This is a genomic window from Cytobacillus gottheilii, assembly GCF_018582665.1.
Lineage (GTDB): Bacteria > Bacillota > Bacilli > Bacillales > Cytobacillaceae > Cytobacillus > Cytobacillus gottheilii.
The window spans coordinates 3,316,076-3,546,761 of record NZ_CP071709.1; the positions used below are offsets into that span (position 1 = coordinate 3,316,076).

A 230,686-nucleotide genomic window follows, 5' to 3' on the forward strand; every position below is an offset into this window, starting at 1 on the left:
GGAAAAAGAACTGGCAGCATGTCCTCCAGCTTTCTTAAAGCATTCGCACGGTGGCTGATTTCACTCTTTTCATCCGGCTCAAGCTCTGCCATGGCTTTTCCTTTTTCAGTGCAGAAAAAGATTGGATCATAGCCAAATCCAAAGCTTCCACGTTTTTCCGTTAAAATGGAACCTTCACATGTACCCGCTACTGTCTCTGTTTCTTTTCCTGGAACTGCAACGGCTAAAGCGCAGTAAAAACGGCTCGTTCTCTCAGCTTGGGGAACATCCTTTAACTCCTCTAGGACCTTATCCATGTTGGCATCGTCGTTTTTTGCTTCTCCAGCATAGCGTGCAGAATAGATTCCAGGTCTGCCATCTAATGCATCGATCATAAGTCCTGAATCGTCGGCAATGACAATTTTATTAAGAGCTTTTGATACTGCCTCTGCTTTTAAAATCGCATTTTCCTCAAATGTACTTCCCGTTTCCTCAATATCCTCAAATTCAGGATAATCCAGTAAGGTTTTCACTTCATAGCCAAGCGGCAAAAACATGCGTTTGAATTCTTTGGCTTTTCCTGCATTTTTGGTTGCGATGATTACTTCTTGCATGCTTGCTTCTCTCCCTCTATGTTTATTTCTTATTTCTTAATCTTCCCTGTTATCTCTTCCCCTAAAGCTTCTTTTTGCAGTTCAAATAGCTCAGAGATACCGTCCTGTCCTGCTTTTAACATTTCCTGGAGCTGATTATATGAAAATGTTGATTCTTCTCCTGTTCCTTGAAGCTCAACAAATTCCCCATTCCCCGTCATAACAATATTCATATCCACTTTTGCGCTAGAGTCCTCAATATAATTCAAATCAACAACAGCCTGATCATTTGTTAAAATACCAACACTTGTGGCAGCCAGAAAGTCATGGATAGGAAATTTTGACAGTTTCTTTTGGCTGTGTAGCTTGTTAATCGCCTGCGTCATGGCAACAAAGGCACCTGTGATTGATGCGGTTCTTGTCCCGCCGTCCGCCTGGATGACATCACAATCCAGCCAGATTGTTCTTTCGCCAAGCGCATCTAAATCGATAACCGCTCTTAAAGCCCGTCCGATTAAGCGCTGAATTTCCATAGTTCGGCCGGAAACTTTGCCTTTAGAAGATTCTCGAATATTGCGCTGATCAGTTGCGCGCGGAAGCATGGAATATTCTGCTGTAATCCAGCCTTTTCCTTGTCCTCGTAAAAACGGAGGCACTCGTTCATCAATACTTGCCGTACAGATTACTTTTGTATCGCCAACAGTAATAAGCACAGAGCCTTCAGGATGCTTCAAATAGTTTGTATCAATATGTATAGGCCGCAATTGCAGCGGTTGTCGTCCATCATTTCGCAATGGTACATTTCCCCCTCAAGTCATTTTCACTACTAGTATGAATCCAATAAAAAGAGGCGGCAATATTTGCCTACCTCTTTTATTGTTACTATATAGTATATCAAAAACTCATTTTTAAAAACTACCTGTGTTCACTTTTTCTGGACGTGTTACAGGCTCCGTAATGATTTCGCCGTTTTCATTTGAGAAACCAGCTTCGCCATTCACCGTAATGGCGACACTTTCAACACCATTTTGTTCTGTTAAGGACAGTACCAATGCATTCATTAAATGCTGGGAGATCATTTTCTCTTCATCATCGAAGGTACTGTAAATGGCTTCATTAAAGTTTAATGTCACTGTCCCATTTTCTACTTTCGGTTCATCCAGCAGCTGTACATCATTGTTCATGTCCATTAACAGATTAGAACCATAGTTTGGCCCATCTGCAAGCTCATTTACGACTGCAACTACATTATCATTTGTTTCATTGCTGATCCGTTTTGTAACAGGAACATAGTAATAATTATCCTCTGCTCCTCCGAGGTAATAAACAGTCACTGGCTTCGTATTTGTAATATCAATAACATCACTTGCATCCAGATTAATGCCGCTCGCTCTTGTAAGCGACTCGCCAATTGGTGTTCCATTAACAGGCATTTCTGTCATCTCATTGCCGTTTAGCGTCAGCTTCACTTCATCAATCGTATCAAATTGAGTAAGTGTCCATGTTATGGAATCGAGGATTCTCATTTCATCCTCTGGCTGATAGTTATTAAACTCCTTCGAAAAATCAACAGTTGCTACTCCATCTTTTACATTCACAGACAATTTTGTATCTGCAGGCAATACAGCTTTAAAATCATTTGGAAGCAGATCAGTCACTGGACCATTTTCAACTAAATATTCCAGTGCCTGTGTTGCAACTGAATTGGTTTCAGGCAGCTGCAATGTTTGCGGAACAACATAGCCATTTTTATCAACCAGGTATAGTTCAGTCTGAAGGGAACTGACTTCTTCCACTTCTTCACCTGCACCTGCTGTTTCTTCTGTAATGACTTCTCCATCCTCTGTGTATGTTACAGATTGTGGCGGATCGATCTGTTCCTTCTCATCGCCGCCAAATAATCCGCACCCAGTTAATAATGCGGATGACACAACCACAGCTGATACTATTGTCCATTTTTTATTTATTGACATGAAATTTCCCTCCTAAGACAGTTTGTACTACATGTATACGAGCCTATTTGTAATTTAGACCGTCTTTGGAGAGAAAATCTTGAATTGTTTTATGACAATTTTGGACAAACAGAAGCTTTTAAGCTAATTCATGTTTTGTCAGAACAGCTTTAATGGTAAAATAATCTGCCAGTTCACCAAGCTCTTCTTTAATCGGCTTCAGCTTTTCATGACCGACTTTTGAGGCAGCAACTAATACCTCGTTTTCTAGTTCTTCATCAAAAAGCATGTCCCAGTCAATGGGCTTGCCTTCCTTTATAGCTTTGAAAATATGATTCTGAATAGTCATCGATGAAAAGTTGCGTTCTTTGGCAATCTCTTTTATAGACATATTGTCCATATACATATTGTATGAAAGAATATGACTCGCAACATCAGTATCTCCACTGCTTTTGACAGAGCTTGAAGAACTGGATGGTACAGCAGCAGGAGCTGGTGTAATTTCGGGATTATCTTGTAAAAAGCTTTGAATCTCACCTAAGAAAGTTTCACCGTATTTTTCATATTTGGCTTGTCCGACACCTTTAACCTGCAGCATTTCAGCCTTATCTCGAGGAAAATATGTGCACATTTCCCTTAAAGCCGTATCTGCAAACACAACATAAGGAGGTATTTTTTCACGATCTGCAATCTCTTTCCTTAACGCCCGCAGTCTTGTAAATAACTCTTCATTTTCAGCACCTTCCACACGTTCTGGAGCCAATGCAATTTTCATATGAATGCTCGTTTCTCCTTTTAAAGCAGGAAGTGCTTGTGCTGATAGTTTCACGACGGGATATTTACCGTCTGTCAGCTGCAGATAGCCTCCTGCAAGCAGGAAATTAATGATGTCTGTAATTTCTTTTTCCTTGCGGTTTTTTAATAAACCATAGGTTGATAGATTCTGAAAACCTAATTCTTTTATTCTTTTATTAGAGGATCCTTTTAACACTTGTGCTGTTAACGTCACTCCAAATCGTTCTTCCATTCTCTTAACACATGAAAAGATCATGAGAGCTTCGCTGGTAATGTCGACACTTTCCCGCTGATCCTTACAATTGCTGCATTTTCCGCAATTCTCTGCAGATGTATCGCCAAAATATTCAACAATATACGATTGCAGACATTTTTCTGTATGACAATAATGAGTCATTTGCTTTAATTTAAAATATTCCTGTTCCTTCATCGTGTAATCAAGGTTCGATTCTTCAATGAGGAATTTCTGAAGCTGAATATCCTGCGGTGCAAACAGCAGGATACATTCACTTTCTTCGCCATCACGTCCGGCTCTCCCTGCTTCCTGATAATACGCTTCAATATTGCGGGGCATATTATAGTGAATAACATAGCGGACATTCGATTTATCAATACCCATTCCAAAAGCATTCGTTGCAACCATCAGTTCCACTTCATCATATACAAAACGATTTTGCTCGTTCTTTCTTTCCTGTTCAGAAAGTCCTGCATGATATTTTGCCGTTTTAACATTCTTGCCATTTAAAAATGTATACAGCTGATCCGCTTCTTTTCGGCTTGATGTATAAATGATCCCTGATTGATTCTTATGCTTGAGGACATAGCTTTCAATATAATCCCGTTTATTGACGCCTTTCATAATATGAAAAGACAAGTTGTCACGCGAAAAGCCTGTAATAATCGTATTTTCGTCGCGAATATCAAGCAGACGGCAGATATCCTGCTCCACTTCCTTTGTCGCTGTCGCTGTCAATGCCATAATGACCGGACTGGAAGAAAGCTGTTCAATATTCTGAATGATCGACCGGTAGCTTGGCCGGAAATCATGTCCCCATTGCGAAATACAATGGGCTTCATCAAAAACAATCATAGAGATATCAATTGAATTCAGCAGTCCGATAAATGAAGGCGATTCAAAACGTTCAGGAGCTGCATAAAGAAGCTTGTAATCTCCATTTCGCAGGGAATAAACCGTATCTTCATATTCATTTCTGGATAAGGAACTGTTAATAAAAGCAGCGGGGATTCCAGCAGCAGTCAGTGCATCAACCTGATCCTTCATTAAGGAGATAAGCGGGGAAATGACGATTGTGGTTCCCGTCTTTACTAAGGCAGGAATTTGAAAGCAGATGGACTTTCCTCCTCCAGTCGGAAGTATGCCTAATGTGTGTTCATTGTTTAAAACACGCTTGATCAGCTCTTCCTGGCCAGCCCGGAAAGTGGAGTAGCCAAAGTATTGCTGCAGATGCTGATATGCTTCAGTTAACAAACAAATCATCCTTTCTTTTCATTTCAACTTTTTAGACCTATTTAGAAAAAAACAACCTCTATAAATGAGTGGATCATGATAGAGGTGTTTTCTGTTCATTATGATAGATGTACTTTCTCAACAATTGGCTTCTCAATTTCCAGCCATTTAGATGAGATCTTGGAGAAAATTGCCGGTGACCCTGTTGTAAAGAAATGATAAATTGGCTTCTGCTCACCTTCAATTAATTGGCCAAGATGATGCAGAATCGTACTCGCTTCTCTGGCTGTTTCTTCCCCCGAACTAATTACTTTAACTGACTTTCCCATATACTCTTTTACCAATTGCTCCAGCAATGGATAATGGGTGCAGCCTAAAACAAGCGTATCAAGCTGATAATCTTTTAACGGGGCCAATGTTTCCGCTACAATTTTTCTCGGTATTTCACCTTCGTATTCTCCACTTTCAACCAGCGGTACAAACTTGGGACATGCTAAGCCAAATACCTCCGATTTACTGGAGATTTTTTTAATGGCCTTTTCATATGCCTTGCTTTTAATCGTTCCCTCGGTTCCAATAATACCAATTCGATGGTTATTGGTGACTTTCATAGCTGTTCTGGCTCCGGGAGCAATGACGCCGAGCACAGGGATTGACAATTCTGCCCGGATTTCTTCTAATGCGACTGCTGTAGCCGTATTGCAGGCAATGATCAGCATTTTCATATTTTTCTCAAGCAGAAATCGGGTCATTTGCCATGTGAACTCTTTAACTTCAGCACCTGTTCGCGGACCATATGGACAGCGTGCTGTGTCCCCAAGGTAGATAATATTCTCGTTTGGCAGCTGTCGCATAATTTCCTTTGCCACGGTCAATCCGCCAACTCCCGAATCAATAACCCCTATCGGTCTATTCCTCAAAACTTACCGCCTCATTCTTTCGCCATATCTTGGTGTAATCGATTTAGATTTTTGCTTAACTGCATCACTTCTTCATCCGAATAATGGTTAAGCAGATCCAATAAATAAGCTTGTCGCTTCCTAATCACTTCTTCAATAATTCTTTCGCCTTCCTCGAGAAGATGAATACGAACAACTCTGCGATCATTAGGATCTTTTACTCTTTTCACAAGTTCGCTCTTCTCCATACGATCAACCAGATCCGTTGTTGTACTGAACGCTAAGAACATTTTATTAGAAAGCTCGCCAATTGTCATATCTCCATCCTCAAGCAGCCATTGCAGAGCAATAAACTGTGGAGGGGTAATGGTATAATTACTTAAGATTTCCCGGCCTTTTTGCTTCACAATACCAGCTATATAACGCAAATCTTTTTCTATATTCGCAACTACGTCGTTTACGCCGTTTCCTTTTAAATCCTCAAGCTCCATTCCATACACTCCTATGTAGTTTTAACAGACCCATATTTCGCCCCATTAGATTAATTTTCGCTTTTTTTTAGAGAAAATTCAAGAACGAATACCTATATGGAAGAAAATAATTGTATTTCGCAGTGCATTTCGAAGCTGTTTTATAATGGGATCATGCAGATTAAGGGATGAGGACATCTCTATGTATCTGAAAAACTGTCCATAAACATCATAACCGGCAATCCGATGACGAATTGCCGGTCTTGATTAAAGTTCTAGCTCTCCCATTCGAAGGAGCTCTACAACAGCTTGTGAACGCCCCTTTACACCAAGCTTTTGCATGGCATTCGAAATATGATTCCGAACCGTCTTTTCGCTTATAAATAATTCACCAGCGATTTCACGCGTAGTTTTATCTTGGACTAACAGTTCGAATACTTCTCTTTCGCGTTTAGTGAGTAATGGCTTGTGAGTATATTCATTCTCCTTCAAGTATTGTAACCCTCCTTGCCTTTCGCCAGCTATGAATCGCGGGGTGGGTATATATTTAGTCACCATATCATATGTACATATCAGATATGAAGTGACTACAAATAACCATCAAAGAAGGTTTATTTTTAGGGAACTTTTCTTTCAATAAACCACTGTATCTATTTGATCTATTCACCCGCGGCAATGACCTATTACTTGGTAGCTTTTCGCCTTTTTTATGATATGTATATGGAGGGAGAATGGTACCAAGGATTGTATAACTGTATAGTCAAAAACTGTATCACCCTATAAAGACGGTTAAAATTAATTTGAGTAATTACAACAATAAACCGTGTGATTTTCACGTAAAACTTTGATAATTAATCCCCTGGAAATATTCATCTTTTTTTACTTTTTTATACTTTTATAAATCCAACAAATATCTAATTAATTTATACGCTGAAACAATATGTATCAATAAATACCTAGGAAACCCTATTTTTACACGTTATAAGATTTTCCAGTTTATCATTATTTTCTAATTTAAACTTCTTTTCACATTAACAACAAGATCTGGTGTTTCGGTTACTTCTCTTTAGATAAGTTCCTGCTTTATTTTTCCTAATTTTACTTATCAAATTTCCGCCTCAGATTTGATACTCATTGTATCAATAACTGCTTTTTGATACTTTTTTTTATAATAACTTTATTTAGATACTTATTGTATCTATAATAAAGTTATAAACGGTAGATGGAGTAATTTTCTAAGCTTGGAAATAGACTTAGGGAATTGCTTGGTAACAGATCACAAGAATACGTTTCTAATAAAATTGGTATCTCAAGATCGAGATTATCTCATTGAAACTAGCAGAAGTGAACCGATTCAGAAACCTTAAAAAACTTGATGATTTTTATCATATCTCAACTGACTATCTGCTTTACACTTCTGATACATCTTCAAGACCTCTTGCTTCCCAGAATGATAGTCTTGTATTAAAGGTGCTAATAATCAGAAGATATTAAGATAATGTTATCCCTTGAAGACATCCAAATTTTAAAAGAGTTGAAAAAGCATACATTTTTATTTAATGAAATTAAGGTCAACACTGAAAATTAAAGAACTTATTAAGCTTTTGAGAGTAAAAAAATTATGGTTAGATAACATTGACAAAGGTCCTGGCTATGGATTTGGAAATATAGAAGATTAGATAGCACGATCACATATAGATCGTGCATGCTTTTAACCTACATATGGTAACAATGTACTACTTTTCTATATATAGGAGGAAAGAGAGGTGATTTGGCATGCACCTAACTTCTTTAAGCACATCATCAATTAGATGATTGGGAACTCCGTGCCGATAAAGTTCTTTCACAATTTGAATGACTGTTTCCAGGTGAGATTGACATATATGAAATCAAGATATAAATGGTGTAAAAATAATACCATTATGTCCAAAAATTTATTGAGGTTGATACCGGCTACAAAACTATTAATCACTTAAATGCATTCTAAATCCATAAAAGCAGGACCGGCGAGGGAGTATTGAGAGGTTTTAAACTGGAGCTTTAGCTTTAAAGGATGAGAGCACTTTAAGGTTATATATAGAAACACTATCTCACAATAATCTAAGGGGAAAAGGGGAAAGAATAATGACAGCAATTGCTATTATCGGTTTTTTTGTATTTTTATTTTCGCTAGCTTATGCAATTTTTCATTTTATCCGGAGAATCAAAGATCGAAACAAGGTTTTTTCAAAAAAACTGTTTTTACCTTCGTTCATAGGCGGATTCCTTATGCTAATAATCGGAGGATCCTATATAGACACTGGTTTGCAAGATCAGTTAACCGAAGCATTACAAGCTAATGAAATGTTATCTTCAGAGAACAAGGAATTAAAAGCTGAAATGAAAGTTCTTCAAGTAAGCGTTGAAGATCTAACTGCTGCTAAAGAAGATTTGGATAAGGAATTAAATGAAGTATCCACTAAAGTTGAAGCAGCGGAAAAAGCTGAACAACAACTTAATGAGCAAAAAGATGCTTTTGATACAGAAAAAGCTGATCTTACAAAACAAATTACAGACCTTCAGGAGAAAAATAAGTCATTAGACAGCGAAGTAAGCAGCCTTAAGGGACAGCTAGCGTCTAGAAATACGTCAACTTCTACAGCTAGCAACAACTCTTCTGCCAGTACCTCGAGTCAATCGACTTCGACTGCTGCAGCGACTGTAATAAATGAAAGCTTTGCAAACTGCACTGAATTAAGAAAAGTTTATCCGAACGGTGTTTCCTCTGATCATTCTGCTTATCAGTCTAAGATGGACAGAGATAAGGATAATTGGGCTTGTGAAAGGTAAAAACTCTTTAACACTTATCTTTCAATAAAAATAGTTATATGAATAAATTTTACTAACAAACTTATTAACCATTTAATTCATGACATATGTCTAATTAAAAATCTCAAAATATATATTATACGAGTAAGGTACCTTAAAGCAGTGGAAAAAACGTTATTCCTTTCTTCTGAGTTTCTAGCGTAAATTATGATTATTATAAAAAAATGCCTGTCACAGTATTTTGACAGGCTTATGTATACTTACTATTTAACATTCATCTACAGGCTCACGCTTCATTCCAGCAAGCATCTCCCGCATTTCCTCTGTCCATGGAACACCTTTTCCGGTTTTTTTCGAAATTTGCACCATCGTTCCTCTTCCGGTCAGAACGGTGTCTTCCTTATTATTTTTACCCATATAGTGAATATCCACCGAGGATCCACCGATTGCTGCAGCTTTTACATAGATTTTCAGCTGTTCATCAAAAAATACCTGTTGCACAAAATCGCATTGCAGATCAGCAACAACAGGAATACATTCTTCTTCTGGCTCCAGCCAATTCTGCATGAAGCCGAGACTTTTAAAAAATTCAATTCTTGCTGATTCAAAATAAACAAAAGGAACCGTATTATTCAAATGACCAAACATATCCGTTTCATTAAATCTTACTTTTGTTTCATAGAAGAAAGAAAATTCCTTTTCCCATTGGCTAATATCTTTTATGTAAGTTTTGTTCCTCATCTTAATCCCCCTTTTAAAATGAATAACTATTCACTTTTCTATTTTAACATAATTTCACAGTTCTTCGTTAGTAAAAACTTTTTGGATCCTTCCTTCTGTTCTGGGTGAGACAGGACTATACTCCTCTAGGTACTCCGCTAATATTTCATAATCCAGAAATGGCGTTTCAATGATGTTCTCGTTCACTTTCTTTCTCTTAAAAATGGCATACCCTTCTCCTCCGTCTGCAAGATACGAATTAACTGCGACCGTATAAACCTTTGAAGGATTTAATAATTCATAATGATTTCCATCATTCACCCTAATAGATAGAACTCTTTTTCCTGCAGGCAATTGGGGATTAAATGCAAACCGAATGCCTGACACTTGTAAAAACTGTCCTGTGTTCCCGTCTAGTTGCGAGACACTGTGCTCGAGGATATCTCTTAATTCTGATCCTGTTATATCCACAATAGATAAGGTATTTGAAAAAGGCAGTGCAGCCATTACATCTCTCATAACAACATTTCCCTCTGGTATAGAGGTTCTTATACCGCCGCTGTTTTGAAGAGCGATCTGTGTTGGAACAACCTCATTTGCTTTTTTTAACATAGAGTCTGCAATTAGATTGCCTAAATTCGTTTCTTCTCTGCGCACATCTTCCCTTGCTCCGTTTAATGGTATGAGAGAATAGCCAACTGTTTCTTGAAGAAGGTCAACAAGCTCTTGGTCTGCTTCACTTAACTGTTTTTTAGCCCACGTATCTTCCTTAAATATGAAATTCCCTTTTGAATCCTTCGCTTGTACGTCTAAAAGTCTGCCATTCCATTTCTTGATCAATCCTTTTTCAGTAAATGAAACAGAAAGCTCACCAACATAAGCAGCATTTTCGCCCGTCTGCACAATCAATACAGGATCCTTTCCGTTATATATGACAGTTGGCTCCTCAAGCTTGGTATGCGAATGTCCGCCAACGATCATGTCTATCCCCTTAACCATTGAAGCAAGTTTTTGGTCTTCCTCAAAGCCTAAGTGAGAAAGAGCAATGATTTTATTGACCCCTAAGTGCTCTAATTGAGCTGCCATTTTTTGGGCCATTGTCAGTGCATCTTCAAAAATCAAATCTTGGTTTGGCTGGGAAATAAGAGGTGTTTCCTCTGTTGTTAGTCCGAAGATTCCAACTAACTCATCATCCACCTTTTTAATAATCGCTGGATGAATTTTTCCTGGTTGAGGATTTGCTGTTATCTTACGGACGAATAGTGGTTCAAGCAGCTGATCAGCGCTAAAATCAATATTGCTGCTCACAAATGGAAAGTTGGCTCTTTTAATAAAATCAGCCAATGCCGCTGATTTCAAGTCAAATTCGTGATTGCCAAATGTCATTGCATCATATTTTAATTTGTTCATAAAAGGGATGGAGGCAAGCCCTTTGAATTGAGAGAAATATAAAGTACCAATAAAAACATCACCGGCATTTAGTAGCAGAGTATTTTTGTTTTGAGCTCGAATACTGTTGATTACCGTAAAAAGACGAGGCATTTGTTCAAGATGGGAGTGTGTGTCATTGGTATGAATAATGGTGAAAGATACTTCCTTAGTTTTTGCTGATGTATTTGCGAGAGGCAGCGTGCAGATTACAAGTGTGATTAAGAACAGCATCATTATTTTCTTTCTCATCTCGTTAAAACTCCTTAGGTTGTAGTCGCATCTAAAGGATATAGTTCCCGAGTTGATGATTTATATAGGAGGGGGAGTGGGGAGTTCGTTTTTTGGTTACTCATTGGGTTGCAGGAATAATGATATTTAATGCTTGGCTGCTGAGATTTCTTGGGTGCGGTGGTTTGATCGCTTTAGATACCCTTTTTTCGGGGTTAGGGGGATGTGATTTTGGGTTTTGTGACACCTTTTACCTTTTTCTGGATTAAACAGGTGTGTTTATTAGCTTTACTTGACATCATTTACCTTTATCTGGATTATATAGGTGTATTTATTAGGCTTTCTTGACACCTTTTACCTTTTTCTGGATTTTACGGGTGTGTTTATTGGATTTCCGCGACACCTTTTACCTTTTTCTGGACTATACAGGTGTGTTTATTAGGTTTTCGTGACACCATTTACCTTTTTATGGACTTTACGGGTGTGTTTATTGGATTTCCGCGACACCTTTTGCCATTTTCTGGACTATACAGGTGTGTTTATTAGGTTTTCACGACACCTTTTTCCTTTTTCTGGACTTTACGGGGCTGTTTATCAGTTTTCCGCGACACCTTTTACCTTTTTCTGGACTTTACGGGTGTGTTTATCAGTTTTCCGCGACACCTTTTACCTTTTTCTGGATTTTACAGGTGTGTTTATCAGCTTTTCACGACACCTTTTACCTTTTTCTGGATTTTACAGGTGTGTTTATCAGCTTTTCACGACACCTTTTACCTTTTTCTGGACTTTACGGGTGTGTTTATCAGATTTTCACGACACCTTTTACCTTTTTCTGGACTTTACGGGGCTGTTTATCAGTTTTCCGCGACACCTTTTACCTTTTTCTGGACTATAAAGGTGTGTTTATTAGGTTTCCGCGACACCTTTTACCTTTTTCTGGACTTTACGGGTGTGTTTATTGGATTTCCGCGACACCATTTTCCTTTTTCTGGACTTTACGGGTGTGTTTATCAGGTTTCCGCGACACCATTTTCCTTTTTCTGGACTTTACGGGTGTGTTTATCAGGTTTTCGCGACACCTTTTACCTTTTTCTGGAGTACACAGGTACATTTATCAACTTTCGCAACACCCCTTACCCTTTTCTAATTTACAAAACTGTCCCCCCTACCCCTCCATCTCAAAATGCCTCTATAAAAAACCAAAAACCCTCCCCGTATTAAACGGGAAGGGCAAATTGCAGAATCAAACCGTGTCACTGCCGAAGAAGCTCTTGAATGATTGGAATGTAGTATCACGATTTAAGGCTGCGATTGATGTTGTTAAAGGAATACCTTTTGGACAAGATTGAACACAGTTTTGGGAGTTACCGCAGTTAGCAAGTCCGCCATCGCCCATGATTTGCTCCAGGCGTTCTGCTTTGTTCATTTCTCCAGTTGGATGTGCATTGAATAAACGCACTTGTGATAATGGTGCTGGTCCAATGAAATCAGATTTGCTGTTTACATTTGGACATGCTTCTAAGCATACACCGCAAGTCATACATTTTGATAGCTCGTATGCCCATTGGCGCTTTTTCTCAGGCATACGCGGCCCTGGGCCAAGATCGTAAGTTCCATCAATTGGAATCCATGCTTTTACCTTTTTCAATGAATCGAACATTCTGCTGCGGTCAACCTGAAGGTCACGCACTACAGGGAAAGTACGCATTGGCTCTAAGCGAATCGGCTGTTCCAGCTGATCAACTAGGGCTGTACAAGATTGACGCGGCTTGCCGTTAATAACCATTGAACAGGCTCCGCAAACTTCTTCCAGACAGTTCATATCCCAGTTAATCGGGGTAGTACTCTCACCTTTGGAGTTAACTGGGTTACGGCGGATTTCCATCAGCGCGGAAATGACATTCATATTTGGACGATATTCCAGCTTAAATTCTTCCTGATATGGGGTGGCATCAGGCGAATCCTGACGGCTGACAATAAACGTAACTGTTTTAGCTTGTGTCTCTTGCATGCTTATTTGCCACCTTTCTTCTTCGTATAATCGCGTTTACGCGGAGTGATTAGACCTGTGTCTACTTCTTCATAATGGAAAGCTGGTGCACTTGTTGCATCAACAAATTTAGCCATTGTTGTTTTTAAGAATTCCTCATCATTACGGTCTGGGAAGTCTGGCTTATAGTGCGCTCCGCGGCTTTCATTACGGTTATAAGCTCCAATGGTAATAACACGTGCAAGCTGAAGCATGTTTTGAAGCTGGCGGGTAAACATCGCTCCCTGGTTGCTCCATTTTGCTGTGTCATTAATATTTATATTTTGATAGCGCTCTAAAAGCTCTACAATTTTTTCATCTGTTTTCAGTAAGCGGTCATTATGACGTACAACCGTTACGTTATCAGTCATCCATTCTCCAAGCTCTTTATGAAGAACATATGCATTTTCAGTGCCATCCATAGACATAATGCTGTTCCATTTTTCTTCTTCCTGCTGAACAAAACGGTCAAACACAGTTGAAGAAATATCTTCTGCAGTCTTTTCTAAACCATTAATATAATCAAGTGCTTTTGGACCGGCAACCATACCGCCGTAAATAGCAGAAAGTAAGGAGTTTGCGCCAAGACGGTTCGCACCGTGCTGTGAATAATCACACTCACCAGCAGCAAACAAGCCAGGGATATTGGTCATCTGGTCATAATCAACCCATAATCCGCCCATTGAGTAGTGAACAGCAGGGAAAATCTTCATTGGCACTTTACGAGGATCATCACCCATGAATTTTTCATAGATTTCGATAATGCCGCCAAGCTTAATATCAAGTTCTTTTGGATCTTTGTGTGAAAGATCCAAGTAAACCATGTTCTCACCATTGATTCCTAATTTTTGATTTACACAGACATCAAAAATTTCACGCGTTGCGATATCACGAGGAACAAGGTTTCCATATGCTGGATATTTCTCCTCAAGGAAATACCAAGGCTTTCCGTCTTTATATGTCCAAACTCGGCCGCCTTCACCGCGGGCAGATTCACTCATTAGTCGCAGCTTGTCATCACCAGGGATGGCAGTTGGGTGAATTTGAATAAATTCTCCGTTTGCATAGTATGCGCCCTGCTGATATACGATTGATGCAGCTGAACCTGTATTGATAACTGAGTTTGTAGACTTTCCAAAGATAATCCCTGGTCCGCCTGTAGCCATGATAACTGCATCGCCGGCAAAAGATTTAATTTCCATTGTTGTTAAGTTTTGAGCAACAACGCCTCGGCATATCCCATCATCGTCAATAATAGAGCCTAAGAATTCCCAGCCCTCATATTTTGTAACTAATCCGGAAACCTCATGACGGCGGACTTGCTCATCAAGTGCATATAATAATTGCTGACCAGTTGTTGCCCCGGCAAATGCTGTACGGTGATGCTGTGTTCCCCCAAAGCGGCGGAAGTCAAGCAATCCTTCTGGTGTACGGTTAAACATAACACCCATGCGGTCTAGTAAATGAATAATTCCTGGTGCTGCTTCTGTCATAGCTTTCACCGGCGGCTGGTTTGCTAAGAAATCTCCGCCGTATACTGTATCATCGAAATGCTCCCAAGGTGAGTCTCCTTCACCTTTTGTATTAACAGCTCCGTTAATGCCGCCCTGGGCACAAACAGAGTGAGAACGTTTTACTGGAACTAATGAAAATAATTCAACTGGATGTCCTTTTTCGGCAACCTTGATTGTGGCCATTAAGCCTGCCAAACCGCCGCCAACTACGATAACCTTTCCTTTACCCATGTGACTCACTCCCTTATTGCTTCTTTATATCAACAGGTTGCATAATTTTATACGAATGCGAAAATCGCGCGAATACCAACAATTGAAAGTGCAATGAAAATACCTAGTGTTGCATAAGTAGAGATTAATTGAGATCTTGGAGTTACTGTAATTCCCCAGCTCACAAAGAAGCTCCATAAACCGTTAGCAAAGTGGAAAATAGCAGAGATAACACCGACGATATAAAATGCTATCATCCAAGGATTCTCAAAAATATTCTCCATCATCTGATAGTTTACTTCTGCACCAAATGCAGCTGCGATACGTGTTTCCCATACATGCCATACAACAAAGATCAGTGTAATAACACCGGTTACCCTTTGAAGCATAAACATCCAGTTACGGAAAAAGCTGTACTTAACAGTATTGTTCTTTGCTGTAAAAGCGATATAAAGCCCATAGATTGCATGAAATAAAAGAGGCAAAAATATGATAAACAACTCTAGGAAAATCCTAAATGGTAAACTTTCCATAAAATGTGCCGCATCATTAAATGCTTCTTCACCTTTAGTTGCAAAATGATTCACAACCAAGTGCTGTACTAAAAACAATCCAACCGGAATAACACCAAGCAATGAATGCAATCTGCGATAAAAAAACTCTCGATTCCCCGCCATAAAATATCCCCCCTGTTTTGTAACGTGATGCTCAGGATCTATTCATATCCTAACATCAGTAAAAAATGAAAATTTATATCTTACAATTATGTGACAAGTCCATTTTACTCTCAACAGAAAAGAGCGTCAAGAAAACGGATACACAAATTGTTCAATATTAATAAAATTTTATAAATATATTGAAATTGAAAAAACACGTTCACACTTGAATTATCATTCATTTTTTTCAAAAGATGAAATATATTAAAATAGCATTATTTTCCCTTATCAAATATATGCTTTTTTCATGTATCTTTGACTAAAAGGGTTCTAAATTGTATATAATAGTCTCATAGAAAGAGGGGAGATTATTGACTGATCAAACACCAGAGCAAAAACCGTTAACCGTTCATGATGAAACTGTGCCAGCATTTGGGTATGAATTAATTCGTGAAGTGCTGCTTAAGGATTTACTGGGCAAAGAAGCTCCCGGTATTTTATATTGGGCAGGAAAAAGATTGGCACGAAAATACCCATTGGCTTCGATAGATGAAATGATTTCTTTTTTCTCCAGCGCAGGCTGGGGCAATCTAATGCTCTTGAACGAATCAAAAAATGAGATGGACTTAGAATTATCAAGCGCAATCATTAGCGCTCGCTGTAAAAACGATGAAGATTGTGCCTTTCAGCTTGAAGCGGGTTTTATTGCTGAACAGATCGAACAGCAAAAAGGGTACATATGTGAAGCGTTCGAACATCCTAAGAAAAGAAAAGGAAAAGTTCTTTTTACTGTTAAGTGGGATAAAAAGGATACAATCTAAGTTTTCTATAATTTGCGATACAATACTGAATTATGAGGAAAAGAAGAAGCTCTCGAATAAAAGAAGCTTCTTCTTTTTTAGTGTTATTCTTATGCTTTCACTGAATTGGCAGATAGCTGAAATGCATCATGAAGCACTTCAACGGCAGGAAGCATTTTCACTTGTTCTACGACTGCTGAAACTTTAATCTCAGATGTGCTGACCATTTTGACTAAAATTTCGTTCTGCGCAAGCACATCAAACATTTCTGCTGCTACCCCTGGATTTGAGATCATGCCTGAACCTACGATTGAAACTTTTGCTAAGCCAGATTCCCATTCGATTCGATCATATAGAAGCTGATCACGATTTCTCTCAAGCACCTTAACAGTCTCTGTTAAATCTTCATTTTTAATGGAGAAAGACAGCGAAGAAGTTTCGCCTTCCGTCATACTCTGAATAATGATATCCACATTGATATGATCATTGGCTAGTGCTGAGAAAATGGTAGATAATCCGCCAAGGCTGCTTGGAAGCCCTATGACAGATACTCTTGTGATTTCATCTTCAAACGCAACTCCGCGTACAACTAAATTTTGCTCCATTTTAACTTCCTCCTCAATCGTTGTTCCTTGTTCTTTTTCCATGCTAGATCTTACTTCTAAAGAAACTCCGTAGTTTTTCGCGAATTCAACCGCTCTTGGGTGCAGAACTCCGGCTCCTAAATTGGCAAGTTCCAGCATTTCATCATAAGAAACGGATAGAAGCTTGCGGGCATTCTTTATGTAACGGGGATCTGTTGTAAATACCCCAGTCACGTCTGTATAAATATCACATTTATCAGCTTTTAGCGCTGCTGCAAGTGCAACGGCTGTTGTATCAGAACCGCCCCTTCCCAGAGTAGTGATTTCTCCCTCTGAGGTAGCGCCTTGAAAGCCGGCCACAATCACAATTTTGCCTTGCTGAATTTCCTTTTCAATTTTATCACTATCAATATTTAAGATTCTTGCATTTCCATGAATTTCCTCTGTTTCAACACCTGCTTGCCAGCCTGTCATTGAAACGGCCGGATGACCTTTAGAAATTAAAGCCATGCTTAACAGCGAGATCGTCACTTGTTCCCCTGTTGTTAAGAGCATATCCATTTCTCTTTTACTGGGGGAGGACGTAATTTCTTTTGCCATGCCAACAAGCTGATCTGTTGTCTTTCCCATCGCTGAGACCACAACGACAACATCGTTACCCCTATTTTTTTCTTCAATGACCCGGTTTGCAGCATTTTGAATTTTATCGACGCTGCCGACCGAAGTTCCCCCAAACTTTTGCACAATTAAACCCATTTGAATACCCTTCCTTCCGACTATGATGATTTCCCTTTGCCATTTTGTTTTGTCTCAATAAGAAGAATGATTTTTGTATCTTTCTCTTTTTTGCAGTTTTGTATGAAAAATCGCTAGTTAATCGATTCCCGATTTCTTCTGTAAACATGCAGACAAAACAAAAAAGCAATGAGAATTATCTCATTGCTGTGTAGTCAAACGTATACAAAAAATACGTGCACACAGTGAGATAGCTCTCCAAGACTACTGTCTTGACAATCCGGCATTTATTCAATGCAAGACCAGCATGGCGAGTGATGAGTCTCCCCCTGCTTCGGCAAACATTCCCTTTCACAGCAAATCGTCGGAGCTCATTCTCCTCAAAGCTGTTACTGATGAAGCTTGCACCTCTACCTTCACTTTACGCTAAGAAAAGCGAAGCGCCTTGCTAAGCCCCGATAAGCATAAACCGAGCTGGCTAGAAGATTGTCTTTAACCCTCTGGACAGATCGGCTTAGACCCAAGATGGGCTAAGCATTGCAGCTAGTCACTGTTCTAAGTCTATAAATTTATACTTTCAGAAAGTATAAAAAAGTGAGTGAATATGAAAGTTGGTCCAAGTATAGCATATTGTCTATATGATGACAACGCTATTCACTTAGTTTCTTTACGAGTTCTTCTGCTACATTAGCAGGAATTCCTAATTGGCGGAAGTCATCTGCAGAAGCTTCCTTCATTTTTTTAACTGAACCAAAGGTCTTTAACAGTTGCTTTTTGCGCTTTTCACCGATCCCAGCAATGTCATCGAGCATAGATTGGAATGTACCTTTTCCTCTTAACTGGCGATGGAACGTGATGGCAAAGCGATGGACCTCATCCTGAATTCGCTGCAGCAAATAAAATTCCTGGCTATTGCGTGCAAGCGCAACGATTTCCAGCGGATTCCCAAATAACAGCTGCGACGTTCGGTGTTTTTCATCTTTTACGAGTCCTGCCAGCGGCAAATCAAGACCCAGCTCATTTTCAAGAACATCTCTGACCGCTTCAACATGACCCTTTCCTCCATCAATAATAAGCAGATCCGGTAGAGGCAGCTCTTCTTTTAACACTCGAGTATACCTTCTGCGAACCGCCTCACGCATGGATTCATAATCATCCGGGCCTTGAACGGTTTTAATTTTATATTTACGGTACTCCCGTTTCGCCGGTTTTCCGTCAATAAAAACGATCATTGCAGATACTGGATCTGCACCTTGAATGTTTGAGTTGTCAAATGCTTCAATCCGATGCGGCGTATAAATTCCAAGCTGTTCGCCCAAACTCTCCACTGCCTTAATCGTCCGGTCTTCATCCCGCTCAATGAGAGAAAACTTTTCCTGCAGCGCGATTTTGGCATTTTTATAAGCTAATGAAACCAAATCTTTCTTTTGTCCCCGCTGCGGATTTAATACTTTTACACCAAGAAGCTTTTCTGCCATCTCGCCATTAACAGAAGATGGTGCTAAAATTTCCTTCGGCTTAAAATGATTTGCTTTCATGTAAAATTGACCGAGAAACGTAAGGATTTCTTCCTCAGGCTCGTTATGAATGGGAAACATGGAGACATCCCTTTCAATCAGCTTGCCTTGGCGGATAAAAAAGACTTGTACACACATCCAGCCTTTATCAACAGCATAACCAAAGACATCACGATCAGTGAAGTCAGTCGTTGTCATTTTTTGCTTTTCCATCGTTGCATCAATATGAGCGATTTTGTCTCTATACTCTTTTGCACGCTCAAAATCAAGGTCTTCAGCCGCAGCCGCCATTTTTTCTGTAAGTTCTTTCTTTATATCTTTATAACCGCCATTTAAAAAACGGGTAATTTCCTCTGTCATTGTCCGATATTGCTGCTGATCCACTTCCTTCACACATGGAGCCAGGCATTGTCCTAAATGATAATACAGGCATACGCGGTCAGGTAAGGTAGCACATTTCCGAAGCGGATAAATGCGATCGAGCAGCTTTTTTGTTTCGTTTGCAGCATGAACATTTGGATATGGACCAAAATATTTGCCTTTGTCTTTTTTCACTTTTCTCGTCGTAATAAGACGCGGATGTCTTTCAGCAGTTAATTTAATAAATGGGTAGGTTTTATCATCCTTCAGCATGACATTGTATTTAGGATCATGCTTTTTTATTAGATTGAGCTCAAGAATCAGCGCTTCCATATCGGAGGAAGTGACAATATATTCAAAGTCCTCAATTTCGTTAACAAGGCGCAGCGTTTTTCCATCATGTGAGCCAGTAAAATAAGACCGGACTCTGTTTTTTAATACTTTCGCTTTGCCCACATAAATAATAGTGCCTTGCCTGTCCTTCATTAAGTAGCACCCTGGCTGTGCAGGCAAAATCATTAATTTATTTTTAATGATGTCATTCATCGTCAAACACATCCTCGAAAAGGAAGTAAAAACCCCGGCCTTCAGGAAGAAGCCGGGGATCAACTGTCATTACACTCATTATCTGCTTTCTGCATCAATAATTATAGTAAAAGGCACTCTTCATCATTGCAGCAGGGCAGATCAGATTGAAGAAGCTGATTTTTTAAAACGTACAAATCCAAATATGCTAATTATGCATGCTTGGAAAGAAGCTCAGATAATGCTTCTTTTGGCTGGAAGCCAACTACTTTATCTACTACTTCACCGTCTTTAAGAACGATTAATGTAGGAATACTCATAACGCCGAATTTACCAGCAGTTTCTTGGTTTTCATCTACATCAATTTTAACGATCTTTACTTTATCGCCCATTTCTCCGTCAAGCTCTTCAAGAACTGGAGCAATCATTTTACAAGGTCCGCACCATGGAGCCCAGAAATCTGCAAGTACTAAACCTGAACCTGTTTCTTCAGTAAAGTTTTGATCTGTTGCATGTGTAATAGCCATTTATATGCCTCCTAATCAATTCAACTAATTCATAACATATCGAGAGTATACCATTTAACACCATATGAAGCGAACAATTTGCTCGTTCGTACTATACCCTCAAATTCATGGGAATATTCATGATTGCTGTTTCACAGACATGGTTCTTTTTTTGAGATGTTATTTTGTAATCTCTTTGCATCTCCATAAAACAAAGCTGGAATTCCCGCACGCTCCGTTCCAATTGCAAAGCAACATGAGAGCAGGATCCACATTTTAATAAAAAGAAACAGACAGCTGCTGCTCTTCCTTCAATAGCAGTTGATTCCGTCTGTTTCAATGATTGTTACGCGTTTACTAAGATCTTCTTAAATTCTTCTGTCAGCATCGGCACCACTTCAAAAAGATCGCCTACAATGCCATAATCTGCAACTTTAAAAATATTTGCTTCTGGATCTTTATTAATAGCAACGATTACTTTAGAGTTTGACATTCCTGCTAAATGCTGAATCGCACCTGAAATTCCGCAGGCAATATACAAGTCTGGTGTTACAACTTTTCCTGTCTGGCCAATTTGCAGTGAATAATCACAATACTCTGCATCACAAGCTCCGCGTGATGCACCAATGGCACCGTTTAGGACCTGTGCCAGCTCTTTTAGCGGCTCAAATCCATCTTCGCTTTTCACTCCGCGGCCGCCTGCAATAACCACTTTTGCTTCTGAAAGATCTACACCTTCACTTGCCTTGCGGACAACCTCTTTAATTATGGAGCGAAGATCTTTTATATCAACAGATAAAGCTGATGTTTCTCCTGATCTTGTTTCATCCTTCTCAAGAGGAGCGATATTGTTTGGTCTAATCGTTGCGAAGATAAGACCGTCTGTTACGATTTTCTTTTCAAAGGCTTTCCCTGAATAAATCGGCCGTGTAAAGACAATATTTCCGCCTGCTTCTTCGATCTGCGTAACATCAGAGATTAATCCGGATTGAAGCTTTGCTGCGATCTTAGGTGCAAGGTCTTTTCCTAATGCAGTATGCCCCAGGATAATACCTTCTGGACTTTCAGCATCCACAGCTGCCATTAATGCTTGTGAAAAGCCATCTGAAGTATATTGCTTTAGCAGTTCATGTTCAACCGTTAGTACGCGGTCTGCACCAAAGTGAATTAATTCACCCGATAAAGCGCTTACAGAATCACCGATTAATAATCCGACCACTTCGCCGCCTTCTGCAGCCTGCTTTGCTGCGGCGATTGCTTCAAATGTGACATTACGCAAAGATTGATCTCTTACTTCACCTAATACCAAAACTTTTCTGCTCATTATGTTAACCTCCTGCGTTTTATTTTACGTTTTATTAAACGACTTTTGCTTCGTTATGAAGAAGTTGTACAAGCTCCTTTACTTGATCCTGCAGTTCACCTTCAAGAATTCTTCCGGCTTCTTTTTTAGGAGGCAGATACACTTCAATTGTTTTTGTTTTCGGCTCTACGTCATCCTCGTCAAGATCTAAATCATCCAGCTCCAGTTCATCCAGGGGTTTTTTCTTCGCTTTCATAATCCCTGGCAGCGAAGGGTAACGAGGTTCATTCAAGCCTTGTTGAGCTGTAACCAATAAAGGAAGAGATGTTTCAATCACTTCGGAATCTCCTTCAACATCTCGGACAACGCTTACATTTGTACCATCAATTTCAAGTTTCGTTATGGTTGTAATATAGGGGATATCCAAGAGGTCAGCCACTCTCGGTCCAACCTGGCCAGATCCGCCGTCAATTGCCACATTTCCTGCCAGGATTAAATCTGCTTCCTTGTCTTTTAAATATTCGGCCAAGATTTTTGAGGTAGTAAACTGATCTCCTTCTTCAAGATCGTCTTCCGTGTTGATTAATACCGCTTTATCGGCTCCCATCGCCAGTGCAGTACGAAGCTGCTTTTCACCTTCCTCACTTCCAACTGAAAGAACCGTTACTTCTCCGCCATGTGCATCGCGAACTTGAATGGCTTCCTCCACTGCATACTCATCATAAGGATTGATAATAAACTCTGCGCCATCTTCATTTATTTTTCCGGAAGAAATCGTGATTTTTTCCTCAGTATCAAACGTTCTTTTTAATAAAACATAGATGTTCATAATGTCCCTCCTAAATTATTAAATCATTTCTTCACTTCTAAAGATTCGGAAAATTTATGTTAAATGAAACTGAAGGCTTTTGAGCATCCGCTCACCTTCAGTTAATCATTTACTACTCGCTGCATTATTTGCCTGTAAAGTTGGGCTCACGCTTTTCAATAAAAGCTGAGATGCCCTCTTTGCCATCATTTGATGCAAACACTTCGCCAAAAAGCTCAGCTTCTTTTTTAACACCTTCATAAAACTGATCTGATTTTGTGTAATTTAATAGCTCAATCGTTGCCTTAATGGAAAGCGGGCTCTTCTTTGCGATTTTTTTGGCTAAATTATAGGCATTTTCTAACAGTTCAGCTTCTGGATAGGCATGGTTTGCCAGTCCGTACTTAACGGCTTCAAGCCCCGTAATCGGATCGCTTGTAAAAAGCATTTCAGCAGCTCTGGCTCTGCCGACAAGGTGCGGAAGTCTTTGCGTGCCTGCAAATCCGGGTATTAACCCCAGCTGTAACTCCGGCAGTCCCAGCTTGGCATTGTCTGAAACAAGTCGGAAGTGACAGCCCATTGCCAGCTCAAGCCCTCCGCCTAATGCTGCACCATGAATGGCTGCAATTAATGGTTTCGGGAACCTCTCCATTTTTTCAAACAGATCCTGACCATATTGGCCAAGCTTTTCAAACTCGCTTCCGCTAGTGATTGAAGTAAACTCTTTTATATCCGCTCCAGCAGAGAAAAATCTTCCTTCTCCGTGAATCAATACAACACGAATATCATCTGCTTTTTCAATTTCATCCAGTACTGATGAGAATTCTTTTAAAACGTGTGATGATAGTGCATTTGCTGGTGCTCTGTCGATTGTAATAGTCGCAACATGATCTTGATGATTCCACTTTAAGTATTCCATTGGTTTATTCACCTCTCTACTTATTAGATGGTCAATCCGCCTTGCATCCGCTGATCAGCAGCTGATGTACAGATGGCGCCAAAGAGGGAAGATCATACTTCTGATCATTCATCACCCAGGTTGTCACCACTTCATCCATCGTCCCAAATATCATTTGCCGCGCAAGTCTTGTTTCGAGATTTCCAGAAAACTCACCGTTTTCTTTTCCTTCAACAAGAATTTTATCAACAAGAGATAAATAACCCTTCAACACCTCATTGATCTTAAGGCGAAGCTCCTTATTAGACTGTCTTAGCTCTAACTGTGTTACGATAGCAAGATGCCGATCTTGAGAAAGCATTGTAAAATGGGATTCGACCATGACTAATAACTTCTCTACAGCCCGTTCTTTTCCTGCAATCTGCTCTTCAATTCTTTCAATAAAATGGCCCATCTTATCTTGAAAGAGAGAGATTAAAATATCTTCTTTATTCTTAAAATATAAGTATATCGTTCCATCAGCAACACCAGCCTGCTTTGCAATTTTGGAAACCTGTGCCTGGTGGTAGCCATTCTCAGCAATAACAACGACTGCTGCATCGATGATTTGCCGATATTTTGGTTTATCTTTTTTCAATCCGTTTCCCTCCCTTCAAGACACATCTTACATCTTATCTCGTGATCTCTTTTCATTCTATAAACACAACTCTGCAGTGCTTCGTATGAGCTGTTAAATCTAATAATGAACACAAAGAAAGATTTAATGAATGAATCATCATTCATAATTTAATAATAGTAATAGAAGGTTATATTGTCAAGAAAATAACCACTTTTTTCTTTTATCCTATTATGACATTTACAATTATGAATGGACAAGCCTTAATATTCAAAAAAGAAGAGCCGAATATTCCGGTCCTTTTAAATGAAAGCTGGAATGTTTCATTTTTTCATTATTTTACCGTCTAGGCTTGCTTTTCTTCATCTTCGGTAAATTTCTTCTTCTCTTCATCAATTAATGCTCTGCGCAGGATTTTCCCTACTGCTGTTTTAGGCAATTCTTCTCTAAACTCGTATACCCTTGGCACTTTAAAAGCTGCCAAATGCTTACGGACAAATACATTCAAGTCTTCTTCGCTTACTTCGTTCCCATCTTTTAAAACGATATAGGCTTTAACGGTTTCACCTCGATAAGGGTCTGGTATACCTGCTACAACTGCTTCCTGAACGGCTGGATGCTCGTATAGGATTTCTTCTATTTCACGGGGATAAATATTAAAGCCCCCAGCAATAATCATATCCTTTTTACGATCCACTACATAAAAATATCCATCTTCGTCCATATAGCCAAGATCTCCTGTTAAAAGCCAGCCATCTCTTAAAGTCTGCTCCGTATCGTCTGGACGGTTCCAATAGCCTTTCATTACTTGTGGACCTTTAACAGCTATTTCCCCTATCTCACCTGGAGGCAGCTTTTCGCCATTCTCCATTGAAAAAATGACAGCATCTGTATTAGGCCAAGGCACACCAATACTTCCTTTTATTCTCGGCATATCCCATAAAAAATTAGCATGTGTAACAGGTGATGATTCAGTCAGGCCGTAGCCTTCAACTAGTTTTCCGCCTGTAATTTGTTCAAATTTCTGCTGAACCTCTACCGGAAGTGCAGCGGAGCCGCTAATACAGGAATCAATGGATGAAAGATCATATTTTTCAATATCAGGGTGGTTTAATAGCCCAATATAAATCGTTGGGGCACCTGGGAACAGAGTAGGTTTTTGCTTTTGAATGGTTTTTAATGTATCCCCTGCATCAAACTTAGGCATTAACACCATTTTATTGCCTTCTAAAACGGAAAGCAGCAGGACAGTCGTCATTCCATAAACATGGAAGAAAGGCAAAATGCCAAGAACAGTTTCTTTCCCTCTTTCACACTTATACAGCCAAGCTCGGCACATTGCCGTATTCGCCACTAAATTTCTATGTGTCAGCATAACTCCTTTAGGAAAGCCGGTCGTTCCGCCTGTATATTGCAAAAGAGCCAAGTCATTCTCAAAGTCAATCTCCTGCTCACTTACAGGAATAGAAGGCAGCTTTAGTATTTCTGTCCATAGATGATGATTTCCTTCATGCTTGACATTGACCACAATTCCGTATTGTTTCTTCTGTATAAAGGGATAAATAAGATTTTTTGGAAATGGAAGTGCATCTTTGATAGCGGTTACAATTATATGCTGAAGATCTGTCTGCTGTTTCACTTTCGACACACGCGGAAATAAAATGTCCATTGTAATGATTGCTTTTGCCCCTGAATCCTTCAGCTGATACGCTAACTCCCTTTCCATGTAAAGCGGATTTGTCGGAACAACGATCCCGCCAGCCAATAGGATTCCATAATAGCTGATCACAGATTGTGGAGTATTCGGCAGCATAACCGCTACCCGATCGTCTTTTTCAATCCCAATCGATTGCAGATAGCCGGCCAGTTTAAGTGCAGCTTCATAAATGTATGAGTAAGTGAATTCCTTACCCATAAAATGAACAGCCGTTTTTTCAGGAAATTCTGCAGCTGTATTTTTCAAAAAATCCTGGACAGGCTGATTTTCATAGATGAGTTCTTTAGGAATTTCTTCAGGATACAGGTTAAGCCATGGTTTATACTCAGTCATACGCGATCCCCTTTCTTTAAGTATTTTGAACATTCTAATTGTTCTCACCTCATTATAATATACTGCTTTAAACAAAACAATTAGAATAAACGGTGTAGTTTATAAGCAGGAGATGTTAACAGCCATCTTATAGATATAAGCCTATTGGATAACAAAAAAGAACTGCCCTTAACACGGGCAATTCTTTTTTGTTATCACCATTAGGCAATGAAAAGAATATATACAAGTCCAACTAGCACAAAAAGGGCGCTAACCACGATTAATACTTTTGCAAGCTTCTCCATTTTCCCCTTCTCCCTCTATCCGATACTTGCTCCAATGACAAATGACAGACCAATAGAGATGACCATTGAAATAAAGCCAACTGCTTTGTTGTTATTCTTAATCTCATCATCTACATTAAATCTTGGTGTTAAAAACTCAAAGATAAAATATGCGACAAGCAATAGGAAAAATCCAAATACTCCCCATATAATCATCGTAAAAAGCGTATCGTTATGCATAATGGAGTGTCTAAACACATTGGCAATACCAAATATCTTCCCGCCCGTGGCCATTGCTACGGAGATATTGCCGTTTTTTATTTCTTCCCAGTTTCTGTACTTTGTCACAAGTTCGAATACAGCTAAAAAGACAATCATACAAAGGACGACAACACTATAGTAGGCAGCGGTTTGGATAAACTCATTTTCCCAAAAACCTTCCATATTTCACTTCCCCCTCTTACTTAAATTCCACGACGGTTACACCAGTACCGCCTTCTCCCGCTTCTCCAAAGCGGATTTTTTTAACAGAACGATGATTGCGTAAATATTCCTGTACCCCCTGCCGCAGTGCACCAGTTCCTTTTCCATGAATGATTGATACACGCGGATAGTTGGCAAGAAGAGCATCGTCGATATATTTTTCGACTCTCATAAGGGCATTCTCAAATCGTTCTCCGCGCAGATCAAGCTCCAGGCTGACATGGTAATCCTTGCCTTTAACAGTAGCAAGCGGTTTTGTTTCAGTCTTTTTAGGACTTTTAATAAATTCTAAGTCTTTTTCTTCCACTTTCATCTTCAGGATTCCGATTTGAACATGCCATTCATTATCACCTGATTTTTCAAGCAGCTGTCCTTTTTGGCCAAACGTTAACACCTTCACTTCATCACCTGGTGTTAACTTTCGTTTGCCATCGGCATTTCGTTCCGGACTTTGTTTCTTTTTCAGTGCCGGAGCTGCCTCTGAAAGACGCTTCTTCGCTTCAATCAATTCATGCTCCTTCACTTCTGCTTGTTTTTCTATTTGCATTTTCCGCAGATCATGGATAATTTGCTCTGCTTCCTGCTTTGCTTTTTCAACAATCTCATTTGCTTTTATTGCAGACTTTTCATAAAGAGTTTCTTTTTTAGTATAATATTCAGCCATCTGCTTTTGAAGATCCTTATGCAGAAGATCTGCATTTTTGAGCAATTCATTGGCCTCTTCACGATCTGTTTCTGCTTGTTTACGGCTTTCCTCCAAGGATGCAATCATATTTTCGACTTGGTTACTGTCTGCACTAATATACGACTTTGCCACATTTATAACGTCTTCTTTTAAGCCTAGCCGTTTGGAAATTTCAAATGCATTGCTTCGGCCAGGAACACCAATAAGCAGTTTATAGGTCGGACTTAATGTTTCTATATCAAATTCGACACTGGCATTAATGACACCTTCCCGATTATAGCCATATGCCTTTAATTCAGGATAATGAGTTGTCGCTATGACACGGGTTCCGCGTTTATTCACTTCGTCTAAGATGGAAATCGCTAATGCTGCACCTTCCTGCGGATCTGTGCCAGCACCTAATTCATCGAATAAAACAAGGCTGTTGTATTGAGCCTTTTCAAGAATGTCGACAATATTAACCATATGAGATGAAAATGTACTTAAACTCTGCTCAATGGACTGCTCGTCCCCAATATCTGCATAAACAGCATCAAAAACAGCAATCTCTGATCCATCTAGAGCCGGGATTTGCAGACCTGCCTGGGCCATTAATGTACATAATCCAACTGTTTTAAGTGTTACCGTTTTACCGCCCGTATTTGGTCCAGTAATGACAATAGAGGTATATGTATCACCGATGGCAATATCATTCGCGACTACCTCGTCTATTGGGATGAGCGGATGCCGTGCTTTAAAGAGAGAAATTCTTCCCTCATCGTTTACTTTTGGCTTAGAGCCTTTAATCTTTTTAGCATATCTGGCTTTTGCAAACATGAAATCAATTTGGGCAAGCACATCCACAATCGTTTCCAGCTCTTCTTTGAATTCACTTGTGTATGCTGAAAGGGCAATTAAGATTTTTTCAATTTCCTGCTGTTCTTTTACTTTAATACTTTGCAATTCATTATTTAATTGCACAACAGATTGAGGTTCAATAAATAATGTCTGGCCGGATGAACTCTGATCATGAATAATCCCGCCGTAGTTGCCTCTATATTCTTGTTTAACAGGAATAACAAAGCGGTCATTTCTGATCGTAATGATCGCATCAGACAGCATCTTTTGCGCATTAGAAGACCTGATCATACTTTCAAGTCTTTCCCTCACACGCGCTTCTCTTGTGCGAAGCTGGACGCGAAGCGATCTCAGTGTTTCACTCGCACTGTCCAGCACCTCACCATTTTCATCAATTGCATTGCGGATAGAGGTTTCCAAATCCGCTAATACAATGATCTCTTCGGAATATGCCATTAAGATGGGAATGTCGTTTTCTTCTTCTGAAAACTCTTGAATAAACCTTTTCATTTGCCTGCTGGCATGTACGGTCGATGCCACCTGCATTAGCTCATGGGGGCTAAGCATCCCGCCGATTATAGCTCGCTTGGCATGAGGCTTTATATCAAAAATTCCCCCTAAAGGAATATTGCCTTTAATTCTTAACACGGTAGCAGCTTCATCTGTTTCTTCCTGCAGACGGACAACCGTCTCATAGTCGGTGGATGGCTGAATTCTCTCTGCTTTTCTTCTGCCGACCTCAGATGATACGTAATCAAGCAGCTGATCCTTAACTTTATTAAATTCCAAAACCTTTAAAGCGCGTTCTTGCATAATTCCCCCTCCTTCGAGGATGTGATTTATAGAAAAGCGAAAGTGGCTCGTTCACCCCCGACAAGCATAATGCAAGCCAGACGGAAGGTTGTTCTGATTGTTCTGAATGGCTTGACTTATGACCTCGAGGGGCTAGCCACTGGACCTAGACAATTCGAAAAGCAGAAGTGGCTTGACGCAGGGATCTCCCCGCCTTTCTATGATTCAAAATATATTAATCGTTCGTTTTTAAGTAATCCAATAAATCCTGCGTTTCCATTGCATTTAAAACGGATGCTGTCTGAACCCATCCTTTTTTCGCTGCAGATACACCAATTTCCATATGAGCTAACGTATCGATTTTATGGGCATCTGTATTAATGACGATTTTAACTCCCGCTTCCTGCGCCTTTTGTATATGCTCCGCAGCAAGGTCAAGTCTGTTAGGGTTGGCATTCAATTCAAGTGCAGTATTCGTTTCTTTAGCTAATTGAATTAATAAATCTATATCTACTTCATAGCCTTCCCGTTTTCCAATCAGTCTGCCTGTTGGATGGGCAATAATGTCTACATGAGCATTTTGCAGTGCATTTTTTAGCCTGTCCATTATTTTTTCCTTCGGCTGTGAGAAGGATGAGTGAATGGAAGCAATGACAATATCCATGTCAGCAAGCAGTTCATCATCATAATCAAGTGTGCCGTCCGGCAAGATATCCATTTCAACTCCTGCTAAAATGGTGATATCATCATATTTTTCATTAAGTCTTTTTATTTCTTCTCTTTGCTGGCGCAACCGTTCTGGTGTCAGACCGTTAGCTACCTTCAGATAATGCGAATGATCCGTAATGGCCATATATTGATAGCCGCGCTTTCGGCATGCCTCAATCATTTCTTCTATTGTAAACGCTCCATCGCTCCACGTCGAATGCATATGAAGATCGCCCTTAATATCTTCCAGTGAAATTAACTTCGTTTCTTGTGTAAACAAGTCAACCTCCTTGCCATCTTCTCGAATTTCCGGCGGAAAATGCGGCAAGTTAAAATGTGCATAAAACTCTTTTTCTGATGAGAATGTTTTTACTTCTCCAGTTTCAACGTTTTCTACTCCATATTCACTGATCTTTTCTCCGCGTTCCTTAGCAAGCTGCCTCATTCTTACATTATGATCCTTAGAGCCAGTGAAGTGATGCAGGGTAGTCGCAAATTCACTGGGTGCAACAATCCGAAAATCACAGGAAACATCATATTGATGCTCAAAAACAACTGAAACCTTTGTATCACCCGCTGCGATTACTTCTTTAATGGATGGAAGACCAAGAAGCTGCTCTTTTACGGCTGTCCGATCATCTGCAGAAATAATAAAATCAAGGTCTTTAACGGTTTCGCGCATTCTTCTGAGACTGCCGGCTCTGGAGAACCTTAATACTTCCGGGATATTCCCCAGCGCATCCTCTATTGCTTCTGCTACAGGAAGCATATAAGCAAGCGGCAGCCGATCCGGCTGTGTACCGGCATTTAATAAAGCGGCCAGAATCTTTTCCTCTGTCTTCGCTCCAAATCCAGCAAGTCCCTGCACACGATTTTCCTTGCATGCCTGCTCTAATTCTTGTGCATCTGTAATTCCAAGCTCTTTATGGAGCTTTGCAATTTTTTTACCGCCCAAACCTTGAATATGCAGCAAAGGAATCAATCCAGGCGGCACCTGTTCCTTCAGCTCAGTTAACACTGAGGATGTTCCTTCCTGTACATATTCTTCTATAACAGCTGCAGTGCCTTTGCCTATGCCAGAAAGACTCGTATAATCTGTCATTTCAGACAAACTTAAGTCACTGTTTTCCAAAGCAATAGCAGCCTTTCGAAAAGCCCCTGTCTTAAAGGGATTATCCCCTTTTAATTCCATATATACTGCAATAGTTTCCAGTAATTTTATAACGTCTTTTTTGTTGATGATCATTTTACACACCTGCCCATTTAGATCCTATTTATTTAGTATTTCCTATTATTCAGGAGAGTACATCCTTAGTGATTATAACATTTCATCCTTAATCAAAAAGAAAACTTCTCCGCAAAGAGAAGTTAGGCTGCCATATATTCGATCCACATATCCTTAATTGTCTCTGATAATACAGGTGAATGATTGACAATTAAATCCACCATAAATGAATCATTAAAATATGTTTGCATTCCCGCAATTGGTACTAATGCGGCTATGTATAATATAATAAACATGATAAGATAAACTTCTATAAAACCAAGAATGCCGCCTGCCCAAATATTAAGCTGTTTAATAATTGGCAAGCTTGCAACAAAATCAAGCATGCTTCCAATAATCTGCAATAGTACTTTTACAGCGAAAAATATGATGGCAAATGCGATCGCACGATAGTAAGCATCTTCTAAATTATCATTAGCAAAAAACATTTGCATGGTTGAATCACTGCCGAAGTTGGGATAAGGCACCCATAGGGTCAGTTTTTCCGAAAGAGGCTCGTAATACATTCTCGCTACAATAAAAGCGATAATGAAGCCTGTTAAATGAATCAGCTGCAGGATAAAGCCACGCTTTAATCCTACTAAAAAACCAAATAACAATATAACTATTATAAAAAGATCAAGCATGATGCTTTTCAGTCCTTTACTCTTTTTAATTCATCCTCAAGCCGCTCTTTTAATTTCAGATAATCATTAACAGCATTAACAGCTGTGAGGACAGCTAATTTATTCGTATCGAGTGAAGGATTCTTAGAGCTTATCTCACGCATTTTATCATCAACGATTGATGCAACAAGCCGGATGTGACTGGAGTTTTCAGTGCCGACAATTACATATTGCTGCCCATATATATCTACACTAGTGCGATTTTTTTCCGTATTTGACAACCTTTGAACCCCCATTCAAAAGAATCCTAATCAATATCATAACACGAAGGTCTAATTTGTGGGAAGTCAAAGCATGCCAAAAATAGCACAGATACTGTAAATTCAGAGATTTTTAGAAGGAGATTAAAATATGAGTCATGTTGTACTGCTAAAGAGTTTACCTGAGATTAAAGAAATGCAGGCTCACTATGAGCCATTCTCGACCGGAAAAATCCCTCCAGGGGGCGTATTTGCTGCTAAAGCAAACAATTGCTCGATCACAGCCTACAAATCTGGAAAGGTTCTTTTTCAAGGAGCCGGCGCAGAATCAGAATCTGCCAGGTGGGGCGGGGATATCGCTAAACCAAAGGCAAAAAAGGAAAGTAAACCTGCTGCTGCAAACCTGCCAGAAAATATCAGCAGTCTTTCCTGTATAGGATCCGATGAAGTCGGGACAGGAGACTTTTTTGGACCAATAACCGTCGTCGCCGCTTATGTAAGTCAAGCTAACCTTCCATTGCTGAAGGAGCTTGGCGTTCGTGATTCTAAAAATTTAAATGACGAGAAAATCATCAGCATTGCCAAACAAATTAAAGAAGTAATACCGTACAGTCTCTTAACCTTACATAATGATAAATACAATAAACTGCAGATGTCAGGGATGTCGCAGGGAAAAATTAAGGCTCTTCTTCATAACCAAGCCATTGGCCATCTGCTAGAGAAAATTGCTCCAGAGCAGCCCGAAGTGATTTTAATTGACCAATTTGCGCAAAAGGATGTTTATTACCAATATTTAAAAAGCCAGCCAAAGGTGCACCGCGATCGGGTCTATTTCAGTACAAAAGCTGAAAGTGTTCATCTTGCTGTTGCAGCAGCATCGATTCTTGCCCGCTATGCATTTGTAAAGCAATTTGACAAGTTGGCAAAAGAAGCTGGATTCCCTTTAACCAAAGGAGCTGGCGGCAAAGTGGATGAAGCAGGTGCGCGCTTAATTCATGAAAAAGGAATAGATGCACTTCCTCAATTTGTGAAGCTGCATTTTGCCAATACTGAAAAGTCCAAGAAACTTTATAGGAAGAAATATATGTAATAGACTTATGTTACCCAAGAATGCCAATCAAGCATTCTTGGGTTTTTATTTTTAGAGCAGCTGATATAAATCCTAAATATCCATTTCCCATTGTTTCTTTTCCGTTTCTTTCATTTGCTTCTCCGTTTCTGGCGGATAGGCATTTCGAACCTTATGATGATCAGAAGGAATCAGATCGACCATTACCTCAATCATTTCTTTAGGATCGTACTGATTTTCTAAGCCTTTTTCCTTTTCCTTCATATCTTCACCACTTGTAAAGTGAACTTCGTCATCAAACCATTTCCACTTTTCTTCTGCTGCCCTGTCATTAAATCCAGTGTTGTATGGTCCTGGATTAATCGTTGCCACTTTTACGCCGTGTGGATCAAGCTCCTGTTTAAGAGTTAAAGCCAAGGCCTCAATGGCATGTTTAGTAGAAGCATAAGGACCGCCGTATGCCGTTTTCATAACGCCTGCCATCGAACTTAAGAAGAAAATCTTTCCGCTCCCTTTTTCAACAAGTTTTCTCGCTGCATATTGAACAGATTCAAGTGTCGAAAATACGTTCACTTCAAAGATGGCTTTAAAGCGCTCCATCGGAATTTCGCTCAGCGGTCCGCCTTCATTAATAGCAGCATTTGCTACGAAAATATCAAAATCATATTCATCTATTTGTACTAAATCGATTGGATTGGTAATGTCTATCTTAAGTACTTCCAGATTTGAAAGCCCTAGTTCTTCAGCTTCTCTGAGTACACTCGTTTTCTGTGAAGTCGTTTCTGTTGCTGCAATGACTTTATGGCCTTTCTTAGCCAGCCCAATTGCAGTGCCTCTTCCCAGTCCTGAGCCTGCACCCGTAATCATAATGGTCTTTTTCATCATCACATCTCCTTTATAGCCTGTATATATTCAAATGTTCCCACTCTTTTCTCTCATAAACCTTATGAAAACCTGCGGAGACGTACACTTATTGTAAAAATTGAACAGAAATAGTGTGTATCGTATAATTCTATTAACAAAAACAATTCAGGAGGATCATATGAAGCACTTAATTCGCGGAGAAAAAGTTAAACTATCTGATTTCACAACCGACACGATCGTTGAGATCGAAGTCATCATAAACGCTCATGCAGAAATTGACATCACCTGTTTTGGACTAAATGAAAATAAGAAACTAGCAGATGACCGGTATATGATTTTTTATAATCAAACAGCTTCCCCCTCAAAAGAGATTCAGCTGCTGAATCATAAAAGCGGGATGGGCCATTTCAGCATTGATTTATCAAAACTTCCAGCATCGATCCAGAACCTTGTATTCACTGCGACCATTGATGGCAATGAAGCAATGGGAACAATACAGAGCGGCACACTGCAGATCAAAGCAGGAGGACAAGCTATTTTAGAATACTCATTTAGCGGACAGGATTTTCAGAATGAAAAAGCAATCATTATGACTGAAATCTATCATAAAGGGGTATGGAGAGCATCTTCTGTTGGAAGAGGTTTTGATGGAGGCTTAGCAGCATTATTAAGGGACTTCGGCGGAGAAGTGGAAGAGGAGCAGGAACAGCAGCAGTCAGCACCACCTGTGCAACAGCAGCCGGCACCAGAAACCGCTCAATCTCAATCGAAAAAAATCATGCTCGAAAAGAAGATGGCAGAACAAGCTCCTAAGCTATTAGATTTATCCAAAAAGGCGAAGGTGTCTTTAGAGAAAGCTGGCTTGCATGACCACCAGGCAAAGGTAGCTTTATGCCTCGATATATCCGGATCCATGCATAGTCTGTATCGTTCCGGAAAAATACAGGAATTTGCCGAGAGGATTCTTGCATTAGGAACACGTTTTGATGATGATGGCACGATTGATATTTTCTTATTCGGAGCAAATGCACACGATGCAGGAGAATTGTCTGTTGATAATTTCAATGGCTTTGTTAACAATCTTATAAAAAAATATCCTCTTGAAGGCGGAACCTATTACGGAAAAGCTATGAAGACCATTCGGGAGCATTACTTTGGCTCTGCCTCTAAAAGGAACTCTCCATATGCAAGCAATGTTCCTGTTTATGTAATGTTTGTAACAGATGGAGCGACATTTGATGAAAGTGCAACAATCAGCCATATTCAAAATGCTTCCTATGAACCTTTGTTCTGGCAATTCATGGCTATTGGGAAATCGAATAAAGGGACGAAAAAACGCGGATTCTTCACAAGTATGTTTCAATCAGATTTTACCTTCCTGGAAAAGCTCGATGACTTAAAAGGAAGATATTTAGATAACGCAGATTTTTTCAGTATTGAAGACCCCGGGCACATCTCTGACAGCGAATTATATGACCTGCTTATGCAGGAATATCCGCAATGGGTAAAAGAAGCGAAACAAAAAGGATTACTTGCACAAGCACAGTATCAATTATAATACGATCGTTGTTTCAGCAAATCCTTTTCAGTGAATAAGAAGCATCCTGATCAGAAGAAGGCGAAAACGAGAACGAACATTGCAAAAATGCTTGGAATATGGTGGACCAGGCATTTTTGCATTCTTTTTGAAAATTAAGCGGACGAATTCCGTTTATTTTAAGAAATTCTAATATTTCATGCATAATAAGCGGAGGTTTTCCGCTTAAAGCAAAAAAATCATTGAATTTAGCTATAATTTGAGAAGATAACTGGAATCTTTCCGCTTAAATCTCCTCTATAAGCACCCTCTAGGCATATTAACCGGAATTTCTCCGTCTATGGCTCATACTAAGCCTTCCCAAGATGATGCTATACTACCTCATCTGAAAATACCTCTTCCGTTCCTTCTCCGGTAAAAATACGATAGATGGATTTGTAAGTCTAGTATCAGGAAAGCCCAATGTTGTTCCCATTCCGTTTACATGGCAGAACGTGTTTAAATCTTTGACAGTTAATGCTTCTGTCGGACAAGCCTCCACACAAGCAGCCTGCAGCCCTTGATCGATACGGTCATTGCACATTTGGCATTTCGTGACTTTATGCGTAATAGGGTCAAATTGTGGAGCTTGATACGGACATGCCTCCATACATAGACCACATCCGCTGCAGCGCTCAGCGTGAATTTCTACGATGCCATCCATTCTCTTTGTAAATGCATTCTCTGGACACACTCTGAAGCATTCCGGACTGCTGCAATGATTACATGATAATGATAAAAAGCTGCCATCCACTTGTCTTGTTACTTTCCGCCACCGCACAGTTCCAGCAGTTTGATTCTCATTTCTGCAAGCAACTTCACAGGTTTTACAGCCAATGCATAAATCAATATCAAAGACAAAACCAAGCTGTTTAACCATTCCTGCTCACCTTTTTCTTTCGGATGTTCACTTTACTGTCGTAAAAGTGTGTACTCGTTTCCTGACATTGGTCGCTTTCTTGATGAACAATGATCCAATTAATAGGTTTTTTACCTGCCTGTTTAACAAGTACAATGTTTTTCGCTAAATAGGGGTTGACCTTTACCTTAGCATCTACCCAGCCATTTTCATTAAAAATTTCGATGCTGTCTTCTGGCATTAATTTATTTTCTTCAGCTGCAATGGCAGAGATTTCAGCAATAGTATCCTCACTATTTTCATCTGTCCCAGTCAGCCATGACAGGTGCTCGTATTGCGAATGTATTGTTAAAAGCGATTGCGGAGTGATCAGCTGGTACGGAAATAATAAGCTGTCTTTCTGAACTTTTACATTTTCTAAATAACCACTTACATCCGGAATATTAAAGCTAAACTTTTCCTTAGCGGGAATTTTCTCCGGCTTTTTTAAATGCGGTCCACTCAGCAAATCTGTATAATCTTGGATACCATAAAGCTCTTGAATTTCCGGCGACAGCTCTTTTTGAATCCAGTCTAATGCCTCCAGCTCAGATGGAAAAGTTGAGAATCCTGGCGATCGTTCATTCAGCTTGTTTGTAAGTTCTCTTGTAATTTGCAGATCGCTTTTTGATTCAAAGTAACCTGCTAAGGATTGTTCATTAATAGAGATCCAATGATGCCAATAGCTCACAATTAAGTCCATCTCTTCAAAATGGGTAGCTGCAGGGAGGACAATATCAGAGATCTCGGCTGTTTTGGTCATATATAAATCAACCGTTACGATTAATTCAAGCTGCTGTATCAGCTTCATCCATGACTGAAGATTATTATCCTGGGAGAAGGGATTTCGTGACGCAATCCATAAAAACTTTAATGGCGGGTCCGAAAGCTCTAAGGCATTTTTTGCAAATGAATTTATATCTATTGCTCTAGATGCCTGGGCTTCGGAATGTTTTTGTTCCGGGAATTTCAAAAGGTGTAATGGAAACTGCTCCAAGTCATCGTGTGCATAGAAGAGCTTTCCTTTCTTTTTTTGAAGGAAACCTGTCATCGCAGCAAGAGCACTTATAGCTTGAACGTTTTCACCGCCTATGTTTGTTCTTTGCATACCAAATCCAATCCATGTAACACTCGATGCTGCATGTATATATAATTCAGCAAGTTCCTCAATTGCCGATATAGGAGCATTGGTAAGTTCACTCACTTTGTCTGCACTTGGAACCTTTTCCATGATCCTTTTAAACTGAATAAAATTGTTTGTGCAATCCTGAGCATAGTTTTCATCAAAAAATGAAGAATCTGCTATACGTTTAGCAGCATATAAAGCAAGTAGCCCATCAGTTCCTGGCTTAATTTGAATATAAAGATCTGCTTTTGCTGCAGTTTCTGTAAATACTGGGTCAATGACAGCTACCTTTGCACCCGCTCTTCTTGCCTGGAATATATACTTCATTTGCGGAATATTTGTGACAGCGGGATTCGCTCCCCAGATCACGATTAAATCTGCAGCTGCCATATCTTCAGGGCTGCTTTGTTCGAATTGCTTGAACCTTTCCTTAAGCGCATCATTTCCAGTTGTCAGACAGAGGTTTCCTTTTGGTTTTGTATGCGGCCCTATACTATTAAACATAGCTTCAGCTGCATAATGCATCAGCCCAATATTGCCTGAAAACTTATTATAGCCGCTTGCTAAATTCGATCCATAGCGCTCATTCAATTCAATGATCTTGTCAGCAATTATAGTATATGCCTGCTCCCACGATATTCTTTTCCAGTTTCCAGAGCTCCGCGGTGACTGCATAATCGGATATTTTAGCCGATTAGGATGAGTTACATACTGTGTAAAAGCATATCCTTTTGCACATAGGTTTCCTTTCGTATAGCCATGCTGATCATCTCCAGCCACCTTTACAAGCTTCCCATTATTCACATAAGAAAGCATGCTGCAGGAGGCATAGCAATTACGCGGGCAAGCATTTCGGAAGATTTTCATGCTGTACACCTCAATCTTTAGATTTTTCCAAGCTGCTTAATTTTTAAGGCGGCGATAATATTTAGCCTTATATTCATATCATCCAGCTTTTCACCAAGTATTTCTTCGATCTTTTTAAAACGGTACCTTAACGTATTGCGGTGCACATACATTCCTTCAGCTGTTTTTGTCAGATCAAATTGATTGGCAGCAAATATACTTAAAGAGCTCATTAAATCACTTTCATGCTCCAGATCATATTTTTCCAGCTCTCCCAGTGTATGTTCATAGTACTCTTTTAAATCATGTAAATCGTGATTATATAAGATTCTCTCCAGACCAAGGCTGCTAAAAAACGGAACGGAAATATTCAATAGCAATCCCAGTTCATACGCCACCTTTGCCTCCTGGTAGCTGCGGTGAATTTCTTCCGGCAGCATTCTTCTCCTTCCGATCCCTGCAGCAATTCTTACACTTAGATGATGGGATTTAGACAAATACATGATTAAGGAAACAAACTCTTTTATCTCTGAATGATGATCTGTTCCTCCTTCAGGGGATGACGGATATATGAGGATAATTTCGCCTCGTTTCCTGATAGAGATCGGTCTTTGCCTGCGATCAAGCATGGCTTTTTCAATCATATAGAACAGCAAATCTATTAAATGCCGGTCATCTGAAAAATAGTCAAAATCTTTTAAGGAGAAAACGACCGCAGTATGGGCCTGCTGAAAATCCCACCCCCAAATCTGACCGTACGAAATAATATCTTCTCTTTTTTTAATATTTCCATATAAGAGGTCATATAGAAAAACTTCCCGCAGCTTTTGTTTTTCCTGTTTCATCGTTAATGTATTTTGAATTTCCATGGAGCAAAGCGTTGATGCAAATTGGAGGATTTCACTTAGTTCAAGAGGAAATCTGCTTTTATCATTCACCGCAATCACATATCCCCGAACACGCCCATCGACATGAATTTCCATACATACCCCTTTAATAAGCTCTTCTGCTGCAGATATAACACATGATACAGGTTCCTGAACTTCTTGATTTAGACCATTTATTGCTGTTTCAATGTATTCAATTTTTGTACCTTCTTTATCCCAGATAGACACGATTTGATTTAGAAGAGGATCAGCGATCAGAATGGGGATTGATAAAATGTCTGCTAACTCCTGGGCGATCCCTTCCATTCGCTTTTGCGAGGAGACTAATAATCTTTGCAAATAGTCTGGAACTGAAAAACTTATTTCCATTATATTCAATTCCTTTCTAAACTCGAAATATCTATTACCTTCATCTTATAAGAATAAACGCCTATTCACAATGGATGTCACAACACCGTAAAAATTCATTGGCTTATCGTACAAAAAAAAGAGTAAATTTTCGTGCATAGAAGATATATCACTCCCAAGTTTCATGATTTATAATATAGTCATGAATCTGATTGTGAAATAAATCACAAATCATGTTTGTGATAAAAAGGAAAGGAGCGGCTTTGATGGGTTTATTCGATCGGTGGATGGAAAGTTTGGATTATGAGTTCCAAATTTTAAAAACGTGCAGCCGCTATCAAAGTCCTTTTTCAAGCTGCACAAAGTGTTTGGATTCCTGCGAGATGAACGCCATTGTTTTAAAAGATGGAAAACCAATTATCCAGCCAAATCAATGCACTGAATGCGGCGATTGCATTGCAGAATGCCCTGTCCAGGCTGTAGAGGGTTTTTATCCAAAAAGACGCATAATAGAGCATGTATTCATTGCAGAGGAGAAACCTCCCTCAATAAAAGAAATGCTTGGATATTATCAAACAGGAGTGACATCTGTTTACTTTCACAATAAAGAACTTAGCGAAGAGTGGAAGAGATTTCTCAAAGAAATCAACAGCAAGTTAGCACAGCTAAATGAAGAAGCGTTAATGATACAATTCGAATTACAAAAGCAAGAAGAAAAAATGACACGGCGTGAAGTCTTTTCTTTTTGGAAAAAAGGAGCAGCTACAACAGTCAGACAAATGGCACCAGCAAAATGGCGTTTTAATCATCAGAATTTGGAGCTTGCCCATTATTTTAAGGAGTATCAATTTAAAGAGATCGAGCTGGATGAGTCAAAATGCACCTTATGTAAAGCATGTGAAATGCTTTGCCGAAAGAACTGTTTTCATTTTTCAGAGACTGAGCTTACCATCTCGGCCAAAACTTGCACAGGCTGTATGCTCTGTGCTGATATTTGCCAGGAAAAAGCAATCACTATAACAGATAATATTCAGAGAGCCAGCACTCGTATACACCACCTCTATCAAAAGAAGTGTTCTTCCTGTCATGCTGCGTTTACTTCAGCCTCCCATGTGGAAGAGGAATGTGTACGCTGTAAAAAAATGAAACAGTATGGCTCCTTCTTGGGATAAGCGGTAGTGATATGTGCCATTTGATAGGAAAATGCTCGAATTTGATTGGAAATGCAACTATTTTGATAGGAAAATGCTTTTGTTTGATAGGAAGTTCATTTCATTTGATAGGAAAATCATTCATTTTGATAGATAGCTTATCCTTCCTGCCTTTTTCAGCAGAACAGCGGGAACCTGTAAACCAATTAAAAGTAAGGAAGTGTTTTAAATGTTAACAAACATTGGAATTCCAGGATTAATTTTAGTTTTAGTACTTGCGCTAATCATTTTTGGTCCGAAGAAACTCCCTGAAATCGGCCGGGCCATGGGCCAAACATTGAAAGAGTTTAAAAGCTCTACGAAAGGGATGCTCGAGGATCATAGCCAAAGTGAAGATGAAAAGAAGAAAACCGATGACACCGTTAAAAATCTTTAAGCGGAAATTCACCACCATTATAAAAAGCCAAGAATGCCGACATCGCATTCTTGGCTTTTTTAAATAACTGAATTAACCCCTTAGGACTGCACCAGCTTTTTCTTCCAGTGCCTCTAGCACCTTAGTATGTGCTTTAACCACTTCTTCATCTGTTAATGTTTTTTCAGGATCAAAGTATTTTAATGAGAATGCAAGGGACTTCTTCCCTGCTTCCATCCGCTCTCCTTCATAAAGGTCAAAAACAGATACTTCTTTTAACAGGCTGCCGCCTGCTTCCTTAATAATGGATTGTAAATGTCCTGATGACACTTCCTGATCCGCTACTAAGGCGATATCTCTTGTAATGGAAGGGAATCTAGGGATCGCTTCGTATACAAGCGCTGCTGTTTCAGCAAGGAGCGACTCTAGAGATAATTCAAAAACATAAGTAGCTTTTAAATCAAGTTCCTTCTCAACGATCGGATGAACTTGACCAATATAACCGCAAGCCTTGCCGTCAATCAGCACTTCAGCTGTTCTGCCCGGATGCAGGCCATCTCTTTCAGATTGACGGAATTCAATGCGATCGTTAATTCCAAGCTTGTCAACTAGTGCTTCCACAATTCCTTTTAACACGTAGAAATCAACAGGCTTTTTCTCGCCTTGCCATGGGTGGTTTACCCATAATCCTGTTACAGCACCTGCCACATGCTCTTTTTCTTCCGGAAGCTGATCTTTTCCGTTTGATAAAAAGACCGAACCTATTTCATAAACAGCCAGGCTGTCATTTTGACGAGCTGAATTATATTTTAATACCTCAAGAAGCTGAGGAACTAAGCTTAATCGTAATACACTGCGCTCTTCGCTCATTGGCATTGCAAGCGGCAGAGGCTCGCGGACTTCAAGAGCAAACTGGCTTGCTTTTGCTTCGCTTGTTAAAGAATACGTAATGGCCTGGTATAATCCAGCACTTTCAAGCGTATTGCGGACGATTCTGCGAGATTGCTGATATTTCGTAAGACCGCCTTGGGTAGTAGATCCAACTGGCAATGTGGATAAAAGATTATCATAGCCATAAAGTCTTGCTACCTCTTCAATTAAATCTTCTCCAATTGTGATATCTCCTCTGCGGGTAGGAACCGTAACCGTAATTTGTCCCTGTTCGGCAACAGCCTCGAACTGCAGACGAGTGAAAATATCCACAACTTCCTCTGATTTCAATTGTAAGCCGAGAACTTGGTTGATTTTATCAATTGATACTTCTACAACAGCAGGCTCTATTTTCAATGTATTTGCTTCAGCACTGCCAGCAAGAACTTCGCCTTCTGCATATTGCTGAAGCAATACAGCCGCACGCTCTGCAGCCGCACGCACACGATTCGGGTCAACCCCTTTTTCAAAACGTGCACTTGCTTCACTGCGAAGACCATGATCTTTAGAAGCTTTTCTAACTGTGCTTCCTTTGAAGTAGGCTGATTCAAGTAAAACTGTTGTTGTATCTGCTTGAACTTCTGAGTTTGCACCGCCCATGACACCGGCTAATGCAACTGGCTCTGTTCCGTTTGTGATCACAAGGTGATCGCTGGAAAGTGTTCTTTTCGCGTCATCAAGTGTTACGATCTCTTCGCCATCGTTAGCTCTTCTAACTACAATTTCTTTTGACCCAAGCTTATCATAATCGAAAGCATGAAGAGGCTGGCCATATTCAATCAAAATGTAGTTCGTAATATCGACTACGTTGTTATGCGGGCGTATGCCTGCAGCTGTCAGTCTCGCTTGCATCCATAGCGGAGATGGCTTTACTTTTACATTCTTGATTACTTTGGCAATATATAATGGATTGTCTTCAGCAGCTTCAGCTACAACAGAAATATAGTCTTCTGCCTTTTCAGCTGCTTCTGAAGCTTTCCCTTCAGGAAGATTTACGTCTCTGCCTAAAATGGCAGCAACTTCATATGCTACACCAAGCATGCTTAGAGCATCTGAACGGTTTGGTGTTAAGCCAAGCTCAAGTACTTCATCATCACGGTGGAGTTCTTCTAATGCATTCTTGCCAACTTCAACACTTTCAGGAAAAACATAAATGCCTTCCGCATATTCCTTTGCCACAAGCTTGCTTTCAAAACCAAGCTCCTGCAGGGAACAGATCATTCCATTGGAAGCTTCTCCGCGCAGTTTAGCCTTTTTAATTTTAAAATTGCCCGGAAGAACAGCGCCAACTGTTGCAACAGCCACTTTTTGGCCTTTGTCTACATTCGGAGCTCCGCAAATAATCTGCACAGGCTCTTCTGCACCTATATCAACAAGACATTTATTCAGCTTATCGGCATTCGGATGCTGCTCTCTTTCAAGCACGTGTCCGATGACAACACCGCTGATTCCTTCTGTTAACTTTTCTACACCTTCGACTTCAATTCCGCTTCTTGTAATCTTTTCAGCAAGCTCGTTTGCAGTTATGCCAGAAAGATCGACATAATCCTGGAGCCATTTATATGAAACATACATGTGTTTTCCTCCTGACACTTATTCATGAATTGAGAATTGCTTTAAAAACCGGACATCATTTGTATAGAAATGACGAATATCATCAATACCGTATTTCAGCATCGCAATGCGCTCAACACCCATTCCAAATGCAAAACCTGAATATTTCTTTGAATCGAATCCAGACATTTCAAGAACATTTGGATGTACCATTCCAGCGCCTAAGATTTCGATCCAGCCTGTTTTTTTGCAGATGTTACAGCCTTTGCCTCCGCATTTGAAGCAAGATACATCGACCTCAACAGAAGGTTCTGTGAAAGGGAAGAAGCTAGGACGCAGACGAATTTCTCTGTCGCTGCCAAACATCGCTTTTGCAAACACTTCAAGCGTTCCTTTTAAGTCACTCATACGGATATTTTCATCTACAACTAAGCCCTCAATCTGCATGAATTGATGAGAGTGTGTTGCATCATCATGGTCACGGCGGAACACTTTCCCTGGGCAGATAATTTTAACCGGCCCTTTGCCTTGGTGCTTTTCCATCGTCCTAGCCTGAACAGGAGATGTTTGAGTACGAAGCAAAATGTCTTCGGTAATATAGAAGGAATCTTGCATATCACGTGCAGGATGATCCTTCGGCAAGTTTAAGGCTTCAAAGTTATAGTAATCCTTTTCCACTTCTGGCCCTTCTGCCACTGTATAGCCCATCCCGATAAATAAATCTTCAATCTCTTCCACCACACGTGTTAGTGGATGATGATTTCCTGATTTAACAGGTCGTCCCGGCAATGTAACATCAATCGTTTCTGCAGCTAACTTTGCAGCAACAGCAGCTTCTTCAAGGTTTTTTTGCTTCGATTCGATAGCAGCAGCAATCGCATCTCGCACTTCATTTGCCAATGCACCCATTTTTGGACGCTCTTCAGCTGATAATTTTCCCATTCCTTTTAAAACTTCTGTTATTGGACCTTTTTTTCCTAAATAAGAAACCCGGATCTCATTTAGCTCTTTAAGATCACCTGCTGTGTTCACGCGTTCGAGAGCTTCAGTCTGCAACTCTTTTAAACGTTCTTGCATGTATAATAACCTCCTTTTTTTGGACAAACAAAAAAACCTAATCCCTATAAAGGGACGAGGTTTTGGTTCGCGGTACCACCCTTTTTAATACATGTAAACAGGGGAACCCGCGTATATGTATTCGCTTCATTGAGATAACGGCCAGATGCCGGTGCATCTTTACATAGCCAGATTGCTATGGTCCCGATGCCAACTCTGGAGGTGAATGTTCACTTGCATCCCTTTTAAAAACACTTGCAGTCAAGGTGTTTTCTCCCTAAAAAAGTTTCAGCAGGCTACTTTTCTCCGTCATTGTTTTTTACATATAATTTGTTGTTAATTATAGTACATTCTTTTACAACTTTCAAATCGTTTTAAGCAAATTTACTGCCCATTTCAAGAGCGTAAATGATACATTAAAATACCGGCAGCAATTGATACGTTTAAAGACTCACTCTTTCCGAAAATCGGGATATAGAGATTTTCATCTGTTTCAGCTAAAAGTTCCGGATTGACACCATTGCCTTCATTTCCGACTAATAGAGCGAAGACGTCACGTTTATCGATTTCTGTATATGGACGGCCATTTTCCAATGCAGTTCCGTACACGGCTGCACCCTGCTGTTTGAGCTTAGAAATCAATACACCAAGATCTTCCCCGATGATCGGCAGATGAAAGTGACTGCCTTGGGCTGAACGCAGAACTTTTGGATTGTACATATCGACACTGCCTTTTCCGATGAAAACAGCATCCATACCGGCTGCATCAGCTGTTCGGATCATTGTTCCTAAGTTGCCGGGATCCTGTACCGCATCAATTAAGAGAAACTTCCTTCCTTCTTCAAGAACGCTATCATATGTTTTCTGATCACAGACAGCAAAGATCCCTTGTGACGTTTCAGTATCAGAGAGCAGCTGAATGATCTCATTACTGACAACATTGACAGGGATATCTCCATAGTTCCATGCTGCGGGCAGTTCTACTTGTTCTCCCATTATGATTTCTGCAATGCTGCCGCTATTTAATGCTTCCTCGACAAGATGATAGCCTTCTACTAGAAAAGTAAGCGTCTTATCTCTCTCTTTTTTTGTCAAAAGTTTTTTCCACTGCTTAACCTTTTGATTTTGTGCAGAGTGAATATAGTTCACAGTGTTCTCTCCTTTTTCTAACATCAGTTTGTCTATTATAACGTAAATACCATACATAATAAATCGGAGAAAAGAAAAACTATGAACGTAATCATGAAATTGGAAGGAGTGTAAAAAAATGAACTTGAATCTGCGTAATGCCATTCTTCATAATGTTTCTGGAAACAATCAGGATGAATTAAAGGATACAATTGTTGATGCGATCCAAAATGGGGAAGAAAAAATGCTGCCTGGTCTTGGTGTTCTTTTTGAAGTCATCTGGAACAACTCTTCTGAGGAAGACAAACAGGAAATGCTGCACACGCTTGAAAGCGGCTTGAAATAAGAGAAGCTCTGTATACATGAGAAAAATCCGCAGACATGCATCTGCGGATTCTTTTTATCAATCAAATTTCAGGCTATTAACTGTATCTTCATCTAATCGCTTAATGACTTCTGCAATTAGTTTCACTGCATTCTCGTAATCGTCACGATGAAGCATTGCTGCATGTGAATGGATATATCTTGTCGCAATTGTAATGGATAAAGAAGGAACACCGTTATGTGTCAGGTGGATCGCACCTGAATCTGTTCCGCCTCCAGGCACAGCATCGAATTGATATGGAATATTCAGCTCATCTGCAGTGTTTGTTACAAGATCACGCAAGCCTTTATGTGATACCATGGATGCATCATAAAGGATAATTTGTGGTCCTTTGCCCATTTTGCTTAAAGCTTCTTTTTCTGTGATACCAGGTGTATCCCCAGCAATTCCAACATCTACGCCAAAACCGATATCAGGCTGGATCGTCTGTGCAGCTGTTCTTGCACCGCGCAAGCCAACTTCTTCTTGGACTGTTCCTACTCCGTATACCACGTTCGGATGCTCAGCATCTTTTAATTGTTTTAATACATCAATTGCAATTGCACAGCCAATGCGGTTATCCCAAGCTTTGGCAAGCAGCATTTTTTCGTTGTTCATCACTGTAAATTCAAAATAAGGAACAACCATGTCACCAGGCTTAACGCCCCACTCAGCTGCTTCGTCACGGCTTGTGGCACCAATATCAATAAACATATCTTTGATATCTACAGGCTTTTTACGTGCTTCAGCTGAAAGGATATGCGGTGGCTTTGAGCCGATTACACCCGTTACATCCCCTTTGTTTGTTACAATTGTGACTCTTTGGGCAAGCATAACTTGTGACCACCAGCCGCCAACTGTTTGGAAACGAAGAAAACCTTTGTCATCAATACTTGTAATCATGAAACCTACTTCATCTAAATGGCCGGCAACCATAATCTTTGGTCCGCCTTCTTTGCCTGTTTTCTTGGCAATTAAGCTTCCTAATCCATCAGTTGTTACTTCGTCTGCAAATGGAGTTATGTATTGTTTCATTACTTCGCGAACTTCACGCTCATTGCCTGGAATTCCTTTTGCATCTGTTAAATCCTTCAGCATGGTTAACGTTTCATCTAATTTAGCCATTATTTCGACTCCCTTAATATGTATTCCACTTCATTATACTAGACTGCCCTGTTAATGTGCAAAAATTCAGCTAATAATTTTCTTTTTGTCTTTCATAGTTTACTTCATTTTTTTCAAAATAAGCCTGTTCAATATCAGCGGCTGAAAAGCCAAGTAATTGGCCAAGCTGTAAATACACTAAGAAAAGCTTTTCGTAAGAATCCCGTGTTTTTTCTGCCCTGAACTGATGAATCTGTTCAAAAACAGCAAGAAATTGTTCATTTATGTCATTCTGATCAGCAGCTTCAATAACCGGAGCAACTGCTTCAAACTGAAGCTCTATTCCAAGTGATAAAATAAAATGAACTCCATCTACATATTCTTCAAGAATTGTTTCCTGGGCAGCTGCCGGCTTTACACTCCAAAACTTGAAGCAGCGTGTTTCATTTGCCAGTTCTCCAAGTTCTACCAGCAGAGCAAGCACTTTACGGTCAAATAGGTCTTCATTATTTAATTCATGTTTGGTCTCAATATGAGCATCCAGTTCTTTTTGCATGTTAAATAGTCTTTCAAAATTCATTCCAACACCATCCTATCTTGATCAATCACACATTGATTCTATATAAAAGAACCGATATATGATAAATTTTATAATAAATATAAAAAAGTTGAAACTTTTTTGAAGTTCATTCGTACTTAGTAGCAAATCGCATTTGGAGGGCTTGTTATGATGTGGCTGTTGCGTCTGTTGCTTTTAGCAATCATCATCTTTTTAATATACACTGCTGTTAAATATTTATTAAATCCAAAAAGAAAGCTTGAACTTGCCCATGAGCAGAAGCGTTATTATTTCTATGATGATGAAAATAACGTTCATAAGAATTTCTTAGTAACATATAAAGGAGTTCTTTTTGAAGGAGAGAAGTACTTAGGTACCACTGCGGCTTCTTTCGATGTTGTCTCGATTTTTGTATGGCCGCATAAAGTCACGGCTCTTAAGGGGCTTGTAAAAGAAGACTTCTTATTTATTGAAAAGAAAATTTCAGAGCAGTATCCTAGTGCAAAAATTGATTGGAAAAGTCCTGTTAAGGAATTTATGCAATAGGAAGACCTGTTGTTAACAAAAGGTAAACACGAATTTGTGTTTACCTTTTATTATGTTCTATTAAGAATTGTACTTTTATTTGCTGCTTATGTTGTCGGCAGCAGGTTTGATAATCGGTTTAGGCGCTGTTTAGAGGTTTCAATCAAGAACGCAATCTTAATAATTAAAGAAATAATCCTTTTAATTAAGCTTGAAAGTGTACTCAAATTGTATCCCTCCACATCTTTTTTAGTGTCCGGATGGTCCGACACTAACGTTAATATCTTCTAGTGCAGTATCCTTTATTCATTTTCCTTCTTAATAATCTGTGAACGGCCTTCCATTTGCGGCGGCTCCTCGAACCAGCCATACTTAATCTTGAGCTCGATCCCTTCCTGTGCATAAAAATAAACATCTTTTGCTAATAACATGGATTTCATCGCAAGATCATTTCTTAAGCTGAAAAAGCCGCCTGTTCCAGATCCAATAAGACCGAATCCATTAAGAATATAAATGCAGTGCATCATTAACTTATCTGAAAACGGCGGGACTGTTGAAGTCGTTACCGTGGCCCCTGACTTCGCTGACAGCTGAATATCTCCCTCCAAAAGTAATTCCTGCATTGCTTTTATTTGTTTCTTAGCGAGCTCCTTCCCTTTTATAAAGTATTTCTTTGCCTCTTTATTTTGTGCACATTGAGCAAACCCCATGATCAGCTGCATTCCAATATTATTCGCTTCAAGATTATGGTGAAGGATGCCAACCTCCAGATCATTTAAAGGCCTTTTATCACCTATTAACTTAAAACCTGCCATATAATTCTTATTTCGAATCACTTCCGTTTGTTTCGGTACCGTTACGAATGGCGGCGGAACCAAAATGCCTTTTTCAAGTAAATACGATGTGGATAGCTTATAGATTTTCTGAGTAACTGTAGTGAGTCCCTCATAAATTCCCATAACCTTTTTATTGTAGGTCATATTCATGCCAAGCGTGTAAAGGCCCATACTCACTTCCTTTAATATACGGACAAACATGATATCGAAGCCGTTATCGTATAATTTGGGAGCCTCCAGATTAACATCTTCTGAAGTAAATCCTATTGGTTTAACCATTCCTTGCTCAGAAAAAAGATTCTCCATTTCAGTCACATAGAAATTAAGCTCTTGCCATAACCCGCCAAGAATATTTCTGGCTTGAGGATCCTCTGCCTTTTCAATGAAATATTCCAAAAATCTCATAATTAGTGTTTTCTCTTGATAGGTCTGCCAAATGGAACCTATTTCCGAGACATTAAGCTTATTGGTTTGTACCATGCCATGTACCTCCTGAATCCTAAAAAATATCCCTACTATTAATTTGTCATTTATTTCTAGAATATCCAATAACGAAAATACGATACCCATTGTCAGGAGACTAATGAATCCTATTCAATCGAGATTTATCTAAATTGAAAAAGCACTTTCCGATTGGAAAGTGCCTAGTGGATGAAAACCAAATCATTATATGTTTATGCTGCTTCCTTAAAAAACTCCGTCCATTTAATCACGGTTACTTTTTCACGCAATAAATAACAAAGCAGGGTAATGACACCTATAATGACGATGATCATGGTCGGTGTAAATCTGCTGATAAACTGGCCAAACACGGTATAGAATACTGCAAGCGGAATATTTGCAATGACCGTAGCTTTTGCATACTGTGGAAAGCTTTTGCATTTTTCCATTATACAAAAGCTGATTAAATGATAATGGAGGAAAGGAACAAGCCTTAACACTGCCGCTTGGGATACGTTTATATTTCGGTATTCCCCAAACCAGCGTTTTTTTAATTTCGATAACTTTCCATGTGTGTTTGGCAGCCTATGAATTAAAAAGAAAAACAAAAAGCTGCTGAGGGTTAAGCCAATTAAGGAAAAAAGCGCACCAAAAACACTGCCAAACATCACTCCTCCTGCTACACAGACAAGCGGAACCGGAATAAAAAGAAACTGCCTTACAATATGAAAAAGAATAAATGCCATTGGAGCTAGAATTCCTGCGGTCTCCACCATCGTTAACAGTACCGCCACCTTATTTCACCCCTTCATTATGCTTAAATCATGATGTCTACTCTAGCATATGGGGAGAAATCAGCGGTTATGACAACTTGGATTAAGAAAGCGATCAGCCTACAGTATGTCCTATCTGATTCCCGCTGGATATGAAGTTAAATGATGTGCGGTAAAAAATATAAAATAACCAGCTGAATAATAGTAAGCAAGGGCAGACCTATTTTAAACTGTGTATGCTTTGTTTTATGCCTAAACATGTTCATGCCTACTGTCATCCCCGCTGCACCAAAGAATATGGCGACTGTCCATAGAGTTTTTTCACTGATTCGGTACTCCTGTTTGACCGCTTTGCGCTTATCGATCATCATGATCAGAAACCCGACGATGTTTATAGCAATAATAATGAATGCTGCTGAAATTAGTATCATACCTGTACCTGCTTCTCTTTCGTTTTAAGTTGAGTATACGTTCTAAAAGTATAAAAAGCCATTCTCATGAAAGAGAATGGCTTTTTTAGAAGCAATTACTTGCTTAAGTTTTGTTTTGCAACTGCAGCTAATTCAGCAAATGCTTTTTCGTCAGCGATCGCTAATTCAGCTAGCATTTTGCGGTTTACTTCGATGCCTGCAAGCTTTAAGCCATGCATTAAACGGCTGTAAGAAAGACCATTCATGCGAGCTGCTGCGTTGATACGAGTAACCCATAGTTTACGGAAGTCGCGCTTTTTCTGGCGACGGTCACGGTAAGCATACATTAAAGATTTCATAACCTGCTGGTTAGCAACTTTGTATAATGTATGTTTTGAACCGAAATAACCTTTAGCTAATTTTATAACTTTTTTACGACGTTTGCGAGTAACAGTACCGCCTTTTACACGTGGCATTAAATTTCCCTCCTAATATCGGATATTACTTAAGATTTACTAATAAGTTACGGATGCGCTTGTAATCGCCTGAAGAAACAAGAGTTCCTTTACGAAGTTTACGCTTTTGCTTTTGAGATTTATTCGCGAACATGTGGCTTCTGTAAGCGTGAGAACGCTTCAGCTTACCAGAACCTGTTCTTTTGAAACGCTTTGCAGCGCCGCGGTGAGTTTTCATTTTTGGCATTTGGAATTCCTCCTCTTACTTGTCGTTTTTCGGTGCTAGCACCATGAACATGCTACGGCCATCCATTTTAGGATGTGATTCTACCGTTCCAACTTCAGAGCAAGCCTCTGCAAATCGGACGAGAACGCGCTGGCCGATTTCTTTATGTGTAATTGCACGACCTTTGAAACGAATCGATGCCTTTACTTTATCGCCTTTTTCAAGGAATTTAATCGCATTGCGAAGCTTTGTATTAAAGTCATGCTCTTCAATCGTAGGACTTAGACGCACTTCTTTAATACTGATGATCTTTTGATTTTTACGCGCTTCTTTCTCTTTCTTCTGCTGTTCGAATTTAAATTTGCCATAGTCCATAATACGGCCAACTGGCGGTTTTGCATTCGGTGCAACAAGCACAAGATCAAGATTTACACGAGCAGCAATCTCAAGTGCTTCATTTTTAGACTTGATTCCTAATTGCTCGCCATTCTGGTCAATGAGACGAATTTCGCGGGCGCGAATACCCTCGTTTAACAACATATCTTTGCTAATAGTTAGACACCTCCAAGGTTTAATCGGAACACAATGTTTGGGTCAAGATTGATTTGATCAGTAGCTTTGTTGGGGCAAGACGTATTCTTTAGCTCCACCATACTGTCGAATTCTGAAAGAAGCTGCTAGCTGCACCGGATCAAAGCTAAATGGGCAATAAAAAAAGTGCGGATGAAAACACCCACACTTACGTATATAAACAAAAAATGTTCACGTAAAACCTGCCAACTGCTATTTGCGTCAATCAGGTGAGAAGCGGGTGCTTCTTCTTTTCCTCAAACAGTATTCAATTTCCTTAGATACTATATCACAAAAGACAATAGGCTGTCAAACTGTCGTTTTTATTTCAACGAAGAAAATGATATCAAAATAATAGGGATTTGGCAATATAAATTTTGTAATTTCTTTTTCACATGAAAAAATAGGGGTGATTTCCACTGCATGGCACTCGCTTTCCGCGGGTGAGAGGTGAGCTTCCTCGGCGCTGCGCGCCTGTGGGATCTCACCTTTCTCACTTCTCCCGCAGGAGTCTCGTGCCATTCCGTTTCAATCAATTGGCGTATTGCTAAAATTCTCTTTTTGACAAAGCAATTAATAACTGAACTTTTATCTCTTAACTTCTTTTGTAATATTCTCCAAGAAGTCTGCAAAGGAGATGGTTTCTGATTTTTGTTCGCCGTATTTGCGGACGTTGACTGCTTTTTCAGTTACTTCATTGTCTCCGACTACTAGCATATATGGTGTTTTTTGCATTTGGGCTTCACGGATTTTATAGCCGATTTTTTCATTGCGGTCATCAAGCTGGACACGCAATCCTTGTGCCTGAAGCTGTTCTTGCACTTCTTTTGCATAGTCGAAGTGCACTTCTGGTGAAACTGGGATCACCTGAACTTGTACAGGAGCGAGCCATGTAGGGAACGCACCTTTGTATTCTTCAATTAAGAACGCTACAAAACGTTCCATTGTTGATACAACACCGCGGTGGATAACGACCGGACGATGCGGTTTCCCGTCTTCACCAACATATGTTAAATCAAAACGCTCTGGAAGTAGGAAGTCAAGCTGAACTGTTGATAATGTTTCATCCTTGCCAAGAGCTGTTTTCACCTGTACATCAAGCTTAGGACCGTAGAATGCCGCTTCTCCTTCAGCTTCAAAGTAGTCAAGGCCGATTTCATCCATTGCTTCTTTCAGCATTGCCTGTGCCTTTTCCCACATATCGTCATCATCAAAATACTTCTCCGTATCCTGAGGATCACGGTAGGATAAACGGAAAGAGTAATCATTTATGTCAAAGTCTTTGTATACTTCTAAAATTAAATGAACAACACGCTTGAATTCTTCCTTGATTTGATCAGGACGCACAAAGATATGAGCATCATTCAATGTCATTCCGCGCACACGCTGAAGACCTGAAAGAGCACCTGACATTTCATAGCGATGCATTGTTCCTAATTCTGCAATACGGATTGGCAATTCGCGATAGCTGTGAATGCCATTTTTGTATACCATCATATGGTGCGGACAGTTCATTGGGCGAAGCACAAGCTGTTCGTTGTCCATTTCCATCACAGGGAACATGTCTTCCTGATAATGATCCCAGTGACCAGATGTTTTATATAAATCAACGCTTCCCATGATTGGTGTATACACATGGTCATAGCCTAGGCGTTCTTCTTTGTCGACAATATAACGTTCAATGTTGCGGCGGATGGTTGCACCTTTAGGGAGCCACATCGGCAAACCTTGTCCAACTTTTTGAGAAGTCATGAACAAGTTTAACTCTTTCCCAATCTTACGGTGATCACGCTCTTTTGCCTCTTCAAGCAAGCGAAGATGCTCAGCCAGATCTTCCTTTTTAAAGAAAGCTGTTCCATAAATACGCTGAAGCATTTTGTTATCGCTGTTTCCGCGCCAGTATGCACCTGCAATGCTCAGGAGCTTAAACTCTTTTAGCTTTCCTGTTGACGGAACGTGGACACCTCGGCATAGGTCAAAGAAATCTCCCTGCTCATAGATTGTTACCTTTTCGTCTGCCGGAATGGCTTCAATAAGCTCTAGCTTATATTCATCGCCGATCTCCTTATAAAGAGCGATCGCTTCATCACGGCTGACTTCTTTACGGACGATATCGATGTTTTCATTGATGATTTTCTTCATTTCTTTTTCAATTACCGGCAGATCTTCTGGTGTTAATGATTCTTCAATGTCCACATCATAGTAAAAGCCGCCTTCAATAACTGGACCAACACCAAGCTTCACGTTTTTATATAGACGTTTAATCGCTTGAGCCATTAAGTGAGCCGAACTGTGGCGCAATACTTCAAGCGCTTCCGGAGAATCATTCGTTACGATTTCAACCGCTGCATCTCCTTCAATTTCTCTGCGGAGATCGTACATTTCTCCGTTCACCTTGCCAGCGATTGCCTTTTTCTTCAGCCCTGGGCTGATGGACGCTGCAATTTCCTCAGTTGTTACACCATTGGCAAATTCTTTAATTGCACCGTCTGGAAATGAAATTTTAATCATTTCAGTCATCGTCTTTTCCTCCTAATGAATGGTAAAAGTTATGTTTTTCAGAAAAATAAAAAAACCCGTCCCTAAAAAAGGGACGAGTTATTATATACACGTGGTTCCACCCTACTTCTCATTTTCCCCATAGGAAAAAATGACTTGTAGAAAATAACGGATGTAATCCGCCAGCCCATTTCCTGGCCGGAGCTCGATAGGTGGTAAGTATCCGATCTATGCTAGGAAGGTTGCAGCCGTGCCTTCCCTCTCTTCAAACAAGAAAAGAATACCCATGTCCTTGTCATAACTTTTGCTGTATTAATGTAATATGTACGTATTATAGCTTTTTTACAGCAAAAAAATCAAGGGCATCCTCAGTAAATTTTTCTAAACAAAACTGCAGGTTGTGTCTTCCTAATTAATTTCACGTTTTTGTCCGCTTAATTCCTGCATGTCCTTACAGGTTTGGAAAGCAGAAACCGGTTTAATTGTCACCCGTTCTTCAAAAATATTCGAGATTGTCCGTACTAAAGGAAGTTCCTCATCATCACAATACAAATAAACTGTCTGCGGTGCGATGGATAAGAGCGGTGCAATCGTTGCCGAGTCGACATAAACAGGATGATGAAAGAGAAGCTTCCTGTCTATAAGGGCCCGCAGCTCGGTATTTCGAATCTCAATCAGGCTTTCATCATAAAAAAAGACCCCTTTATTCATCAGCACATGAATCTCTTCGAACTTTGCCTGGCGTTTTGCGAGGAACTCACGCAGCATTTGCACAAACATTTGGTATTCCTGCTCCATTTTGTATTCATCAATTGAAATTTCGATATACTTGACCAGCTGATCCATAAATGAGCGCATTCTAAATTTCACAAAAGAGTCAAAGGAGAAGTTGATGTCTGGCTGTATCATCTGGTGAATATCTTTTCTGACACTTTCCTTCACATTGCGGTCAGGGACAAAAGAAGAAAGGTCCTCTCGATTGCCTTCAATAATAGATTGAGCTATCTCTATAATCTGATGCTGTTCTTCCTCATCGTGATAATAATATTGATCTATTAAAATAGTGCGAAACCAGTCCTCCATCTTGCTTTCTATGACAAACTCATAAAAAGCATCTTTCAGCAAGTGTATCGAAATTTCAGCTTCATGAAAAAATTGCAGCTTACCTATATGGTGATCTTCATATCGAAGGTGAATTTGATCAGTACAGCCTGAAGCGGTCAGCAAATTTTGAAGCAGTGTATGTAAACGTAATGCATCCTTCTTACTTCGGAAAATGATTTCGATCAACCAAATCCCCCCTTAAAAGAAATCTCTACCTTTCGCTTCCCCTGCATAGTGAATAACTAAACAGGTGCAAGGTTTCCTTTAATGTATATGGGGGACATGTCTAAATTAGAAGCAGAAATGTGATTAGCAGATTCAACTAATTATTGATAGATGGATTTTGAGGAAAAAAAAGCCGTTCAAGTTAAAATCAAGCAGATTTTTGCTGTATTTGTGAGACTTTGAATAAAATATCTTTTTTACTGATGAAAAAGAAGAAAAAAGCTGTGCTATTCTCATTGAGACAGCCGTGATATCCACCGTTATTTTGATTTATCCGCCGTTTAAATTTTTTATCTGCCAAAAATACGGATTTATCCGCCAAACTTCAAAAAACAAAAAAAACCGCCTGTTCTAAACAGGCAGTCCAAAAATATCATCTTCTTCTATTCGGACCTTCAACCAAAACAGGCTCAGATAAAAATTTAATCCGTTCCATAATGCGGCGCGCCTTCATCCGTTCTTCTTCACCGCGCTGTGTATAGGATAAATGATGTTCAAGTTCTTTTAAATCAAAGTTTGAAGTGAAAAATGTCGGCAGGTTCTCAAGCATACGGAATTGAAGCAGTGGTCCAAGAACTTCATCCCTTGTCCAGCTTGACATCGTTTCGGCACCAATATCATCAAACATAAGAACGTTAGCCCGTTTAATAGCTTCCATTTTATCATTTAATGTTGAATCACCTATAGAGCTCTTCATTTCCCTGAATAATTCTGGAACGTATACGATCATCGAAGAGACCCCTTGATTTGCGAGCGCGTTTGCTATTGCACCTAACAAGTATGATTTTCCTACACCAAATTGTCCGTAAAAATAAAGGCCCTTTTGAGAAGGGTTTTTACTATAATTTGTTATAAAAGTAACAGCTTTGTCTACTGCATCAGCTCGATATACGTCATCATGCAAATCTTTAAATTTCGCATGCAATATATCCTTTGGCACATACAAGCTTTTTATTAAGCTTTCGTTTTTGCGCTTTTCATCGTGAATCACTTTACGCGGGCATTTATCATACTTAATATCTATCAGGCCTCTTGTGATGACTAGCTCAGGATGATAGCCTTGCATAAAGTTAATGCATCCTTCAAGATTTGGACATTTGTTGCATTCTTTACTAAGCTTCGAATACTCATAAAGCTTAATAAGACTTCTGTTCACCATATCTTCCGTTAATTCATGCTGATGCTCAATTAGAAAAGCCTTTATATCTGGATGATTTAGTGTATCTGCCCGCTGCTGTTCATATCTTTTTTTAAAGTCCTGGTTGCCAGTGAGCCTCTTTAATGTATCATTAATGTTCTCCATTTTTACTCACCACCCGAATGCAGTTTCTTTAAAGCTTCCTGCATTTTTTTCTTTTTCTTTTCCATTTCTTCATCCTGACCTTCATTCGCGGTTTTTACATCCCCGCCATCGTTATCAAACCAATCAGGCAAAAGTTCAGAGCGAATTGGCTGTTTTTTCGACGTTCTTTTGCTCGTCTTATTTCCCCCAGCCCATTCTAAATATTGTCTATGTTCGTTTTTCGCCAGCTCCATCGCATCTTTTGCCCTTTTTACTTGCTTGCGGGCCCAATGGCTGGCAATCTTCTCCACATATGACTTCGTAAGCTTCATATCTGTTTTTAACATAACATATTGTATAAGCACATTCACAACAGCCGGCAGCAGTTTTTGCTGAAAAAGAACGTCCTCAATTATTTTCAAGTCGCCTTTGGAGGGCTCGGCTCCTCCAGACAGATCCTTCAATAATTGTCTCGGAGAAGTCGTTTCTAAGTATAATATGAGCTCATCCTCTTTGGATGCTGGTGCTGATTGTGCTGTACGTTGTGCTGCTGGCTGTGTACGGTCCAGTAAGGACGGCAGCTGGTCATTGTGCTGAAATTGATACCAATCTCTCGCAGACTTTCGCAATTCTTCAATATTGATATCATTATTTTCGGTAAGCGCACTTATCATAACATTTTTCATCTGCAATACATCTATATCATATAAAAAAGCTAGATTACTAATGGCTAGTTTAACTTTTTTCGTTAAGGCATTTTTGGGTACCAGCGATTCATTTAGTCCAGCCATGAGGAGATCAAAGTCAAATGTATCTATGCTAATCTGAATGCCGTCTGATTCATCTCTTCCCATAAAGACCGCATCTTCCTGCAAATCATGCTCCTCATATTGTGTTAACCCTTGATGGCCTGACATATAAACATCTTGGAACGACTTTGTTGCCTCTGTGTACCCTTCCTGCGAATGTACCGCTTTATCGGAAAAGAACCGCTTTAAGCGTGCATATTGAGTTTTCCCGACTTTTTTAAATAAGTATATATTCAGCATGCCATCTAGAAAGAATTGCTGTGGCGATAAGGGCGGCTGCAGTTCGTATATGAAAGAGCGTATGTCGTCCTCTTTTTTTATAAAAACCTTTAATAATCCCATGCCTTCAAGCTTTGCCCTTGCCTCGTATATTTCTTTCAGCCCCAGACCCATTGTTGTCATCAGGTAATGATGGGTGCTTGACTCCGACCAGATTCGATTTTCCTCCACTTCTGCCCATAGCGTCATATAAAGACTTAGACAGGTGGAACCAATCAGCGGCTGGTATAAGAGTGTCATAATTTTTCTGTCGTATTCATGCAGCAGTCCGCCAGCGGCCACGGCATATCGATCAATCGGTATCAGTTCTGTCCAATGCTGGGCCAATTGTATTCAACCTCACTTCATTATAGAGAAAATCCTTTTTATAGCCTTAACTTGCAAAAAAAGAGCCAGAGATTCTACCATACACTCTTAGGCTCTGACACTCTATTGCTCTTTTTTAATTAATTCCTTTAATTCATCGATAAAAACATTAATGTCTTTAAATTGTCTATAGACTGAGGCAAAACGAACATAGGCGACATCGTCCACCTTGGCGAGCCTGTCCATCACCATTTCTCCAACCTCGTCACTTTTGATCTCTGACACGCCGTTGCTGCGCAGCTCTGCTTCTACCTCTGCAGTAATCGCTTCGAGCTCCTTAAGTGCAACAGGCCGTTTCTCACAAGCCTTAATCAATCCGCGCAGTATTTTCTCCCGGCTGAACTCTTCTCTCGTGCCTTCCTTTTTTACGACAACAAGCGGTATTTCTTCCACTTTTTCAAATGTCGTAAAGCGATAGTGGCATTGCTCACATTCCCGTCTTCTTCGGATGGATCTTCCGTCATCCACCGGCCTGGAGTCGAGCACACGGGTATTATTATTGTGGCATGAAGGACATTTCATACAATCAACTCCCGATTAACGATCAATTTTTTCCTTAAGCTTATCTTATAAAAAAGAAGTTGTCAGTACAAGCACTTGTCACTTGTTTCCGTACCTTCCTGCTCCAATAAATTCAAATTCATTGTTTATAGCATCATATAAAGACAGCAGTTCTTTTTTTAGCGTTGGATAAATGCCTAGCGGTGACGACTGTTCAGTTGAAATAGTAATATCAACTGCTGTTTCTAACGGCATAAGTCCTGTAACGGTAATCACAGCAAAACACTTTTTTACGCCATTTAGCTCTGCCGCTATTTCTCCATGCTCTCTTGAAGAGCTGATGATTCTCAAATTTTGTTTCCTGCGCAGTAATTGTTCCAGCAATTGAAATAATTCAGATGAATTTTTTTTATAATATCTCGTTTGCAGACTTGGATCCAAGTGATGATCATTTGTTTCACACTGCTTCTCAAATCTGCCCATTATTGGACGTAAAATCGGCATTTTATTTCCTCCATGATGTACATATATCTCTATTGTACTATTTTTTTGGAGAAAATTAAAAGGAGTGCATCTTATGCACTCCTGAGATTTCATTCGTTGTTTAAATTAAAGTACATTTGCTTTTGATTGCTTCACTTGAACAGGACCCATTCCACGAGGCAGTTCAATGTTTTCGCTAGCACTAGCACCCAGCGACTCTGCAATATGCTCAGCAGCAATGTTAGGATCAAGATCTCCGCAAGTATAAACATCAATGCTTGCATAGCCATGCTCAGGAAAGCTATGAATCGTTAAATGTGACTCAGAGATAATAACAACTCCGCTCACACCTTGTGGAGCAAATTTATGAAATGCCACCTCACGAATTTCAGCACCTGACTTTAATGCAGCATTTACAAACGTCTGTTCAATATACTCCATATCATTTAACTTTTCAAAATCGCATCCCCATAGTTCAGAGATTACGTGACGACCCATTGTTTCCATATTCAATTTCCCCCTTTACGTTAATAAAATGAAATTCTAAGTTCATATTGACGTACTACTACCACGGGGGAAAGTTAGTCCGGAGAGGTCCTAACCCTTTAAGTAGTGATCAACCGCCATTACTTTAGAAGTTCACGATGATTAGTATACTTTGTTTATTATTTTTTTGCAACAAAAGGATTAAATATTTTATTTGCAAATTTTCAGGGAAACAGACACACTTTTTCAGCTTCCATTCGCATTTATAACATCCGCCTGGAAATGACAAAGTGAATCAATTCTTACTATTGCCCGACCAAGCAGAGATATACACCAAAGTAAAAATGAACTCATTGCGCCTGATGATGTCTGCTAGTATGGTTACTGGAAGTTCCATGGATTATAAAAAGGTATTTACGGAAGGAGACGCAGCTTATTTCATTCTAAATCGCAAAAAAAATCCCACTCTGCATGAAACAGAATAGGATCTTCGTCTTTCTTTTTACATGATTAACTTACCTTGATGTTCTCTATCTCAACAAGCTGCATGGCCACGTGTTTTGCCAGATCTACAACTCGGCAGGAATAGCCCCATTCGTTGTCGTACCAGGCCAGCACTTTTACTTTATTTTCACCTATTACCATTGTCGACAAGCTATCAATAATCGCCGAATGTTCATTTGTATTAAAATCAACTGAAACTAAGGGTTCATCTGTAATTGCAAGAATACCCTGTAACTCATTGTCTGCAGCCTGTGCGAATGCTGCGTTGATTTCATCAATCGTCACTTCCTTTTGCAGATCCACTACAAGGTCAACAAGTGACACGTTTGGAGTTGGCACTCTTAGAGCCATGCCGTGTATTCTTCCTTCTAATTGCGGCAGCACTAAAGATAGTGCTTTCGCAGCGCCTGTAGAGGTTGGGATGATTGATTGTCCGCAAGCACGTGCACGACGTAGGTCCTTATGTGGATTATCAATATTTTTCTGATCATTTGTATAAGCATGAACAGTTGTCATTAAACCATTAATAATGCCAAAACGCTGATCAAGCACCTTTACTACCGGAGCAAGGCAATTTGTTGTACAAGAAGCATTTGAAATAATATCATGCTCTTCAATATTTAATACGCTTTCATTTACACCCATCACAATTGTTACATCCTCATTCTTCCCAGGTGCTGTTAAAATGACCTTCTTGGCGCCAGCATCAAGATGAAGACTTGCCTTATCACGAGAATTAAATTTACCTGTCGCTTCAATGACTATGTCGATCGCAAGTTCATTCCAAGGAAGCTGCAGGGGATCTCTGCTGTTTAATAATATTATTCTTTTGCCATTAACAATTAAAGCATTTTCCTCTGTTTGGATAGTTCCCTCAAAGGTTCCGTGATTCGTATCGTATTTAAGTAAATGTGCTAACGTTTCAGCAGGATAACTAGCATTGATCGCTGCAATTTCAAGATTATGATCAAGGATCGCCTTTCTAAAAACCATTCTCCCAATTCTGCCAAATCCATTAATCGCTATTCTCGCCGTCATATGATGTGATGACCCCTTTCAAATTAATGTTATACTTATTAATTTGCTAATCTTCAATTAGTATAACATATATCAAACTAAATGCGATATATTAAATAACACATTTAAGGAATATCATTTACATTCATATGCATATAAGACCGATTTCTTTCTCTCTTCCATTTTTCAAACAAAAAAACCTTGCATGACGATATGCAAGGTACGTAAGATGTAAACTAAAATTATTTGGTGTCAGTGACGATTCGTTATTCCCACTTTTTCAATAATGAGAGTAATTGATGTTGAGTCTCTTCAATGGTTCCATTGTTGTAAATGATGTCATCCGCAAGCTTCTTTTTATCCGCCAGCGGCAATTGTGAACGTATACGTGCTATTGCTTCATCTTCAGTAAGCTTGTTTCTTGCCATAAGACGTGCTAATTGCGTCTGTTCATCAACATAAATTAACAAAGTCTGATCCGCCAGGTATTCCAGCTTACTTTCAAAAAGAAGAGGAATATCAAGGATAATCAGTGATTCTCCTTTTTGAATCGCAGCCTCTTTTTTCTGCAGCATCTGTTGGCGTACGGCTGGATGCACAATGCTATTAAGCTTTAAACGCTGTTCTTCTTCTTGAAAAATAATGGACCCTAACTTCGCTCTGTCAATTTCTTCTGTTTCGTTAAGTATATCCTCACCAAAATGACGCACAATTTCTTCATAAGCTTCTGTCCCTTTTTCAACTGCTAAACGAGCTTCTATATCTGCATCGATCACCGTAAATCCCATTTGTTTCAACATGGAAGAAACTGTACTTTTCCCACTGGCTATTCCGCCAGTTAATCCAATTACAAGTGACATGTTAAATCCTTTCTCCTATATTTTCCAAACACCTATAATAATCAGCAATAGACCAGGCAAAAATGAAAAGCGCTGAATAAATAGGCTGTTGGAAAATATTGCACCGATTTTAAGTCCAAACAGAACAAAGAGAGAACTCATAACAGCTACCGCTAATGCAAGCAAGTAAGGTGAATATCCAAGCAGAGCCGCTCCAATTCCAGCTCCAAATGCATCAAGTGAAAGAGCAAGCCCCAGCAGGATCGCTTCAATTCCCACAATCGTTCCTGACTTATCAAAATCGGCTGACATAGGTTTCTTTAAAATATGAACCACAAGACCAAGTGATTTGATTTCAAAATTAACAATGGTTTTTTCATGAGGAAGCAAGTCCTTATCCTTCTCTTTTTCCGGCCGGAAAAACTGATATAGTACCCAGCAGCCAAGAGCAATGAGAATGATTCCGCCAATTTGGTCAGCCGCATGAGGCGACAAAAATTCAACAATAATATGCCCAAGCCCCATCGCGATAAAAAGAGTGACCGCCGAACAGCAAGCAATAATCACGATAGACTTTATAGGAATTTTCATTTTCCTTAATCCATAAGTTAAGCCAACACTAAAACTATCCAAGCTTACCGCGAACGCAAGCAATAGAAGTGTAAATGAATACGACATATGATAGAGCTCCTTCCTGTCAATCGCTAGGATAGTATATGGAAGAAGCCCATCCAGTGTTAATAAGAAATGCGGAAGGCGCTTGTTCAGGGGCGACAATGACCTCGAGCCCCTAACGCCTGCAGCTGGACACTACGAAATGCGGAAGCGCCTTGTTCAGCCCCGACAAGCATAAGACGAGCCAGACAGAAGGTCGTTCTTTGACCTTTGGCTGGATTGGCTTATGACCTCGAGGGGCTAGGCGCTGAAGCTGGACACTACGAAATGCAGATGCACCTTGCCTATTCTCTTTTTTGGCAGGTTGGGCAAAAAACAGTGCCTCTGCCGCCGGTAATGATTCTTTCTAGGGCAGTTCCGCATATTTTACATGGTTCGCCTTTTCTGCCATACACGAATAAATCGAGCTGGAACATTCCGATTTGCCCTTGTGAATTAATGTATGAACGGATGGTGCTGCCGCCCTTCTCGACTGCATCTTCTAGGGTACGGTTTATTTCAGTATGAATGCGAGCAATTTCTTCTTCATTTAATGTATTGGCTACTCTCTCAGGATGAATATTCGCTCGAAATAACGTTTCATCTACATAAATGTTCCCAAGGCCCACCACTGTTTTTTGATCAAGCAAGACCGTTTTTACATGCCTTGCTGTTTTAGCAAATCTTGCGGCTAATAAATCAGGTGTAAAAGACTCTGTCATTGGCTCTGGTCCAAGCTGTGAAAGAGGAAGATATTGAAAAACCTCCTCCTTTTTATATAAATGCATCGTCCCAAATTTACGGACGTCTTTATACCTTAGCTCAGTATCATCGGTAAAATGAAAAATCACATGTGTATGTTTATCAACTGGCTCATCGCTTTGCGTTAATGCGTATTTCCCTTCCATTCGCAGATGAGAAATCAGTGCCAGACCTTCTGTATATAGTATTAAAAACTTCCCTCTTCTGCCTATGTCAATAAAGGATTGACCAATTAGCGCATCCTTGAACTGAGACAGCTCTTCTGGAAACTTAATTATTTTTGGCCAAAATACAGAAACATCTTTAATTTCTTTTCCGATAATCAGCTCTTTCAGTGTTCTGCGAACTGTTTCAACCTCTGGCAATTCTGGCATCTCTTATCACCTGCATCTTTTGCTTAGTTTTTATTATTTTGCATCAAACCATGTTGGACCAAAGGAGAAGTCCACTTTCAAAGGCACTTTTAGTTCTACCGTGTTTTCCATAACCTCTGGAACGATTTTAGAAAGCAATTCAATTTCATCTTTTGGTGCTTCAAAAATCAATTCATCGTGTACTTGAAGCAAAAGACGAGATTTTGCATTTTCTTTTTCTAATCTGGCAGCCATGTCAATCATTGCTTTTTTGATGATATCTGCTGCACTGCCTTGAATTGGTGTATTCATAGCCGTTCTCTCAGCAAAGCTGCGCAGATTAAAGTTCCTGCTTGTGATTTCAGGCAGATATCTTCGTCGCTGCAGAAGTGTTGTAACGAAGCCTTTTTGCTTCGCATCATAAACGATATCTTCCATATATTGTTTTACTCCAGGATAGCTTTCCAGATAGCGTTCTATAAATTGACCCGCTTCCTTTCTTGTAATCCCGAGGCTTTGAGATAGTCCGTAATCACTTATTCCGTATACGATGCCAAAGTTAACCGCTTTAGCATGGCGGCGCATATTAGAGGTAACATCTTCTGCTTCCACATGAAAAACTTCCATTGCTGTTTTCGTATGAATATCAAGATCTTCTCTAAAAGCAGAGATCAGTTTCTCATCATCAGCAATATGAGCCAGCACTCTTAGCTCAATTTGAGAATAATCAGCTGCAAAGATCACCCAGTCTTGCTCAGAAGGAATAAAGGCTTGTCTAATTTTTCTGCCTTCCTCCAGACGAATCGGGATATTTTGCAGGTTAGGATCCGTGGAACTGAGCCTGCCTGTTTGCGTGAGCGCCTGATTAAATCTTGTATGCACCTTTTCAGATTCATTATTCACAACTTTTAATAAGCCTTCAATATAGGTGGACTGCAGTTTGCCAAGCTGGCGATAATGTAATATTTCACGAATAATTTCATGATCTGCTTCCAGTTTTTCAAGAACATCTGCAGACGTAGAATATCCTGTTTTTGTCTTTTTAATTACCGGCAGGCCAAGCTTATCAAACAAAATAACGCCAAGCTGTTTTGGAGAATTGATATTAAAGGCTTCACCGGCTAAGGCAAAGATGTTTTTTTCAATCTCATCCAACTTTAATATGATTTCTTTTCCCATTTCTTTTAGGCGGTTCAAATCCACCTGAATTCCAAATGACTCCATGTCAGCAAGAATAAGGGATAAGGGCATTTCCAGATTGTAAAAAAGATCGGATTGCTTATTTTCTTCAAGCTCATCAATCAGCTGATTCTTTAAGGAATCCAGCACTAACGCTTTCCGCACAAGATGCTCGGCCAATTGTTCCGTTTCCGGCACTTTGCGCTTTGCGCCTTTCCCATAGAAAATTTCATCCGATTGAATAGCTGAATATCCGTGCTTTTTGGCAACTGATGCAACATCTTCAATCGTTTCAGATGGATCAATGATATAAGTCGCTAAAAGCAGATCAAAGTCAACACCCTTTAGGTGGATGCCATGATGACGAAGTGATACTTCCGAACGCTTAGCATCATAAACGGTTTTCTTCTTATCAGGGTCTTCCGCCCACTTTTTAAACAGTTCAGACTGCAAGGCAGCTTCCTTGCTGATAAAGTAGCTTCCTGATTCATTTACAATTGAAAAACCTGTGATATCAGCATAATGGTAATTATCTTCTAGTATCTCTACATAAAAAGCACTGTGATCTGTCAGCATCTCTTGTTCAATTTTCTCGACAATTGTATACGAAATTTCCGCTAAGCTTTCTTCCTCGGCATCCTCATCGGCAACACCAAGCTTGTCCAGCAGGGAATTAAAGCCTAGTTCCTTATATAAACTTTTAACTTGGTCTAGTTCATATCCTTTATAATGCAAATCCTGCAGAGATACTTCAACTGGTGCTTCCCTAGTAATGGTGGCCAGCTGTTTGCTCATGATCGCTTGGTCCTTATGTTGTTCAAGCTTTTCTTTTAGCTTGGCACCACTTACTTGATCGATCGACTTCAGCAGGTCTTCAAGAGTTCCAAATTCTTTTAAAAGTTTTAGCGCCGTTTTTTCACCGACTCCTGGAACACCGGGTATATTATCTGAACTATCTCCCATTAGTCCCTTCATATCAATAATTCTATCCGCTGTAATCCCATACTTTTCTTCAATATGTGCGGGTGTATACTCTTCAATTTCGGTAATTCCTTTTTTCGTTATCGCAACGGTTGTGTTTTCGGAGCTTAATTGTGTTAAATCTTTATCTCCAGAAATCACTTTCACTTCAAAGCCTTCCTTTTCCGCCTGAAGTGAAAGGGTACCGATAATATCATCGGCTTCATAGTTTTCTAATTCATAGCGGGAGATGCTATAGCGATCCAGCAGTTCTCTTATAAATGGAAACTGTTCTGACAGCTCTGGCGGCGTTTTCTGTCTTCCGCCTTTATATTCGCTGAATGTCTGATGGCGAAAGGTCGTCTTTCCAGCATCAAAGGCGACAAGAATATGTGAAGGTTTTTCATCCTCTAATATTCTTGTCAGCATCATTGTAAAGCCATATATAGCATTGGTATGTACACCTTTATCATTGTTTAGGAGCGGCAGTGCAAAAAACGCACGATAAGCGATGCTATTGCCGTCAATGAGAACAAGCTTATTTTTCGTCATCCTTTTCTTCCTCCCGTATTTTTTTCTGGCATCATGTATTATAAGCCTAAAAAAACCGTTATTTCCTTTATTTTATCATGTCATGATAAGGAAAGGAAAATAACGGTTTGTGTGTATGGTTTCTATTTATTCTGTATCAGTGTAACCCATCAACAAGCGTGCATATGGTGAATCAGATGGCAGAACAATAACCGTTTCGCCATTGATCGTCTTTTTATAAGATTCTAATGTTCGATATAAACTATAGAAACTTTGATCTTTTGAAAAAGCTTCATTATAGGTTCTTGCTGCTTGTGCTTCTCCTTCAGCCCGGATTTGTTCAGCTTCAGCCTTTGCAGCTGCCAGCATTTTTGTGACATCCCGATCTGTCTCGGCAATGATCTTATTTTTTTGAGCATCCCCTTTGGATAAATACTCCTGTGCAGTTGATTCACGTTCAGAAATCATTCTTGTAAACACGGATTGCTCGTTCTCTGGCGGAAGATCTGTTCTTTTAATGCGGACATCAGTCACTGAAATACCATAATTATCTTTTGCAAGAAGCTCATTTACCATCTCTGTAATCTCAGTGTTGATCGATCCCCTAGAAGACTTTTCATCATTAATGATCTCGTCATAATCAAGCTGCCCAAGCTGCGTTCTCGTAACAGAATAAATAAATTCCTCCATTTTTGCTTCTGCACCCTGAAGCGTTCTTGCATTGGAAATCATTTTAATTGGGTCTTCTATTTTCCAGACTGCATAGTTGTCAATAATCATACGCTTTTTATCTTTTGTATTAATTTCCGCTTCAGATACATCGTATGTCATTTGATATTTTGGCAATGTTGTTACGCTTTGGATAAACGGAATTTTATATGAAAGACCTGGTGAATTCTCAATGCGGACAACTTCTCCAAACTGGCGGACTACTTTATATTCACCCTCCTTGACGATAAAGAGGTTCATAAACAAAATAATAAGAATTGCGATGAAAATAACAGCAAAAATACCAAACTTAATAAATTTGCGGTTTCTAAGCTGATTGCCTCCCCCGCCTCCGCGTTCATTCATATTTACTATGTTTTGATCACTCATTATTTTCACTTCCTTCAGCTGCTGGCTTTTGCTGCTCTTTCTCTAACGGTCTGATTGGGAAATACTTCATCGTATTGCCATCATCATTCATGATATAGATTTCAGAACCCGGCAATACTTGCTCCATCGTTTCGAGCATTAACCGCTCCCTCGTGATTTCAGGGCTGTTTCTATATTCTTCATATAAACTGTTAAAGACTGCAACATCTCCACGGGCACCCTGAAGTCTGGCCTCCTGCTCACCTTGTGCGCGGGATTTAATGGCTGAAACCTCACCTTGTGCCTCATTCATTCTTTGATTCTTGTATTTCTCTGCTTCATTGATCTTTGTGTTCATTGTTTCACGTGCATCTGTTACATCGGTAAAGGCTTTTCGGACATCTGCATTAGGGAGCTCTACATCCTGCAATTTAACCGCTAAAATGGAAATGCCTATGTCATATTTTTCAACGAGTGATGTTAATAACTCCCAAACATCTGCTTCTATTTGTGCTTTCCCTGAAGTTAGAGCATCATCAATTTGTGAGCTTCCGATAATACTGCGAAGTGATGAAGATGTACCATCATATAAAATTTCTTCTGGATCTTCAGCATTGAAAAGGAATTTTTCCGGATCAGTAATTTTCCATTGAACAACAAGGTCTGCTAATACAATATTCTCATCCCCCGTGATCATTTTCGTTTCATCAGGAAAGTCCTTTATCTCTCCTTCTTGCTCTTCATAACCAAACTGGAGACTGAATGTTTCTTTTGATAATTTTTCGACGCTCTGAATTGGCCAAGGCATTTTAAAATGCAATCCAGGTTCGGTAATTGTATCTTCGGCATCTCCAAAGGTTAAAATAACCGCTTGATCTGATTCATCGACTGTATACCATGAAGTAAAGGCAATAATGGCTAAAACGACAATTGCAATCGCCAAACCCGATAATGTATAAATTCTTTTTAAACTAACCATTTATACTCCCCTTCCCTGTTTCTTTGTCTGTAACTTTATTACGAGCTGAATACAGAAAAGTTTCATAAGATTTACAATTCAATAAATATACAATTGAATATTCGGAAAGTGGAGGAAAGACAAGAAGACAGAGAATGACTAAAAACAACGAAGTTCATATGTTTTTTAACATCTATGAAGAAAAGATCTTAAAAAAGGCAAAAAGAAAAGGAGAAAGCGGGGTAAGCTTTCTCCTTTCTTTGGTACCTTGGATGAAGGGGTTTCCCTAATCATTATAAAGGTCTATTGTAAATAGAAAATAAAAAGACTGTAAATATAATGTAAACCCCTCATTTTTTATCTATTTTTCCAAATCTATTGAATATGGTCTTCAATTTTTCCTTTTGGAAGTTCAATATGAAAGGCTGTGCCTTCACCTACATCACTTGTAACAGAGATTTTCCCCTTATGAGCTTCCACAATATGCTTTACAATTGCCAGACCTAATCCGGTTCCGCCTGAATTTCTGCTTCTTGCTTTATCGACTCGATAAAAACGTTCAAAAATCCGCGGAATTTCCTCTTGGTCAATTCCAATACCTGTATCCTGAACCTTAACATGTACCTTTTTTGGCCCTTCTGATACCGACAAAGAAACTCTTCCGCCTTGGGGCGTATAGGAAATAGCATTTGATAATAAATTGATGATTACCTGTTTTAGCCTAGATGGATCTCCTTCCATTAAGACGGCTGCTTCCTGCCTCTCAAAGAAAAGAGAGATATCCTTTTCTTCCAATTTCCCATGCATAATAGCCAAAACTTCTTTCATCATCACTTGTATATCGAATATTTCTTTAGACAAACTAAAGCCCTGCTGCTCAATTTTTGATAAATCTAGCAGGTCCTGAATAAGGGATTGCAAACGATCGCTTTCCTGCAAAATGATTTTAAGGAAGTCGGTTAATGCCTGCTTATCTTCCATTGCACCGTCCAGCAAAGTCTCTGAAAACCCTTTGATAGATGTAATAGGAGTTTTCAGTTCATGTGAAACATTTGCAACAAAGTCTTTCCTCATTTGCTCGAGTTTCTTTAACTCTGTAATATCATGAAAGACAAGCAAGACGCCTTTCCAAACATTATTCGTACCAATAATAGGCACTCCAGAAACATCAAAATGCTTTCTTTCAATCCCAACAGGAATCATAAGCTGTTTGCGCACTTTATGTTCGGTCATAAATACTTCTTCTACCATGGATGTTAACTCATTATTATTCATCACATCATAATACAGCTTATGTAAGTAAAAAGAAGATTTTGCTTCGAAAATCTCTTTATATGATCTGTTAATTAAATTGATATAGCCTTTGCTATCAATAAGAACAAGACCGCTGCCCATGTTTTCGATTAATGTCTCAATTCGATCTTGCTGAATCTCCTGAGATTTCACCATTTCCTGCAGATTTCTAGCTAAAATATTGATAGAATTACTTAACATACTTGTCTCATTCAAAGGATCTTCATATGTTCTAGCCCTATAATTCCCTTTTGCCAGTTCAATTGCTACTTTTGTAGCTGACTCGATCGGCTGTGTATAATTAGACGTAATACGAGTTACAAGGAGAATAATGACAAAGAGCGCCGCTCCAAGACTAATGGTCAATGTCCACCAGATTTGCCTGTAGGCATCTTGTACTTGTGTGATTGCTGTGCTTAAAATGATGTAACCATCAGGATCTTCACTTGAACCTATCGGACGCCAATAATAATTCAGGTCAAAACCGCCTTGAATCTCCAGGAAATCTTCTGAGCTGTAGACTCCATTTGTTATTTCCTCAACAATGGCTTCATGCCTGCTTACATTGTTTTTGTCATGGCTCTCAAGTACAATACTTCCATTAACATTAGCAATTGTAATCTGGACATTTAATGCATCAGCCATTTCTTTTACTTTTCCGTCGTTAAGCCCGTTGACACCGCCTTGGTCATCGACATAATTTTTTACTAGATCACTCTCATTTTGCAAGCGTTCATCAAAAGACTGTAAAGAATTCGTTTTAAAAAGCTGCCCTAATAAAATACCCAGAAAAATTAACACAGCGATTATTAAGGTAATAAGGGCAAACAAAAGCCTCGATCTGAAATTAATCATTCTTTCTTAGGTTCCTCCAGTTTATATCCTAGTCCGCGGATCGTTTTAATATAAACAGGCTTTTTCGTATCATGTTCAATCTTTTCTCGCAGATGGCTGATGTGAACATCGACGATGCGTGTATCCCCTGCAAAATCATAGTTCCAAACTGCACTTAAAAGCTGATCTCTTGTTAATACCCTGCCTTTATGTCTGCCTAGATAAAGCAGAAGCTCAAATTCCTTTGGTGTTAATTCTAAAAGCTCTTCATCAGCAAAAGCTTCGTATCGATCCGGATAAATTTTCAGCTCTGCAATTTGAATATAATCCTGAGATTCTGCTTGGCTTACATCATATTCCGGCTGCGTTTGTATTCTGCGCAAAATAGCTTTTACACGCGCAACAACCTCACGGGGACTAAATGGCTTCGTCATATAATCATCAGCGCCTAATTCAAGTCCTAGTACTTTATCAAATTCATCATCCTTTGCCGTCAGCATTAAAATAGGCACTTCTATCTTTTGCTGTCTAAGCTGTTTGCATACTTCAATTCCATCCATTTTTGGAAGCATTAAATCAAGAACAATTAAGTCTGGTTTTTCTGAAATAGCAAGCTCCATCCCCAATTCTCCATCCTCTGCAGTTAAAACGTCATATCCAGCTTGCTGTAGATTATATTGCAGCAAAGTAACAATTGATTGTTCATCATCGACGACAAGTACTTTTTTATTCATGAAAAGCCTCCGATATTTTTATTCCCCCAAAAGCATTACCGGCTAACCGGCAATGACCCCCCAACTACCTAAATCTATTATAATATAAACACTTCTTTACAATGCAACCCTTTCAGAAGAATATCTGATAATGTAAGCATTTTCATTATAATTGATAGAGCTTATAAGTGTCGGCCTAATAGGAACTTTGTTCCATCAGGCAGAGAAAATTAATTTTTTTAACATAAAGTACTTTAGGAAAATATGTGGCAAGTATGGAGGGTGGGAACAAAATATTGAACTCTAAAGACAACTCAATACAACAGGCAATTTTGTCATTCACTAAAAAGCAAGATTAAGCTTATTCTTCGAACACTTTCATGCACTGGGAGGAAGGCTGGCGCTTCTAGACAGGTCCGCAGAGTTTCCCTCTGAAATCAATTGAACTTACTTCCTCCCGCACATGCATTTTTGGGGTTGTATGATCTAAACGAACAGTCCATGTTTTATGTTTATAGAACCTCTATCTACTTAAAAGCTTTCTGCTTTTTCACAGGAATATAAATATCCATTTCTTTGTCTTCAGTACCATAGCATCGTTCATCATAGAACTCGAATTCAATCGTTCCATTATGCTCATATCCTGATTTCGGAAACCAGTCTGTGAAGATATAGTTCCAGGTAGACTGAATAGATGCAGTGAACATTTCCTCATTTGCTTTCGGTGTTGTAAACACTGCATATTCCTGCCCTGGAAAACTTCTGTAAACTAATCCCTCAGGTGCAATAGTTCCCTCAGCTACTTCCATTCCAATGACGTAAACAAACTCACCTGAAGAAGAATTAAAATCTGTACAAATTCCATATTCTTCGTTTTGATGCAAAGGATCGGGAATGGCAGCTCCTAATTTATTTTTCATATACTGCTGCCAAAATTCTGGAATATCTTGATTATTTTGACCATCCTGATTCTTCGTTTTAAGTTCATAGCCAATGATGTGAAAAGCTGGTTTCGCAAGTAGTTTTGGTTTCATTTTTAGTCCTCCTATTAAAGGGTTTTTATTTAGGCAGGCTTTTCCTCTTAACGGACCGGACATTTTCTTTGCACGCCGATATTGCTTTGGTGAAACCCCATAGAACTTTTTAAATGCCCGATTAAATGATTCATGATATTGAAACCCAACGCTGATTGCTATTTCAATCACTTTTTCATTTGTATAAAATAGTCTTTCCGCTGCGGTTGTCAGCCTTCTCTTTCTGACATATTCCATCACAGATTCTCCAACCATTGCCTGAAAAACACGATGATAATGAAAAGGAGAAAAACAAGCAATCTCAGCCAGCCGCTCCAACGATATGTGTTCATGAATATGATTTTCAATATAATCCAGTGTTAATTGGATAGAGTTTATATAATCCATTTCCGTCACCTGCCTACTACCACTATAACAGCAAACAAACGTTTGTTCTTAACTTTTCTTGCTAAAGAACTGTTTTTGCGAACTATTCTGTTTCTTGGATGAGTGTGCTAGTATTTTGCTTTCCATGAGGAGGAAACTGGATCCTTCTCCATATTGATGATAAATAACCGACATTAAAAAAACCGAAAGATTAGAAGGGGTTTTCTAATCTTTCGGTTTTTTCTTAAGTTTCGTTATTCTTTATAAACTTTAGTACATTAAAAGTTATCAAGCGCATTTCCATCCATTTGCTGAATCCGATGAGGTGGACACACAACTAGTTCTCCTCGAATGACAACTTCATTTTCTTCTTTGGTTCCTATTACACTGAGGTGAATGGTATGTTCAGAGGTGTTTACCGCTGTTACCTCAAATAAAAAAGTAACAGAAGCATAATGATAGACAGGCTTAACATAATCAAGGTCCTGCTTTAAAATGTGGCTGCCGGGGCCGGGAAGGTACTTGGAAACAGCTGAAGTGATCATGCCATTTAACATGATACTTGGCACAATAGGTTTCTTATACGGAGTCTGTGATGCATAATCATGCTGAATATATAAAGGGTTGGCATCATTGGTTAGTCCTAGATATAACAACAGATCTTTATCCTCAATTACTTCTGTTAAGGTTAATTTTTCGCCTTTGGATATCTCTTCAATCTTTCTTCCGATCTTTCTTTTTTTCCCTAAAAGCATGCAAACACCTCCATAAACATGTAAGCGGTTTCATTATTGAGTAAAAAATAAAAGCCTTCTTTAGCATATTAAAATCAGTTGTTGACTTATTATTCTGTCATTTTATATTATCATAAATCATCTGGATAAGCAAAATGAATATGAAAAGGTGAGTCTTATTTCTTTTTTGTTATTTATCAAAAGCAAACAATCAAAAAGGATTGAAGGAATTGTACAGCTAGTCACATTCCTTTCAACCCTTTTATATCTGTCAAATCGTATCAGTATTAATTTTATACAAGTATCTCTAAAACGCTTTTAACAGAATGAACAGATTGATTCAGTGCTGCTTTCTCGTTTTCTTCTAAATCAAGCTCAATAATCTTTTCAATTCCGTTAGCACCTAAAATTGTTGGAACGCCAAGATAAATACCTTCATATCCATATTCACCCTCGAGGTAGGCAATGGCCGGAAGCACACGGCGCTGGTCTTTTATAATGGCTTCACACATTTCAACTAAGGCAGCTGCTGGGGCATAATATGCACTGCCGTTTCCTAGCAGGTTAACGATTTCACCGCCGCCTTTGCGGGTCCGTTCAACAATTGCCTCTAAGCGGTCTGCTGGTATTAATGTTTCAAGCGGAATACCACCTGCATATGAATAACGGACAAGCGGAACCATGTCATCACCATGGCCTCCTAACACAAATCCAGTAATATCTTTTACAGAAAGATTCAATTCCTGCGCTACAAATGTTCGGAAACGTGCAGTATCTAATACCCCTGATTGTCCAATTACACGATTTTTAGGAAAGCCAGACTCCTTAAATACCGTATAAGTCATAGCATCAACAGGATTTGTTAAGACGATAATATAGGAATTAGGAGAGTATTTGACGATCTCCTGTGTTACACTTTTCATTACCTTTTGGTTTGTCTGTACTAAATCATCACGGCTCATGCCAGGCTTACGTGCAATTCCAGCAGTGATCACGACAATATCTGAATCCTTCGTATCCTCATAATTGGATGTACCGATAATATTTGCATCAAACCCTTGTACTGGACTTGCTTCAAGCATATCAAGCGCTTTCCCTTTTGTGGGATTTTCATTATGAGGCATATCAACCAGCACGACATCTCCAAGCTCTTTTTGAGCAAGCAGAAAAGCTGTTGTTGTGCCAGTAAATCCGCCGCCGATCACAGATATTTTTTTTCGTCTCATTGTCATGAAATTTCCTCCTAAACATGATGAATATATTCGGTTTAAACAAAAGGCTGTTCTATTCGAACAGCCTTTTGCATCAGTTATTGAATAGGATTAACCCATATTTTTAATTAATTCATCTCCGAATTCAGAGCATTTTACTTCTGTTGCTCCATCCATTAAACGGGCAAAGTCATATGTTACAACTTTAGATGCAATTGTTGTTTCCACTGATTTCAGGATTAAGCTTGCTGCTTCACTCCACCCTAAATGCTCAAGCAATAGCACACCAGATAGAATCACAGATGATGGATTTACTTTATCAAGACCAGCATACTTCGGTGCTGTTCCATGTGTTGCTTCAAAAATTGCATGGCCAGTTTCGTAGTTAATGTTAGCACCAGGTGCAATTCCGATTCCGCCAACTTGTGCAGCCAAAGCATCAGAAATGTAATCACCATTCAGATTCATTGTTGCCACAACGTCAAATTCGCTTGGGCGTGTAAGGATTTGCTGTAAGAAGATATCAGCAATAGAATCTTTAACGATGATTTTGCCAGCTGCTTCAGCATCAGCTTGTGCTTTGTTCGCAGCATCTGCACCTTTTTCATCTTTAATGCGGTCATACTCTGCCCAAGTGAATACTTTTTCTCCGTATTCTCTTTCTGCAAGCTCATAACCCCAGTTTTTAAATGCGCCTTCTGTAAACTTCATAATATTGCCTTTATGTACAAGTGTTACAGATTTACGTCCTTCTTTGATTGCATATTCAATTGCAGCACGTACTAAACGAGAAGTACCTTCTTCTGATACTGGTTTAATGCCAATTCCTGACGTTTCAGGGAAACGGATTTTATTAACACCCATCTCGTCTTGTAGGAAAGAAATAAGCTTTTTCACTTCGTCAGAACCTTTTGCATATTCAATTCCAGCATAAATGTCTTCCGTATTTTCGCGGAAAATCACCATATCTGTGTCTTGAGGACGTTTTACAGGAGAAGGAACTCCTTCGAACCAGCGTACAGGGCGTAAACAAACAAACAAGTCAAGCTCTTGACGAAGTGCAACATTAAGAGAACGAATTCCTCCGCCGATTGGAGTTGTTAATGGGCCTTTAATTGCAATTAAATACTCATTAATCGTATCTAGTGTTTCAGATGGCAGCCACTCACCTGTTTGGTTAAATGCCTTTTCACCAGCAAGAACTTCTTTCCATTCAATCTTGCGCTCGTTGTTATATGCCTTCTCAACAGCAGCGTCTAAAACTCTTGATGCTGATGCCCAAATATCAGGACCAATCCCATCTCCTTCAATAAAAGGAACGATTGGATTATTTGGTACATTTAATACCCCATTGCTTACTGTAATTTTTTCACCTTGCATGTTCATTTCTCCCTTCCTTTTCACATCTCGTTTTCATGCCAAAATAATAAAGCGGAAAGGTCAGAAAGCAGGTCTGCCTCTAACCTTTAGCTCTCTTCAATCTAACACAGCAATTATACACAGAAAAGTAAAATGCTGTACATGATTTAGATAAGTGAAACAGCAGCTGGAAATTAGCCTCTGTTTTCAACAGTTACGTATTTTTGCATGCCTGGTCCTGTGTATTCAGCACGAGGACGGATCAAACGGTTATTTTCATATTGTTCTAGAATATGAGCTAACCAGCCAGAAACGCGGCTTACAGCAAAAATTGGTGTAAATAAATCATGATCAATGCCTAAGCTGTGATAAACAGACGCAGAATAAAAATCAACATTCGGCGGCAGGTTTTTCTCTCCTGTTACTATGCCTTCAATTTGTGTAGACATTTCATACCAATGAGGTTCTCCTGTAAGTTCTGTTAATCTTTTAGACATTTCTCTCAAATGTTTTGCGCGCGGATCACCCTGACGGTATACACGGTGCCCAAAGCCCATAATTTTTTCTTTGTTCGCAAGTTTCTCACGAATATACGGGTCGACGTTATCAAGTGTTTCAATCTCAGATAACATTTTCATAACCGCTTCGTTAGCTCCGCCGTGCAGCGGTCCTTTAAGTGCTCCAATGGCTGCCGTTACACCAGAATAGACATCTGATAATGTAGCAACACATACACGGGCAGTAAACGTAGACGCGTTCAACTCATGGTCTGCGTGAAGCACTAAAGCTTTATTAAACGCTTCAATCGCAATATCTTCTGGCTCTTCGCCAGTCAGCATATAAAGGAAATTGGCAGCAAAACCTAAATCTTTCTTTGGCGCCACTGGCTCTAAACCTTTACGAATACGAGAAAAACTCGTAACAATTGCCGGCATTTTTGCTTGAAGACGAACAGCTTTTCGATAGTTTGCTTCCTCATCCATTAAATCCGCTTCTTCATCATATAAAGAAAGCAGTGAAACGGCAGAACGCAAAGCAGCCATTGGATGAACTTTATTAATTGGATACATTTTAAAGTGCTGCAGAACCTCATCAGGCAGTTCAGCATTTTCAGCAAGCAGAGATTTAAATTCCTCTAATTGCGCCTTAGTTGGAAGACTGCGGTGCCATAACAAATAAATAACTTCCTCAAAGCTTGCATTCTCCGCCAAATCATCAATATCATAGCCTACATACGTTAGTGTATCGTCTATGATTGAGCTTATAGATGACTGTGTTGCAACGATTCCTTCAAGTCCGCGTGTTACTGTCATATAAAACATCTCCTTTACGTAATAAAATTTCCCCTTACCCTTTGCACGCATAAGCGTTTACAAATCATCTTGCTGAATACTCTCGAATGAATTTTCAGATTAATTTAAGCTTTAATGCCGGCACAAGCAGCCATTTTGCAGACTATTTTGGATATCTAACCTATTATTGCTCTCGGCTAAATGATCAGGAGGTATGTAAAGATCCATTACAGATCCCCCCTAAGTAAGTAACTTTTTTATATCCTTGACCGGACTGAGCGCTTGCTCGAGAATATACAATAAAAAAAGAAAATGCTTACATTTCTTTTTGACACAAAAAATAGTTATTACTATTTTAATAGAGAATATGATGAATAACAAATAGTTTGCGCTTACAAGTCCTATTATAAACAATTATCTGACTTTTGTGAACGAAAACAACTTAAATTAATAAAATAAATTGTTTTATAAGAAAAATGTTATTTGATTAAATCAATTATTTTCATCAGGAAATAGGCTATTCCTGCACCAATTAATGGACCGACAGCCACTGCTTTAAATATGGAGACAGCAAGGATAGTCCCTAATACCAGAGCGACTGTAATTTGCGGATCCTCAGCCAAAAGAGTTACTCCGCCTTTTGCAATCAGAGCGACCAAAATTCCAGATATGAGTGCTACCCAGGCATAAGGTGATTTAAATGCATCTCCTAGATCACGCAGTCCAATATCACCGCTGGCAATGGGAGCTAAAACAGCAATGGTAATAATGGTGACGCCCCAGTTAATTCCTTTTGATTGTATAAAGGAAAACAGGTGACTCCCACCGCCAACCGCCTTTAAAATCAGCAGCACAAATACAGCGAGCATCAATGATTGGTTTTTAGCTATTATACTTATTCCCAATAATAACAATAAGAAAACAAGAGATTGCGAAATCATTATTTATTCCACCTTATACAAATTATCGTAACATAGTTATATGACCGAACATGCTAATTCCTGGTAACAGAATTACATGGTCTTCTGCCCAGACAAAGATGACCCTCAAAACGGCCTCTCAGTTTTAAAAAGCAATAACTTTATCATTCATTTTTAAAGGTAATTATGGTTTGATCGTCGTATATAATCATAACACCTTTTTTTAGAATAAAGAGCAGGGGGGCCATTGATTGAACAGTATTTATCTAAATCGAACACTGAGGTTTTTCTTCGTCATAGCTATTATTATATTAGCCCTAATTTCTTTTTACTACATATCCAAAATTACATATCCATTTATCATCGCGCTGGCAATTGCCTTTTTTATTAATCCTGCTGTGAATTTTCTTGAAAGCAAAGGACGCATGCCCAGACTTCTGGCAGTATTAGTTGCGTTAACCCTTATTTTTGCCATTTTCGCCGGCTTGATTACACTGCTTGTTGCTGAAATCGTCTCAGGAGCTGATTATTTATCTAAGGTTGTACCCGCACATTTAGATACACTAATTACACATATCGAACTCTTCTTTGCGGGACAAATCATTCCGCTATATAATCAGATAACCAGCATTTTCAATAATTTAGAAACCGGACAGCAGGACACCATTATGACGAATATTGAAAATGTAGGCCGCAATATCGGCAGTACACTTGGTACATTTATTCAATCCTTTTTTGAAAAAATCCCAAATATATTATCCTGGTTTCCGAATGCCGCGACCGTCATCATCTTTTCATTGCTCGCGACTTTTTTTATTAGCAAAGACTGGTACCGTCTGTCAGGGACGTTTGGAAAAATTCTTCCTTCAAGGGCAAAATCCAGCAGCAGAACCGTTGTTGCTGATCTAAAAAAAGCTTTATTTGGTTTTATCAAAGCGCAGGCAACACTTGTTTCTTTCACAACCGTCATCATCTTAATCGGCCTCTTGATTTTACGAATTGATTATGCGATTACAATCGCGCTCATTACAGGAATCGTTGATATTATTCCCTATCTGGGAACAGGTTTGATTTTTGTGCCTTGGATTATTTTTGAAGCTATTTCCGGTGATATGGGGATGGCGATTGGTCTTGGGATTTTGTATCTTATCGTAATTGTACAGCGGCAGATCATGGAGCCGAAGGTCCTTTCCTCAAGCATTGGTCTCGATCCGCTGGCAACACTTATCGCCCTTTTTGTTGGCTTTAAGCTAATTGGATTTCTGGGGCTCATTGCAGGTCCAGTCACACTTGTCATCATTACAACTCTACATCGCGCCAACGTCTTTCGTGACATATGGTCTTTTATAAAAGGGACAGAAAAGTAAATAAATGACCAAAAAAGACAAAAGAGCACTGAAAAAGTGCTCTTTTTTGTTACGTAATAATTTTGATATTACGTTTATTAACTCGTTTTGTAATAGCTTTAAAGAGTCTTCCTTTAATCAGGGCGCGTGTTGGGGGCAATAACAGAACCAGTCCAAGAATGTCTGTAAAAAAGCCTGGCAGCAATAATAAAATAGCTCCCACAAGGATACAGACTCCATCCATGATCGTATCTCCTGGCATTTCTCCGTATTGCATCTGCCTTTGTGCTTTCCTAAACGTTTCAAGTCCTTGTTTGCGCGCATAATACCCGCCTAAAAGTGCCGTGAGAAAAATAAGAATTAGTGTTGGACCAATTCCAATTATATTGCCTGAAAGCATAATTGCTGTAATCTCTAATACCGGTATGATAATAAATATGGTCAAAAGGATGTAGCGCATAATGCCACCTCACTGTTTATTTATTCTTACTAACATTGTATCAGAAAGTAGAAGAACCTCAGAGTAAAAAGATTATTGGCTATTTTACGCTACATACTAAATTCTATTCACCAAAATGCGATTATAAAATGAACAAAAAACCCGGCAATAAGCAGAAAACGGATGATACTCTGCTTATTGTCCGGGTTTTTATATGCTGAAATACAATGTGCAGTCCAGCCTGTTTAATTGCCTACTATTTATTAAAGGACGCTAGCATGTCCGTTGTAAATAATACCACGGCGTGCATCTACAGTAATCTCTTGTCCATCTTTGATCAATTTCATTGCGTCTTCCACGCCAACAATGACAGGAACCCCTACATTTAAGCCTACTACAGCTGCATGGCTAGTAAGTCCGCCTTCTTCTGTAATTAATGCACTGCACTTTTCAATAGCCGGGACCATTTCACGATCCGTACCAATCGTAACAAGGATAGAGCCTTCTGTTACTTTCTCTAAAGCTTCTTTTGCTGTACGGGCAATAACAGCCTTTCCATAAGCCGTTTTTCTGCCAATCCCTTGTGCTCTTGCAATGACATCGCCAACAACATGGATTTTCATTAAGTTAGTTGTACCAGCTTCTCCGACTGGAACACCTGCAGTAATGACAACTAAGTCACCAGATGAAACAATTCCGCTATTTATGCTTTCTTGTACAGCAACATCTAACATTTCATCGGTTGATGTGGATCTTGGCCCAACTTGTGTATGAACGCCCCACACTAATGCCAAGCGGCGGGAAACAAACTCGTTTGATGTTACAGCCACGATTGGAGACTTTGGTCTGTATTTTGAAACCATTCGAGCTGTATGTCCGCTTTCAGTAGCTGTAATGATCGCACTCACATCTAAATCTAATGCAGTATGTGCAACAGATTGTCCGATCGCATCAGTTAAATTGTGTTCAGTGCTCTTGCTGCGCTTCGATAAAATGTCTTTATGGTTAAGTGCAGATTCCGCACGGGCAGCAATATTATGCATTGTTTGTACAGCTTCAACCGGATATGTTCCTGCAGCCGTTTCACCTGAAAGCATGATAGCATCTGTACCATCAAAGATTGCATTGGCTACGTCACTTGCTTCCGCTCTTGTTGGACGTGGGTTACGCTGCATAGAATCAAGCATTTGTGTTGCTGTAATAACTGGCTTACCTTGAATATTACATTTTTTGATTAAGCTCTTTTGTACTAAAGGAACCTCTTCTGCCGGGATTTCTACACCGAGATCTCCTCTGGCAACCATTAAACCATCAGAAACATCAAGAATTTCATCGATATTATCGACACCTTCCTGGTTTTCGATTTTAGGGATAATGTTAATGTAAGAAGCTCCGTTATCTTCAAGCAGCTGGCGAATTTCCAAAACATCCGATGCTCTGCGGACAAATGATGCAGCAACAAAGTCTACTTTTTGCTCAATTCCAAAAAGAATATCATTTGCATCCTTTTCAGTTATTCCAGGAAGTTTTACTGATACACCAGGAACATTTACACCTTTTTTATTTTTCAATGTACCGCTGTTTAAAATTTTCGTATGAATTTCACTCGTTGCTTTATCAATCTTTGTTACTTCAAGACCGATCAGACCGTCATCTAATAAAATTTTCGAACCGACATGGATATCATCAATAAGACCTTCATATGTAACAGAAAACTTATCTGCAGTTCCTTCAACTTCAGTCATGGAAACAATAATATCATTTCCAGCTACAAGCTCAATCGCACCATTCTGCATGTTGTTTGTACGAATTTCAGGACCTTTTGTATCTAATAAAATAGCAACTGTTTTACCTGTCTTTTCAGATGCCTCGCGAATATTTTTAATCCGCGCGCCATGCTCCTCATAATCACCGTGTGAGAAGTTAAGTCTTGCAACGTTCATACCGGCTTCAATCAGTTGTGTAAGTTTTTCAATGCTTTCACTGGCAGGACCAATTGTACATACAATTTTAGTTTTACGCATTTTTCTTCCTCCAATATCTCTTTTTTTATTTTATATGGATAATTCTTGAGATAACTTATATAGATCAGTATCAATCTCATGCTTCATATTGAAAACCTCTTCGAAATGAGTATCAACAACATTGTTGTTTTGAACTCCAACTGCTCGTCCGCCTATACCTTCTAAAAGAAGCTCAACTGCACGTGCTCCTAAACGGCTTGCTAATACACGATCGAATGCTGTAGGTGATCCTCCGCGCTGGATGTGGCCAAGCACTGATACACGTGTATCAAAGTCGGTAACTTCTTTTACTTGCTTAGCAAATTCAACACCGCTGCAGACACCTTCTGCAACTACAATGATACTATGTTTCTTTCCACGCTCATGACCTTTTATTAGACGTGTCTTAATTTCCTGAATATCATATCCTACCTCAGGAATTAAGATCGTTTCTGCACCGCCTGCAAGCCCTGCCCATAGAGCAATATCACCAGCATCTCGTCCCATTACTTCAATAATAAATGTTCTTTCATGTGAAGTTGCTGTGTCTCTAATCTTATCAATAGCATCAATAACAGTGTTTAGTGCAGTATCAAATCCAATTGTATATTGAGTGCCATTAATATCGTTATCAATAGTTCCAGGAACGCCAGCACATGGGAAACCTTGTTCAGTCAATGCTTTCGCACCGCGATATGAACCATCTCCGCCAATAACGACAAGCCCATCAATGCCGTGTTTCTTTAACTGTTCAATCCCTTTTTGCTGTCCTTCTTTTGTTTTAAACTCCTCACATCTTGCTGAATAAAGCATTGTGCCGCCTCTATGTATAATATCGCCTACTGATCCTAATTCAAGCTTCTTAATATTGCCGCTGATCAGACCGGCATATCCGCCGTAGACCCCATAAATCTCAACATTATGAAAAATTGCTTTACGCACGACTGCACGAACCGCTGCGTTCATGCCAGGAGAGTCTCCACCACTCGTTAAAACACCAATTCTCTTCATGTTCTTCTCACCTCATATTTAGAATTATGAACACATTAGGTTCATATTTGCTAATAATGTAAATTCTTCATATTCTTTACATAATTACACACTTCATTTATTCTATACTAATCAATATTTCTAAAATACCATGAAGAACAGCCTATCTCAACTCAAACAAAAAATAATCACTAAAGACGGAATAATCCGTGAAATGAAAACGCTTATTTGTACAAAATTAAGACACAATTAGAAAACCTGCATATACAAAGTCTTAAATTCCCTTGTTTCTAAAAGAGAATAAACCCGCCGGCAATCTAATCATGCTTTACCATACAAAACTTGCTGCCACGGTAAATTTGCAGAAAAAGCATTTAGATTCTCAGCTGCAACTTCTATTCTAAACGAGATTGCTCAAAGTACCAAATCAGCTGTACTGCAGTTTCTATGCAATTCCTTTTAACTCATAAGCTCAATAAAAAAAACAAAAAACGTGCGTAAGCACGTTTTATTTTACCCCAATGTAATCATTTAAAAACGAATATTTGCCAATCTGTTTATACTTCCCATAGCGCTGATTGACTAAACCTTCTTCTGTTAAAGAAAGAAGCTCTTTTAATGAGGATATTAGAATTTCTCCTATTGCAATTGCCTGCTGCTTGATATCTTTATGTGCCCCGCCTTTAACTTCAGGAATAATTTCATCAATAATGCCAAGTTCTTTTAAGTCTGGAGCAGTAATTTTCATGGATTCTGCTGCTTTTTTGGCTTGTGTTGAATCTTTCCATAGAATCGCAGCAGCACCTTCAGGTGAGATAACAGAATAGGTTGAGTTCTCAAGCATATGAATGTGATTCCCAACTCCTAATGCAAGAGCACCTCCGCTTCCTCCTTCACCAATCACAATGCAAATAACAGGAACAGTTAAGCTTGCCATTTCAAACAAATTGCGGGCAATCGCTTCACTTTGCCCACGTTCTTCAGCAGCTTTTCCAGGATAGGCACCTTTTGTATCAATAAAACAAATAATAGGGCGATTAAACTTTTCAGCCTGTTTCATTAAGCGCATTGCTTTACGGTACCCTTCAGGATGAGGCATTCCAAAGTTTCTGCGGATATTTTCCTTTGTGTCCTTTCCGCGCTGATGTCCAATGACGGTTACCGGCAGGCCTTTAAACCTTGCGATTCCGCCGACAATAGCCTCATCATCGCCGAATACCCGATCTCCATGACATTCAAAAAAACCTTCAAATAGCTCAGAAATATAATCTAAAGTGGTTGGTCTTTGCGGATGACGGGCTATTTGTACCCGATCCCACGGCTTCATGTGTTCATAGATATCTTCTTCCAGCTTGGCAAGACGATGCTCCAGTTTTGTAATTTCTGCTGATAAATCAACATCAGCTGTTTTTGTAAATTCCTTTAACTCGGCAATTTTCTTTTTTAACTCAACAACCGGTTTTTCGAATTCTAATTCTCCTACCACTCTAAATCACCTCCTGGCTGATGAATGGATAAAATATTTGAAAGCTGATCTTTCAGCTCGCTCCGGTGAATCACTGCATCCAATTGACCATGCTTCAGTAAAAACTCACTCGTTTGGAAATCCTCTGGAAGATCTTCACGAATGGTTTGTTCAATAATTCTTCTGCCTGCAAATCCAATTAATGCACCAGGTTCTGCAAAATTATAATCTCCAAGTGAAGCAAAGCTCGCAGAAACTCCGCCCGTAGTCGGATGGGTCATAATGGATATAATTAACCCGCCATGATCACTGAATCTTTTCAATGCAACACTTGTTTTGGCCATTTGCATAAGACTTAGTACTCCCTCTTGCATTCGGGCACCGCCAGACGCAGTAAAGATTACAAATGGGACAGATAGTTCATCAGCCTTTTCAATGGCACGCGTAATTTTTTCACCGACAACCGACCCCATACTTCCCATGCGGAAGGTAGAATCCATCACGGCAACAACAAGAGACTGGTTGTCTACCGTCCCAATTCCAGTAACAACAGCTTCATTGATGTTTGTTTTTTGTCTATCTTTTTCCAGTTTTTCTAAATAACCTGGAAAGTTTAATGGATTCTCAGAAACCATATCTTCATTGATTTCTTCAAAGCTTCCATGATCAAGAAAACTTTCCAGACGCTCAGAAGCATTCATGGAAAGATGATAATCACAATTCAAACAAACCTTTAAATTTTTAACCAGTTCTTTTGAATACATGATCTTTTTACAATTTGGACATTTTGTCATAATGCCCTCGGGAACATCCTGCTTCGCTGCTTCCGATGGTATTGTTGCATATTTAATCTTTTTGGTTTTCGTAAAGATCTCTTTAAACAAGATGAAACCTCCCCGTTTGATAATAATACAAATTTATAATTTCCCCACCCCACCAGTGGTCTGACCACCAATGCATAAAAAGTTGCTGATTGCGGTAGACCTTAGGCGCAATCAGACAGTTTTATTTATCATTCATTTCAAAAGTTCATTCAGAGTTACTTCACATTAAAATAAGAACACCGCTTTTGCGTACATCATTTTACTCTTGTCCAACTACTATAAACGATTAAATTTAAAAATAGTGCTGAAATATGTCAGCTTTCATTCGACAAGCTTTCTTAGTTTCTTATAAGCACCGCGAATTCTCATTTCTTCTTTTGTTTGCAGCTCTTCAATTAAATGAAGATAATCATGCTTTTGAAGCTCTTCAGCTGGGAAATCGAGCGAATTATAATAGTCTTTTAAAATTTCCCACATTCTTAAAAACAAATGATTATCTGCCAATAAGATGATTTTATAGAAAAATTCATCATCTGTAAAAGTCGTCTGCTCTGCCCAGTTTTTAAAAGCTAAGAGTTCATCATCAGTCTTTTTTTGCATAATAAGCCATAAGCAGTCAAGCTCGATTAAAAATTTCGTTTCCTTAATATCCTTTTTAGCCTTTTCATCCTGAAGAATAAATGTACTGAGCACCTGTACAAGCTGATGACCTTTAAAGTCGCGTATGAAAGTGCCTTCTCCTCTTCTTGTTTCGATGAGACCAAGCAGTTCCAGCGCTCGAAAAGCTTCGCGAACAGAAGAACGCCCAACCTTCAGGCGTTCGGATAATTCACGTTCAGATGGCAATTTATCTCCAGGCTTTAAATTTTCCGCTGCAATCATTTCGCGAAGCTTCTTAACAATTACGACATATACTTTAGATCCAGTTTGAGCTGATAACACGTCAGTTCATCACTCGCTTTTTCCGATAACAGCTAATCTGATTGTTTTCTCTTTTATTTCTTCAGGATCTACTTTCAGTCGTGCTACCCCAGTTTCCATTGCTGCCCTGGCGACCGCAGCAGCTACAGCAGGCGCAACTCTCGGATCAAATGGCCCTGGTATAACATAATCAGCATGCAAATCTGATTCATCTATAAGACTAGCAATCGCCTCAACAGCAGCAACCTTCATTTTTTCATTAATATGAGTTGCACGCACATCAAGAGCACCGCGGAAAATGCCTGGAAAAGCAAGAACGTTATTGACTTGGTTCGGAAAGTCGGATCGTCCCGTACCTACGACCAGTGCCCCTGCAGCTTTTGCATCTTCTGGCATAATCTCAGGAATAGGGTTAGCCATCGCAAAAATGATTGGGTCTGCGTTCATTGTTTTCACCATGTCAGCTGTTAATGCACCGGCAGCTGAAACACCAATAAAGACATCTGCACCCGTAATCACTTCTGCAAGACTGCCTGATTTCTTATCTCGGTTTGTATATTTAGCTACATCGTTTTTAATTTCATTCATACCTTGCGGACGGCCTTCATAAATGGCGCCCTTCGTATCGCACATAATGATTTCTCTTACGCCATAACTGTACAGCAGCTTAATAATCGCAATGCCTGCTGCACCCGCGCCGTTTGCTACTACTTTAATTTCATTCATTTTCTTGCCAGAGAGTTTTAATGCATTCACTAATCCTGCAACTGTGACAATGGCGGTTCCATGCTGATCATCATGGAAAATAGGAATATTGGTTTCCTTCTTAAGTCTTTCTTCTATATAAAAACAATTAGGAGCTGCAATATCCTCCAGATTTACACCGCCAAAAGTAGGCTCAAGCAGCTTCACCGTTTCCACAATTTTATCAATATCTGTTGTATTTAAGCAAATAGGGAAAGCATCTACACCTGCAAAGCTCTTAAATAGGACCGCTTTGCCCTCCATTACTGGAAGTGCAGCTTCCGGACCAATATTTCCAAGGCCAAGCACTGCTGTTCCATCGGAAACAACTGCTACCATATTTCCTTTCATTGTATATTCATATACAGTCTCAGGCTTATCATATATTTCTTTGCACGGCTCAGCAACACCAGGGGAATAAGCTAAGCTCAAGTCCTTGGCGTCCTTTACCTCTACTTTTGACTTTGATTCAAGTTTTCCTTTATTCACTCTATGCATATGCAGAGCTTCTTCTCTCAACGTCAAATTATCCACCCCTCTGTGTCCCAAAAAGACGAATTAAATTAATCTATTTTAAAGTTCGTATGTTTTAGCTTGCAGACCTCAATATTGGAAGCAGAACCTGTGTTTTACAGCAGATTCTTCTATACAGCGTAGTGGTCTGACCAATGATCTTAACACCAACTACTATAACATATATGATCTTGATGTAAAGGGCTATCGCTTTAATATCACATTTTCACTGCCTAATAAACCTTTTAGCCTATCCATAAAAATTGAAGTGGGATGAACACAATCTTCTTCTCCAAGCTTGATCCTCTTGCCGCTGCTCTCATAATAGAGAATAACTGAAATAGCTCCGGAATTTTCTCTAAACAAATCCTTAAGCTTTCGCAGCTGTTCATTTGTTTCCTGCTGCTCTGTAATTTTCAAATAAAGGATAGGCTCTTTCGGCTTAAATGTAGCTATTGCCTGTTCTGGTGTCTGGATCGATTGTACAATGATCTGCTTCTTTCCATCCCTTTCTTCGGGCTTGCCTGATATGAAGAGAATCCTTCCTTTGTTTAGAAGATGCGAATATTGATTTAGGACATTCGGAAAGATGACTCCTTCTACTTCACCACTCTGATCACTAAGTGTGATAAACGCCATCGTGTCCCCTTTTTTAGTGCGAATTTTATTTAACTCTGCTAAAAAGACGAATAACTTTACCTGACGGGCTGATGTATCCAATTCAGCGATGATATCCGTCCCCATCCTTTCCTGCTCATTTTCATAAACAGATATAGGGTGGTCAGACAAATACAGCCCCAGCACTTCTTTTTCAAATGCCAGCTTAGCTTCTGCAGTTATTGGATCAACGATTGTATATTTAGGTTTCGGGAAAAATTCACCGTCAGAAAAGAAGTCAGCCTGCTCATCATCCGGGTTCACAAGTAATGCATGCTCCAATGCTGCATCAATGCTGGCAAGAAGGACTGCCCGGTCTTCACCGAATTCATCAAAGCTACCGGAATGGATAAGTGTTTCAATGATTTTTCTATTGGCTATTTTGTGGGAAACGCGCATACAGAAATCAAATAAATCATGAAATTTCTGCTGTCCCCGCGCCTTGAAGATTTCCTTTAGAACATTTCCTCCTATCCCTTTAATAGCACCAAGGCTATAGCGGACAGAATGGTGTTCAACAGTAAATGTATACCAGCTTTTGTTAATGGATGGAGGCAGCACTTTGAGTTTCAAGTCTTTTAACTCTCGAATATATTGAGAGATTTTCACCTCATTGCCTGCAGAGGATGAAAGCAGGGCCGCCATAAAATGAAGCGGGTAGTTTGCTTTTAGAAAAGCTAGCTGATACGCAATTAAACTATAAGCAACCGCATGGCTCCTGTTAAATCCATAGTTAGCAAATTTCACAATTAAATCATATATATTGTGTGCCGTTTGCTCTGAATACCCTTTTTTCAATGCGCCAGCAACAAAATGAGTCCGTTCTTGATCCAGTACTTCCTTCTGTTTCTTACTAACTGCCCGTCTGAGCATATCTGCTTCCCCTAAAGTAAATCCAGCCATCATCGCAGCAATCTGCATAATCTGCTCCTGATACACGATAACACCATATGTGTTCTCAAGGATCGGCTTTAAGTCAGGATGGTAGTATGAAATCTCTTGTTTCCCATGCTTACGGTCAATAAAGAGAGAAATGTTTTCCATTGGACCTGGACGATAGAGGGCATTAACGGCGACGATATCTTCAAAGGACGATGGACGCAAATTTTTCAGTACTCTTTGCATCCCTGCTGATTCAAACTGAAAAATCCCATTGGTTCTGCCGCTGCTCAGCAGTTTAAAAACATGTTCGTCATTTACAGGGATAGACTTAATATCTATTTTTTCTTTTGAATGTCTATTAATGGAGTTCACTATATTTTCGATAAGGGATAAGTTTCTTAATCCCAAAAAGTCCATTTTTAAGAGACCTATATTCTCTAAATATTCCATTGAGTATTGTGTCAGGTACACTTGATCATGCCCTGCCTGTATAGGGACAACAGAAACTAGCGGCATTTCGCTGATCACCACTCCAGCTGCGTGTGTAGATGTATGCCGCGGCAATCCTTCCAGTTTTAGTGCTGTTTCAAATAGACGTTTATGCAGGCCTGATTCTTCTGTAAATCTTCGCAGAGAATCGGATGAATTATATGCCTCACTCAGTGTAATCCCCAGCTTGGAAGGCACTGACTTTGACAGCCTGTCCAGCTCCTTTGTATTTAAGCCAAAAGCTCTGCCAACATCCCGCAGTGCAGCTTTTGCTGCCATCGTTCCAAAGGTCACAATTTGGGCTACATGCATTTCGCCATACTTGTTGGCCACATACTGAATCACTTCATCCCGGCGATGATCTGGAAAATCAATATCGATATCAGGCATAGAAATTCTCTCAGGGTTCAAGAAACGCTCGAACAGCAATCCGTGAGCGATTGGGTCCACATCTGTAATATAAAGTACATAAGCCACCATCGAACCGGCTGCTGAACCCCGGCCAGGTCCTGTTAAAATATCGTGCTCTCGGCAATATTTCATAAAATCATAGACTATTAAAAAATAGTCGCTGTATTTCATTTTCTTTAGAATACTTAACTCATATGCCAGACGTTCCTTATGCACTTTTGTATCCTGAGGAAATCGTTCCTGATACCCTTGCCAGCATAATTTTTCTAGTAATTGTTCTGACGTTAAACCATCCACCGCAGGATATTTTGGCAGATGTTCTCCATTCAGCTCAAGCATTACATTGCATTGCTCAGCGATTTTTAGCGTATTTTCCAACGCATCAGGATACATGGATAAAAGCCCAGTCATTTCCGCTGCAGATTTTAGATTGTATTCTTCGCCCTGCAGTCTCATTCTGTCTTCAGCTTGAATCTTTTCACCGTTTTTAATACAAGTCAGGCAGTCTTGCGCAAAAGCGTCTTCCTTCTGCAAATAATGCACCGCATTCGCAGCAGTAAGCTCAATCCCCGTTTCTGAACTGATTTGCACAAGCCCATTTCTCACTTTTTCTTCATTTGATATTCCATGATCATGCAGCGATAAATAAAACTGCTGCTCCTCGCAGTGATCCCGATAGAAACATGCTGACTTTTTCGCTTCTTCGTATTCGTCATTAATCAAGTGCTGCTCAATTTTCCCTTCAAGACCTGGACTCAGCATAATTAAGCCTTGGTTATATGCCTTTAGCCATCTTGCAGGAATTCCACCTGGAGATTTTGTGCCAATCACACTCGAAATCTTAAGCAGATTTTGATAGCCTGTTTGATTTCTAGCCAGTAACACTAGAGGAAATGGCTCTGCCTGTTCAGATTCATCATCTACTACATCTGCTGTTAAACCTAAAATAGGCTTTATCTCATTTTTTAAGCATTCCTTATAAAAAGAGACAGCGCCATACATCACGTTTCTGTCTGTTAATGCAATCGCCTCAAAGCCAAGTTGTTTGGCTTGTTTAGCCAAGTCCTCCACTTTTGCTGTACTCATCAGCAAGCTATATGCACTATACACATGAAGGTGAATAAAAGACACTGTAATCACACCCTTATTTCTTCTATTCCTTTTATTATAGAACGGGAGATATAAAAAAGAAAATATGTTCTCTTTTTTCAATTCACCGTACCTAATGAGGAAGAATCATATGCAGCAAAGAAATCCGCTTTTAGCGGGAGGGTGATGAAAGTTTGAATGCTTATAGCTTTAATACTTATGTGTATGCTTTTGCAGAACGTTATGAAAGGACATTTCTCCAAGGTTTGTTAAAAATGAGACAACCATCATAAAAAAAGCAGTATGTCCATATGATGTAATAATAAATGTTTACGAATATGCTAAACAAGGATGGAGATATATGGAGAATCAACCCTTTTTCGCATCACTGTTTGAAAGCTACTTTATTGCACTTGGTGTTTTGCTTGGCGGATCTATTATCGGTGCACTTGCAGCGTTTATTACTGGAAAGCCGCCGCTAACAGAAGTTTTCCGTCTTTCGAATCTTATTCGAATCTGGGCGATTATTGCTGCAATCGGCGGGACATTTGATACTGTTTATAGTTTTGAACGAGGCGTTTTAGATGGACAAACAAAAGATCTTTTCAAGCAATGCCTGCTCATCCTTTCCGCCCTTGGAGGTGCTCAAACCGGAGCACTGCTGATTAACTGGTTAACACAGGAGCATGTTTCGTAATGAGAATCCCACCTCTTTACCGCAAGCCCTCATGGCAGCGCTTTTTAGGAGGGATGGCTATCGGTGCATTTATCAGCTGGTTTTTTTTTCTGTATATCTTTGGAGAATGGCAGGAGGATTACAGTAAACAAATTGATGGTCAAAAGGACTTAATACAGGAACTCACCAAGGAAAAGGATATTTGGCAGGAAGAATTTAAGAAACTGAATAAAGAGAATAAAGAAAAACTGACCGTTCAGCAGATCCATTTAAAAATAGATAACTATAACAAATACAAACTTGATGTATACAGTGTCTTTGAAGCTGAAAAGACGTTAAAAGAAGAAATCAGCATGATGGTTGCAAAGGATATTGAAACTGTACATTCAAGCTTAGGATTAATTGAAAGAATCATTCAAAACAAAACACTTGAAATCAATGGAAAGCGTTATAAAGTAACGATTAAAAAAATGAGTGTATATACGACCTTCTCCATCCATGTGAATCTGCAGCTTGAATAGAAAATATCTAAGGCTGGACGGATAGGAGGAAGCTTATCTGCACTTAATAAGCAAAAAAAGCTGACATTTGTCAGCTTTTCAGACTGTAGACAAACTCGATGAAAATCGAGTTTGCCTACAGTCTTTTTTGTTTTAGAATAAAAGGAGAATAAGGTTAGAGGTGAGGAAGATGCTTTCCAAACATAATTCAATTCAACGTGATCAGCTTGAAATGGTTGCGTTAGATCAACTGGTACCTGAAAACCATTTAGTACGAAAAATGGAGGCTGCAATTGACTTCTCCTTCATTTATGATTTAGTAAAAGATACATATTCAGAAGTAGGTCGTCCAAGCATTGACCCGGTAATTTTAATAAAGCTTACTTTTATTCAATATACCTTCGGTATTCGGTCCATGCGCCAAACCATTGAGGAACTAAAAACAAACATGGCTTATCGCTGGTTTTTAGGATATGGATTTTATGATAAAGTTCCTCACTTCTCTACCTTCGGTAAAAACTATGAGCGTCGTTTTAAAGATACTGATCTATTTGAACAGATCTTCTATCGAATCTTAAAAACGGCCACGGAAAAGAAATTAATTAGCGCTGAACATGTTTTTATTGACTCGACACACGTAAAAGCAAGCGCGAATAAACATAAATTTGCGAAGAAAGTTGTGCGGAAGGAAACACGCGCATATCAAGAACAGCTTCAAACAGAAATCAACGATGACCGTGAAGATCATGGGAAGAAGCCATTTCCACCTGATAAATTTGAAAAAGAGGAAACAAAAGAGATCAAAGAAAGTACCACAGACCCAGAAAGTGGCTACTACGTCAAAGACGAACGCACTAAACAGTTTGCTTATTCGTTTCATGCCGCCTCTGATCGCAACGGATTTATCTTAGGAAATATAGTTACACCAGGAAACATTCATGATAGTGGAATCCTTGAGCCTTTAGTTGAACGAGTGATTGATAGAGTTGGAAAACCTGAAGCCGTTGCCGCAGACGCAGCTTATAAAACACCTGCCATCACGAAGTACTTAATTGAACATGAAATAACACCTGCACTCCCTTATACACGACCACGTACAAAGGATGGATTCTTCCGAAAGCACGAATATGTTTATGATGAACATTTTGATTGTTATATTTGCCCAGCGGGCAAAATTTTGAACTATTCAACTACCACCAAGGAAGGCTACCGTGAATACAAATCATTGAAACAGACTTGTGCCACTTGTTCATTATTGCACCAATGTACACAGAGTAAGAATCACCAAAAAGTGGTGACCCGGCATATTTGGCAGGAATATGTGGAGGAAGCGGAACATCTTCGCCATCACAAAGATGTAAAACCAATATACGCAAAGCGAAAGGAAACGATTGAACGTGTTTTCGCTGATGCAAAAGAAAAGCATGGAATGCGTTGGACAACGTTAAGGGGACTTAAAAAATTGTCGATGCAAGCGATGCTTACTTTCGCGTCCATGAATTTAAAGAAAATAGCCAACTGGACGTGGCAGGACCCAAAAACAGTATAAATCTGAGGATAGGATAGCTGCATTCTGTCCTCTAAAGGAATAAAAATAGAAAAAAAACTTCAAAAGGGGTTCGGAATGAGACCATTCCGAACCCCTTTTGTCTACAATCTGAAAAGCTGACATTTGTCAGCTTTTTACTTTTTACAAACCTCTTCTAAATCCTTTATGACAGAACTCATTTCATCCCACGAATAAATTGATGCACCTGCTGCAAGCGGGTGGCCGCCTCCGTTGTATTTAGCAGCAATCGTGTTGATGACCGGTCCTTTCGAGCGCAGGCGAACACGGATTTGATCATTTTCCTCGATGAAAAATACCCATGCTTTAATGCCTGCAACGTTCCCAAGCTCACTTACAAGCAAGGACGCTTGAGAAGGTTTTGCATCATAGGTTTCGAGCAGTTCTTTCTTCAATACCATCATGGCAGCTCCATGCTGGAGCATTTCAAAATTCTGCAGCACAAAACCATTCAATTTAACGATATTCGGCTGAAGCTCATACATTTTATCAAAAAGCTCTGTCCGGGAGAATTGATAGTGAATTAGCTCACCCGCATATGCAAATGTCTTTTCTGTTGAGCTTGGATATAGAAACCTGCCAGTGTCCCCTACAATTCCTGCAAAAAGAAGACGCGCTGCTTCATCAGACATTTGGAGGCCATCATCCTTGCCTTCCTTATAAAATTCATAGATCATTTCACTAGTGGAGCTGGCATTAGTATCTACCCACATGATGTCTCCATATGGATCCACATTCGGATGATGGTCAATTTTGATTAGGAAATCACCCTTTGTATAGCGCTGGTCACAAATTCGTTCTGTATTAGCTGTATCGCATACAATGACAAGTGCTCCTTTAAATGTATCATCGGAGATGTTGTCCAATCTGCGCAGATAGTGCAGAGTCTCTTCTTCCTGACCAACTGTATAAACTTTTTTCTCCGGGAATGATGCCTGAATCACCTCAGCCAGACCGCCTTGAGAGCCATATGCATCTGGATCTGGTCTTACGTGTCTATGTATGATAATGGTTTCATACTGCTTTATTTTTTCGATTATTTGCTTTTTCATGAGATACTCCTTTTGGATATACATTTGATAAATATAAAAACAACAGCAGATCAAGCTGATCTGAGAGATCTTTTAACAATTTACCGCTCTAAACGCCCAAATAACTTTTATCATATATTAATGGATTTTAATCGTTTTGCCTACTGATTGTAAATATAATTGGAATTTTACTGTCTTTCCCGTTAAAATGAATATGATTGATTATACTTGGAGGTTTAACAATGCCCATACTCGTTATACTGGTGATTGTATCTTTTTCACTTTATATTTTCTATAAGATCAGATCCTTCATGGCTAAAGGTCCTGCTGAAAGGCATTGGATTACTGCAAAAGGCAGAATGGCATTAGGCTCATTTGTTGGAATTTTTGGAGTAAACCAGCTATTTCTAACGCCGAACACAACAGCCTATATCGTTTCAGCTATTTTTATCATTGTCGGTGTTCTTTGCCTATATACTGGCTTTAAAGCGTATAAATTTCATCTGCCGCATGCAGCAGCAGAGGTTGAAGCGTATAAAAAAGGATAAAAGTCGTTATTACTTGCCCGCCAGACAATGGCGGGCTTTTTGATGTGCTCTAATTCTCTATTTAGTGATCACATTAGCTTCTGTCAATCAGCTGGCACATCATCATTGCTTTACCGACAAGAATCCCTTCATTGAAGACTTCAACGTCGACTTTACCAAACTTTCTTCCAACCTCAAGTACTTTTGGGAATATATCAAGGGTGCTGTCAATTTGAACAGGTTTTAAAAAATAGATCGTCATATTTTCTACAACAAGATCACCTTTTTTATAGCTTTTCAAAATGCGATTGGCTGCCTCAGAAACAATTGTAGTAAAAACACCATAAGAAATCGTGCCAAGATAATTTGTCATTTGCGGTGTTACCTCGCATTGGTATACATCATCACCTTTGCCTTTGCCTTTCATGACGGTAAACTGATTTGTAACGATATCATCCAGCGTTTCCCCCACCTGCGGCTGGCGCTGAATCATTTGCAATGCCTTTAATACATCCTGCCTGCTGATGATGCCAATTAATTTATTGGCATCATCAACTACAGGCAGCAATTCAATTCCTTCCCATACCATCATATGAGAGGAAGAAGCAACACTTGTTTTTCCGCCAACCGTCATTGGATTTTTCGTCATTATTTTTTCAATAGAAGTATGCGGGTCTCTGCCCATAACGTCTTTAGAGGTAACCATTCCATAGACTTTTCCATTATGATCTACAACAGGAAAACGGCTATGGGTAGTCTGCCGGTTATATGTAAACCAATCCTCGACTGTATCAGTTGTTCTCAGAACAGTCGTATCTTCAATAGGTGTTAAAATGTCCTCTACCAGGACAATCTCTTTTTTTATGAGCTGATCGTAAATCGCCCGATTAATCATGGTTGCAACAGTGAATGTATCATAGCTAGTCGAGATGATCGGGAGCTGCAGTTCATCTGCAATTCGCTTCACATCCTCATCGGTATCAAACCCACCCGTAATGAGTACTGCCGCACCTGCTTTTAGAGCCAGTTCATGAGCATTTGTCCGGTTCCCGATAATCAGGAGGTTTCCCGCACCGGTATAACGCATCATGGCATCGAGCTCCATTGCTCCGATGACAAACTTATTAAGTGTTTTATGGAGCCCGGTTCTGCCGCCAAGTACTTGACCATCAACGATGTTTACAACCTCAGCGTACGTAAGCTTTTCAATGTTTTCTTTTTTCTTCCGCTCGATTCTAATCGTGCCTACACGTTCAATGGTGCTTACGTAACCTTTATTCTCAGCTTCCTTAATGGCCCTGTAAGCTGTTCCTTCGCTTACAGATAATGCTTTCGCAATTTGCCTGACAGAAATTTTTTCCCCAACGGGCAATTCATCTATATATTGCAGGATTTGTTCGTGTTTCGTCGCCAATCCATGTCACCCTCTTCTCCTCATTGCTAAGTCTATTATAAGGTTAAGAGGGTCTATATTCAATTCAGTCTGCCGCTCTGCTAGCGATAAGAGCGGATCTTCTTTTTGTCAGCGATTGATGTTTTTTGTGTACGAGCTGCGCGTCTTGGAGCGTAAAGCATCGCTGTTAAATTCCCGGCAACGGCCATAAGCATAAATGCAAGCCATACGGCAGAGAATAAGCCTTGTTCTCCTCCTGCCTGAATACTTAAGCGAGGCACAGCATAATAAAGCATGAGCCCACAAATGAGCAAACATAATAAGTAACGATTTTTGTACATGATTTCCCCTCCTAATACATCTATCATTAAAATGTATGCGGACATGCTGAAAACATGCAAAAAGCACATGCTCTAAAATGAAGCATGTGCCTTTTTTCTATTTTTAGCTTTCCTCGGTTAGAAGGCAACTCAACATTCTCTTATAATACAAAGCTGACTACAGTTCAATCGACTCGCCGGCCTCTAATACTTTTCCGCTTTGATCATCAAGAAGCTCAATAAATTCATGGGGATCCTGTTTAATTGGCGGGAATGTATTAAAATGAATTGGTACCACTGTTTTTGCCTGCAATAATTTGGCTGCATAAGCAGCATCTTCAGGGCCCATCGTAAAATTATCGCCAATCGGCAAAAATACTACATCGATAGGATGACGCTCCCCAATTAGCTTCATATCTGAGAATAAGGCTGTGTCTCCCGCATGATATACGGTTTTTCCTTCTGCCATAAACAGCACTCCGGCTGGCATCCCCAAATAAATAATTTGCTGGTCATCCGTAATGTACCCTGTTCCGTGGATAGCTTGCGTTAACTTCACTTTCCCAAAATCAAATTCATAAGCTCCGCCAATGCTCATTCCATGGGTCTTGACTCCTTGCCAGCCTAAATAGGCAGCAAGCTCTGCATTCCCAATTACTAACGCATCATTCTTTTTTGCTATTTCAACTGTATCACCTAAATGATCGCCATGGCCATGTGTGACAATGATGACATCTGCTTTTACATCTTCAGCTTTTAAATCTGTTAGTTCATTCCCATTAATAAAAGGATCGATAAGAATCGTTTTTCCATTTGTTTCAATCTTCACGATTGAATGTCCATGATATGATACTTTCAAGATCAACACTCCTTAACATTTTCTTCATTCACTACTTCCACATAGTTGCTATTCCCTTTTTCTATATCCATTATGTAACGAAAAATATAAATTCAGTGAAAATCCCCTTGTAACATGAATTATAAATTTCATCGACATCTCTCTAGGTTCTTGATATTTACTTTTCCTTTATTAGTTGCTACTCTCATAGTAAGGACGATTAGGGAGGTATATATATGAATAAAAAGTTACATAGTGTTTCTGAGTGGATGAAAGAGAATAATATCCAGTTCAGCTTTATCACTTCATCTGAAAATGTTTTTTATTTGAGCGGTTTTTTCAGTGATCCGCATGAACGGTTACTGGGACTTGCTGTTTTCCAAGATGCAGAGCCATTTCTCGTCTGCCCTGCCATGGAAATAGAAGACGCTAAACAAGCAGGCTGGAACCATGAAATCATTGGTTATAGCGATATTGAAAATCCTTGGGAGAAAGTTCAACAGGCAGTAAAGAAGCGAGTTGCTCAAATTTCTACGGCAGCAATTGAAAAAGAGCATATGAATGTAGAACGCTATGAAGCCATTACACAGCTTTTCAGCGGAGCGCAGTTTGTTTCAGCAGAAGATAAGCTCAGAAAGCTTCGGATGGTGAAGGACGAGCAAGAGCTTGAAATCATAAGAGAAGCATGTGCTTTAGCCGACTATGCCATTGAAGTGGGCTGCTCGGAGATTGCTGAAGGAAAAACAGAGCTGGATGTATTAGCAGCAATAGAATATGCACTCAAGAAAAAAGGTGTCAACGAAATGTCCTTTTCAACCATGGTTCTGACTGGAGCTAACGGTGCCTCACCACATGGCACACCGGGCATGACTCAGATGAAAAAGGGTGATCTAGTTCTTTTCGACTTAGGCGTTGTATGGAAAGGATATTGCTCTGATATAACAAGAACCGTTGCATTCGGTGATATCAATGATAAGCAAAAAGAGATCTATGATACCGTACTAAAAGCACAACTGGCTGCAGTAGAAGCCAGTAAACCCGGCATGACGGCCGCTGATATTGATTTAACAGCCCGGAATATTATTAGAGAAGCAGGCTATGGAGAATATTTCCCACACCGATTAGGTCATGGACTAGGAATCAGTGTGCATGAATATCCATCCTTAACAGAAACCAATCCGCTTCAGCTTGAAAAAGGAATGGTCTTTACAATTGAACCAGGCATCTACGTACCAGGAGTCGCAGGTGTGAGAATTGAAGATGACCTGGCAGTTACTGAGAATGGGGTAGAAGTTTTAACTAAATTTCCAAAGGAACTGCAAATTATTTAGTATCCATAAAGCATTCTGCAAAAAAGCCATCATTTAAAAATGACGGCTTTTTTGCATAGACATACTCCCTCTATTAGCGGAGAAACTTTTTAGTGACGCTTTTTCTTATTTTGTTTTTGAATTTGTTCTTCTGAATAGTCAATTACACCGCTATTATATGCGTTTGTAATTTGCTCACTAACTTCGTTTGTGCCTTTTTCATCCATCTCGTAATAAGATTGATTATTTGCATCCTGTTTTTTCATTTGTATCGCTCCTTTTTTAAGTTCTTCATATATTGTTCGATTTTTTGTTAGAGTTATACAAGTTTTGGGTATGTATAAATAAGGCAAAGGAGGAGAATTTTTATGGCTATGAATTATGAAAATATACTAGTTGCTGTAGATGGTTCGCCTGAAGCAGATTGGGCTTTTAGAAAAGCAATAGAAATAGCAAAGAGGAATAATGCAAAGATCATCGTAGCCCATATTGTTGATACACGCACATATGCTAATGTAGAAGCCTACGACCGCGGCTCTGCAGACCGTGCAAATGAATATGCAGAAGAACTGATGGAAAAATACAGACAGGCAGCATTAGAAGCAGGTGTTAATGAAGTTACTTATGAAATCGATTTTGGCTCACCTAAAGTAAAGGTGCCTAAAGAGATGGCTAAAAATCATAATGTCGACTTAATTATCTGTGGAGCAACAGGAATGAATGCAGTTGAACGGTTCCTTATTGGCAGCGTTTCTGAGCATATAACTCGTTATGCGGAATGCGATGTTTTAGTTGTTCGGACAAAAAAAGAATCTGAATAACTTACTAATTATACGAAGCATATGCTGCTTCAATACCAAAGCACGCTGTTACAAAACAGCGTGCTCTTCTTTGTGATTTAATATTACTTTTGCTTTTTCTATGGCTGCCTCTACTTGTTTAAAGCCTGTACCTCCTGCGCTGTTCCGTCTTTGAACCGCATTAGCAGGGTCAAGCACCTCATAAATATCTTCGTTAAATTGAGGATGAGCATTTTTATACTCTTCAAGTGGAAGATCTCCAAGATAACAGCCTTTCTCAACACATAACAGAACTAATTTACCTACTATTTCGTGTGCTTCCCTGAAAGGAATTCCTTTATCCGAAAGATAATCAGCAAGTTCCGTAGCATTTGAAAAGTCTGTTTTCGTCGCCTTTTCCATTTGCTGCTTCTTCACCTTCATTGTACTTACCATTCCAGCAAAGATTTTTAATGAACCCGCTACCGTTTTAACAGTATCAAACATGCCTTCTTTGTCTTCCTGCATATCTTTGTTGTATGCCAGCGGCAATCCCTTTAAAACTGTGAGCAAACCAACTAAATTGCCATAGACACGACCCGTTTTCCCGCGAATTAATTCCGCCATATCAGGATTTTTCTTTTGAGGCATAATGCTGCTTCCTGTTGCAAAGCTATCGTCAAGTTCAATGAATTGAAACTCCTGTGAAGACCAAAGAATAAATTCTTCACTTAAACGGGACAAGTGCATCATTAAGATTGAACTATTTGATAAGAATTCGAGAATAAAATCACGGTCACTTACCGCATCAAGACTATTTTCATAAATCCCATCAAATCCGAGTAAATCAGCTGTTTGCAGGCGATCAATCGGAAATGTTGTTCCTGCAAGTGCACCAGCGCCAAGCGGAGAAATATTTATGCGCTTTAAGCTCTCGATTAAGCGTTCTTTATCACGCTGCAGCATCCAAAAATAAGCCATTAAATGGTGCCCGAAAGATATAGGCTGTGCTCTTTGGAGATGCGTATAGCCTGGCATCAATGTTTCAACATGCTCTTCAGCCTTTTCTAACAGTGATTTTTGCAGCTCTTCAACGAATTGAATGATTTGCCCAACTTCACTGCGCAAGTATAAGTGCATATCTGTAGCAACCTGATCATTACGGCTTCTTGCTGTATGAAGCTTTCCGCCTACAGGACCAACGATGTCTGTCAGCATGCTTTCGAGGTTTAAATGGATATCCTCCAGCTTCACAGAATACTGCAATTCTCCCTGCTCTGCCTTTTGTTTAAGCACTTTTAGTCCATCCTTAATTTTAGCAGCTTCATCTTCTGAGATAATGCCAGTGGAGGCAAGCATAGTAACATGCGCTATACTGCCTTCAAGATCCTCCTGCACCAGTTCCTGATCAAATGATATGGATGCACCAAACTCATCTACCCATTCTTCAGCAGATTTAGTAAATCTGCCTCCCCAAAGCTTTTTCACACTGTCACCTTCTTCTCTTTTTGAACAATGCTCTGTACTTTTGTTGGAAGTCCCCAAAGCTGAATAAAGCCAACAGCTGCATTGTGATCAAATTCATCATCAGATGTATAGGTTGCAAGCTTCTCATCGTATAAAGAATACGGTGACTTTCTGCCTTCAATAATGGCATGGCCTTTAAAGAGCTTTACTCTTACCGTTCCAGTAACGTATGTTTGTGTTTCCTCAAGAAATGCAAGCAGTGCATCCTTTAGCTGTGAAAACCACAATCCTTCATAAATTAATTCAGCAATTTTCTTTTCAATGACAGGTTTAAAATGAGCAACCTCTTTTACGAGTGTTAAATCTTCAAGCTCTTTATGAGCTTTAATTAGCGTCATCGCACCAGGACACTCATAAACTTCACGTGATTTAATGCCAACAAGACGATTTTCAACATGATCAATACGGCCTACACCATGTTTTCCAGCTAAGTAGTTCAATTCTGAAATAAGCTCAGATAGTGGATATTTTTTACCGTTTAAACTAACAGGCACGCCTTTTTCAAAATCGATTTCAACAATATCGGCTTGATCTGGAGCATTCTCTAGACTAGATGTAAGCTCATATGCATCTTCAGGAGGAGCTGCCCAAGGATCTTCTAAAATTCCGCACTCATTGCTTCTGCCCCATAAATTCTGATCGATGGAATAAGGAGAATCAAGATTGATCGGAATGGGTATATTTTTTTGTTTTGCATACTCAATTTCTTCTTCACGCGACCATTTCCATTCACGAACTGGCGCAAGTACTTTCAATTCAGGATTTAATGCTTGAATAGCTACTTCAAAGCGAACCTGATCATTTCCTTTTCCTGTACAACCATGCGCAACGGCTACTGCTCCTTCTTTTTCTGCAACCTCTACCAGCTTTTTAGCAATTAAAGGTCTTGAAAGTGCGGATACAAGCGGATACTTATTTTCATAAAGAGCGTGGGCTTTAAGTGCCACTAATGCAAACTCATTTGCAAATTCTTCTTTTGCATCAATGACATATGAAGAAACTGCACCAACCTTAAGTGCTTTCTCCTTAATAAAGTCTAGATCTTTTCCTTCACCCACATCCAAGCAGCAGGCAACTACTGAATAACCTTGGTCTCCGAGCCATTTAATTGCAACTGAAGTATCTAATCCGCCTGAATAGGCAAGAACTATTTTTTTTGGATTTGTCATTATGTGTAAATCCCCTTTCGTTTTATACGTATAAATATACATTTTATTATATTTTTATTCATTTATTATGCTATTACTTTATCAACCTTTCTTATAAAAATCAATACAAATTCACTCAATTGAATAAAAATTAAATATTCTGTATTTTATATACTCACCGAAATATACTCAAATGAAATACTGGGACATTTAAAAAAGAATTAGAAAAAATAAAAAGTTCATTAAAAATATACAAAAAATAAAGCTGTCAACGCAGGAATCAAGAGGGGTTTTTCGCTCCAATTCACTAAACTTATAAATTTTTCATCAAAAAAATTCGATGAGGCTGGGACAAAACGAAATTACTATTTGTAAAACACGATGTTCATTTTCAAGATTTACGTGTTTACACAAGCCCGTTCCATTGCGCTCCAGACCCTCGCTTTCCATGGGGAGGAAGCTGAGCCTCCTCGGAGCAAAAAGCTCCTGCGGGGTCTCACCTTTTCCTCTATTGCCCATAGGAGTCGAGGGTCCTCCGCTCCATTTCACTCATGTTTAGAAATATTAAATCTTAAACAAATAAAAAAAAACCAAATGATTAGAAAGCTTCACTTCCTAATCATTCGGTTCTGTGTTGTGTTAAATACTTATGACCAGCCTCACTCGATTCTATTACGCGCTTGAATACTATGTCCGATCTTCTTATTAACTCGTAGTAAGCTCTATTTTGCTTTTAATCTAAAAGCTCCGCTTATCCGGTCTTTTCTTTATAAATCTTTTTTCAATTCACGCACTACATGGCCTAATTCAGGCAAAATGAGTTTATTCATGGCCAACTTCACGGCTCCAGTTGAGCCTGGAGTGGAAAATATGGCTTTGTTTTGAAGTACTCCTGCAGAGGCACGTGAAAGAATGGCAGCCGAACCGATATCTTCTTGATAGCTAAGCAGGCGAAAAAGCTCGCCAAAACCAGTTATTTCTTTTTCATACAGTGCAGAGATGGCTTCAATTGTTACATCTCTTTTGGCGATTCCTGTTCCTCCATTTGTTAAAATCACATCAATATCAGGGGAATTACACCCTTTTTTTACTTCTTCTACAATAGAAGCAGCATCATCTTTGACAATGACATAATCAACAATAAGATGGCCGTTATCTTTAAGGAGCTCATTCATAAGCTGTCCGCTCTTATCTGTTTCCTTTGTACGTGTATCACTAACCGTAATGATCTTGCATTTTACTATTTTGGGTGCTTCCATTTTGTGCTCAAGCTGGCTCATCCTCATTCACCTTTTCCGTTTAAATATTTCAGCTGATAGTATTTATGTGCAAAATCTGTGACCTTTGCTGTTAATCGGTAGTTCGCACCCGCACCAATCGCCATACTGGCAAAAGGAATGCCCTGGATCGATTTTTTTCTGAGAAGCAAGATTAACATTCCTTTCAAAACCTGCTGAATTGGCTGGTTCATCCAAGAAACATCTGTTAAATCCTCTTTTCCTTCGTAAAAATAACGTTCTTCTTCCTCACTATTCAGATCTGCCTTTAACTCTTCCCATATAGCAGGCTGCAGACGTGCTGGAAGTAATGCAGAATGACAAACTTTTAGTGAGTTCATCATTTCATATGGTGTATTTACTTCAAAACCATATGTCATTGCAATTAATTGCACGGCTCTTAAATTAATGACAGCCATGGCAGGCAGATCCGTGCCAATCATGATCGCACTTCCTGTACCAGTAAGACCGCCTTGTGCAAGTGAATAGATCCGATGCCTAGAAATTTGCTGCTGAGCTATGTATTGGAGCTGGTCGATGGTCAGTAAACGTAAATCTTCTACCTTTTCAATGTTAGTATTATAAATTCTGCCTGCACTTAAGATGCGTTCCTTTGCATCCATCTGCAGCTGTGAGCCTTGAATCAATGCGTGTAAATGAAATAGCCAATTATCTAAAGAGGCAAAAAACTGCTGCTGTATTTCTTCAGGAAGCATAGAGAATGAACGTTCCAAATACTTATCATATGTAAGCATAAAATCATTTGGTTCGTAGCTATGCAATTTTTCTTCCCAATCAAGAATTGAATTTAGTACCCTTTGCTCGCTGGCTGTCAATGACATGATCCATCCCTCCGAAACCATTTTTCTTCTAATATCCCCAGTATAGCATAGCGTGATAGCAGAATTCCTCTCCAGCAAAAGGAGAAGAGAGCGATTGCAGCAGACATACAAAAAAGGGGAACCCGTCCAGTCAAAGATCGACTGGCGGATTCCCCTAATACATAAAGAATTACTTCGCTAATCTTACAACGTCACGTGCAATCATTACTTCCTCATCCGTAGGGATGACCATAACTTTTACAGGTGAATGCGGATAGCTGATGAATGCTTCCTTGCCTCGTACTTGGTTAAGTGCAGGGTCGAAGTATACACCCATGAATTCAAGTCCCTGAAGAACTTTTTCACGGATAACGTCACTGTTTTCACCAATACCAGCTGTGAAAATAATAGCATCTACACCATACATTCTTGCAGCATATGAACCGATATATTTATGAATTCTGTCTGCAAATACTTGTAGAGCTAGCTCAGCTCTTTCATTGCCTTCATTAGCTTGAACTTCAATATCACGAAGGTCGCTTGAGAAGCCGGAAACGCCAAGCATACCACTCTTTTTATTTAAAACATCAAGTACTTCTTCAGCTGTTTTTTCTGTTTTTTCCATGATGAATGGAATTAACGCAGGATCGATGTTACCGGATCTTGTTCCCATTGTCACCCCTGCAAGAGGTGTAAAGCCCATTGATGTATCGATTGATTTTCCGCCTTCAATAGCTGCAATACTTGCACCATTTCCTAGGTGGCAGGAAATAAGGCGAAGCTGTTCAATCGGACGGCCAAGCATTTCTGCAGCACGTTCTGATACATATTTATGTGAAGTACCGTGGAAACCATATTTACGGATTCCATACTCTGTGTAGTAATCATATGGCAAGCTGTATAAAAATGAAGCTTCAGGCATTGTCTGGTGGAATGCTGTATCAAAAACAGCTACAGCCGGTACATTTGGAAGAACTTGCTGGAACGCTTTAATTCCTGTAATATTTGCAGGATTATGTAAAGGTGCAAGCTCTGAAAGATCGCTAATTTTAGCAAGAACTTCTTCAGTAATTAATGCTGAATCTGGAAATTCTTCTCCGCCATGAACGACGCGGTGGCCAATTCCTTCAATTTCGTCTAATGATTGAATGATTCCAAGTGAAGTTAATTTATCAAGAAGGATTTTTACAGCTACTTCATGATCAGGAATATCTGTAACCTCTTTCACTTTTTCACCATTCACTGTAATATTAAACACTGCATTATCTAAGCCAATTCTCTCAATTAGACCTTTTGTAATTACTTCTTCAGTAGGCATTTCAAACAATTGAAATTTCAATGATGAACTGCCGGCATTAATTGCAATAATTTTTGCCATTTTGTCCGCTCCTTTATAAACTGCGTTTACATACAAATATAGTCTGCTCAACGCTGATCATTTATATCTCTCAATTTCTCATTTAATCATTGCTTTCCGTTTTTTTCAAGGCAAGTACAAATTGTTATCGTTTACATTATAAAAGTAATTTTATTCTGATAATTATCAGAAATTTAGTTTCATTTTAACTACAGAATATTCTCGTTAATGATTAGTCCTTATAAGGAGTTAACACTATATAAACACTAGAAAAAAAAGCCGGCAATGCCGGCTTTTATCCTACTTATTTTCTTTAATCCATTCATTCACTTGCGTAAGGATCCGGTCAACTGCCTGAGCTTTTGAAAGGCTTGGCAGATTAACTAGTAATGCCTCTTTAGGCGGCTTTACATTTTCACCTTTCTTTTGCAGGATCAAGATGCTTTTTGCAGCTTGTTCATTTTTAAATAGAGTTAACGGCAGTTGAAAGAGTCCTTGTATGATGGCATTCTCTTTTAAATACTCGTGAAGTTTTCCTGCCTGCTGACTTTCGAAAAGACCGTTTGGTACGAGCAAAAATAAATAGCCGCCCTCTTTCACATGATTCACACTTTGCTCAATAAAGAGGTGATGTGCATATGCATGTCCTTCATCTGCTTTTAACTTATATTCAGCAGCTCTTACATCATTCGGATAGTAGCCTACCGGCAAATCACAAATTACAGCATCAGCAAGTTCGGTAAATAAAGGCTCTAACGCATCTTGGTTAAAAAATTGAATCGGATGCTCCTGCAGATTTGCATTAATATAAGCTAGCTTAATTAAGATGTCATCAATCTCCACACCCGTTGCTTCAATTGTACGATTATGCATATGATTTATGACAGTTGTCAACAGGTTCCCTGTCCCCACGGCTGGATCAAGCAGATGAATTTCTTTGCCGCTTAAAAACTTATCAGCTAAATAGCCCATGAACATCCCAATCGAATCTGGTGTCATTTGATGATTCTGCTGAATGTTTTGCTTCATCCCTTTTAAGATAGCAAGCTGAAACGATTTTCTTATTTCCTCGGAACTGAAGCGATCAAGCTGAATGGAATCATAGCTTTTACGGAGCCTTTTCACACTCAGCTCACTAAGTTCCTCTTGCAGTATGCTTCCGTGAAACAAGTTTTCCCCTGTTTCAGCTAATGCTTCTAAATATGTACAATCAAATTCCTCTTGCATAATGGTGGCTGTTTCATTAAAAACAGTAAATAATTCCTCCACCGGTGCTAAGTTATTCAATCCTCTTTCCCCCGTTCTATAAAATCATCATCTATTAGATGAAGCTATATTATCACAAGTTTGAACGAAACCTGCCATCGTTTATACCATTTTAATTAAATTATACGATTGGCGAGCCTGCAAAAGGAGAAACAGTCCAGCCAAAAGCAGTAAAAAGCCCCGCTAGGCACGGGGCTGTCTATCTTATTTTGCTTATTTTGCTGCTTTTGCTGCTTCAATTGCAGCATCATAGTCAGGGTGATCTGTTGCTTCGCTTACGTATTCCACATATGTCACTTCGTCATTAGAATCAACTACAAATACCGCTCTTGCTAAAAGACGGAGTTCTTTTATAGCTACGCCATACGCTTCCCCAAAAGAAAGGTCACGGTGGTCAGATAGCGTTTGTACTTGCTCAATACCTGCTGCTGCACACCAGCGCTTCTGTGCAAATGGAAGATCAACACTAACTGTTAATACTTTTACATTGCCCAGTTCTGCTGCTGCTTCGTTGAAACGGCGTGTTTGTGCATCACATACTCCAGTATCAATGGATGGTACTACACTAATTAATCTAACCTGTCCTTTTGAATCTGCAAGTGTAACAGGAGATAAATCATTGGCAAGCACTGTAAATTCAGGAGCTTTGTCTCCAACCTTAACCTCTTGTCCTAACAGAGTAACAGGACCGCCTTTAAATGTAATAGAAGCCATAATTAAATCCTCCCTTTTGTGTTATGTACAGTGTAAATCATAGCTTTTCGGCTGTGGTTTTGCAAAGAAAAAGATTCTTGATTCAATAAAAAACTTGCCGTCCAGCCATTAAAAAAGCTAACTTCGAAGATCATGAAGTTAACTCTTTTTTTATACTAAAATTGTAAATCTTCTTTAGGACCGTTATAGGCTTGATTTTGGTTTTGACTTTGATTCTGGCTTTGCTGCCCATTGCCAGATTGATTCTGGGCATCCTTTTTATTAAACATTTGCTGAATTTTTTCAACTGCTTGAGGTGCCAGGTCAATTATTTTCTCGTATAGATGTGTGCTTTCATCTAAGTGAACCATTTTCACTTCATGTGCATTTACGATTAGGAAAGCAATCGGTGTAATGGAAACACCGCCACCGCTACCGCCTCCAAAAGGATGCGTTTTTGTTTCTCCTTGGCCGCCGCTTTTATCTTCAAGCTTAAATTCACTTCCGCCGGCTGCAAAACCAAAACCTACTTTTGATACAGTTAAAATAACACTGCCATCCGGTGTTTCTACCGGGTCACCAATGATGGTGTTTACATCAATCATTTCCTTAAGATTTTCCATTGCAGTAGTCATCAAGCCTTGAATTGGATGTTCAGACATTTACTGCGCCTCCTAACTAAACAGTATTGGTTTTATCATCAGATAAGACAGATAATGGCTTGGTTCGAAAGTCTGCCATTCCGCCTTTCCAATATTTAATCAGTTTAATTCCTGCCACCATAGCATGCCCGATCCGAAAATGAAACATACATGTTAAAGCGGTTTGTGATACAGCAAATTGAAATTGAGGCGTTATCGTAACATCCGGTATTGCTTTCAGACGAAAATAATGGCTGATAAATCCAAGCAAACTTCCTTTAACACTCCAAAATGCACCGGTGATCATGCCAGTCAAGGCAGCATCTCCTACACCAACCAGAGTATGCCAGGATAAAGTTTTAATCGTGATTTTCTTGAGAAAAGATTGAATGATTTTATATAACGAAACAACATGATGTAATATTTCTTTTGTATCATGCAGACTATCAAGCAATGTATCGGCAGAATATTCCTTCGTATCTTTGCTCGTTTGATTCTCATTTGGTCCTGCAGCCGTTTTCTCTTTCACAACAAGAGTTGGTGAATCTTCTGCTATTTTAACGAGCGGAATATCAATTTTATATTTAATTAATCCATACCATGCTCTAAATTCAAGCTTCATATGATTTTGATCTTTATTATGATACAAATGAAAATACACCTTTACTCTTGTAAAGATGATCAGGAGCAGGAGAAATAGTAGAATACCAGCAATAATCAGCAGCCACTTCACTTCATTCACAGCCTTTCAGCCGCAAGTATGGACAAATTCGGGCAAAAATAAACCTGCTGAGTATAATCACCAGCAGGTTTTGTCATCTTATTTTTCATGTACCACTGTTGTATCGACGAAAAGATCATGTAATCCTTGTTTTTTTGGCAGAAAAGCTACGATGACATATAACACAATGATATATCCAGAAATGAAACGGCCAATCCATTCTCTAAAGAGAACCGTATTCCATGATAGTTTTTCTCCATTTAACTGAACTACCTTTAAACCAAAAATCATTTTTCCTAATGTCTGACCGAAAAACTTGGTCATAAGGACAAAATATAAGTAAAAGGTCAGTGCTGTTGCAATGGTCATCATTGAAAATAGCCCTGTTTCATATAGAGGTAAATCCAGCAATCTAAATAGCGGATTAATTAAGAGACGATCAATGCTCCCTATTACGATGATATCGGCTAAATACGCCCAAAACCGCATCCAAAATCCGGCAAATCGTATGTGACCAGTCTGCTGAATTGCCATGGCAGAAGAGTGCATGCTTTCATCTGCTGAAGGATACTCATCTGTTTGAGCATGTATTTCATTTTTTTCAAGTTCTGCATCCAAACGTTTGTCATCAGTCATGAGAACACCTCCTATTCAGCATATAAGTACATGAGGCGTGGTGAGTGAGTATGCGATAATAGATTCACAAGGCCCGCCATTTCTGTCTCAGGACCAGCAAACTTTTGCACTCCCATGCTTAACAAAGAGCCAAAGCCAACGTTATCAGCATATTGAACAACTTGCGCCCCGCCTAGATCATAATCATCTTCCATCTGCTGTATAACATCATCGAGATAGCCAAATCCATCGATTAAATTTAATTCAAGTGCTTGACGGCCATCATAAATTCTTCCATCCGCAATCTCCCTGACCTCTGCTTCTGTCATCTCACGTCCTTCTGAGATTACTTTTACAAAGCCATCATAGGAGTTATCAATCATATCCTGCAATATGCTCCGTTCCTCTTCGGTCATTTCTCTTGTGGAACTCATAATGTCCTTATATTCCCCGCTTTTGATTGTGACGAAATCCACTCCAAGGTTTTCAGCAAGTCCCGAGAAATTATAGCCTTGCATGATAACACCTAAAGAACCTGTCATTGTTTCTGCACTGGCAAAGATCTTATCTGCAGGAGCAGAAATGTAATATCCGCCAGAAGCAGCCATAGATCCCATTGATATGTATACCGGTTTTTCTGTTTCTTCCTGAATTTCAACGATCTTGTCATGGATTTCTGCACTTTCCACAACACCGCCGCCTGGGGTATTCACACGAAGAATAATTCCCTCTACGCTGTTATCCTCTTTCACAAAATCCAGCTTTTTCATAAACGATTGATGATTATAACCTGTTGCCCCCAATAAAGAGCCTGCTTCACCTGTATCCTGAATCGTCCCATTCAAATTTAACACCGCAATTTTATTCATTGCATTGCCTTCTTCGATCACTTCTTCAGCAAATGGATCTGAAGCAGAAGTGAACATCTCTGCCAAAGAGCTCTCTGCATCTCTAAACGTGAACAATAAACTGCTGACGACGGAAAAGCCAAAAAGAAACACTGCAATACCTATAGCTGCCCAGCGTTTTCCATTCATACATAAAAACCTCCCTTTTAATAGCTAGTAACTCATACGAACGAAACTTTAAAAATGTTTCAAAAACATGTAAACTGGAAATGACAACACTATGATAACAAAATAAGGTTTACTTAGTAAAAGAATCACTACTCTATTTATACTAGTCTGGAGGAATAATGATGACAGCTCGCCGTAATATGTATTTCTACCATAAGCAGGATTCGAAGACATTAGAGATGGTTCAACCTCTTTACGATTTGGCAAAAGAGAATGGTTTTCATGTTTTAAGTGAGCCTGCCGACGCTAATATTATTGTCAGTATTGGCGGGGACGGATCGTTCTTACAAGCTGTGAGAAAAACAGGTTTTAGAGATGATTGCCTTTATGCAGGGATTTCAACAACTGGAAGCTTGAGCATGTATTGTGATTTCCAAATAGACGATATAGACAAAATGATAGAGGCCGCGCAAAGTGAAAATATTGAGGTTCGCCGCTACCCGACTATTGAAGTTTCGGTTGATGATGAGGCATCCTTTTACTGTTTGAATGAATATACCATTCGCTCTTCCATTGTTAAAACCTTTGCGATGGACGTGCTGATTGATGATCTTCATTTTGAAACATTCAGAGGAGATGGCATGATTGTATCTACGCCTACAGGCAGTACTGCTTACAATAAATCTGTAACTGGTGCGGTCGTAGATCCGATGATTCCTTGTCTGCAAGTAAGCGAACTTGCTTCACTTAACAACAATACGTATCGTACACTCGGCTCTTCTTTTATCCTGAGTGAAAATCGCAGACTTACCTTAAACGTGATTCAGGACGGTAATGACCATCCTGTGATGGCCATGGACAACGAAGCAATGAGTGTTCAGCATGTACAAAAAATTGACGTAAAACTAAGCGGCAAAGAAATAAAAACCGTTAAACTAAAAGACAACTCCTTCTGGGAGAAAGTAAAAAGAACGTTCTTATCATAAATAGAAAAGTGCCAGGTCAAAGAGACCTGGCACTTTTGCAATTACATTAAACAGCTATTTTCTTTCGTTCTTTCCTCTTCTCCTGCCAATGTACATATATCTTCGTTTTAGAAAGAGAGTAAACGGTCAGTGCACTCCAGATAAATAGGAAAGCCAGGAGGTGTACCGATGAAAATGCTTCACCATAAACAAACACCCCTAAAATTAAGGTAATAGTTGGCGCAATATACTGTAAAAATCCTAGCATGGATAAAGGGATCTTCTGTGCTCCTTTTGCAAAAAGCAGCAGAGGAATGGCTGTTGCAATCCCTGCTCCAAGCAGCAATAAGTCTGTTCCTGCTGACGAGTGAAAAAGAGCCAATGATTGATTTGAATATAAAATAATTAAATAGATTAAGGCAAATGGTGCAACGACTAATGTTTCTAATGTTAACCCAATCGCCGGTTCAACGGTAATCAGCTTTTTCGCAAGGCCATAAAAGCCAAAAGAAAAAGCAAGCAATAGAGATGCCCACGGAACCTGGCCGTAAGAAATGCTTAATATAAGCACGCCAGCTAAGGCCAATATAAAAGATATATATTGCATAATTCCAAGCCGCTCTTTAAAGACAAGCATTCCAAGCAAAACACTTACAAGAGGATTAATATAATAACCAAGACTTGCTTCAATCATCCGGTCAGCATTCACTGCCCAAATATAAACAAACCAGTTGCAGCTGATTAAAACAGATGCTATTACAAGGGCGGCAGCCTGCTTTTTATTTGCCTTTAAGCCTTTTAGTGTTTGTAAAAATGGTGCCCATTTTCGGCTAAATACTAAAATGAAAATCATGAATATGAAACTCCATAAGATCCGATTTGCCAATATTTCATCTGAATTGACATGATGAATGAGTTTCCAGTAGATTGGCAGAATCCCCCACAATAAATATGAGAATCCAGCATACAGTGCGCCGTTTTTAATATCGTTTTGTCCCATCTTCCATCCTCAATTCTTTCTGATTTCGAAATATCACTATTATAGACACCTGTTAAAAAGACTTGCAATATATTTTTATCAATCTTTATTAAAAATTAACTCTATCAACCAAATTCGTTTTGCCCGCCGCTTCATTTCACTCATATTGATACACACTAAAAAAACCGAATGGTTAGAAAGATAAAATTTCTAATCATTCGGTATAGTTGCTTAAAACATTTATTTCCCAATCTCATTCCGGTACACAGTTTTGCCGCCAATGACGGTTTGTTTTACAGGGATGGAAGCAATCGCTTCTGGAGCAATCGTAAATATATTTTCTTCCAGGATGGTAAAGTCAGCAAGATTTCCTTTTTTAATGACACCTCGGTCATGTTCATGTGAAATCGCATATGCGCTTCCTTTTGTAAAAAGAGATACCGCTTCATACACAGTAAGTCTTTCTTCTTCGTTATAAACCGTACAATCGCTGCTGTCAATATTGGTTCTCGTTACCGCTGCATGGATGCCAAGCCGCGGATCAACAGGTTCTATTGGCGCATCAGAGCCGCCTGCACAATGGAGACCTTCATCCAATAATGTTTTCCACGCATAGCAATAATTCATATATTCCTGACCGACACGCTCCACGACCCAAGGGAAATCAGAAGCAACAAAGCGCGGCTGAATATCAAGAATAAGCGGGAGGTTTTTAATGCGGTCGATCAGCTCCTTACGCAATATTTGCGCATGAATGAGACGGTCTCTCCCTTTCCCAATTAAAGGATATTTTTCAATAGAGTTCACGACCATTTCAAAGGCAAGGTCGCCTATGGCATGAACCGCTACAGGCAAGTTATACTCCCGTGCTTTTTTCACGAGCTCATCAAGCAGCTCCTGAGAAAAGATGGCCACTCCAGAAGTAGTTTCATCATCTGCGTATGGATGGCTAAGCAAAGCCGTACGCCCTCCTAAGGCACCATCCGCAAAAATTTTCATGGCTCCAAACTCAACCCATTCTGTACCACTCATAAAATGCTGTCCACTGGCTATCATGTCGTCTACAACTTCGTGATGGACAAGCAAATGTGCCCGATAGTTATATTGATCCTCTTCAATGACTTCTTTTATTGCTTCATATGTATGTTCAAATCCATTGTAATAATTGAGATCTTCTGTGTGCGATCCTGTTAAACCTAATGAATAAGCGTCTGTTATAGCAGCTTGGAGTGCTTTTTTTAAGTACGCTTTTGTTACAGGAGGTACAGCTGAGAAAAGCAGGTCCTGTGCCTGGTCCTTCAATATGCCATTGATTTGCCCTTGGTCGTCCAGTTCAATCACACCACCTGGAGGACAATCGGTAGTTTCAGTAATACCAGCGAGCTTCAAAGCTAAGGAATTAGCTGTTAATGCATGACGGCATACTCTTTTTAGCAAAACAGGATGGTCTGGTACCGCGAGGTCTAATTCCGCTGAAGTGATTGGCGAAGGATCTTCCCATAAATTTTCATTCCAGCCTTCTCCAACAATCCACTCACCAGCAGGGAACTGCAGCGAATATTCCTTAACAGCTGCAAGTACATCTCCTTTGGAAGTACACTTTGACAAATCAAGTCTGATCAGCCTTTCACCATGACCAATTAAATGCATATGACTATCAACAAATCCCGGCAGCATGGTCGCTCCCTTAAGATCTTCAATCAAATCAAGATTATTTTTGTACTTTTCCAAAAGTTCAACGTATGATCCTATCTCAATAATCACGCCGCCGTCTGTATAAATGGCTTCTACTTGTTCATTTTCCTGCTGCAGTGTATAAATATTTCCCCCATGCCAAAGCGTTCCCATTGTCCATGCTCCTTTAATATCAATTTGAACATAGTATAGTACACCTTGTTTAGGACCGACAAGCAAAATAAATCTTTATATTCGCCAACGCATAAATATGCCCCTATACAAAAAGCAGGCACCATCGCCTGCTTCTCCTCAATTCACACCTTGTTTGCCACGCTCTCCAGTTCTTTTTTCCGCAGCTCGACTCTCATAATCTTTCCTGAAATCGTTTTAGGCAGTTCTTCAACAAATTCAATTTTCCGAGGGTATTTATATGGAGCAGTCATTTCTTTCACATGATCCTGCAGCTGCTGTATAATCTCGCTCTCCTTTTGCTGTGGCAGATCCTTCAAAATAACAAAGGCCTTCACGATCGATCCGCGAACTTCATCCGGGCTGCCGACGACAGCACATTCCTTTACATAAGGATGTTTGACAAGGGCGTCTTCCACTTCAAATGGCCCAATCGTATAACCTGAACTAATAATAATGTCATCTCCACGTCCTTCAAACCAAAAGTATCCATCTTCATCTTTTTTCGCTTTGTCACCTGTTATATAATATTCTCCTCTAAACTGCATAGACGTTCGTTCAGGGTCTTTATAATAATTTTTAAACAAGGCAGGTGTGCTGACATGAACGGCAATGTCACCAACCTCCCCTGCCTCACATGGTCTCCCATCATCATTGATAATGTCTACCTTGTTGCCTGGTGTCGGTTTTCCCATTGATCCAGGTCTGAGTTCCATTTCCTTTGTCACTCCAACAAGTAATGTATTTTCAGTCTGACCATAGCCATCTCGCACATTGAGTTGAAAATATTTCTTAAATATATCAATCACTTCTCTATTTAACGGTTCACCAGCAGACACAGCACTGCGAAGGTGCGGCAATTGATATTGTCCAATTTCATCCACTTTTGCCATTAACCGATATTCAGTAGGCGTACAGCAAAGAACATTCACCTTATTATCCTGAAGAAGCTGTAAATATTTTTTGGGATCATATTTGCCATTATAAACAAAACCAGTTGCACCGGAGCCCAGCACGGATAAAAAAGGACTCCAAACCCATTTTTGCCAGCCAGGGCCAGCTGTTGCCCAGACGATATCTCCTTCTTCAATCAAGAGCCAGTGAGGTGCAGCCGTTCTTAAATGTGCAAAGGCCCATCCATGTGTATGGACAACCCCTTTTGGATTTCCAGTAGTACCTGATGTATATGATAAAAATGCCATGTCATCTTTCTTTGTTTCAGCTGCTGTTAAAGTGGAAGAAGCCAATTCCATCTCTTCATCTAAATAAAACCAATTATCTGCTTTTTGACCAATTGAAAATTTAACTAATGGTTCTGCTTCTTTAAGCTCTTTGACTTGATCAATAAATGGATAATAACTAATGATCCCCTTCACATCACCATGAGTTATTCGGTATTGCAAATCCTTAGCCCTAAGCATCTCAGAGCTTGGAAGCACTGTTAATCCGATTTTTAATGCACCTAAATATACTTCATATGCTTCAATTAAGCGAGGAATGATGACAAGGACAGTATCTCCTTTTTGCAATCCATGATTTAAGAAAACGTTTCCAACTTTATTCACTCTTTCAATCAAACGATGATATGTAATATTCTTTATCTCTCCAAACTCATTTTCCCAAATGAGTGCTATTTTACTTTGGTCAGCTGCGAATTTCTCAACTTCTTCAACAAGGTTATACTGTTCGGGAGCAAGTAAATCTTCACGTTTCATATTGATAATCCTCCTTAATTGGTTTATACTCCCAACATTATACTAAATTTTTCAAAAAATCAAAACAATCAAATTTATCAACTTTTTAACCATTAATTTAAACGAGGTACTGGCAAAAGAACGTGTGACAAATAAGCTTAAGAAATGCCTAGATTCTTCGCTAGTAAGGCTAAATGATCTTTATGAAATAAAAAAAAAGAAGCAGGGCGTTTGCCCTGCTCCTTGTAGCCATATTATCTATTTTTATTTTTGGTAACCGCCTAATTGTTGTTCAGCCATTTGAACTAAACGCTTAGTGATTTCTCCACCTACTGAACCGTTAGCACGAGAAGTAGTTTCTGCACCAAGGTTTACACCAAATTCAGTAGCGATTTCGTACTTCATTTGATCTAGAGCTTGTTGTACACCAGGAACTAAAAGCTGGTTTGAGTTGTTGTTGTTTGCCATGTGATTTCACCTCCTTGTGAGTATAGAATGTGTAGAATCACATGGCGGTATGCACTTTTAAATTGGTAATTTCATGAAGATCTTCTTAAAATAGATCCTCATCCTCATTTTCATAGCTGAAACCTGGTGTAATTGTTAGCGTTTCTGTATCTTGTACTGCTTTTGATATTGCTTCTGTAAAATCAACAAAGCTTTCAAACCGCTCAACTTTTTCAAGTTTTGGTTTTGTTTTTGGGGATGCTGGAACAAAAACTGTACAGCAATCTTCAAAAGGACGATTAGAGATTTCAAACGTGTCTATTTTTTGTGCGATTTCCACAATTTCTTCTTTATCCATCGTTATCAACGGACGCAGCACAGGTGTAGACGTTACATCGTTAATGGCATACATGCTTTCTAACGTCTGACTGGCAACTTGTCCTAAACTTTCACCCGTGATAATAGCAAGGCCTTCATTTCTTTTGCGAAGCTGATCAGTTATGGTTAGCATCATTCTTCGGGTTGAAGTCATCGTATAATTTTCAGGCACCTGCTTCTGAATCATTTGCTGCACCTCAGTAAATGGCACAATATGCAGTGTAACTTTCCCGCAGATTTTTGAAAGTTTTTCGGTTAAATCAATCACTTTTTGCTTTGCTCGTTCACTTGTGAAGGGAGGACTGTGAAAATGGACAGCCTCAATTTCGATTCCTCTCTTCATCGCTAAATAGCCAGCTACAGGACTATCAATTCCGCCTGAGAGCATAAGCATTGCCTTTCCGCTTGAACCAGCAGGAAGACCGCCGGCTCCTTTTAAATTTTCACAGGATAAATAAACCCCTTCTTCCCTCACTTCAATTTGCAGGTTGATATCAGGGTTCTTCACATCCACCTTAGCATGTTCTACATTCTTTAAAATATGGGAGCCAAACGTATGATTCATTTCGCCTGTATCAAGCTGAAACTTCTTATCTGCGCGCTTCGATGTGATTTTAAAGGTTTTCCCTTCTTCAAACACCTTTTCAAATAAGGATAAGGCAGCATCCTTAATTTGATCAATTTCACGTTCAGTTTTTATAGCAAGACTAAAGGACTGGATGCCAAAAACTTCTTTTAAACATTGTGCAGCCGCTTCTCCATCTGCACCATTTAATTTCACAAACATTCGGTCACGCTGTGTTTCTATTTTGATTTCCGGGAATTGATATAGCACTCGCTTTACATTCTGTCTTAATTTTTCCAGAAACTTGCTGCGATTTCTCCCCTTGGTAGAAATCTCACCAAAGCGGATTAATATACGGTCATAATTGATCATCATTTCATTACCTTTCTTAAACTTGTAATTGTTTTTTTAACAGCATTAATAAATAAATGTGCTTCTTCCAATGTATTGTCATAAGATAAACTCACTCGCAATGCTCTTTTGGCTAATTCTTCATGCACACCCATTGCCAGCAGTGTCTGGCTGACTGCTTTTGATTTAGAAGAGCATGCACTTGTTGTAGAAACGTATATATCATGCTCAGCAAGAGCATGGACAAACACTTCTGCTTTCATACCGCTTATCGAAAAATTGATGATATGCGGCGCAGCTTGATTTGCTGGAGTATGGATCGTTATTCCCTCCATCACACCTAATTCTTCTATGATATAACGCTTAATTTCAGAAAGTGTACTGGATTCTGTTTCCTGCTTAGTCAATTCCATTCTAAGCGCTTTGGCCATCGCAACAGAACCTGGCAGATTTTCGGTTCCGCTTCTTAATTGCTGCTCTTGGCTGCCGCCGGAAAACAGCGGGGAGATCTTTACTCCTTTTCGTATATACAAGGCGCCTGTGCCTTTTAAACCGTGAAATTTATGAGCCGAGATTGTGCAAAGGTCAATATGACAATGCTTAATATTTAGAGGCACCTTCCCAATCCCCTGTACATGGTCGACATGAAAAAGAATATCAGGATAGTTCTTCAGCATTTGCCCAATTTCATGAATTGGCTGAATGGATCCGACCTCATTATTAACATGCATAACGGATACAAGCACAGTATCGTTCGTAATGGCTGCCCGAATATCCTCTATGTCCACAATTCCATCAGCATCAACAGGAATAAAAGTAATCTGGTAGCCGAGTTTCTGCAATTGTTTCATGGCTTCCTTAACAGATGGATGCTCAATTTCAGTCGTAATCAAATGTTTTCCGCGCTTTGCCAGTGCGCCTCCTTTTATGGCAAGGTTGTTGCCTTCCGTTCCGCCAGAAGTAAAAATGATCTCCTGTGCATCCACTTTCAGCAAATTAGCCATCTGTTCGCGCGCCTGAGCGAGCAGCTTTTCAGATTTGGCTCCATATGAATGCAGGGAAGATGGATTACCATAGTAATCTTCACTTACCTTTACAAATGATTGAATGGCTTCTTTATATGGTTTCGTTGTTGCGCTATTATCAAAATAAATCATGATTGGTCACCACCTTATGCAATTCTCAATCTTACCATAAATAGAGGAACTTCGATATATAGAATGAATGGGTATTCTATATTATTGCAATATATTTTTTCTAATATTAAAATTATTTTAAAATCTGCTATTTTTAAAAATGCATGTTACTATGTTAATGTTCTAAACATTTTGAGGAATGAAAGAATAGTGCAATTGTTTAGGAGGACTATTTTTGAAGCAGCAAACATTATCTTTAAAACAAATATTTGCGATTGGATTAATGCTTTTCGCTTTATTTTTTGGAGCCGGGAATATGATTTTCCCTCCATTTATGGGCCAGGAGGCCGGTACATCCGTCTGGACTGCCGCTTTCGGTTTTTTAATTACCGGTGTTGGATTGCCTTTATTGGCGATTATTGCGATTGCCAGAACGGGTGATGTCCAAACAATGGCAAGCAGAGTTCACCCTGTGTTTGGAGTTGTTTTTACCGTCATTATGTATTTAGTGATCGGACCGCTGTTTGCTATACCGCGGACTGCTACTGTTTCATATGAAATTGGTATTATTCCGTTCCTTGATGAAAACGTTTCCAATTCTAATTGGCCATTGCTTCTGTTTTCAGCTGTCTTTTTCGCCATTACCTTATGGCTCGCTATGAATCCAACCAAACTGGTGGATACCATTGGAAAAGTGTTAACACCTGCGCTTTTAATCATCTTAGGAATCATAGTAATAAAAGCCATCATTTCACCACTTGGGGAACAAGACCTCCCAAAGGATACATATAATGACACAGCTTTTTTTACAGGGTTTATTGAAGGCTACTTAACGATGGATACCATTGCCGCTCTAGTATTCGGCATAATTGTTATTGGCTCTATTAATGGGTTAGGTGTAACCAACAAAAAAGCAGTTATGAAAATATGTATATATGCTGGTCTCATCGCTGCAGCCGGTCTCGCAATCATTTACGTGTCTCTTGCTTTTATTGGTTCAACTGCTCCAGAAGCAATTGGATTTAAAGAAAATGGCGGAGCGATATTGTCTGGTACCGTACAATATTTATTCGGCCCGCTTGGATCCGTGATTTTAGCAGCTGCCATCATTTTTGCGTGTTTAACAACCTCCGTTGGACTTGTTTCATCTTGTGCGGAGTATTTCTCAAAGTTATTTCCAGCTTTCTCTTATAAGACGATTGTTATTGTATTCTCCCTTTTTAGTGCCGTACTGGCGAATGCAGGGCTGACTCAGCTTATTACTTTTTCTGTTCCTGTTCTGGTTATTATTTACCCGCTTGCAATTGTATTAATTGTTTTGTCTTTTTTTCACCAGCTTTTTAAAGGACGTTCTTTCGTCTATATTTGCGCGTTGCTTCCTACCGGTTTAATCAGCTTTGTGGATGGTTTAAATGAAGCGGGAGTGAATGTTTCAGCTATAGGTGAGAACCTTTCGTTTTTGCCTTTATATGCAGAAGGGCTCGGCTGGATCATGCCTGCAATTGCCGGAGCAGCCCTTGGATACTTTCTATCCTTGTTTACGGGCGCAAAGAAGCTTTCTTAAGATGATAACTAACAAAGTACATTCAAAAAGGCTTAGAGGTACATACCTCTAAGCCTTTTTTTACACTGTCTTATTCTTCTTTTACCAGCTCTTCTATTTTCTTCAAAGCACCAGGCTCAACTTCTTCAATTGAAGTGGCAGCCTGTTCAAGTGATGTTTTGTAATCGTAGCTTCTAAAAGACTGTTCTGCCTCTTGTAACGCTTTTTCGATTGATGGATATGAACTTCTATAGCGGTTTCCATATTGAATGACTCTTTCAGCAAGCTGAATCGTTTCGATCATTTCTTCCGTGTAATGTGCCAGTTTATCCACTGTCATTACTGCAACCTCGAGATATTGCTGAACAGTTGGGATATTAAGAGGTTTTTCCTCCAGTTTCTGCATCACATTTTCAATGCTTTCTTGAGTATCGTGCACCAAATATTTATATTCCTGAGATAAACCTGGAATATTGCTTTTGGATACAAGCTTGACCGCCTCTGTCATGGTTTTCTTTAATTCTGCCACTGTTTCTCTAGCAGTCATTTCATCTTTTCTAAGCGCCTGCAGTTTTTCCGAAAAAACATCCTGCTCCAGACAAATTTCATCCAGACTTGATTTGATCTGCAGGAACTCTTCCAATAGATGCGTTTGTGCAGAACCTTGATTTTTAATTTTATGATGCAAAACATCGTATTTTTTGGTTAAAGCTGATAGCGTTTTTTCAAGTTTTATTTGTATTTCTTTATCCTGCTGATCCACATGGTAGCTTTCACAAATTTCGTCAAGCTCACCTTTTAGATCCTTATTGCTTTCTAAGCTATCATATAATCTCTCTCTGACAAGCGGCTCATCCTGCTGCAGATTATGTTTAGCATGTACTTCCTTTTCGAGCAGATCATATAAAAGGTCAATGCTGTCTCTAATATCGTCTACTGTACTTTGCACATGATCAAGCTCTGCCTTATAAAGGGATTCCAGGAGCTTATCGAGCTCTTGCTGAAATTGTTCAATGTCTTTTTCCAGCTGAATATGATCGAGAATATAACCACCTTCCCGCATTTCTTCATATCCATCCCGCAGGTCCGCCATTTGAGAAGGAAGCTTAGACTGGCATTCGATTAGCAATTCAGGAATAGAGTCCATGCACTGCTGCAAATGATCCAGTATTTCCTGAATCGCCAGTACAACTTCCCGTGCCTCTAAATAATTTCCCTGATCTGTTTTTTCGGCAAACTGTTCAAATAATTCGGCAGCTTTGTCAAATTGCTTTTCCAGTACTTCCTCTGCTTTGCCAAATGTATGTCTGTGTGCCAGCAAAAGTTTTTTGTTTTCCCGATAATTTTCTTTCAGTTCTTCAATTTCCAGCCTGTTTTTTTCCTCACTGCCAACAAGATCTTTTACTTCCACTAGAAGTGCTTTGATTTGTTCTTCAATGCGTTCAAGACTGCTTTCTATCGCACTTAATGCTTCTTTCGCTTTACCGAAGCGATACTTATCAATCGATTCTTCAGCATCAAACAAATATTCCTCTACATTTGGAAGTTCTGCTGTTACGATCTCATCCCAGTTATAGCGCCAGCCTTCAAACAGTTCTTCTGTTTGACCAGTCATATTCAGCTGTTTGACCTTTGCCATTTCATCCAGCACAGGGCGGTCCATAATATCCATTTTCCATGTTTCCAGCCGATCAACTTCTTTATAATATTTCTTTTTTAAAAAATATCCTGTCAAATATATAAGAATGACAATTACGATACCGCCAATTATGTATCCCACTTTTTAAAAGCCCCCTGTTCTGTTCCGAGCCGGTATGTCCATCTATACTTTCACTTTTCGTGTTCAATTCAATGTTTTTATGATACCATGTAAACGACATTTTTTGACTATTTATTTCACATTTTATCGAAATAAATCAATAAATCTTTAACATTCGTTAACATCCAGTTCAAGGAGGGAAAAAAGTATATGAAAAAAGATGGTCATATTCATACACCTTATTGTCCACACGGAACAAAAGATCCTCTTGAAAGTTATATTATAAAGGCAATCTCGCTGGGATTCCAAGAAATATCCTTTACAGAGCATGCACCGCTCCCTCAGAGGTTCTCAGAACCAACTCCTTTAAAAGATAGTGCTATGTCAATGAATCAACTCGAAGACTATTTTAAGGAAGTAAATGGATTAAAGGAAAAATACAAAAGCAGCATCACCGTGAATGCTGGGTTAGAAGTAGATTTTATTGAAGGATACGAGCAGGAGATTAAAGCTTTTCTCAACGAATATGGGAGGCTCATTGACGATTCCATACTGTCCGTTCACTTTTTAAAGCACGATAATGTGTATGATTGTCTCGATCATAGTCCAGACGTTTTTGGTGAAATGATCAAGAGATATGGAAGCGTTGATGCTATTTATGAGCGCTATTACCAAACTGTCACCCTATCTATTCTTGCTGACTTAGGAAAATATAAACCTAAACGAATTGGACATATCAACCTTGTTGAGAAATTTAAGAAAAAATTCCAAAGTGAAAAAGATTTTAAGGACACTTTAATGGCCATTCTGCAAGCGGTGAAACAGAACGGGTATGAGCTTGATTATAATGGCGCCGGTTCAAGTAAACCTTTATGCCGGGAACCATATCCGCCTTTGTGGGCAGCAAATGCTGCACTTGAAATGGGCATAACACTTGTTTACGGTTCAGATGCACATCAAGTCAAAGAGCTTGGCCAGGGTTTGCCTTTGATGCTTAGCCAAGAATATCTCTATTAAATACTAGGATCATGATGATACAGTCAGTATTGGTTTCCCCTGCTGCTGGCTGTTCATCCTTCCATCGACCCAGCTGTATAATTCCTGCAAATATTTATCAGCAAAATATTTTTCTTGGGGAAGAAGATACAGTACTTCTGTCATATAATGTGTATTTAAAAAAGGCATGGTCAATAGCCCCTTAAGCTGTAGCAGATAATAGCCTGAAGATTCCTGCCGAAATTCCCCATTGGCAAAGCCGTATTCAAAGATGTTTTGAAAAAAGTATTTTTCCTTCATGGCATATGTGGACATAATTTCCCGAACCATCTGTGAATCTAAGGACATTTCCCGCACAATCATCCGTGTTAATTGACTATTTTCAAACTGATAATAGATGATTCTTTCAAGTGTTTTCTTTAAACAAATGATCGCACCATCCTCCAGATAGGCGACAGCTTTTTCCATTTCTTTCAAATAGCCCTCATAATAGGCTGTAAAGCAATATTCCAATAAACCTTCCTTATTTCCAAAGTAATAAGCAATATTAGCGGAATTTGAACCTGACTTTTCTGAAATATCACGTACTGAAGTTCCTTTAAACCCTTTATGATTAAATAAATAAACTGCAGCATCAACGATCGCATCACGAGCATTTTTTTTCAAAATCTTTCCTCTCTTTCTGCATCAGCTAAGATCGTAAAATTTTTCTATAGATTCAAGATTTGTTGCTGTTCATTGAGTTTCTACTTTTGCTATAATGTATACATTCTTGTTAAGATTTCTAGATTCCTTTATAAACATATCGACAAATTCCCGCGAGAATCTTGTGATTTTGCGATACATCTCTATACATTTTTTGAAAGATAGGTGAAACATGATGTTTAACGTCGAAACATACCGCGGAAAACGCGAAGAGAATTACGATCTTGTCATCAAACAGCTTGCCGCTTTGCTTGAAGGGGAAACGAATACCGTTGCGAATTTAAGCAATGCTTCCGCTTTGCTTAATCAATTTTTAGACCGAGTTAATTGGGTTGGTTTTTACGTATTAGAAGATGGTGAGCTTGTGTTAGGGCCTTTCCAAGGTTTGCCTGCATGTGTGCGAATTCCTTTAGGTCGAGGTGTTTGCGGATCCTCTGCACAAGAAAAGAAAACATTTAAAGTAGAGGATGTCCACCAATTCCCTGGACATATTGCCTGTGATGCTGCCTCACAATCAGAGATTGTTGTACCTTTAATAAAAGACGGTGAGCTTCTTGGAGTTTTAGATATTGATTCTCCAGAAAAAAACCGCTTTGATGAACTTGACCAAAGCAAGCTTGAACAATTTGTGCAAGAACTTGTTAAACATTTGTAATCCATTATAATTAAATGTCAAAATAGCTTGTACATTTATACAACGTTTTAGGACTGCCATGAGCAGTCCTATTTCTTTTTCTAATTCAGTTGGATTCTGATCTGAGGTTTTCTTTAAATTTTTGCTAATGCATTCTCGAGATCCTCGCGAAGATCTTCCCATGCTTCAAGTCCAACCGATAAGCGCAGCAGCGAATCAGATATTCCCATTTGCACTCGGTTCTCTGGAGGAACTGAAGCATGTGTCATCGTTGCCGGATGCTGAATCAGCGTTTCTGCATCTCCAAGGCTGACGGCGATCTGGATAAGCTGCAGTTCATTCATAAATGCATGTGCTGCTCTTTTATCTCCCTTTAATTCAAAAGAGATCAATCCACCAGGCTTTCTCATCTGTTTATTTGCTATTCTGTAATCAGGATGTTTTGAGTTGCCTGGGAAATAAACTTGTGCAACCTTATCATGCTCACACAGAAAAGCTGCCAGTTTTTCAGCGTTTTCGGTATGACGATCCATCCTGACAGCTAGTGTTTTTAAGCCTCTCAATAATAGCCATGCATCGAAAGGAGAAAGCACGCCGCCAATATCCTTTTGAGTTGTCTGGGCTATTTTCGCCATCGTTTCCTTGCTGCCTGCTGCGATACCGGCAATGACATCACCATGACCGCTAATATATTTCGTTGCACTATGGACGACAATATCACACCCAAGTGCAAGCGGATTCTGCAGATATGGCGAACAAAATGTATTATCCACAACAACCGGTATTCCTTTTTCACGGCCCACATCAGCTGCCATTTCCAAATCAACAAGCTGCATGGTTGGATTAATTGGCGTTTCAATATAGAGACAGGTTGTTTCCGGCCGGATTGCCTGGAGCAGTTCATCTCTTGATCTCATTGAAGAAAAATCGTGAGTGATTTTATATTTTTCTTCCATCAGCTTTAACAATCCAAATGTACATCCATACACACCTTGTGAGCATAAAATATGATCTCCCGTCCGTGTTAATGACAGCAGAATCGCAGAAACCGCAGCCATTCCAGAGCCAAATGCTAGTGCCGCCTCAGCCTGTTCCAATTGCGCCATTCTTTGCTCAAAGCTGGCTACTGTCGGATTGCCAAGGCGCGAATAAATAAATCCATCCTCTTCACCTGAAAAACGCCTCTCTCCTTGCTCAGCATTTTCAAAGGTAAAGGTAGAAGTTTGAAAGATTGGCGGTGCAAGACTGCCCTTGAATTCATTAGAACGGTAACCTCCATGGATGGTCATTGTCTCGAATTGCTGCTTTTTCATAGGCTAATCTCTCCTTCTTTTTTTGGAAGCGTTTACATTATTCTCTTATTAGAATATGATACTTTATCAAAAAATGGAAGAGTAATAACTTCATTTATTTATATAAACCCTTTCGCGTTGTTGGGAGCTGAAAACAATTAAAATGTAAAAAAATTAAGATGCCCTTAGTGGACATCTTAATTTTTTTGGACAACCATTTTGTTTTTCCCTGTTTCTTTTGCTATATAGAGAGCTTTATCTGCACGCTTAAATAGTGCTGAGTACGTATCTTCTTCTTGTACATCCGTAATACTTGCTTTGCTCCAATAGGAGACCCCGCATGAAATGGTAACATGGGGGTTAGTAGTATTGCCTACTTTTTGCACAAGTCGATTGGCAATAGCAATCCCAACTTCTAAGCCGACGTTTGGCAAATAAACGGCCAGCTCCTCACCGCCCCATCGTGCCCCAATATCCGAGCCGCGAATATTTTTTCTGATTAAATTGGCGACTTGTACAATTACCTCATCACCGGCCTGATGACCATATGTGTCATTTACCTTTTTAAAGTTATCAATGTCAATTAACATAAAGGTTCCTTCTTGATCTTCATTCATGGAGCTATAGATCTTTTTATCAAGATAGCTTCTTGAGAAAAGCTTTGTCAGATGATCTGTAACGACCATTCTTTCTAACTCTTCTCTTAACATTGAATTGGTAAAAGCCAATGTAGAATGATGGATAAGCGATTGCAGCAGTTTAAAGGATTCAAACGAGAAATGATACGGCTGCTGATGCATCACAAGCGCAAATCCCTTCAATTCGCCCGATTGATCCATTGGAACGGCCATTATGGATTTAAATCCTTTTTCTTCTGTGCTATCAGGAAAATGAAAGTCACCTAAGAACAGCGGCTCTCTTTCCTTCGCAATCTTGTCTTTCATCAGATGAATATATCTCTCCGACTCTCTTACCTGAAAGAAGGAAGTGCTGCCCTGCAACACGTTAATATCCTCACCATCATTTAATAATAAAATGAAGCCGACTTCCTCGGCACCGAATGAACTTGAAATTTGCTCTGACATGTATTTCATTGTTTCAGTAAGTCTTAAATCGGAATTTAACCGGTGGGAAGTTTCATTAATAAGCTGCAAGTCCGAGATCAATCGCTTTGATTGCTGATACAGCTGGGCATTTTCAAGAGCACTTCCTGCTGTATTTGCGAGCAGTGAAATAAACTCAACCTCATTTTTGGGAAAATTCACCGTGTTTGGCGCAATTACCTGCAAAACGCCATATACTCCCTGCTTACCCATTAATGGTGCATACAGCACGGATCTTTCATACGACTGGGAATCCTCAAATTGGATCGTTCCAGTCACATATGCCTGCATCGCAGAAATGTTTTCACTATCATATTCCAAATCCTTAATAGGCAAGTCTGTATTATTATTGTTGTCGTGTGAAAGAAGCAGATAATAGGTAAATGTTGGGTAAACCTCCTGCAAGGTTTGGATAATCTCACCTAAAACACTATCCATACTCATGGAAGAGTGAAACTTTTCTGTAACCCTAAATAACTGCTGATATCGCTTCTCCTCAGAGAGCACAGTTGACAGCTCTTGAATTTTCGCTAAAAAATGTCCGCATTCATTTGCAAAAACCTGCAAAACATCTTCAGAAATATGAAATTCCTGATCATTTCCCTCAAAAATAAGGCAGCCAAGCAACTGATTTTCCTTTTCTAATAAAATCATTAAAGCATTTCCTTCAATTTCAATTAAACTCGTCCGATTCATTGGTGCACCACTGCGGCTAAAGTCAGGAATGGAACGGATGTCGATTTTTTTCGGAAACATCTCTACATCAATATTGCCCATTGGAGCTTTAAATTGCAGAACTTGCTCTTGTTCATTACGTTTATAAAGAAGGATACCAGGCACTTCAAGCAATGAATGAATGGCTGTCAGCATTTTATTTACAATATGATCATAATGAAATAAACCACTCTCTGTATCAATAAGATCATAGAAGTGACTTTTTAGTTTTATTATTATTGGATCTTCCTGTGTATTGACCATCAACATCATCACCTGTTATACATGCTGACATTTAACCAGCATGCCCACTGTTATTTAATCCTGCAAGTTCTCAACTATACTAAAACTGCCGCTTTTTTGAACAACTAGCCATAAAGATTGATCAGCTGCCAAAGAATGAATAGCGATGGGCTCCTGCACTCCTTGTCTATGCAGCTCCTCCACTTTCACCCTTGTTAGCTCATCTCTAAATAAAGGATCTTTTATTTTGGATGCTTCATCTTTCTCAGCTGCTTCAAGGGATTCATCCAGATAAATCCAATCATTACTCATATATACCCATATTCCTCGTTTTGACTCATCATTTGTAAGCTTTTCTGGAATTCCTTTTAATGTGACTGCCTGAAGAGCTGTGAATTTATGCCCATTTGACACGTCAACTTCATAGATTGCCAGCACATGCTCTTGATTTGTCTCTTTGTACAATGCCACTTTAGGATTTTCATTTATAGATGTCCCTTGTTCTAAAACTAGATAAAGCGGTGTATATGTGTCTTTTGAATCAATCACTTTATCATTTTTTACATATAAAAAAGCAAAAACAGTGACACTGATACATAGAAAAATGAGCACCATGCGGGTGTTTCTTTCTTTTCTTGATTCCTTCACAACGATCACTCTTATATCTATTTTCCTATATTATAACATTAGGTTGCCTTATCCTGTATATTTAATTTCATTAATTAGCTTTTTACGATATCATGGTAAGATTGTACTTATATTGATTTGAGAAGTTGCTCCCTGAGTAAAGGCAAATCGTATAGTATTTCCACTAGTCTGCATCTCTGCATCTCGGTCAACAAAAGATCTGAAGAGTTCTTTCTGCTGCAATCGTATTATGTATGGCTTAGCAGCCAATAATATAAGCGGAGTTTTTCCGGTTAAATGCAAAATAATGCTCAATTGGGCTTAAATAAGGGGAGTTTTTCCGGTTATTCACAGCAAAACCCTTTATTTTGTCGTTTTTTTAGGAGATAGTCGGAAATCCTCCGTCTATTTTAGCTATTTTTAGGGGTTTTTTATAAATAAGAGGAATTTCTCCGCTTATTTCAGGCTTGCATTGTTTCAGCAGGCTATCCCGTTATTTTTAACAGATGTTTCTTTTCGGATTTGAGTTTAATTTCTTCTTTTAAAACAGTTAGCTTTTTTCCATGACAATGATTAGCCTAAATTTACTTAGTCCGTAAACGCCTCTTCTATCATCCCCTTTAACCCGTGGCTGGTATACTTTCTTTTTAAGTATTGAGATTCCTATTGACTTATTGCAGGTAAAAATTATATAATACTCTTTGTGTAAAATATTGCAGCCTATGCAAACACTTTTTGATCTCATTTTGTTCCTCAATCAGATTTTATTCTGAGGATGGGGTACTGTGTAACCCTTAGCTGCTAGGGCGAAGGTACATGAAAACAAAATGCTCTTAGAGAACGTAAGCATCTGTTTTTATTTTACCCAAATAAAAACACTAAAGGAGGAGTCTCTCATGGCTCGTTATACTGGCCCAAGCTGGAAATTATCTCGCCGTCTTGGCATTTCTTTAAGCGGTACAGGTAAAGAATTAGAAAAGCGTCCTTACGCTCCTGGACAACATGGTCCAAACCAACGTAAAAAATTATCTGAATACGGTTTACAATTGCAGGAAAAGCAAAAGCTTCGTCACATGTATGGTGTGAACGAGCGCCAATTCCGCAACTTGTTCGATAAAGCAGGTAAAATGGCTGGTAAACACGGTGAAAACTTCATGATTCTTCTTGAATCACGTCTTGACAACGTTGTTTATCGTTTAGGCTTAGCGCGCACTCGCCGCCAAGCTCGCCAAATCGTTAACCACGGTCACATCATGGTTGATGGAGCTCGCGTAGATATCCCATCATACCGCGTTGCACCTGGTCAAACAATCACACTTCGCGAAAAGTCTCGCAACCTTGACATCGTGAAAGAAGCAATCGAAGTAAACAACTTCGTACCTGATTTCGTTTCTTTCGACGCTGACAAGTTAGAAGGAACATTCACTCGCCTTCCTGAGCGTTCTGAACTTCCTGCTGAAATCAACGAATCATTAATCGTTGAATTCTACTCTCGTTAATAAAAATACTTTATTAACGAGTATAAGAAAAAGCCTAGTCCTTGTTATATCAACATGGACTAGGCTTTTTTTATTTTCTGGTTTGTAGAATAATGTATAATCAACTATTAATTTGGGGCTGACTGGGACTAATTTAGGACTAAATATAAGTGGACAGGTGCATTACATAATCTCACTAAAACATTATATAAATTTGAAGCATCCATAGATTTTAGGTGATATACGAAAGCAACTAGTTAAGTAAAATTGTTTTAAAATCCCATAAATGATATTTAAAGTATTATAATTATATTAAAGATATAGTTATCAAATATTATAAGAGAGTCTATTTCGTATAGACGCTCTAGCTTTTTTTAGGAGAATATATAATGACAGGCACATTATTAAAAATAATTGCATTGATCGCAATGTTAATTGATCACATAGGTCAGTTTATACCAAATACACCAGAATTCTTAAGGTGGATTGGAAGATTAGCTGCCCCAATCTTTATTTATTGTGTAGCAATAGGATATAAATACACAACAAATACTACAAAATACTTAAAACGATTATATATTTCTGGTGTTATAATGGCCTTTTTAAATGTAGGTCTTCATATTGTATTCAGTAAAGATGGCGGGATGGCTGTCTCAAATAACTTTTTTACAACTCTTTTCTTGTCTGGCTTTATTATGTATTTACTTGATAAAAAAGAGATAAGACTTTTTATTATATTCTTTTTATGGCAAATAGCATCTTTAATCCTGTGCATAGTTTTTTCTGAATTATGGGTGATTAGTGACGACCTTTCGTACCCATTTTACGGTGCAATATTTGGTAATCTTTATCTGGTTGAAGGCGGCTTCTTGTTTGTTCTTCTTGGAGTCATTTTCTATTTTTCAAACAGCAAGAGAATTATGACAATAAATTATATACTTTTTTGCCTTTTACTAATCTTTTTATCTGAAACTTTTGGAGGTGGGTACGGCTTCTTTACATACTATGGATTTCCTTTTAGTGAATATCAATGGATAATGATTGCCTCACTTCCAATCATCTTACTTTATAACGGAAGAAAAGGCATAGGGCTTAAATACTTTTTTTATTTGTTTTATCCGATCCATATAATTATTCTCTATATACTTGGTGTTAAACTCTTTGGATAGATATTAAATTTAAAATGGATATTCTGCCCCTACACTTGGAATGACTCTCAGTAAGTTTTTTTAAAGGCTTATTTAATACACGCATGAGTGAAAAGAGTTCCGTTTTCATCTAATATGAGATGGGACAACCTATTTCAGAGTCTTTGAGTGAACATACAAAAAACCCTTGAAATGTTGTTCAAGCAACATTTCAAGGGTTTTTATTTTGATTACACCCGCAAATTATTTCCTGCTCATTAAGGGATCTCCAGACAGATAATTTCGCAAAAATTAAGCCAGAATTTGCGCTTTAATTTTCTCAAACATCTCTTCTTTGCCCATTCCTGTGAGTAATGGAACTCCATCAATAATTCTGCTTTTTACATTATCCGGAACCAATGTAGTCGATACAATAATATCGTATTCATCAAGACGGCTTAATTCCTCGCTAATTTTTGACTGGTATAGTTTCACATTATTTTGAAGTCCATTATCTTCTAGCCATGACTTTACTTTTCCTGTAACGATTGTCGATGTTGCAACACCTGTTCCACACATAATTAATAATTTTTTCATTTCCTATCACCCTTTTTTTATAGTTTGTTTTCTTCTTTTTGTCCATAAGCCGTTTTATAAAAATGGCTGCACTGTCTGATTACTTCTTTGCTGAGCGGCTGAATATCTGGTTCATGCAAGGTAGCGTAGTGTGCATATTCTGCCGTTTCCTCTAAGATGACAGCAGCCTTTAGAGCATGCTCAATATCTTTTCCAACCGTAAATACTCCATGGTTACGAAGCAGCACAGCAGATGAATCACTGATATGGTCGATAATTTGCTTGCCTATCTCTTCTTCACCAATGGCAGCAAAATCAGAACAGGGTACCCGATCATTAAACAGATTAGCTGCTGTTGTTGTGTATGAAGGAATATCCAGCCCACGTATTGCAAAGCTTGTTGCAAATGGCGAATGGGTGTGCACGATGCTATGAATATCATCACGATGCCGATAAACATATAAATGACTGGCAGTATCTACAGATGGCTTTAGTCTGCCTTCAATCACATTACCATCTAAATCAACGATAACCATATCCTCTGGTTTAAGCACATCAAAGTGGACTCCGCTTGGTTTGATAACTACCCTATTACTCTCAAAATCTCGATAACTGACATTTCCGCTGGTCCATTTTACTAGCTGCAAGTCCTTTAATGCCTTATTTGCGTCACATACTAACTGTTTCCAAATCTCCAGCATTTTTCTTCACCTTCAATCTTGTAAAAATAATTATAAGTTAGCACCAATATCGTTGTTTAATTTCGCTTCTCTCTTAGGTTTAATTTTATTTAAATAGATTAATCCGGCAAAAGCGATAACACCGATAATTGTTATCCCGCCCCAGCTGAGAACCTGTGCTAAGCCGACAAAAATGAACGTCGTCCAGACAGCCCCATCAACAAGGGCTGAAATACTTGAGTTCCCTGCCATATCAAAGTTTGCAGCCAAAGCAGCCTCAGTAATTAATGGCGCCGCCCATGAAGCTATTAACAATCCAACCGCCATATAAATGGTTCCTGCTACGACCGTTCTAATAATATTTCCTCTAAAAACCGGCGTCATCAAACACACTAAGAAAGGAATAGTCGCTAAATCACCAAATGGCAACACTGTATTCCCTGGTAAAATGACGGCTAAAAACAGGGTGATTGGTACAATAATTAATGATGCTGATAGTACAGCCGGATGTCCTACTGATAAGGCACTATCCATTCCAATGTAAAGATCTCGTCCTGGCATCCGTTTTTTAACAAACTCACTGGCAGCTTCAGAAATTGGCGAAAGCCCTTCCATAAGTAGGGATACCATTCGAGGCATTAACATCATGACTGCTCCTGTTTGGACAGCAAGCTGCATGACTTCACTCACACTGTAGCCTGCTAAGAAACCAATTACAACCCCAATTAACACACCCATTACGGTTGAGTCTCCAAAAATACCAATCTTCTTTTGAATCGTTTCAGGATTAGCTTCTAACTTATTAAAACCAGGAATTCGATCAAACACCCAATTTAATGGCTTCGCTACTAAATAGGATGGAGCAGATGCACCATGCGGAAATGTAATCTTTGGAAAGCCATAGAATTTCTCTATATCCTTTGCAATCAAGTCACCTAAGAAGAAAATGACAACTAAATGAATGGCAATTGTATATAGGCCAAGTGCAAAGTTTCCAGTTAAAACGTAGACGAGAGATCCCGTAAAAGCACAGTGCCAATAATCCCAAATATCAACATCCAATGTCTTTGTTAGTCCTGCAAGCAATAGGACTACATTCAGACCGATCCCTAATGGAATCGCTAAACTTCCTAAAGCGGTGCCGTAGGAAATGGCTGCAGCGGCTGGCCAGCCGACATCAATTGTACTGAGCTGAAATCCAAAATTATCAACCATTGCTTTCGCTGCAGGTCCTAAGCTATTTGTTAACAATCCAATAACAAGGTTCAAACCCACAAATCCAATCCCAACAGTTAAACCGGCTTTAAAAGCCTTGGCAGGTTTCGTGCCTAAAATAATCCCAAAGATAAACAATAGAATAGGTAGCATAACACTTGCACCAAGATCAACAAACCATTGTAATACCGCCATGTAAATCCCCCTTTTTCAAAAATAGTTATTTTAGTCCAGCCTGATTTAATAATTGCTCTAAACCTTCTTGACTCCTGCACTCAGCAAATTCCCTTAATAATTTCTGGTCTTCGAAGATTTCCATTAACCGCTGCAGCATCGTTAACTGATCCTCGGATTTTTTTAGGGCAAGCATGAAAATTAATGAAACATCTACCTCTACATCACTTGTTCCCATCAGACAGAATTTAACTGGTTTCTTTAATGAAGCAAAAGCAATCTGCGGTGTAATGACTTTATCAGCATCTGTATGTGGAATGGCGATTCCCAGTGTTCCAACTGCCAGTCCGGTTGGAAAACGATCTTCCCGTTCCAAAACCCCTCTTTCAAATGTTTCGGAAACTAACTTTGCTTCATATAAAGACAAGGCCATTTTCCTGATTGCATCACGGCGATCACTGGCTTCTAAGTCAATAAACGTAATATTTTTATCAAAAAACATGGTCATTCCCCCTACTGTCTCAACTTCCGTTGATAATAAGCCACGCATCAGCAGCCTCCTTCAAGTCCAGTAATTTAGACATTTTAACATCGTCTTCTGCAAGATCTGCCAATTGAAATAGGGCCTTTAAGTGGCGATTCGGGTTGAAAATGGCAAGCGGTGTAACGACGGATACCTTCTGTCCATTTGCAAACTCTACTGGATTTTTTAAGATAAGCATTGCAAATGCATCAGCCAGCACTCCTTTTTCAGTTGCTGCATGCGGAATAGCCATACTTTTTCCTAAAAAACTGTATATATGCTGATGGTCATTTTCCTCGATTAAAGTAGTTACATATGCTGCTCTGATAATATTGTTTTTCACCAAAGGCTCACAGGCGATTTTAATTGCCTCTTTCCAATTCTCCACATTGTCTTTATATTGGATGAAATCACTTGGCAGGAATTGTCTCAATCCATACGAATGGAGATGGCCGTCCTTTACTTCCCTTTTCGGATTCTCTTGAAATAAACTGGAAAGCGAAGTGATCAATGCAGTCTCATCTGTTATAATTGCGTTCTTTTTAATGGTTTCAATTAATTGAGTCATCTTAATATTTTCATAGCTTTTTTTATCAATGGTGGCGATAACCTGTTTACGCAGCCATTCTTTTTCATGTAATGTCATAAGAGGATTAATTAAATACACAGGCTGGGAGGACTGAATGGGAATGGTGCTGAAAACAATTTCATAATCTTGCTGATACATTTGGAATTGTCTTAGAGACAGGCTTTCAGCAAAATAAAACTCCGGAAAGATTTCCTTCAATGTCTGCTGCATGATCTTTGATACAGTGAGACCATTGGTGCAAATCACTATTGCCCGTTTCTTTTTATGAAGATCTTCGCCCTGTTTAATAAGCTGCCCGGCTAGAAACATAGTAATAAAGGCAAGCTCATCTTTTGGAAATTTCTCTCCTATTAATTTTTCAAGCGGAACGATCGAAGCTGATACCATTTCATGTAATTCCATATACTCCTCAATCAACTTAACTGAGTAATGCTCTTTCAATGTAAGATGATATTTGATTCGATAGTATGCTGGCCTCATATGAACCATTAATTTATTGAGGATATCCTTTTTATCATGTATAAAGATACATGATTTTTTCTCAAAAAGTTCAAGCATATCAAGGATTGCAATTTTTAACTCATTTAACCTTTTGTCGGTAAGAATGTCCGACGAGCGAACATTAGAGGTTAATAGTTGAAGTGTAAGCCATATTCTTTCACTCTTTGGCAAATCCATATCTTCGTTTATCAGCAGCTCTGTAACTAAGTATTCCTCCGTATCAGCCAGCTCTCTTAAACCAATATGAAAATCTGCGTTAAGCAAATGCCCTTGTTCAATGCGTGTAAAAATTAATTCTAAAATGTAAGGCAAGCTTTCATAGCTTTCATCCGTTAAATGGATGTTCAATGAGGTTTCAATCGAATTTACTTTCTTTTTCATTGGAGAAATATCAAGCTGCAGGATCTTTTCAAAGTATTGATGTCCATTAAACAGATTTAGAACGGATTTAACGACTATAATCAGTAACTTTCGGATTTGAAACTCATCCCCGATAATTTCATAACCATCTGCTCTGCTATAACTGATTGATAAAGAATATTTTTTAATGTGGTCAGACGCCTCTTTGATATCACTTATCCCTGTGTTTTTGCTTACATTAAAAAGATCAATTATATGAAACAATGAAATTTCTTCTCTTTTTCCAAGTAAATATAAAATAATTAAAAGTGCACGTTCCTTCTCAGTTGGGATATAATCTTCCAATTGATTTCCTGTTGGATGAGGGACTGAAAAATGCTCAAATATTTTTTTATCAATGATAAAGTTACCGTTTCTGCTCTTTGTAATCGGTGTTAAATTTTTTGTTTTTAGCCATTGATTAATTTTTTCTAATGAATATGAGATTTGCCGTCTGCTTAGCTTAAATTTCCCTTCAAGTTCCTTATTTTTTATTTGAGGTGTTCTAATCAATTCATTTAACAAACTTACACTTCGGTCATCAAGGAACATGACTACAACCTCCCTTATGTCTTTATTATATTTGAATGACTGAAATAAAAGTAAGCGTTTTCATAACAACTTTTCTCCGTTGGTTATATCATTTTTTGTGCAAGTCTGTGATGAATTTTTACATTTGTTCCTACTTATTACTTTTGTAGTGATTTTTTCATTAAAGTTTACTTTCGTCAATTACTTTTGAAAATAAAATGACCATTAACCTAGAAACCCTTGTCTAATGCTATCCAAATAGAAAAATAAGAAACAAAAAAACGGCACCGATTGGTTACCGTCTCTTTTCCTCTGTGAGATTATAAAGAATTCCTTATTCTTCTTTGTTTGTTTCTTCTTTGCTGTTCTGTTTTACATCATCCACATCTCTCACTTCCTCAATCTTCACATTGCAGCATGAACTCTCTTTCTTTCCGAATAAACCTTTTAAGATATTCATTTTTATTCCTCCCATTATTCTAGATTAGGTAAAACAACAAACCTGATAATGTCGCCATCATAAAGACAGAGCCTACAAACGCTATTACTAACTTCTTTTTAAATATGCTATTTAATAGTGCTAATTCCGGCAAGCTGGCACCTGCTGAGCTAATCATTAACGCCATTACTGGTCCAAGTGCCATTCCTTTAAGGATCATAATCTGTGAAATGGGTATCATGGTGGAAAGCCTTATATAAAGCGGAATACCTAAAATCGCAGCTATAGGGACAAGCCACCATTGCTCACCGCCGAGGTAAGCAGCGATCCATTCAGTTGGAATGACTCCATGAATCAATGCTCCAATTGCAGCACCGACTATTAAAAATGGATATACTGTTTTCATCAGCTGTAAGGTTTCAAATAAGGCTCCTTTTAAAGAGAACGTGACTTGTTCTTGATGATATCCTGTCATGACCACATTTTTAACATGCCTTTCAAATCCAAATCTCTCCAATGTAAAACCAATAAGAACGGAGAAAAGAGAGGTAACAACTGTATAAGTCACTGCAACTTTTAAGCCCAGAGTCGCAGTCATCAAAGTGATAATCGTTGGATCCAGAACTGGCGAAGCAAATAGAAAGATCATCACAATGCTAAAACGTACTTTCTTGTTTAATAGATTAACAACGATTGGAATCGTTGAGCATGAACAAAATGGTGTGATGAAAGCTAATCCAAGTGTGACCATTACACTTGTCAGCGGATGGCTTTTTTCCATCAGCTTTTCCATTTTTTCATATGGGATCAACACTTGAATAAGGTTAATGAAAAAAGAGATACATACAAATAAAACAGTTAGTTCCAGAGCAATTCCAAGAAAACTCCGTAAAAATTCTTCCCACACAATAATCACCTCATTTTATTTGCATTTTGCAAATATTATTCCTTAAATATGAGCAAGTTGCATCTTGCTCATATTAATGGTTTACAGCATACAGTTGACTTTGCCATAGCATTATTCAGCAGATTAATGGAACGGAGAACAGTTTCTTTCTCAAACTCGTTCATATGTGAAAACACTTCTTCTAAGTATTGATTCATCTCTGCATCAATGGCAGCTGCTGTGTATTTCCCTTCTGTTGTAAGTGAAAGGATATGTATTCTTCTATCTTCAGGCAGCTGTGATTTTTTAACAAGATTCATTTTAACCAGTGTCTGTATCTGTCTGCTGAATGTGGTAATGTCCATTCCTAATACATCTGCCACCTGCTGTACATTGGGCTGATCTAGCCGGTCTATTTCATAAAGAATGTGACTTTGCACTAAAGAAAGGTCATTTCCTCCGCTTGAACAGCAATTCTTATTAAGCATTCCAAACCTTCTTGTCATAATTTGAAAAAGCTCTCTTGGATTTTCCATTATTTTCACCTCTGTTTTAGTTATAACATATTATTTGCATTTTGCAAATAAATAATATTTCTAAAACACGAATTTCCATCGTCATGATTTGCGTGTTTTCACAAGCCCGTTCCACCTGCGCTGCAGACCCTCGCTCCATTTCACTCTGTTTAGAAAGAAAAACTTTTAAAAAACAAATAAAAACCGAATGAGTAGAAAGAGTCACTTCCTACTCATTCGGTTCTATGGTCGTGTTAAATGTCCAAACTTCTAATGATCTGGTGTTACTCTTTATTATTTTGCTTCAAGATGTACAGTAATACTGTTTGGCTGATACGTTACATTTACATCGTATCCTTCAGCTGTTACAGAATCAAACTTACCGATTACATCATCTGCAGTCAATAGTGTAAATGATGTTCCGTTTCCAGCCTCATAGTTAGATAAATCTAAGTTCACATTACCGCCATCTAGATATGCAATCCCATCAACATCCATTTGAATATTGTTATTGTCCATTGCAATATCCAGATCTCCAGCTTCGATCGTAAACTCACCATTTAATTGAAGTGTTTCATCAGCAGATACTAATACACTGCCATTTTCAACAAAAAGGTCGCCATTTCCGAAAGCAGTTGAGGATTGTGCTTCTAATGTTCCTTCTTGCAGCAAAGTTCCTCCTGTAAAACTGTTATCACCTGTTAAAGTAAGGGTTCCAGTGCCTTTTTTCGTCAGCATCCCTTTACCATAGATGTTATTTCTCCACCAGTCTTGAGCATTAAATCTGCCTAATGAAGCGTCCATATCCACTGTTACATTGTTTAAAAAGGCTCCATATCCATCAGCTGCTGTTACTAAATCGATTCTGCCCCAGCCATTAGATTCGTCAAGTACAGGGTATCCTGAATCGATTGAAGTTGTATAAAGAATTTCTCTGCGCTGCTGATCTGTTAAATAAGGCTGACGTGTTTCTAATAAAACTTCTGCTCCTTTAGGAACTTCAGGTGCTAAACCTTTAACTCCTGTTTGCGGCAATCCATAAGTCATTTTTTCACGGTAGAAAGCTTTATTTGCATCATGATTTTCCCATTTTTGCTCATCGTATGCATTTTCGAACGTGTAATCTTCAGTTACCGTATGCGCATATTCATATAAGCTCATATTTTTAGATGCTGCTAATTTACCGAAAACTTCACCTGTATTTTTATAAGCCTTGTCCAAAACTTCTCTGTTTTCTGCTTTGTTAAATGCATAAGCAGTCATTGCTGTAGATTGGATTCTTCCGCCAATTACATCAAGCGGAGAGTGCATACCTGTTACGATACGGTTTTCTCCCATTTGAGCTGCTCTTGTTAAAAACTCAGAAAATCTTTCCGGAGTAGCATAAGCAAAACCAAAAGTAGATAAATACGATGCACTTGTATGTCCGCTTGGGAAAGCACCGTCTTTTCCTCTTCCGTCTTCTGCTATTCTTCTAACATATCTTAAAGCAGGAATTACTTCTACATTTGTTTCATACTGCTGGTAATGCCTTTCACCTGTTTCCTTTTTACCTCCTGAAGGTAAAGGTTCTGAAACCTTTTCACCGCTGCCAATCGTTTCCCAAACAGGTAAACCATTTTCATCAACCTTTTCTTTTACTTCACCATTCGAATTCATTCTCCATGGTCTTGGAGAAGAATAAAAGTACTTAGAAGGATTTGAAGAAGAAGGATTTCTAAACCTGATTAAGCTAACTAAATCCATAGCCTCTGCAAGTTCAGAATTTGTCGCGTTTCCTAATCCCTGACTTTGATCTTCTACCGTTGTTTCTTCTAATAATTTATTCATGTCTTCTACGTTTCTAACAACGCTTGTTACTGGTTTAACAATATCTACATAAGCATTCGCCAATGGACCAAATCCATCGATCATACTATAAATTTTGTCTCTCTGGTCATCATAATAAGCAGCCAGAGCTTCTTCATCTGTTCTATTTTGCGTTACCTCTTCTACATATTTGATGTTGGCAACCCAAGTATCTTCATTTCGAATTTCTTCATTTGCATATGTCTTTTTCTCTGCTACTACTTTCGTTTCGTCATTTTTATATCCATCAAAATATACAGTAGGTCCGTCACCATATTTGGCAATTTTCCCGTTAGCACCTTCAACTTCTAATGCTTCACCGTTTCTCCAAGCGGGCTGGTTCATTGACCATACTTGATCAAAACCGTCTAAAATTTTGATAAAAGGATTTGTTGCCGCAATATCCTTTTTAGCAGGATCAGCAGCATTTTCACCATAATCTACTGCAGGGAACGACTGCTCACTCTCTGGAACACCAACATTTAAATCATAATCCGTTCCAACCGGCTTTGATGGTTTAGAAACACCCGGTTCCTCTGGATAAGATGGCGTTGGCACAACAACTGTGTCATCTTCTTCTGGAGGAGTTGGTTTTGGTTCTTCTGTTTCTTCATCTGGATTCGGCTCAGTATCCTTAATTAATTCAAGTACATTATTTAAGGTAACAACTGACTCTGCACGAGTTATTTTATTCAATGGTTTAAAGCTTCCGTCTAAGTAGCCAACCATAAGGTCTGCTGCACGGACACTGCCTATATATCCTTTGCTCCATGCCGGGATGGATGAGGAATCTTTAAATAGCTCAGCAGCAGTTTCATCTTTCTCCAGCTTATTAATAATGGAAATAATTTTTGCTACTTCTTGGCGTGTAATTAAATTTTGAGGTTTCATCGTTTGATCTGGAAATCCATCTAAGTATCCTGCCGCAATTGCTTTGGATACTTCTTGGTAAAACCAGTCGTCGGAAGAAACATCTTTGAAGTTGATTTCTACTTCTTTGTTATACTTAAATGCTCTGTTAACAAGAACCATAAATTCTGCTCTAGTTATCGATTTGTTCGGTTTGAAGGTACCATCAGAATACCCTTTGATTAAATCTTGATCAACCCATGATTGAATTTCTTCTTCTGCAAAACTTCCTTTAATATCGGAAAGTTGATCGTTCGCATAAACTGGAAGCGTTGAAACGAGCATTGTTAACATTAAAAGCAACGCAATTGTTCTTAAAAATGATTTCTTCATAAATCGCAAATTCCTCCTTATTAAATAGTACCGAATTTGTGCACATTTAAAATACAATCATTCTAAGATGTTAAACTGCATTTTTTGAAGTATTGAAAATATGTACTTATATAACCATGTGGTTTATTATGGAAGAAGAAGATAGGTATAAATTACTATGTTAATATACTTTATTGGAGGCTATTAGAATCTGAAATTAATACATCTTTATTTTCCAGCTTTTCAACTAAAAGGATCCTTGTTAGAGTTCCTTCCTTCCCTATATTTCATTTTTAAACTGATCAATTAGCTGAAATGGCAAATAAAAGAAGTAGTATAGTCCAATTTTCATATAACACTATCTTCTACACAGAGATCTACCAAAATTAGTAATCTAAATGATAGATATTATCAGTGACCACACAAATTTTATGATAGAAATTCTATATTAATAAAATGTAGTGAAAATATTAAAAAGATGTAAAGTTGTGAATGTACTGTAAATAACTTAAAGTAATGTAATAAGTTGTAAACTCCAGAAGAGATCATTAATGGTTGGCAAGGCGAGAAGATGAAGAAGAGTTCATTAAAAGGAGTAAGAAGTGGAAGGTCGGCCGTAAAAGATGCTTTCATTATGTTGAGCACTTGAACACTATTCCATTAGTAAAGCCTAGTTGATTCAGTTACAAAGATACTAGGCTTTTAATACCTTTTATCACATCATTGTTGGATCAGCACCAAACCACGCTTGAATTTCATTTTCTTTCGAACAAGGATGAATCCAGCTAACACCAAATTTAAAAATCCGATCCCCAGTAGTTTGGAATGTTTCATATTGAATTCCATTATCTAAATACTTACCACTATAATCTATATTTTGAGGGTATTCATGAAATTCGCCTTCTGCTCCAATTGTAAGTTTGATATTGTCCTTATAGAAAGCAATCGCTTCAAGTCCTTCTCCACTTTCTATATCTCCCTCTATATTTATAGACGGTATCAAGCATTTAATTATTTGAGCACCGCATTCTTTCAAATACTCATATTCAATTAAATACCTGCCGTTTACATCAGGACAACGTCTATCGATTGTTTCTAATTTTCTTGCTGTGTATTCTATTTCATTGTCATTGATAAAAATCTTAATAGGACCTAATGGTGTTAGTAACATTGAATGCTCACCTGCCTTCTTTTTTATAATAAAAAAAGAGGACATATGCTTATTATGAACATATCATCCTCTTCGTTGTTTATTTTAATTCTTGAATATGCTGCTCAGTATTTAATTAAAAAGTACTTCTTTTTCCCGCGGCGGATAATCGTAAATTGTCCCTCAATGCGATCTTCTTCAGAAAGGGTATATGCTGTGTCTGTTACACGCTCGCCGTTAATGGAAACCGCTCCATTTGTTACGTCTTCACGCGCTTGACGCTTTGATGGTGAAATTTTTGCTTCTATTAAAAGATCGATAACATTGATTTCAGCTTCGCCATTATGCTCATATGATGGAACATCCTTAAAGCCTTGCTTAATTTCTGCTGCGGTTAAGCTTTTAACATCTCCGCTAAATAATGCAGCTGAAATCTTTATAGCCTGCTGCAATGATTCTTCTCCGTGAATCAAACGAGTCATTTCTTCAGCAAGTGCCTTTTGTGCTTTACGCAAATGCGGTTCTGCTGCAACTGCTTCTTCCAGTTCCTCAATTGTTTCTCTCGTTAAGAAAGTGAAGAACTTAAGGTACTTAATGACATCAGCATCAGCTGTGTTAATCCAGAACTGGTAAAACTCGTAAGGAGTTGTTTTTTCAGGATCAAGCCAGATTGCACCGCTTTCTGTTTTCCCGAATTTTGTTCCATCTGCTTTTGTAACAAGAGGAATGGTTAAGCCGAATGCTTTTGCACCTTCAGGCATCATCTTGCGGATGAGTTCAAGACCAGTTGTAATATTGCCCCATTGATCACTGCCGCCAATTTGCATTTTACAATCATGATTTTTGTATAGATGGTAAAAATCCATCGCCTGCAGAATTGTGTACGTGAATTCAGTAAAGGAAATTCCCGTTTCCAAACGTGAAGAAATCGTATCCTTAGCCAGCATGTAGTTGACGCCAACATGCTTTCCAAAATCACGAAGGAACGTAACAATATCCATTGAGCCTGCCCAATCATAGTTATTGACCATGATTGCGCCATTTTCGCTTTCAAAATCAAAAATATTTTCAAGCTGGTTTTTGATGCAGCTGACATTATGCTGAACCATTTCTAAAGTTTGCAGCTTACGCTCTTCACTCTTGCCGCTCGGATCACCAATTAAACCCGTTGCACCGCCAACAAGTACGATTGGACGATGTCCTTCATTTTGAAAACGTCTTAATGTTAAAAATGGAAGCAAATGCCCAATATGCATACTGTCAGCAGTCGGGTCAACGCCACAGTACAAAGAAATTTTCTGATCGTTTAGCGTATTTTTAATCCCTTCCTCATCTGTCTGCTGGTAAACAATCCCTCTCCATTGTAAATCCTCTAATAAACTCATCATTTATCCTCCTATTTCAATCAAATAAAAAACGCCCCTGCAAATTGCAGGGACGCATAAATACATTGCGCGGTACCACCCAGATTGAGGATAAAAAATCCTCCACTCAAACAAAAATAACGGTTTGATCCGTCCGCTGCTATAACTGCCCGATCACAGGTTGACAGCGAAAACGCTCAGGGAGGTAATTCATCCTTCTATTTGCACCGGCTCACAGCAGCCGCCGGCTTTCTGAAACAGGGATAGAAGCACTACTAATTCCCGTCAATGCATAAGCTATTTAGTTAATAAAGCAGTTTTATCATATTTAGTATTCTGGTGTCAATATTATAAGGATCAAATATGATTTCTTTGAATTTCTCCCCAATTCTGCTGACATAGACATCTTTGGTGTCCTAGAGACATGAATCCCCATCTATAGAAACATATTCGCCATGATTATTAATAAAATAACATTATTCGCTCAATAATCCTGATAGAAATAAAAGGAAATTTCAGATAAATGGTGAACGTTGTCATATTACAGTTTGACTTATGCTATAATGTATGTGATTTTAGGGGGAATGATGCGTATGAAAGAAATTCTTCAAAGATGGAAGAATAAGTTAAAGCCGACAACCGGTTTCTTTACAGATAAGAAAACAGTCAAAGGTGCTAGCATCACATACCAGGTCATTTGGAATTTGACGCTCTTATTTATCATTGTTGCCGTACTTGGTACAGCCTTTGCAGGCGGAGCTGGCGCAGGCTACTTTGCTTCACTTGTTAAAGATGAACCAATTCGTTCATACGACAATATGAAAAAAGACATATACAACTATGAAGAAACATCAGAGCTTTATTTTGCAAACGATGTCTATTTAGGAAAGCTTAGAACAGATCTGGAACGTGAAGAAGTAAATATTGATAATGTTTCCGAGTATTTGGTGAATGCAATTGTTGCTACTGAAGATGAATACTTTTATGAGCACGAAGGAGTTGTTCCTAAAGCAATACTGCGTGCACTTTTTCAGGAAGTCAGTAACTCCTCTGTCCAATCTGGAGGAAGTACTTTAACGCAGCAGCTGATTAAAAATCAGATTCTAACAAATGAAGTTTCTTTTGAACGAAAAGCAAAAGAAATTCTGCTCGCTTTAAGGCTTGAGAAGTTTTTTGATAAGAAAGAAATTCTAGAAGCTTATATGAATGTCTCTACCTTTGGGCGCAATTCTGCCGGGAGAAATATTGCAGGAGTTCAATCGGCTGCAGAAGGAATTTTTGGTGTTGCTGCAAAAGATTTAAGTCTGCCGCAGGCTGCCTTTATTGCAGGTCTTCCGCAAAGTCCGTTCGGCTATACTCCTTTTACACAGGCTGGTGAATTAAAGGAGCCGGAAGGATTAGAACCCGGACTCAGCAGAATGAAAACCGTTTTAAAAAGAATGTATGATGATGAACAGATCGATAAAAAACAATATGATGAAGCGATTGCTTATGATATTACGCAGGATTTCAGAAAACAAAGTGAGGACAATCCTCTGGAGAAATATCCTTATTTAACGGTTGAAATCGAAAAACGAGCAGTTGACATCATGAGTAAGGTATTAGCTGAAAATGATGGATATGAAGAAGAAGACTTGAAAAATGATGATCAGCTAAGGGAAGAGTATCGTACTTTAGCAGACCGCAATATTAGACAAAATGGCTATAAAATTCATTCTACTATTAATAAAGAAATCTATGACAGCATGCAAAAAGTGAAAGATAATTATCCAAATTACGGACCAGATAAAGGGGAAACCTTTGAAGATCCTGAAACTGGAGAGAATGTTCAAGTCATGGAGCCTGTTGAAGTAGGGGCTATCTTAATTGAAAATAAAACCGGCAAAATCATCAGCTTCGTAGGCGGCCGTGATCATGAACGGGAACAGACGAACCATGCAACAAAAGCTATCAGGCAAAATGGCTCAACAATGAAGCCATTGCTTGTTTATGCACCGGCAATGGAGTTAGGAAAAGCATCGCCAGGCACAATTTTGCCTGACGTACCGCTTCACTTGAATCCAGCTTTAAGCAGACCATGGCCGAACAACTATACGAGATCCTATAGCGGTCTTGTATCCGCACGTTATGCATTAGCAGAATCTTATAACGTGCCCGCTGTTAAGCTATATAAAGATATTGTTGATCAAAGACCAGCAGAATATCTTGCTAAAATGGGCTTTACTTCCCTTTATGAAGCAGACTATACCAATCTTGCAACATCTATTGGATCTTTAGAATATGGTGTGACAGTAGAAGAAAATACAAATGCATATGGCACCTTTGCAAATGGCGGCCAGTTTGTGGATGCCTATCTCATTGAGAAAATAACAGATAAAGAAGGAAACCCGATCTTTCAGCATGAAGCCGAGCCAGTTGATGTTTTCAGTCCGCAAACTGCATACTTAACGATCGATATGATGCGTGATGTTATTAATAACGGAACAGCTACATCTATTAAAAGCAGATTGAAGTTTGCCTCAGATTGGGCTGGAAAAACAGGAACAGGAAACGAATTTTATGATTCCTGGTTCGTTGCTTCCAATCCAAACGTATCTTTTGGCATATGGACCGGTTATGATACACCTAAATCATTAAAATCCGGCGGTCTAAACTACAGCTTAAGGACGAACTATCTATGGGCTGATCTAATGAACGCTGCCTATGACATAGCACCTGAACTTGTAGATCCTAGCGAAAGCTTTAAAATGCCGGGCGGAATCGTCAGCAGATCATTCTGTGCCATCTCTGGACTGCTTCCATCCGAAGCATGTTCCGCAGCAGGGCTTGTGGAAACAGATCTATTTAATGCAAAATTTGTTCCTACACAAACTGACGACAGCTTAGGTACAGGTCGACTGGTAAGAATCGGAGACAGAAAATATATGGCTCTTCCATCTACACCTGAGGAATTTTCTGAGCCAGGCATGATCTTAAATCCAGATTATATCGAAAAGTTATTCGGAATATCAAACGTCAATCCAAGTGATCTTATTCCTAGAAAAGATCGATGGTCCAGGATACTTGTTGCCGATGACAAAATGGAGGAAAACGGGAAAGTACCAGCGCCGCCTGCCGTTAAGTCCTCTGGCAGCACATTAACATGGAATGCACATTCAGAAAATGATGTAATTGGCTACCGTATATATGGCGGAGGCGGAAAGGTTGCTTCGATTCATGCTGGCGAGGCATTGTCATTTAAGGCAGGCAATGGCACCTATTATGTAACAGCCGTTGACATTGCTGGTCAGGAATCAGCACCTTCTAACTCAGTACAAATCGGCAGCACACCAGAGGATAACCCTCCTGCCGACAATTCTGACAGCGAGAAGCCTCCTGAAAATAATGATACAGACACAGAGCCAGAGCCAGACCCTAACCCTGATACACCGCCAGAGCCACCTCAAAATCCAGGTGACGATGATGGGAATGCAGGCGGAGGAGCAGAGGAGCCGGAACCGCCTGGTGACGGAGGTTCCGAATAAGACAAAGAAGTGTTTAGCCTCGCGCCAGACACTTCCTATATAACGTAAAAAAAGCGCCAAATGGCGCTTTTTTTATTTATCATCATTTTCCTTCATGATCTTGAAAAGGAGCTATTTCCTTTTAATCTTCCATTGTCGATAAATCGCCTGTTGGAAGCTCTAATTCCCATGCTTTTAAAACACGGCGCATGATTTTTCCGCTTCTCGTTTTAGGCAATTTATCGCGGAATTCAATTTCTCTTGGTGCAGCATGTGCAGCCAATCCTTTTTTAACAAATACGCGAATATCTTCAATGAGTTCATCTGATGCTTCATAGCCGTCCATTAAAGCAACAAAAGCTTTAATAATTTCTCCTCTTACAGGATCCGGCTTCCCAATGACTCCTGCCTCTGCAACAGCTGGATGCTCTAACAGCTTGCTCTCAACCTCAAATGGGCCAACACGTTCGCCCGATGTCATAATCACATCATCTACACGCCCTTGGAACCAGAAATAGCCTTCCTCGTCCATATAAGCAGAATCTCCTGAAACATACCAATCTCCTGGCATAAAGTAAGATTCATATTTTTGCGGGTTATTCCAGATCGCTGCCATCATGGATGGCCAGCCTTTTTTAATAGCCAAGTTCCCCATCCTATTTGGAGGAAGTTCATTTCCCTGGTCATCAACAATAGCTGCCTTAACACCTGGGACTGGTTTTCCCATCGAACCAGGCTTAATCTCCATTGATGGATAATTACAAATAAGCTGTGCACCTGTTTCTGTCATCCACCATGTATCATGAATGCGCAATCCAAATACCTTCATTCCCCATTTAATCACTTCCGGATTGAGCGGCTCACCTACACTCAAAATATGGCGCAGGCTCGATAAATCAAATTTTTTAATGACTTCATCTCCTGCTCCCATCAACATCCTAAATGCAGTTGGAGCGCTATACCAGACAGTTACTCCATATTCTTCAATCATTTTGTACCACGTTTCAGGGTTGAAGCGCCCGCCCACAATGACATTCGACACTCCGTTTAGCCATGGTCCAAAGATTCCATAACTTGTGCCTGTAACCCAGCCTGGATCAGCTGTACACCAGTATACATCATCCTCTTTTAAATCCAGAACCCATTTGGCTGTCTGTGCATGCTGCACCATCGCTTTATGAACATGCAATACTCCTTTTGGCTTCCCAGTAGAACCGGAAGTATAATGCAGGATAAGACCGTCTGATAAGTCAACCCACTCAATCTCCAGCTGTTTGCTCGCTTCTTCCATTCTTTTTCTGAAATCAATATATATGCCTTCTTCCTTGATGTCTTCCCCGATTAAAACAATTGACTTTAATGCAGGCAGCTGGTCAACCGGTACACGATCAAGCAGTTCAGGTGTTGTAATCAGCACCTTCGCTTCACTGTCCTCAAGACGATCCTTTACAGCTCCCTCCATAAATGCTTCAAATAAAGGTCCAATAATGGCTCCCAGTTTAATCGCACCTAATACAGAGAAATAGAGCTCCGGGCAGCGTGGCATAAAAATAAATACCCGATCCCCTTTTTCAACATTTGCATGTGTCTTAAGAACATTTCCTGCTTTATTGGACTGATCTTTCATTTCTTTAAACGTATACTTTTCATTTCTGATTCCATCTCGATAATAAAGAGCGACTTTATTTTTCCTAAAGTTTTCAGCATGGCGATCGATGGCTTCATATGCCAGATTTACTTTTCCCGTTTCACTCCACGAGAAATTCTTCTCTGCTTCTGACCAATCATAACTAGCGTATTGCTCATCATAATTTTCCAAATAATAATTCCCTCGAATTACTGGCAGCGCTTCCAATTTCATATGCCAAAATCCCCCTTTTATTCGTTTGCTATTATTATAGTACAGATAGTTTGTTTTCTCAATTTTTAAAATATTATTCCTTCTAAATGACTATATATTTTTACAATTAGCCTTATGTTTATATTCACAAAAATTTTATAGAAAATTCAGTGAAAGCGCTTCACACATTATAGTTTTATGTATAATAGAACTAAACTATGAAAATACTAGGCGGTGAATTGATGGAGCATCCGAAAACATATAATGCCAAAGAACTCAAAACACCTGGAGGAAATATAATAATTGAAGGACCCATACCACCAGAAAAACTAGCAGAATATGAATTTCATAAAGATTTGACTGCTTTTCGCCCCCCAGAACAGCAAAAGAAAGCCCTAATTGAAATTGCCGGACTTCCAGAAGGAAGGATTATCATTGCACGCTGCAGGGATACGATTGTCGGCTATGTTACCTATCTATATCCAGATCCACTTGAAAGATGGTCAGAAGGAAAGATGCCTGATTTAATTGAATTAGGCGCCATCGAAGTTATTCCTGGTTTCCGCGGTTACGGAACAGGGAAAAATTTGTTAAGGGTTTCAATGATGGACGATGCGATGGAAGATTATATCATCATTACAACAGAATATTATTGGCATTGGGATCTAAAGGGCACCGGGTTAAATGTATGGGAATATCGTAAGGTAATGGAAAAAATGATGAATGCCGGCGGACTGGAATGGTATGCAACAGATGAGCCAGAGATAAGTTCACATCCTGCCAATTGTTTAATGGCCAGAATCGGAAAAAGAATTCAAGCTGATTCAATCCAGCAATTTGATCGTTTAAGATTTATGAATCGTTTTATGTATTAATAATATTTTCTTACTAAAGGTGGGGCAGAACATGCTTGTGGAAGAAATAATGAAACAAGACGTCACCACATTAACAAAGGAACATAGTATTGGTGACGCTGTAAAAATCATGAGTGCAAATAAAATCCGCCATTTGCCAATTATTGATGAGCAAGGTCAACTAATTGGACTTGTAACAGATCGGGATATCCGTGATGCAACTCCATCGATTTTTGAAACTGATCAATTTATGAATACATTACAAAAGCCACTGCATTTACTTATGCAAAAAGATATCATTACTGGGCATCCGCTTGATTTAGTTGCAGAAGTATCTGCCCTTTTATACGAACACCGGATTAGCTGTCTGCCCATTGTGAAAAATCACAAGCTCGTCGGCATCGTCACTGAAACGGATCTTCTTCATACTTTAGTCGAACTCACTGGTGCTCATCAGCCCGGTTCCCATATTGAAGTAAGAGTAGAAAATAAATCTGGAAAGCTTTATGAAGTCACATCCATTATTAGGGAAAGAAAAGCGAATATACAAAGTGTGCTTGTTTATCCGGATAAAAAGAATGATCAATTTAAAATCATTGTCATCCGTGTTCAAACGATGAATCCTCTTTCGATCATAAAGGATTTAACATCAGCAGGATATGAAGTGCTCTGGCCAAATCACTCTGGGAAGCCGTTATGATGCATGATTCCATATTTATTTACTCGAAAGATTTAATGAATTACAAATTCAGCGAAGACCATCCTTTTAATCAAAAGAGACTAGAACTAACAATCAGTTTACTTCAATCAATTGGGGCACTGCAAGAGGGATTAATAATTCCTCCGCGCTTAGCACTGGACGAAGAACTCCAGCTTATTCATGATCCAAGCTATATACAGGCGGTAAAAAATGCAGGAGCTGGCATGCTTCATGAAGAAACGGCTGAAAATTATGGCTTAGGAACAGAGGATACACCTATTTTCCCTCATATGCATGAAGCCAGTTCATTGCTTGTAGGCGGGACTTTAGCTGCAGCTGATTATGTCATGAGCGGGAAGGCAAAACATGCTCTTCATATTGGCGGAGGTTTGCATCATGGCTTTAGAGGAAAAGCATCTGGTTTTTGCATCTACAATGATAGTTCTGTTGCCATAAAGTATCTGCAGGAAAAATATCAAGCACGAGTTTTGTATATTGATACAGATGCACATCACGGAGATGGGGTACAATGGGCATTTTATGACGACCCTAATGTGTGTACATTTTCAATCCATGAAACTGGCCGCTATTTATTCCCAGGAACAGGAAATGTAAATGAACGGGGACAAGGAAAAGGGTATGGTTATTCTTTTAATATTCCTGTTGATGCCTTTACAGAAGATGATTCATGGATTAATGCCTACAAAACAGCTCTTCGCAAAATTGCTGACTTTTTTAAGCCTGATATTATACTTACACAAAATGGTGCAGACGCACATTTTTTGGATCCGCTTACACACTTATCTGCCACGATGAAAATTTATCGTGAAATTCCAAAGCTGGCGCATGAAATAGCTCACCAATATTGTGAGGGCAGATGGATTGCAGTTGGCGGGGGAGGCTACGATATTTGGCGTGTTGTTCCCAGAGCTTGGGCGCTGATTTGGCTTGAAATGACAGAAAACTCGAATAGTTACGGAAAATTACCGAAGGAGTGGATTGAAAAGTGGGCAAAAGAAGCTCCTGTTCCTTTACCAGTCGAATGGGATGACCCAGTGGATGCCTATAAAGCAATTCCCCGAAAAAAAGAAATTGAAGAAAAAAACCAAATTACATTGGAAAAAGCTTTATATCCGTTGAAAGATATAAAGCCGATCTCTTCAGAATAGAGCGCCTAACAAAAAAACGTTCTGAGGACTATGAAGTCCTGCAGAACGTTTCCTATTGCTCTTCCTGAATCTCTTCATTGTAAGCAGGATCAGAAATAATAATTTCAACTCTTCGGTTTTTGCTCAAATTTTCCGGACTGTCATTTACAGCTACTGGACGCGTATCACCATAACCAACTGCCGCAAAGCGGCTGCTGTCTAATTGCTGTGATTCAACTAAATAACGAATGACACTGGCAGAGCGCGCTGCTGACAGTTCCCAGTTCGATGGATAACGGTAAGTGGTGATCGGCCTGCTGTCAGTATGACCCTCAACCTTCACCAAATTATGCATTTCGGAAAGCATGGTTGCCACTTTGTTTAAGAATGGGAAAGATTGTTCTTTAAGATCGGCGTCGCCTGTTTCAAACAGGATCTGCTCTTGTAAAACCAACACAACTCCCCGCTCTGTTCTATTGGCAACAATGACATCTTCCATGCCGTTTTCCTGCAGATACACCTGTACCTCAGTAAGCAAATGATCCAGCGTTCCTTCTTCTGAACTGCTGCTCACATCTTCATCGCTGTCTTTGGCTTCACCTGGATGTTGATTTTCGATAACAGAAGGGTAGAAATCTAAGATTTCTCTTGTTCGAAAAGACTCCGCAATCGCCTGAAATTTAGAAACGTCTATTTGCGACATGGAAAATAGCAGAATAAAAAATACTAGAATGAGCGTAACTAAATCAGAGAAGGTAACCATCCAAGTCGGCGCGCCTTTTTTAGGTTTTGGCCCTCTCTTTTTAACGTTCATTTTCTAGTGCCTCCCCAGATCTGCTGATCTCAGCGGAACGTTTTTTCTCTTCGGCAGATAAAAAGGCACTAAGCTTTTCTTCTAATATTTTGGGATTTTGTCCTGACTGAACGCCAATGACTCCTTCAATGACAATCTGCTTCATAAACACTTCCTGCTCTGTCTTTAACTCAAGCTTTGCAGCAATCGGAATAAAAAACAAATTTGCCAGCAGTGAACCATATAAGGTTGTTAAAAGAGCAATCGCCATATTAGGACCCAATGTTTCCGGATCATTAAGACTTTTAAGCATGAGGACAAGTCCAATTAATGTCCCAATCATCCCCCATGCTGGAGCATACTCTCCTGCCTTTTCTAAAATACTTCTGCCTTTTCGATGGCGTTCTTCTAATGCAGAAATTTCAGCACTCATAATGTCATGGATAACGTCCTGTTCAATCCCGTCTATAGCCAGTAAAACACCTTTTCGAATAAACGGATCCTCAACCTCTTCAATCACTGATTCAAGAGACAGCAATCCTTCTCTTCTTGCTTTTTCAGCCAGCTTCACAAAAATAGCAATTAACTCGCCAAGACTTTCATCTTTCTGAGAGAACGCCTGACGAATAACCGTAAACATGTGACGTACACTTTGCAAGGGAAAACTGACGAGTAAACCTGCGCCAAGTCCTCCTATTACAATTAAAATGGAGGCAGGATCAATAAACGAAATAATGTCCGCTATTCCTCCATTTGCTGCAATCCCAAAAAGCAGCAGGGCTAATCCGACCATAAGACCTATAGGTGTTAACATGTCCAGCTTTTTCATAAATTCTCTCCCTGATCAGCACAAAATTGCCATTTTAGCGGAGAAGTTACGACTTAATAAGGATTAAGACATAGTGTCAAGCAGTGGAGCAGGCAGTTCTGAATACGAACGAACAACAGAACCTATAACAATTGCCTCTTTTCATACAAGTACGGACCTGTATTTCCAATGCTTCCGGTGTCTAGGCCAAGTGAAAAAGCTTTTCATGCAGATGTACATGAAGCTTAAGCCGCCTCCGCATTTCTATATAGGCTTAAGGCGCCTCCCAGGTACGTTCTAAAGTAAGAGCTGCCTTCGTAATTGACTGCACACTCCACTTTCTTTTGTCCTAAATAAAGCGCCTCTTTCTTACCTTTTTTATCGGCAATTGTCTTATTTTGTTGAGTCGCGCTGCTCAATACGGTGCGGAAGTACTACGATTTGATCACTAACTGATTCTTTATTCATAAGTTTTGTTAATAATCTCATTGCAACAGCTCCTATATCATATAAAGGCTGAACAACTGAGGTAAGCTGCGGACGCACCATCAATGTCAATCTTGTATTGTCGGAACTGATTACTTCAAAGTCATTAGGAACACTAAAGCCTTTGTCTTGAGCTCCGTGCACGACTCCAAGTGCCATCTCATCAGATCCTGCATAAATAGCTGTTGGTTTAGGATCTGCTTCTATTAATTTTTCGAAAGCTTCGATACCGGAATCATAGGTGTCGTCCCCTTCAACAACTAGTTCTTCTCTATAAGAAATACCAGCCTCAGCTAATGCACGCTTATAACCTTCCAGCTTCTTCTCGGCATTAATCGGCTCGCGGAGCGGCCCAACTACAAGCGCTGTATCTTTATGGCCTTTCTCAATTAACGCAGTCGTTGCATCAAAAGCAGCCTGCTCATAATCAATATTAACAGATGGGATACTGCCTGATTCTTCAATGGAACCTGCTAAAACAATCGGAACAGGAGATTTCTTAAATTCATTAACATGTTCAGCTGTAATATTTCCACCCATAAACACGATCCCGTCAACTTGTTTGCCTAGCATCGTATTTAGCAGGTGAAGCTCTTTATCTTCATTTTGATCAGAATTGCTCAAAATGATGTTGTATTTATACATGGTTGCAATATCTTCAATTCCGCGTGCAAGCTCTGCAAAAAACGTGCTTGAGATATCAGGAATAATAACGCCCACTGTTGTTGTCTTCTTACTGGCTAGTCCTCGTGCTACAGCGTTTGGACGATAGCCAAGTCTGTCGATTACTTCAAGTACCTTTTTTCTTGTTGTCGGTTTTACATTCGGGTTTCCGTTCACTACCCTTGAAACGGTTGCCATTGAAACGTTTGCTTCACGTGCAACATCATATATTGTTACATTCATTTCATTCACTCCTCGATTTTTACGGTTTTCCGCTTTAATATAGTTATTTTACTGCATGCGCACGTAACCTACTCATAAAAATGATATTGTGATAGGCTACACATGTCTAATTATGTATAATCATACGACACGAAGCGAATTGTCGCAATGTCAACACCTTCATTTTTGAAAAAAAACTGTGCTATTTTCATAAAAGATCATGGCTTTTTCAAAAGTTTAATAAAAAATTAACATTTCTCTTCTCAAAACCCCGTATGGATATAAAAAGAAACCCACAAGATTTATATCCTGTGGATTTCTTTTATCTTAACTATTATACCCTTGCAAAAGGTGTTGCTTTCAGCTCTTTCATAAAATGATCGAATTGCTCTAAGTCCATTTGCTGAGCAGAATCAGATAATGCCACTGCAGGATCCGGATGAACCTCAGCCATAACACCGTCTGCACCGATCGCCAATGCAGCTTTGGCTGCAGGAAGAAGCAGATCTTTTCTTCCTGTAGAGTGAGTCACATCAACAAGTACCGGAAGATGCGTTTCTTGCTTTAAAATCGGCACCGCTGAAATATCAAGCGTGTTTCTTGTAGCACGCTCATACGTACGGATACCGCGCTCACATAGTATAATCTGACCATTGCCTTGAGACATAATATACTCTGCGGCGTTAATGAATTCTTCGATTGTCGCTGCAATCCCTCTTTTTAATAAGACTGGTTTATTAACAGATCCAGCAGCCTTTAATAGTTCAAAGTTTTGCATATTGCGGGCACCAATCTGGATGACATCGATATAATTTACCGCAGTTTCAATATCTGCAGGACTTACAATTTCAGAGATGACAGCAAGATCGTATTCATCAGCCACTCTTTTTAGAATTTTTAACCCTTCTAGCCCTAAGCCTTGGAAATCATATGGAGATGTTCGCGGCTTAAATGCTCCTCCGCGTAATAGTTTCAGACCTTTAGCTTTAACAGCTTCTGCGACCGTTGCTACCTGTTCATAAGACTCAACAGCACATGGACCAAAAACTAGATGAGGGTTTCCGTCTCCGACCTTTTCCCCCTTAATATCAACAATTGTGTTTTCTGATTTCTTTTTACGGGAAACAAGCAGAGCTTTGCTGTGATCATCTTTTTGCAATTCAAGTCCAGCTTTAAAAATTTCTTTAAACATATGCTCAATCGTTGAATTTTCAAATGGTCCATCATTATTCTCTTTAATTAAATCAAGCATTCCTCTTTCACGGACAGGATCATAACGATAAACCCCTTGTGTTTCCTTAACTTTTCCGATTTCCTGCACTAGTTCTGCTCTTTCGTTAATTAACTTTAATAGCTGCAGATTAATCTCATCCACACGGTCACGCAATTGATCAAGCTCTTTACCCATTGTTATCCCTTCCCTTTCTGCTTAGCCTGGCCTCAAGTCATAAATGATTAACATCATCTTATTATTCTTTATTGACCGGTCATTTTGTGATACATTTTTTATAATTAGGGTTATTATATCGGAAATATTCTAACATGTCACTATATTTATCTTTATTAATTAAACGCTTTTAAGCGGTAAAGTAAAAGTAATCGTCAAAAGAGGGTGTACGCCTTGGAAGAAACCAAAAAATTGTTCGCTCTGGATATCGGTACCCGATCGATTGTAGGAATTATCCTTGAACAGCAGGAAGATCAATTTCATGTTATAGATATACTTATTCAAGAACATACGGAACGTGCCATGCTCGATGGGCAGATTCACGATGTGTTAGCTGTCTCAAAAATCATCATTCAAATTAAGGAGAAGCTGGAGAAAAAGCACGGACCATTAAAAAAAGTAAGTGTAGCTGCAGCTGGACGTTCATTAAAAACGAAACGCGCAGTCTCTTCGATTGGGATACAAGGGAAGCCCATGATGAATAAACAAGACATATTACATCTCGAATTAAGTGCTGTTCAGCAGGCACAGGCTCTTGTCGCAGAGGATCAAGAAAGTGAAAAGAGTGCTATGTACTATTGTGTCGGCTATTCAATTCTTTATTACAAGCTCGATGGAGAAGAGATTGGGAATCTAATTGATCAGCAGGGGAATGAAGCGTCTGTTGAAATTATTGCCACGTTTCTGCCAAAAGTTGTGGTTGAATCACTTATTTCAGCTTTGCATCGTTCTGATTTAGAGATGGAAGCACTCACCCTTGAGCCTATCGCAGCGATCAATGTTCTCATTCCTCAATCAATGCGCAGACTAAATGTCGCGCTTGTTGATATTGGCGCAGGTACTTCCGATATTGCGATAACGGATTTAGGAACAGTTGTTGCCTATGGAATGGTTCCAGTTGCGGGAGATGAAATTACTGAAGCGATTAGTGATCAGCTTCTGCTTGATTTTCCGCGTGCAGAACAGGCAAAGCGTGAATTGCTGACACAGGATTCCATCATGGTTGAAGATATCCTTGGCTTTGAGGCTGAGGTAACAAAAAGCGAAATTATTGAACAGATTTCACCTGCCATTAACCGTTTAACAGAATCCATATGTGATGAAATCCTCACGTTAAATAATCACAAGCAGCCTAAAGCCGTTATGCTTGTTGGCGGAGGCAGCCAGACGCCTGCATTAGCTGAGCGAATTGCTGAAAAATTGAAGCTGCCTGCCAATAGGGTAGCGATTCGCGGCATTGATGCCATTCATGCTTTAACACTTTCAGAGCATATCTCACGCGGTCCAGAACTAGTGACGCCCATTGGCATTGCCATAGCGGCTCATAAAGCGCCTGTACAATATAAAACCGTTCATGTAAATGAACAGCCTGTACGATTATTTGAGGTGACCAAATTAACGGTTGGTGACTGCCTGCTTGCTGCTGGTATAAAAATGAATAAATTATATGGAAAACCCGGTTTAGCCATGATTGTATCTTTAAATGGCCATCAGATCACCATTCCCGGATCTCACGGAGATGCACCTTTATTAATGAAAAATGGAGACATCTGCGGATTAGATGATAAAGTCCTAAGCGGTGATGAAATTACTGTCAAAAAGGGGCAAGACGGCTTGAGAGCTGAGGTCTTAATTCGGGATTTAATCGATGAGCTTCCAAATAAAACAATTTATGTGAACGACAAGGAATATATTCTTGATGCAATGATCAAACGCAATGGCAAAGCAGCAAATATTGAAGAGCATGTCTTAGACCATGACATGATTGAATGTACCGTGCCTGAAACGATTTCTGAAATGCTCACAGCATTACATTTGGAATATTTACTGGACAGACTAAAGCCCTTCAAATTAAAAATTAATGGAAAAGACACGATAATTCCGTCATTCTCTGGAGCACTTCTGCGCAATGGTTCACAGGCAAAAGTGCATAATGGCATTGACCACTATGATAAAATCACTATTTCGAAAAGAAGCGAGCCAACCCTGAAAGATTTAATGCTGCTTAAACAAATGGTCTTGGAATTCACTTTGCCAGTAACCTTTAATAATAAAGAAATACAATTAAAAAAGCCATTTGCCCTTTTTAAAAGAAATGGAGAAGAATTGGCATTAGAGGATATTATCTCTGACGGTGATGAATTAGAATACATTCAGATTAGACGAGAGCCTTTCATTTTTCAGGATATTTTTAAAGCAGTAGAAATTGCCATGCCTCAAAATGCTAAAGGAAATTTCCTTCTTTTAAAAAATGGAGAAAACGCAACGTTTTATGATGAATTAAATGCAGGCGATCAGCTGGAAATTGTCTGGCCAATTAAACAGATGCAGACATATGTGAATAAAACGTCACTATAAGCTTTAAATATTTTCGTACTCCCTTCCCGCCAGAGCCTTGTTTCTAAAAGCAGTTAAAGGAACGAATTTTTCAAAGAGGAACCTTTTAAATATGGTAAAAAAAAACGGTTCTGGATTGTCCAGAACCGTTTTTTTGATTATTTATTCTCTTCAATTGCCTTGCCTAAAGAATCAGTCGTAATTTTCCAATGGGAAGCATGCCAAACAACATCTCCATTTTTAAACAAAATAGATTGTGGTGATTCATGCTTAATATGAAATTCCTCGGCAATATGATCTGATAACGGACGATCATCTTGAACAATTAATACATATGTTTTCAGATCCTGCTGCTCTCCAGAAAAGCTTTCATATTCTTCATAAGCTGCTTGGCTGATTGGGCAGGTAGAACTATGCTTTAAAAGCATAAAAGTGCCCCCGGCCTTAATCACTTCATTAAATGCTTCTACATTAGTTAGTCTTTCCATTCAAAAATAACCTCCAAATAGGATAATAAACGGTGAAGTAATCTTACCACTTCACCGTTTATAAGACAAATATCGAGTTTTATCGATTATACTTTAGCTCAGTCTCATCAAAAGCTTGCTTTGTTTCATCAAGCTTAAGCTGTATCTCAGCATCATTTACTGGAGAATTCCCCTCAGGAAATACTTCATTGTCCGTTTTAACAGCAGTTAATTCAGAAGTTTCCTCCGATTGAGTATCCTGATTATTTTTAGCCGTTAAACCTTTCACTTTGTTAACCAATTCCGAAGATTGCTTTGAAACAGAAGATGAAACTGCATTTGTTTTTTCTTTAGCTGCTCCAGCTAATTCTGTTCCTTTTTCCATAGCTGTATCGCGGATTTTGCTTGTTTTTTCCTTTATGACAGAAGCTTGTTCGCTAATATCGTGCATCAATTCTTTACCTGGTTTTGGTGCGAGCAATAGCGCAGCACCTGCACCAATGATTCCTCCGATTAAGGCGCCAATCACAAAATCTTTTGTGTTCATGCTTTCTTCTTTCACATCCGTACCCGCATCAAATTGATTGCGATCTTGTTTACTCATTTCCATCCCTCCGCATAATTTAGTTTCTTACTCGTACCTTCTCTCTTTTGTCCGGCAAAACATCTTCTTGCATTTCATATTGATATGGATCAGGTTTTTTCATTCTCCACTTATTCTTTATCTCAAGAAGCACATTGCTCCACTGAACAACTTGTGATATCTTGTCCTTATTTTGCTCAAGTTGATCATTTACAGTAGATGTTATTTTCTGGACAGATCCGTTAAAACGTCGAACTGAATCTCCGACTTCTTTCACTGCATATACGACACTATTTAAGCTTTCAGATTTCTGCTGGATATCACTTGCAAGTGAGTTGGTTTTATGTAGAAGCACTGTTGTTTCTTTCGTGACTCCATCTAATTGTTTCTCCAACCCAGTCAGCGTTTGTGAAACACTTTCCAATGTCCCCTGCAAGGAATTTAATGTTTTTGATAAATAAACAACCAACACTAAAAATGCGACTGCAATAACCGCTACACTTACGTATAAAATAATTTCCATTGTGCACCTCCGTCTTTCTTTCAAGAAAAATCTGTTTTTCAAGCTGTTATTATCATTTACCCAATGCCTTGTACTATAAACCAGCCTATTGATTAAATCTTACCATAATCTCCTGAAAATTTTATAATAATAAACAAATTGAATTATTTCGGTTACAATAATAAATGCAAGTATATTTATTAATGGGGGTAAAAAAATGAGAGACTCACGTATCGATCAGCTCGCAAAAAACTTAATCAATTACTCAGTGCGCCTGCAAAAGGGTGAAAAGGTACTGATTGAAAACTTCGGCTTACAGAAAGAGCTTGTAACGGCCCTAGTAAGAGAAGCATATGCTGCAGGAGGACAGCCATTTGTCTCCCTCAAGGATCATCAAGTGGACCGAGCATTATTGTTAGGTGCACAAGAAGAGCAATTTAAGCTTACAGCTGAGTTTGAAGCTAATGTTATGAAAAACATGGACGCTTATATCGGACTTCGTTCTGGTGACAATATTAACGAACATGCAGACGTGCCAGGCGATAAAATGAAGATCCATGGTGCTACAATCGGCAAGATGGTACATAGAGAAATCCGGGTTCCAAAAACAAAATGGGTCGTACTCCGCTATCCAAACGCTTCGATGGCACAATTAGCGAAAATGAGCACTGAAGGTTTTGAAGATTTCTACTTCAATGTCTGTAATTTAGATTATGGAAAAATGGATAAAGCGATGGATCAGCTTGTTTCCTTAATGGACCGTACCGATAAAGTGCGTATTACCGGTCCTGGTACTGATTTATCTTTCTCCATTAAAGACATTCCTTCCATTAAGTGTTCTGGTCAGATGAATATTCCAGATGGAGAAGTTTACACTGCGCCAGTACGCAATTCTGTTAATGGTGTTCTTACTTACAACACTCCATCGCCATATCAAGGCTTCACATTTGAGAATGTAAAGCTTACATTTAAGGATGGCAAAATTATAGAAGCAGAAGCAAACGATACGGAACGCATTAATAAAATCTTTGATACAGATGAAGGCGCGCGCTTCATTGGCGAATTTGCCATTGGTGTAAATCCATATATTCTTCATCCAATGCAGGATATCTTATTTGATGAAAAAATTGACGGAAGCTTCCACTTTACGCCTGGACAATGCTATGACGAAGCTTCGAACGGCAACAATTCAAACATTCACTGGGATATGGTAAACATCCAGCGTCCAGACTACGGCGGTGGAGAAATTTACTTTGACGATGTTCTCATCCGAAAAGACGGCCGTTTTGTAATCCCTGAATTAGAATCTTTGAATCCGGAAAACTTAAAATAAGACATTCATTTCTATGATCGATCAAAAGCATAGTGCTAATGATTCTTCCCTAAAATGCAAAAAAGGATGCAGCCATTGGGCCAGCATCCTTTTTCATTGTATATACCTTGCTTACTATTAGTTCATTAATAATTGTTTCTCATAGGCAGCCTGGAATTTTTGAATATCCCCTGCTCCCATGAAAATGATGACACTATCTTCATGTTTCTTAAGAACAGCTGTATCTTCTTCAGTTAAAATTTCTGCATCTGAAATCTTCTCCTGGAGATCTTCAATGGAAAGCTTTCCATGATTTTCACGCGCAGAACCAAATATTTCACATAAATATACTTTATCTGCTGTATTTAAACTCTCAGCAAACTCTGATAAAAAGGTTTGCGTTCTAGTAAACGTATGCGGCTGAAAAACAGCAACAATTTCCTTTTCAGGGAATTTTTGTCTAGCAGCCTCTACCGTTACTTTTATTTCTGTTGGATGGTGTGCATAATCATCAATTATGACTTGAGACCCAATCTGCTTTTCAGAAAACCTTCTCTTTACTCCACCAAAAGATGAAAGCTGCTCCTGGATAATATCTGCATCAATTTCCTCATAATGACAGACGGCAATTACACCAAGTGAATTCAATACATTATGATCTCCATATGCATTTATAGAAAAAGTATGATAGAAAGTATTTCTGACAAAAACATCAAATGTCGTTCCTTCAGTAGATTTTACAATATTCCTGGCTTGGAAATCATTGTCCTCGCCAAAACCGTAAAATAATACCGGAACTTTCGCTTGAATTTTTTGCAGCTGCTCATCATCACCATATGCAAATATCCCTTTTTTCACCTGCCAGGACATTTCCTGAAAAGCTGAAAATACATCATCAATATTGGCAAAGTAATCGGGGTGATCAAAGTCAATATTTGTCATGATCGCATAGTCAGGAGAATACGAAAGGAAATGGCGTCTATATTCGCAAGCTTCAAATGCAAAATATTCAGCTTCTTCCTTCCCTCTTCCTGTTCCATCTCCAATTAAATAAGAAGTTGGTTTCGCCCCCTGCAGGACATGCGAAAGCAAGCCTGTAGTGGAGGTTTTGCCGTGCGCCCCTGTCACTGCAATGCTTGTAAAGTTTTGGAGAAAATCGCCAAGAAAACGGTGGTACCGAACAATCGGCAAGCCCAGCTTCATCGCTTCTTGAATTTCTTCATGTGTATCAGGAAAAGCATTTCCTGCAATTACAGTCATGCCTGGTTCAATATTTTCTTTTTGAAAAGGAAGAATTTTAATTCCAGCTTCCTCTAGTGCTGCTTGAGTAAAAAAACGTTTTTCATAATCGGAGCCTTGGACCTGTAAATTCATATCATGAAGCACTTGTGCAAGTGCGCTCATTCCAGATCCTTTAATCCCTACGAAATGGTAAATAGTCATATAAAGAACCTCCAACCATCGTATATCTGTAACACAGTATATGACATATATCTAGATTTGCTCATATCCTTTAAAGGACATGGCTGAAACTTTTAAGAACATTACAGCATTAAAGTAAATTGTCAGTACATTTATCAGAATAGAGGGATAGTCTTTATCTACCCTCTATTCTGATCCGTGAACATAGTAATATGAAAATGCATTCATTCATTATATCATTAGTTGTTTTGAAAAACTATGCCCTATATTTCCTTCTCTAAACGAGGGTTTGGGCGATATCGCCGTCCGGCTTTTGCCACATGCTTCCCATCAATCATGACATTGTCGCCGGTAAAACCAATATTCACCTTTAATAAGCTGCTGCCGACACCATATGTATCAACAGGAACTCCTTGCTTTTCAAACTCTAAAATACGGTCTTCATTAAAGCCACCGCTAACGACAATTTTCACATGCTGAAAGCCCTCATCATCCAATGCCTTCCTTAAGGCAAAGATCAATTCGGCATTAACTCCTCTAGGATCGAATGTTCCAAGCACATGCTGATTTCTCAGGAAATATTGATCAATCATCGTACGGGAGGTATCAACGCGGACTCCTTTTAAATCCTTTCCAAACTCCCGTGCTACTTTTAACGAATCAGCAACTGCATCGTTATTATAATCAACCAATGCGATAAGATCATCATCAGGAAAAGTCTCTTTGTATGCTCTTGTTGCTGCAACTAGGTCTCCTTCAAATAGCTGGATTAAAGCATGCGGCATTGTCCCCATGCCCTGCTTGCCCCACCATTCATTCATCGCATGTGTTGCTTTTGCACTCGCACCGCCAATATGAGCGGCATAGCCATCGCCTGCTTGGGTCATGAAATGATCATCACGGTCTCCCATGAAAATAACTTCCTTCTGTTTACCGGATGCGCCGGCAGCTTTGACTACATTGTACACATTTGTAGCAACAGAAGTACGGCGTGCTAAAATCCCATCAATCAGACCTTCAAGATATCCAAAGGTTTTATAATTTCCTTTAATTGTTAACACCGTTTCAAACGGAGAAATCTTATCTCCATCTTTTAAAGAATATATTTCCAGTTCTTCAGGATTATCCGCAAATGTTTTAATTAGTGAGATAACCTCATCTGTACCGCAAAGAACCGCATGGTTTTTTTGAAAAAATTGCATCGTTACAATTTTTTCATAATGATATTTCTCTACAATTTGCTTTGTTTTTAAAAAGTAAACAGCCGAAAACCAGCCATCCCTGACACGCTCATCGAACTTAAACGTTTTATTTGTTAAACGGTTGATCTTGCCTTGCAACTTCAATTCAATTTCTTTCATTGTTAAAGCTCCTTAAGTCAATTCCACCTAAAATGTTATATTTATATTGTTTTCTAATGCAAATAAAGAATACCACGTATTAATTTATTGTACTAGCCTCTAAAATACTTTCAAGATCAGCTGCACTGATCAGTACATCTCTTGGCTTACTGCCGCGGTTCTCTGTAATATATCCTAATTGCTCCATCATGTCGATTAATCGGGCTGCCCTGCTGTAGCCGATTTTAAATCTCCTCTGCAGACTTGAAGTAGATGCAGATCCCTGGGCAACTATAAATTCACATGCGTCAAAGAAAAGCTCATCCTCTTCCTCAACAGCTTCTGCTTTTTTCAGCAATTCTTCCTGTTCGAACAAGTAATCCGGATCTCTTTCTTTTCTTACATGAGCCACAACCTCGTCAATTTCCTGATCCGATACAAAGGTTCCCTGCAGTCTGACAGGCTTTGAGGAGCCATTTTCCAAAAATAGCATATCTCCCCGTCCAAGCAGTTTCTCCGCTCCGCTAATATCAATAATCGTGCGGGAATCCACTTGAGAAGAAACAGAAAAAGCAACTCTTGTAGGGACATTCGCCTTTATCAATCCTGTTATAACATCCACAGATGGTCTTTGTGTGGCAATAATTAAATGAATTCCGCATGCTCTTGCTTTTTGCGCAATCCGGCAGATGGCTTCTTCCACATCAGCAGGAGACATCATCATTAAATCCGCAAGCTCATCAATCACAATCACGATATATGGGAGCTTATCCTTATATTGTTTGGCCTGCTCTGCAAGCTCATTAAATCGAGTGATATCACGGACACCAGTATGAGCAAAAAGTTCATAGCGGCGTTCCATTTCTTCCACAGCCCACTTTAAGGCAGCAGTGGCAGCTTTCACATCTGTAATGACTGGGCTGACAAGATGCGGGATTCGATTATATGGAGCAAGCTCTACCATTTTTGGATCTATAAGCAGTAATTTTAATTCATCTGGAGTTGACTTATATAAAAGGCTGATCAAAATCGTATTAATACAAACACTCTTCCCAGATCCTGTCGCACCAGCTATCAATCCATGCGGCATTTTCCGCAGATCCGTTACGATCGGATTTCCGGCAATATCGAGACCTAAGACTGCTGTCAGCGGAGATTTTGCCTCTTGAAAAACTGCACTGTTAATAATTTCACTGATAAAAACAGGACGGCTGGAATGATTCGGAACTTCGATGCCAATCGTGTGTTTTCCTGGAATTGGCGCTTCTATCCGAATATCCCTTGCTGCAAGACTTAATTTAATATCATCTGACAGATTCGTAATTTTATTTACTTTGACTCCAGGCTCAGGCTGCACTTCAAACCGTGTAACCGACGGCCCTTGAGTCACATTTACAACATGTGCACGCACATTAAAGTTAGAAAGTGTGGAATTCAAAAGCTCTTCCTGTTCAAAAAGCCATTCTGATGATTCTTCAGGAGCCACACCTGGGAGAAGCACATCCTTCGAAGGAAAAGCATAATAAGGCAATTCTTCGGCATCATCCAGCTGTTCCATTACCGGTTTAGGCGGATTATCAATCGTTTGCGCTGTTTGCGGTGCTGTATTAACAGCTCTTGGGACAATCTTTTGCTCCTGCTGATCAGCAGATATCCTCTCTTTTTCTTCCTGAATCTTTGGCTCAGTATTCCCTCTAAATGGAACAGCAGACTGAGCTGCCTGCAGCTTTTGCCGATCCTTATTCAGCATGATGACATTAAACGGAATATGGCTGCGGGAATTTCTTGGTTTTTGCTCCGGTTCCACATTTAGCAAATCCTCTTCATGATTGCTTTCTGTGAGTTCTGGGGCCTCTGAATCTTCTTGTTTTTCCTGTGACGCCGCCTCTTCTAAAACAACTTCCTCGGAAAAAGGTTGCTCCTTCACTTCGATCTCATCTGGCTCGTCTATGTTTTCCTCAATGAGCATTGAATGCGAATTTGAAAGAGCCTCTGAGCTTACAGGCACATCCGTTACAGGTTCTATTTCTTCTTTATGTTCTTCTAAAATGGGGAGATCCATCTCTTTAGCTGCTGTATTTTCTTCATCATAATAGACTTTAGCAGGCTCTTCATTGCGTTTCACACTTTGAATAAGAGAGAGAGAACTTTCTAAGTGTTCCTCCTGCTTAGCTTGGTGTTCAAACTCATTAACTTTTAGCTCATCTAAGTTTGTTGTTATATCTTTTTTATCCATATTAATTTCAGAATTGCTCTTAAGTTCGAACTCTATTTGCTCTTTTACCGGGCGCTTAGCGAATCCATAGATTGGCGAAGGAATCTCTGTCGGATGAAATGGCCTCGTCATTTTAGCGGCAGCATTCCGTTCTGGTTTGACGCTTTCTTTCTGAACAGGCGGTTTACGGTACGCTCTATTTGTTTCGTCTGTTTTTTTCTCTGAAGCCGTTTTGTGTATCTGTCTCTTTTCCTTCTGCTGTTTTGCTTCTTCATCTGGAATAAGCGGAAACCTGAATTTCCCTTTAGGATACTGATATAAAACCTTAGCATCTACATTTTTCCCATGATCCTTTTTCTGTTCCATATATGTGACCTTTTCAGGCTCAATCTGTTTTTGATCAACATCTTCCTCTTCTTGAAAAAATCCAAATATCTTTTTAAACCAACTCATATGTAACCATCTCTTTCTGCAAGTCTATCCTTCTTATTTTAGCAGTATTTTGGAGGAAGTGGGGATAAAAATCGATATTGGGTCTTTATGAGGTCTACCGATATGCAAAAAGTCTAATTTGTATCATCTAACTCAGACAAAATATGCCAAAAAAATAGGCTGTCATCAGAAAGAGGACAGCCTAGAAATTCTTTTATTTTTTTGCGCGATTTTTTCCTAAAATAAAAATTGGTTCAAGCTCACCATCTTCATATAGAAATGATAGGGCGGTGATTGGTACACGGCCGCTCGCAAAGAAGCTCATAGTCATCTGCGCAAGGACGTCATAACCTGTATCATTTTTAATATCACAAATGATTAGGACATCCTGATGAGGAACAGCAATAGCCATTTTCCCTTCGACCTTCTCTTCCATTTCTCTCAGAAACGATTCATTTAAGATCCTGCTGGCATCATATCCATCATTGCTATTTAGGAAATAAAAATCATTGCCTGCCACTTGATCCTTTTTAGCATTTACTGAAAGTGACCGGACATTGAATAGAGCAGTTTCCTTTATTCTTCCCCGATCCCAGCCTTCTTTTGACAGCAGCTCTTCATCAATCAGCCGATATGTGTTGCCCAGGTCTAAAGCATAATAAATCCTTGTCTCAGCCGTATGTTCATCTGTTAAAAAGGGAACGCCTTCTTTTGATTCAGATGGAAAGGAAGTAGAGCGTATGACTGGAAAAATATTGCGCTCATGACCTGATAAAACCGGCTCTCCTGTCATCGCCTCAAGTCCTTCTTCCACATAATAAACAACTTCATCAATGGCTTTTTCCTTTTGCTCCTGCCACTTAGCGATGATACCCGGCAGTGAGATCGTAATCCCTTTACCCGTTTCTTTATTGACAACACGAAGCTGATCTTTTTCACGATCAAAGCTAAACTCGCGATTGTCCTTTTCTAATCGATCCTGTAATGCCTTTTTCATTTTCTTGCTATCCATTTTCATCTGTTTCCCTCCTACTGGAGTATGTATTGACCTATACTTTAGAAAAAAACCTCCATCCATAGCATGGTGGAGGGTGAAATATCTTATTTACTTAAAGACTCAATAAATTTCTCAATTTCCTCTTGAGTCTTCCGATCCTTGCTGACAAATCGGCCAAGCTCATTTCCATCCTCAAAACCAATAAAGCTTGGAATTCCATAAACATCTAGCTGGACACATAAATCGATAAATTGATCACGATCTACGTAGACAAATGTATAATCAGCATACTTTTCTTCAACTTCAGGCATAAATGGATCTATAAATCGGCAATCGCCGCACCAGTCAGCTGAAAATAGAAAAATATGCTTGCCCTCTGCTTTTAACTCTTCAAACTGTTCCATAGACTCAAGTTTTTTCACTGTCTTCTCCTCCTGTACGTTAAACCTAATAGGATCATATCAATCTTCCCCTTAACAGTCCAATAAAATGCAAACAGAAGAGCTGAAGGTATCATTATCCTCACCATTTAGTATAAATTACCTATTTTTTCTGGAAATCTGGTCGAATTATGAAGAAAAATAGAATTTATCTAGGATAATTTATGTGTGATTGTATTGTTTTCCCAGGATCTAAGCACTATAATTAAATAAAAATTCAAATTATTTATATTTTTAGATTATTAAATTCTAACCTGAAACTTAGGTTTTACAGCCAGACAATTTTAAGGGGGGATTTCATGAAGACCATACGAGCTAAATTAAGTTTTCTTCTGTATATGACCATTGGAGGGCTCGTTCTTCTATTAGCATTTATCATTCTTTTAAACACGGTTCAAGAAAGCAGCAGAGATCAGGAACAATTACTTCAAGAAACAGTCAGCAGCAGTAAGGAAATCAAGTACAATATGGCCATGACCCGAAAATATGAACAGCAATTTTTACGGGCACCAGACCAAAGCAGTGTTGACTTAGTAGCACAGACGATCGTTCGAGTGAAAGCCGAAGCAGAAAGACTTGGAAAGCTGCAGGATAACAAAGAAATTAAAGAACAGTTCGATTCTGTTGCCCTTATATCTGATACATATATGAAACTCTTCACTGAATTATCAGGCATGTATGAGCAAATTGGCTACAATAATCAGCATGGGTTAAAAGGTCAAATTGAAAGCAATGCCAAACAAATCACATCCCTGACACAATTCATGAATAACCCTGTAATTGATGAACAGCTACTGCAAATGAGAATGTACGAAAAGCAATATTTAGCTGCAAGAGAGGAAGATTCATTCCAATCATTTTCAGAAACTGGCAGTAATCTGCAGTCTATTATTGATCGTGATGAGGATATTGAAGCAAGCTCAAAAGATTATTTAACAAGAAGATTATCGGATTATCAAAATGCCCTAACTACCATACACAGTTCCTACCAGCAAACGGGGGAATTTATTGCACAATTCGATGGACAAGCAAATGCAATTGAACAAGCGATTGCTGAAGCCGAACAAGCAGTCCTGTCCAATCAGCAGACTCTTGTTAGTGACATCAATAAACAAAATGAACTGATTAACTGGATCATTTACGGAATAAGCTTTGTCCTTGTTCTCGCATTAAGCCTAATTGGAATCTATTTGATGCGCAATATCACCAGTTCTATTTCTTCCTTGAAGGCAGGAGCAGAAAAAATCGGAAACGGGAACTTAGCCTATCGGGTTCCATTTAAGGGCAGCGATGAATTAAGCCTGCTCGCTCAAACCTTTAATGGCATGGCAGAAAAGGTGCAAAAATCCTTTTTTCAGATTCTTGATTCCTCTACACAGCTACAGGCGTCTTCCCAGCATCTAGCAGCCATTTCAGAGGAAACGACAGCACAGGCAAATGAGGTTGATAGCGCGATTAAACAAATTGCAATTGGAGCTGAGGAGCAATCCGTGCAGCTGGAGGACAGCAGAGCAGAAATTGAACGGGTTTCGTCCGCGATCAAACGAACTGAGAAATTAAGCTCCGAGATTTCAGCAGATGCTGATTTAACTGAAAAACAAGGCCAGCAAGGACTTCACACGGCAAGAGACTTACAGGAGGTTTCTGATCAATTTCTTCTTTTATCTAATCATTTAATTGAAAAAGTGAGCGAAGCATCTGCACACACATCTAATATTACATCCATTGTGGATACGATTCAGGATATTGCAGAAAGCACAAACCTATTAGCATTAAATGCTGCCATTGAGGCTGCCAGGGCAGGTGATTCAGGTAAAGGGTTTGCGGTGGTTGCTGCTGAAGTAAAAAAACTGGCTGAACGCTCTAAAACAGAGGCACAAACGATTCATCAGCTCATTATTTCCATGAATCAAAAAATGGATCAGCTGCTGCAGGAGTCTGAAAAATTTAATGATTATAAGACACGGCAAGGAGAAGCAGTTCAATCAACCAAAACGGCATTTGAATCCATCGTTTTGCATGTTCACTCCATAAGCGGGAAAACCAAGACGATTGAATCAGCCGTTAAGGAAGTACAAAATTCCAACCACCTTTTAACCAACCGGATAGAGGGAGTTTTCCTAGTATCACACACATCAGCTGCAACAGCTGAAGAAGTTGCTGCCTCAAGCGAAACCCAACTTGATGCCATTTCAAAAGTTAACCTTGCTGCAGTTGAACTTAGCCAAATCGCCAGCGATCTCCAGCAGGAAGTTAGTTTATTTAGTTTAGAGGAGTCAGCTGTGGAAGAGGGCGGTAAAAAAGAAAAGAAAAAACGTGGAGTTAGACTAAAATTTCCGAAATTAAAAATGAATGTGAAGCGGAGAATAAAAAAATAGCGATTTGTAATTGATCTCTCAAAATATAGTTTTAGCAAATTTTGGGGGATTTTTTTATGATTGTGTTTTAACTACCGAGCTGCGCCATTTCTCCTGAATTCGGTTGTTAAAACTCTTTTTTCACTACCCAACTCAGCCACTACGCTCGACTTCGGGCGTAATAACTCCAACACTATCTAAAAAAAACACCCTTATGCCATTCAAACTGGACATAAGGGTGTTTCAGAAACACCTTTTATTTCACTGCAACGGATTGTGCAATTTCCATCATCGAAGAAGCCGTTTCAGACAGTTCACTTGTTTTTACTTGGGTAGTAAGCTTTACACCGCCGATTCCTACCGTCATTTCATTTAGTTTCTCTTCAGCTTCTTTAATTAGTAAGAAACCAAAGCCGTCTTCTTTTTCAAACGTTTCATTGACTTCATAGTCACCTTGGTTAATTGTTGAATCATATACAACTTTACTGTCAGATGCTTCGTTTTGATTGTAAAAAAGAATATACGTTTTATTTCCATTGTTTAAAATGACATTGTTATCAGTTTCTTCTTCGATTTCATAGCCTTGAGGCAAGTAAAATGCAATATCTTCATTTTCATTGTTTGTATTTTCTGGTGATGTTTGAAAGGCGTCCTTAACTGCCTCAGTAATCGTACTTTCTTCTTCATTTAAAGAAGCGGAACAGCCGCTTATGAATAGGATACTGAGAAGTAAGAGCAAGGAACCGACCGAAATCTTCCTCATACTTTTTTCCTCCCTGTCAACATTTCAATTGTCCTATTCTATCATACATTTTCCAATATTCGTCTGACAACCCTTTAAAGAAAATTGGAGAGCGAATATATCGGCTGCCGAAGGAAAAAGTGGTAAGATGTTACAAAGGAGGTAGATCCCATGAAGCTTTCAATTTACTTAGCAGGGGAAATTCATTCTGACTGGAGAAAAGAGATCAAAGAAAAAGCGGAGGCATTAGAGCTTCCAGTTACATTTTATGGACCTATGGAAGACCATGACCGCTCTGATTATATTGGAGAGGAAATTCTGGGCACTCAGCCAAATGCGATTCTTCGTGATGAAGCCGCATCAAGCATCAACAACTTACGCACAGAGCTGTTATTACAAAAAAGCGATCTGGTAATTGCTTTATTTGGCGAAAAATATAAGCAATGGAATACGGCTATGGATGCCAGCGCTGCCGTAACACTTGGAAAGCCGCTCATTCTGATCCGCCCAGAATCATTGCATCATCCGCTTAAGGAATTATCCCAAAAAGCACATGTTACGGTAGAGCGTGTTGATCAAGCCCTTCAAGTAGTTCAGTACGTATTTTCTAACTAACAGAGAATCCGCAAGATTCACTTGCGGATTTCTTTCTGTTCTTTTATCTATTCGGCCCGGTTTCTGTATTCATATTGACCAAGCAGCATGCAACAAATATGTGTAAACATATCAATGCGAGAAATGCGGCCAGAAGTAAAGATTCCTATTGCTCCATCTTTTTTCCGTACATTTTCCTTTTGGGCATACTCATCCATTACGGGACCCAGTTCCATACCTGCACGCAGCTTTTCAGCTATTTCTTCAGGCAGCGGAATCCTTGCTCCTCCAGCAATAATCGGGGGCTGGCCTTCTTCATAAAGAGCTCCCCAATTGCAGAGATAAAGACCATATTCTGTTTCAACAACTCCGCCCTCTAACCCAATGCCAATCTCTCCGCTGCCTTTTTGCATAGCATCGCGGGCACGGTTAATCGCACCGCTAATCGTTTCTTCATCGGAAAATGGCTGTTCGCTAACATTTGAAGCAGCATCAAAGGAAGAAAGCTCTGCCGGGTATTCTTTTAAAGCAGTTTCAGCCGCTAGAATTTTTGCTGGATTTTTGCTGCCGATTATTATTTTTTTCATCTTCAAACCTCACTTAATATGTATAAATAAAGAGGCAGCCTAAGCTACCTCAACAATCTTTAGCTATTTTGACGAATAGAGTCTACTGTCGCACGGTCACTTGCCTTCACTAGCTTTACAAGCAGTTCCTTCGCTGCAGCATAGTCATCGACATGGACAATGGATGCGTGTGTATGGATGTATCTTGAGCAGATTCCAATGACGCCGCTAGGAATTCCTTCATTCGAAACGTGGACACGTCCTGCATCTGTGCCGCCTTGAGAAACAAAGTACTGGTATGGAATGTTGTTTGTTTCTGCTGTGTCTAAAATGAATTCACGCATTCCGCGGTGAGTAACCATTGAACGGTCAAGAATTCGAAGCAATGCCCCTTTGCCAAGCTGGCCAAACTCATTTTTATTCCCTGACATATCATTGGCTGGACTTGCATCAAGCGCGAAGAAAATATCTGGTTTAATCATATTTGCTGCTGTTTGTGCACCTCTTAAGCCAACCTCTTCTTGAACAGTTGCTCCTGAATAAAGGATGTTTGGAAGCTTTTCATCCTTTACTTCTTCAAGAAGTTCAACTGCTAAGCCACAGCCATAGCGATTATCCCATGCTTTGGCTAAAATTTTCTTTTCATTTGCCATTGGAGTAAAGTCACATAATGGGACGATTTGCTGCCCTGGCTTGATGCCAAGTTCAATGGCATTTGCTTTGTCATCCGCACCGATATCAATCAGCATGTTTTTAATATCCATTGGCTTGCTGCGTTTTGCTTCATCAAGAAGGTGAGGCGGAATCGAGCCGATGACACCAATAATTGGACCGTTATCGGTAATGATTTGTACTCTTTGCGCCAGCAATACTTGGCTCCACCAGCCGCCTAATGTCTGAAAGCGCAGCATTCCATTTTCAGTAATGGAAGTGACCATAAAGCCAACCTCGTCCATATGACCGGCAACCATGACAGTTGGTCCATTGGCATCTCCGCGTTTTACACCAAAAATACTTCCTAAATGATCCTGTACAATCTCATCACTATTTTTGCTCAGCTGCTCACGCATAAATTTTCGAACAGCATGCTCATTTCCTGGAGCACCAGGAAGCTCTGTTAATGTTTTAAAAAGCTGCAATGTTTTTTCATTCATTTTTATTAGCTCCTTTATTTTGCACACTGCAAAAGAATGCATTATGTATAAATCCTATTTTACAGAACTTTCACAATGCTTGCCACCTTTTCAATTGATAGGTTTGTATCATTCGCTTTTTTTGATAAGATGAATATAGCAATTATCTTTGGAGGTGCTTTCATGAAATGGAGATCATTTTTACTTGGATTAGGAATCGGCCTTGTCAGCGGCTATGCAGCAAAAGAACTGCTGGCTGAAAAATCATTGCAGTCTGCTGATAAAGTATTGGATCATGCAAAAAGGCTGTTTAAAGAAGAAGGTCCAATCAGCGGTTCGTGGATACATATGAAAGCTGAGCCTTATGAAAAAGGACTGCTTCATTATGATGTATATAAGGGCGGTATTTCCAGACAGCAGGATGATGTCACTGAGCAATTTGAATTTATTGCAGACGCAAAAACAGGAACGATATTAGAAGTATTTAAGCTTGTATAATGAGTGCCGCGGCTGAATTTGCCGCGGTTTGTTGATTTTATAAGCTTCGTGGATTTAATAATGGCCATAAGAACTCTAATATTCAACCAAATTCATTATTTTCGCCGTAAATTTGATTTATTCAAGGCAATGTCAGTTTATCTCCCCAAAATAACCGGGATCTCCTATAAAAAAAACTTATCCCAAAAGGATAAGCTTATTGATAGCGAACCTCACAGCGATAAATTCTGCTGCCTTTATTTGAAAATTTTTCTTCATATTCTGTCATAATATTTCCTTCATAGTCGCTTTTATGCAGATCAAGACTTACATAAGTTAACAGCATTCCGTATTCTGAAAAGCTTGTTAAAGAGTACTCAAATAACCCTTGGTTATCTGTCTTGAAATGAATTTCTCCCTGATCAACGAGAATATTTTCATAAATCTGCAAAAAGCTTTTATAAGTTAGCCTTCTTTTAGCATGGCGTGATTTAGGCCATGGATCTGAGAAGTTTAAATATACGCGGTCAACATCACCTTTAGCAAAAAACTCTTCAAGGTCATTTGCGTTCACATTCATTAATTTAACATTCGGAATTTCTTCCTCAATAATGCGGTCCAGTGCTGTTACAATCACACTTTCTGCCAATTCAATGCCTATATAGTTTATATGAGGATTTGCCTTTGCCATTCCTGTTATAAATCTGCCTTTGCCTGTACCAATTTCGATATGCAGAGGCTGCTTCTGATCAAAAACAGTGTCCCACTTGCCTTTATGTTCTTGTGGCGAAGCGATTACATATTGTGGATATTCATTTAATTTATCTTTAGCCCAAGGCTTATTTCTTTGTCGCATACTGACACTCCTAAAAAATAATATCCTTCAAAACATATCATGCAGAACCTTTAAGCGCAACCCTTATAGAGTGTATTCAAGATTCTGCCACGTATAAATAAACAAGGGAATCACAACCTAGTTGTGATTCCCTTTTTCTCTGCTTTATAGAGCTTAGAAATAAACCATTCGCAAATGTAATCATTCTTAAGCAGAAAGGATGTCTGTTATGCCATTAAACCAGCAGGATCAGTTTTCATTATTAAAAGATATTTTAAGCAATCATCAAAATGATTGCTGCGGCTCTGTTGCAGAATGTGAACAGCTTGAACGATTAGTCAAATCTTTAATGGTTCAAACCAATTCAGATCGCCATATCCAGCCTGTTTTAGAAGAAATTTACCGCTATAGCCAAAATGGGATCGCTGCACCGGAATTAGATCAGCATATTGAATCTAATCAGCAGGAACTCTCACAATGGGTGAGTGAAATCAATCAATATTCTTAGTCTAAAACAGCAGTAAGGAACTCTATCCACTTATCCATTTCAGAATAACGTTCCTTACTTTTGTGCCATTGTATAAAATGAAGCGTTTGAGCAATGACATACCACTTCATGCGCAGACGCAAATGATCCGTTAATTGTACACCATAACGCTGTACCCATTCTTCCCACTGGTCTTCAGGAATATACCAGTAAAGAAGCATGCCAAGATCAATGGCTGGATCTGCAATCATGGCACCATCCCAATCAATTAGATACAACTGGTTGTCCTCAGTCAGCAGCCAGTTGTTATGATTGACATCACAATGACAAACCGTTACCTCTTCACAATCAATTTGCTCAATGGATGAATGCAAAAATTGAAGGCCCTTTTGTACATGATCATGGTGCCTAAGTGAAGGATCTAACTGCGTATTAACCATATTTAATAAGCTTTCAGGCTGTAAAGGCGGTTTCCCGATCCTCATTAGCATAGCAAGCAGCGGCTTAGAGGAATGGATTTTGTTCAACAGCTTTGCCACTCGCTCATCATTCATGTCCGCTGCTTTCAGCTCTCTGCCATTCAGCCATTGCTGGGCTGTTACCACATCACCGTTTTCCATTCTCTTTGTCCAAACGAGCTTAGGGACAATACCCTCTGCAGATAATACAGCGAGAAAGGGGGAAGAATTTCTTTTCAGAAATAATCTTTGCTGTTCAAACTGAGCAAAATAAGCTTCGCCAGTTGCTCCCCCAGCGGGTACAATTTCCCATTCCTCTCCAAAAAAATGTTCCAAGATTGTTCACCTTCAATTTGCTATGCTTCAGCTTTACTCGATAGCTAAATTAGGCTTCAGCAGCTGAAGCCCAACGTTGCATGTATGCATTATTTTAATTTATTATTCAAGTTTTACTGCATTTGAACCATTAGGGCTTTGTAAAAGCTCCTTCAATTTTTCCAATAAAAAAAAGCTATTGATTCCATTTCAACAATAGCTATAATAGTAAATTTTATCTCTTTAGGGCTTTAGCCGTCAAGTCTATCTCCATAAGCTTTTATATTTCCTCCTGAATTAGAACGTACGTGCTGATAGGCTTCAATTTGAAATTTTCCGAAACAGCTTCCAGCTCATTTATTCCTGCATATTGATCGTTTGCGATTACAGACCACCTTCCTTCAGGAAGATCCGCAATACAAACATCATGAAAAGGATTGATGAACACCAGTATTTGGTTCCAGCTTCCAAACTCCTTTACTTCCTGCAGTGCAAAACCTAAAACAGGCTTCCGCTCTTCTAGAATACGGAGATGCTTTCGAATCCTCTCTGCCTCTCGGAAGCGAAATGCTCCGTGTTTTTTGCGGATTGAGAGAATTCCCTTAATGTAATCTACATGGTCAACATATTTTTCTTTTCTGCTCCAATCCATCTGATTAATATCATTTGAAGAACGGTAGCTATTTCCCACTCCTTGCTTTGTGCGGAAAAATTCCTGTCCGCTGTGAAGAAATGGAACACCTTGAGCCAAGATTGTCATCACGGTAGACAATCGATGGCGCAGCATTAATTCGTGTTCATCTTCATCCGGAAAACAGGCTGTGATCTTATCCCAGAGCGTATGATTATCATGTGCCTCCACATAGTTAATGGACTGTTCAGGAGAGAGGAATAATCCCTTCTCATCCAGCATTCCAATACTTCCGCCAATCACTTCCGCAGCATCCTGGTAATAACCTGCATTTCCTAAAGCAAAGCCTTTATCGTATAAATGAAATGTACTGCCTTTTATTCGATCCCTAAATCGATCATTAAAATGAGCAATTCCCGGCATCTTAGACTGATTCCGCATACTTGCTTTCTTCTCTGCCGATATAGGAGTATTCAACTCCCACCCTTCTCCCAATAAAAGAACAGAAGAATCGTTTTCAACCGTTTTTTTTCTAATCAGGTTCATGGTTTCAACATCAAGGATTCCCATCAAATCAAAGCGAAAACCGTCAACATAATATTCTTTTTGCCAAAACAGCACAGAATCGATAATGAATTTCCTTACCATTTTCCGCTCTGAGGCAATGTCGTTTCCGACCCCTGTTCCATTTGATGGCATACCGAAAGCATCATGCCGAAAAAAATAGCCGGGAACAATCTTTTCAAATGAAGAACTTTCCCGTTCGTATACATGATTGTAAACGACATCTGTTATAACCCTTAAACCTAAAGAATGGACAGTTGATATTAATTCCTTCAATTCTATAATTCGTGCGTAAGGATCTCCGGGATCTGTTGAATAGCTGCCGTCAGGTACATTAAAATGAAGGGGATTATAGCCCCAATTATATTCGTTATTACTCTTTACTTCATCTACACCTGCAAAATCATGAAAAGGAAGAAATTGAATATGAGTTACACCAAGATCAGCAGCATATGATAATCCTGTCAATCCTCCATCACTGCTTTTAGTGTTTATTTCACCCGCACCATTATATAAACCTTTTTGACTTACACCGCTATCATGGTGGATCGTGAAATCACGAATATGTGTTTCGTAAATAATGGCATCTACAGGACTGCTTAACGCTGGCAGCTCTCTTTTCGTCATAGCTGTCTTTTTCAGATCAACAATCACACCGTACTCTCCGTTTGGCGTAAGCGCAACAGCATATGGATCTACAGACTCCTGCCAGCGTAAATTAACGCACACAAGATACGTATATTTTCTTCCTTCCAGGTCGCCATCGATTGTCAGCTCCCAAACTCCTTTATCTCCTCTTTTCATCAGCTCTTCTTGTGAATCACTGCCATCATCATTAATAAGTCTCAGTTTCACCTTCCCAGCTGTTGGAGCCCATAGAGCAAAAGACGTCTTTTCCTTTGCATAAGTAAAACCCAATTTGCACTCTGTATAAAATAATTCATCAAATTCCTCTGTGCGAATGACGGCACCTATTTGTAAATCAGTTTCATTTCCATGTTCATCTTCAATCCAATACTCCGATCCAATATCTATACTCTGATCCAGTCTGCAAGAATACTTTACATACTCCTCAATTGGCTCGCTGCCAAGCAATTCAAGCTGGACTCTTTCTTGATCTTTTTTGATGAAAAACGCAGCTGATTTTCCTTCATAATAATCATAAGGAAGCAGGATGGTTATTAAGCTGATTTCATCTAAATATGCTTCAAAATCTCTTTCAATCTTAATCAACACTGCCGAACCTCCTCTTTTTCCTTCTGATTAATTCCATTCAAAACTTGTACTTGCCGCGGCAAAAGAGCAACTGATATCGGGGTATTCCCGGCCGCCTCTCCATCTGCATGAACCGAAAGCTGGGAACGGGAGTCTAATTGAATCGACTTTCCCTTAAATATTTCAACACCTTTTATATGTACATGATTACCGGAAAAAACAGTTAGAAAAACAAATAAAAGCTTCAACCTGGACACATGATGAACAACGGTTATATCGAGCTTGCCATCTAGGGGAGAAGCCTTGGGCGCAATCTTCATACCTCCGCCGTAGTATGGCTGATTGGAAATCGCAACAAACCAAACGTTAGTATACTGATAGCGTTTACCGTCAATTGTTATGTCTAATTCCGTTCTCTGGTACGTGAAAAGCCTTTTAAGCAATATCAATACATATGCCAGCTTGCCTAGTGAAAATACATTTAGCAGCTGTTTAAAAGGTGAATGGTTCGCCTCAAAAGCAACCTCCGCATCGAAACCGGCACCCATATTGTTAATAAAATAATTTGGTTCTTTATTGTTTTTTTCGTATATGACACCGATATCAACATATGTGCCTTTCTGATTTCTGATAGGCAATAACTCTTTTAAGGCTGTCATGGCATCACTGGAAACGTGAAAACCTTTTGAAAAGTCATTTCCTGACCCGCCTGGTATAAAGGCGATTTTTACATTCTTATATTTCACCGCGCCATTCATGACCTCGTGCATCGTACCATCACCGCCAACCACTGCAATGAGCACAGGTTTCCCCCGCTTCTGTTCTGCAATCTTCTTTGTCAGTTCGGCAGCATGGTTCTTTTCTTTTGTAAAATAAGCAATGTAAGAGACGTCTTGTGCTTTTAACTGTTCCTCAAGTTTTCTCCATATTTTAAGACAGCCCCCATTTTGCGCAGACGGATTCACGATACATATAAGCTGGTCAGTCTGCTCATTCATCCTGCTGCTCCCATTCCAGCCGTCGAATAGATGATGTTAGACAATATTGAAGCAGATGAGATGATGCTTTCATTTGAATATGCTTTAAAGGTGAACGCAGACCCCTCATACTCTGAAACCATTCTTCATATTTTCTTGATTCTATAAACTCAATATCGATTGGCGTTGCCGGGAAATCAATGTAACCATTTCTGCTGATGATTGCTTTTTTGATCGGCAGTTCAATATCATGCAGTTTAAAAATTTGTTTAGCAATCTTTTCGGTCCGATTTAAGGCAAGCATCGGATTTAATATTTTCTTTTCGCCATTTTTACCGCGCTTTAGCCAAAAATGTTCCTGAGACCCCACAAACACTGCATTTTCCTCTTCTTCTAAGAAGCTGATGCACCATAATTCAGTCGGTGTGATGACCATCGTTTCTGTTTCGACCGGAGCATTTTTCAGCAGAAAAATCGGGCGGAATAAGACAAGAAAAGTGTCTGGAAAGCGCTGCAGAAAATACTTTAACTGTTCATTATAATAAAATGTTTTATCGACAAATGATTTTTCCATTAAGGTGGAACTCGCCCATTTCATTTGGAATCGAAAAATCTGATCGAGAAATTGCTGTTTTAAAAGTTCAAGTGAATGCGGTCTGCTGCTATAAGTAACACTGAATTCCAGCTGTTCAGCTTGGTCTTGGTCTTGATTTTGCTTTTCGCCGCTTGATTCCGCAGCATGTACCTCCATCAATTCTTCCGCTTTGCGATCATTTTTAAAAAGCCCTTTCAGTTTCTGCAGAATCTGCTTTTCCTCTGCTTCAGGCGTCCAATTTTCTTCCAATAAAGCTCTTTCAAAGAAAGGTGATGGCTCATCTTTGTTTTCCCAGGCTGCCTGCAGTTTTTCCCATTGCTGCTTTTTGAGCCTGACATATCTGGAAGGATATAAATATATATTCTGCTCATATCTTGACACATAGTCTTGTAATTTAATTAATTGTCCCATTTCTGCCCCTGCCTTGTTTCTTTTATTCTTAGGCTATTTTTCGTTTTTTTTAAATGCGCAAACTTACTGCATGGTATTCGCATAACTGCCTATATCTCATTATATATCTACCGTAACGGAAAAATGGCTATTCTTTCGTATTTTGGTGTTTGATGCATATTTGTTTTGTATAACACAACTTCCTTTGCCATAAACATCCATTCTTTAGGCTCAAGGTGTTCTTTTGAATAGGCTGACTGATCTTGCCATCTTCTTGCCACTGTTATATGGGGCTTAAACGGACGAGTCTCGAGCTGGAAGCCTGCTTTTAAACAAGCATCGTATACTCTCTTTCTCACCGTATGCAAGGGCGGGCTTTCTTTCAATCCCGCCCAAAATATGCGCGGAGAATCAGCTTGGCCAAATACACCAAGCTTATCTATATGTAATGAAAAAGACCCTATTTCTTCCTGCTGCAGAGAACTCCTCACTAGATCGATCGCTTCTGCCAGCATGTTTTGCTCCGCTCCGCCAAGAAAGGCAAGTGTAATATGATAGTCTTCCTGGTGAACCCATGTTTTAAATGGAAGGTTTACTTTATATGTTTCAAAATAACTCCACATTTCCCTTTTTAGATCTTCTGGCAAACTTAAAGCAAAGAAATAATGATCTCTTCCCACAAAATAACCTCCAAAATACATTTTTTTCATTTTAGCAGATGAAGGAGGCAGTTTCCAAAAAGGCTGGGTATTTTATTCTGTGCTGCTTATTACTACTTTCGGAAAGAATAAAAAAACTCCTCCTAGAATATCTAGAAGGAGTCTCTATCCTTACATAATCTTCCCGCACTGTTCTTCGATCTCTTGCTGGAACAGCTCTTGCAGTTTCTTTGTTACCGGTCCAGACGCACCTGCTCCGACTGGCTTATCATTGATCTGAATGATCGGCATAATTTCAGCTGTGGTACTTGATAAAAACACTTCATCAGCCTCTGATAGGTCAGTAAGTGTGAAGGCTTCCTCTGCAAATGGAATCTGATTTCTTTCACACAGATCAAGAAATACTCTTCTTGTAATCCCATTTAGAATGAGATTTGTAGCAGGGTGTGTAAACACTTTGCCGTCCTTAACAATAGAAATGTTGGAGGCACTGCCTTCTGTCACCGTTTCGCCTCGGTGCTGAATGGCTTCAAAACAGCCTGCTGCAACGGCTTTCTGTTTAGCTAAAAGATTGCCAAGAAGATTTAAGCTTTTCACATCGCAAAGCAGCCAGCGAACATCTTCTTTTAATAGAGCTTTCACTCCGTTATCCATGTTTTCAGAAGGACGTCCGACATGTTTAATATTTGCGGTAAAACCCGGTGCAATCGTTTCAGCGGGGAACGGATGATTCCTAGGTGAAACCCCTCTTGTGAACTGCATATAGATCGTTCCAAGTTTTAAATCATTCTTGATGATCAGCTCTGCAAGCTGTACTTTAAGTTCTTCAACGGAATAGGGAATCTTCAGACCAATTTTCTCTCCGCTCACATGGAGGCGTTCTAGATGTTCATCTGCCGTAAACATTTTTCCATTATATACGCGAATAACTTCATAAACACCGTCACCAAATTGAAAACCTCTGTCCTCAATATCTACTTTTGCTTGTGAACGTTCTACGAATTCTCCATTAACAATGACATATTCCATTTTTCCAGCACCCCTCACTAATAATTGCCAACACCCTTTAAAGCACTAAACTTTCTGCTATCTTAACAGCCTATTCTCTTATTTGGCAAGCTCAAAAATAGCATGAGCATAAATCGCGGCAGCCTTTACCAGATCATCAATATACATATATTCATCCTTTTGATGGGCAATGTCTTCTCTTCCAGGGAAAAGCGGACCAAAGGCAACTCCAGATTTTAACGACCGTGCATATGTGCCGCCGCCGATTGAAAGCAGCTCCGGTTCTTCCCCTGTCTGTAATTGATACACCTTTTTGAGTGTTTGAATAAGAAAATCATCTTCAGCAACATGATGAGGTTTTGAATCTGAAAAATTTTCAATGGCAAACTGATTTTCTTCTAATAGCTGGTCCAGTTTTTCTTTTGTTTGATCCATCTCATTCGTAACAGGGTATCTAACAGTTAAACCAAGACGGCCGCCATCTTCTTTTGTATAAGAGAGTTTTCCAACATTAACGGTTAATTCGCCTGTGATATGATCCTCAAACGCGATTCCAAGCTTTTTCCCGCGTGAATCGCCGCAGAAATAGCGGTTTGTAAATGTAATAAAATGCTGAGATTCTGCATCAAGCTGAATACCCGCAAGGAAATTAGCCATCAGCAAACCGGCATTCTTCCCATTTTCAGGCTCTAATCCATGAGCAGATACGCCTTGAAGTTCTAAAATTAACATTCCATTATCCATATAATATTTACCTTCTAGATCTCCATCCCGAAGAAAATCAGAGTACTTTTGCACAATCTCGGTTGGTTCAAAGTGGATCAGCAATGAAGCCTTCGCAAAATCAGGGACCATATTATATCTCAAGCCTGAATGAAAGCTGTTCACTTCTGCCTGAACATTTTCAGCTTCCTTCTGTTCCTTTTTCAGCTGCACAATATCGAAATCGGAGATCCCTTTCTCCGCATAAATGATTGGAAAATCAGCGTCTGGTGCAAATCCAAGTGTTGGCATTTCTTCATGCTTAAAATAATGATCCACACAGCGCCAATTGCTTTCTTCATCTGTGCCTATAATCATGCGAACTCTTTTGGAAAGAGGCAAGTCCAATTCCTTCACAATCTTCATCGCGTAATAAGCTGCCATTGTTGGTCCTTTATCGTCAATTGCTCCTCTGGCAAAAATTTTGCCATCACGAATTTCAGCTCCAAAAGGATCACTTGACCACCCGTCACCTTCTGGAACAACATCCACATGACATAGAATTCCGACGATCTCTTCTCCTTCTCCAAACTCTAAATGGCCTGCCAGATTGCCGACATTTTTGGCTGTAAAGCCGTCCTTTTCACCAAGTGTCAGCATGAAATCCAGTGCCTCTTTTACCCCTTGTCCAAGCGGCGCATCTTTCGCTGCATTTTCTTCGTCCAGCACACTTTTAATTTGCAGAAGACCTTGTGTATCCTTAATCAGGCTTTCTTTTCGATTATTAACTTCCTTGTTCCAGTCAAGCACATTCATGATTCATCCTCCTCGAAATCTTTATATGTATTTTTTATAGGTTTTTCATTCTCATCACATTATAAAACAAAACGATGAAAATAGTTGATTATTGCATTTGATACAGTATAGAGAAAGAGGAATATATAAACAATCCCACTGAGGAGATTCCGATCAGCAGCAAAATCGCAATAAAGTATAAAATCAAAATCGTTCTTTTTCTTGCTTTAAAGTAATCATCAGCTTCTGTATATTTCTTTGTAATTGGATTAACCTGAAAGACTTTATCCCAAACAGACTGAAGCCATGTATACATCATGAACAAGTAAGCGAAAAAGATAATGGATTTAATCCACATCGGCGGTATAACAACTATAGCGGCCGCACCAACGGACGTCATCTGAAAATAACTGAGCCAATAAGAGAAATTACGTATAAATGCCTTTATAAATAGTTCTATAAACCCATTTGCCTTTGTTCTCTTTTGGAACATCCTTTTCGATCTTCTAAATAAAAGAGGACGTTTCCTTTTTGTGATGACAGGCTTCTCTACATCCTGCGAAATGGTAAAAATCATATTTATACCTGAGTTTTTGCTGTCTTGTCCCATCTTGATGTCATGATCAATCGTTGAAATGCGCAGCAGCGCCCGATAGGAAACGATCACACTGCCAACCAGCAGGATAAGACTCAGACCAGCCAGTGCAAAATTCAACAGGTCTCCACCCACAAATAGAGAATAGGCACCCAGATGTATTCCGCCAAAAACAGCAAATAAACATATTCCTGTGAACATGCCGATCCAGCGGCTTTCTATCCTTTTCCAATAATATTTACAAATTAGGATCGTGGAGCGAAATGAAAATAAATAGAAGAATAATAAAAAAATTAGCCCGCTCCCAATATTAAATTTCAGAATAAGAATGGGTGAGAGAATAATCAGTATAGCAATTGTGCTCAAAGCCTCTGCTGCCAATGAATAACCATAGCCAAAAACTTTTACACCCAGAAAAAGCTTTCTTTTTTTCACTAAAAACAATTTATCTGCTTCTTCCACATATGTCTGAATATTGCCGTACCACGACAGCAGGAATAAACCGAAAAAGAAGATTGATAGAGGGAGAGGCTCTGCCCATGATGGCGTCTCCTGCCACCATGAAATATATCTAAAAATACCAATAAGTATGACTGGTATGATGATATAAACAACAACAGTCCAATCTGCCACAGTTCTCCAGACTTTGCGTTTGTATCGCTGGTTTTCCCTCAGTCTTCGAAGAAAAATACTGCTGCTATTCATTGGACTTACCCTCCGCTATTTGGTGAAAACAATCAAAGAGAGAAGCATTCGGCAAACTGCACTGCTCTCTTATGTCTGCCAATGTGCCTTCCGCCTGCAGCTGTCCTTCATGAATCATTAAGAAACGGTCACAAACCTTTTCTGCTGTATCCAAAACATGTGTTGACATTAAAATTCCCGCGCCTCTTTTTCTTTCTTCTTCGATCGATTCAAGAAAAAGTTTCATTGCATTAGGATCTAATCCGATAAATGGCTCATCAATAATATAAATATCCGGGTCTGTGATCATCGATAATACTAATATAGCTTTCTGCTGCATTCCCTTTGAATATTTTCCAGGAAATTCATGGGCATGCTCTGCTAATTTATATTGCTGCAGCAATTTATTCGCTTTCTCTTTATATGTGCGATCATCCAGTCCTTCTACTGCTGCAACAAAATCAAGGTGCTCCCATAATGTTAATTCATCGTAAAAAATGGGCCGCTCAGGAATGTAAGAATACGTTGCATTTTCTTTAAATAATATTTCTCCATCTTTATAGGGCAAGAGTCCAAGCAGTGTTTTAATGGTTGTACTTTTTCCAGCACCATTTGGTCCAATCAGTCCGATGAGCTCGCCCCTCCCGATTGCAAAGTCAATATCCTTTATTTTTGCTTCATCTTTTTCATAGCCAGCAGCTCTAATATTTACTTGTAATAGATTCATTCATTTCCCTCCCTATCATTTATACGAATTAGAAAAGAAATGGTTTTGGTAAATTTGTATTTTTAATAATAAAAATGCAAAATATAGTAAAATGAGATAATAATTAAAAGGAAGGTGACATTCATGGGAGAACAAACATTTACAATCAGACTGGATACTCCATATACACTTAACTTTTTACTATTTTTACAGAATATATATGTGAATCATAAGGAAGGGGAAAAAGGTTACTTGAAATTTCCTTATATCCCTCAGCTCAAATATCTTGCCGAGAATTTTGAAAATGAGCTGTCGGAACTTTGGGATAAAATAAACTTGCGACTTTCAAAAGATCCTGGCAATGCGGAAGATATTGAGATTTTCCACAATGAAAGCTGCCTATTTTACGAGAAGCTTTTTTTGAACAATCCAGAAAGCTTTCAGGAATACAAAAAAGTCTTTAAAGGATTTCAAACCTGGTGGGAAAGTGTGGCAGGGAAGTTTTCTATTGAACTTGCAGCTTCTGGGTTAAGCCATAACTTATTTCATGAGTTGACTGCATGCTTCGATACCAGCAAAATTATGCCTAAAAATCAGCTAAAGATAAGTGTTCTTTATGATGACTGGCAATTTGAAAGAAAAACTTATTCCTATTATGAAACTATTTCTATCATAGATTTTGCAGGTGTTCGAGGCTTTTTGATTCAAAGATTACAGCACTGCATTCAAATGAAGTGAAGATGAAATGTTAAGCATTTCACTCCAATTCCACCTCCGCCGCGGGGTCTCACCCTTTCCTCTATTTCCCTCCGGAGTCGAGATCCTCCGCTCCATTTCACTCATGTTAAAAAGATATATTTTAAAATAACAAAAAAACTGAATGATTAGAAAGATGAACTTCCTAACCATTCAGTTCTATGGTCGTGTTAAATACTTATGTCCATGCCACTTTAGTTCTCAAGATCTTGTCTGTTTCTTAATATAGCCTACTATTCCAACAATCCTTCACTTTTTAAGTAATCCTCAGCTACTTCCTCAGGGCTTTTGCCTTCCACATTCACTTGGTAGTTCATTTCGCGCATTTCAGCATCTGTGATTTTGCCAGCTAGTTTGTTTAATGCATCAACCACTTCGGGATAAGCTTCTGCTGTTTCCTCTCTCAATAGAGGTGCTCCCTGATAGGGTGGAAATAGTCCTTGATCATCTTCCAGCACTGTTAAACCATATTGCTCGAGTTCACTGTCTGTTGAATAGGCATCAACCATATTGATTTCTCCATTTTCAACAGCCTGATAACGAAGCTTCGGTTCCATTGTTATGACTTCTGGAAACTCGATGCCATATAGCTCCTGAATGCCCAGATATCCATCTTCCCGGTCTGCAAACTCTAATGTGAAGCCTGGTTTAATCTGCTGCTGCACAGGAATGACATCTGAGATTGATGTGATTCCATATTGATCGCTCACCTCTTTGGGAACTGCCAGTGCATACGTATTGTTATAGCTCATTGGCTCTAATAAAGTCAGATTATATTGTTCCATCATGCCTTCTTTTGCCTGTTCATACACTTCTTCTCCATCTGTGCTCACTGCCGTTTCTTTCAGGAATTCTGCAATCGCTGTACCCGTAAATTCTGGATACACATCAATATCTCCCGATTGCAAGGCATTAAATACGAAAGAAGTTTTACCAAAACCAGGTTTTAACTCGACCTGGAGATCTGTTTCATCTTCAATCAGCAGCTTATACATATTTATAAGGATTTCTGGTTCAGCACCAAGCTTCCCCGCGATTACAAGATCACTTTCTTCCTCAGCAAAAATTAGAGGTGAAAGAATAATTAATAGTGCTGCTGCAGCCATAATGGCAAAGGCAGTGACAGACTTTTTAAAGGATAATAGCTCAATTTTTTTCAAGATAAAATCAAAAAATAAAGCTAACAGTGCTGCTGGTACAGCACCTAAAATAATGAGCAGGATATTGTTTCGGTCAATTCCAAGCAGTATAAGATCTCCCAGACCTCCTGCACCAATTAAAGCAGCCAAAGTGGCTGTTCCAATAATCAGGACCATTGCCGTTCGAATTCCCGCCATTATAACCGGCATTGCAAGCGGAAGCTCAACTTTTCCAAGTCTTTGATATGTATTCATACCCATGGCACGTGCAGCTTCCAAAAGGGAAGGATCGACTTCTTTTAAGCCTGTATAGGTATTTCTTAGAATTGGCAGCAGTGCATATGCAACCAGTGCAATAATGGCAGGTACACGGCCGATGCCAAATAGCGGAATTAATAAACCAAGCAGAGCAAGCGATGGAATGGTCTGCAGAACTGCCGTTATCCCAATGATGCTTTCGGCAAGTCTCTCTTTCCGTGTTAAAAAGATTCCAATCGGAATTGCCAGCAATACTGCAAAAAAGAGCGCGATAAACGAAATTTGCATATGTTCAATCAGCGCTTGAAGAAGCTCTCCCCTTCGATCTGAAAATACATTCATAAAATCATTCATTTAAGCTTCCCCCCTTTACCGCAACACTCGCCAGGTAGGCAATAACTGCCTGCCGGTCAATGTAACCGAGTGCTTGATCATCTTCTATTATGACAACCTGCTCATCCTCTTTTAAGGTATGAAGAAGCTCTTGTATCGTAAATCCTGTATGTATTTTCCTAACAGTCGACAGCTCTATTTCTGGAGAAAGCGGTGATAGAAGCTCTTCCAAATTGATAGGAGTTTCATCATTACTTCTGCCAATAAAGCTTTTTACAAATTCATTTTGCGGTGCATTCAGAAGTTCTTCTGGTGTGCCGATCTGAACCATCTTCCCTTCATTCATAATACCGATGCGATCGCCAAGCTTCAGAGCTTCGGATATATCATGTGTAACAAAAACAATTGTTTTCTTTATCGTTTTTTTCAGCTCTAAGAGATCATCTTGAAGCTTTTCCCTGCTAATCGGATCCAGCGCACTGAAAGGCTCATCCATTAAGATCAGCTTCGGATCCGCTGCCAAAGCACGCGCCACCCCGATTCTCTGCTGCTGTCCGCCAGAAAGCTCATTAGGCTTGCGGTCCTTAAATTCCTCTGGGTTCAATCCCACCATGGCCAAAAGTTCTGATATTCTTGCTTGTATATCCTGCTCATTCCATTTTTTTAGCTGAGGTACAATGGCAATATTCTCTTCAATCGTCATATGCGGAAACAGAGCAATCTGCTGCAGCACATAGCCGATATTGTAACGCAATTTATGTATATCATAATCAGTTATTCTTTTATTATCGATCAAAATGGTACCGTCAGACGGATCAATCAAACGATTCATCATCTTCAGTGTCGTTGTCTTCCCGCAGCCGCTCGGTCCAATTAAAACAAAAAACTCCCCCTCCTCAATGGCAAAATTGAGATCATTCACAGCTACAGAACCATCATATTGCTTTTTAACATCCTCAAAACGGATCATCACTCACAGCCCCTTTAATATTTAACACACATGAAAAAACAGGGACCCATGCTTGTGCTTTTCATACATAAATGTAATATGATCAGCCATCCCCTTATATTTTATAAGTATGATCAATTGTTTCTTCCTATATGTCATTCTATATTTACTCTATCACTCTTAAATGGATTGCAAAAATGTAAAGCCTGCAGACTAACCAATTCCACAAAAATGATAAATGAATAATGTATCCAAATCTTCATAAAGTGAATTTTTTTCTTGCTAACTAACTTGTTTATAATTCTTTTATCCTTATTACTATTTTTATAAACGTCAGAAGGTACAAACTAATTTCTATATTAGTTTTAAACTGCATAAATAAAGAAAAAGCCAGAGGAATTCCCCTGGCTTTCTGTATGTTGTTTTAATCGTTTGCGAGCAAGGCAGCGACATCATTATATCCATATTCCATAGCATAGTCATATGCTGTAGAACCCGAAGCGTCGATGTAGGCTGAGTCGGCGCCATAGTTCAGAAGTTGTTCAGTCAGTTCCGCGTTGCCATTTGCAGCAGCAGTAATTAATGGAGTAGAATCTGTATAATCTACTGTATCAGGATTTGCACCAGCTTGAAGAAGCACCTCTGCAGCTTCAAGATTATCTCCATATACAGCCCAATGCAGAACAGAAGTATCCTCAGAGTCCACAGCGTCTATATCCTCCCCTTCCTCGATTAAAGTGAGAATGGAAGCTGTATCATTATTAAAGGCAGCATCCATAAGGGGCGTAACGCCTTCAACAGGGATTTCTTCTCCAGTAAAACTATAATCCTCTTCATATAAGGAATCCGAAAAGAGATCGAGCTTTTCCAGTTGGCTTATTGAAAACCAAACTGCAACACTTAAAAGAATGAATACAAAAAATGAAATAATGACTCCAATAACAACCTTGCCTTTTGATTCTTTTAGAACAGGCGTCATTTCACTCGAGAAGAAACGTGACAAAGCATATAATCTTTTTGGCAAATGCGGATGAGTTGAGAGTTTTTCATTTAACCAGACAAAAAATCCGCTTTCAGTTTCCAGTTGCTTCATATATGCTTCTTTGTTTACTTTCGGATACAAGCTGGAACCAATGGCAAGCATCGTAAGTGCGTCCTTAGCGGCTTCATATGATTGTACATAATAAGCAGCATAGCGATCACAAGTATATTCACAAGCACGCGAATAAGCTGTCCCCAAGAACGGCACCCACATGGCTGGTAAAATAAGCGTATTGACCAGCACATGGTTTCTCTTTAAGTGGGCGAATTCATGTGCCATCACAAACAGTACTTCTTTCTCCGCGCCTCTTTCTGCCATCTCAAAAATACTGGAATATAAAACAACCATATTTCTTCTGAAAAATCTGGTGGCAAAAGCATTTAAAACGCCTTCTGACTCCATAACATAAATATCAGGAACAGATTTCAGTTCCATATCTGCAGCCGTTTGTGCAGCCAGCTCATATAATCTTGGAAACTGCTCCTCACTAAGCTTTACGGCATTCCTTCTAATACCAGCCATCATAAGACCTTGAAGAAAAACAGAAAGCAAAAGTAAAACGACTATAATTGCTATACCTATGATTGAAACAGCAAGAAGCACATACGTTAAAATACTGAATAATATTACAAGTGCAAAATAAATATTTTCCTTAGGATGCACTAATTGCTGACGTAATGATTGATCCATACCATTCTCCTTCTATCATTTTTTTACAATACTTATCGATTATAGAATAATATACAGCAGATGGAAATAGTGTTTTTTAATTACTTTTTACATTATCCTGACAACATATTTTCCGAAATTTTCAGACATATTTTAAGCCTCTCCAGCCATATAGATGTATTAGAAGGACATTGAGAGGAGGTTTCAGCAAGTTTTGTTAAAATTCGATTAATATTTTGCGTCTAAGTGGAAATTATCAGACAATGAGGGTACAATTAGGATAGTAGTACGACATCTTAGATTGTGTGACATTTTGTAAAGGGGTTGTCTGAGGAAAAAAACTACATATGCTTGAAGGACACGTTTCTTCTTTGAAGGCTGTCGGTTGCAGAAATTTTGCCATTGGTTTGAAAAATGGATAGGGAGTGGTTTTTTGAAACCTTCGACTAACCGGATGTTAAACCGTATCAAATCCGTTTACATGTTTATCAGCAAACACGGAACTGTAACAACTCAGGAGCTTGTAGAGGAATTTGGTATAACACCTCGAACGATACAAAGAGACCTTAACGTCTTGGCCTATAACGACTTAGTTAAAAGTCCAAGCCGGGGCAAATGGACGATTACACAAAAGAAGGTGAAGATGTCATCTTAAGCATCACAACACATAAATTATAACCATAAAAAAATCGCCTAAATGGATAGGCGATTTTTTCTGCATTCCTATATATTACGATTCGTACGATAATAGCAATTCAAGCTCATCATCCGTTAATTCCCGATATTCACCAAGTTCTAACGAAGGATCAAGCTCAAGCGGTCCCATTGACATTCTTTTCAAATACATCACACGTTTTCCAACCGCTTCAAACATTCTTTTCACTTGATGGAATTTTCCTTCTGTGATCGTCAGTTCAATATCCGAAGTAAGACCAGATTTTAATATTTTTAAGGTGGCAGGCTTCGTTTCATAGCCATCATCTAAGATGACACCTTTTTTAAAGGCTTCCTGGTCCTCTTCTGTTACTTCAGAGTTAATGACAGCAAAATACGTTTTTGGAACATGCTTTTTTGGCGATAAAAGTTTATGTGAGAGCTGACCGTCATTAGTCAAAAGAAGTAAACCTTCCGTATCCTTATCTAAACGGCCTACTGGAAAAGGAGAAAAAACAACATCTTCTGCTTCTAAAATATCAATGACCGTTTCATGCCGGGTATCCTCTGTAGCAGAAATAACCCCTTGCGGCTTGTTCATCATCAGATAGATATATTCCTTATATTCTACTTGTTCTCCATGAATCATCACTATATCATTCTCAGGGTCCACATGCTGTTTTCCGTCTTTAACAGCCACCTCATTAATGGTTACAGAACCATTTTTCAAAAGCTTCTTTACATCCTTACGGCTTCCGTAGCCGAGATTTGCAAGCATCTTATCAATTCTCATGAAACTGATCCTCCTTCCTCCATTATTTTAATTTCAATTTGCTTAACAGACGATCGACTTTGTCACCAAAGAGGAAGTACACTAGTCTCGATTTAATTCCGAGGTAAAAATAAACTCCCGATCCGATTACACCGCAAAGGATTACAATCATAACAGACTGAGCAACAGACTCTGGTGATAAAAAGATCGTTAACACTTTATATAAGAAAAACGTAATAGCTAACATAATGCCTGTAAAAATAACAATTAGCAGGCTTCTTCTAAAAACGAATCGAAAACGGTATCCAGAGAATTTCTTTATCACATAGAAATTAATAGTGATAGCTGTTAAATAGCCAATAGCAGTTGCATAAATGGCCCCCTCTGTTTGCATCCAGCTGATGAAAGGGACATTCAGGCTCAGCTTGACTAAAATTCCAACCAGCAAGCTTAAAACAGTAAATCGCTGCTCATTGATTCCCTGCAGAATAGCTGCGGTCACAGAAAACAATGCGAATAAAACAGCAACCGGAGCATATTTACGCAGAATTGCTGCACCTTCTATATCTGCTGTATAAAATAGCGTATAAACAGGTTCTGCCAGCAAAGCGACACCAACAGCTGCAGGCAATGTCAGAAAGAGCATAACCTGTAAGCTTTGATTCATCTGCCGATTAAGTGAAGCCTGATCTTCATCCACAAATGCTTTTGTGATACTTGGAATCAGTGTTAGCGAGAACGAAATCGCCAGTGTCACTGGAATGATAACAATTTTATGGGTTTCAAAGTTTAAAATGTTCAAAAGATATTCTGATTCATTTATATCAATTCCAATGCCATCCATAGTTCTATTAAACGTCATCAAGTCAATCAGCTGAAATAAAGGATTAGCAACGCCAACAAAGATGAATGGAATAGAATAAATAATGATTTCTTTGTACATGTCCCTTAGGGAGATATCTGCTGTCCCCCTATCATGCTGCAGCAGCTGATCCAAATGCGGCTTTCTTTTATACCAATACCAGAATAAGACGAAAAGACCGCCAATTCCTCCAATAAATGCTGCAAATGTAGCGACACTAGCCGCCTCCACAATAGATCCATCCATCATGTAAAGTACAACATAAGCTCCGCCAAGCAAGAAAACAATACGGACAATTTGCTCCACTACTTGTGAAACCGCAGATGGCCCCATAGACTGATGCCCTTGGAAAAACCCGCGAATTAAGCTCATAAAAGGAATAATAATAAGCGCAAAACTGACTGCACGTATAACTGTTACCGTTTCCTCAAGCTTCTGGTTCTCTTTTGCATCGGTAAACACTGCCGCAAACTCAGGAGCAAAATACATAAGGATCGCAAACCAGATGATCCCGCTTGCCAGCATAACCCAAATGCCTGATTTAAACAGCCGCCTGCCGACTGAGTATTCTTCAATAGCATTATATTTGGCAATAAACTTAGAAATAGCAAGAGGAATACCAGCGGTGGACATACTTAGAAAAATCGTATAAGGAACATATGCGTATTGATAAAGGATCGTTCCCTCAGGCCCTACAATACGAGAAAATGGGATCACATATAATAACCCCAGGAGCTTAGAAACAAAAGTACCAAGTGTTAAAATAAACGTACCGCGCAAAAGCTTCGAAGACATAAAACCCCTACCCTTATCAGAAAAGCGGAAGCGCCTTGCTCAGCCCCGACAAGCATAAGGCAAGATGGCTAGAAGGTTTGTTCTTTAACCTTCTGGACAGATTGACTTATGACCTCGAGGGGCTAGGCGCTGCAGCTAGACACTGTTTTTTAAGAAAAGCGGAAGCGCCTTGCTCAGCCCCGACAAGCATAAGGCAAGATGGCTAGAAGGTTTGTTCTTTAACCTTCTGGACAGATTGACTTAGACCATAGAGGGGCTAGGCGCTGCAGCTAGACACTGTTTTTTAAGAAAAGCGGAAGCGCCTTGCTTCGTGTTTCTTAGTTATAATCAAATAAACTTGGCCAATAGCCAAGTGTAATTTCTAAACATGCATAAATCTAGTGCTTCCATTTTTTTTTGGCACACTATTTGTAGTGTACTCTTCTTTTTTACAGAATGCTACTTTCAACTGGAAATTTCCTTCTTTATTTTTATGATTGTGACAAATAAAGTATAATAAAACATGTTGCATATAACGAATCAAAATAAGTTGGTGGATAGAATGAAATTTGACGTAATTGTAGTTGGCGGAGGACCATCTGGTTTGATGGCCGCAATTGGAGCAGCTGAGAACAAAGCAAAAGTGCTTCTTATAGATAAAGGTGAGAAACTTGGAAGAAAGCTGGCGATTTCTGGTGGAGGGCGCTGTAATGTAACAAACAGACTGCCCGTCGATGAGATTATTAAGCATATTCCCGGCAATGGAAGGTTCTTGTATAGTGCCCTCAATATCTTCAGCAATGAAGACATTATCGCTTTCTTTGAGAACCTGGGGATTCGCCTAAAGGAAGAAGATCATGGCAGAATGTTTCCTGTCAGTGATAAAGCACAATCTGTTGTTGACGCCCTTCTTAATAGGTTGAAAGAGTTAAATGTACAAATAAAAAAGAATAGTCCCATTAAAGATATTCATTACAAGAATGATTCTGTTCAATCAGTCGAGCTTCATAGCGGCGAAATTTTTGAGACTGAATCTATAGTGATAGCTGTTGGAGGCAAATCTGTCCCTCATACAGGATCAACCGGAGATGGTTATGCTTGGGCAGAAAAGGCTGGGCACACCATCACAGATCTTTTTCCAACAGAAGTACCGCTCACTTCGTCTGAATCTTTTATTAAAGAGAAAACGCTGCAGGGGTTATCTCTTCGAAGTGTTGCATTAAGTGTATTAAACCCTAAAGGCAAAGCGCTGATTACACATCGAATGGATATGCTTTTCACCCACTTTGGCATCAGTGGTCCAGCCGTTCTGCGCTGCAGTCAATTTGCTGTTAAAGCTATGAAAAAAGAAAAAGGGCCCGTGACGATGAGTATTGATTGTATGCCCGATGTAAAAGAAGAGCCTCTCTTTCAGGATACAGTAAGAAAAATGAAGGAAGAACCGAAAAAAATTATTAAAAACACACTTAAAGGTTTTATTCCGGAAAGATATTTGTTATTCCTTTTAGAAAAAAGTGAAATTGATCCTGCAGAACAAAATGCGACCATTTCAAATGAAAAGATCCGCACATTTATTAAGAATGTTAAATCCTTTCAATTCACAGTTAACGGCTCCTTGCCGCTGGATAAAGCATTTGTAACTGGAGGCGGAGTATCTGTTAAAGAAGTCGAACCGCAGACAATGGCCTCTAAGAAAATGAATGGATTGTATTTTTGCGGAGAAATTCTAGATATACATGGTTATACCGGGGGCTACAATATTACGTCAGCTCTTGTTACAGGCAGACTTGCAGGGACAAATGCTGCTTTATTTTCAAGGTAACCATTAACAAGCATAAATGGCCTAATGAATAATTCATTAGGCCTTATAAATAACCATTGCTGAAAAACAATAGATTTGTTCATCATCTTCCTCTTGAACAGCCGCCACATTATACTTTATATCGAGCAGCTTTTTTTCATCCATCTTCTCTAAGAACTTATTCATTTCAACCTCTAAATCCTTTTCATGTTCATGATCAAATAGTTTTACTTTAATCATTTGACCTCTCCCTCATTTGCCTTTTTTCCTCATTATGGTCAAAATTCAAACATAGTATTCTATTGTTTAACGAATATCACATTCCAAGAAATCAAGATGATTTATATTTAACATTTCCTATCTAACTTGCAATTACTAGCTTTTGGCTGGATTGGCTAGACCATGAGGTCCCTAGCGGCTTGGAGCTAGACATAAACAAAGCACCCAAGTCAGTTTGGGTGCTTATGCTATTTATTCAGTTTCGCCGCTCCAGTCAAGCATGCCGCCTTTCATGTTGACGACCTTATAGCCTTGGTCCTGCAGGTAATGACAGACATTAGCGCTTCGTCCGCCAGAACGGCAGATAAAGATATATTCCTTTTCTTTGTCAAACTGATCAAGATTTTCAGGAATTGTCCCCATACGAATATGTTTTGCGCCAGGAATTATTCCCCCGGCAACCTCTTCATCCTCACGCACATCAATCAATTCAAGCTTTTCACCAGCTTTAAGCTTTTGTTCTAATTCTTCTGTTGTTATTTCTGGAATCATTTCACATACATCCTTTCTATTGCCGATTTCACTATTCCTATAGTAAAGAAAACTTGCCGACTGGCAAGCCTGCAAGGCACAGCCAGAGGCTTAGTTGCACTTATACTACATTCCTAAATGAGCCACAGCGCCGAAATTTATCCTTGCTGCTCATTTATAATACTGATAGTGTAAAAAACATTCCCTGAAAAAGCAATCAGGGAATGTTTTTTATTAATTTGCAACGATATTAACTAATTTTCCAGGTACAGCAATCACTTTTCTAACCGTTTTTCCTTCAATTTGCTCTTTGACCTTGTCATCATCCATTGCTATTTGCTCAAGGATGTCTTTTTGTGCATCTGCTGGAACCATTAGCTTTGCTTTTACTTTTCCATTCACTTGTACAACGATTTCAACTTCATCGTCTGTCAGTTTCGCTTCATCAAATGCTGGCCAAGACTCATACGTAACCGTACCGCTATGACCTAGCTTCGCCCAAAGTTCTTCTGCAATATGTGGAGCAATTGGAGAAAGCATTTTAACAAAGCCCTCTGCATAGCCTACTGGCAGATTTTCTGCTTTGTATGCATCATTGATGAAGACCATCATTTGAGAGATCGCTGTATTAAAACGCAGCCCTTCAAAGTCCTCAGTTACCTTTTTAACAGTCTGATGGTATACCTTTTCAAGCTCTCCGCCTTCTTCATTCCCTTTAATACGGGAGGATAGCTGACCATTCTCCTCAATAAATAGGCGCCAGATACGGTCAAGGAATCTTCTTGCTCCATCAAGACCATTTGTTGACCAGGCAATTGAAGCTTCCAGCGGTCCCATAAACATTTCGTATAGACGCAGTGTATCTGCTCCATGACTTGAAATGATATCATCCGGATTAACAACATTTCCTTTTGATTTACTCATTTTTTCGTTATTATCGCCAAGAATCATTCCTTGGTTGAATAGTTTTTGGAACGGCTCTTTTGTATGCACTACTCCAATATCATATAGCACCTTGTGCCAGAATCTTGCATATAGCAAGTGAAGAACGGCATGCTCCACACCGCCGATATAAATATCAACTGGAAGCCATTTTTTAATTTTTTCAGGATCAGCAATTTTTTCGCTATTTTTCGGATCGATATAACGAAGGTAGTACCAGCTGCTGCCTGCCCATTGCGGCATTGTATTTGTTTCACGTCTGCCTTTTTTGCCTGTTGCCGGATCCTCAACATTTAACCAGTCTTCAATATTAGCAAGCGGTGATTCACCTGTTCCTGACGGCTTGATTTCTGTTGTTTTAGGCAGAATAAGCGGAAGCTCTTCTTCCGGTACAGCTGTCATTGTGCCATCTTCCCAATGGATAATTGGAATTGGCTCACCCCAGTAGCGCTGGCGGCTGAATAGCCAATCACGCAAGCGGTAAGTAATTTTCTTCGTGCCAATCTCTTTCTCTTCAAGCCATGCAATCATTTTAGTAATCGCTTCTTCTTTGTTAAGACCATTTAGGAAATCAGAGTTCACATGCTCGCCATCGCCAGTATATGCTTCCTTGCTGACATCTCCGCCTGCCACAACTTCTACAATCGGCAATTCAAACGCTTGTGCGAATTCATAATCACGCTCATCATGTGCAGGTACTGCCATGATCGCACCAGTTCCGTAGCTGACAAGAACATAATCTGCGATCCAAATTGGCATTTTTTCGCCGCTTGCCGGGTTAATCGCATAAGCACCAGTAAAGACACCTGTTTTTTCTTTCGCTAAATCCGTACGCTCAAGATCGCTCTTCGATTTAATTTTCTCGATATATGCCTGAACTTCAGCTTTTTGAGCTTCTGTTGTAATTGAATCAACTAACGCATGTTCAGGTGCTAAAACGGCATATGTTGCACCAAATAGTGTATCAGGGCGTGTTGTAAACACAGTAAATGTATCGTCATGACCATCAATGCTGAAAGTCACCTCAGCACCTTCAGAACGGCCAATCCAATTGCGCTGCATATCTTTTAGACTTTCAGGCCAATCAAGATCATCTAAATCGTCAAGAAGACGATCAGCATACTCCGTAATTTTCAATACCCATTGGCGCATCGGTCTGCGTTCTACAGGATGCCCGCCACGCTCACTTTTTCCATCAATTACTTCTTCATTTGCTAAAACAGTTCCTAGTGCTGGACACCAGTTTACCGCCACTTCATCGATATAAGCTAAGCCTTTTTCATAGAGCTTGATAAAAATCCATTGTGTCCATTTATAATAGTCTGGATCTGTTGTATTAATTTCGCGATCCCAGTCATAAGAAAAGCCCAGTGCTTTAATTTGACGGCGGAATGTATTGATGTTTTTTTCGGTGAATTCTGCAGGATCATTTCCTGTATCAATCGCATATTGCTCTGCTGGCAATCCAAATGCGTCCCAGCCCATTGGGTGCAGGACATTGTAGCCTTGCATTCTTTTCATACGAGAAAGGATATCTGTAGCTGTGTATCCTTCTGGATGCCCAACATGCAAGCCGGCGCCTGATGGATATGGGAACATATCCAACGCATAAAATTTACGCTTGCCTTCTTCTTCGCTTGTTTTGAATGTTTTATTTTCTTCCCAAAATTGCTGCCACTTTTTTTCAATCTCCTGATGATTGAAGTTCATGTCTGTTTCCTCCTAAATCATAATAACTGCTAACTATAAAGAACAAAAAATAGTTATTTCCGCTTCAAGGTACTCGCTTTCCTCGGGGCGGGTTGTGAGCTTCCTTGGCGAGTGCCTGTGGATCTCACTCACCTTAACATCTCCGCTCCATCTAGCTGTTGAAAAACAGCAAAAATAAAAAACTCCCGTCCCTTAAAAATAAGGGACGAGAGATATATGTATTATTACTCCCGCGGTACCACCCACATTAGTGACAAAGTCACCCGCTTCATTCATCCTTAACGCGGAATACGGCAAGCATTACTGAAGGTTCATGCTTGCTGCTCAAAAGGCGAGTTCATGATGTGCCTGGCTGACTTTCACCACCCGTCAGCTCTCTATAGGTCAAGGCATGCGATCATTACTATTCCTCATCATAGCAGTTCAATATAAATATATTGACATTGTAATTTATTTCCCGCCAGGATGCAAGCGGGCTTTTCCAGAAGAAATATAGTACATAGGATATGCAGTGCTGATTAATGGTGTGACTGTGAGATGGCGTGGAATTTAGAAGCATAGCCAACAAGGGGGATTACCGAAAGCCGTAATGGTTGATTAGATGCAGATAGTCGAGTTCGCCATAAGCGGAGAAATTCCCTTTATTTAAGATATTGCTCGAAAAACAGCTAAAATAGAGGGAGAAATTCCGACTATTCCTTCAAAACACATGAAAATGACCGATTTATCTGTACATAACCGGAAAAACTCCCCTTATTTTCTCCTAAAAAAGCTCCAAATTGCTAATAAGCGGAAAACCTCCGCTTATTTTATCTACTGCAGATGATTTCCGCGATCCAGTCTGGCTAATACTTTCAGCAAAAGGTGCTCTAGTCATTGTGATCACAACCTTGAATAAAGTTTTTTGGCTGAATCGTATTCTAAGGTGATAAAAACACTGTTCCACCACCTCACAAACGTATATCATGCGGAATTTTAGGCCAAACATATAGTGAGGATGTGATTCTAAATGAATGCGATCATGCTAGTCAATGAAAATCTAAGTTTACAAGGTTTATCAAAGGCAGAAAGCAAACAATTACAAATAAATTGCCTAACAAATTATATGAAAACACAACATTTAAAAGAAAAAACATTAAATCCTTATCAGCTTAATCCTTATTACACTATTCCCCATGCGCTTTTTTATGATATTAAAGAAACAAGACAGCTTGTAGATTATTTACTAATTCATTCATATGAAGCCATGCAGTCCTTCATCAGCATGTATCCAGCACGGTGGATCCTTTTGAAAAGCTTCTTCCGTCATACGATTTATATAGAAGATGACAGCCGCCTAGCTGATCTTTCTTAACCCTATAATGTAAAAAAAGGACGTGAAATGAAAATTCATTCAGCGTCCTTTTTTAAATTTATGATGCATGTGCAAGCTGTTTATTTTCCTTCAGTTTCCGGTCATAAATAAGCGTTGTAAAAATGGATACGACCAGAAGCACAATTAATAACATAAATAACATTGAAATACCGTAGAAGTCGACTAGTAAACCTCCAAGAAGTGGTCCGATCATGCGTCCGCCAGTTGCGGTGCTGTTGACAATTCCTTGATAAAAACCTTCTCTGCCTTTAGGAGCAAGAGAATTAGCAATGGTAGGAACTGCCGGCCAAATCAGCATTTCACCAATTGTTAAAATCACCATGGCTGCCATAAATGCTGAAAATTCCTGAGCACCTGCAGCAACACCAAATGACACAATAAAGATCACAATACCAATATTAATCTGAAGCTTTAATGAACTGATCCGCTTAACCAATTGATTTACAATCGGCTGTCCCAATACAATCAGCGCACCATTTACTGTCCATAATAAACTATAGTGACTTAACGATATATTGAGCTCTTGTGTATAGGCAGAAATAGTGGATTGCCATTGTACATATCCAACCCAGCACAGTAAATAGCCAATACATAAGGTTAAAAGAGCATATAATTTTGTATGACTTTTAACTGCTCCGCTCTCAGCAATCACGGATGTCTGACTGCTGGCAGAAGCACTGATTCCTCTATAGCCGAACACAGCAATACATAAGAAAATAATATACATTAACGTATTTGCCGCAAATATTAAATCAAATGAAAAGGATGCTACAATTCCGCCCAAGGCAGATCCAATCGCAACACCTAAGTTTTGCGCTACATAAATGGCATTAAATGCTTTCCTTCCGCCTTCCTTCCAGGCAGAACCGGCCATTGCATACATGGATGGAAACACAATACCTGAACCGAAACCAACAATGGTTAAGAAGATTACATAAGGCAAAAAGTCATTCCATAAAGACAGACCCATTAACGCTGAGACGGTTATGGCGATTCCGAGGAGTACAGACTTAAAACCGCCAATCTTATCAAAGAGCGTACCGCCGATCAGATTGCCGACAACACTTGCTCCCGCATTCAGCATGAGCACTATTCCAGCGACCGATAAGGATTTTCCTAAATGATCATGAATATAGATCGTATTAAGGGGCCATAAAAAACTAGAACCTGTTACATTCACAGCCATACCAATTACCAAAAGCCATACTACACGAGGCATACGCAACCTCCCTTATATATTTTAAAAGTTCATAAAAACCGTACTTTATTTCGAATTCCAAAGTAATTCTATGTCTTTTTTATATGTATTGCAATAGGTTTTATTACTTACATTATTTTCGGAATTTTACAAGAAAAAGGAAGTAAGCATGACCGTTTTATAAACATTGACTCAAAGCATCTTGTTCGGTGGTAAATGTTTGAATAGATCAGCATTGCGAGGTTTTAATATGATAGATGAGGCACAATGAAGTAGCCGGTTGTTTTCGCGATAAGATGAGGGGATTGGTTGCTCGTAGCCGTAATTACGACACCTTTTTCCATATACTGGACTATCGTGTCTTGTTTAACTCTTAATCACGACTCTGTTTTCCATATACTGGACTAGTGTGTCGCGTTTAACCCGGAATCACGACTCTGTTTTCCATATACTGGACTAGTGTGTCTCGTTTAACTCTTAATCACGACTCTGTTTTCCATATACTGGACTAGTGTGTCGCGTTAACCCGTAATTACGACACCTTTTTCCATATACTGGACTACTGTGTCTCGTTTAACCCGTAATTACGACTCTGTTTTCCATATACTGGACTAGTGTGTCTCGTTTAACCCAGTAATCACGACTCTGTTTTCCATATACTGGACTAGTGTGTCTCGTTTACCCCGTAATCACGACTCCATTTTCCATATACTGGACTCACGTGTCTCGTTTAGCTCGGAATCACGACTCTGTTTTCCATATACTGGACTAACAAGTCACATTTAACCCAAAAACACGATATAAAATTCCCTATCTCGGATTACAGAGTCCCATTAACCCACAAATCCCACAAATCCCCCCAGTTATCGGACTAGCAGGACTAAAACAATCTACTAAAAATACTACTTCACCAAAAAATAAACTAGCACTTGAAAAACTTTCTAATTTCAATCCTCTCAGCAAGCATTTAAATAAAAAATACAAAAAAGCCTGAAGCAAGCATCTCCATACTTTGCTTCAAGCTCTTGCCAAAACAATATTATGATTTAATCTCCGAAAAAAACTGAGGCAAGTCTTCTTTATGCGCTTCGAGCATTTCATCCAGGATTTTCTTTGCTATCGTATCTGAAGGCACTAGTGGATTGATGGTCATTGCTACTAAAGCTGTATGGTAATTTCCTGTAACAGCCGCTTCTGCAGCAACTCTTTCAAACGATTTAATCTGCTGTACAAGTCCACGGACTGGCACAGGCAGATCACCAATTCCAATCGGTTTTGGCCCCTCTTTCGTAATGACACAGTTGATTTCAATTGCAGAATCATCTGGAATGCTGGCAATGGCCCCATTATTCCGTGTGTTAACTGGCTGAATATCGCGTTTATCATTATAGATTGAGTTAATGAGGCTGCAGGCCGCATCACTGTAGTATGCTCCGCCTCGCTTTTCCAGCTGAGGAGGTTTGATGGCCAGATCTGGATTTTTATAGAGCTCAAACAGCTCAGCTTCAAGCTTTTGAACAACTTCTGCTCTCGTTCCTTTTTCAATTGATGCTTCCTTTTCTTCCTGAAGCATTTCATCGGTTTTGTAGTAATAACGGTGGTAGCCGCATGGAATGACACCCATACCTTTAATAAAATCGGCATCCCATGCAAAGCCGGCAATGTTTTTCATCGTCATCTCATTCTCCGGGTTGCCGAGGGCAGCGATGACTTCATCTAGTACGCTTTTTCCATCGACATAAACATCCAGCCCAAACACCATATGATTCAAACCTGCAAAGTCTACTTGAACTCGCTCTGGCTCAACTCCAAGAGCTTTTGCTATGCCCATTCTCATTCCAATTGGGACATTACACAGCCCTACTACTCTCTTAATATTGCTATAACGAAGAACTGCTTCTGTCACCATTCCCGCAGGATTAGTAAAGTTGACAAGCCAGGCGTCTGGACAAAGTTCTTCCATATCGCGGCAAATATCTAACACGACTGGAATCGTGCGCAGCCCTTTAAATAAGCCGCCAGGACCATTGGTTTCCTGTCCGATGACATCATACTTAAGAGGAATGCGCTCGTCTTTTGCTCTAGCCTCGAGCAGCCCTACTCTAAATTGAGTTGTGACAAAGTCTGCATCCTTCAAAGCTTCACGGCGATCTAATGTAAGATGAATGTCGATGGGCAGACCGGCTTTTTCCACCATTCTTTTTGCTAAGTTTCCAACTATATTCAGTTTCTCTTTTCCCTTTTCAATATCAACAAGCCACAATTCTCTTACTGGCAGTTCATCATATCTTTTAATAAAACCTTCGATAAGCTCCGGTGTGTAGCTTGAACCTCCGCCAATTGTTACAATTTTAATTCCATTTTTCAAGATAATTCCTCCTTAGCTTCGCATTTCCTTATACATAAGAATCATTTCTGAAACTAAATCCCTGATCGTTTCTGCACTCATCATTTGGTCCTCTGCGTGCATCAGCAGCAGCGAAAATGGCAGCTTTTCTCCGGATGCCTCCTGTTGAATCAGGTCCATATGAGCGTGATGCCCTTCATTCATATATTGCTTTGATTCTGTTAATTTCTCCTCTGCTTCCTGGTAATTTCCTGCCCGTGCAGCAAAAAGCGCTTCCATAATAAGACTTTTTGCTGTTCCCACATTACTGATAATCTGAAATGCTGCAGCTTCTAACCCTTCCATACAGTCTCATCCTTTTTTTCAGTTTTATATTGTTCTAGATGGTGGTACAAAGCACCGATTAATCCAGCTTCATTTTTAAAATGACAAATATCTATGATGTCTCCATCGATATAATCATTCAGTTTATATACTCTTTGGCGGACTTCTTCTAATAACTCTGTGCGGGAACTGATCCCTCCGCCGATTAAAATCTTTTCTGGATTAAACATAAAATATAAATTGTAAAGCCCCGTTGATAAATGGTCATAGAAGGATTCAATCTCACTGATCGCATCTTCGTCACCTTGATCTGCTGCTTCAAAAATCTCTACCCCTGTTATATCCTTCATTGAAATCCCTTTTATATCTGCGTACCTTTTTCGCAGGCCATACACAGAAGCTGTTGAACTTAATGTGCTTTTATCGATTGAGCTTCCCTGCAAGCCATGTGTAATCATGTAGCCAAACTCTCCAGCTGCAAACGATGCTCCTCGATATAGTTTATTATCAAGGACCATTGCACCGCCGATTCCAGTGCCGATCGTCAAACAAAGAAAATGTTCGAGCTTTTTTGCTTTTCCCTGCCATTTCTCTGCGAGCGCCACACAATTGACATCATTTTCAACGGTGACAGGTAATCCCGTTTTTTCTTCTAAATAGTCCTTCATATTAAAACCATCAAAATCTGTTATGGCTCCGCCTTTTTCGATAAAGCCTGTGTAAGCATTCACAAATCCGGGTGCACTAATGGCTATTCCTGTTAATTCCTTATACTGTGATATTACATCCAGCATCTGATTTAAAATCAATTGTCCATTGTCTCTTTCTGTTAGGAAGCTTCCTCTATGAAGAAAATCTCCATCCATCGAAAGCATTGCATACTTCACTTCTGTACCGCCTATATCAAAAGCTGCATACAAACCTACCACTCCTTCTACAGCACCTTGATGGAATAATAAAGACCTGGTCCAAACTTTGATTCTTTGAATACTTGTTTTAAATGTCTTTCTGCGTCGTCTTTCTCTAGTTCAGTTGAAACAGAAAAAACCGCTTGGACCCTATTAGAGGATTGCAGATCGGTTTTCACATGATCATCCTGGTAATCTTGAAAAAAATCACAAATATATGAGATTTGTCCACAGTTCATCTGCGCGTGATAAGTTTCCATCGTTCTCTCCTTCCAATACATATCCTTAATGCTCCCGCCATCTGTTCATGGCGGGAGCACCAACTTTTAAAGAAAATTACATTGATACATTTTTAGAATCTGTTTCTACTGACTTCTGAGCATTTGCTGCTTTATTTGCCGCAATAACAAATGGCAGGTAAATGAGTGTAGAAATCGCTAAGCACACAAACCCTATAATTAACGCTAGCCAGTTTCCGCCTGTGCCAAAGAAGGCGATCAGCGGTCCTGGAGTGGTCCATGGAACCGAATACGCGATTGGCGGTATGAGCTCTGTCGTAATCGCTATATATCCGATGATGATATTAATCGCAGGTACAAGAATAAATGGCACAATTAAGATTGGATTTAACACAACCGGCAATCCGAAAATGATCGGTTCATTAATATTAAAGAGACCCGGCGCGATGGAAAGCTTTCCGATATCCCGATAGTCTTTCCTTCTTGAGGCAATAAAGATGGCGATAATCAATCCTAGCGTCATTCCAGATCCGCCGTAGTTGGCAAATGCATCATTAATGGCCCAAGTAACAGGATACGGTGCTCCCCATGCTGTTCCATTTGCTGCAACAAACTCTAAATTTTCAAGACCAGCTTCTGCAAACATGCCCTCACGTATAGCTGCAATCGTATTTGGTCCATGAATACCAAATACCCAAAGCAAGTTAGAAACAATTGCTAAGATGACCAAAGAAACAATATTGGTGCCTAAATCTTTTAAAGGCGTTTGAATTAATGTGTAAATTAATTCATGAATGCCATCTGGGAAAATCGCTAAGATGATAGCGTTACCAATTGAGAAAAGAATCGTAATGATTACAATCGGGAAAAGTACTAGAAATGTTCTTGAAATGGCAGGAGGCACAGATGCAGGCATTTTAATCTGCAGCCTCTTTGCTTTTGACAGCTTACTGAAAACTTCTCCTACGAGCAAACCAATCAGCATCGCCACAAATAATCCTTGAGCACCCACCCATTGGGTAGATAGCAGGCTTGCACCATCAACAATGATATATTCAGGATATACGATAAAAAATACAGATAAAGCCGTCAGTCCACACAACAAATCATCGGCCTTTAAAGCAATGGCTATATTCCTCGCTATCAGAAAGACGATGAAAATAGATAGAATACTAGTTGAACCATTTAAGACAGGTGCAAAAACCTGCTGAAAATCTGCCAGATTAGGAAATAATTTATGCAAAAATAGCATCTTAGCAATAAAGCCATCTGGTGCAAGCACCGCAAAGTTTAATAGAACAATTAATGATCCAGCAAGCGTGATCGGAAATGCCAATATAAACGCATCCCGAATGGCGACAATATGACGCTGAGAATTCAGCTTTGCTGCTACTGGCACAAGCGCCTTTTCCATTACACGTTCAAAGCGATCCATGAATCCCATGATTTACCCCCTATATTCTTTTTTTATTTTCCATCTATCAGCTCCAAAGCTCTTTCAAGTACTGCTCCTCCATTCATGGTTCCATAAGCTCTCATATCGATTACTTCTACCGGCACCCTCCCTCCTACCATTGTGTCCACCTGAGATTTCTGATACCTGACCTGAGGTCCAAGCAGGACAACATCTACTTCTGCGGCTGCTTTTTCACATTCAGATACAGGCAGAGCAACTATATCTATTTCAACACCTTTGCCGCTGGCTGCTTCATTCATTTTGTTAACCAGCAGGCTGGTGGACATTCCAGCTGCACAAACTAATAATATTTTTTTCATTGATGCTCCTCCTTTAATATCTTTGACGGAATATTCTGTAAGTTATTCCCGTTCGTCTCTATGACTTGTTTATACCAATAAAAGCTTTTCTTCTTAATCCGGCGAAGATCTTTTTCACTATGTTCATCCCGGTTCACATACACAAACCCATAGCGTTTTTTATAACCATTCAGCCAGCTTAAAATATCTGTAAAAGACCAAGTACAATAACCAAGCAGGTCCACACCATCGCTAATCGCATTTTGGCAGGCTTCTACATGTGCCTTTATATAGTCGATCCGATAGTCATCTAACACATACTCTCCTTCTAACAGCGTGTCATACTCACCGAGACCGTTTTCGGTAATTAAAATCGGCAATCCATACCGGCTTGTCAGCCTTCTAAGACCAATTCGCAATCCTTCAGGATCAATTTCCCAATCCCAGTTAGTTGCTTCAAGATGCGGATTTCTTTTTGATTTATATAACCCGGGTACTCCGCTTTCTTCTGAAGTGCCTTTTTTTCCTGTCGTATTCATCGCCCCAATGCCAATGCCGTCTAAAGGATTCATTTCCACAGTGCCTGAACGATAATAATTCACACCAATAAAATCCGGGCGTCCATAAGCAAGAAGCTCCATATCTCCATCTAAGATCGTCGGTGCTTCACCAATATCCTGCAAATAATTCAGACTGACCTTTGGATATGTTCCCCAGCAATAGATGTCCAGCCACCAGTGATTGTTCAGATCTTCCGCATTTTCATAGGCAAGAATATGATCTGGATGACATGAGTATGGATATGTTGGACCAAATGCAAAACTCGGACCTACTTTTCCGTCAGGTACATACCTTCGAAAAGATTGAATCGCTTTCGCATTAGCAAGATTTGCAATATGATTTGCTTCATACATTCTTTTATTATCCCTGACTCCTGGCGGATGAAGTCCTGTACGATATCCTAGCCCAATAAAGACATTCTGTTCATTCAGAGTCACCCAATACTTCACTCTGTCGCCGAATCTTTTGTATAGAGTTATACAGTACTCATTAAAGTCTTCAATAATTTCTCTGGATTCCCATGCGCCATATCGATCCATAAGTGCCTGTGGAACATCCCAATGATATACCGTTAAAATCGGTTCAATCCCATGCTGAATCAGTTCATTTATTAAATCATCATAAAACTGTAAACCAGCTTCATTCACTTCTCCTGTCCCGTTTGGATGTATACGGCTCCAGGAAACAGAGAATCTGTAAGCTTTTAAACCCATTTCTGCCATTAATGCTACATCTTCCTTGTAGCGATGATAATGGTCAACCGCTACGTCACCATTCGTTCCCTCATACGTTGTTCCTTCAAGCTTTGTATAGATATCCCAGACAGAAGGCCCTTTGCCATCCGCACTCCATGCTCCCTCAACTTGATATGCAGCCGAGGCAGATCCCCATAAAAAGTCTCTTGGAAAAGATTTTTTAGTTGTATGGATCATTTAATCACCTCTTTCTATATATATTATTGTATACGCTTTCATTTACAGAGTAAATACAAATTTTAAAATTTGTATTTTGTATCATACATTGTTACTTGTTCCAAGATTGAAACAGGATGTTCCTTAACTGTTAGCCTGTTTATAAATTTCCTTTGCGATCGTTTCCAGTAAATAGACAACTGGAATTTGTGTAGTAATATTCGATTTGCTCCGGTATTCTTCTGTGACATAATAGGAAATATTTAAATCTGAAATTCTCGCAATCGTGCAATCTTTATGATTGGTGATGCTCACAATTGTACTGCCTTCTTCCTTTAATTTTTTAATCAAATCAATGATTTCCATTGTTTCTCCTGAGACACTGAGGGCAATGGTTACACTATCATTAGAGTATTTTGAATGAATGGGAAAGAAAGGGTCTTTAATATAAAGAGAGAACTTCCCAAGACTCGACAAATAGCGTGACCCATATTCCGCCATAATTCCTGAGCTGCCAATACCTAAAAAAATCACACTTTCTGCTTTTGAAATAAAGGAAGCTGTCTCTTCTATATAAGACTCAAAGCTGCCTTTTAACGTCCGCTCAACAAATTCTGAGAGGGCATGCTGAGTGCTTTTTAACTCTTCAGGCTGGTTTTTCGCAATATAGAGCTTAAGTTTCACTTTAAACTCTGAAAATCCCTCGCAATCCAGCTTTCTGCAGAAGCGCAAAATAGATGAAGTTGATACATGTGTTTCATCTGCCAATTCTCTTATTCTCATATAAGTGACCTTTTCAGCATTTGTTATGACATATTTGTATAACGAGCATTCCATTTCATTGAACGATGAGATGATTTTGTTTGAAAACATTTGGTCCTCCTTCCGTAAGAAGCACTTACACTTTCTTACATAATTGCGGCTATCATTCCATGTACTAAATCAGAAGTATTTGCTTTATATTTCTATTTTTATTCAGGTATTCCTCTTTCATGGGGTCTAAGTAATTTCAGACTGCCGAGGAATATGCTAAATCATTTGTTTTAATCAAGTCATCTCTCTCACCAATAAGTGGGGCATTACCTGCATTACGTGTGAATAATTTCAAAAATAAAAAGGAGCAAAATGTATTTTGCCCCTTTTTTTACCTGCTTATTTAACTTGCTGATTCATCCAATCTCTTACTTCTTGTGTTGCTTCTATCGAGACTTTGTCATTTCCGCCTGGTGACTTGATAAAAAATATGGTTGTACCTGGCAGTGATCTTTGCGCATACTTAATTCCTGGAGGAGTGACGTAAAAATCTCCTTGTTCAAATCTGTAGGTTTCACCTGTATCCAGATCAAGATACTCTGTTACACCGCTGACTAAAAACTGATATTCATGTGCTTTTGTATGATAATGGGGCATTTCTGCAGATGCATCTGAGTAGGATGTAATGCCAATTTCTAATTTTTCATCTTCAAAGTAATTTAACTCTTGCGGAAGTGCTAACTTGCCTGTTAAATATTGTCTTGTACTATTGAGAAGAGCATTTTGAATTTCATCATTTTTAACTATAAACATTTTTTTATCCATACGTACCTCCCTCTGGGCGATTTTTTAGTTCAAATACTATTTACAATCCAGCACTGTCCTTATTCATTAAAGCACCGGCTGTCATTTCATCCGTAATTAAGATATCAATAAAACCGCCTTTAAGAGCTCCAAGCAGACTATCTACCTTATGGGTTCCTTCTACAATACAAATGACCTTTTTAATTTCTTTAAATTCTTCTAATTCCACACCAATAATTTTGGATGTAAGTGAGTCGTTGATAGACTGACCACTGATATTAAAAAAGCGGAAACCAATATCACCAACAACTTCTTTCTTTTCTAACTCCTGCAGATCCTGCTCTTCTATGTATCCTACTTTTCTTAGTGTTGAATCTTCGAAAGGATTCCCTATCCCAACAATCGCGATATCCACGTTTCGGGCAATTTCCAATACTGCTTGTATATCTTGAGTTGACATTAATCGCTGCTTTAATTCTTCGTTTTCGACGATTGCAGGTGCATATAGATAAGTACAATTGCCATGCAATTTTTTAGCAAGTTCATTCGCAAGCTGATTGGCATGTATGTTTACATTTTTAATCCCCATGCCGCCTTCTAATGGGACAACGGTAATATCATCTTTTTTCAGGAAGGGAAATTCATTGACGAAATGAGCCAGCGTCTCTCCCCAAGAGATTCCAATATTTTCGACATTTTTTAGATTTTGTGAAATATAATGTGCTGCAGCTTGTCCAATAGCACGTCTGGCCATTTCACCAGATAATCCATTATGCGGGATGACAACAGCATCAGCCAGTTCGAACTTATCTTCCAATTCTCTTTCTAATTCAACCGTGCGAACACTTTCTTCCATTATATATACTCGCACAATCCCCTCATCTTTCGCTTTTTGAAGCAATTTAGAAATAACGGGTCTGGACACACCTAATTTTTTTGCGATTTCCGCTTGTGTGAGTCCATCATGATAATACATACTGCACACTTTCACCATGTAACGTTTTTCCTGCCAGTCCATTCTTCTATTCTCTCCTTTTAATACTGCCCAACATTTCCTAATATCTTCATTTTACAACACGATTCATGGAAAAGCACTGACCATGGTATGTCGTTCGAAAACATCACGGACATTAACTGAACAATAGAGAGAGAACTTCCGCTATCTTATATTTTCTCATAAAAAACCGAAACCACATTAGAATGGCTTCGGTTATAAATGTTTTAATGATTAAATCAGTCTACATCTATACTCCTGCAGCCACGTTCTTTGATAGTTGCTGCTTCACTTTTTCCACAACATTTTCTACAGTAAAGCCGTATTCTGCTACAACCTTATCTCCTGGTGCAGATGCTCCAAACGTATCAATGGAAATGATATCACCATCAAACCCGAGATACCTTTCCCAGCCAAATGATGTGCCCATTTCAATTGCCACTCTTTTTGTTATATTTCTTGGTAAAACGGACTCCTTATAGACAGAAGACTGTTTGTCAAAACGATCCCAAGAAGGCATGCTGATAACTGAAACATCAATCCCTTCTGCAGAAAGAGCTTTTTTAGCTTCTATTGCCAAACTGACTTCTGAACCGGAAGCCAGTAAAAGGACATCTGCTTCTTCCCCTTTACTTGGTGATATAACATATGCTCCTTTTTCAACCTTATCGTGCACCCCTTCAACTGTTCCTTCTAGTACAGGAAGGTCCTGGCGTGATAGTACTAGTGCTGTTGGTGTATCACTTGATTCTAAAGCAATTCTCCAAGCTGCTGTGGATTCGTTTCCATCGGCGGGTCGGATCACGGAAAGTCCAGGCATTGAACGCAATGCTGCTAATTGTTCTACAGGTTCATGTGTAGGACCGTCCTCTCCAACAGCTATACTATCGTGTGTGAACACATAGGTAACAGGTAATTTCATTAGTGCTGCCAGACGAATAGCTGGTCTTAAGTAATCTGAAAATACAAAGAAAGTACCGGCATATGTTTTTAATCCACCGTGCAGAGCGATTCCATTCATTGCTGCACCCATAGCAAACTCACGAACACCATACCATATGTTTTTTCCGCTGGCATCTAACTTAGAGAAATCACCTTTTTGATTCATATAAGTTTTATTAGAGCCAGCTAAGTCAGCAGATCCTCCAAAGAAAAATGGAACCATCTCAGCTATTTCATTAATCGTCTTGCCTGAAGATGCCCTTGTCGCCATAGACTTTCCAGCTTCATACGTTGTTAATTTTGTCTCCAGTTCACTTGGCAGCTTCTGAGTAATTGCCTTCTCCAGCTCTGCCGCCAGTTCAGGGTAGGTTTTTGAATAGGATTCAAAAGCAGAATTCCAATCTTCCTGCTTGGCTTTACCTGCTTCGTGTACTTCTATATCAAAATGTTTATATACTTCTTCAGGAACATAAAATGTATCATATTCCCATCCATAAGATTTCTTTGTCAATTCGGCTTCTTCTAAACCAAGTGGCGCGCCATGCGAAACCGATTTTCCTGATTTATTGGGTGAGCCAAATCCAATTGTTGTTTTCACCTCTATTAGAGTGGGACGACCAAGATCTTTTTGTGCTTCTTGTATAGCTGAAGAAATTTCGGCCACATCATTTCCATCTTCAACTCGAATGACTTGCCAGCCATAGGCCTTATAACGGTTTTCAACACTTTCAGAAAAAGATTTATGTAAGTCTCCATCTAGTGAAATATCATTTGAATCGTATAAAACAATTAGTTTTCCCAGTCCTAAGTGGCCTGCTAGTGAAGACGCCTCAGAGGAGACTCCTTCCATTAAATCCCCATCTCCGCAAATAACATATGTAAAATGGTCAATGATAGAGTAATTTTCTCTATTGTATCTTGCTGCTAAATGCTTTTCTGCCATTGCCATCCCGACAGCTGTCGCAACACCTTGACCAAGTGGTCCCGTTGTTGCATCCACTCCAGGTGTGTGACCATATTCAGGGTGGCCAGGAGTTTTACTTCCCCATTGGCGGAAAGACTTTAACTCTTCTATTGATAATTCATAATGAGATAAGTGAAGCAGGCTATACAAAAGCATTGATCCGTGCCCCGCAGATAACACAAATCGATCTCTATTAAACCAATTAGGATCTGATGGATTTTGATTCATAAACTTTGTCCACAGTGTATAAGCCATTGGCGCTGCACCCATTGGCATCCCCGGATGACCTGAATTCGCTTTTTCAACTCCATCTATTGAAAGTGTACGTATCGTATCAATTGACAGCTGATCTATAAATTTTGTCATTTTCAAACTCCCCCATTAACGAAAAGAATAAGATAATAAATAATGAGGTGATATGTTACTTCATCACCTCATTTCCTAATTGCTTCAATCTAATAGTTCTTTCGCTGTATTTTCATCTGTAATAAGAACATCAATTAATTTTGCGACCAGTGAAGTTCGTATGGCTTCAACTTTTTCCTTACCGCTTGCAACACCAATAACCAAAGGTATTTTCTTTAGATTTTCCAACTCCATTGTAATGACCTTATCATTCCACGGGTTAGAAAATGCTTCACCATTACGGTCAATAAAGTTGTAGCAAATATCTCCTACTATGCCTTCATAATTAAATTCTTTTTGTTTTACTTGGTGCAGATACGATTTCACCATTGTAGAGTGTTCAGGTGTACCGCCAATCCCTACTACTGCAATATCCGATTTACTGGCAATATCAAAAATGGTTTTAATAAAAGATTGTTGTACAATGACTTCCTTTGCCTCTTTTGAATCTACCAGCACAGGTGCATGCAATAGTTTATAGTCGGCATGAAAGCTCTCCGCCACTTTTGCCACAATGCTGTTAGAGTGGATGTCTACCCGTTCATCCCCCATCCCGCCAACGAGCGGTACAATGGTGAGACCTGAAAAATGCTGACTGGGAAGGGATTTTGCTACTTCATTCAGGGTTGTTCCAGATGAAATCCCGATCGTTTGACCATCCTTTATGATTCGCAATAAGTACTTGCTTGCAGCGGCACCTAAGCGAGCTTTAACACTCTCTCCTTCTCCACTTGAAACACAAACCACTTCTCTCAGGTCATATCTTCGCTCAACCTTTGATTCAAGAGCCATATACGGATGTGCTTCATCATCATGTATAATGATTTCAACGACTCCTGATTCTTTTGCTTTTGCCAGATATTTAGAAATAAGCGATCGGCTTACTCCGATTGATTTAGCAATTTCTGATTGAGTTGCTCCTTCTTCATAATACATATTGGCCACTTTGACCAACAATCTTCTATCTTCAAGTGAGGACATAAAAATCATCCATTCTATTCATTCTTTATTTAGTGAATTTAATTTCTTCTCCTTCATTAAATACCGGAAATTCAGAAGGACTAACAAAAACGGCTCCAGGCAGAATATCTCCGTCAGGCTCTTGAAAATAGATTGAAATATGTCCTAACTCTTTGAAATTTGCATTGGCTGCAGAACCAACAGCTGTGACAGTGTATTCTTTATTGCCTACAATAAACTTTCCACCCTCTTGGATGAAATCATCTGCTACTTCTTCCTGCTCATGAATAACTGAAATTTCCCGTAACTCAGCTGGAGCTGAAGGACCAAATAAAATAACTACTTTTTCCGCTTCAAAACTAGGAACTAATGGACCAACTTCTTTAATAATCGATTTACTCATTGTATTACCCCCTGTGTTCATTTTAATTATACAAGTTTAATTATACATGCCAAAGCTAGCAAAGTAAGCGATAACAACAGCTAAAACACCAGTAATCAAGCGGCTGTATAATACAGCTGGAACACCATATTGTACAGTTTCAGGCTTAGCTTCACCAAGTGATAAACCTACCGGAACAAAGTCTGCACCTACTTGACCGTTAATGGCAAATAGTGCTGGAAGCGCAAAATGCGGTGGAATGTTTCCTAATGCAATCTGACTTCCGATTAATACCCCAATAACTTGAGCGATTACTGCACCAGGTCCAAGAACTGGTGATAATAATGGAATCGTACAGATAATAACGATCACGATTAATCCCCAAATGGAACTTGCCAGCGGTGACATTGTATTCGCAATGATATCGCCAATGCCAGTATAATTGATTATACCAATCAGCATGCTGACGAAGGCCATAAATGGGATAATATTCTTTAATAACATTTCGACTGAGTCTCGGCCTGCTTGATAAAACGTTCCTGTTACTTTACCAATTCCTTTAGAAAAACGCATTAAGAAATTTTCATCGCTTCCTTGCTGCTCTTGTTTGACCTTTTTGTATTCCTCTTGGAATTTTTCTTTATCAGATGTATCAAATCTGCCATTAGATTCTTCAGCATTCTCTTCAATTGCAGCAGCAGCAGAACCGGCACCATCTGCAATTGAAATCTCTTTTTCTGTTACACCAGAAACAAAGATATCTTCGGTAATATGCTTAGCAAGCGGGCCTGAAGGAGAAGATCCTAAAATATCTACTGTAGGAATTCTTTTCATTGGATATAACCCAATTCTGGCTGTACCGCCACAGTCAATGACCACACACATCATTTCGTCTTCTGGTACAGAGTTTTTAAAACCATCAATCGCTTCTGTATTTGCTAATTCTGCAATTCTTCTTGCGACAGGGTGAATACCTCCGCCAGTAATAGAAACCACTTTAACTTTTTTACCCTTTGGCTCTATTGTCAGCCCTTTTCCCCAACCGCCTGAACCTTTATCTACAAAGACAGCTTTATATGCCATCGTTCATCTCCCCTTCTTAGTAGAATACGCTTACATCCGATTTGCTAAGTATTTTGTAATTTGTTCAGTGATAACCCCTCTAAGGAACATAACTACTATACCTACCAAGAAAAATCGTACTGCTAATTCTGAAGTTGCATATCCAGCTTGTGTTAAGCCGTTAGCGATTCCTAGATAGACGAACAGCTCACCTGCGTTTGCATAAGGAAACAATGCTGTTACTGGGTGTAAAAACGAAACGAGCGAGTCATAAAAGGCAGGTTTTTGCTTTTCTTCTACAAAGCGTCCAAATGTATAAGCCATTGGATTAGTAAGAAGGAGTATAGATAAGATCGGCATTAATGTATATCTCAAAACCGTATATTTGGATGCAAACTTAATTACTCTTGTTACTCTTTCTTCCCCAATAAACTTAATCATTGCATAAGTAAAGGTTAATAATACGACAAGTGTAGGAACAATTCCCGTAAGCAGCCCCATAAACTGTTCTCCACCAGCATTAAACATTCCAATAAAGTGTTCTCCAAACCATTGAATCCATTCCATGGTCACACACTCCTTTGTTCGTATTTTCCTATTTTGAAAGAAGCAGCTTCCTCCGTCGGCTTTGCAAGGAAGCTGCTATCATTTTCAACATTTAGGCATTTGGCATAGCTTTTCGAGAGATGGATAACAATGCACTTTCTGCAGCTGTATTCAGAGCATCACTTATAGCAGGCATTTTTTGTTTCTTTTTTGACTTTTTCACTTGTTTGGCTGATTCATGAAGAGCATCGAGCATGGAGCCTACATGGAGACCTTTATACTTTTCAATTTCTTTAAAAGTGGAAAGTACAGTAATCCCTTTCATCACTTGGCATTCCATGACCATATAATTTTCATCAACAACAAGCATGGCAATTGAACCGGCACCAAGTTTTCTTCTTGATTGACCAGAGAACAGATAATACCCTTGTTTGCCTTTATACTTCTTAATCATTGTTTCCATTGATTTTTTGTAGCTTCTGACCTGGAAAAAAGTCAGAATATAGTTCATTACCAAGATGCCGCATGCTATAAGGATTAATTGCATTTGTTATCTCTCCTCCCGCAAAAAATTACTTAATAATAATTTCAGAAGCCTTTCCTCCTGAAAACAGATGATCCTGCAGAGATCTAAGTTTCCAAACTGTAGTAGTTGGATCTAGTTCGATATCATCTTCTGTTAAAAACTGTCCTTCTCTGATATCTTTCTTAGCCACAACTTTACCGCTGATTAAACCAATTGGAATGTGGCCGTTTGTTTTCATATCTTCATGTGTTTCTAAAACACCTCTTACAGAGTAGCCGCCAATTCCGTCCAGCGTTTCTCCCGCTTTAATATCTCGTTTAGCTACTGTAACTGTCTCTGAAATCGGTGCTCCCAGCGGATGAATGGATGTATCATGATTTAATACAGCTTTAGCGATCGTTACAGGTGTTTCAAGACTTGCCAGATGGTAAGGGCGATATAAAGTATAGTGTGAACCATGGTTTTCACTAACTTTTAATAAGTAGCGCAGCTCTTCATCTACTGGCTCTAATTCACTCTTCACAATAACAAAGACCCCTGGCGCAAGACCGTTAACATAATCAACAACACCTGTTTTCTCAAGAACTCCGCCATTTTCTTTTGTATTAAGGATGTCTGCAACGTTGTCTAAGTTGGCTTCAACTCCATGCATGCCTACTTTGTCTGGAATAAGACCGATCGCATTACTCAAAAGGTTCATTTCTGCCATTGTTTTTGTTCCATCCTGGAAAGCAGCCAGCATGTGAGCACTCATATTTTTTCGCTTTGCTTCTGCTGCACAAGTATCAGGATTTGCTGTTGGAATCAGCGGGTTATTTTTCCCTTTACCAGCAACAACAACTTCTAAGCCCATTGTCTTTGCAAATTCGTACAGTTCAACGATTGCTGCCGGCTCATCACCAGCTGAACCTGTATAAACGAGGCCAGCTGAAGTAAACAATTGATTCATAACCGACCCGATTGTTATATCTACTTCTACATTCAGAAGAACTAGATGTTTCTTAGATCTTAAAGCTTCTAAGGAAATATTAGCTCCAACTTCAGGTACTCCAGTTGCATCTACCACAACTTCTACATTCTGAGATTGAATGATTGCGCGGTAATCCGTTGAAACAATCGTATCAATTGCTCTTTTTTCCTGAGAACGATAAAAGTCTTTTGCTCTATTCGCATTTTCTAAGTTCACATCACAAATTCCGCCAACTACCATTCCGGGAATTCGGGAAATTTGAGAGATTAGACCAAAGCCCATTTGTCCGGCTCCAATAATTCCTACCTTAATTGGGTTTTGCTGTTTTTCTCTTACTAGAAGCTGTTGATATACTGACATGTTAATTCCTCCAATACGCTATTTTTGTCGCAACATTTTGTATATTGGTTGCGTTTACAATTTAATGCGATAAAATAATAGATATTAAACTTTGGATATAACAAATGATATTTTTTATAACCAATGTTAAAACCGTGTCATTTTCCACAGTGTGTAACATTTGTTATTTGTGATTTCATTATAGTCTGATAAATTTATAGTGTCAACGAAAATAAACTAAAAATTTTTTATATGACAAAGGAGATTTTTTTTAGATGGCAAGAGTTGATTACTATTATGATGGCCACGCGCCCGTTCCCAATAGCATTGTGCCAGCTGTTTCAGCCGTTATATTGTCGGAAGATGGAAACAAAATATTATTGCAGGAGCGGGTGGACAATGGAAAATGGTCTTTGCCTGGAGGTGGGGTGGATCCAGGTGAATCTGTTGAGGAAGCAGTTAAGAGGGAAGTGAGCGAAGAAACAGGAATTGATATCGAGGTTTTAAAAATGATCGGTGTTTATAGCGATCCAAATCACGTTATTTCTTATTCAGACGGAGAAGTACGGCAGCAGTTCTCTATTTGTTTTTTATGTAAGGCACTAACCAGCGAGTTAACTGTCAGTCATGAATCTAAAAGAGTATCTTATGTGTTACTTGATCAATTACATATGCTTAATATGCATGTTACACAGAAAATCAGGATTGAAGATGCTTTAAAAAATCAGGCGGAAGCTTTTATCAGATAGACTAAGAGGGGGAATTGGCTGGAGATTAACCATTGCAAATAAAAAAGAGGCTGGGACAAAACAAAATTAATATTTCTAAAACACGAATATTCAATATCTTGGTTTCGGTATTTAATCAAGACCGTTCCATTGCGCTGCGGACCCTCGCTTTCCGCGGGGAGCAAGCTGAGCCTCCTCGTCACTTCGTTCCTGCGGGGTCTCACCCTTTGCTCTGCAGCCCGCAGGAGTCGAGGGCCCTCCGCTCCATTTCACTCATGTAAATAAAATATATTTTATAATTATAAATAAAAAACCGAATGATTAGAAAGATGACCTTCCTTACCATTCGGTTCAATAGGTGTGTTAGTTACTTATGTCCCAGCCTCTTCGTAGTTGCCTAAAAGATTTAGGTCTCTGGCTCTTCCAATCTATTTAAATGTCTATTGTCATTTATTTAAAATCCTAACTGCTTCTTGTGCTGCTTCATTGAATGTTTCTGAAATGGTTGGGTGCGGGTGGATCATTTTTGCAGCTTCCTCAATGGTTCCTTCTAAATACATGAATGCAGAGGCCTCAGAGATCATTTCCGTTACATGTTCTCCTACCATAACGGTGCCTAGAATTTCACCATATTTCTTATCAACAATTATTTTTGTAAAACCTTCTGGTGCTCCGCTGCTCCATGCCTTCCCGCTTTTAACGAAATCATATTTTACAACCTCGAAATCCAAACCTTTTTTCTTCGCTTCTTCTTCATTTAATCCAACTGCGGCGATTTCTGGTTTCGTATAAACACAGCGCGGCATCACATGATTGTTCATCATTTCATTTCCGCCAAATGCATTATTAACCGCAACAATTCCTTCAGCACTAGCAGCATGGGCTAATTGATATCCTCCGATCACATCTCCAATTGCATATACATTTGGCATGCTCGTTTCCATTTTTTTATTCACTTTAATAAAAGGTCCGTCTGTATCCAGCCCAATCTCATTTACTGCAGACATGTTAGGTCTCCTGCCTGTGCAAACTAAGATATGAGAAGCATCAAATTGTATACTCTGTCCATTAGATTCACAATGTACTTTTTTATTGTTATTTATTTCTTCTACTTTTTTGACCAGAGTGTTTGTGCGTATATTTATATTCTTCTTTTCCAGCTCCCGCTTTAAATAAGATGCTGCCTCCTGATCTTCAGACGGCAGGATCATTTCCGCAGATTCAATGATTGTTACTTTCGTATCAAGGGAAGCAAATATGGTAGCCAGTTCGACACCAATGACGCCGCCACCAATAATGATTAAGGATTCTGGTATTTCTGTTAAGTCAAATATGGTGTCACTTGTTTCATAACTGACCTCTGATAAGCCTTCTATAGGAGGAACAGCTGGCATAGAACCTGTAGCAACGATGATCTTCTCCGCCTGAAGATTCTTTTCGTTCTCTGTCTCCTGCACCCTTACTGAACCATTAGGCTGGATGTAGCCATATCCTTGATAGACGTCAATTTTACCTTCCTTGAGCAGATATGAAATACCTCTACGCAGCCTCTGGATCACATCGTCTTTTCGTTTTTTTAATTTTGGAAAAGAAAACGTTAAGGACTCTGTTTCAATTCCCCATTCTTTTGCTTTTTTGATTTGTTCTATGACTTCGCTATGCTTTAAATAGGTTTTGGAAGGAATGCAGCCTCTATTTAAGCAAGTTCCTCCAACAAAATCAGCTTCAATTAAAGCTATTTTTTTCCCCGTCTCAGCGGCATGAAGAGCAGATACATATCCTCCCGGGCCCCCGCCGATAACAACAAGATCATATTTTATCATTGCCTCTTCACCCCTTTAAACGAGTAATTCATAAGGATTCTCTAAGATTTGCTTCAATTCTGTTAAAAAGGCAGCTGCCGGAGCACCGTCTATTGCTCTATGATCAAAAGACAAACTAACTGCCATCATGGATCTGACTTCTATGGACCCATTTACAACAACTGGTTTCTCCTGAATGCGGCCTACTCCTAAGATGGCTATTTCAGGTAAGTTTATGATTGGAGTAAATGCGTCGATTGCATACATTCCCAGATTGCTAATTGTAAAGGTAGCGCCTGTTAAGTTTTCAGATGTAAGCTGATTACTCCTGGCTAATTTCCCAAGCTGCTTCGATTGTTTAACGATTTCAGCAAGTCCTTTATGTGCTGCATCATGAATGACCGGAACAATCAGTCCGTCTTCGATCGCTACAGCTACTCCAATGTTTACCGAGCTGTGCTGAATAATTTCATCACCATCAATTGAAATATTGATTTGCGGATGACGGGTCATTGCACTTCCTACCGCCTTAACCAGGATATCTGTATAAGTGATCCGCAAATCCGTTTGCTTTTCAATGATTGGAAGCAGTGACTGGCGCAGCTCTTTTATATTTGTCATATCAATTTCAGATGTTAACGTGACATGCGGCACGCTCTGTACACTATGCAGCATCCGTTTAGAAATAACCTTTCTAATTCCGGACATTTTGCGGCGTGCACTTGTCATAGCAGTCTGTGATTCTGCCGATGATGGGATAATATCCTGCTTTGTAATTTTCCCATTACTTCCTGTGCCCTTTAAAGTGCTTATGTCAATCTCCTGCTCTTTAGCTATTTTTTGAGCAAGTGGAGTAATTTTCACTTTCTCTGCATCTGAATTCAGATAGTCCAGCAGATCCTGCTGCTGAACTCTGCCATTAGGACCGCTTCCTTGAATAATCGATAGATTCAGATCGTTTTCTTTTGCTATCCTTCTGGCCGCTGGAGTAGCCCGAACTTTTTCTTCAGGTGTTGAAGATTGTTCCGCTGCAGCAGGCTGGGATTGTTTGATCTCTTCATCACTTTCATCATGCTCTGATGCTGATTGCCCTGGTGAAGAGTCTGGCACCTGCTCATCCGCTTCACCAATGTAGCCAATGATTTGATTAACAGGAACTTCATCATCCTGCTTAAAATATTTTTTTAATAATATTCCCTCTTCATATGCCTCTACTTCTATCTCAATTTTATCTGTTAAAATCTCAAAAAGCGGTTCACCAATTTCAACTGAATCGCCTTCTTCTTTAAACCATTGAATGAGTGTGCCAACTGACATGGTGCTGCTCAATTTTGGCATGAAAATTTCTTTAGCCATCATGTACGCTCCTTTTATTTTCTCACAGTCTTTTTCACTGCAGCGATAATATCTGGTACTTGCGGGATAGCTGCCTTTTCCAGATTCGGGTTATAAGGAATTGGCACTTCCTTTCCGCCAAGACGGATAATAGGTGCGTCTAAATAATCAAAAGCTTCACTTTCTGCTATCACTCCGACAATTTCTCCGCCGATTCCGCCGCGCTTTACCGCTTCATGCACGACAATAAGTTTGCCGGTTTTTTTAACAGATTTAATGATCGTTTCCTTATCCAGAGGAACAATCGTACGAGGATCAATCACCTCTGCACTGATGCCGTCTTTTTCAAGTACTTCCGCTGCTTCCAATGCTTTATGAACCATGATAGCGGTTGCAACAATAGTGACATCTATTCCTTCTCTTTTAATATCTGCTTTTCCTAACTCAATTTTGTAAGATTCCTCTGGAACATTAGAGCTAGTTTTATAGAGTAATTTATGTTCATAAAAAATAACTGGATTATCATCATCCATCGCTGCCTTTAATAATCCTTTGGCATCATACGCAGTAGAAGGCTGGACCACCTTTAATCCTGGAATATGAGCCATCCATGCCTCTAAGCTCTGTGAATGCTGTGCCGCTGCACCTGTTCCCGAACCTGCAGGAGTCCTTAACACCATAGGCACTTTGCCTTTTCCGCCAAACATATATCGTGTTTTAGCTGCCTGATTGACAATCTGGTCCATTGCTATTGTAATAAAGTCTGAGAATTGCAGTTCCAGAATCGGTCTCATTCCTGTAAGGGCAGAACCGACAGCTGCTCCTGCAATGGCTGCTTCCGAAATCGGTGTATTTCTAACTCTTTCGGGACCGAATTCTTCAATCATCCCTCTTGTTACACCAAAGGCTCCACCATAAACACCAATGTCTTCTCCAAGTATAAAGACATCTTCATTTTCCCTCATTTCTTGACTCATCGCTTCTCGAACGGATTCTAAATACGTTATTTCTCTTGTGGTCATCTCTATTAACCTCCCAAAATGATTATGCAAATACATCTTCTTCTAATCGTTCAATAGACGGCTCAGGACTATTTGCAGCAAATTCTACAGCTTCCTCAATAGAAGTCTTTGCCTCTTCCTGCAGCTGCTGTGCTTCTTCTTCCGTTAGAACTTCTGCGTCAATTAAGGCATCCTTAAAGCGTTTGATGCCATCTTTGGCTCTCCACTCGTTTTCTTCTTCTCTCGTACGGTATTTTTTCGCATCACTCTTTGAATGACCTTTCCACCTATACGTCTTCATTTCAATTAATGTAGGTCCGTTGCCACCCCGTGCATGTTCAACAGCTTCATGAACAGTATTCATAATTTCAAACATATCTAATCCATCAACAATCTTGCCTGGTATTCCATAACCTTCACTGCGCGATGCAATATGCTCAATTTTCGTCATCTCTTTTACTGAACCTGACATGCCGTATTGGTTATTTTCACAAATAAAGATAACAGGGAGATTCCAGATTGCTGCTAAATTTAATGATTCATGAAAGCTGCCTTCATTCGTTGCTCCATCACCAAAGAAGCAGAGAACAACATAATTTTCATTTTTCATTTTTGAAGTTAAGGCCGCACCAACCGCTAATGGAATTCCTCCGCCAACAATTCCATTTGCACCCAAGTTCCCCTTCTCAACATCAGCTATATGCATGGATCCGCCTTTTCCTTTGCAGTAGCCTGTTTCTCTTCCAAATAACTCAGCCATCATTTTATTGATATCACCTTCTTTGGAGATGCAATGTCCATGTCCCCGGTGGGTACTTACAATCTTATCCTTTCCGCCTATCACTGCGATGGATCCGGCAGCAGAAGCCTCCTGACCTACACAAAGGTGGGTAGTTCCGTGGATCATTCCTTTTGCAAAAAACTGGTCAACCTTCTCATCAAAATAACGTATAGTCCACATTTCTTTATATAAATCTTTTAATTTTTTCTCAGTAATCATGCTGGGAATCTCTAAATTTTTAAGCATTTTATCTTCCTCCTTATCATTTGTTCATATCAGTTACATTTGTAATTATCATAGCACATATTTTACAAATGATCAATAATAGAACATTTGTAAAAAGCAAAAAAAATACCCTTAAATAAGAAGGACTATTCATGCTTCTTGTTAAGGGATTTTAGATAAAATTGAGATTTTTAAATTGCGCTTGCTGTATTCATATCAAGCTTTTTCTGCATTTCTTTTTTGATCATCTTAATAGCGTTGGTTGCTACTTCCTGGTATTTTTCTTTGCCGGACCAGTTTATTTGGTGGATGCTTTCCCCAACGAAACGATGGTCCTTTTTAAACATTGAGAAAATCGTAAGACCTGATAAAATTCTAAACTCAGAGATTTCCCCATCCTTATTTGCAACGATTATGCAAACCTGGCCGCCTTTAAATTTCCTTTGGTTCATTCCTACTCCAAGATAGCCTTCACTATATTCTTTTCCTAGCCTTCTAACTGTACCTTGGTAATATTTAATGTGGATCATACTGGTGATAAATTGCATGACTGCAATAAAAACGACGATGATTAATAACTCTTTCATATATAAGTTTCCTCCTTCTTTAGTTCTTTACTTCAGATAAAGCAGGAATAATTCTTCTTGCCAGGATATTTGGCGAATTAGCAAAGTTTCCAATGGTGGACCCAGCGATATGAGGAGTAATTGTAATATTATCTAACTCCAAGTATGGATGATCCTTTGGCAATGGTTCTATATCAAATACATCAACTGCTGCACCCGCTATTCTTTTTTCTTTTAGGGCAGAGATCAAATCTGTTTCGCTTATTAAGCCAGACCGTGCACTGTTAATCACTATTGCATTCTTTTTCATTTTCTCAAAGTGATTTTTATTCAGCATATGTTTTGTTTTCTCTGTCAGCCTATAATGCATCGTAATAATATCAGCAGTCTTGACAAGTGTGTCTAAGTCGACCTGAGAATCCTCTGTATCACCAGTAAAATAGTCATCAAAGAAGATAATATTCGCCCCAAAAGGTCGCAGAAGGTTTGCCACCCGCTGACCAATGGCTCCATAACCAATGATTCCAACCGTTGAGCCGCTAATTTCAGGTGAGAGGACTCCGGCAGAATAATTTTTTTCCCATATGCCATTCTTTAAATAATCGTGCCCTCTGGCAATGTTTCTAATCTCAGATAGAATTAATCCAACCGTAAATTCCGAGACACTTGTATTACTTCTGCCTGGTGTATTAAAAACATCAATTCCTTTACTTTCAGCATATTTGTAGTCCACATTCTCAATCCCTGCCCGAAGAATACCCAGAACCTTTATACTTTTGCACTTATCAAGAGTATCTCTTCCTATTGGTGCAAACTGCGTGATGATGATATCATAATCCTCAATACCTTCTAAAATATCATCCGGCAATGCCACCGCACTGCTGCCTTCCTGCTCGAGTTTAATATTATCCTTTTGCAGTGCTTCAAGATCCTTATGAAGCCACTCTTTTACCGTTAATTCAACTCCGAGATCTGTCAGCTCTTCCAGACCTTTGATCATCATCTCTTTGGTAATAAATAAATCCGCAATTGCTAAGCATTTCATTTTTACCCTCTCCCATTCTATTTCTTGTCAGTCCTACTCCTGAAGCATAACCGAGATTCTGAATTTTCCTTTTTGACTGGCCAGCTCAAATGCCTCTTGGATTTGTGATAAAGGAACTTTCTCTTCAATTAAATAGGAAACATCAATTCGTCTTTCGCTAAGCATTTTCCCGGCATTTATAAAATCTGTTAACTCAGAACCAAAAGTTCCGATTAATTCAAGGTTTTTATAATGAATAGCATTAGAGTCAATTTCTAAGCCTGGTGCCGGATAACCTGCGGCATAAAAAAGTATTCTTCCGTGTTGTGCTTTTACCATTTCAATAGCTTGCTGATTTGCTGAAGCCGTTCCGGCAGATACAATAACAGCATCCACTCCTCTTCCTTCAGTGAGTCTCTTTATTTCTTCAACAGCGTCACAGTTGCCTGCATCGATCATTTCAAAGCCCATACGGCGACCAATCTCAAGCTTTTTCTCTCCTCTGCTTGAAACAAAGACTTTTGCCCCCATTGCTTTGGCTGCAGCTGCATTTAATAGACCCATTGTTCCTCCGCCAATAACCGCAATGGTGTCATAACCTCCCCGAAGGCGAAGCTTATTTAATCCATGCAGTACAGATCCAAGCGGTTCCACAAACCCAGCCTCTGAAGGTGATAATGCTGAATCCATCTTTACAAAGCTTTTTTCGTTTCGTATAAAATAATCAGCAAAACCAAAAATGCCGTAATAGTCTTCTGAGTAATTTTTTCCAAAGATTTTCTTGTTCTGGCAAATTGTAATCATGCCAGCTACACAGTTTTCACACGTCCCGCAGTAATCATATAAAACGCTTACCCGATCTCCTGCCTTAAATTTCTTAACATCTTCACCAACCGAAACAACGATACCTGAGCATTCATGTCCTCCAGCCATCGGATATCCCTGATGCTCCCTTAAGCCTTGCCATTGCTGATAATCCGTTGTGCATATGTTACATGCTTCTTGCTTTACCAGCAGTTCATTTGGCAAAAGTTCTCTTAGTTCTCCTTCTTTAATCACTGCCTGCCCTTTTTCCATTAAAGCTCCGAATTTAAAGGTTGCTGGAATCATTTTTTCCTCCTTGAAATGATATAAAGTTAAAAAGAGGGAATTTTTGGTCTTCCCCCTTTGTTTTTCTTTTATAAGAAGAACGAAAAACCGTATGCAATGACGACCGCTAAAGGACCAGTAATAACACGCGAGAAAAGGATGGATGGAACTCCAACACTAATGGTTTCTGCCTTTGCTTCTCCAAGTGTTAAACCAACTGGCGCAAAGTCACAGCCAACTTGAGCATTGATCGCGAACAAAGCTGGTAATGCATATGCAGCTGGAATGTTACCGCTTGCAATTTCGTTCCCAATTAAAACACCGATAACAGCTCCAATAACTGCTCCAGGCGCTAACATAGGTGAGAGGAATGGCAGTCCGCCAATTAGACCTAATAACAATAACCCGCCAATGCTGCCCGCTAAAGGTGTTAAGACATCCGCAATGATATTGCCTATACCTGTATAGTTAATGATGCCGATCAAAGCTGCTACAAAGGCCATAAATGGAAGGATATTTTTTAAAACTGTATCAATCGTGTCTCTTCCCGATTGGTACATGATATTCATAAACTGTCCTGCACCGCGTCCAATAACATCGATCAGCTTCATAAATGGATTTTGCTTTGCTGCCGGCTCTGCCTGAACTTTGGAAGCAGTTGGTTTTGCTGCTGGCTCTTCCTCAATTTCTTCAGCAGAACTTGCTGCTACCTGTGATTCCCCTTCTTCTCCAGCTATTGAAACATCATTGACTGACACCCCAGATAGGAAAATATCTTCTGTCATAAATTTGGCCAGAGGTCCAGATGGACTCATCACTTTTACATTAATTGTAGGAACTCTAAGGCGCGGATAGGTTCCGCAGCGGGCTGTCCCTCCACAGTCAATTACCGCACACAGCGTTTCCTCTTTATCTACTGGATTTTTAAAAGAGTCAACCGCAATTGCTCCTGTTAAATCTGCTATTTTCTGTGCGACCGGGTGAATTCCCCCTCCGGTTACACTAATAACATATTTCTTTTCCTCATCTGGCTTCAGAATAAGTGAAGTTCCCCAACCATGCGTACCCCTTTTAACTTGAACTGTATTATATTTAGCCATTTCATCTCGCCCCCTTTGTTCGTTTATGCAGCGGCACCGCGTTTGGCTGCTTCTTGTCTTTTCATTTGGAACTCAGTAATTTTCTCTGTCACGATTCCCCTAACTAAGCAAACAATTAACCCAACTACCAGGTACCATAATGCCAGCTCACTTTGATTGCCGACTTGAGCAAATCCCTGTGCAATGCCAAGGAATATAAATAGTTCGGCCGCATTAGCATGTGGAAATAGCCCTGTAATTGGATGCACAAATGATACGGCAGAATCATAAAATGCCGGCTTTTGTTTTTCTGGCAAAAACTTGCCAAACGTATAACACATCGGGTTTGTTAAGAAAAATACGGAGAATAGTGGAATCAATGTATATCTGAAAATAGTAAACTTTGCAATCGCTCTCATAAATCCGAAAATTCGCTCTTCTCCTACGATTTTTATAAAAGCATTAACAACAGTGATCAGCACAATCAAGAGTGGAATAATTCCTGTAATAAAGCCCATAAATACTTCTGCACCTTCTTGGAACATTCCGATAAAGCCATCAGCTAAGTTTATAAAGAAATCCACTAGCGTTCCCTCCTATACAAGGATTATTTTTTAAAAATAATGCTGTCTTCCTCTTGAATTTCAGGATAGACTCCTGGAGAAACTAAGATCGCCCCAGGCAGCAATTCCATCGACTCATCATCATTAAAGTAAATAGATAAGTGGCCCAGTTCTTCAAAGTTCTTATTAGCTAGACTGCCAACCTTACTAATCTGATAAACTTGAGTTCCTACTTCCAGTACCCCCCCTTCCACAATAGCTCCATTTGGATTTTCATCAACCTCATGAATAACAGATATATCTTTCAATTCAGGAGGAGCTTCTGGTCCAAATAAGATTAATAGGTTTTCTTCCTTAAAATCCGGAACGATCTCACCAATTTGTTTTACAACTGTTCTAAGCATAATAAAGATTCATCCTTTCAAGCTTCTTCTTTAATATTATCCAAATATTATGAATATTATTGACAGTTTACTGGTTTGTATAAAAATCAGATTAATATCTTAGATATAGACTGGCTTGTTTCTGTATTGGCAAAAACCTCATCCTGAAGCTTGCGAAGCTTCCAGACTGTTGTATTTTCATCCAGCTCAATATCATCGGCCGTTAAGAACGTTCCTGCTTTAATATCTCTTTTAGCAACTGTATTTCCTGCAATTAACCCAATGGGAATGTGAGCATTCTGTTTCATTTCTGAATGAGTTT

208 protein-coding genes, 1 riboswitch and 4 other annotated features (2 of these 213 cut by a window edge) are annotated in these 230,686 nt (G+C 39.2%); of the genes, 37 read left to right on the plus strand and 171 right to left on the minus strand.

All coding sequences use genetic code 11. The features are described 5' to 3' along the window. From J1899_RS16440 to J1899_RS16470, 7 genes are all read right to left on the minus strand, one after another. A protein-coding gene (locus J1899_RS16440) for an XTP/dITP diphosphatase (protein ID WP_214475280.1) crosses the window boundary here: on the minus strand, positions 1-593 show its 5' portion. Its footprint begins 19 nt before the window's first position; 593 of the gene's 612 nt are visible here — the first part of the coding sequence; the start codon lies at positions 591-593; the stop codon falls past the left edge of the window. Between the two features lie 29 nt (positions 594-622). Next, positions 623-1,366, minus strand: a complete 744-nt coding sequence (gene rph / locus J1899_RS16445) for a ribonuclease PH (RefSeq protein WP_066443106.1) — start codon at positions 1,364-1,366, stop codon at positions 623-625. A 114-nt stretch (positions 1,367-1,480) separates the two neighbouring features. Further along, on the minus strand, positions 1,481-2,545 hold the full coding sequence (locus J1899_RS16450; RefSeq protein ID WP_214475283.1) for a GerMN domain-containing protein: 1,065 nt from the start codon (positions 2,543-2,545) through the stop codon (positions 1,481-1,483). A gap of 118 nt (positions 2,546-2,663) precedes the next feature. Next, positions 2,664-4,817 carry a DNA helicase RecQ gene (gene recQ / locus J1899_RS16455; RefSeq protein WP_246586504.1) on the minus strand — a complete coding sequence of 718 codons (2,154 nt, stop codon included), beginning with the start codon at positions 4,815-4,817 and terminating at the stop codon, positions 2,664-2,666. Between the two features lie 89 nt (positions 4,818-4,906). Next, the gene (racE, locus tag J1899_RS16460; RefSeq protein WP_214475287.1) at positions 4,907-5,707 is read right to left on the minus strand and encodes a glutamate racemase; all 801 of its coding nucleotides are present in this window, start codon (positions 5,705-5,707) and stop codon (positions 4,907-4,909) included. Positions 5,708-5,718: 11 nt separating this feature from the next. Further along, complete coding sequence (locus J1899_RS16465; protein ID WP_066443102.1) at positions 5,719-6,177, minus strand: MarR family winged helix-turn-helix transcriptional regulator; 459 nt, start codon at positions 6,175-6,177, stop codon at positions 5,719-5,721. A gap of 246 nt (positions 6,178-6,423) precedes the next feature. Then, on the minus strand, positions 6,424-6,648 hold the full coding sequence (locus tag J1899_RS16470; RefSeq protein ID WP_009333184.1) for a helix-turn-helix domain-containing protein: 225 nt from the start codon (positions 6,646-6,648) through the stop codon (positions 6,424-6,426). A gap of 1,632 nt (positions 6,649-8,280) precedes the next feature. Between J1899_RS16470 and J1899_RS16475 the strand changes: the two genes are divergently transcribed. Beyond that, positions 8,281-8,985 carry an excalibur calcium-binding domain-containing protein gene (locus tag J1899_RS16475; protein ID WP_214475289.1) on the plus strand — a complete coding sequence of 235 codons (705 nt, stop codon included), beginning with the start codon at positions 8,281-8,283 and terminating at the stop codon, positions 8,983-8,985. A 246-nt stretch (positions 8,986-9,231) separates the two neighbouring features. Here the strand turns inward: J1899_RS16475 and J1899_RS16480 are convergent, their stop codons facing one another. The 5 genes from J1899_RS16480 to J1899_RS16500 form a co-directional block, all read right to left on the minus strand. Then, positions 9,232-9,705 (minus strand): acyl-CoA thioesterase, encoded by a 474-nt coding sequence (locus J1899_RS16480; protein ID WP_214475291.1) that lies wholly within the window; start codon positions 9,703-9,705, stop codon positions 9,232-9,234. A gap of 54 nt (positions 9,706-9,759) precedes the next feature. Beyond that, complete coding sequence (locus J1899_RS16485; protein WP_214475293.1) at positions 9,760-11,364, minus strand: bifunctional metallophosphatase/5'-nucleotidase; 1,605 nt, start codon at positions 11,362-11,364, stop codon at positions 9,760-9,762. A gap of 1,222 nt (positions 11,365-12,586) precedes the next feature. Next, positions 12,587-13,354, minus strand: a complete 768-nt coding sequence (sdhB, locus tag J1899_RS16490; protein ID WP_066443099.1) for a succinate dehydrogenase iron-sulfur subunit — start codon at positions 13,352-13,354, stop codon at positions 12,587-12,589. 2 nt (positions 13,355-13,356) lie between these two features. Continuing rightward, a complete protein-coding gene (sdhA, locus tag J1899_RS16495; protein WP_066443098.1) occupies positions 13,357-15,117 on the minus strand; it encodes a succinate dehydrogenase flavoprotein subunit in 1,761 nt (586 codons plus the stop codon). Between the two features lie 47 nt (positions 15,118-15,164). Next, the gene (locus J1899_RS16500; RefSeq protein ID WP_066443097.1) at positions 15,165-15,773 is read right to left on the minus strand and encodes a succinate dehydrogenase cytochrome b558 subunit; all 609 of its coding nucleotides are present in this window, start codon (positions 15,771-15,773) and stop codon (positions 15,165-15,167) included. A gap of 350 nt (positions 15,774-16,123) precedes the next feature. Here J1899_RS16500 and J1899_RS16505 point away from each other — a divergent pair, with 350 nt between their 5' ends. Beyond that, entirely contained in the window at positions 16,124-16,573 is a 450-nt protein-coding gene (locus J1899_RS16505) for a YslB family protein (RefSeq protein ID WP_066443096.1), read from the plus strand. Between the two features lie 89 nt (positions 16,574-16,662). On the opposite strand, the gene J1899_RS16510 is transcribed toward J1899_RS16505, so the two are convergent. From J1899_RS16510 to zapA, 13 genes are all read right to left on the minus strand, one after another. Then, the gene (locus J1899_RS16510; RefSeq protein WP_066443095.1) at positions 16,663-17,892 is read right to left on the minus strand and encodes an aspartate kinase; all 1,230 of its coding nucleotides are present in this window, start codon (positions 17,890-17,892) and stop codon (positions 16,663-16,665) included. Positions 17,893-18,114: 222 nt separating this feature from the next. After that, positions 18,115-18,292: riboswitch (Lysine riboswitch) on the minus strand. A 229-nt stretch (positions 18,293-18,521) separates the two neighbouring features. Then, positions 18,522-20,294 (minus strand): excinuclease ABC subunit UvrC, encoded by a 1,773-nt coding sequence (uvrC, locus tag J1899_RS16515; protein ID WP_214475296.1) that lies wholly within the window; start codon positions 20,292-20,294, stop codon positions 18,522-18,524. Positions 20,295-20,485: 191 nt separating this feature from the next. Beyond that, positions 20,486-20,800, minus strand: coding sequence for a thioredoxin (gene trxA, locus J1899_RS16520; protein WP_066443093.1), 315 nt, complete (start codon positions 20,798-20,800; stop codon positions 20,486-20,488). A 325-nt stretch (positions 20,801-21,125) separates the two neighbouring features. After that, entirely contained in the window at positions 21,126-22,103 is a 978-nt protein-coding gene (locus J1899_RS16525; RefSeq protein WP_214475298.1) for an electron transfer flavoprotein subunit alpha/FixB family protein, read from the minus strand. 34 nt (positions 22,104-22,137) lie between these two features. Beyond that, on the minus strand, positions 22,138-22,911 hold the full coding sequence (locus tag J1899_RS16530; protein WP_214475300.1) for an electron transfer flavoprotein subunit beta/FixA family protein: 774 nt from the start codon (positions 22,909-22,911) through the stop codon (positions 22,138-22,140). A gap of 124 nt (positions 22,912-23,035) precedes the next feature. Next, a complete protein-coding gene (locus tag J1899_RS16535) occupies positions 23,036-23,809 on the minus strand; it encodes an enoyl-CoA hydratase (protein ID WP_214475302.1) in 774 nt (257 codons plus the stop codon). 31 nt (positions 23,810-23,840) lie between these two features. Continuing rightward, positions 23,841-24,425, minus strand: a complete 585-nt coding sequence (gene fadR, locus J1899_RS16540) for a fatty acid metabolism transcriptional regulator FadR (protein WP_066443088.1) — start codon at positions 24,423-24,425, stop codon at positions 23,841-23,843. 325 nt (positions 24,426-24,750) lie between these two features. After that, complete coding sequence (locus J1899_RS16545) at positions 24,751-26,454, minus strand: long-chain-fatty-acid--CoA ligase (RefSeq protein WP_214475305.1); 1,704 nt, start codon at positions 26,452-26,454, stop codon at positions 24,751-24,753. Positions 26,455-26,753: 299 nt separating this feature from the next. Continuing rightward, positions 26,754-27,161 carry a DUF350 domain-containing protein gene (locus J1899_RS16550; RefSeq protein ID WP_066443086.1) on the minus strand — a complete coding sequence of 136 codons (408 nt, stop codon included), beginning with the start codon at positions 27,159-27,161 and terminating at the stop codon, positions 26,754-26,756. Positions 27,162-27,177: 16 nt separating this feature from the next. After that, positions 27,178-29,535 (minus strand): endonuclease MutS2, encoded by a 2,358-nt coding sequence (locus J1899_RS16555; protein WP_214475307.1) that lies wholly within the window; start codon positions 29,533-29,535, stop codon positions 27,178-27,180. A 214-nt stretch (positions 29,536-29,749) separates the two neighbouring features. Next, positions 29,750-31,468 carry a DNA polymerase/3'-5' exonuclease PolX gene (polX, locus tag J1899_RS16560; RefSeq protein WP_214475309.1) on the minus strand — a complete coding sequence of 573 codons (1,719 nt, stop codon included), beginning with the start codon at positions 31,466-31,468 and terminating at the stop codon, positions 29,750-29,752. A 122-nt stretch (positions 31,469-31,590) separates the two neighbouring features. Next, positions 31,591-32,133: a CvpA family protein gene (locus J1899_RS16565; RefSeq protein ID WP_214475311.1), complete on the minus strand. Its 543-nt coding sequence runs from the start codon at positions 32,131-32,133 to the stop codon at positions 31,591-31,593. A gap of 8 nt (positions 32,134-32,141) precedes the next feature. Then, positions 32,142-32,393, minus strand: a complete 252-nt coding sequence (gene zapA, locus J1899_RS16570; RefSeq protein WP_066443082.1) for a cell division protein ZapA — start codon at positions 32,391-32,393, stop codon at positions 32,142-32,144. Positions 32,394-32,523: 130 nt separating this feature from the next. Here zapA and rnhC point away from each other — a divergent pair, with 130 nt between their 5' ends. After that, positions 32,524-33,462, plus strand: coding sequence for a ribonuclease HIII (rnhC, locus tag J1899_RS16575; protein WP_214475313.1), 939 nt, complete (start codon positions 32,524-32,526; stop codon positions 33,460-33,462). A gap of 72 nt (positions 33,463-33,534) precedes the next feature. Here rnhC and J1899_RS16580 read toward each other — a convergent pair whose 3' ends face one another. Beyond that, entirely contained in the window at positions 33,535-34,323 is a 789-nt protein-coding gene (locus tag J1899_RS16580; protein WP_214475315.1) for an SDR family oxidoreductase, read from the minus strand. A gap of 160 nt (positions 34,324-34,483) precedes the next feature. Here J1899_RS16580 and J1899_RS16585 point away from each other — a divergent pair, with 160 nt between their 5' ends. Beyond that, positions 34,484-35,863, plus strand: coding sequence for a VWA domain-containing protein (locus J1899_RS16585; protein ID WP_214475318.1), 1,380 nt, complete (start codon positions 34,484-34,486; stop codon positions 35,861-35,863). A gap of 355 nt (positions 35,864-36,218) precedes the next feature. On the opposite strand, the gene J1899_RS16590 is transcribed toward J1899_RS16585, so the two are convergent. From J1899_RS16590 to J1899_RS16600, 3 genes are read right to left on the minus strand one after another with little or no spacing between them, the layout of a single operon-like run. Further along, positions 36,219-36,761, minus strand: coding sequence for a 4Fe-4S dicluster domain-containing protein (locus J1899_RS16590; RefSeq protein ID WP_214475320.1), 543 nt, complete (start codon positions 36,759-36,761; stop codon positions 36,219-36,221). Next, a complete protein-coding gene (locus J1899_RS16595; protein ID WP_214475322.1) occupies positions 36,754-38,772 on the minus strand; it encodes a molybdopterin-dependent oxidoreductase in 2,019 nt (672 codons plus the stop codon). Before J1899_RS16595 ends, J1899_RS16590 begins: the two co-directional genes overlap by 8 nt. 17 nt (positions 38,773-38,789) lie before the next feature. Then, positions 38,790-40,007 carry a PucR family transcriptional regulator gene (locus J1899_RS16600; RefSeq protein WP_214475324.1) on the minus strand — a complete coding sequence of 406 codons (1,218 nt, stop codon included), beginning with the start codon at positions 40,005-40,007 and terminating at the stop codon, positions 38,790-38,792. Between the two features lie 245 nt (positions 40,008-40,252). Between J1899_RS16600 and J1899_RS16605 the strand changes: the two genes are divergently transcribed. After that, the gene (locus J1899_RS16605) at positions 40,253-41,158 is read left to right on the plus strand and encodes a 4Fe-4S dicluster domain-containing protein (protein ID WP_214475326.1); all 906 of its coding nucleotides are present in this window, start codon (positions 40,253-40,255) and stop codon (positions 41,156-41,158) included. 208 nt (positions 41,159-41,366) lie between these two features. Continuing rightward, positions 41,367-41,573, plus strand: coding sequence for a twin-arginine translocase TatA/TatE family subunit (locus J1899_RS16610; RefSeq protein WP_214475329.1), 207 nt, complete (start codon positions 41,367-41,369; stop codon positions 41,571-41,573). Between the two features lie 72 nt (positions 41,574-41,645). Here J1899_RS16610 and pheT read toward each other — a convergent pair whose 3' ends face one another. From pheT to J1899_RS16625, 3 genes are all read right to left on the minus strand, one after another. Next, on the minus strand, positions 41,646-44,057 hold the full coding sequence (gene pheT / locus J1899_RS16615; protein WP_214475331.1) for a phenylalanine--tRNA ligase subunit beta: 2,412 nt from the start codon (positions 44,055-44,057) through the stop codon (positions 41,646-41,648). 18 nt (positions 44,058-44,075) lie between these two features. Beyond that, positions 44,076-45,113, minus strand: a complete 1,038-nt coding sequence (pheS, locus tag J1899_RS16620; RefSeq protein WP_214475333.1) for a phenylalanine--tRNA ligase subunit alpha — start codon at positions 45,111-45,113, stop codon at positions 44,076-44,078. A 47-nt stretch (positions 45,114-45,160) separates the two neighbouring features. Beyond that, positions 45,161-45,414 (minus strand) — a binding site (T-box leader). A gap of 74 nt (positions 45,415-45,488) precedes the next feature. Then, on the minus strand, positions 45,489-46,241 hold the full coding sequence (locus tag J1899_RS16625; protein ID WP_214475335.1) for a TrmH family RNA methyltransferase: 753 nt from the start codon (positions 46,239-46,241) through the stop codon (positions 45,489-45,491). A 118-nt stretch (positions 46,242-46,359) separates the two neighbouring features. Between J1899_RS16625 and sspI the strand changes: the two genes are divergently transcribed. Further along, the gene (sspI, locus tag J1899_RS16630; RefSeq protein WP_066443070.1) at positions 46,360-46,566 is read left to right on the plus strand and encodes a small acid-soluble spore protein SspI; all 207 of its coding nucleotides are present in this window, start codon (positions 46,360-46,362) and stop codon (positions 46,564-46,566) included. 57 nt (positions 46,567-46,623) lie between these two features. Here sspI and J1899_RS16635 read toward each other — a convergent pair whose 3' ends face one another. Together J1899_RS16635 and J1899_RS16640 are read right to left on the minus strand one after the other, a co-directional pair. Next, positions 46,624-47,709 carry a M42 family metallopeptidase gene (locus J1899_RS16635; protein WP_066443069.1) on the minus strand — a complete coding sequence of 362 codons (1,086 nt, stop codon included), beginning with the start codon at positions 47,707-47,709 and terminating at the stop codon, positions 46,624-46,626. Positions 47,710-47,779: 70 nt separating this feature from the next. Then, positions 47,780-48,268 (minus strand): dUTP diphosphatase, encoded by a 489-nt coding sequence (locus J1899_RS16640; RefSeq protein ID WP_214475337.1) that lies wholly within the window; start codon positions 48,266-48,268, stop codon positions 47,780-47,782. A gap of 147 nt (positions 48,269-48,415) precedes the next feature. Between J1899_RS16640 and J1899_RS16645 the strand changes: the two genes are divergently transcribed. Continuing rightward, a complete protein-coding gene (locus J1899_RS16645) occupies positions 48,416-48,793 on the plus strand; it encodes a sigma-w pathway protein ysdB (RefSeq protein ID WP_066443067.1) in 378 nt (125 codons plus the stop codon). Between the two features lie 281 nt (positions 48,794-49,074). On the opposite strand, the gene J1899_RS16650 is transcribed toward J1899_RS16645, so the two are convergent. The 13 genes from J1899_RS16650 to speD form a co-directional block, all read right to left on the minus strand. Continuing rightward, complete coding sequence (locus tag J1899_RS16650) at positions 49,075-50,088, minus strand: DUF3231 family protein (RefSeq protein ID WP_214475339.1); 1,014 nt, start codon at positions 50,086-50,088, stop codon at positions 49,075-49,077. A 194-nt stretch (positions 50,089-50,282) separates the two neighbouring features. Further along, on the minus strand, positions 50,283-50,843 hold the full coding sequence (locus J1899_RS16655; protein ID WP_246586505.1) for a TVP38/TMEM64 family protein: 561 nt from the start codon (positions 50,841-50,843) through the stop codon (positions 50,283-50,285). Positions 50,844-50,980: 137 nt separating this feature from the next. Then, positions 50,981-51,253, minus strand: coding sequence for a DUF1294 domain-containing protein (locus tag J1899_RS16660; protein ID WP_214475341.1), 273 nt, complete (start codon positions 51,251-51,253; stop codon positions 50,981-50,983). Positions 51,254-51,348: 95 nt separating this feature from the next. After that, positions 51,349-51,708 carry a 50S ribosomal protein L20 gene (gene rplT / locus J1899_RS16665; protein WP_066443064.1) on the minus strand — a complete coding sequence of 120 codons (360 nt, stop codon included), beginning with the start codon at positions 51,706-51,708 and terminating at the stop codon, positions 51,349-51,351. Positions 51,709-51,733: 25 nt separating this feature from the next. Then, positions 51,734-51,934, minus strand: a complete 201-nt coding sequence (gene rpmI / locus J1899_RS16670) for a 50S ribosomal protein L35 (RefSeq protein WP_009333215.1) — start codon at positions 51,932-51,934, stop codon at positions 51,734-51,736. Between the two features lie 15 nt (positions 51,935-51,949). Further along, a complete protein-coding gene (infC, locus tag J1899_RS16675) occupies positions 51,950-52,453 on the minus strand; it encodes a translation initiation factor IF-3 (protein ID WP_066443063.1) in 504 nt (167 codons plus the stop codon). Between the two features lie 165 nt (positions 52,454-52,618). Continuing rightward, positions 52,619-52,742, minus strand: a sequence feature (ribosomal protein L20 leader region). Positions 52,743-53,071: 329 nt separating this feature from the next. Further along, positions 53,072-55,003, minus strand: a complete 1,932-nt coding sequence (gene thrS, locus J1899_RS16680; RefSeq protein WP_214475343.1) for a threonine--tRNA ligase — start codon at positions 55,001-55,003, stop codon at positions 53,072-53,074. Positions 55,004-55,390: 387 nt separating this feature from the next. Beyond that, complete coding sequence (ytxC, locus tag J1899_RS16685; RefSeq protein ID WP_214475344.1) at positions 55,391-56,272, minus strand: putative sporulation protein YtxC; 882 nt, start codon at positions 56,270-56,272, stop codon at positions 55,391-55,393. A 412-nt stretch (positions 56,273-56,684) separates the two neighbouring features. Beyond that, complete coding sequence (gene dnaI, locus J1899_RS16690) at positions 56,685-57,614, minus strand: primosomal protein DnaI (RefSeq protein ID WP_066443060.1); 930 nt, start codon at positions 57,612-57,614, stop codon at positions 56,685-56,687. 2 nt (positions 57,615-57,616) lie between these two features. After that, positions 57,617-59,008 carry a replication initiation and membrane attachment family protein gene (locus J1899_RS16695; RefSeq protein WP_066443059.1) on the minus strand — a complete coding sequence of 464 codons (1,392 nt, stop codon included), beginning with the start codon at positions 59,006-59,008 and terminating at the stop codon, positions 57,617-57,619. Between the two features lie 102 nt (positions 59,009-59,110). Then, a complete protein-coding gene (gene nrdR / locus J1899_RS16700; protein ID WP_066443058.1) occupies positions 59,111-59,569 on the minus strand; it encodes a transcriptional regulator NrdR in 459 nt (152 codons plus the stop codon). Positions 59,570-59,647: 78 nt separating this feature from the next. Continuing rightward, entirely contained in the window at positions 59,648-60,052 is a 405-nt protein-coding gene (locus J1899_RS16705) for a hypothetical protein (RefSeq protein WP_066443057.1), read from the minus strand. Positions 60,053-60,157: 105 nt separating this feature from the next. Next, a complete protein-coding gene (gene speD / locus J1899_RS16710) occupies positions 60,158-60,538 on the minus strand; it encodes an adenosylmethionine decarboxylase (RefSeq protein ID WP_066443056.1) in 381 nt (126 codons plus the stop codon). Between the two features lie 269 nt (positions 60,539-60,807). Here speD and J1899_RS16715 point away from each other — a divergent pair, with 269 nt between their 5' ends. Next, positions 60,808-61,002, plus strand: a complete 195-nt coding sequence (locus J1899_RS16715) for a hypothetical protein (RefSeq protein ID WP_066443055.1) — start codon at positions 60,808-60,810, stop codon at positions 61,000-61,002. Between the two features lie 25 nt (positions 61,003-61,027). On the opposite strand, the gene J1899_RS16720 is transcribed toward J1899_RS16715, so the two are convergent. The 15 genes from J1899_RS16720 to J1899_RS16790 all read right to left on the minus strand — a co-directional run bounded on the left by J1899_RS16720 (position 61,028) and on the right by J1899_RS16790 (position 79,128). Continuing rightward, positions 61,028-62,059 (minus strand): glyceraldehyde-3-phosphate dehydrogenase, encoded by a 1,032-nt coding sequence (locus tag J1899_RS16720; RefSeq protein WP_066443054.1) that lies wholly within the window; start codon positions 62,057-62,059, stop codon positions 61,028-61,030. Positions 62,060-62,304: 245 nt separating this feature from the next. Continuing rightward, entirely contained in the window at positions 62,305-62,898 is a 594-nt protein-coding gene (gene coaE, locus J1899_RS16725; RefSeq protein WP_214475345.1) for a dephospho-CoA kinase, read from the minus strand. Positions 62,899-62,913: 15 nt separating this feature from the next. Next, the gene (ytaF, locus tag J1899_RS16730; RefSeq protein ID WP_066443052.1) at positions 62,914-63,555 is read right to left on the minus strand and encodes a sporulation membrane protein YtaF; all 642 of its coding nucleotides are present in this window, start codon (positions 63,553-63,555) and stop codon (positions 62,914-62,916) included. A gap of 281 nt (positions 63,556-63,836) precedes the next feature. After that, positions 63,837-64,667: a DNA-formamidopyrimidine glycosylase gene (gene mutM, locus J1899_RS16735; protein ID WP_214475347.1), complete on the minus strand. Its 831-nt coding sequence runs from the start codon at positions 64,665-64,667 to the stop codon at positions 63,837-63,839. A 33-nt stretch (positions 64,668-64,700) separates the two neighbouring features. Next, positions 64,701-67,337 (minus strand): DNA polymerase I, encoded by a 2,637-nt coding sequence (gene polA, locus J1899_RS16740; RefSeq protein WP_214475349.1) that lies wholly within the window; start codon positions 67,335-67,337, stop codon positions 64,701-64,703. A 126-nt stretch (positions 67,338-67,463) separates the two neighbouring features. Then, a complete protein-coding gene (hflC, locus tag J1899_RS16745; RefSeq protein WP_066443049.1) occupies positions 67,464-68,414 on the minus strand; it encodes a protease modulator HflC in 951 nt (316 codons plus the stop codon). After that, the gene (gene hflK / locus J1899_RS16750) at positions 68,407-69,372 is read right to left on the minus strand and encodes an FtsH protease activity modulator HflK (protein WP_066443048.1); all 966 of its coding nucleotides are present in this window, start codon (positions 69,370-69,372) and stop codon (positions 68,407-68,409) included. Before hflK ends, hflC begins: the two co-directional genes overlap by 8 nt. A 354-nt stretch (positions 69,373-69,726) precedes the next feature. After that, on the minus strand, positions 69,727-71,499 hold the full coding sequence (pnpS, locus tag J1899_RS16755) for a two-component system histidine kinase PnpS (protein WP_066443047.1): 1,773 nt from the start codon (positions 71,497-71,499) through the stop codon (positions 69,727-69,729). Then, positions 71,496-72,212: a response regulator transcription factor gene (locus J1899_RS16760; protein WP_066443046.1), complete on the minus strand. Its 717-nt coding sequence runs from the start codon at positions 72,210-72,212 to the stop codon at positions 71,496-71,498. The genes pnpS and J1899_RS16760 overlap by 4 nt, the downstream gene beginning before the upstream one ends. 506 nt (positions 72,213-72,718) lie before the next feature. After that, on the minus strand, positions 72,719-73,612 hold the full coding sequence (locus J1899_RS16765; RefSeq protein WP_214475351.1) for an AraC family transcriptional regulator: 894 nt from the start codon (positions 73,610-73,612) through the stop codon (positions 72,719-72,721). A gap of 257 nt (positions 73,613-73,869) precedes the next feature. Further along, entirely contained in the window at positions 73,870-74,346 is a 477-nt protein-coding gene (locus J1899_RS16770) for a MaoC/PaaZ C-terminal domain-containing protein (RefSeq protein WP_214475353.1), read from the minus strand. Positions 74,347-74,618: 272 nt separating this feature from the next. Further along, positions 74,619-75,557, minus strand: a complete 939-nt coding sequence (gene mdh / locus J1899_RS16775; protein WP_066443043.1) for a malate dehydrogenase — start codon at positions 75,555-75,557, stop codon at positions 74,619-74,621. 90 nt (positions 75,558-75,647) lie between these two features. Next, positions 75,648-76,916, minus strand: a complete 1,269-nt coding sequence (icd, locus tag J1899_RS16780; protein ID WP_066443042.1) for an NADP-dependent isocitrate dehydrogenase — start codon at positions 76,914-76,916, stop codon at positions 75,648-75,650. A gap of 173 nt (positions 76,917-77,089) precedes the next feature. Further along, entirely contained in the window at positions 77,090-78,208 is a 1,119-nt protein-coding gene (gene citZ / locus J1899_RS16785; RefSeq protein ID WP_066443041.1) for a citrate synthase, read from the minus strand. A gap of 458 nt (positions 78,209-78,666) precedes the next feature. Continuing rightward, the gene (locus tag J1899_RS16790) at positions 78,667-79,128 is read right to left on the minus strand and encodes a DUF441 domain-containing protein (protein WP_066443040.1); all 462 of its coding nucleotides are present in this window, start codon (positions 79,126-79,128) and stop codon (positions 78,667-78,669) included. 230 nt (positions 79,129-79,358) lie between these two features. On the opposite strand from J1899_RS16790, the gene ytvI reads away from it, so the two are divergent. Beyond that, entirely contained in the window at positions 79,359-80,474 is a 1,116-nt protein-coding gene (ytvI, locus tag J1899_RS16795; protein ID WP_066443039.1) for a sporulation integral membrane protein YtvI, read from the plus strand. Positions 80,475-80,523: 49 nt separating this feature from the next. On the opposite strand, the gene J1899_RS16800 is transcribed toward ytvI, so the two are convergent. The 8 genes from J1899_RS16800 to dnaE form a co-directional block, all read right to left on the minus strand. Continuing rightward, positions 80,524-80,913: an FxsA family protein gene (locus J1899_RS16800; protein ID WP_066443038.1), complete on the minus strand. Its 390-nt coding sequence runs from the start codon at positions 80,911-80,913 to the stop codon at positions 80,524-80,526. Between the two features lie 242 nt (positions 80,914-81,155). Then, entirely contained in the window at positions 81,156-82,916 is a 1,761-nt protein-coding gene (pyk, locus tag J1899_RS16805; RefSeq protein ID WP_066443037.1) for a pyruvate kinase, read from the minus strand. A gap of 30 nt (positions 82,917-82,946) precedes the next feature. Then, positions 82,947-83,906, minus strand: coding sequence for a 6-phosphofructokinase (pfkA, locus tag J1899_RS16810; protein WP_214475355.1), 960 nt, complete (start codon positions 83,904-83,906; stop codon positions 82,947-82,949). 487 nt (positions 83,907-84,393) lie between these two features. Then, positions 84,394-85,371: an acetyl-CoA carboxylase carboxyl transferase subunit alpha gene (accA, locus tag J1899_RS16815; protein ID WP_066443035.1), complete on the minus strand. Its 978-nt coding sequence runs from the start codon at positions 85,369-85,371 to the stop codon at positions 84,394-84,396. Beyond that, on the minus strand, positions 85,365-86,234 hold the full coding sequence (gene accD, locus J1899_RS16820) for an acetyl-CoA carboxylase, carboxyltransferase subunit beta (RefSeq protein WP_066443034.1): 870 nt from the start codon (positions 86,232-86,234) through the stop codon (positions 85,365-85,367). The genes accA and accD overlap by 7 nt, the downstream gene beginning before the upstream one ends. 261 nt (positions 86,235-86,495) lie before the next feature. After that, positions 86,496-87,056, minus strand: a complete 561-nt coding sequence (locus tag J1899_RS16825; protein ID WP_066451446.1) for a FadR/GntR family transcriptional regulator — start codon at positions 87,054-87,056, stop codon at positions 86,496-86,498. A gap of 69 nt (positions 87,057-87,125) precedes the next feature. Then, positions 87,126-88,364, minus strand: a complete 1,239-nt coding sequence (ystJ, locus tag J1899_RS16830) for an NADP-dependent malic enzyme (RefSeq protein ID WP_066443033.1) — start codon at positions 88,362-88,364, stop codon at positions 87,126-87,128. Between the two features lie 192 nt (positions 88,365-88,556). Next, entirely contained in the window at positions 88,557-91,922 is a 3,366-nt protein-coding gene (dnaE, locus tag J1899_RS16835; RefSeq protein WP_214475357.1) for a DNA polymerase III subunit alpha, read from the minus strand. 319 nt (positions 91,923-92,241) lie between these two features. On the opposite strand from dnaE, the gene ytrH reads away from it, so the two are divergent. From ytrH to J1899_RS16850, 3 genes are all read left to right on the plus strand, one after another. After that, complete coding sequence (ytrH, locus tag J1899_RS16840) at positions 92,242-92,577, plus strand: sporulation membrane protein YtrH (RefSeq protein WP_066443031.1); 336 nt, start codon at positions 92,242-92,244, stop codon at positions 92,575-92,577. Continuing rightward, positions 92,577-93,077: a sporulation membrane protein YtrI gene (gene ytrI, locus J1899_RS16845; RefSeq protein ID WP_066443030.1), complete on the plus strand. Its 501-nt coding sequence runs from the start codon at positions 92,577-92,579 to the stop codon at positions 93,075-93,077. The genes ytrH and ytrI overlap by 1 nt, the downstream gene beginning before the upstream one ends. A gap of 169 nt (positions 93,078-93,246) precedes the next feature. Beyond that, entirely contained in the window at positions 93,247-94,605 is a 1,359-nt protein-coding gene (locus tag J1899_RS16850; RefSeq protein WP_214475360.1) for an IS1182 family transposase, read from the plus strand. Between the two features lie 134 nt (positions 94,606-94,739). On the opposite strand, the gene J1899_RS16855 is transcribed toward J1899_RS16850, so the two are convergent. Then, positions 94,740-95,675 (minus strand): DHH family phosphoesterase, encoded by a 936-nt coding sequence (locus J1899_RS16855; protein WP_214475362.1) that lies wholly within the window; start codon positions 95,673-95,675, stop codon positions 94,740-94,742. 221 nt (positions 95,676-95,896) lie between these two features. On the opposite strand from J1899_RS16855, the gene J1899_RS16860 reads away from it, so the two are divergent. Next, a complete protein-coding gene (locus J1899_RS16860; RefSeq protein ID WP_066443028.1) occupies positions 95,897-96,202 on the plus strand; it encodes a YtpI family protein in 306 nt (101 codons plus the stop codon). 73 nt (positions 96,203-96,275) lie between these two features. On the opposite strand, the gene J1899_RS16865 is transcribed toward J1899_RS16860, so the two are convergent. The 3 genes from J1899_RS16865 to J1899_RS16875 form a co-directional block, all read right to left on the minus strand. Next, positions 96,276-97,595 carry a CBS domain-containing protein gene (locus J1899_RS16865; RefSeq protein WP_214475364.1) on the minus strand — a complete coding sequence of 440 codons (1,320 nt, stop codon included), beginning with the start codon at positions 97,593-97,595 and terminating at the stop codon, positions 96,276-96,278. Positions 97,596-97,675: 80 nt separating this feature from the next. Continuing rightward, complete coding sequence (locus tag J1899_RS16870; RefSeq protein WP_214475366.1) at positions 97,676-97,915, minus strand: hypothetical protein; 240 nt, start codon at positions 97,913-97,915, stop codon at positions 97,676-97,678. 157 nt (positions 97,916-98,072) lie between these two features. After that, entirely contained in the window at positions 98,073-98,753 is a 681-nt protein-coding gene (locus tag J1899_RS16875; RefSeq protein WP_066443025.1) for a metal-dependent hydrolase, read from the minus strand. A 215-nt stretch (positions 98,754-98,968) separates the two neighbouring features. Here J1899_RS16875 and J1899_RS16880 point away from each other — a divergent pair, with 215 nt between their 5' ends. Next, on the plus strand, positions 98,969-100,063 hold the full coding sequence (locus tag J1899_RS16880) for a M24 family metallopeptidase (protein WP_214475368.1): 1,095 nt from the start codon (positions 98,969-98,971) through the stop codon (positions 100,061-100,063). An 89-nt stretch (positions 100,064-100,152) separates the two neighbouring features. Here the strand turns inward: J1899_RS16880 and J1899_RS16885 are convergent, their stop codons facing one another. Further along, on the minus strand, positions 100,153-100,308 hold the full coding sequence (locus tag J1899_RS16885; protein WP_214475370.1) for a hypothetical protein: 156 nt from the start codon (positions 100,306-100,308) through the stop codon (positions 100,153-100,155). Positions 100,309-100,410: 102 nt separating this feature from the next. Here J1899_RS16885 and J1899_RS16890 point away from each other — a divergent pair, with 102 nt between their 5' ends. Beyond that, the gene (locus tag J1899_RS16890; protein WP_214475371.1) at positions 100,411-100,863 is read left to right on the plus strand and encodes a universal stress protein; all 453 of its coding nucleotides are present in this window, start codon (positions 100,411-100,413) and stop codon (positions 100,861-100,863) included. 48 nt (positions 100,864-100,911) lie between these two features. On the opposite strand, the gene argH is transcribed toward J1899_RS16890, so the two are convergent. The 11 genes from argH to sppA form a co-directional block, all read right to left on the minus strand. Beyond that, positions 100,912-102,309: an argininosuccinate lyase gene (gene argH / locus J1899_RS16895; RefSeq protein ID WP_214475373.1), complete on the minus strand. Its 1,398-nt coding sequence runs from the start codon at positions 102,307-102,309 to the stop codon at positions 100,912-100,914. Further along, on the minus strand, positions 102,306-103,517 hold the full coding sequence (locus J1899_RS16900) for an argininosuccinate synthase (RefSeq protein WP_214475375.1): 1,212 nt from the start codon (positions 103,515-103,517) through the stop codon (positions 102,306-102,308). The genes argH and J1899_RS16900 overlap by 4 nt, the downstream gene beginning before the upstream one ends. Before the next feature lie 746 nt (positions 103,518-104,263). Continuing rightward, positions 104,264-104,776, minus strand: a complete 513-nt coding sequence (locus J1899_RS16905; protein WP_214475377.1) for a MogA/MoaB family molybdenum cofactor biosynthesis protein — start codon at positions 104,774-104,776, stop codon at positions 104,264-104,266. A gap of 2 nt (positions 104,777-104,778) precedes the next feature. Then, a complete protein-coding gene (locus J1899_RS16910; protein ID WP_214475380.1) occupies positions 104,779-105,615 on the minus strand; it encodes an EcsC family protein in 837 nt (278 codons plus the stop codon). A 169-nt stretch (positions 105,616-105,784) separates the two neighbouring features. Beyond that, positions 105,785-106,972 carry an acetate kinase gene (locus tag J1899_RS16915; RefSeq protein ID WP_214475382.1) on the minus strand — a complete coding sequence of 396 codons (1,188 nt, stop codon included), beginning with the start codon at positions 106,970-106,972 and terminating at the stop codon, positions 105,785-105,787. Positions 106,973-107,251: 279 nt separating this feature from the next. Next, on the minus strand, positions 107,252-108,238 hold the full coding sequence (locus J1899_RS16920; RefSeq protein WP_343216725.1) for a class I SAM-dependent methyltransferase: 987 nt from the start codon (positions 108,236-108,238) through the stop codon (positions 107,252-107,254). Positions 108,239-108,430: 192 nt separating this feature from the next. Further along, entirely contained in the window at positions 108,431-108,931 is a 501-nt protein-coding gene (gene tpx / locus J1899_RS16925; RefSeq protein ID WP_066443017.1) for a thiol peroxidase, read from the minus strand. 155 nt (positions 108,932-109,086) lie between these two features. Continuing rightward, complete coding sequence (gene ytfJ, locus J1899_RS16930; protein WP_066443016.1) at positions 109,087-109,572, minus strand: GerW family sporulation protein; 486 nt, start codon at positions 109,570-109,572, stop codon at positions 109,087-109,089. Between the two features lie 16 nt (positions 109,573-109,588). Beyond that, positions 109,589-110,293, minus strand: coding sequence for a DUF2953 domain-containing protein (locus tag J1899_RS16935; RefSeq protein ID WP_343216726.1), 705 nt, complete (start codon positions 110,291-110,293; stop codon positions 109,589-109,591). Between the two features lie 78 nt (positions 110,294-110,371). Then, positions 110,372-110,821: an RDD family protein gene (locus J1899_RS16940; RefSeq protein WP_246586724.1), complete on the minus strand. Its 450-nt coding sequence runs from the start codon at positions 110,819-110,821 to the stop codon at positions 110,372-110,374. Positions 110,822-110,919: 98 nt separating this feature from the next. Continuing rightward, positions 110,920-111,924, minus strand: coding sequence for a signal peptide peptidase SppA (gene sppA / locus J1899_RS16945; RefSeq protein ID WP_214475387.1), 1,005 nt, complete (start codon positions 111,922-111,924; stop codon positions 110,920-110,922). A gap of 161 nt (positions 111,925-112,085) precedes the next feature. Here sppA and J1899_RS16950 point away from each other — a divergent pair, with 161 nt between their 5' ends. Continuing rightward, positions 112,086-112,889, plus strand: coding sequence for an NAD kinase (locus J1899_RS16950; RefSeq protein WP_066443012.1), 804 nt, complete (start codon positions 112,086-112,088; stop codon positions 112,887-112,889). Between the two features lie 46 nt (positions 112,890-112,935). Here J1899_RS16950 and rarD read toward each other — a convergent pair whose 3' ends face one another. The 6 genes from rarD to J1899_RS16980 form a co-directional block, all read right to left on the minus strand. Further along, positions 112,936-113,868: an EamA family transporter RarD gene (rarD, locus tag J1899_RS16955; RefSeq protein WP_214475389.1), complete on the minus strand. Its 933-nt coding sequence runs from the start codon at positions 113,866-113,868 to the stop codon at positions 112,936-112,938. Between the two features lie 219 nt (positions 113,869-114,087). Continuing rightward, on the minus strand, positions 114,088-115,695 hold the full coding sequence (locus tag J1899_RS16960) for an amidohydrolase (RefSeq protein WP_214475391.1): 1,608 nt from the start codon (positions 115,693-115,695) through the stop codon (positions 114,088-114,090). Positions 115,696-115,838: 143 nt separating this feature from the next. After that, positions 115,839-117,428 carry an acyl-CoA synthetase MbcS gene (gene mbcS, locus J1899_RS16965; RefSeq protein WP_214475393.1) on the minus strand — a complete coding sequence of 530 codons (1,590 nt, stop codon included), beginning with the start codon at positions 117,426-117,428 and terminating at the stop codon, positions 115,839-115,841. A gap of 243 nt (positions 117,429-117,671) precedes the next feature. Continuing rightward, positions 117,672-117,875: an alpha/beta-type small acid-soluble spore protein gene (locus J1899_RS16970; RefSeq protein ID WP_066443007.1), complete on the minus strand. Its 204-nt coding sequence runs from the start codon at positions 117,873-117,875 to the stop codon at positions 117,672-117,674. Between the two features lie 85 nt (positions 117,876-117,960). After that, positions 117,961-119,166: a tRNA uracil 4-sulfurtransferase ThiI gene (thiI, locus tag J1899_RS16975; protein ID WP_214478884.1), complete on the minus strand. Its 1,206-nt coding sequence runs from the start codon at positions 119,164-119,166 to the stop codon at positions 117,961-117,963. A gap of 2 nt (positions 119,167-119,168) precedes the next feature. Next, positions 119,169-120,305: a cysteine desulfurase family protein gene (locus J1899_RS16980; protein WP_214475394.1), complete on the minus strand. Its 1,137-nt coding sequence runs from the start codon at positions 120,303-120,305 to the stop codon at positions 119,169-119,171. Positions 120,306-120,519: 214 nt separating this feature from the next. Here J1899_RS16980 and brnQ point away from each other — a divergent pair, with 214 nt between their 5' ends. After that, on the plus strand, positions 120,520-121,848 hold the full coding sequence (gene brnQ, locus J1899_RS16985; RefSeq protein ID WP_214475396.1) for a branched-chain amino acid transport system II carrier protein: 1,329 nt from the start codon (positions 120,520-120,522) through the stop codon (positions 121,846-121,848). Between the two features lie 70 nt (positions 121,849-121,918). Here the strand turns inward: brnQ and ezrA are convergent, their stop codons facing one another. Further along, positions 121,919-123,607: a septation ring formation regulator EzrA gene (gene ezrA / locus J1899_RS16990; RefSeq protein ID WP_214475398.1), complete on the minus strand. Its 1,689-nt coding sequence runs from the start codon at positions 123,605-123,607 to the stop codon at positions 121,919-121,921. 189 nt (positions 123,608-123,796) lie between these two features. On the opposite strand from ezrA, the gene hisJ reads away from it, so the two are divergent. Beyond that, the gene (hisJ, locus tag J1899_RS16995; RefSeq protein ID WP_214475399.1) at positions 123,797-124,603 is read left to right on the plus strand and encodes a histidinol-phosphatase HisJ; all 807 of its coding nucleotides are present in this window, start codon (positions 123,797-123,799) and stop codon (positions 124,601-124,603) included. 9 nt (positions 124,604-124,612) lie between these two features. On the opposite strand, the gene refZ is transcribed toward hisJ, so the two are convergent. Next, positions 124,613-125,248, minus strand: a complete 636-nt coding sequence (gene refZ / locus J1899_RS17000) for a forespore capture DNA-binding protein RefZ (protein WP_214475401.1) — start codon at positions 125,246-125,248, stop codon at positions 124,613-124,615. 214 nt (positions 125,249-125,462) lie between these two features. Here refZ and J1899_RS17005 point away from each other — a divergent pair, with 214 nt between their 5' ends. Then, the gene (locus tag J1899_RS17005; protein ID WP_214478885.1) at positions 125,463-125,942 is read left to right on the plus strand and encodes a GAF domain-containing protein; all 480 of its coding nucleotides are present in this window, start codon (positions 125,463-125,465) and stop codon (positions 125,940-125,942) included. Between the two features lie 113 nt (positions 125,943-126,055). Here the strand turns inward: J1899_RS17005 and megL are convergent, their stop codons facing one another. The 3 genes from megL to J1899_RS17020 form a co-directional block, all read right to left on the minus strand. Continuing rightward, positions 126,056-127,234 carry a methionine gamma-lyase gene (gene megL, locus J1899_RS17010; RefSeq protein WP_214475403.1) on the minus strand — a complete coding sequence of 393 codons (1,179 nt, stop codon included), beginning with the start codon at positions 127,232-127,234 and terminating at the stop codon, positions 126,056-126,058. A gap of 176 nt (positions 127,235-127,410) precedes the next feature. Then, the gene (locus J1899_RS17015) at positions 127,411-129,294 is read right to left on the minus strand and encodes a sensor domain-containing diguanylate cyclase (RefSeq protein WP_214475406.1); all 1,884 of its coding nucleotides are present in this window, start codon (positions 129,292-129,294) and stop codon (positions 127,411-127,413) included. Between the two features lie 54 nt (positions 129,295-129,348). Beyond that, positions 129,349-129,921 (minus strand): hypothetical protein, encoded by a 573-nt coding sequence (locus tag J1899_RS17020; RefSeq protein ID WP_066442998.1) that lies wholly within the window; start codon positions 129,919-129,921, stop codon positions 129,349-129,351. An 875-nt stretch (positions 129,922-130,796) separates the two neighbouring features. Here J1899_RS17020 and rpsD point away from each other — a divergent pair. Together rpsD and J1899_RS17030 are read left to right on the plus strand one after the other, a co-directional pair. Then, positions 130,797-131,399 carry a 30S ribosomal protein S4 gene (rpsD, locus tag J1899_RS17025; RefSeq protein WP_066442997.1) on the plus strand — a complete coding sequence of 201 codons (603 nt, stop codon included), beginning with the start codon at positions 130,797-130,799 and terminating at the stop codon, positions 131,397-131,399. Between the two features lie 368 nt (positions 131,400-131,767). Beyond that, positions 131,768-132,547: a TraX family protein gene (locus J1899_RS17030; RefSeq protein ID WP_214475407.1), complete on the plus strand. Its 780-nt coding sequence runs from the start codon at positions 131,768-131,770 to the stop codon at positions 132,545-132,547. Positions 132,548-132,817: 270 nt separating this feature from the next. Here J1899_RS17030 and J1899_RS17035 read toward each other — a convergent pair whose 3' ends face one another. The 11 genes from J1899_RS17035 to tyrS form a co-directional block, all read right to left on the minus strand. Further along, a complete protein-coding gene (locus tag J1899_RS17035) occupies positions 132,818-133,102 on the minus strand; it encodes a PTS sugar transporter subunit IIB (RefSeq protein ID WP_151573614.1) in 285 nt (94 codons plus the stop codon). A gap of 17 nt (positions 133,103-133,119) precedes the next feature. Beyond that, complete coding sequence (locus J1899_RS17040; RefSeq protein WP_214475410.1) at positions 133,120-133,782, minus strand: L-ribulose-5-phosphate 4-epimerase; 663 nt, start codon at positions 133,780-133,782, stop codon at positions 133,120-133,122. A gap of 30 nt (positions 133,783-133,812) precedes the next feature. After that, entirely contained in the window at positions 133,813-135,171 is a 1,359-nt protein-coding gene (locus J1899_RS17045; RefSeq protein WP_214475412.1) for a PTS galactitol transporter subunit IIC, read from the minus strand. Positions 135,172-135,196: 25 nt separating this feature from the next. Next, positions 135,197-135,700, minus strand: a complete 504-nt coding sequence (locus J1899_RS17050) for a PTS sugar transporter subunit IIA (RefSeq protein WP_214475415.1) — start codon at positions 135,698-135,700, stop codon at positions 135,197-135,199. Next, positions 135,672-137,714 (minus strand): BglG family transcription antiterminator, encoded by a 2,043-nt coding sequence (locus J1899_RS17055; protein ID WP_214475416.1) that lies wholly within the window; start codon positions 137,712-137,714, stop codon positions 135,672-135,674. The genes J1899_RS17050 and J1899_RS17055 overlap by 29 nt, the downstream gene beginning before the upstream one ends. 313 nt (positions 137,715-138,027) lie before the next feature. Next, positions 138,028-138,153 carry a hypothetical protein gene (locus tag J1899_RS22765; protein ID WP_281420583.1) on the minus strand — a complete coding sequence of 42 codons (126 nt, stop codon included), beginning with the start codon at positions 138,151-138,153 and terminating at the stop codon, positions 138,028-138,030. Between the two features lie 19 nt (positions 138,154-138,172). Next, complete coding sequence (locus J1899_RS17060) at positions 138,173-139,039, minus strand: permease (protein WP_214475419.1); 867 nt, start codon at positions 139,037-139,039, stop codon at positions 138,173-138,175. Between the two features lie 68 nt (positions 139,040-139,107). Further along, positions 139,108-139,554 carry a MarR family winged helix-turn-helix transcriptional regulator gene (locus J1899_RS17065; protein WP_214475421.1) on the minus strand — a complete coding sequence of 149 codons (447 nt, stop codon included), beginning with the start codon at positions 139,552-139,554 and terminating at the stop codon, positions 139,108-139,110. A 273-nt stretch (positions 139,555-139,827) separates the two neighbouring features. Further along, the gene (locus J1899_RS17070) at positions 139,828-142,623 is read right to left on the minus strand and encodes an S-layer homology domain-containing protein (protein ID WP_246586506.1); all 2,796 of its coding nucleotides are present in this window, start codon (positions 142,621-142,623) and stop codon (positions 139,828-139,830) included. A 694-nt stretch (positions 142,624-143,317) separates the two neighbouring features. After that, positions 143,318-143,773 (minus strand): hypothetical protein, encoded by a 456-nt coding sequence (locus J1899_RS17075; protein WP_214475423.1) that lies wholly within the window; start codon positions 143,771-143,773, stop codon positions 143,318-143,320. Between the two features lie 104 nt (positions 143,774-143,877). Next, positions 143,878-145,137: a tyrosine--tRNA ligase gene (tyrS, locus tag J1899_RS17080; RefSeq protein WP_066442988.1), complete on the minus strand. Its 1,260-nt coding sequence runs from the start codon at positions 145,135-145,137 to the stop codon at positions 143,878-143,880. 45 nt (positions 145,138-145,182) lie between these two features. Further along, positions 145,183-145,414 (minus strand) — a binding site (T-box leader). Between the two features lie 295 nt (positions 145,415-145,709). Between tyrS and J1899_RS17085 the strand changes: the two genes are divergently transcribed. Continuing rightward, a complete protein-coding gene (locus J1899_RS17085) occupies positions 145,710-148,640 on the plus strand; it encodes a transglycosylase domain-containing protein (protein ID WP_246586507.1) in 2,931 nt (976 codons plus the stop codon). Positions 148,641-148,761: 121 nt separating this feature from the next. Here the strand turns inward: J1899_RS17085 and acsA are convergent, their stop codons facing one another. After that, entirely contained in the window at positions 148,762-150,480 is a 1,719-nt protein-coding gene (gene acsA, locus J1899_RS17090; protein ID WP_214475425.1) for an acetate--CoA ligase, read from the minus strand. Positions 150,481-150,701: 221 nt separating this feature from the next. On the opposite strand from acsA, the gene J1899_RS17095 reads away from it, so the two are divergent. Genes J1899_RS17095 through J1899_RS17105 form a run of 3 tightly spaced genes read left to right on the plus strand, consistent with a single transcriptional unit; the run spans position 150,702 to position 153,182 of the window. Beyond that, entirely contained in the window at positions 150,702-151,334 is a 633-nt protein-coding gene (locus J1899_RS17095; RefSeq protein ID WP_066442985.1) for a GNAT family N-acetyltransferase, read from the plus strand. A gap of 31 nt (positions 151,335-151,365) precedes the next feature. Continuing rightward, positions 151,366-152,013: an acetoin utilization AcuB family protein gene (locus tag J1899_RS17100; RefSeq protein WP_214475427.1), complete on the plus strand. Its 648-nt coding sequence runs from the start codon at positions 151,366-151,368 to the stop codon at positions 152,011-152,013. Further along, positions 152,010-153,182 (plus strand): acetoin utilization protein AcuC, encoded by a 1,173-nt coding sequence (locus J1899_RS17105; protein WP_214475428.1) that lies wholly within the window; start codon positions 152,010-152,012, stop codon positions 153,180-153,182. Before J1899_RS17100 ends, J1899_RS17105 begins: the two co-directional genes overlap by 4 nt. A 52-nt stretch (positions 153,183-153,234) precedes the next feature. Here the strand turns inward: J1899_RS17105 and motS are convergent, their stop codons facing one another. The 4 genes from motS to J1899_RS17125 form a co-directional block, all read right to left on the minus strand. Then, positions 153,235-153,975, minus strand: a complete 741-nt coding sequence (gene motS, locus J1899_RS17110) for a flagellar motor protein MotS (protein ID WP_066442982.1) — start codon at positions 153,973-153,975, stop codon at positions 153,235-153,237. After that, the gene (gene motP, locus J1899_RS17115; protein ID WP_066442981.1) at positions 153,965-154,783 is read right to left on the minus strand and encodes a flagellar motor protein MotP; all 819 of its coding nucleotides are present in this window, start codon (positions 154,781-154,783) and stop codon (positions 153,965-153,967) included. Before motP ends, motS begins: the two co-directional genes overlap by 11 nt. Before the next feature lie 372 nt (positions 154,784-155,155). Beyond that, complete coding sequence (ccpA, locus tag J1899_RS17120) at positions 155,156-156,154, minus strand: catabolite control protein A (protein WP_214475430.1); 999 nt, start codon at positions 156,152-156,154, stop codon at positions 155,156-155,158. Between the two features lie 313 nt (positions 156,155-156,467). Beyond that, entirely contained in the window at positions 156,468-157,541 is a 1,074-nt protein-coding gene (locus J1899_RS17125) for a bifunctional 3-deoxy-7-phosphoheptulonate synthase/chorismate mutase (protein ID WP_066442979.1), read from the minus strand. 213 nt (positions 157,542-157,754) lie between these two features. Here J1899_RS17125 and J1899_RS17130 point away from each other — a divergent pair, with 213 nt between their 5' ends. Further along, a complete protein-coding gene (locus J1899_RS17130; protein WP_214475432.1) occupies positions 157,755-159,938 on the plus strand; it encodes a cell division protein FtsA in 2,184 nt (727 codons plus the stop codon). A gap of 137 nt (positions 159,939-160,075) precedes the next feature. Here the strand turns inward: J1899_RS17130 and ytxJ are convergent, their stop codons facing one another. From ytxJ to J1899_RS17145, 3 genes are all read right to left on the minus strand, one after another. Next, positions 160,076-160,405 carry a bacillithiol system redox-active protein YtxJ gene (gene ytxJ, locus J1899_RS17135; RefSeq protein WP_066442977.1) on the minus strand — a complete coding sequence of 110 codons (330 nt, stop codon included), beginning with the start codon at positions 160,403-160,405 and terminating at the stop codon, positions 160,076-160,078. A 79-nt stretch (positions 160,406-160,484) separates the two neighbouring features. Further along, positions 160,485-160,988, minus strand: a complete 504-nt coding sequence (locus J1899_RS17140; protein ID WP_066442976.1) for a YtxH domain-containing protein — start codon at positions 160,986-160,988, stop codon at positions 160,485-160,487. Positions 160,989-161,007: 19 nt separating this feature from the next. Further along, positions 161,008-161,490: a DUF948 domain-containing protein gene (locus J1899_RS17145; protein WP_214475434.1), complete on the minus strand. Its 483-nt coding sequence runs from the start codon at positions 161,488-161,490 to the stop codon at positions 161,008-161,010. Positions 161,491-161,686: 196 nt separating this feature from the next. On the opposite strand from J1899_RS17145, the gene J1899_RS17150 reads away from it, so the two are divergent. Next, positions 161,687-162,802 carry an aminopeptidase gene (locus J1899_RS17150; RefSeq protein WP_214475436.1) on the plus strand — a complete coding sequence of 372 codons (1,116 nt, stop codon included), beginning with the start codon at positions 161,687-161,689 and terminating at the stop codon, positions 162,800-162,802. A 117-nt stretch (positions 162,803-162,919) separates the two neighbouring features. On the opposite strand, the gene murC is transcribed toward J1899_RS17150, so the two are convergent. From murC to J1899_RS17175, 5 genes are all read right to left on the minus strand, one after another. Beyond that, a complete protein-coding gene (murC, locus tag J1899_RS17155; protein WP_066442973.1) occupies positions 162,920-164,224 on the minus strand; it encodes a UDP-N-acetylmuramate--L-alanine ligase in 1,305 nt (434 codons plus the stop codon). A 242-nt stretch (positions 164,225-164,466) separates the two neighbouring features. Then, positions 164,467-165,564, minus strand: a complete 1,098-nt coding sequence (locus J1899_RS17160) for a nicotinate phosphoribosyltransferase (RefSeq protein WP_066442972.1) — start codon at positions 165,562-165,564, stop codon at positions 164,467-164,469. 79 nt (positions 165,565-165,643) lie between these two features. Next, positions 165,644-168,211 (minus strand): DNA translocase FtsK, encoded by a 2,568-nt coding sequence (locus J1899_RS17165; RefSeq protein ID WP_214475437.1) that lies wholly within the window; start codon positions 168,209-168,211, stop codon positions 165,644-165,646. A gap of 193 nt (positions 168,212-168,404) precedes the next feature. After that, complete coding sequence (locus J1899_RS17170; RefSeq protein WP_214475439.1) at positions 168,405-169,208, minus strand: DUF1444 domain-containing protein; 804 nt, start codon at positions 169,206-169,208, stop codon at positions 168,405-168,407. Between the two features lie 83 nt (positions 169,209-169,291). Beyond that, the gene (locus J1899_RS17175; protein ID WP_214475441.1) at positions 169,292-169,609 is read right to left on the minus strand and encodes a thioredoxin family protein; all 318 of its coding nucleotides are present in this window, start codon (positions 169,607-169,609) and stop codon (positions 169,292-169,294) included. A 317-nt stretch (positions 169,610-169,926) separates the two neighbouring features. Between J1899_RS17175 and J1899_RS17180 the strand changes: the two genes are divergently transcribed. Next, positions 169,927-172,005, plus strand: a complete 2,079-nt coding sequence (locus tag J1899_RS17180; RefSeq protein ID WP_214475443.1) for a methyl-accepting chemotaxis protein — start codon at positions 169,927-169,929, stop codon at positions 172,003-172,005. 235 nt (positions 172,006-172,240) lie between these two features. Here the strand turns inward: J1899_RS17180 and J1899_RS17185 are convergent, their stop codons facing one another. Continuing rightward, the gene (locus tag J1899_RS17185; protein ID WP_214475445.1) at positions 172,241-172,747 is read right to left on the minus strand and encodes a hypothetical protein; all 507 of its coding nucleotides are present in this window, start codon (positions 172,745-172,747) and stop codon (positions 172,241-172,243) included. A 150-nt stretch (positions 172,748-172,897) separates the two neighbouring features. Here J1899_RS17185 and J1899_RS17190 point away from each other — a divergent pair, with 150 nt between their 5' ends. Then, on the plus strand, positions 172,898-173,341 hold the full coding sequence (locus J1899_RS17190) for a YtoQ family protein (RefSeq protein ID WP_214475447.1): 444 nt from the start codon (positions 172,898-172,900) through the stop codon (positions 173,339-173,341). Positions 173,342-173,388: 47 nt separating this feature from the next. Here J1899_RS17190 and J1899_RS17195 read toward each other — a convergent pair whose 3' ends face one another. Both J1899_RS17195 and J1899_RS17200 read right to left on the minus strand, forming a co-directional pair. Further along, positions 173,389-173,907: a DUF84 family protein gene (locus J1899_RS17195; RefSeq protein ID WP_214475449.1), complete on the minus strand. Its 519-nt coding sequence runs from the start codon at positions 173,905-173,907 to the stop codon at positions 173,389-173,391. A gap of 59 nt (positions 173,908-173,966) precedes the next feature. Then, positions 173,967-175,040, minus strand: a complete 1,074-nt coding sequence (locus J1899_RS17200; protein WP_066442964.1) for a M42 family metallopeptidase — start codon at positions 175,038-175,040, stop codon at positions 173,967-173,969. Positions 175,041-175,202: 162 nt separating this feature from the next. On the opposite strand from J1899_RS17200, the gene J1899_RS17205 reads away from it, so the two are divergent. Next, complete coding sequence (locus tag J1899_RS17205; RefSeq protein WP_066442963.1) at positions 175,203-175,517, plus strand: PepSY domain-containing protein; 315 nt, start codon at positions 175,203-175,205, stop codon at positions 175,515-175,517. Between the two features lie 196 nt (positions 175,518-175,713). Here the strand turns inward: J1899_RS17205 and trmB are convergent, their stop codons facing one another. Continuing rightward, positions 175,714-176,352 carry a tRNA (guanosine(46)-N7)-methyltransferase TrmB gene (gene trmB, locus J1899_RS17210; protein WP_214475451.1) on the minus strand — a complete coding sequence of 213 codons (639 nt, stop codon included), beginning with the start codon at positions 176,350-176,352 and terminating at the stop codon, positions 175,714-175,716. Positions 176,353-176,560: 208 nt separating this feature from the next. On the opposite strand from trmB, the gene J1899_RS17215 reads away from it, so the two are divergent. Further along, a complete protein-coding gene (locus J1899_RS17215; protein WP_066442961.1) occupies positions 176,561-176,839 on the plus strand; it encodes a YtzH-like family protein in 279 nt (92 codons plus the stop codon). On the opposite strand, the gene J1899_RS17220 is transcribed toward J1899_RS17215, so the two are convergent. The 9 genes from J1899_RS17220 to J1899_RS17260 form a co-directional block, all read right to left on the minus strand. Further along, positions 176,836-177,612: a phosphotransferase family protein gene (locus J1899_RS17220; RefSeq protein ID WP_066442960.1), complete on the minus strand. Its 777-nt coding sequence runs from the start codon at positions 177,610-177,612 to the stop codon at positions 176,836-176,838. The two genes, J1899_RS17215 and J1899_RS17220, sit on opposite strands and share 4 nt — an antisense overlap. Positions 177,613-177,871: 259 nt before the next feature. Further along, positions 177,872-180,019, minus strand: a complete 2,148-nt coding sequence (gene pulA, locus J1899_RS17225) for a type I pullulanase (protein WP_214478889.1) — start codon at positions 180,017-180,019, stop codon at positions 177,872-177,874. Then, entirely contained in the window at positions 180,016-180,999 is a 984-nt protein-coding gene (locus tag J1899_RS17230) for a diacylglycerol/lipid kinase family protein (protein ID WP_214475453.1), read from the minus strand. Before J1899_RS17230 ends, pulA begins: the two co-directional genes overlap by 4 nt. Further along, positions 180,992-181,984, minus strand: a complete 993-nt coding sequence (locus J1899_RS17235) for an NERD domain-containing protein (RefSeq protein WP_214475454.1) — start codon at positions 181,982-181,984, stop codon at positions 180,992-180,994. The genes J1899_RS17230 and J1899_RS17235 overlap by 8 nt, the downstream gene beginning before the upstream one ends. Before the next feature lie 107 nt (positions 181,985-182,091). After that, positions 182,092-182,643 (minus strand): RNA 2',3'-cyclic phosphodiesterase, encoded by a 552-nt coding sequence (gene thpR / locus J1899_RS17240; RefSeq protein WP_246586509.1) that lies wholly within the window; start codon positions 182,641-182,643, stop codon positions 182,092-182,094. A gap of 150 nt (positions 182,644-182,793) precedes the next feature. Further along, complete coding sequence (gene dat, locus J1899_RS17245; RefSeq protein ID WP_214475456.1) at positions 182,794-183,651, minus strand: D-amino-acid transaminase; 858 nt, start codon at positions 183,649-183,651, stop codon at positions 182,794-182,796. A 78-nt stretch (positions 183,652-183,729) separates the two neighbouring features. Further along, positions 183,730-185,148, minus strand: coding sequence for a dipeptidase PepV (pepV, locus tag J1899_RS17250; RefSeq protein WP_214475457.1), 1,419 nt, complete (start codon positions 185,146-185,148; stop codon positions 183,730-183,732). A gap of 88 nt (positions 185,149-185,236) precedes the next feature. Further along, positions 185,237-186,427, minus strand: a complete 1,191-nt coding sequence (locus J1899_RS17255; RefSeq protein WP_214475459.1) for an ABC transporter permease — start codon at positions 186,425-186,427, stop codon at positions 185,237-185,239. Then, on the minus strand, positions 186,420-187,133 hold the full coding sequence (locus J1899_RS17260; RefSeq protein ID WP_066442954.1) for an ABC transporter ATP-binding protein: 714 nt from the start codon (positions 187,131-187,133) through the stop codon (positions 186,420-186,422). The genes J1899_RS17255 and J1899_RS17260 overlap by 8 nt, the downstream gene beginning before the upstream one ends. Before the next feature lie 231 nt (positions 187,134-187,364). On the opposite strand from J1899_RS17260, the gene J1899_RS17265 reads away from it, so the two are divergent. Further along, complete coding sequence (locus J1899_RS17265) at positions 187,365-187,850, plus strand: hypothetical protein (RefSeq protein WP_214475460.1); 486 nt, start codon at positions 187,365-187,367, stop codon at positions 187,848-187,850. Positions 187,851-188,101: 251 nt separating this feature from the next. Here J1899_RS17265 and opuFB read toward each other — a convergent pair whose 3' ends face one another. The 3 genes from opuFB to J1899_RS17280 form a co-directional block, all read right to left on the minus strand. After that, entirely contained in the window at positions 188,102-189,619 is a 1,518-nt protein-coding gene (gene opuFB / locus J1899_RS17270) for an osmoprotectant update ABC transporter permease/substrate-binding subunit OpuFB (protein WP_214475463.1), read from the minus strand. Then, a complete protein-coding gene (locus tag J1899_RS17275) occupies positions 189,612-190,568 on the minus strand; it encodes an ABC transporter ATP-binding protein (RefSeq protein WP_214475464.1) in 957 nt (318 codons plus the stop codon). Before J1899_RS17275 ends, opuFB begins: the two co-directional genes overlap by 8 nt. A 403-nt stretch (positions 190,569-190,971) precedes the next feature. Next, complete coding sequence (locus J1899_RS17280) at positions 190,972-192,279, minus strand: M48 family metallopeptidase (RefSeq protein ID WP_066442951.1); 1,308 nt, start codon at positions 192,277-192,279, stop codon at positions 190,972-190,974. A 412-nt stretch (positions 192,280-192,691) separates the two neighbouring features. Between J1899_RS17280 and J1899_RS17285 the strand changes: the two genes are divergently transcribed. Next, the gene (locus J1899_RS17285; protein WP_066451410.1) at positions 192,692-192,913 is read left to right on the plus strand and encodes a DeoR family transcriptional regulator; all 222 of its coding nucleotides are present in this window, start codon (positions 192,692-192,694) and stop codon (positions 192,911-192,913) included. Positions 192,914-192,988: 75 nt separating this feature from the next. Here the strand turns inward: J1899_RS17285 and J1899_RS17290 are convergent, their stop codons facing one another. Together J1899_RS17290 and J1899_RS17295 are read right to left on the minus strand one after the other, a co-directional pair. After that, positions 192,989-193,705, minus strand: coding sequence for a pseudouridine synthase (locus J1899_RS17290; protein WP_066442950.1), 717 nt, complete (start codon positions 193,703-193,705; stop codon positions 192,989-192,991). Positions 193,706-193,727: 22 nt separating this feature from the next. Further along, entirely contained in the window at positions 193,728-195,341 is a 1,614-nt protein-coding gene (locus tag J1899_RS17295; protein WP_214475466.1) for a putative polysaccharide biosynthesis protein, read from the minus strand. Positions 195,342-195,882: 541 nt separating this feature from the next. Between J1899_RS17295 and J1899_RS17300 the strand changes: the two genes are divergently transcribed. Further along, positions 195,883-197,142, plus strand: coding sequence for a BaiN/RdsA family NAD(P)/FAD-dependent oxidoreductase (locus J1899_RS17300; RefSeq protein ID WP_214475468.1), 1,260 nt, complete (start codon positions 195,883-195,885; stop codon positions 197,140-197,142). A gap of 36 nt (positions 197,143-197,178) precedes the next feature. On the opposite strand, the gene J1899_RS17305 is transcribed toward J1899_RS17300, so the two are convergent. The 3 genes from J1899_RS17305 to leuS all read right to left on the minus strand — a co-directional run bounded on the left by J1899_RS17305 (position 197,179) and on the right by leuS (position 200,523). Then, positions 197,179-197,361 carry a sporulation protein Cse60 gene (locus tag J1899_RS17305; RefSeq protein ID WP_066442947.1) on the minus strand — a complete coding sequence of 61 codons (183 nt, stop codon included), beginning with the start codon at positions 197,359-197,361 and terminating at the stop codon, positions 197,179-197,181. 231 nt (positions 197,362-197,592) lie between these two features. Continuing rightward, positions 197,593-197,892, minus strand: a complete 300-nt coding sequence (locus tag J1899_RS17310) for a rhodanese-like domain-containing protein (RefSeq protein ID WP_214475470.1) — start codon at positions 197,890-197,892, stop codon at positions 197,593-197,595. A 213-nt stretch (positions 197,893-198,105) separates the two neighbouring features. After that, positions 198,106-200,523 (minus strand): leucine--tRNA ligase, encoded by a 2,418-nt coding sequence (gene leuS, locus J1899_RS17315; protein WP_214475472.1) that lies wholly within the window; start codon positions 200,521-200,523, stop codon positions 198,106-198,108. 198 nt (positions 200,524-200,721) lie between these two features. Further along, positions 200,722-200,949: a binding site (T-box leader), on the minus strand. 583 nt (positions 200,950-201,532) lie between these two features. Here leuS and J1899_RS17320 point away from each other — a divergent pair. Then, positions 201,533-201,877 (plus strand): hypothetical protein, encoded by a 345-nt coding sequence (locus J1899_RS17320; RefSeq protein WP_214475474.1) that lies wholly within the window; start codon positions 201,533-201,535, stop codon positions 201,875-201,877. A 58-nt stretch (positions 201,878-201,935) separates the two neighbouring features. Here the strand turns inward: J1899_RS17320 and J1899_RS17325 are convergent, their stop codons facing one another. The 18 genes from J1899_RS17325 to J1899_RS17410 all read right to left on the minus strand — a co-directional run bounded on the left by J1899_RS17325 (position 201,936) and on the right by J1899_RS17410 (position 219,809). Continuing rightward, on the minus strand, positions 201,936-203,117 hold the full coding sequence (locus J1899_RS17325) for an MDR family MFS transporter (protein WP_214475477.1): 1,182 nt from the start codon (positions 203,115-203,117) through the stop codon (positions 201,936-201,938). 1,018 nt (positions 203,118-204,135) lie between these two features. Continuing rightward, entirely contained in the window at positions 204,136-205,464 is a 1,329-nt protein-coding gene (locus J1899_RS17330; protein ID WP_214475478.1) for a 6-phospho-beta-glucosidase, read from the minus strand. 12 nt (positions 205,465-205,476) lie between these two features. Then, complete coding sequence (locus J1899_RS17335; RefSeq protein WP_066442941.1) at positions 205,477-205,788, minus strand: PTS sugar transporter subunit IIA; 312 nt, start codon at positions 205,786-205,788, stop codon at positions 205,477-205,479. Continuing rightward, on the minus strand, positions 205,776-206,687 hold the full coding sequence (locus J1899_RS17340) for an ROK family protein (protein WP_214475480.1): 912 nt from the start codon (positions 206,685-206,687) through the stop codon (positions 205,776-205,778). The genes J1899_RS17335 and J1899_RS17340 overlap by 13 nt, the downstream gene beginning before the upstream one ends. A gap of 14 nt (positions 206,688-206,701) precedes the next feature. After that, positions 206,702-206,935 carry a hypothetical protein gene (locus J1899_RS17345; protein WP_214475482.1) on the minus strand — a complete coding sequence of 78 codons (234 nt, stop codon included), beginning with the start codon at positions 206,933-206,935 and terminating at the stop codon, positions 206,702-206,704. 76 nt (positions 206,936-207,011) lie between these two features. Continuing rightward, on the minus strand, positions 207,012-208,358 hold the full coding sequence (locus J1899_RS17350) for a PTS sugar transporter subunit IIC (protein WP_066442939.1): 1,347 nt from the start codon (positions 208,356-208,358) through the stop codon (positions 207,012-207,014). A gap of 23 nt (positions 208,359-208,381) precedes the next feature. Next, on the minus strand, positions 208,382-208,690 hold the full coding sequence (locus tag J1899_RS17355; protein ID WP_066442938.1) for a PTS sugar transporter subunit IIB: 309 nt from the start codon (positions 208,688-208,690) through the stop codon (positions 208,382-208,384). Continuing rightward, positions 208,687-210,162, minus strand: a complete 1,476-nt coding sequence (locus tag J1899_RS17360) for a glycoside hydrolase family 1 protein (RefSeq protein WP_214475484.1) — start codon at positions 210,160-210,162, stop codon at positions 208,687-208,689. The genes J1899_RS17355 and J1899_RS17360 overlap by 4 nt, the downstream gene beginning before the upstream one ends. Before the next feature lie 123 nt (positions 210,163-210,285). Then, positions 210,286-211,014 (minus strand): MurR/RpiR family transcriptional regulator, encoded by a 729-nt coding sequence (locus J1899_RS17365; RefSeq protein ID WP_066442936.1) that lies wholly within the window; start codon positions 211,012-211,014, stop codon positions 210,286-210,288. 279 nt (positions 211,015-211,293) lie between these two features. Continuing rightward, positions 211,294-211,719, minus strand: a complete 426-nt coding sequence (locus J1899_RS17370; protein ID WP_066442935.1) for a cupin domain-containing protein — start codon at positions 211,717-211,719, stop codon at positions 211,294-211,296. Between the two features lie 40 nt (positions 211,720-211,759). Then, on the minus strand, positions 211,760-212,716 hold the full coding sequence (locus tag J1899_RS17375; protein WP_066442934.1) for a sugar-binding transcriptional regulator: 957 nt from the start codon (positions 212,714-212,716) through the stop codon (positions 211,760-211,762). 226 nt (positions 212,717-212,942) lie between these two features. Beyond that, positions 212,943-214,964, minus strand: a complete 2,022-nt coding sequence (tkt, locus tag J1899_RS17380; RefSeq protein ID WP_214475486.1) for a transketolase — start codon at positions 214,962-214,964, stop codon at positions 212,943-212,945. Positions 214,965-215,048: 84 nt separating this feature from the next. Beyond that, the gene (locus J1899_RS17385; RefSeq protein WP_066442932.1) at positions 215,049-215,984 is read right to left on the minus strand and encodes a sugar-binding transcriptional regulator; all 936 of its coding nucleotides are present in this window, start codon (positions 215,982-215,984) and stop codon (positions 215,049-215,051) included. A gap of 25 nt (positions 215,985-216,009) precedes the next feature. Continuing rightward, positions 216,010-216,366 carry a PTS glucitol/sorbitol transporter subunit IIA gene (locus J1899_RS17390; RefSeq protein ID WP_214475488.1) on the minus strand — a complete coding sequence of 119 codons (357 nt, stop codon included), beginning with the start codon at positions 216,364-216,366 and terminating at the stop codon, positions 216,010-216,012. A gap of 36 nt (positions 216,367-216,402) precedes the next feature. Further along, on the minus strand, positions 216,403-217,428 hold the full coding sequence (gene srlE, locus J1899_RS17395; protein ID WP_214475490.1) for a PTS glucitol/sorbitol transporter subunit IIB: 1,026 nt from the start codon (positions 217,426-217,428) through the stop codon (positions 216,403-216,405). A 30-nt stretch (positions 217,429-217,458) separates the two neighbouring features. Next, positions 217,459-217,974, minus strand: a complete 516-nt coding sequence (srlA, locus tag J1899_RS17400; protein WP_214475493.1) for a PTS glucitol/sorbitol transporter subunit IIC — start codon at positions 217,972-217,974, stop codon at positions 217,459-217,461. Between the two features lie 91 nt (positions 217,975-218,065). Further along, positions 218,066-218,500, minus strand: a complete 435-nt coding sequence (locus tag J1899_RS17405) for a transcriptional regulator GutM (RefSeq protein WP_214475495.1) — start codon at positions 218,498-218,500, stop codon at positions 218,066-218,068. A 25-nt stretch (positions 218,501-218,525) separates the two neighbouring features. Then, the gene (locus J1899_RS17410; RefSeq protein WP_214475497.1) at positions 218,526-219,809 is read right to left on the minus strand and encodes an NAD(P)H-dependent oxidoreductase; all 1,284 of its coding nucleotides are present in this window, start codon (positions 219,807-219,809) and stop codon (positions 218,526-218,528) included. 254 nt (positions 219,810-220,063) lie between these two features. On the opposite strand from J1899_RS17410, the gene J1899_RS17415 reads away from it, so the two are divergent. Beyond that, positions 220,064-220,537 carry an NUDIX domain-containing protein gene (locus tag J1899_RS17415; protein ID WP_214475499.1) on the plus strand — a complete coding sequence of 158 codons (474 nt, stop codon included), beginning with the start codon at positions 220,064-220,066 and terminating at the stop codon, positions 220,535-220,537. Positions 220,538-220,962: 425 nt separating this feature from the next. Here J1899_RS17415 and lpdA read toward each other — a convergent pair whose 3' ends face one another. From lpdA to J1899_RS17470, 11 genes are all read right to left on the minus strand, one after another. Next, complete coding sequence (lpdA, locus tag J1899_RS17420; RefSeq protein WP_214475501.1) at positions 220,963-222,339, minus strand: dihydrolipoyl dehydrogenase; 1,377 nt, start codon at positions 222,337-222,339, stop codon at positions 220,963-220,965. A 15-nt stretch (positions 222,340-222,354) separates the two neighbouring features. Continuing rightward, entirely contained in the window at positions 222,355-223,674 is a 1,320-nt protein-coding gene (locus tag J1899_RS17425; RefSeq protein WP_214475503.1) for a dihydrolipoamide acetyltransferase family protein, read from the minus strand. A 14-nt stretch (positions 223,675-223,688) separates the two neighbouring features. After that, complete coding sequence (locus J1899_RS17430; RefSeq protein ID WP_214475505.1) at positions 223,689-224,675, minus strand: alpha-ketoacid dehydrogenase subunit beta; 987 nt, start codon at positions 224,673-224,675, stop codon at positions 223,689-223,691. Positions 224,676-224,697: 22 nt separating this feature from the next. Next, the gene (pdhA, locus tag J1899_RS17435) at positions 224,698-225,681 is read right to left on the minus strand and encodes a pyruvate dehydrogenase (acetyl-transferring) E1 component subunit alpha (RefSeq protein ID WP_214475507.1); all 984 of its coding nucleotides are present in this window, start codon (positions 225,679-225,681) and stop codon (positions 224,698-224,700) included. A 170-nt stretch (positions 225,682-225,851) separates the two neighbouring features. After that, the gene (locus J1899_RS17440; protein WP_066442921.1) at positions 225,852-226,247 is read right to left on the minus strand and encodes a transcriptional regulator GutM; all 396 of its coding nucleotides are present in this window, start codon (positions 226,245-226,247) and stop codon (positions 225,852-225,854) included. Between the two features lie 19 nt (positions 226,248-226,266). After that, a complete protein-coding gene (locus J1899_RS17445; RefSeq protein ID WP_214475509.1) occupies positions 226,267-227,271 on the minus strand; it encodes a 2-hydroxyacid dehydrogenase in 1,005 nt (334 codons plus the stop codon). 33 nt (positions 227,272-227,304) lie between these two features. Further along, positions 227,305-228,360 carry a zinc-dependent alcohol dehydrogenase gene (locus tag J1899_RS17450; protein ID WP_066442919.1) on the minus strand — a complete coding sequence of 352 codons (1,056 nt, stop codon included), beginning with the start codon at positions 228,358-228,360 and terminating at the stop codon, positions 227,305-227,307. Between the two features lie 68 nt (positions 228,361-228,428). After that, on the minus strand, positions 228,429-229,439 hold the full coding sequence (srlE, locus tag J1899_RS17455; RefSeq protein WP_066442918.1) for a PTS glucitol/sorbitol transporter subunit IIB: 1,011 nt from the start codon (positions 229,437-229,439) through the stop codon (positions 228,429-228,431). Between the two features lie 23 nt (positions 229,440-229,462). Then, positions 229,463-230,002: a PTS glucitol/sorbitol transporter subunit IIC gene (gene srlA, locus J1899_RS17460; RefSeq protein ID WP_066442917.1), complete on the minus strand. Its 540-nt coding sequence runs from the start codon at positions 230,000-230,002 to the stop codon at positions 229,463-229,465. 23 nt (positions 230,003-230,025) lie between these two features. Further along, entirely contained in the window at positions 230,026-230,385 is a 360-nt protein-coding gene (locus J1899_RS17465) for a PTS glucitol/sorbitol transporter subunit IIA (protein WP_066442916.1), read from the minus strand. An 86-nt stretch (positions 230,386-230,471) separates the two neighbouring features. Then, on the minus strand, positions 230,472-230,686 hold the 3' end of the coding sequence (locus J1899_RS17470) for an NAD(P)H-dependent oxidoreductase (RefSeq protein WP_066442915.1). The gene runs 1,066 nt beyond the window's last position; 215 of the gene's 1,281 nt are visible here — the last part of the coding sequence; the start codon falls outside the window, past its right edge — the gene reads right to left on this strand; the stop codon is at positions 230,472-230,474.

Bases quoted from the DNA above. Each gene is read 5' to 3' on its own strand.
- polX (WP_214475309.1), bottom strand. From the start codon at position 31,468: ATGATCATCAACAAAAAAGACGTTATAAAATTACTGGAAACTATTGCA.
- mdh (WP_066443043.1), bottom strand. From the start codon at position 75,557: ATGACAATGAGACGAAAAAAAATATCTGTGATCGGCGGCGGATTTACT.
- sdhB (WP_066443099.1), bottom strand. From the start codon at position 13,354: ATGCAAGAGACACAAGCTAAAACAGTTACGTTTATTGTCAGCCGTCAG.
- J1899_RS16885 (WP_214475370.1), bottom strand. From the start codon at position 100,308: ATGAAAAAACAGGATGCAAATAATCAATCTTATTACGAGATGGATGAA.
- J1899_RS16900 (WP_214475375.1), bottom strand. From the start codon at position 103,517: ATGACAAATCCAAAAAAAATAGTTCTTGCCTATTCAGGCGGATTAGAT.
- megL (WP_214475403.1), bottom strand. From the start codon at position 127,234: ATGAAAAAGCAGCAATTCGAGACAATGACCATCCATGGAGGTTACCGT.
- J1899_RS16855 (WP_214475362.1), bottom strand. From the start codon at position 95,675: ATGAAAAAGCAAATAATCGAAAAAATAAAGCAGTATGAAACCATTATC.
- dat (WP_214475456.1), bottom strand. From the start codon at position 183,651: ATGGAATATGTCATTGTTAATGGAGAATTCGTAGAACGTTCACAAGCA.
- ytrH (WP_066443031.1), top strand. From the start codon at position 92,242: ATGGAGAATCAACCCTTTTTCGCATCACTGTTTGAAAGCTACTTTATT.
- J1899_RS16905 (WP_214475377.1), bottom strand. From the start codon at position 104,776: ATGAGCCAGCTTGAGCACAAAATGGAAGCACCCAAAATAGTAAAATGC.
- J1899_RS17275 (WP_214475464.1), bottom strand. From the start codon at position 190,568: ATGATCCGTTTTGAGGATGTTAAAAAGCAATATGATGGTTCTGTAGCT.
- thrS (WP_214475343.1), bottom strand. From the start codon at position 55,003: ATGACTGAAATGATTAAAATTTCATTTCCAGACGGTGCAATTAAAGAA.
- pyk (WP_066443037.1), bottom strand. From the start codon at position 82,916: ATGCGTAAAACTAAAATTGTATGTACAATTGGTCCTGCCAGTGAAAGC.
- J1899_RS16565 (WP_214475311.1), bottom strand. From the start codon at position 32,133: ATGCTTGATCTTTTTATAATAGTTATATTGTTATTTGGTTTTTTAGTA.
- J1899_RS16970 (WP_066443007.1), bottom strand. From the start codon at position 117,875: ATGGCAAACAACAACAACTCAAACCAGCTTTTAGTTCCTGGTGTACAA.
- J1899_RS16770 (WP_214475353.1), bottom strand. From the start codon at position 74,346: ATGCTTTTAGGGAAAAAAAGAAAGATCGGAAGAAAGATTGAAGAGATA.
- J1899_RS17345 (WP_214475482.1), bottom strand. From the start codon at position 206,935: ATGGAAACTTATCACGCGCAGATGAACTGTGGACAAATCTCATATATT.
- tyrS (WP_066442988.1), bottom strand. From the start codon at position 145,137: ATGAGTTTATTAGAGGATTTACAATGGAGAGGGATTGTTTACCAGCAG.
- J1899_RS17375 (WP_066442934.1), bottom strand. From the start codon at position 212,716: ATGGACTGGCAGGAAAAACGTTACATGGTGAAAGTGTGCAGTATGTAT.
- J1899_RS17290 (WP_066442950.1), bottom strand. From the start codon at position 193,705: ATGAGAATTGATAAGATGCTTGCAAATCTCGGCTACGGAAGCCGTAAG.
- J1899_RS17125 (WP_066442979.1), bottom strand. From the start codon at position 157,541: ATGGGTAAAGAGCTTGATCAATTGCGTGACCGTGTGGATGAGATTAAT.
- J1899_RS17335 (WP_066442941.1), bottom strand. From the start codon at position 205,788: ATGGAAGGGTTAGAAGCTGCAGCATTTCAGATTATCAGTAATGTGGGA.
- J1899_RS17390 (WP_214475488.1), bottom strand. From the start codon at position 216,366: ATGAGTAAATCGATTATTAAAGAAGTTGGTCCATTAGTTCCTAGTTTT.
- J1899_RS16450 (WP_214475283.1), bottom strand. From the start codon at position 2,545: ATGTCAATAAATAAAAAATGGACAATAGTATCAGCTGTGGTTGTGTCA.
- srlA (WP_214475493.1), bottom strand. From the start codon at position 217,974: ATGGAATGGATTCAATGGTTTGGAGAACACTTTATTGGAATGTTTAAT.
- srlE (WP_214475490.1), bottom strand. From the start codon at position 217,428: ATGGCATATAAAGCTGTCTTTGTAGATAAAGGTTCAGGCGGTTGGGGA.
- polA (WP_214475349.1), bottom strand. From the start codon at position 67,337: ATGACGAAAAATAAGCTTGTTCTCATTGACGGCAATAGCATCGCTTAT.
- J1899_RS17430 (WP_214475505.1), bottom strand. From the start codon at position 224,675: ATGACCACAAGAGAAATAACGTATTTAGAATCCGTTCGAGAAGCGATG.
- ytfJ (WP_066443016.1), bottom strand. From the start codon at position 109,572: ATGTCTGAACATCCAATTCAAGGCTTGATGACTACTGCAATGGAAAAT.
- J1899_RS16500 (WP_066443097.1), bottom strand. From the start codon at position 15,773: ATGGCGGGGAATCGAGAGTTTTTTTATCGCAGATTGCATTCATTGCTT.
- tpx (WP_066443017.1), bottom strand. From the start codon at position 108,931: ATGGCTTCTATTACATTTAAAGGCGGTCCTGTTACTCTGTTAGGACAA.
- dnaI (WP_066443060.1), bottom strand. From the start codon at position 57,614: ATGGAGAACATTAATGATACATTAAAGAGGCTCACTGGCAACCAGGAC.
- J1899_RS17360 (WP_214475484.1), bottom strand. From the start codon at position 210,162: ATGATCCATACAACTAAAAAATCTTTTCCAAGAGACTTTTTATGGGGA.
- J1899_RS16915 (WP_214475382.1), bottom strand. From the start codon at position 106,972: ATGGCAAAAATTATTGCAATTAATGCCGGCAGTTCATCATTGAAATTT.
- J1899_RS16870 (WP_214475366.1), bottom strand. From the start codon at position 97,915: ATGTACAAAAATCGTTACTTATTATGTTTGCTCATTTGTGGGCTCATG.
- J1899_RS16860 (WP_066443028.1), top strand. From the start codon at position 95,897: ATGCCCATACTCGTTATACTGGTGATTGTATCTTTTTCACTTTATATT.
- J1899_RS17355 (WP_066442938.1), bottom strand. From the start codon at position 208,690: ATGAAAAAAATATTATTAGTTTGTGCAGCTGGAATGTCCACCAGCCTG.
- J1899_RS17370 (WP_066442935.1), bottom strand. From the start codon at position 211,719: ATGGATAAAAAAATGTTTATAGTTAAAAATGATGAAATTCAAAATGCT.
- J1899_RS17140 (WP_066442976.1), bottom strand. From the start codon at position 160,988: ATGAGTAAACAAGATCGCAATCAATTTGATGCGGGTACGGATGTGAAA.
- infC (WP_066443063.1), bottom strand. From the start codon at position 52,453: ATGTTGTTAAACGAGGGTATTCGCGCCCGCGAAATTCGTCTCATTGAC.
- J1899_RS17180 (WP_214475443.1), top strand. From the start codon at position 169,927: ATGAAGACCATACGAGCTAAATTAAGTTTTCTTCTGTATATGACCATT.
- J1899_RS16650 (WP_214475339.1), bottom strand. From the start codon at position 50,088: ATGGTACAAACCAATAAGCTTAATGTCTCGGAAATAGGTTCCATTTGG.
- citZ (WP_066443041.1), bottom strand. From the start codon at position 78,208: ATGACAGTAACACGCGGACTTGAAGGAATCGTTGCAACACAGTCATCT.
- J1899_RS16640 (WP_214475337.1), bottom strand. From the start codon at position 48,268: ATGAATTTTGAAAGACTATTTAACATGCAAAAAGAACTGGATGCTCAT.
- acsA (WP_214475425.1), bottom strand. From the start codon at position 150,480: ATGAAATTGGAAGCGCTGCCAGTAATTCGAGGGAATTATTATTTGGAA.
- J1899_RS17300 (WP_214475468.1), top strand. From the start codon at position 195,883: ATGAAATTTGACGTAATTGTAGTTGGCGGAGGACCATCTGGTTTGATG.
- srlE (WP_066442918.1), bottom strand. From the start codon at position 229,439: ATGGCTAAATATAATACAGTTCAAGTTAAAAGGGGTACGCATGGTTGG.
- J1899_RS17015 (WP_214475406.1), bottom strand. From the start codon at position 129,294: ATGGTCAATACACAGGAAGATCCAATAATAATAAAACTAAAAAGTCAC.
- J1899_RS16960 (WP_214475391.1), bottom strand. From the start codon at position 115,695: ATGGGAACGCTTTGGCATGGGGGAAATATTTATACACTGCAGCAGGAA.
- J1899_RS17190 (WP_214475447.1), top strand. From the start codon at position 172,898: ATGAAGCTTTCAATTTACTTAGCAGGGGAAATTCATTCTGACTGGAGA.
- J1899_RS16635 (WP_066443069.1), bottom strand. From the start codon at position 47,709: ATGGCTAAATTAGATGAAACGTTAACCATGCTGAAGGATTTAACAGAT.
- J1899_RS17425 (WP_214475503.1), bottom strand. From the start codon at position 223,674: ATGGCTAAAGAAATTTTCATGCCAAAATTGAGCAGCACCATGTCAGTT.
- J1899_RS16705 (WP_066443057.1), bottom strand. From the start codon at position 60,052: ATGCCGATTTTACGTCCAATAATGGGCAGATTTGAGAAGCAGTGTGAA.
- pheS (WP_214475333.1), bottom strand. From the start codon at position 45,113: ATGCAAGAACGTTTAAAAGAGTTGCAGACTGAAGCTCTCGAACGCGTG.
- trmB (WP_214475451.1), bottom strand. From the start codon at position 176,352: ATGCGACAAAGAAATAAGCCTTGGGCTAAAGATAAATTAAATGAATAT.
- J1899_RS16610 (WP_214475329.1), top strand. From the start codon at position 41,367: ATGTTAACAAACATTGGAATTCCAGGATTAATTTTAGTTTTAGTACTT.
- J1899_RS17280 (WP_066442951.1), bottom strand. From the start codon at position 192,279: ATGGATCAATCATTACGTCAGCAATTAGTGCATCCTAAGGAAAATATT.
- pfkA (WP_214475355.1), bottom strand. From the start codon at position 83,906: ATGAAGAGAATTGGTGTTTTAACGAGTGGTGGAGACTCTCCTGGCATG.
- J1899_RS17385 (WP_066442932.1), bottom strand. From the start codon at position 215,984: ATGTCCTCACTTGAAGATAGAAGATTGTTGGTCAAAGTGGCCAATATG.
- J1899_RS16590 (WP_214475320.1), bottom strand. From the start codon at position 36,761: ATGGTTAAACAGCTTGGTTTTGTCTTTGATATTGATTTATGCATTGGC.
- J1899_RS17040 (WP_214475410.1), bottom strand. From the start codon at position 133,782: ATGCTGGAGATTTGGAAACAGTTAGTATGTGACGCAAATAAGGCATTA.
- rplT (WP_066443064.1), bottom strand. From the start codon at position 51,708: ATGCCACGTGTAAAAGGCGGTACTGTTACTCGCAAACGTCGTAAAAAA.
- ytrI (WP_066443030.1), top strand. From the start codon at position 92,577: ATGAGAATCCCACCTCTTTACCGCAAGCCCTCATGGCAGCGCTTTTTA.
- J1899_RS16485 (WP_214475293.1), bottom strand. From the start codon at position 11,364: ATGAGAAAGAAAATAATGATGCTGTTCTTAATCACACTTGTAATCTGC.
- J1899_RS16580 (WP_214475315.1), bottom strand. From the start codon at position 34,323: ATGAAAAAGACCATTATGATTACGGGTGCAGGCTCAGGACTGGGAAGA.
- recQ (WP_246586504.1), bottom strand. From the start codon at position 4,817: ATGATTTGTTTGTTAACTGAAGCATATCAGCATCTGCAGCAATACTTT.
- J1899_RS16545 (WP_214475305.1), bottom strand. From the start codon at position 26,454: ATGACTGAGTATAAACCATGGCTTAACCTGTATCCTGAAGAAATTCCT.
- J1899_RS17255 (WP_214475459.1), bottom strand. From the start codon at position 186,427: ATGAATAGCAGCAGTATTTTTCTTCGAAGACTGAGGGAAAACCAGCGA.
- hflC (WP_066443049.1), bottom strand. From the start codon at position 68,414: ATGAGTGATCAAAACATAGTAAATATGAATGAACGCGGAGGCGGGGGA.
- J1899_RS17320 (WP_214475474.1), top strand. From the start codon at position 201,533: ATGAATGCGATCATGCTAGTCAATGAAAATCTAAGTTTACAAGGTTTA.
- J1899_RS16465 (WP_066443102.1), bottom strand. From the start codon at position 6,177: ATGGAGCTTGAGGATTTAAAAGGAAACGGCGTAAACGACGTAGTTGCG.
- J1899_RS17055 (WP_214475416.1), bottom strand. From the start codon at position 137,714: ATGTTCCTTGATGACCGAAGTGTAAGTTTGTTAAATGAATTGATTAGA.
- sspI (WP_066443070.1), top strand. From the start codon at position 46,360: ATGAACTTGAATCTGCGTAATGCCATTCTTCATAATGTTTCTGGAAAC.
- J1899_RS16550 (WP_066443086.1), bottom strand. From the start codon at position 27,161: ATGGAAGGTTTTTGGGAAAATGAGTTTATCCAAACCGCTGCCTACTAT.
- rpsD (WP_066442997.1), top strand. From the start codon at position 130,797: ATGGCTCGTTATACTGGCCCAAGCTGGAAATTATCTCGCCGTCTTGGC.
- mbcS (WP_214475393.1), bottom strand. From the start codon at position 117,428: ATGAAACGTGAAGATTTACTTGCTCCCGAACAGTATAACCTTGTTGAA.
- J1899_RS17465 (WP_066442916.1), bottom strand. From the start codon at position 230,385: ATGCTTAGAACAGTTGTAAAACAAATTGGTGAGATCGTTCCGGATTTT.
- J1899_RS17205 (WP_066442963.1), top strand. From the start codon at position 175,203: ATGAAATGGAGATCATTTTTACTTGGATTAGGAATCGGCCTTGTCAGC.
- J1899_RS17440 (WP_066442921.1), bottom strand. From the start codon at position 226,247: ATGAAAGAGTTATTAATCATCGTCGTTTTTATTGCAGTCATGCAATTT.
- J1899_RS17405 (WP_214475495.1), bottom strand. From the start codon at position 218,500: ATGCAATTAATCCTTATAGCATGCGGCATCTTGGTAATGAACTATATT.
- rarD (WP_214475389.1), bottom strand. From the start codon at position 113,868: ATGGGACAAAACGATATTAAAAACGGCGCACTGTATGCTGGATTCTCA.
- J1899_RS16760 (WP_066443046.1), bottom strand. From the start codon at position 72,212: ATGAATAAAAAAGTACTTGTCGTCGATGATGAACAATCAATTGTTACT.
- opuFB (WP_214475463.1), bottom strand. From the start codon at position 189,619: ATGAATGATTTTATGAATGTATTTTCAGATCGAAGGGGAGAGCTTCTT.
- J1899_RS17170 (WP_214475439.1), bottom strand. From the start codon at position 169,208: ATGAAAATGGATAGCAAGAAAATGAAAAAGGCATTACAGGATCGATTA.
- J1899_RS17295 (WP_214475466.1), bottom strand. From the start codon at position 195,341: ATGTCTTCGAAGCTTTTGCGCGGTACGTTTATTTTAACACTTGGTACT.
- J1899_RS16950 (WP_066443012.1), top strand. From the start codon at position 112,086: ATGACAGCTCGCCGTAATATGTATTTCTACCATAAGCAGGATTCGAAG.
- J1899_RS16600 (WP_214475324.1), bottom strand. From the start codon at position 40,007: ATGGAAATAAGTTTTTCAGTTCCAGACTATTTGCAAAGATTATTAGTC.
- J1899_RS16475 (WP_214475289.1), top strand. From the start codon at position 8,281: ATGACAGCAATTGCTATTATCGGTTTTTTTGTATTTTTATTTTCGCTA.
- J1899_RS17145 (WP_214475434.1), bottom strand. From the start codon at position 161,490: ATGGAAATTATTTTATACGTAAGTGTAGCGGTTATTGCAGTCGCATTT.
- J1899_RS16825 (WP_066451446.1), bottom strand. From the start codon at position 87,056: ATGATTGCAGCGGAAAATTTAAAGCCTGGAGATAAATTGCCATCTGAA.
- J1899_RS17150 (WP_214475436.1), top strand. From the start codon at position 161,687: ATGAGAGACTCACGTATCGATCAGCTCGCAAAAAACTTAATCAATTAC.
- J1899_RS17350 (WP_066442939.1), bottom strand. From the start codon at position 208,358: ATGGGATTCATGGATCGCTTTGAACGTGTAATGGAAAAGGCGCTTGTG.
- J1899_RS16555 (WP_214475307.1), bottom strand. From the start codon at position 29,535: ATGCAAGAACGCGCTTTAAAGGTTTTGGAATTTAATAAAGTTAAGGAT.
- ytxJ (WP_066442977.1), bottom strand. From the start codon at position 160,405: ATGGAAAGACTAACTAATGTAGAAGCATTTAATGAAGTGATTAAGGCC.
- J1899_RS17085 (WP_246586507.1), top strand. From the start codon at position 145,710: ATGAAAGAAATTCTTCAAAGATGGAAGAATAAGTTAAAGCCGACAACC.
- J1899_RS16645 (WP_066443067.1), top strand. From the start codon at position 48,416: ATGATGTGGCTGTTGCGTCTGTTGCTTTTAGCAATCATCATCTTTTTA.
- J1899_RS17105 (WP_214475428.1), top strand. From the start codon at position 152,010: ATGATGCATGATTCCATATTTATTTACTCGAAAGATTTAATGAATTAC.
- sppA (WP_214475387.1), bottom strand. From the start codon at position 111,924: ATGAATGGAAAACGCTGGGCAGCTATAGGTATTGCAGTGTTTCTTTTT.
- rnhC (WP_214475313.1), top strand. From the start codon at position 32,524: ATGAGTCATGTTGTACTGCTAAAGAGTTTACCTGAGATTAAAGAAATG.
- speD (WP_066443056.1), bottom strand. From the start codon at position 60,538: ATGGAAACAATGGGTCGTCACGTAATCTCTGAACTATGGGGATGCGAT.
- icd (WP_066443042.1), bottom strand. From the start codon at position 76,916: ATGCAAGGTGAAAAAATTACAGTAAGCAATGGGGTATTAAATGTACCA.
- J1899_RS22765 (WP_281420583.1), bottom strand. From the start codon at position 138,153: ATGAATATCTTAAAAGGTTTATTCGGAAAGAAAGAGAGTTCATGCTGC.
- pnpS (WP_066443047.1), bottom strand. From the start codon at position 71,499: ATGATTAATTTCAGATCGAGGCTTTTGTTTGCCCTTATTACCTTAATA.
- hflK (WP_066443048.1), bottom strand. From the start codon at position 69,372: ATGGTTAGTTTAAAAAGAATTTATACATTATCGGGTTTGGCGATTGCA.
- J1899_RS16525 (WP_214475298.1), bottom strand. From the start codon at position 22,103: ATGAGCAGAAAAGTTTTGGTATTAGGTGAAGTAAGAGATCAATCTTTG.
- J1899_RS16890 (WP_214475371.1), top strand. From the start codon at position 100,411: ATGGCTATGAATTATGAAAATATACTAGTTGCTGTAGATGGTTCGCCT.
- ytaF (WP_066443052.1), bottom strand. From the start codon at position 63,555: ATGTCGTATTCATTTACACTTCTATTGCTTGCGTTCGCGGTAAGCTTG.
- sdhA (WP_066443098.1), bottom strand. From the start codon at position 15,117: ATGGGTAAAGGAAAGGTTATCGTAGTTGGCGGCGGTTTGGCAGGCTTA.
- J1899_RS17070 (WP_246586506.1), bottom strand. From the start codon at position 142,623: ATGAAGAAATCATTTTTAAGAACAATTGCGTTGCTTTTAATGTTAACA.
- coaE (WP_214475345.1), bottom strand. From the start codon at position 62,898: ATGTCACTTGTAATTGGATTAACTGGCGGAATAGCCAGTGGGAAAAGT.
- J1899_RS16800 (WP_066443038.1), bottom strand. From the start codon at position 80,913: ATGCGCTACATCCTTTTGACCATATTTATTATCATACCGGTATTAGAG.
- J1899_RS16530 (WP_214475300.1), bottom strand. From the start codon at position 22,911: ATGAACATCTATGTTTTATTAAAAAGAACGTTTGATACTGAGGAAAAA.
- J1899_RS17065 (WP_214475421.1), bottom strand. From the start codon at position 139,554: ATGGAAAATCCAAGAGAGCTTTTTCAAATTATGACAAGAAGGTTTGGA.
- J1899_RS17415 (WP_214475499.1), top strand. From the start codon at position 220,064: ATGGCAAGAGTTGATTACTATTATGATGGCCACGCGCCCGTTCCCAAT.
- motP (WP_066442981.1), bottom strand. From the start codon at position 154,783: ATGAAAAAGCTGGACATGTTAACACCTATAGGTCTTATGGTCGGATTA.
- J1899_RS17445 (WP_214475509.1), bottom strand. From the start codon at position 227,271: ATGAAATGCTTAGCAATTGCGGATTTATTTATTACCAAAGAGATGATG.
- nrdR (WP_066443058.1), bottom strand. From the start codon at position 59,569: ATGAAATGTCCTTCATGCCACAATAATAATACCCGTGTGCTCGACTCC.
- pdhA (WP_214475507.1), bottom strand. From the start codon at position 225,681: ATGCTTAAAAATTTAGAGATTCCCAGCATGATTACTGAGAAAAAATTA.
- J1899_RS17030 (WP_214475407.1), top strand. From the start codon at position 131,768: ATGACAGGCACATTATTAAAAATAATTGCATTGATCGCAATGTTAATT.
- J1899_RS16480 (WP_214475291.1), bottom strand. From the start codon at position 9,705: ATGAGGAACAAAACTTACATAAAAGATATTAGCCAATGGGAAAAGGAA.
- J1899_RS16595 (WP_214475322.1), bottom strand. From the start codon at position 38,772: ATGAAAATCTTCCGAAATGCTTGCCCGCGTAATTGCTATGCCTCCTGC.
- murC (WP_066442973.1), bottom strand. From the start codon at position 164,224: ATGACTATTTACCATTTCGTAGGGATTAAAGGATCTGGAATGAGCGCA.
- J1899_RS16940 (WP_246586724.1), bottom strand. From the start codon at position 110,821: ATGCACTCTTCTGCCATGGCAATTCAGCAGACTGGTCACATACGATTT.
- J1899_RS17185 (WP_214475445.1), bottom strand. From the start codon at position 172,747: ATGAGGAAGATTTCGGTCGGTTCCTTGCTCTTACTTCTCAGTATCCTA.
- J1899_RS17215 (WP_066442961.1), top strand. From the start codon at position 176,561: ATGCCATTAAACCAGCAGGATCAGTTTTCATTATTAAAAGATATTTTA.
- ccpA (WP_214475430.1), bottom strand. From the start codon at position 156,154: ATGAATGTAACAATATATGATGTTGCACGTGAAGCAAACGTTTCAATG.
- J1899_RS17325 (WP_214475477.1), bottom strand. From the start codon at position 203,117: ATGCCTCGTGTAGTATGGCTTTTGGTAATTGGTATGGCTGTGAATGTA.
- leuS (WP_214475472.1), bottom strand. From the start codon at position 200,523: ATGAACTTCAATCATCAGGAGATTGAAAAAAAGTGGCAGCAATTTTGG.
- J1899_RS17310 (WP_214475470.1), bottom strand. From the start codon at position 197,892: ATGATTCCAGAAATAACAACAGAAGAATTAGAACAAAAGCTTAAAGCT.
- uvrC (WP_214475296.1), bottom strand. From the start codon at position 20,294: ATGAATGACATCATTAAAAATAAATTAATGATTTTGCCTGCACAGCCA.
- J1899_RS16850 (WP_214475360.1), top strand. From the start codon at position 93,247: ATGCTTTCCAAACATAATTCAATTCAACGTGATCAGCTTGAAATGGTT.
- motS (WP_066442982.1), bottom strand. From the start codon at position 153,975: ATGAACGTTAAAAAGAGAGGGCCAAAACCTAAAAAAGGCGCGCCGACT.
- J1899_RS16765 (WP_214475351.1), bottom strand. From the start codon at position 73,612: ATGGATTATATAAACTCTATCCAATTAACACTGGATTATATTGAAAAT.
- J1899_RS17035 (WP_151573614.1), bottom strand. From the start codon at position 133,102: ATGAAAAAATTATTAATTATGTGTGGAACAGGTGTTGCAACATCGACA.
- J1899_RS17075 (WP_214475423.1), bottom strand. From the start codon at position 143,773: ATGTTACTAACACCATTAGGTCCTATTAAGATTTTTATCAATGACAAT.
- J1899_RS17005 (WP_214478885.1), top strand. From the start codon at position 125,463: ATGTTTAACGTCGAAACATACCGCGGAAAACGCGAAGAGAATTACGAT.
- pheT (WP_214475331.1), bottom strand. From the start codon at position 44,057: ATGTATGTTTCATATAAATGGCTCCAGGATTATGTCGATCTTTCTGGC.
- J1899_RS16605 (WP_214475326.1), top strand. From the start codon at position 40,253: ATGGGTTTATTCGATCGGTGGATGGAAAGTTTGGATTATGAGTTCCAA.
- trxA (WP_066443093.1), bottom strand. From the start codon at position 20,800: ATGGCTATTACACATGCAACAGATCAAAACTTTACTGAAGAAACAGGT.
- J1899_RS16980 (WP_214475394.1), bottom strand. From the start codon at position 120,305: ATGATTTATTTTGATAATAGCGCAACAACGAAACCATATAAAGAAGCC.
- J1899_RS16660 (WP_214475341.1), bottom strand. From the start codon at position 51,253: ATGATACTAATTTCAGCAGCATTCATTATTATTGCTATAAACATCGTC.
- J1899_RS17095 (WP_066442985.1), top strand. From the start codon at position 150,702: ATGGAGCATCCGAAAACATATAATGCCAAAGAACTCAAAACACCTGGA.
- J1899_RS16720 (WP_066443054.1), bottom strand. From the start codon at position 62,059: ATGACGGCGAGAATAGCGATTAATGGATTTGGCAGAATTGGGAGAATG.
- J1899_RS17045 (WP_214475412.1), bottom strand. From the start codon at position 135,171: ATGGCGGTATTACAATGGTTTGTTGATCTTGGTGCAAGTGTTATGCTA.
- J1899_RS17260 (WP_066442954.1), bottom strand. From the start codon at position 187,133: ATGAATCTATTACAAGTAAATATTAGAGCTGCTGGCTATGAAAAAGAT.
- J1899_RS17100 (WP_214475427.1), top strand. From the start codon at position 151,366: ATGCTTGTGGAAGAAATAATGAAACAAGACGTCACCACATTAACAAAG.
- J1899_RS17235 (WP_214475454.1), bottom strand. From the start codon at position 181,984: ATGGGACAATTAATTAAATTACAAGACTATGTGTCAAGATATGAGCAG.
- J1899_RS17200 (WP_066442964.1), bottom strand. From the start codon at position 175,040: ATGAATGAAAAAACATTGCAGCTTTTTAAAACATTAACAGAGCTTCCT.
- J1899_RS17365 (WP_066442936.1), bottom strand. From the start codon at position 211,014: ATGTTTTCAAACAAAATCATCTCATCGTTCAATGAAATGGAATGCTCG.
- J1899_RS16910 (WP_214475380.1), bottom strand. From the start codon at position 105,615: ATGTCATTGACAGCCAGCGAGCAAAGGGTACTAAATTCAATTCTTGAT.
- J1899_RS16585 (WP_214475318.1), top strand. From the start codon at position 34,484: ATGAAGCACTTAATTCGCGGAGAAAAAGTTAAACTATCTGATTTCACA.
- pepV (WP_214475457.1), bottom strand. From the start codon at position 185,148: ATGAATGTGCTTGACTGGAACAAGGAAGTTAATAATCGAAAAGAAAGC.
- J1899_RS16880 (WP_214475368.1), top strand. From the start codon at position 98,969: ATGAATAAAAAGTTACATAGTGTTTCTGAGTGGATGAAAGAGAATAAT.
- J1899_RS17450 (WP_066442919.1), bottom strand. From the start codon at position 228,360: ATGATTCCAGCAACCTTTAAATTCGGAGCTTTAATGGAAAAAGGGCAG.
- lpdA (WP_214475501.1), bottom strand. From the start codon at position 222,339: ATGATAAAATATGATCTTGTTGTTATCGGCGGGGGCCCGGGAGGATAT.
- J1899_RS17305 (WP_066442947.1), bottom strand. From the start codon at position 197,361: ATGATTAAAGTAAAACTATTTGATCATGAACATGAAAAGGATTTAGAG.
- J1899_RS16790 (WP_066443040.1), bottom strand. From the start codon at position 79,128: ATGATTTCGCAATCTCTTGTTTTCTTATTGTTATTATTGGGAATAAGT.
- J1899_RS17230 (WP_214475453.1), bottom strand. From the start codon at position 180,999: ATGAATGAGCAGACTGACCAGCTTATATGTATCGTGAATCCGTCTGCG.
- J1899_RS16535 (WP_214475302.1), bottom strand. From the start codon at position 23,809: ATGGAATACTTAAAGTGGAATCATCAAGATCATGTTGCGACTATTACA.
- J1899_RS17410 (WP_214475497.1), bottom strand. From the start codon at position 219,809: ATGTCAGTATATCAACAGCTTCTAGTAAGAGAAAAACAGCAAAACCCA.
- J1899_RS17195 (WP_214475449.1), bottom strand. From the start codon at position 173,907: ATGAAAAAAATAATAATCGGCAGCAAAAATCCAGCAAAAATTCTAGCG.
- J1899_RS16510 (WP_066443095.1), bottom strand. From the start codon at position 17,892: ATGGGTTTAATTGTGCAAAAGTTTGGGGGAACTTCGGTCGGCAGCGTC.
- J1899_RS17160 (WP_066442972.1), bottom strand. From the start codon at position 165,564: ATGAAAGAAATTGAATTGAAGTTGCAAGGCAAGATCAACCGTTTAACA.
- J1899_RS17165 (WP_214475437.1), bottom strand. From the start codon at position 168,211: ATGAGTTGGTTTAAAAAGATATTTGGATTTTTTCAAGAAGAGGAAGAT.
- J1899_RS17050 (WP_214475415.1), bottom strand. From the start codon at position 135,700: ATGCGTGGCTTATTATCAACGGAAGTTGAGACAGTAGGGGGAATGACC.
- mutM (WP_214475347.1), bottom strand. From the start codon at position 64,667: ATGCCAGAATTGCCAGAGGTTGAAACAGTTCGCAGAACACTGAAAGAG.
- tkt (WP_214475486.1), bottom strand. From the start codon at position 214,964: ATGACAAAATTTATAGATCAGCTGTCAATTGATACGATACGTACACTT.
- rpmI (WP_009333215.1), bottom strand. From the start codon at position 51,934: ATGCCAAAAATGAAAACTCACCGCGGCGCTGCAAAGCGTTTCAAAAGA.
- hisJ (WP_214475399.1), top strand. From the start codon at position 123,797: ATGAAAAAAGATGGTCATATTCATACACCTTATTGTCCACACGGAACA.